Origin of the sequence: Acinetobacter sp. NEB149 (assembly GCF_012516415.1) — a bacterium.
Lineage (GTDB): Bacteria > Pseudomonadota > Gammaproteobacteria > Pseudomonadales > Moraxellaceae > Acinetobacter > Acinetobacter lwoffii_V.
In genome coordinates this window covers 346,028-576,713 of sequence record NZ_CP051208.1, presented here as the reverse complement: position 1 = coordinate 576,713, position 230,686 = coordinate 346,028, and the positions used below count along the sequence as shown (strand labels likewise).

General features: G+C 44.4%; 201 protein-coding genes, 8 tRNA genes, 6 pseudogenes and 1 other annotated feature (2 of these 216 cut by a window edge). Of the genes and pseudogenes, 98 read left to right on the top strand and 117 right to left on the bottom strand.

Annotated features, from left to right (window positions below):
* Positions 1 to 349 carry the start of a carboxy terminal-processing peptidase gene (locus HGD77_RS02680; RefSeq protein ID WP_114542262.1) on the bottom strand. The gene continues 1,838 nt to the left of window position 1, outside the view, so 349 of the gene's 2,187 nt are visible here — the first part of the coding sequence; it begins with the start codon at positions 347 to 349; the stop codon falls past the left edge of the window.
* Positions 350 to 549: 200 nt separating this feature from the next.
* On the opposite strand from HGD77_RS02680, the gene nagZ reads away from it, so the two are divergent.
* Together nagZ and HGD77_RS02670 are read left to right on the top strand one after the other, a co-directional pair.
* Positions 550 to 1,572, top strand: coding sequence for a beta-N-acetylhexosaminidase (nagZ, locus tag HGD77_RS02675; protein WP_138743103.1), 1,023 nt, complete (start codon positions 550 to 552; stop codon positions 1,570 to 1,572).
* A gap of 123 nt (positions 1,573 to 1,695) precedes the next feature.
* Positions 1,696 to 2,559 (top strand): class I SAM-dependent methyltransferase, encoded by an 864-nt coding sequence (locus HGD77_RS02670; protein ID WP_138743104.1) that lies wholly within the window; start codon positions 1,696 to 1,698, stop codon positions 2,557 to 2,559.
* 27 nt (positions 2,560 to 2,586) lie between these two features.
* On the opposite strand, the gene HGD77_RS02665 is transcribed toward HGD77_RS02670, so the two are convergent.
* The gene (locus HGD77_RS02665; protein WP_138743105.1) at positions 2,587 to 3,924 is read right to left on the bottom strand and encodes an alpha/beta fold hydrolase; all 1,338 of its coding nucleotides are present in this window, start codon (positions 3,922 to 3,924) and stop codon (positions 2,587 to 2,589) included.
* A 322-nt stretch (positions 3,925 to 4,246) separates the two neighbouring features.
* Between HGD77_RS02665 and HGD77_RS02660 the strand changes: the two genes are divergently transcribed.
* The 3 genes from HGD77_RS02660 (at position 4,247) to pta (ending at position 9,376) form a co-directional block, all read left to right on the top strand.
* Positions 4,247 to 5,512, top strand: coding sequence for a glutamate-5-semialdehyde dehydrogenase (locus HGD77_RS02660; RefSeq protein WP_138743129.1), 1,266 nt, complete (start codon positions 4,247 to 4,249; stop codon positions 5,510 to 5,512).
* A 450-nt stretch (positions 5,513 to 5,962) separates the two neighbouring features.
* A complete protein-coding gene (locus HGD77_RS02655) occupies positions 5,963 to 7,183 on the top strand; it encodes an acetate/propionate family kinase (RefSeq protein WP_168730658.1) in 1,221 nt (406 codons plus the stop codon).
* Positions 7,184 to 7,237: 54 nt separating this feature from the next.
* Positions 7,238 to 9,376 carry a phosphate acetyltransferase gene (gene pta / locus HGD77_RS02650; RefSeq protein WP_086044121.1) on the top strand — a complete coding sequence of 713 codons (2,139 nt, stop codon included), beginning with the start codon at positions 7,238 to 7,240 and terminating at the stop codon, positions 9,374 to 9,376.
* Between the two features lie 231 nt (positions 9,377 to 9,607).
* On the opposite strand, the gene HGD77_RS02645 is transcribed toward pta, so the two are convergent.
* Entirely contained in the window at positions 9,608 to 9,847 is a 240-nt protein-coding gene (locus HGD77_RS02645) for a DUF2171 domain-containing protein (RefSeq protein ID WP_004729548.1), read from the bottom strand.
* A 760-nt stretch (positions 9,848 to 10,607) separates the two neighbouring features.
* On the opposite strand from HGD77_RS02645, the gene HGD77_RS02640 reads away from it, so the two are divergent.
* Positions 10,608 to 12,134, top strand: coding sequence for a fumarate hydratase (locus HGD77_RS02640; RefSeq protein WP_064094815.1), 1,527 nt, complete (start codon positions 10,608 to 10,610; stop codon positions 12,132 to 12,134).
* A 69-nt stretch (positions 12,135 to 12,203) separates the two neighbouring features.
* On the opposite strand, the gene HGD77_RS02635 is transcribed toward HGD77_RS02640, so the two are convergent.
* The 4 genes from HGD77_RS02635 to tig form a co-directional block, all read right to left on the bottom strand.
* Positions 12,204 to 12,920 carry a DUF2846 domain-containing protein gene (locus tag HGD77_RS02635; RefSeq protein WP_138743106.1) on the bottom strand — a complete coding sequence of 239 codons (717 nt, stop codon included), beginning with the start codon at positions 12,918 to 12,920 and terminating at the stop codon, positions 12,204 to 12,206.
* Positions 12,921 to 13,090: 170 nt separating this feature from the next.
* Positions 13,091 to 14,401: an ATP-dependent protease ATP-binding subunit ClpX gene (gene clpX / locus HGD77_RS02630; protein ID WP_138743107.1), complete on the bottom strand. Its 1,311-nt coding sequence runs from the start codon at positions 14,399 to 14,401 to the stop codon at positions 13,091 to 13,093.
* A 29-nt stretch (positions 14,402 to 14,430) separates the two neighbouring features.
* Complete coding sequence (gene clpP / locus HGD77_RS02625) at positions 14,431 to 15,036, bottom strand: ATP-dependent Clp endopeptidase proteolytic subunit ClpP (RefSeq protein WP_064094818.1); 606 nt, start codon at positions 15,034 to 15,036, stop codon at positions 14,431 to 14,433.
* Between the two features lie 182 nt (positions 15,037 to 15,218).
* Complete coding sequence (gene tig, locus HGD77_RS02620) at positions 15,219 to 16,550, bottom strand: trigger factor (RefSeq protein ID WP_138743108.1); 1,332 nt, start codon at positions 16,548 to 16,550, stop codon at positions 15,219 to 15,221.
* Between the two features lie 264 nt (positions 16,551 to 16,814).
* Between tig and HGD77_RS02615 the strand changes: the two genes are divergently transcribed.
* The 8 genes from HGD77_RS02615 to rdgB all read left to right on the top strand — a co-directional run bounded on the left by HGD77_RS02615 (position 16,815) and on the right by rdgB (position 27,612).
* Positions 16,815 to 19,001, top strand: coding sequence for a TonB-dependent receptor domain-containing protein (locus HGD77_RS02615; protein WP_138743109.1), 2,187 nt, complete (start codon positions 16,815 to 16,817; stop codon positions 18,999 to 19,001).
* 308 nt (positions 19,002 to 19,309) lie between these two features.
* Complete coding sequence (locus HGD77_RS02610) at positions 19,310 to 21,541, top strand: TonB-dependent receptor (RefSeq protein ID WP_138743110.1); 2,232 nt, start codon at positions 19,310 to 19,312, stop codon at positions 21,539 to 21,541.
* Between the two features lie 73 nt (positions 21,542 to 21,614).
* The gene (locus HGD77_RS02605) at positions 21,615 to 22,298 is read left to right on the top strand and encodes a Fe2+-dependent dioxygenase (RefSeq protein ID WP_044111892.1); all 684 of its coding nucleotides are present in this window, start codon (positions 21,615 to 21,617) and stop codon (positions 22,296 to 22,298) included.
* A gap of 432 nt (positions 22,299 to 22,730) precedes the next feature.
* Positions 22,731 to 24,428, top strand: a complete 1,698-nt coding sequence (gene leuA, locus HGD77_RS02600; RefSeq protein WP_138743111.1) for a 2-isopropylmalate synthase — start codon at positions 22,731 to 22,733, stop codon at positions 24,426 to 24,428.
* A 112-nt stretch (positions 24,429 to 24,540) separates the two neighbouring features.
* Positions 24,541 to 25,701 carry a homoserine O-succinyltransferase MetX gene (gene metX, locus HGD77_RS02595; RefSeq protein WP_138743112.1) on the top strand — a complete coding sequence of 387 codons (1,161 nt, stop codon included), beginning with the start codon at positions 24,541 to 24,543 and terminating at the stop codon, positions 25,699 to 25,701.
* The gene (metW, locus tag HGD77_RS02590; protein WP_004278415.1) at positions 25,701 to 26,294 is read left to right on the top strand and encodes a methionine biosynthesis protein MetW; all 594 of its coding nucleotides are present in this window, start codon (positions 25,701 to 25,703) and stop codon (positions 26,292 to 26,294) included. The genes metX and metW overlap by 1 nt, the downstream gene beginning before the upstream one ends.
* Positions 26,291 to 26,881 carry a tetratricopeptide repeat protein gene (locus HGD77_RS02585; protein WP_138743113.1) on the top strand — a complete coding sequence of 197 codons (591 nt, stop codon included), beginning with the start codon at positions 26,291 to 26,293 and terminating at the stop codon, positions 26,879 to 26,881. Before metW ends, HGD77_RS02585 begins: the two co-directional genes overlap by 4 nt.
* A gap of 104 nt (positions 26,882 to 26,985) precedes the next feature.
* Positions 26,986 to 27,612, top strand: coding sequence for an RdgB/HAM1 family non-canonical purine NTP pyrophosphatase (gene rdgB, locus HGD77_RS02580; RefSeq protein WP_138743114.1), 627 nt, complete (start codon positions 26,986 to 26,988; stop codon positions 27,610 to 27,612).
* A gap of 100 nt (positions 27,613 to 27,712) precedes the next feature.
* On the opposite strand, the gene HGD77_RS02575 is transcribed toward rdgB, so the two are convergent.
* On the bottom strand, positions 27,713 to 28,594 hold the full coding sequence (locus HGD77_RS02575; RefSeq protein WP_138743115.1) for a permease: 882 nt from the start codon (positions 28,592 to 28,594) through the stop codon (positions 27,713 to 27,715).
* Positions 28,595 to 28,780: 186 nt separating this feature from the next.
* Between HGD77_RS02575 and tatA the strand changes: the two genes are divergently transcribed.
* From tatA to HGD77_RS02555, 4 genes are all read left to right on the top strand, one after another.
* Positions 28,781 to 28,999, top strand: a complete 219-nt coding sequence (gene tatA, locus HGD77_RS02570; protein WP_005245949.1) for a Sec-independent protein translocase subunit TatA — start codon at positions 28,781 to 28,783, stop codon at positions 28,997 to 28,999.
* A 9-nt stretch (positions 29,000 to 29,008) separates the two neighbouring features.
* Positions 29,009 to 29,431, top strand: a complete 423-nt coding sequence (gene tatB, locus HGD77_RS02565; RefSeq protein WP_138743116.1) for a Sec-independent protein translocase protein TatB — start codon at positions 29,009 to 29,011, stop codon at positions 29,429 to 29,431.
* The gene (gene tatC / locus HGD77_RS02560; RefSeq protein ID WP_138743117.1) at positions 29,428 to 30,204 is read left to right on the top strand and encodes a twin-arginine translocase subunit TatC; all 777 of its coding nucleotides are present in this window, start codon (positions 29,428 to 29,430) and stop codon (positions 30,202 to 30,204) included. Before tatB ends, tatC begins: the two co-directional genes overlap by 4 nt.
* Positions 30,205 to 30,403: 199 nt before the next feature.
* Entirely contained in the window at positions 30,404 to 32,656 is a 2,253-nt protein-coding gene (locus HGD77_RS02555; protein WP_138743118.1) for a PhoX family protein, read from the top strand.
* Between the two features lie 54 nt (positions 32,657 to 32,710).
* On the opposite strand, the gene HGD77_RS02550 is transcribed toward HGD77_RS02555, so the two are convergent.
* Entirely contained in the window at positions 32,711 to 33,490 is a 780-nt protein-coding gene (locus HGD77_RS02550; RefSeq protein WP_168730657.1) for an NRDE family protein, read from the bottom strand.
* A gap of 93 nt (positions 33,491 to 33,583) precedes the next feature.
* On the opposite strand from HGD77_RS02550, the gene lgt reads away from it, so the two are divergent.
* The 3 genes from lgt (at position 33,584) to HGD77_RS02535 (ending at position 35,257) form a co-directional block, all read left to right on the top strand.
* On the top strand, positions 33,584 to 34,393 hold the full coding sequence (lgt, locus tag HGD77_RS02545) for a prolipoprotein diacylglyceryl transferase (RefSeq protein WP_138743120.1): 810 nt from the start codon (positions 33,584 to 33,586) through the stop codon (positions 34,391 to 34,393).
* A gap of 92 nt (positions 34,394 to 34,485) precedes the next feature.
* A complete protein-coding gene (locus HGD77_RS02540) occupies positions 34,486 to 34,878 on the top strand; it encodes a hypothetical protein (RefSeq protein ID WP_138743121.1) in 393 nt (130 codons plus the stop codon).
* The gene (locus HGD77_RS02535; protein WP_138743122.1) at positions 34,871 to 35,257 is read left to right on the top strand and encodes a hypothetical protein; all 387 of its coding nucleotides are present in this window, start codon (positions 34,871 to 34,873) and stop codon (positions 35,255 to 35,257) included. Before HGD77_RS02540 ends, HGD77_RS02535 begins: the two co-directional genes overlap by 8 nt.
* A gap of 18 nt (positions 35,258 to 35,275) precedes the next feature.
* On the opposite strand, the gene HGD77_RS02530 is transcribed toward HGD77_RS02535, so the two are convergent.
* Positions 35,276 to 35,791 carry a hypothetical protein gene (locus tag HGD77_RS02530; protein ID WP_005107935.1) on the bottom strand — a complete coding sequence of 172 codons (516 nt, stop codon included), beginning with the start codon at positions 35,789 to 35,791 and terminating at the stop codon, positions 35,276 to 35,278.
* 400 nt (positions 35,792 to 36,191) lie between these two features.
* On the opposite strand from HGD77_RS02530, the gene HGD77_RS02525 reads away from it, so the two are divergent.
* From HGD77_RS02525 to msrA, 6 genes are all read left to right on the top strand, one after another.
* Positions 36,192 to 36,683 carry a lipocalin family protein gene (locus HGD77_RS02525; protein WP_138743123.1) on the top strand — a complete coding sequence of 164 codons (492 nt, stop codon included), beginning with the start codon at positions 36,192 to 36,194 and terminating at the stop codon, positions 36,681 to 36,683.
* A 182-nt stretch (positions 36,684 to 36,865) separates the two neighbouring features.
* Complete coding sequence (gene thyA / locus HGD77_RS02520) at positions 36,866 to 37,708, top strand: thymidylate synthase (RefSeq protein ID WP_138743124.1); 843 nt, start codon at positions 36,866 to 36,868, stop codon at positions 37,706 to 37,708.
* Between the two features lie 199 nt (positions 37,709 to 37,907).
* Complete coding sequence (locus HGD77_RS02515; RefSeq protein ID WP_004278430.1) at positions 37,908 to 38,420, top strand: dihydrofolate reductase; 513 nt, start codon at positions 37,908 to 37,910, stop codon at positions 38,418 to 38,420.
* Positions 38,421 to 38,443: 23 nt separating this feature from the next.
* Positions 38,444 to 39,493, top strand: a complete 1,050-nt coding sequence (locus HGD77_RS02510) for a DUF4105 domain-containing protein (RefSeq protein ID WP_080547865.1) — start codon at positions 38,444 to 38,446, stop codon at positions 39,491 to 39,493.
* 101 nt (positions 39,494 to 39,594) lie between these two features.
* Positions 39,595 to 40,056, top strand: coding sequence for an META domain-containing protein (locus HGD77_RS02505; protein ID WP_005267490.1), 462 nt, complete (start codon positions 39,595 to 39,597; stop codon positions 40,054 to 40,056).
* A gap of 110 nt (positions 40,057 to 40,166) precedes the next feature.
* Positions 40,167 to 40,691 (top strand): peptide-methionine (S)-S-oxide reductase MsrA, encoded by a 525-nt coding sequence (gene msrA, locus HGD77_RS02500; protein ID WP_005267491.1) that lies wholly within the window; start codon positions 40,167 to 40,169, stop codon positions 40,689 to 40,691.
* Between the two features lie 63 nt (positions 40,692 to 40,754).
* Here the strand turns inward: msrA and HGD77_RS02495 are convergent, their stop codons facing one another.
* The 5 genes from HGD77_RS02495 to HGD77_RS02475 form a co-directional block, all read right to left on the bottom strand.
* Positions 40,755 to 41,159, bottom strand: a complete 405-nt coding sequence (locus HGD77_RS02495; RefSeq protein ID WP_004278434.1) for an ExbD/TolR family protein — start codon at positions 41,157 to 41,159, stop codon at positions 40,755 to 40,757.
* On the bottom strand, positions 41,159 to 41,782 hold the full coding sequence (locus HGD77_RS02490; protein WP_005250649.1) for a MotA/TolQ/ExbB proton channel family protein: 624 nt from the start codon (positions 41,780 to 41,782) through the stop codon (positions 41,159 to 41,161). Before HGD77_RS02490 ends, HGD77_RS02495 begins: the two co-directional genes overlap by 1 nt.
* A gap of 25 nt (positions 41,783 to 41,807) precedes the next feature.
* The gene (locus HGD77_RS02485; protein ID WP_005267494.1) at positions 41,808 to 42,575 is read right to left on the bottom strand and encodes a hypothetical protein; all 768 of its coding nucleotides are present in this window, start codon (positions 42,573 to 42,575) and stop codon (positions 41,808 to 41,810) included.
* Positions 42,576 to 42,767: 192 nt separating this feature from the next.
* A complete protein-coding gene (gene purU, locus HGD77_RS02480; RefSeq protein ID WP_004278437.1) occupies positions 42,768 to 43,634 on the bottom strand; it encodes a formyltetrahydrofolate deformylase in 867 nt (288 codons plus the stop codon).
* Positions 43,635 to 43,681: 47 nt separating this feature from the next.
* Positions 43,682 to 44,413: a TetR/AcrR family transcriptional regulator gene (locus HGD77_RS02475; RefSeq protein ID WP_034437998.1), complete on the bottom strand. Its 732-nt coding sequence runs from the start codon at positions 44,411 to 44,413 to the stop codon at positions 43,682 to 43,684.
* Between the two features lie 115 nt (positions 44,414 to 44,528).
* Here HGD77_RS02475 and HGD77_RS02470 point away from each other — a divergent pair, with 115 nt between their 5' ends.
* From HGD77_RS02470 to HGD77_RS02455, 4 genes are all read left to right on the top strand, one after another.
* Positions 44,529 to 45,977 (top strand): coniferyl aldehyde dehydrogenase, encoded by a 1,449-nt coding sequence (locus tag HGD77_RS02470; RefSeq protein WP_005261753.1) that lies wholly within the window; start codon positions 44,529 to 44,531, stop codon positions 45,975 to 45,977.
* 165 nt (positions 45,978 to 46,142) lie between these two features.
* Complete coding sequence (gene rpmB / locus HGD77_RS02465) at positions 46,143 to 46,379, top strand: 50S ribosomal protein L28 (protein WP_000048256.1); 237 nt, start codon at positions 46,143 to 46,145, stop codon at positions 46,377 to 46,379.
* A 12-nt stretch (positions 46,380 to 46,391) separates the two neighbouring features.
* Entirely contained in the window at positions 46,392 to 46,547 is a 156-nt protein-coding gene (gene rpmG / locus HGD77_RS02460) for a 50S ribosomal protein L33 (RefSeq protein ID WP_001205031.1), read from the top strand.
* Positions 46,548 to 46,682: 135 nt separating this feature from the next.
* Entirely contained in the window at positions 46,683 to 48,398 is a 1,716-nt protein-coding gene (locus HGD77_RS02455) for a cation:proton antiporter (protein ID WP_004278459.1), read from the top strand.
* Positions 48,399 to 48,658: 260 nt separating this feature from the next.
* Here the strand turns inward: HGD77_RS02455 and HGD77_RS02450 are convergent, their stop codons facing one another.
* The 5 genes from HGD77_RS02450 to HGD77_RS02430 all read right to left on the bottom strand — a co-directional run bounded on the left by HGD77_RS02450 (position 48,659) and on the right by HGD77_RS02430 (position 53,364).
* Positions 48,659 to 48,937: a hypothetical protein gene (locus HGD77_RS02450; protein WP_004278462.1), complete on the bottom strand. Its 279-nt coding sequence runs from the start codon at positions 48,935 to 48,937 to the stop codon at positions 48,659 to 48,661.
* Between the two features lie 114 nt (positions 48,938 to 49,051).
* Positions 49,052 to 49,555 (bottom strand): DUF6586 family protein, encoded by a 504-nt coding sequence (locus tag HGD77_RS02445; RefSeq protein ID WP_138743125.1) that lies wholly within the window; start codon positions 49,553 to 49,555, stop codon positions 49,052 to 49,054.
* A gap of 193 nt (positions 49,556 to 49,748) precedes the next feature.
* The gene (locus HGD77_RS02440) at positions 49,749 to 50,000 is read right to left on the bottom strand and encodes an RNA recognition motif domain-containing protein (RefSeq protein ID WP_004729489.1); all 252 of its coding nucleotides are present in this window, start codon (positions 49,998 to 50,000) and stop codon (positions 49,749 to 49,751) included.
* 83 nt (positions 50,001 to 50,083) lie between these two features.
* Positions 50,084 to 52,072 (bottom strand): ATP-dependent helicase, encoded by a 1,989-nt coding sequence (locus HGD77_RS02435; protein ID WP_138743126.1) that lies wholly within the window; start codon positions 52,070 to 52,072, stop codon positions 50,084 to 50,086.
* A 152-nt stretch (positions 52,073 to 52,224) separates the two neighbouring features.
* On the bottom strand, positions 52,225 to 53,364 hold the full coding sequence (locus HGD77_RS02430) for a glycerate kinase (protein WP_138743127.1): 1,140 nt from the start codon (positions 53,362 to 53,364) through the stop codon (positions 52,225 to 52,227).
* Between the two features lie 161 nt (positions 53,365 to 53,525).
* On the opposite strand from HGD77_RS02430, the gene HGD77_RS02425 reads away from it, so the two are divergent.
* Positions 53,526 to 54,745, top strand: a protein-coding gene (locus tag HGD77_RS02425) for an IS3 family transposase (RefSeq protein WP_155861555.1) whose coding sequence is annotated in 2 segments (ribosomal slippage) — positions 53,526 to 53,802 and positions 53,802 to 54,745 — 1,221 coding nt in all. Because the reading frame shifts where the segments join, the coding sequence is not laid out codon by codon here.
* Positions 53,801 to 53,917: a sequence feature (AL1L pseudoknot), on the top strand. (Overlaps the previous gene by 117 nt.)
* Here the strand turns inward: HGD77_RS02425 and HGD77_RS02420 are convergent.
* From HGD77_RS02420 to HGD77_RS02395, 6 genes and pseudogenes are all read right to left on the bottom strand, one after another.
* Positions 54,742 to 55,497: a hypothetical protein gene (locus tag HGD77_RS02420; protein ID WP_138742839.1), complete on the bottom strand. Its 756-nt coding sequence runs from the start codon at positions 55,495 to 55,497 to the stop codon at positions 54,742 to 54,744. The two genes, HGD77_RS02425 and HGD77_RS02420, sit on opposite strands and share 4 nt — an antisense overlap.
* 5 nt (positions 55,498 to 55,502) lie before the next feature.
* Positions 55,503 to 56,306: an NYN domain-containing protein gene (locus HGD77_RS02415; RefSeq protein WP_034439084.1), complete on the bottom strand. Its 804-nt coding sequence runs from the start codon at positions 56,304 to 56,306 to the stop codon at positions 55,503 to 55,505.
* 93 nt (positions 56,307 to 56,399) lie between these two features.
* The gene (gene topA, locus HGD77_RS02410; protein ID WP_004278474.1) at positions 56,400 to 59,042 is read right to left on the bottom strand and encodes a type I DNA topoisomerase; all 2,643 of its coding nucleotides are present in this window, start codon (positions 59,040 to 59,042) and stop codon (positions 56,400 to 56,402) included.
* A gap of 30 nt (positions 59,043 to 59,072) precedes the next feature.
* Positions 59,073 to 59,521: pseudogene (locus tag HGD77_RS02405) on the bottom strand (ammonium transporter).
* 70 nt (positions 59,522 to 59,591) lie between these two features.
* Entirely contained in the window at positions 59,592 to 60,596 is a 1,005-nt protein-coding gene (locus HGD77_RS02400) for a hypothetical protein (protein ID WP_005261740.1), read from the bottom strand.
* A gap of 367 nt (positions 60,597 to 60,963) precedes the next feature.
* Complete coding sequence (locus tag HGD77_RS02395) at positions 60,964 to 61,209, bottom strand: SlyX family protein (RefSeq protein ID WP_004278477.1); 246 nt, start codon at positions 61,207 to 61,209, stop codon at positions 60,964 to 60,966.
* A gap of 33 nt (positions 61,210 to 61,242) precedes the next feature.
* On the opposite strand from HGD77_RS02395, the gene HGD77_RS02390 reads away from it, so the two are divergent.
* Positions 61,243 to 63,147, top strand: coding sequence for an ATP-binding cassette domain-containing protein (locus HGD77_RS02390; protein WP_138742838.1), 1,905 nt, complete (start codon positions 61,243 to 61,245; stop codon positions 63,145 to 63,147).
* Between the two features lie 107 nt (positions 63,148 to 63,254).
* Positions 63,255 to 64,190 carry a hypothetical protein gene (locus HGD77_RS02385; protein ID WP_004729480.1) on the top strand — a complete coding sequence of 312 codons (936 nt, stop codon included), beginning with the start codon at positions 63,255 to 63,257 and terminating at the stop codon, positions 64,188 to 64,190.
* 322 nt (positions 64,191 to 64,512) lie between these two features.
* Here the strand turns inward: HGD77_RS02385 and HGD77_RS02380 are convergent, their stop codons facing one another.
* Positions 64,513 to 65,643, bottom strand: a complete 1,131-nt coding sequence (locus tag HGD77_RS02380) for an endonuclease/exonuclease/phosphatase family protein (protein ID WP_138742837.1) — start codon at positions 65,641 to 65,643, stop codon at positions 64,513 to 64,515.
* A 188-nt stretch (positions 65,644 to 65,831) separates the two neighbouring features.
* Here HGD77_RS02380 and asd point away from each other — a divergent pair, with 188 nt between their 5' ends.
* On the top strand, positions 65,832 to 66,950 hold the full coding sequence (gene asd, locus HGD77_RS02375) for an aspartate-semialdehyde dehydrogenase (protein WP_004647391.1): 1,119 nt from the start codon (positions 65,832 to 65,834) through the stop codon (positions 66,948 to 66,950).
* Between the two features lie 91 nt (positions 66,951 to 67,041).
* Here asd and HGD77_RS02370 read toward each other — a convergent pair.
* Positions 67,042 to 67,864, bottom strand: a protein-coding gene (locus HGD77_RS02370) for an IS5 family transposase (RefSeq protein ID WP_101627170.1) whose coding sequence is annotated in 2 segments (ribosomal slippage) — positions 67,042 to 67,482 and positions 67,484 to 67,864 — 822 coding nt in all. Because the reading frame shifts where the segments join, the coding sequence is not laid out codon by codon here.
* 92 nt (positions 67,865 to 67,956) lie between these two features.
* Between HGD77_RS02370 and HGD77_RS02365 the strand changes: the two genes are divergently transcribed.
* The 4 genes from HGD77_RS02365 (at position 67,957) to truA (ending at position 72,755) form a co-directional block, all read left to right on the top strand.
* On the top strand, positions 67,957 to 69,543 hold the full coding sequence (locus HGD77_RS02365; protein WP_168730656.1) for a hypothetical protein: 1,587 nt from the start codon (positions 67,957 to 67,959) through the stop codon (positions 69,541 to 69,543).
* 66 nt (positions 69,544 to 69,609) lie between these two features.
* Positions 69,610 to 70,926 carry a fimbrial protein FimV gene (locus tag HGD77_RS02360; protein ID WP_138742836.1) on the top strand — a complete coding sequence of 439 codons (1,317 nt, stop codon included), beginning with the start codon at positions 69,610 to 69,612 and terminating at the stop codon, positions 70,924 to 70,926.
* Between the two features lie 47 nt (positions 70,927 to 70,973).
* Positions 70,974 to 71,942, top strand: a complete 969-nt coding sequence (locus HGD77_RS02355; protein WP_138742835.1) for an asparaginase domain-containing protein — start codon at positions 70,974 to 70,976, stop codon at positions 71,940 to 71,942.
* Between the two features lie 15 nt (positions 71,943 to 71,957).
* Positions 71,958 to 72,755 carry a tRNA pseudouridine(38-40) synthase TruA gene (gene truA, locus HGD77_RS02350; protein ID WP_138742834.1) on the top strand — a complete coding sequence of 266 codons (798 nt, stop codon included), beginning with the start codon at positions 71,958 to 71,960 and terminating at the stop codon, positions 72,753 to 72,755.
* Positions 72,756 to 72,847: 92 nt separating this feature from the next.
* Here the strand turns inward: truA and HGD77_RS02345 are convergent, their stop codons facing one another.
* Entirely contained in the window at positions 72,848 to 73,855 is a 1,008-nt protein-coding gene (locus HGD77_RS02345) for an AraC family transcriptional regulator (protein WP_005107962.1), read from the bottom strand.
* 231 nt (positions 73,856 to 74,086) lie between these two features.
* Here HGD77_RS02345 and infA point away from each other — a divergent pair, with 231 nt between their 5' ends.
* The 3 genes from infA to HGD77_RS02330 all read left to right on the top strand — a co-directional run bounded on the left by infA (position 74,087) and on the right by HGD77_RS02330 (position 75,366).
* Entirely contained in the window at positions 74,087 to 74,308 is a 222-nt protein-coding gene (infA, locus tag HGD77_RS02340) for a translation initiation factor IF-1 (protein WP_001284370.1), read from the top strand.
* Between the two features lie 134 nt (positions 74,309 to 74,442).
* The gene (locus tag HGD77_RS02335; RefSeq protein ID WP_004278491.1) at positions 74,443 to 74,823 is read left to right on the top strand and encodes a hypothetical protein; all 381 of its coding nucleotides are present in this window, start codon (positions 74,443 to 74,445) and stop codon (positions 74,821 to 74,823) included.
* Between the two features lie 144 nt (positions 74,824 to 74,967).
* Positions 74,968 to 75,366, top strand: a complete 399-nt coding sequence (locus HGD77_RS02330; protein WP_138742833.1) for a hypothetical protein — start codon at positions 74,968 to 74,970, stop codon at positions 75,364 to 75,366.
* Positions 75,367 to 75,406: 40 nt separating this feature from the next.
* On the opposite strand, the gene leuB is transcribed toward HGD77_RS02330, so the two are convergent.
* From leuB to leuC, 4 genes are all read right to left on the bottom strand, one after another.
* Positions 75,407 to 76,486 carry a 3-isopropylmalate dehydrogenase gene (gene leuB / locus HGD77_RS02325; RefSeq protein ID WP_064094871.1) on the bottom strand — a complete coding sequence of 360 codons (1,080 nt, stop codon included), beginning with the start codon at positions 76,484 to 76,486 and terminating at the stop codon, positions 75,407 to 75,409.
* Between the two features lie 42 nt (positions 76,487 to 76,528).
* Positions 76,529 to 77,092: a hypothetical protein gene (locus HGD77_RS02320; protein WP_138742832.1), complete on the bottom strand. Its 564-nt coding sequence runs from the start codon at positions 77,090 to 77,092 to the stop codon at positions 76,529 to 76,531.
* An 87-nt stretch (positions 77,093 to 77,179) separates the two neighbouring features.
* Positions 77,180 to 77,830 (bottom strand): 3-isopropylmalate dehydratase small subunit, encoded by a 651-nt coding sequence (gene leuD, locus HGD77_RS02315; protein ID WP_138742831.1) that lies wholly within the window; start codon positions 77,828 to 77,830, stop codon positions 77,180 to 77,182.
* Positions 77,831 to 77,851: 21 nt separating this feature from the next.
* Positions 77,852 to 79,285, bottom strand: coding sequence for a 3-isopropylmalate dehydratase large subunit (gene leuC / locus HGD77_RS02310; protein ID WP_005107970.1), 1,434 nt, complete (start codon positions 79,283 to 79,285; stop codon positions 77,852 to 77,854).
* 259 nt (positions 79,286 to 79,544) lie between these two features.
* Here leuC and HGD77_RS02305 point away from each other — a divergent pair, with 259 nt between their 5' ends.
* From HGD77_RS02305 to ovoA, 3 genes are all read left to right on the top strand, one after another.
* On the top strand, positions 79,545 to 79,781 hold the full coding sequence (locus HGD77_RS02305; protein ID WP_004278497.1) for a DUF2061 domain-containing protein: 237 nt from the start codon (positions 79,545 to 79,547) through the stop codon (positions 79,779 to 79,781).
* A 192-nt stretch (positions 79,782 to 79,973) separates the two neighbouring features.
* Positions 79,974 to 80,849: a LysR family transcriptional regulator gene (locus HGD77_RS02300; protein WP_004278498.1), complete on the top strand. Its 876-nt coding sequence runs from the start codon at positions 79,974 to 79,976 to the stop codon at positions 80,847 to 80,849.
* Positions 80,850 to 80,999: 150 nt separating this feature from the next.
* Complete coding sequence (gene ovoA / locus HGD77_RS02295) at positions 81,000 to 83,174, top strand: 5-histidylcysteine sulfoxide synthase (RefSeq protein WP_138742830.1); 2,175 nt, start codon at positions 81,000 to 81,002, stop codon at positions 83,172 to 83,174.
* Between the two features lie 49 nt (positions 83,175 to 83,223).
* On the opposite strand, the gene HGD77_RS02290 is transcribed toward ovoA, so the two are convergent.
* Together HGD77_RS02290 and HGD77_RS02285 are read right to left on the bottom strand one after the other, a co-directional pair.
* Positions 83,224 to 83,472: a DUF2789 family protein gene (locus tag HGD77_RS02290; protein WP_004278500.1), complete on the bottom strand. Its 249-nt coding sequence runs from the start codon at positions 83,470 to 83,472 to the stop codon at positions 83,224 to 83,226.
* A gap of 161 nt (positions 83,473 to 83,633) precedes the next feature.
* Positions 83,634 to 84,284: an HAD family hydrolase gene (locus HGD77_RS02285; protein WP_138742829.1), complete on the bottom strand. Its 651-nt coding sequence runs from the start codon at positions 84,282 to 84,284 to the stop codon at positions 83,634 to 83,636.
* Between the two features lie 182 nt (positions 84,285 to 84,466).
* Here HGD77_RS02285 and HGD77_RS02280 point away from each other — a divergent pair, with 182 nt between their 5' ends.
* The 3 genes from HGD77_RS02280 (at position 84,467) to HGD77_RS02270 (ending at position 87,879) form a co-directional block, all read left to right on the top strand.
* Positions 84,467 to 84,949, top strand: coding sequence for an RNA pyrophosphohydrolase (locus HGD77_RS02280; protein ID WP_004278502.1), 483 nt, complete (start codon positions 84,467 to 84,469; stop codon positions 84,947 to 84,949).
* Between the two features lie 89 nt (positions 84,950 to 85,038).
* The gene (gene ptsP / locus HGD77_RS02275; protein WP_129716838.1) at positions 85,039 to 87,336 is read left to right on the top strand and encodes a phosphoenolpyruvate--protein phosphotransferase; all 2,298 of its coding nucleotides are present in this window, start codon (positions 85,039 to 85,041) and stop codon (positions 87,334 to 87,336) included.
* A 42-nt stretch (positions 87,337 to 87,378) separates the two neighbouring features.
* Positions 87,379 to 87,879: a hypothetical protein gene (locus HGD77_RS02270; RefSeq protein ID WP_129716870.1), complete on the top strand. Its 501-nt coding sequence runs from the start codon at positions 87,379 to 87,381 to the stop codon at positions 87,877 to 87,879.
* Here the strand turns inward: HGD77_RS02270 and HGD77_RS02265 are convergent.
* Positions 87,876 to 88,055, bottom strand: a complete 180-nt coding sequence (locus HGD77_RS02265; RefSeq protein ID WP_004729442.1) for a hypothetical protein — start codon at positions 88,053 to 88,055, stop codon at positions 87,876 to 87,878. The genes HGD77_RS02270 and HGD77_RS02265 overlap by 4 nt on opposite strands.
* A gap of 610 nt (positions 88,056 to 88,665) precedes the next feature.
* On the opposite strand from HGD77_RS02265, the gene HGD77_RS02260 reads away from it, so the two are divergent.
* On the top strand, positions 88,666 to 90,186 hold the full coding sequence (locus HGD77_RS02260) for a catalase (RefSeq protein ID WP_005245901.1): 1,521 nt from the start codon (positions 88,666 to 88,668) through the stop codon (positions 90,184 to 90,186).
* A 95-nt stretch (positions 90,187 to 90,281) separates the two neighbouring features.
* On the top strand, positions 90,282 to 90,752 hold the full coding sequence (locus HGD77_RS02255; RefSeq protein ID WP_138742828.1) for a thiol-disulfide oxidoreductase DCC family protein: 471 nt from the start codon (positions 90,282 to 90,284) through the stop codon (positions 90,750 to 90,752).
* A 5-nt stretch (positions 90,753 to 90,757) separates the two neighbouring features.
* Here the strand turns inward: HGD77_RS02255 and HGD77_RS02250 are convergent, their stop codons facing one another.
* From HGD77_RS02250 to HGD77_RS02200, 11 genes and pseudogenes are all read right to left on the bottom strand, one after another.
* Positions 90,758 to 91,813: an MBL fold metallo-hydrolase gene (locus HGD77_RS02250; RefSeq protein WP_138742827.1), complete on the bottom strand. Its 1,056-nt coding sequence runs from the start codon at positions 91,811 to 91,813 to the stop codon at positions 90,758 to 90,760.
* A gap of 406 nt (positions 91,814 to 92,219) precedes the next feature.
* Positions 92,220 to 93,155, bottom strand: coding sequence for a cation diffusion facilitator family transporter (locus tag HGD77_RS02245; protein ID WP_005261714.1), 936 nt, complete (start codon positions 93,153 to 93,155; stop codon positions 92,220 to 92,222).
* Positions 93,156 to 93,336: 181 nt separating this feature from the next.
* Positions 93,337 to 94,242, bottom strand: coding sequence for a DMT family transporter (locus HGD77_RS02240; RefSeq protein ID WP_138742826.1), 906 nt, complete (start codon positions 94,240 to 94,242; stop codon positions 93,337 to 93,339).
* A 168-nt stretch (positions 94,243 to 94,410) separates the two neighbouring features.
* Positions 94,411 to 95,637, bottom strand: coding sequence for a 3-phenylpropionate/cinnamic acid dioxygenase ferredoxin--NAD(+) reductase subunit (gene hcaD / locus HGD77_RS02235; protein WP_138742825.1), 1,227 nt, complete (start codon positions 95,635 to 95,637; stop codon positions 94,411 to 94,413).
* A gap of 4 nt (positions 95,638 to 95,641) precedes the next feature.
* A complete protein-coding gene (locus tag HGD77_RS02230) occupies positions 95,642 to 96,607 on the bottom strand; it encodes a 3-carboxyethylcatechol 2,3-dioxygenase (RefSeq protein WP_138742824.1) in 966 nt (321 codons plus the stop codon).
* A gap of 66 nt (positions 96,608 to 96,673) precedes the next feature.
* On the bottom strand, positions 96,674 to 97,489 hold the full coding sequence (gene hcaB, locus HGD77_RS02225) for a 3-phenylpropionate-dihydrodiol/cinnamic acid-dihydrodiol dehydrogenase (protein WP_005261711.1): 816 nt from the start codon (positions 97,487 to 97,489) through the stop codon (positions 96,674 to 96,676).
* A gap of 2 nt (positions 97,490 to 97,491) precedes the next feature.
* Positions 97,492 to 97,818 (bottom strand): 3-phenylpropionate/cinnamic acid dioxygenase ferredoxin subunit, encoded by a 327-nt coding sequence (gene hcaC, locus HGD77_RS02220; RefSeq protein ID WP_004278517.1) that lies wholly within the window; start codon positions 97,816 to 97,818, stop codon positions 97,492 to 97,494.
* Positions 97,818 to 98,336 carry a 3-phenylpropionate/cinnamic acid dioxygenase subunit beta gene (gene hcaF / locus HGD77_RS02215; RefSeq protein ID WP_004647365.1) on the bottom strand — a complete coding sequence of 173 codons (519 nt, stop codon included), beginning with the start codon at positions 98,334 to 98,336 and terminating at the stop codon, positions 97,818 to 97,820. The genes hcaC and hcaF overlap by 1 nt, the downstream gene beginning before the upstream one ends.
* Positions 98,333 to 99,700: a 3-phenylpropionate/cinnamic acid dioxygenase subunit alpha gene (hcaE, locus tag HGD77_RS02210; RefSeq protein WP_004278520.1), complete on the bottom strand. Its 1,368-nt coding sequence runs from the start codon at positions 99,698 to 99,700 to the stop codon at positions 98,333 to 98,335. The genes hcaF and hcaE overlap by 4 nt, the downstream gene beginning before the upstream one ends.
* Before the next feature lie 149 nt (positions 99,701 to 99,849).
* Positions 99,850 to 100,242 (bottom strand): annotated as a pseudogene (locus HGD77_RS02205) (transposase family protein); the annotation flags it as partial.
* Between the two features lie 37 nt (positions 100,243 to 100,279).
* Positions 100,280 to 100,603 carry an IS5 family transposase gene (locus HGD77_RS02200; protein WP_032031561.1) on the bottom strand — a complete coding sequence of 108 codons (324 nt, stop codon included), beginning with the start codon at positions 100,601 to 100,603 and terminating at the stop codon, positions 100,280 to 100,282.
* Positions 100,604 to 100,933: 330 nt separating this feature from the next.
* On the opposite strand from HGD77_RS02200, the gene hcaR reads away from it, so the two are divergent.
* On the top strand, positions 100,934 to 101,842 hold the full coding sequence (gene hcaR, locus HGD77_RS02195; protein ID WP_138742823.1) for a DNA-binding transcriptional regulator HcaR: 909 nt from the start codon (positions 100,934 to 100,936) through the stop codon (positions 101,840 to 101,842).
* A gap of 382 nt (positions 101,843 to 102,224) precedes the next feature.
* Here the strand turns inward: hcaR and HGD77_RS02190 are convergent, their stop codons facing one another.
* Both HGD77_RS02190 and HGD77_RS02185 read right to left on the bottom strand, forming a co-directional pair.
* On the bottom strand, positions 102,225 to 103,085 hold the full coding sequence (locus tag HGD77_RS02190) for an alpha/beta fold hydrolase (protein ID WP_004278523.1): 861 nt from the start codon (positions 103,083 to 103,085) through the stop codon (positions 102,225 to 102,227).
* 286 nt (positions 103,086 to 103,371) lie between these two features.
* Complete coding sequence (locus tag HGD77_RS02185; RefSeq protein WP_138742822.1) at positions 103,372 to 104,640, bottom strand: OprD family outer membrane porin; 1,269 nt, start codon at positions 104,638 to 104,640, stop codon at positions 103,372 to 103,374.
* A 364-nt stretch (positions 104,641 to 105,004) separates the two neighbouring features.
* On the opposite strand from HGD77_RS02185, the gene HGD77_RS02180 reads away from it, so the two are divergent.
* Positions 105,005 to 105,460: a helix-turn-helix domain-containing protein gene (locus tag HGD77_RS02180; RefSeq protein ID WP_004730277.1), complete on the top strand. Its 456-nt coding sequence runs from the start codon at positions 105,005 to 105,007 to the stop codon at positions 105,458 to 105,460.
* Positions 105,450 to 106,016 carry an IS630 family transposase gene (locus HGD77_RS02175; protein WP_108675453.1) on the top strand — a complete coding sequence of 189 codons (567 nt, stop codon included), beginning with the start codon at positions 105,450 to 105,452 and terminating at the stop codon, positions 106,014 to 106,016. Before HGD77_RS02180 ends, HGD77_RS02175 begins: the two co-directional genes overlap by 11 nt.
* A 133-nt stretch (positions 106,017 to 106,149) precedes the next feature.
* Here HGD77_RS02175 and dmpG read toward each other — a convergent pair whose 3' ends face one another.
* From dmpG to HGD77_RS02160, 3 genes are read right to left on the bottom strand one after another with little or no spacing between them, the layout of a single operon-like run.
* Positions 106,150 to 107,169: a 4-hydroxy-2-oxovalerate aldolase gene (gene dmpG, locus HGD77_RS02170; RefSeq protein ID WP_005107995.1), complete on the bottom strand. Its 1,020-nt coding sequence runs from the start codon at positions 107,167 to 107,169 to the stop codon at positions 106,150 to 106,152.
* 12 nt (positions 107,170 to 107,181) lie between these two features.
* A complete protein-coding gene (locus HGD77_RS02165; protein ID WP_138742544.1) occupies positions 107,182 to 108,078 on the bottom strand; it encodes an acetaldehyde dehydrogenase (acetylating) in 897 nt (298 codons plus the stop codon).
* A gap of 24 nt (positions 108,079 to 108,102) precedes the next feature.
* Positions 108,103 to 108,900, bottom strand: a complete 798-nt coding sequence (locus HGD77_RS02160) for a 2-keto-4-pentenoate hydratase (RefSeq protein WP_138742543.1) — start codon at positions 108,898 to 108,900, stop codon at positions 108,103 to 108,105.
* Between the two features lie 559 nt (positions 108,901 to 109,459).
* Between HGD77_RS02160 and HGD77_RS02155 the strand changes: the two genes are divergently transcribed.
* Complete coding sequence (locus HGD77_RS02155) at positions 109,460 to 110,428, top strand: IS30 family transposase (RefSeq protein ID WP_228761473.1); 969 nt, start codon at positions 109,460 to 109,462, stop codon at positions 110,426 to 110,428.
* Here the strand turns inward: HGD77_RS02155 and HGD77_RS02150 are convergent.
* Both HGD77_RS02150 and HGD77_RS02145 read right to left on the bottom strand, forming a co-directional pair.
* A complete protein-coding gene (locus HGD77_RS02150) occupies positions 110,419 to 111,066 on the bottom strand; it encodes an HAD-IA family hydrolase (RefSeq protein WP_004729402.1) in 648 nt (215 codons plus the stop codon). The two genes, HGD77_RS02155 and HGD77_RS02150, sit on opposite strands and share 10 nt — an antisense overlap.
* Before the next feature lie 427 nt (positions 111,067 to 111,493).
* Positions 111,494 to 112,450 carry an RluA family pseudouridine synthase gene (locus HGD77_RS02145; protein WP_004278531.1) on the bottom strand — a complete coding sequence of 319 codons (957 nt, stop codon included), beginning with the start codon at positions 112,448 to 112,450 and terminating at the stop codon, positions 111,494 to 111,496.
* Positions 112,451 to 113,216: 766 nt separating this feature from the next.
* On the opposite strand from HGD77_RS02145, the gene HGD77_RS02140 reads away from it, so the two are divergent.
* The 5 genes from HGD77_RS02140 to HGD77_RS02120 all read left to right on the top strand — a co-directional run bounded on the left by HGD77_RS02140 (position 113,217) and on the right by HGD77_RS02120 (position 119,238).
* The gene (locus tag HGD77_RS02140; protein WP_004729400.1) at positions 113,217 to 116,705 is read left to right on the top strand and encodes an Rne/Rng family ribonuclease; all 3,489 of its coding nucleotides are present in this window, start codon (positions 113,217 to 113,219) and stop codon (positions 116,703 to 116,705) included.
* Between the two features lie 173 nt (positions 116,706 to 116,878).
* Complete coding sequence (locus tag HGD77_RS02135) at positions 116,879 to 118,720, top strand: long-chain-acyl-CoA synthetase (RefSeq protein WP_004729398.1); 1,842 nt, start codon at positions 116,879 to 116,881, stop codon at positions 118,718 to 118,720.
* 195 nt (positions 118,721 to 118,915) lie between these two features.
* Positions 118,916 to 118,991, top strand: a tRNA-Lys gene (locus tag HGD77_RS02130).
* A gap of 20 nt (positions 118,992 to 119,011) precedes the next feature.
* A tRNA-Lys gene (locus tag HGD77_RS02125) sits at positions 119,012 to 119,087 on the top strand.
* A gap of 75 nt (positions 119,088 to 119,162) precedes the next feature.
* Positions 119,163 to 119,238, top strand: a tRNA-Lys gene (locus HGD77_RS02120).
* 182 nt (positions 119,239 to 119,420) lie between these two features.
* Here the strand turns inward: HGD77_RS02120 and HGD77_RS02115 are convergent.
* Complete coding sequence (locus HGD77_RS02115) at positions 119,421 to 120,110, bottom strand: hypothetical protein (RefSeq protein WP_004729397.1); 690 nt, start codon at positions 120,108 to 120,110, stop codon at positions 119,421 to 119,423.
* Positions 120,111 to 120,353: 243 nt separating this feature from the next.
* On the opposite strand from HGD77_RS02115, the gene HGD77_RS02110 reads away from it, so the two are divergent.
* From HGD77_RS02110 to HGD77_RS02095, 4 genes are all read left to right on the top strand, one after another.
* Positions 120,354 to 120,629 carry a PspC domain-containing protein gene (locus HGD77_RS02110; protein ID WP_004278536.1) on the top strand — a complete coding sequence of 92 codons (276 nt, stop codon included), beginning with the start codon at positions 120,354 to 120,356 and terminating at the stop codon, positions 120,627 to 120,629.
* Positions 120,630 to 120,860: 231 nt separating this feature from the next.
* Positions 120,861 to 121,646, top strand: a complete 786-nt coding sequence (locus HGD77_RS02105) for a sulfite exporter TauE/SafE family protein (protein WP_004729394.1) — start codon at positions 120,861 to 120,863, stop codon at positions 121,644 to 121,646.
* A gap of 98 nt (positions 121,647 to 121,744) precedes the next feature.
* Positions 121,745 to 122,773, top strand: coding sequence for a transposase (locus HGD77_RS02100; protein WP_080591915.1), 1,029 nt, complete (start codon positions 121,745 to 121,747; stop codon positions 122,771 to 122,773).
* Between the two features lie 62 nt (positions 122,774 to 122,835).
* Entirely contained in the window at positions 122,836 to 124,248 is a 1,413-nt protein-coding gene (locus HGD77_RS02095) for an SLC13 family permease (RefSeq protein ID WP_004729393.1), read from the top strand.
* 631 nt (positions 124,249 to 124,879) lie between these two features.
* Here the strand turns inward: HGD77_RS02095 and HGD77_RS02085 are convergent.
* Positions 124,880 to 125,989, bottom strand: coding sequence for an HPP family protein (locus HGD77_RS02085; RefSeq protein ID WP_004729390.1), 1,110 nt, complete (start codon positions 125,987 to 125,989; stop codon positions 124,880 to 124,882).
* A gap of 172 nt (positions 125,990 to 126,161) precedes the next feature.
* On the opposite strand from HGD77_RS02085, the gene HGD77_RS02080 reads away from it, so the two are divergent.
* Complete coding sequence (locus tag HGD77_RS02080; RefSeq protein ID WP_082190847.1) at positions 126,162 to 127,190, top strand: transposase; 1,029 nt, start codon at positions 126,162 to 126,164, stop codon at positions 127,188 to 127,190.
* Between the two features lie 149 nt (positions 127,191 to 127,339).
* On the opposite strand, the gene HGD77_RS02075 is transcribed toward HGD77_RS02080, so the two are convergent.
* Positions 127,340 to 128,146, bottom strand: coding sequence for a transglutaminase-like domain-containing protein (locus HGD77_RS02075; RefSeq protein ID WP_004729385.1), 807 nt, complete (start codon positions 128,144 to 128,146; stop codon positions 127,340 to 127,342).
* A gap of 312 nt (positions 128,147 to 128,458) precedes the next feature.
* On the opposite strand from HGD77_RS02075, the gene glyQ reads away from it, so the two are divergent.
* The 5 genes from glyQ to HGD77_RS02050 all read left to right on the top strand — a co-directional run bounded on the left by glyQ (position 128,459) and on the right by HGD77_RS02050 (position 134,087).
* A complete protein-coding gene (glyQ, locus tag HGD77_RS02070) occupies positions 128,459 to 129,442 on the top strand; it encodes a glycine--tRNA ligase subunit alpha (RefSeq protein ID WP_004278542.1) in 984 nt (327 codons plus the stop codon).
* Complete coding sequence (gene glyS / locus HGD77_RS02065; protein ID WP_004729382.1) at positions 129,442 to 131,511, top strand: glycine--tRNA ligase subunit beta; 2,070 nt, start codon at positions 129,442 to 129,444, stop codon at positions 131,509 to 131,511. Before glyQ ends, glyS begins: the two co-directional genes overlap by 1 nt.
* A 166-nt stretch (positions 131,512 to 131,677) precedes the next feature.
* Entirely contained in the window at positions 131,678 to 132,889 is a 1,212-nt protein-coding gene (locus HGD77_RS02060; RefSeq protein ID WP_129717134.1) for a hypothetical protein, read from the top strand.
* 105 nt (positions 132,890 to 132,994) lie between these two features.
* The gene (locus HGD77_RS02055) at positions 132,995 to 133,384 is read left to right on the top strand and encodes a hypothetical protein (protein WP_004278545.1); all 390 of its coding nucleotides are present in this window, start codon (positions 132,995 to 132,997) and stop codon (positions 133,382 to 133,384) included.
* 229 nt (positions 133,385 to 133,613) lie between these two features.
* Positions 133,614 to 134,087 (top strand): hypothetical protein, encoded by a 474-nt coding sequence (locus HGD77_RS02050; protein WP_004729377.1) that lies wholly within the window; start codon positions 133,614 to 133,616, stop codon positions 134,085 to 134,087.
* A 65-nt stretch (positions 134,088 to 134,152) separates the two neighbouring features.
* On the opposite strand, the gene HGD77_RS02045 is transcribed toward HGD77_RS02050, so the two are convergent.
* The 3 genes from HGD77_RS02045 to HGD77_RS02035 form a co-directional block, all read right to left on the bottom strand.
* Complete coding sequence (locus HGD77_RS02045; RefSeq protein ID WP_004729375.1) at positions 134,153 to 135,109, bottom strand: 2-hydroxyacid dehydrogenase; 957 nt, start codon at positions 135,107 to 135,109, stop codon at positions 134,153 to 134,155.
* Between the two features lie 89 nt (positions 135,110 to 135,198).
* Entirely contained in the window at positions 135,199 to 135,378 is a 180-nt protein-coding gene (locus tag HGD77_RS02040; RefSeq protein ID WP_004729374.1) for a hypothetical protein, read from the bottom strand.
* Between the two features lie 122 nt (positions 135,379 to 135,500).
* Complete coding sequence (locus HGD77_RS02035) at positions 135,501 to 136,772, bottom strand: hypothetical protein (protein ID WP_004729372.1); 1,272 nt, start codon at positions 136,770 to 136,772, stop codon at positions 135,501 to 135,503.
* Positions 136,773 to 136,885: 113 nt separating this feature from the next.
* Here HGD77_RS02035 and HGD77_RS02030 point away from each other — a divergent pair, with 113 nt between their 5' ends.
* Both HGD77_RS02030 and HGD77_RS02025 read left to right on the top strand, forming a co-directional pair.
* A complete protein-coding gene (locus tag HGD77_RS02030) occupies positions 136,886 to 137,662 on the top strand; it encodes a class I SAM-dependent methyltransferase (protein WP_004729370.1) in 777 nt (258 codons plus the stop codon).
* Between the two features lie 15 nt (positions 137,663 to 137,677).
* Positions 137,678 to 138,265 (top strand): hypothetical protein, encoded by a 588-nt coding sequence (locus HGD77_RS02025; RefSeq protein ID WP_004647351.1) that lies wholly within the window; start codon positions 137,678 to 137,680, stop codon positions 138,263 to 138,265.
* Positions 138,266 to 138,416: 151 nt separating this feature from the next.
* On the opposite strand, the gene HGD77_RS02020 is transcribed toward HGD77_RS02025, so the two are convergent.
* Together HGD77_RS02020 and HGD77_RS02015 are read right to left on the bottom strand one after the other, a co-directional pair.
* Positions 138,417 to 139,616, bottom strand: a complete 1,200-nt coding sequence (locus tag HGD77_RS02020) for a TIGR03862 family flavoprotein (protein WP_004729368.1) — start codon at positions 139,614 to 139,616, stop codon at positions 138,417 to 138,419.
* Between the two features lie 4 nt (positions 139,617 to 139,620).
* Complete coding sequence (locus HGD77_RS02015; protein WP_171064242.1) at positions 139,621 to 140,265, bottom strand: SAM-dependent methyltransferase; 645 nt, start codon at positions 140,263 to 140,265, stop codon at positions 139,621 to 139,623.
* Positions 140,266 to 140,349: 84 nt separating this feature from the next.
* Between HGD77_RS02015 and HGD77_RS02010 the strand changes: the two genes are divergently transcribed.
* Together HGD77_RS02010 and HGD77_RS02005 are read left to right on the top strand one after the other, a co-directional pair.
* Positions 140,350 to 140,523 (top strand): DNA gyrase inhibitor YacG, encoded by a 174-nt coding sequence (locus HGD77_RS02010; protein ID WP_004278554.1) that lies wholly within the window; start codon positions 140,350 to 140,352, stop codon positions 140,521 to 140,523.
* Between the two features lie 173 nt (positions 140,524 to 140,696).
* Positions 140,697 to 140,879, top strand: a complete 183-nt coding sequence (locus HGD77_RS02005; protein WP_004278555.1) for a hypothetical protein — start codon at positions 140,697 to 140,699, stop codon at positions 140,877 to 140,879.
* 40 nt (positions 140,880 to 140,919) lie between these two features.
* Here the strand turns inward: HGD77_RS02005 and HGD77_RS02000 are convergent, their stop codons facing one another.
* The 5 genes from HGD77_RS02000 to HGD77_RS01980 all read right to left on the bottom strand — a co-directional run bounded on the left by HGD77_RS02000 (position 140,920) and on the right by HGD77_RS01980 (position 145,342).
* Positions 140,920 to 141,564 carry an MBL fold metallo-hydrolase gene (locus tag HGD77_RS02000; protein ID WP_004729366.1) on the bottom strand — a complete coding sequence of 215 codons (645 nt, stop codon included), beginning with the start codon at positions 141,562 to 141,564 and terminating at the stop codon, positions 140,920 to 140,922.
* 22 nt (positions 141,565 to 141,586) lie between these two features.
* The gene (gene hemH, locus HGD77_RS01995; protein ID WP_004729365.1) at positions 141,587 to 142,600 is read right to left on the bottom strand and encodes a ferrochelatase; all 1,014 of its coding nucleotides are present in this window, start codon (positions 142,598 to 142,600) and stop codon (positions 141,587 to 141,589) included.
* Between the two features lie 65 nt (positions 142,601 to 142,665).
* Positions 142,666 to 143,694: a DUF4062 domain-containing protein gene (locus HGD77_RS01990; protein WP_004729364.1), complete on the bottom strand. Its 1,029-nt coding sequence runs from the start codon at positions 143,692 to 143,694 to the stop codon at positions 142,666 to 142,668.
* 115 nt (positions 143,695 to 143,809) lie between these two features.
* Complete coding sequence (murI, locus tag HGD77_RS01985; RefSeq protein WP_004729363.1) at positions 143,810 to 144,682, bottom strand: glutamate racemase; 873 nt, start codon at positions 144,680 to 144,682, stop codon at positions 143,810 to 143,812.
* Between the two features lie 48 nt (positions 144,683 to 144,730).
* Positions 144,731 to 145,342, bottom strand: a complete 612-nt coding sequence (locus tag HGD77_RS01980) for a DUF1285 domain-containing protein (RefSeq protein ID WP_004729362.1) — start codon at positions 145,340 to 145,342, stop codon at positions 144,731 to 144,733.
* Positions 145,343 to 145,528: 186 nt separating this feature from the next.
* Between HGD77_RS01980 and HGD77_RS01975 the strand changes: the two genes are divergently transcribed.
* The gene (locus tag HGD77_RS01975; RefSeq protein ID WP_004278561.1) at positions 145,529 to 147,241 is read left to right on the top strand and encodes an electron transfer flavoprotein-ubiquinone oxidoreductase; all 1,713 of its coding nucleotides are present in this window, start codon (positions 145,529 to 145,531) and stop codon (positions 147,239 to 147,241) included.
* A 211-nt stretch (positions 147,242 to 147,452) separates the two neighbouring features.
* Here HGD77_RS01975 and tusA read toward each other — a convergent pair whose 3' ends face one another.
* Positions 147,453 to 147,713: a sulfurtransferase TusA gene (gene tusA / locus HGD77_RS01970; RefSeq protein ID WP_004729361.1), complete on the bottom strand. Its 261-nt coding sequence runs from the start codon at positions 147,711 to 147,713 to the stop codon at positions 147,453 to 147,455.
* Between the two features lie 201 nt (positions 147,714 to 147,914).
* Here tusA and HGD77_RS01965 point away from each other — a divergent pair, with 201 nt between their 5' ends.
* Positions 147,915 to 148,754 carry an HlyC/CorC family transporter gene (locus HGD77_RS01965; RefSeq protein ID WP_004278564.1) on the top strand — a complete coding sequence of 280 codons (840 nt, stop codon included), beginning with the start codon at positions 147,915 to 147,917 and terminating at the stop codon, positions 148,752 to 148,754.
* Positions 148,751 to 150,310, top strand: coding sequence for an apolipoprotein N-acyltransferase (lnt, locus tag HGD77_RS01960; RefSeq protein ID WP_004729360.1), 1,560 nt, complete (start codon positions 148,751 to 148,753; stop codon positions 150,308 to 150,310). The genes HGD77_RS01965 and lnt overlap by 4 nt, the downstream gene beginning before the upstream one ends.
* Before the next feature lie 166 nt (positions 150,311 to 150,476).
* Here the strand turns inward: lnt and HGD77_RS01955 are convergent, their stop codons facing one another.
* The 3 genes from HGD77_RS01955 to gspF form a co-directional block, all read right to left on the bottom strand.
* A complete protein-coding gene (locus tag HGD77_RS01955) occupies positions 150,477 to 150,812 on the bottom strand; it encodes a hypothetical protein (RefSeq protein WP_004729359.1) in 336 nt (111 codons plus the stop codon).
* Between the two features lie 284 nt (positions 150,813 to 151,096).
* The gene (gene gspG, locus HGD77_RS01950; protein WP_004278567.1) at positions 151,097 to 151,531 is read right to left on the bottom strand and encodes a type II secretion system major pseudopilin GspG; all 435 of its coding nucleotides are present in this window, start codon (positions 151,529 to 151,531) and stop codon (positions 151,097 to 151,099) included.
* A 79-nt stretch (positions 151,532 to 151,610) separates the two neighbouring features.
* A complete protein-coding gene (gene gspF / locus HGD77_RS01945; protein WP_004729358.1) occupies positions 151,611 to 152,816 on the bottom strand; it encodes a type II secretion system inner membrane protein GspF in 1,206 nt (401 codons plus the stop codon).
* A gap of 150 nt (positions 152,817 to 152,966) precedes the next feature.
* Here gspF and HGD77_RS01940 point away from each other — a divergent pair, with 150 nt between their 5' ends.
* The 6 genes from HGD77_RS01940 to HGD77_RS01915 all read left to right on the top strand — a co-directional run bounded on the left by HGD77_RS01940 (position 152,967) and on the right by HGD77_RS01915 (position 159,994).
* A complete protein-coding gene (locus HGD77_RS01940) occupies positions 152,967 to 155,189 on the top strand; it encodes a primosomal protein N' (RefSeq protein WP_004729357.1) in 2,223 nt (740 codons plus the stop codon).
* A 75-nt stretch (positions 155,190 to 155,264) separates the two neighbouring features.
* Complete coding sequence (locus HGD77_RS01935; RefSeq protein WP_004729354.1) at positions 155,265 to 157,118, top strand: cation:proton antiporter; 1,854 nt, start codon at positions 155,265 to 155,267, stop codon at positions 157,116 to 157,118.
* Between the two features lie 50 nt (positions 157,119 to 157,168).
* Positions 157,169 to 158,044: an Hsp33 family molecular chaperone HslO gene (locus HGD77_RS01930; protein WP_004278571.1), complete on the top strand. Its 876-nt coding sequence runs from the start codon at positions 157,169 to 157,171 to the stop codon at positions 158,042 to 158,044.
* A gap of 321 nt (positions 158,045 to 158,365) precedes the next feature.
* Positions 158,366 to 158,827: a DUF2147 domain-containing protein gene (locus HGD77_RS01925; RefSeq protein WP_004647343.1), complete on the top strand. Its 462-nt coding sequence runs from the start codon at positions 158,366 to 158,368 to the stop codon at positions 158,825 to 158,827.
* Positions 158,828 to 159,311: 484 nt separating this feature from the next.
* Positions 159,312 to 159,641 carry a chaperone modulator CbpM gene (locus tag HGD77_RS01920; protein ID WP_004278573.1) on the top strand — a complete coding sequence of 110 codons (330 nt, stop codon included), beginning with the start codon at positions 159,312 to 159,314 and terminating at the stop codon, positions 159,639 to 159,641.
* An 89-nt stretch (positions 159,642 to 159,730) separates the two neighbouring features.
* On the top strand, positions 159,731 to 159,994 hold the full coding sequence (locus HGD77_RS01915) for a YdcH family protein (protein ID WP_004729352.1): 264 nt from the start codon (positions 159,731 to 159,733) through the stop codon (positions 159,992 to 159,994).
* Positions 159,995 to 160,132: 138 nt separating this feature from the next.
* On the opposite strand, the gene pnp is transcribed toward HGD77_RS01915, so the two are convergent.
* The 6 genes from pnp to HGD77_RS01885 all read right to left on the bottom strand — a co-directional run bounded on the left by pnp (position 160,133) and on the right by HGD77_RS01885 (position 174,191).
* A complete protein-coding gene (gene pnp, locus HGD77_RS01910) occupies positions 160,133 to 162,220 on the bottom strand; it encodes a polyribonucleotide nucleotidyltransferase (protein WP_016806862.1) in 2,088 nt (695 codons plus the stop codon).
* A gap of 260 nt (positions 162,221 to 162,480) precedes the next feature.
* Positions 162,481 to 162,750, bottom strand: coding sequence for a 30S ribosomal protein S15 (rpsO, locus tag HGD77_RS01905; protein ID WP_004278577.1), 270 nt, complete (start codon positions 162,748 to 162,750; stop codon positions 162,481 to 162,483).
* Positions 162,751 to 163,028: 278 nt separating this feature from the next.
* Positions 163,029 to 163,775 (bottom strand): IS5-like element ISAba31 family transposase, encoded by a 747-nt coding sequence (locus HGD77_RS01900; protein WP_155861695.1) that lies wholly within the window; start codon positions 163,773 to 163,775, stop codon positions 163,029 to 163,031.
* 729 nt (positions 163,776 to 164,504) lie between these two features.
* Positions 164,505 to 166,286, bottom strand: a complete 1,782-nt coding sequence (recD, locus tag HGD77_RS01895; RefSeq protein WP_004729350.1) for an exodeoxyribonuclease V subunit alpha — start codon at positions 166,284 to 166,286, stop codon at positions 164,505 to 164,507.
* A 71-nt stretch (positions 166,287 to 166,357) separates the two neighbouring features.
* Positions 166,358 to 170,482, bottom strand: coding sequence for a UvrD-helicase domain-containing protein (locus HGD77_RS01890; RefSeq protein WP_004729349.1), 4,125 nt, complete (start codon positions 170,480 to 170,482; stop codon positions 166,358 to 166,360).
* A gap of 4 nt (positions 170,483 to 170,486) precedes the next feature.
* Positions 170,487 to 174,191: an exodeoxyribonuclease V subunit gamma gene (locus tag HGD77_RS01885; protein ID WP_168730655.1), complete on the bottom strand. Its 3,705-nt coding sequence runs from the start codon at positions 174,189 to 174,191 to the stop codon at positions 170,487 to 170,489.
* A gap of 177 nt (positions 174,192 to 174,368) precedes the next feature.
* Between HGD77_RS01885 and HGD77_RS01880 the strand changes: the two genes are divergently transcribed.
* Positions 174,369 to 174,869 carry a hypothetical protein gene (locus HGD77_RS01880; RefSeq protein ID WP_004729343.1) on the top strand — a complete coding sequence of 167 codons (501 nt, stop codon included), beginning with the start codon at positions 174,369 to 174,371 and terminating at the stop codon, positions 174,867 to 174,869.
* A 54-nt stretch (positions 174,870 to 174,923) separates the two neighbouring features.
* Here HGD77_RS01880 and HGD77_RS01875 read toward each other — a convergent pair whose 3' ends face one another.
* Entirely contained in the window at positions 174,924 to 176,342 is a 1,419-nt protein-coding gene (locus HGD77_RS01875; protein WP_004729341.1) for a hypothetical protein, read from the bottom strand.
* A gap of 205 nt (positions 176,343 to 176,547) precedes the next feature.
* Here HGD77_RS01875 and HGD77_RS01870 point away from each other — a divergent pair, with 205 nt between their 5' ends.
* The 6 genes from HGD77_RS01870 to HGD77_RS01845 all read left to right on the top strand — a co-directional run bounded on the left by HGD77_RS01870 (position 176,548) and on the right by HGD77_RS01845 (position 182,290).
* Positions 176,548 to 177,252, top strand: a complete 705-nt coding sequence (locus HGD77_RS01870) for an FFLEELY motif protein (protein WP_004647334.1) — start codon at positions 176,548 to 176,550, stop codon at positions 177,250 to 177,252.
* Positions 177,253 to 177,398: 146 nt separating this feature from the next.
* Positions 177,399 to 178,343, top strand: a complete 945-nt coding sequence (gene ubiE / locus HGD77_RS01865) for a bifunctional demethylmenaquinone methyltransferase/2-methoxy-6-polyprenyl-1,4-benzoquinol methylase UbiE (protein WP_004647333.1) — start codon at positions 177,399 to 177,401, stop codon at positions 178,341 to 178,343.
* 12 nt (positions 178,344 to 178,355) lie between these two features.
* Positions 178,356 to 179,033, top strand: coding sequence for an SCP2 domain-containing protein (locus tag HGD77_RS01860; protein WP_129716827.1), 678 nt, complete (start codon positions 178,356 to 178,358; stop codon positions 179,031 to 179,033).
* 12 nt (positions 179,034 to 179,045) lie between these two features.
* Positions 179,046 to 180,665 carry an ABC1 kinase family protein gene (locus HGD77_RS01855; protein WP_004729335.1) on the top strand — a complete coding sequence of 540 codons (1,620 nt, stop codon included), beginning with the start codon at positions 179,046 to 179,048 and terminating at the stop codon, positions 180,663 to 180,665.
* Positions 180,666 to 180,832: 167 nt separating this feature from the next.
* A complete protein-coding gene (locus tag HGD77_RS01850; protein WP_004729333.1) occupies positions 180,833 to 181,912 on the top strand; it encodes a patatin-like phospholipase family protein in 1,080 nt (359 codons plus the stop codon).
* A gap of 60 nt (positions 181,913 to 181,972) precedes the next feature.
* The gene (locus HGD77_RS01845; protein WP_004729331.1) at positions 181,973 to 182,290 is read left to right on the top strand and encodes a hypothetical protein; all 318 of its coding nucleotides are present in this window, start codon (positions 181,973 to 181,975) and stop codon (positions 182,288 to 182,290) included.
* A 42-nt stretch (positions 182,291 to 182,332) separates the two neighbouring features.
* On the opposite strand, the pseudogene HGD77_RS01840 reads toward HGD77_RS01845, so the two are convergent.
* Both HGD77_RS01840 and HGD77_RS01835 read right to left on the bottom strand, forming a co-directional pair.
* Positions 182,333 to 183,636, bottom strand: a pseudogene (locus HGD77_RS01840) (IS4 family transposase).
* Between the two features lie 111 nt (positions 183,637 to 183,747).
* The gene (locus tag HGD77_RS01835; RefSeq protein WP_004729326.1) at positions 183,748 to 186,102 is read right to left on the bottom strand and encodes a Tex family protein; all 2,355 of its coding nucleotides are present in this window, start codon (positions 186,100 to 186,102) and stop codon (positions 183,748 to 183,750) included.
* A 335-nt stretch (positions 186,103 to 186,437) separates the two neighbouring features.
* Between HGD77_RS01835 and ompR the strand changes: the two genes are divergently transcribed.
* The 4 genes from ompR (at position 186,438) to HGD77_RS01815 (ending at position 191,572) form a co-directional block, all read left to right on the top strand.
* On the top strand, positions 186,438 to 187,202 hold the full coding sequence (gene ompR, locus HGD77_RS01830) for a two-component system response regulator OmpR (RefSeq protein WP_004278590.1): 765 nt from the start codon (positions 186,438 to 186,440) through the stop codon (positions 187,200 to 187,202).
* Between the two features lie 260 nt (positions 187,203 to 187,462).
* The gene (locus HGD77_RS01825; protein ID WP_004729323.1) at positions 187,463 to 188,923 is read left to right on the top strand and encodes an ATP-binding protein; all 1,461 of its coding nucleotides are present in this window, start codon (positions 187,463 to 187,465) and stop codon (positions 188,921 to 188,923) included.
* Positions 188,924 to 189,128: 205 nt separating this feature from the next.
* Positions 189,129 to 190,646, top strand: coding sequence for an acetyl-CoA hydrolase/transferase family protein (locus HGD77_RS01820; protein WP_004729322.1), 1,518 nt, complete (start codon positions 189,129 to 189,131; stop codon positions 190,644 to 190,646).
* A gap of 233 nt (positions 190,647 to 190,879) precedes the next feature.
* Positions 190,880 to 191,572 carry a DsbA family oxidoreductase gene (locus HGD77_RS01815; RefSeq protein ID WP_004647323.1) on the top strand — a complete coding sequence of 231 codons (693 nt, stop codon included), beginning with the start codon at positions 190,880 to 190,882 and terminating at the stop codon, positions 191,570 to 191,572.
* A gap of 67 nt (positions 191,573 to 191,639) precedes the next feature.
* On the opposite strand, the gene HGD77_RS01810 is transcribed toward HGD77_RS01815, so the two are convergent.
* Positions 191,640 to 191,840 (bottom strand): dodecin family protein, encoded by a 201-nt coding sequence (locus HGD77_RS01810; protein WP_004278594.1) that lies wholly within the window; start codon positions 191,838 to 191,840, stop codon positions 191,640 to 191,642.
* A gap of 410 nt (positions 191,841 to 192,250) precedes the next feature.
* Between HGD77_RS01810 and HGD77_RS01805 the strand changes: the two genes are divergently transcribed.
* From HGD77_RS01805 to HGD77_RS01790, 4 genes are all read left to right on the top strand, one after another.
* The gene (locus HGD77_RS01805) at positions 192,251 to 192,418 is read left to right on the top strand and encodes a hypothetical protein (protein WP_004647322.1); all 168 of its coding nucleotides are present in this window, start codon (positions 192,251 to 192,253) and stop codon (positions 192,416 to 192,418) included.
* Positions 192,419 to 192,670: 252 nt separating this feature from the next.
* Complete coding sequence (locus HGD77_RS01800; RefSeq protein ID WP_004647321.1) at positions 192,671 to 192,850, top strand: hypothetical protein; 180 nt, start codon at positions 192,671 to 192,673, stop codon at positions 192,848 to 192,850.
* A gap of 10 nt (positions 192,851 to 192,860) precedes the next feature.
* The gene (locus HGD77_RS01795; protein ID WP_004729320.1) at positions 192,861 to 194,258 is read left to right on the top strand and encodes a hypothetical protein; all 1,398 of its coding nucleotides are present in this window, start codon (positions 192,861 to 192,863) and stop codon (positions 194,256 to 194,258) included.
* A gap of 92 nt (positions 194,259 to 194,350) precedes the next feature.
* On the top strand, positions 194,351 to 195,460 hold the full coding sequence (locus tag HGD77_RS01790; protein ID WP_004729318.1) for a hypothetical protein: 1,110 nt from the start codon (positions 194,351 to 194,353) through the stop codon (positions 195,458 to 195,460).
* Positions 195,461 to 195,542: 82 nt separating this feature from the next.
* Here HGD77_RS01790 and HGD77_RS01785 read toward each other — a convergent pair whose 3' ends face one another.
* From HGD77_RS01785 to HGD77_RS01760, 6 genes are all read right to left on the bottom strand, one after another.
* Positions 195,543 to 195,806 (bottom strand): hypothetical protein, encoded by a 264-nt coding sequence (locus HGD77_RS01785; RefSeq protein WP_004729317.1) that lies wholly within the window; start codon positions 195,804 to 195,806, stop codon positions 195,543 to 195,545.
* A 194-nt stretch (positions 195,807 to 196,000) separates the two neighbouring features.
* Positions 196,001 to 197,920, bottom strand: coding sequence for a molecular chaperone HtpG (gene htpG / locus HGD77_RS01780; RefSeq protein ID WP_004729315.1), 1,920 nt, complete (start codon positions 197,918 to 197,920; stop codon positions 196,001 to 196,003).
* A 150-nt stretch (positions 197,921 to 198,070) separates the two neighbouring features.
* Positions 198,071 to 198,415 carry a lysozyme inhibitor LprI family protein gene (locus tag HGD77_RS01775; protein WP_004647317.1) on the bottom strand — a complete coding sequence of 115 codons (345 nt, stop codon included), beginning with the start codon at positions 198,413 to 198,415 and terminating at the stop codon, positions 198,071 to 198,073.
* 178 nt (positions 198,416 to 198,593) lie between these two features.
* Positions 198,594 to 199,184, bottom strand: coding sequence for an OmpW/AlkL family protein (locus tag HGD77_RS01770; protein WP_004647316.1), 591 nt, complete (start codon positions 199,182 to 199,184; stop codon positions 198,594 to 198,596).
* Positions 199,185 to 199,515: 331 nt separating this feature from the next.
* On the bottom strand, positions 199,516 to 200,880 hold the full coding sequence (locus tag HGD77_RS01765; RefSeq protein WP_004729313.1) for a Na+/H+ antiporter family protein: 1,365 nt from the start codon (positions 200,878 to 200,880) through the stop codon (positions 199,516 to 199,518).
* 100 nt (positions 200,881 to 200,980) lie between these two features.
* Positions 200,981 to 201,862, bottom strand: coding sequence for an alpha/beta fold hydrolase (locus tag HGD77_RS01760; RefSeq protein ID WP_004647314.1), 882 nt, complete (start codon positions 201,860 to 201,862; stop codon positions 200,981 to 200,983).
* Positions 201,863 to 201,979: 117 nt separating this feature from the next.
* Between HGD77_RS01760 and HGD77_RS01755 the strand changes: the two genes are divergently transcribed.
* Positions 201,980 to 202,474 carry a DUF4442 domain-containing protein gene (locus HGD77_RS01755; RefSeq protein WP_212749939.1) on the top strand — a complete coding sequence of 165 codons (495 nt, stop codon included), beginning with the start codon at positions 201,980 to 201,982 and terminating at the stop codon, positions 202,472 to 202,474.
* A gap of 57 nt (positions 202,475 to 202,531) precedes the next feature.
* On the opposite strand, the gene HGD77_RS01750 is transcribed toward HGD77_RS01755, so the two are convergent.
* The 30 genes and pseudogenes from HGD77_RS01750 to HGD77_RS01605 all read right to left on the bottom strand — a co-directional run.
* The gene (locus HGD77_RS01750; protein ID WP_004278608.1) at positions 202,532 to 202,897 is read right to left on the bottom strand and encodes a hypothetical protein; all 366 of its coding nucleotides are present in this window, start codon (positions 202,895 to 202,897) and stop codon (positions 202,532 to 202,534) included.
* Positions 202,898 to 203,098: 201 nt separating this feature from the next.
* Positions 203,099 to 207,289 carry a DNA-directed RNA polymerase subunit beta' gene (gene rpoC / locus HGD77_RS01745; RefSeq protein WP_004278609.1) on the bottom strand — a complete coding sequence of 1,397 codons (4,191 nt, stop codon included), beginning with the start codon at positions 207,287 to 207,289 and terminating at the stop codon, positions 203,099 to 203,101.
* A 153-nt stretch (positions 207,290 to 207,442) separates the two neighbouring features.
* On the bottom strand, positions 207,443 to 211,531 hold the full coding sequence (gene rpoB, locus HGD77_RS01740) for a DNA-directed RNA polymerase subunit beta (protein WP_005102827.1): 4,089 nt from the start codon (positions 211,529 to 211,531) through the stop codon (positions 207,443 to 207,445).
* 306 nt (positions 211,532 to 211,837) lie between these two features.
* Entirely contained in the window at positions 211,838 to 212,203 is a 366-nt protein-coding gene (gene rplL, locus HGD77_RS01735) for a 50S ribosomal protein L7/L12 (protein WP_004278611.1), read from the bottom strand.
* 48 nt (positions 212,204 to 212,251) lie between these two features.
* The gene (gene rplJ, locus HGD77_RS01730) at positions 212,252 to 212,758 is read right to left on the bottom strand and encodes a 50S ribosomal protein L10 (protein ID WP_004278612.1); all 507 of its coding nucleotides are present in this window, start codon (positions 212,756 to 212,758) and stop codon (positions 212,252 to 212,254) included.
* A gap of 324 nt (positions 212,759 to 213,082) precedes the next feature.
* On the bottom strand, positions 213,083 to 213,778 hold the full coding sequence (rplA, locus tag HGD77_RS01725; RefSeq protein WP_004278613.1) for a 50S ribosomal protein L1: 696 nt from the start codon (positions 213,776 to 213,778) through the stop codon (positions 213,083 to 213,085).
* Between the two features lie 3 nt (positions 213,779 to 213,781).
* Positions 213,782 to 214,210 (bottom strand): 50S ribosomal protein L11, encoded by a 429-nt coding sequence (gene rplK, locus HGD77_RS01720; RefSeq protein WP_004278614.1) that lies wholly within the window; start codon positions 214,208 to 214,210, stop codon positions 213,782 to 213,784.
* A gap of 119 nt (positions 214,211 to 214,329) precedes the next feature.
* Positions 214,330 to 214,863, bottom strand: a complete 534-nt coding sequence (gene nusG, locus HGD77_RS01715; RefSeq protein ID WP_004278615.1) for a transcription termination/antitermination protein NusG — start codon at positions 214,861 to 214,863, stop codon at positions 214,330 to 214,332.
* 7 nt (positions 214,864 to 214,870) lie between these two features.
* A complete protein-coding gene (gene secE / locus HGD77_RS01710; protein WP_004278617.1) occupies positions 214,871 to 215,311 on the bottom strand; it encodes a preprotein translocase subunit SecE in 441 nt (146 codons plus the stop codon).
* A 74-nt stretch (positions 215,312 to 215,385) separates the two neighbouring features.
* Positions 215,386 to 215,461, bottom strand: a tRNA-Trp gene (locus HGD77_RS01705).
* Between the two features lie 52 nt (positions 215,462 to 215,513).
* Complete coding sequence (gene tuf / locus HGD77_RS01700) at positions 215,514 to 216,704, bottom strand: elongation factor Tu (RefSeq protein ID WP_004646112.1); 1,191 nt, start codon at positions 216,702 to 216,704, stop codon at positions 215,514 to 215,516.
* 150 nt (positions 216,705 to 216,854) lie between these two features.
* Positions 216,855 to 216,929: transfer RNA gene (locus HGD77_RS01695), tRNA-Thr, on the bottom strand.
* Positions 216,930 to 216,946: 17 nt separating this feature from the next.
* A tRNA-Gly gene (locus tag HGD77_RS01690) sits at positions 216,947 to 217,022 on the bottom strand.
* A 38-nt stretch (positions 217,023 to 217,060) separates the two neighbouring features.
* A tRNA-Tyr gene (locus HGD77_RS01685) sits at positions 217,061 to 217,144 on the bottom strand.
* Positions 217,145 to 217,201: 57 nt separating this feature from the next.
* Positions 217,202 to 217,277 (bottom strand) — tRNA-Thr (locus tag HGD77_RS01680).
* 98 nt (positions 217,278 to 217,375) lie between these two features.
* Complete coding sequence (gene trpE / locus HGD77_RS01675) at positions 217,376 to 218,869, bottom strand: anthranilate synthase component I (RefSeq protein ID WP_168730654.1); 1,494 nt, start codon at positions 218,867 to 218,869, stop codon at positions 217,376 to 217,378.
* A gap of 108 nt (positions 218,870 to 218,977) precedes the next feature.
* A complete protein-coding gene (locus HGD77_RS01670; RefSeq protein ID WP_086044201.1) occupies positions 218,978 to 219,646 on the bottom strand; it encodes a phosphoglycolate phosphatase in 669 nt (222 codons plus the stop codon).
* 78 nt (positions 219,647 to 219,724) lie between these two features.
* Positions 219,725 to 220,384, bottom strand: a complete 660-nt coding sequence (locus tag HGD77_RS01665) for an FHA domain-containing protein (RefSeq protein ID WP_004729299.1) — start codon at positions 220,382 to 220,384, stop codon at positions 219,725 to 219,727.
* 62 nt (positions 220,385 to 220,446) lie between these two features.
* Complete coding sequence (gene gspD / locus HGD77_RS01660) at positions 220,447 to 222,708, bottom strand: type II secretion system secretin GspD (RefSeq protein WP_168730653.1); 2,262 nt, start codon at positions 222,706 to 222,708, stop codon at positions 220,447 to 220,449.
* A 38-nt stretch (positions 222,709 to 222,746) separates the two neighbouring features.
* On the bottom strand, positions 222,747 to 223,601 hold the full coding sequence (locus HGD77_RS01655) for a type II secretion system protein N (RefSeq protein ID WP_168730652.1): 855 nt from the start codon (positions 223,599 to 223,601) through the stop codon (positions 222,747 to 222,749).
* A complete protein-coding gene (gene gspN, locus HGD77_RS01650) occupies positions 223,601 to 224,344 on the bottom strand; it encodes a type II secretion system protein N (RefSeq protein WP_168730651.1) in 744 nt (247 codons plus the stop codon). Before gspN ends, HGD77_RS01655 begins: the two co-directional genes overlap by 1 nt.
* 182 nt (positions 224,345 to 224,526) lie before the next feature.
* Positions 224,527 to 224,852, bottom strand: a pseudogene (locus HGD77_RS01645) (H-NS family nucleoid-associated regulatory protein).
* A gap of 141 nt (positions 224,853 to 224,993) precedes the next feature.
* Positions 224,994 to 225,422: an acyl-CoA thioesterase gene (locus HGD77_RS01640; RefSeq protein WP_168730650.1), complete on the bottom strand. Its 429-nt coding sequence runs from the start codon at positions 225,420 to 225,422 to the stop codon at positions 224,994 to 224,996.
* An 8-nt stretch (positions 225,423 to 225,430) separates the two neighbouring features.
* Positions 225,431 to 226,624: a heme biosynthesis protein HemY gene (locus tag HGD77_RS01635; protein WP_168730649.1), complete on the bottom strand. Its 1,194-nt coding sequence runs from the start codon at positions 226,622 to 226,624 to the stop codon at positions 225,431 to 225,433.
* Between the two features lie 6 nt (positions 226,625 to 226,630).
* On the bottom strand, positions 226,631 to 227,470 hold the full coding sequence (locus HGD77_RS01630) for a hypothetical protein (RefSeq protein ID WP_168730648.1): 840 nt from the start codon (positions 227,468 to 227,470) through the stop codon (positions 226,631 to 226,633).
* 13 nt (positions 227,471 to 227,483) lie between these two features.
* Positions 227,484 to 228,245, bottom strand: a complete 762-nt coding sequence (locus HGD77_RS01625) for a uroporphyrinogen-III synthase (RefSeq protein WP_168730647.1) — start codon at positions 228,243 to 228,245, stop codon at positions 227,484 to 227,486.
* A complete protein-coding gene (hemC, locus tag HGD77_RS01620) occupies positions 228,245 to 229,168 on the bottom strand; it encodes a hydroxymethylbilane synthase (protein ID WP_168730646.1) in 924 nt (307 codons plus the stop codon). The genes HGD77_RS01625 and hemC overlap by 1 nt, the downstream gene beginning before the upstream one ends.
* Before the next feature lie 108 nt (positions 229,169 to 229,276).
* The gene (locus HGD77_RS01615) at positions 229,277 to 230,017 is read right to left on the bottom strand and encodes a LytR/AlgR family response regulator transcription factor (RefSeq protein ID WP_004278633.1); all 741 of its coding nucleotides are present in this window, start codon (positions 230,015 to 230,017) and stop codon (positions 229,277 to 229,279) included.
* Between the two features lie 69 nt (positions 230,018 to 230,086).
* Positions 230,087 to 230,287: pseudogene (locus HGD77_RS01610) on the bottom strand (alginate biosynthesis protein); the annotation flags it as partial.
* A gap of 112 nt (positions 230,288 to 230,399) precedes the next feature.
* Positions 230,400 to 230,686, bottom strand: a pseudogene (locus tag HGD77_RS01605) (sensor histidine kinase) (its annotated part continues 667 nt past the right edge of the window); the annotation flags it as partial.

Sequence of the window (230,686 nt, the reverse complement as noted above, 5' to 3'; positions counted from 1 at the left end):
GACCAGACAAATTGCCGGCTTTCAGATTGGCACCAAAATTGGCACCATAGCGTTTCTTATAGTTTTCAACTTCTGGAGCCAGAAACAGACTGTGCTCCGGATCAAGACTATCAATATAGAAATCAAAAATACGCTGCGAAGTTTGGGCATCCAGACGCATATTTAAATAGTGCTGACGGTCAACCAGGGTTGCCAGCTGACGTGACACCAGCGCCTGCTCTTGAGATGGCTGAATTGCTTTACTGACCACTTCATTACTATTGGCCGCAATCGCATCATTCACTACATGGGTAAAAAAGAATCCACCTGTCGCAATCGCAACTGCGCAAGCTATAGTTTGAAATTTCATAAATAATTCGTACTTCCTTGGCCTAGAGACCAATGTGACCGTGTTGCTTTTCGACCAGAATTTAACGTATTCAGCATCTTAAACAACTTAATATGTTTATGTCGTGTAGTTTTATCATATTCTGTGCTGACAAAGTGTAGCAAATCATTGCAGAATTCAGGTATTGTTTTCTCCGAAAAACTCTAAAACGGATTCCGCATATGATTGGCGCATTGATGCTCGACATCGCAGGCACAACCCTCACTCAAGAAGATATTGAACTATTAAGTGCGCCGCAAGTCGGTGGAGTGATTTTATTTGGTCGCAATATCGAATCTCCCGCCCAAGTCCGTGCTTTGACCGATCATATGCGTCAGGTGCGTCCTGATATTTTAATTGCAGTGGATCAGGAAGGCGGTCGTGTACAGCGTTTAAGACAAGGCTTTACCCTGCTGCCTGCCATGGGGAAATTTGGCGAACTTTATACGAGCGATCCACAGCGTGCCCTTGAACTGGCTGAAAAATGCGGCTGGCTGATGGCGACTGAAGTACTGGCTGTCGGAATTGATTTCAGCTTTGCACCGGTACTGGACCTGAATGACATCAGTGATGTGATCGGTGATCGTAGCTTTGCCCAAAATATTCAGGACATTATTCCACTCGCCAGCGCATTTCTAAAAGGTATGAAACGTGCCGGTATGGCTTCAACTGGTAAACATTTCCCCGGTCATGGCTCTGTTAAAGCAGACTCGCATGTTGCTGCAGCAATTGATACGCGCTCCTATGCAGAGATTCAGCAAAAAGATATGCAAACATTTATCCAGTTACAACCACAACTGGATGCGCTAATGCCGGCTCATGTCATCTATAGCCAGGTTGATCCTAATCCGGCAGGCTTCTCGGAATTCTGGATTCAGAAGGTTTTACGTCAGGAGCTGGGCTTTGACGGCGTCTTGTTCTCGGATGATTTAAGCATGCAGGCCGCATGTGTCGCAGGCGGTGCCGATGCCCGAATTCAGGCCGCACTCAAAGCTGGTTGTGATATGGGTCTGGTCTGTAATGATCGTGCGGCACAATGTATCGCACTGGAAGGAATTGAAGATCTGCCCCTCCCGAACCAGCAACGCCTGGAACGCATGCGCGGCAACATCCCGAACATCCAGATTGGTGATGAACTGGATCTGGGTGAAGAATGGCGCGAGATCCGTGATGAAATACTGGCATTTAAACAGCAATCCAGCTAAAACTTTTTAAATCCAATCAATATGAAAAAGGGACACGACAAGGTGTTCCTTTTTAATTATAGTAATGAAAAGGTTACACTATTATTCAATCAACTTAAAAATAACAATAAGGTCAGAACAAATATGACAGACTCACTTTCGCAACATCGCCATATTTCTTTTACGGCGCACTATACCGGCTATATCTGGTATCAAATGGGAATCTCACATCCAGCCTTTGCTACATCCAAAGGCAAGTTTCTGGCCAAACTGCTTCATCCACTTGAATCCTGGGCAGAACGCCATGTCGGCGGTAGCATGCGGACTACACTTAAGCAGCGCCATCAGATGATTGATGAGCATTTGTGTCAACTAATTGAGCAACACCCACAACTTCAGGTTCTTGAAATTGCCTGCGGACTATCTCCACGCAGCTGGAATTTCAGACAGAAATTTCCAGAGATTAATTATCGTGAACTGGATCTGCCCGATATGGCCAAAATCAAAACGCAGGCTTTACAGCAAATTGATCAGCATGCACCTGAAGTCCTGACTGCCGATATTTTTAGTGAAGAGCTGGACTGTATTTTTCAGATGTTTGACCGCAGCCAGCCCTTAGTGGTCATTAGTGAAGGACTGATTAATTATTTCGATCAACAGATGTTACGCATTCTGATGCAGGGTATTACAGAAAATGCGCAGTATTTCCCGGCAGTTCATTATCTTAGCGATATTTACCCCGAACCAGTGAAAAATAAACTGGCAAACTTTATCTGGAGTAGTAGCCGTCTGCTTAAATTCATGTCTCGCAGTGCGTTTACCTTTCATTTTAAATCCCCCCAAGAACTGCAGCACTTTTTTCAAGATGCAGGATTTGACCAGGTTGAGGTACAACAACCCCAACGTTATTTTGCCGAGCCTCGTCAGCAAAACCCAGCACCAGAAAAAGATGAACATTTAGGTGATCTAGTCTGGATGATTTATGCCGTGAAAAAAAACAGCGTTTAAGTACGCTGTTTTTATGGTGATGTTTTTTTAAATTGCCGCATCAAATACTTCGGCATGTTGTAAAATTTTCTGCTGTTTTACAAAAGCCAATAAACGTTCTGCCACTTCAAAACTGCCATGTTTGAATAAGGCATGCAGCTGAGTATTATCCTGCTCAAAGATCAGGCACTCAATCTGAAATTCCCCAACATCATCTTCCAGATGCAAGGCCAAGTCACGAGGATAAGCTGTTGCGCATACTGCCTGTTTTGCATCTAACTCCAGCAATACCCCAAAGAAATTCATGTCCACGATCTCTGCTTTTAAAATGAGATCAGAATGACGATGACTGAGGAAACGCTGTGAATCTTGCACCTGAATCCTCTCTTCACCGCGACGTTCAAGCTGCTGTATCTGTTCGCGAGTAAACGGAATAATGCCGTCCAGTTGATCAACTGCTTCATCGCGTAAAAAGGTTGCAAATAAATGCATGGTTTCTTTACGACGTTGCAGCTGCGGTACATGATCGGCGCCTGCAATTTGCACGTACTGCATATCCGGGCATTGCAGAGCAAAATTCGCATTTTCATGTGGCAAGGTAAAACTGTCATATTGCCCACATGCCACCAGCACTTTGCACTGCGGAATCGGCACATTGGTCAGACGCAATAAACGGTTGCAGTTAATATCATAGCGGTCCTGCTCGGTCACCGTAAATTCTGCCATCTGTTTAAAGAACAAACGCTTTGCAGTCGGTGACATACGGGTTTCTGTCAAACGTGCATGATTCACCAGATACAAAATCACGGCCTGACCAAATTCATCCATACGCTGTTCTTTCATCAGGTGTAGGGATTCTTCCAGCAGCATTCGCCAGCTTTTACGGGTTTTCTGCATCACGCCCATCAGAATCATCCGATCGACCAGTTCAGGACGCTGATCTGCCAGACAGGAAGCTACCACTGACCCTAAGGACATGCCTAAAATTGCCACTTGCGGCAGCTGCATCTGTTCCAGCCAGCGCCCTAGCATCGCAGCAAGGTCTTCAAGCTCCAGTGTTCCGGCAGACAGACCTGTGTCGACATTACTAATCTGCTGGTTGGCCCCCATGGACGGCAGGTCAATCAGAATGATGGGACCTGCATCAAAAAGCTGTTCTACACAATATTTGTAGGAGTTAAAATTCTGGAAAGCTCCCCCAATAATCACCATTGGTCTTAAATGTAAGGTATCTGGACGGGCGATCGCCATATATTCGATTTTCCAGCCATCCATCCAGGTGGTGCGTGGTGGCTGCTTAAAACTGTGCTTATCATAAAAATCAAAAAAACCATCGTGTCTATGTTGTTCCAATACATGGGCGTCCATGTGGATAATGGAATTCATATTCCTTTTCCTCCGTCCTTGCCTTATTTTTATTGTGCAAGTCATGCTTAACAGATCTTATAATTCAGGCACATTCCGGTGTGCCTGAACACGCATCCTGCTCTTTAATAATTATAAATGACATCAATGCCACGTGTTTCATTCTATACAGAGCTGCTTTTCACAAGCAACCGCTTCAGTGACCACTTATCTGCTTTTAAACAGAAAACAATTTCAAAATGTTTAGAAGTCTGCGAAAACGGATGATTTTTAATAGATGGGCTTCATTGTGCAGCAGCAGGCTGTTAATATCGAAATGAAATTTCTAAGTGATCAAACCGCTATGCAAGAGTCTATTGAACAATACATGCAAACGGTAGGACAGCAGGCACGCCAAGCGTCTCGCATTTTGGCTCGCGCGTCCACCCAAATTAAAAATAATGCGTTATCCGCTATTTATACGGCTTTAGAAAATAGCCAAACTGCTATTTTGGCTGCTAACCAGAAAGATATGACCAAGGCGCATAACAACAATCTGGACCCTGCACTGCTTGATCGCTTAGAACTCAACCCCACACGCTTTAAAGGTATGTTACAGGGCCTAAAAGATGTCATTGGCCTGAAAGATCCGATTGGTGAAATTAGTGATATGGCTTATCGACCATCCGGGATTCAACTGGGCAAGATGCGTGTGCCTTTAGGTGTAGTCGGCATGATCTACGAATCACGTCCTAACGTCACGTTGGAAGCTGCATCACTCGCACTAAAATCAGGCAATGCCATTATTTTACGAGGCGGCTCAGAAGCTCTGGAATCGAATCAGGCAATTGCAGTCGCGATTCAGCATGGCCTGAAAGTCGCAGGCTTGCCTGAGGCTGCGGTACAGGTGGTGAATACGACTGACCGCACTGCAGTGGGCCAGTTGATTACCATGACCGAATATGTGGATGTGATTGTGCCTCGTGGCGGCAAGAGCCTGATCGAACGGATTACCGAGGAAGCACGCGTACCGGTCATTAAACATTTAGATGGCAACTGTCATGTCTATGTGGAAGCTCAAGCGGACTTGTTGAAAGCCTTGCCGATTGCGCTCAATGCCAAAACCCATCGCTATGGCGTATGCAATGCCATGGAAACCCTGCTGGTCGATGAAAAAGTCGCTGAAGAATTCTTGCCACGCATCGCAGAGCTTTACCAAGAGAAAAAAGTCGAACTTCGTGGTTGCCGGGAAACCCAGCGTATTCTTGGAGATGCAGTCATTACGGCCACTGAAGAAGACTGGTATAGCGAGTATCTGGGCCCGATTCTGGCGATCAAAGTCGTTTCTGGTATAGAAGAAGCCATTGAGCACATCAACAAATATGGCTCGCATCATACCGATTCCATTATTACTGAAAACTACAGTCTGGCTCGCGAATTTCTGGCGGGTGTAGATTCAAGTTCGGTCATGATCAATGCCTCTACTCGTTTTGCAGATGGTTTTGAATATGGCTTAGGCGCAGAAATCGGGATTTCAACCGATAAAATCCATGCTCGTGGCCCAGTCGGTCTTGAAGGCCTGACGTCGCAGAAATGGATTGTCTTTGGTGATGGTCAGATTCGCCAATAAGTATTCAGATCGCTCATTTAAAACAGCCTCATAAATGAGGCTGTTTTTTATGGACAGAAAAATTGACACTGAAATAGATGGATTAGAACCTTCCGGTTATTTTATTGATGAATCTCTTTATAGAATTGTATGTAAAAACAATATGTGCCTTTTCAGGCGCTAAACTAAAGAATTAATCTGTTCTAAAATTAAATTTAAGCAGAGTTTAGTATTCTTATTGATGATATTTTCAGCATCATTTTATTTATAAATGAAAACTATGAACTGATAAATTTTAGTTATTATTGTTAAATCGGTCGATAATGCTTAAGTCTAATCTGCTAAAGTCTATCTAGGACAGAAAAAAAACAAATGTTAAAACATATTCATTGATCTGGATTGCTGCTTCATTGCCCGCAATTGGGTCAAGCAAATGGACGAGAATTTTAATTAAAAATTGGGTAATCAATCGTGTCTAAATCAGTATTAGTTATTAATTGTGGCTCTTCTTCAATCAAGTTTGCATTACTTCTTGAGGAGCAGAATTTCCGTATTCATGGTTTAGCTGAGAACTTAGGCACAGAGAATGCTCGCATTAAAGGTGTAACGGTTGGCAATGAGCCAGTCGATATCCATATTCCATTTGCTGACCACAAAAAAGCACTCGAAGTGGGTCTTGAACGTCTGGCCAACTACCGTCCGGACGCGATCGGTCACCGTGTCGTACATGGTGGCAGCCTGACCAAGGCTGAACTGATCAATGACGAGATTATTGAAAAAATTCGTGAAGCAACGCCGCTTGCACCATTACATAATCCGGCACACCTGATTGGCATTAAAGCCACTAAACGTTTATTCCCGGAATTACCACAGGTTGCGGTATTTGATACTGCCTTCCACCAAACCATGCCAGCGCATGCTTATCGTTATGCCCTGCCGAAATTTTTATATACCGCCCATGGTGTGCGTCGCTATGGTTTCCACGGGACTAGTCATGCCTATGTGTCAGAGCGTGGTTCTGAACTGGCAGGCAGTTTCAAACAAGGTGGCTGGTTAACCGCGCATTTAGGTAATGGTAGCTCGACCTGTGCCGTTTGGAATGGGAAAAGTGTAGATACCTCAATGGGTTTAACTCCACTTGAAGGTATTGTTATGGGCACACGCAGTGGCGATGTTGACCCAAGTCTGCACAGCTTCCTGGCAAAAAACCTGGGTTGGGATATTTATAAAATTGACAAGATGCTGAATAGCCAAAGTGGTCTTTTGGGCTTGTCTGATCTGTCCAATGACATGCGTACCCTGATTGAAGCCTCAGAGCAAGGCAATGAAGATGCCGCACTGGCGATTGAAGTTTTCTGCTACCGTTTAGCTAAATCTCTGGCAGCGTTGAGCTGTGGTCTGCCACGTCTTGATGGTCTGTTCTTCACTGGCGGCATTGGCGAAAACTCGGCGTATATCCGCGAAAAAACCATGACTTATCTGCCTCATTTTGGTTTCAATCTGGATAAAAACGCCAACAATGAATTGAAACGCGGTACCGAAGGCCGAATCGATTCAGGCACAGGCCCACAAATCTGGGTAGTGCCAACAGATGAAGAAGGCCGTATCGCACAAGAAGTTCAAAGTGTTGTTGAACTTGAAGTGGAGCGCAATACTGCAAAAAAGTCTAAAGCTGAGGTAACGCCTGCATAAGCAGGCTTGGCCACTTTTTAACTGATTTTTATTATTCTGCGACTGACATAACTTATGAATACAATTTTACTGATTCCTACAGGTGAGGGTGTTGGTTTAACCTCTGCCTGTTTAGGCATGATTTACGCACTGGACTGTAAAGGAATTAATGCGGGGTTCCTCAAGCCATTTTCACAAATTGCAGATACGACGGTTGACCGCACTACCACCCTATATCGTCATCTATTCCATCGTCGTTCGGTTGAACCGATTACTTATGAAAGATTGACTCAACTGATTGCATTAGGTGAGACAGATGAACTGCTTGAAGAGGCGGTTGCATTGCATCGCCAGATTGCGGTTGATCATGATGTAATTATTGTCGAGGGCCTTGTTCCCAATGGACAAGACCATTTTGCCAGTGAAATCAATGCTGCGCTTGCGCAGGCGCTGGATGCCCAGGTGGTTTTGGTCAGTACCGCCGATCTTGCTGATCCACGCAAGACAGCAGAAAAAGTCGATGCCCATCTACGTCAGTTTGGCGGCGCAGCCTCACCCCGCACTACAGGGGTTCTGTTCATGCGAACCAAGGGGCTTCCAGACGGCACGGCTAAAATTCCTGTCACACTTGACCCAAGCCTACGTCTGGACCAGCAAATTGCCGAATTTTCATTAGAGCTGCAACGCTATAACCGCTTTATGGGAACAGATGAATTGCCAATTATCGGTCTGGTTCCATTCAGCAATATCCTGAGTGTGCCACGTAGTTTGGATATTGCAGCAATTGTTGAGGGGACATGGCTGCATCAGGGCGAAGCAAAACAGCGCCGTATTTTACATACCAGCCTGATTGCCTCAAATATTGAATCTGAACTGCACAAGTTTATTGCGGGTGAGCTGATCATCAGTGCCTCACAGCGTACCGACACCCTGCTTGCAGCCAGTCTCGCCAGTAGCAATGGTACACCATTGGCAGGATTGGTTTTAACTGAACAGGCGCCACCCTCAGACAATGTTTTAGAGTTTTGCCAAAGTGCAATTAAGCAAGGTTTGCCAATTCTGCATACTTCACTTGATACACTTGAAACAGCACAACGCTTAAATCGTTTTGGCAATGAAATTCCAATTGATGATATTGAACGCGCTGAGCAGGTTACCCGTTTTGTTTCAAGTCATATTGACAATAACTGGCTGGATCAACATACTCAGAACAACCTACATCCTCGCCTCTCTCCATCAGCTTTCCGTTATGAGCTGGTACAGAAAGCGATTGCAGCGAAAAAACGTATTGTACTCCCAGAGGGTGATGAACCACGTACTGTACAGGCTGCCGTGATTTGCCAGACACGTGGCATTGCCCAATGTATCCTTTTGGCAAAACCAGAGTCTGTTGCCGAGGTTGCCAAGGCACGTGGGATTCAGCTCCCTGCTGATCTACAGATTATTGACCCAGACACTATCCGTGATCAATATATCGAGCCAATGGTTGAGTTACGCAGAGGCAAGCTGGATGCGTTGCAAGCCAAAGCACAATTGCAAGATACTGTTGTACTTGGCACCATGATGTTGGCCTTGGATCAAGTCGATGGTCTGGTTTCGGGAGCGATTCATACCACAGCCAATACGGTGCGACCTGCATTTCAACTCATTAAGACCGCACCGAATTACTCACTGGTATCTTCCGTATTCTTTATGCTGTTGCCAGATGAAGTCTATGTGTATGGTGACTGTGCGATCAATCCGGACCCTGATGCAGAACAGCTGGCCGAAATTGCAATCCAGTCCGCCGATTCTGCCAAAGCCTTTGGTATAGATCCACGCATTGCCATGATTTCCTATTCGACAGGAACTTCGGGTACTGGCGCTGATGTGGAAAAAGTCGCGGAAGCTACACGCATTGCCAAAGAACGTCGTCCTGACCTGTTGATTGATGGGCCATTACAATATGATGCAGCATCGGTGGAAAGCGTGGGGCGCCAAAAGGCACCTGATTCACAAGTGGCTGGACGTGCCAATGTATTTATTTTCCCGGATCTGAATACCGGTAACACGACCTATAAAGCGGTACAACGTGCTGCCAATGTAGTCAGTGTTGGACCAATGCTGCAAGGCTTGAATAAGCCGGTCAATGACCTGTCGCGTGGTGCCTTGGTCGATGACATCGTGTTTACCATTGCCTTAACTGCGATTCAGGCTGAGCAGCAAGAAGCTTAATACTTCTTGAATTTAAGTTTTCCAAACCATCTGATTGAAAAATCAGGTGGTTTTTTTATAAAAAAACACTCATAGCTTCAATAAATTCAGCACGCGATCATTATCTCGTTTTAATAAACAATAAAAATGCCAGTCTTTCGAACTGGCATTTTCAACGGTTACTCATAAAGTCTGTGACATAAAAAATTAAGCTGAAGCAGCCCTGCTTTTCAGTCCACTAACTTTAATTTCTTATAAGGTAGTCCACTCTTTACGTACCTCTTCCGCAGTTTTATTGAGCACGACGCTATCGTCTTTGATTTCACTTACCCAACTCAAGGGAATCAGATGATGCTCATTATTTTCATCATCACTTCTTGTTAATTTAATTGAATCCTGACCTTCTAAATGGTCCACCTTCCCGACTTGAGTACCACATGAAGCAATGACTGAAGCATGTTCTTTAATATCACTTGCATTAAAATTGTTCATTCTACTTGCCTGTTTCTAGAAGTTGAGAGAAACAGTCTAAGCAATAAAAAATGCCGCATGTGTAAGGGTTTTCAGGCTTTGAGTTTTTCTGGGTTAAAAATGTAAATGGTCAGCATGGCTTGAGTAAGCTATAAGAAAGATACTTTTTAAATTTGAGTTTTCAAATGTTTTTATAGTTTGATGAACTGGATCTGAAGATTTGAAGATTTGAAGATTTGAAGATTTGAAGATTTGAAGATTTGAAGATTTGAAGATTTGAAGATTTGAAGATTTGAAGATTTGAAGATTTGAAGATTTGAAGATAGGTTAATTCTTTGAGGGGTTCAAATAAAAAAGAAGATAAAGCTTAGGCTTGATCTTCTTTCTGACCATACATCCAAGTTGCAGCGATATATACACAAAAACCAGCTGCCATCAAAATACCTGTAACCATTGTTAGGATCTCCCGTTTCAATAGCTGCATTATGTAAAAGTTTTATGACAGTTATATGACAATCTAGTTTTTTATTAAATTTTAAATAAACAATAAAATTCAATTACTTGAGAAAAAATTATCAAAATTATGCATATTTTTTATCTGAAATATGACACTGAATATGACAACTGGCTATCATATTTGACCCATTGAATAGCTAAAGTGCTTGCTCAGATTGCTTAAACTATAAACTTTCGGCCAATGCTCGCCCAAAATGCCCACAACCCGATTCTTTTGTCTTATAATTTAGCCCGCTAGCTATCAGCCCGCTCAAGAGATATTTGTATGACAACTATTATCAAGCAAGATGACTTGATCACATCGGTTAAAGATGCGCTTCAGTTCATTTCTTACTATCACCCACAAGACTTTATCCAAGCGATGAGCCGTGCGTATGATCGTGAAGAGAACAAAGCTGCTAAAGATGCGATCGCACAAATCTTAATTAACTCACGCATGTGTGCAGAAGGCCACCGCCCAATCTGTCAAGATACCGGTATCGTCAACGTATTTGTTGAAGTGGGCATGGACGTTAAATTCGATTTAACCATGAGCCTGGATGATGCAATCAATGAAGGCGTACGTCAGGGTTATTTAGAAAACTCGAACGTGCTTCGCGCATCAGTTCTGGCTGATCCTGCATTTGGTCGTAAGAACACCAAAGACAACACTCCTGCCGTGATTTACCACAAGCTTGTGCCTGGTAATAAAGTAGATATCACTGTGGCAGCCAAAGGTGGCGGTTCAGAAAACAAATCTAAACTAGCAATGTTAAACCCATCTGATTCAATCGTGGATTGGGTACTGAAAACTGTTCCAACCATGGGTGCAGGCTGGTGTCCACCAGGTATGCTGGGAATCGGGATCGGTGGTACTGCTGAAAAAGCCATGATGCTTGCCAAAGAAGCATTGATGGAAGAGATCAACATGGACGAATTGCTTCGTCGTGGTCCACAAAGCAAAATGGAAGAGCTTCGTATCGAAATCTTCGAAAAAGTAAATGCTTTGGGTATTGGTGCACAAGGTCTTGGCGGTTTAACCACTGTACTTGATATTAAAATCAAAGATTATCCTTGTCATGCTGCAGGTAAACCAGTCGGTATGATCCCGAACTGTGCTGCGACTCGTCATGCACACTTCACACTTGATGGTTCAGGTGTTGCACATATTCAGGCACCAAAACTTGAAGACTACCCATCTGTGACTTGGGATTCTTCAACGTCTAAACGCGTTGATCTGGACAACATCACGCAAGAAGAAATGAACTCCTGGAAACCAGGCGATACGCTGCTTCTTAACGGTACAATTTACACTGGCCGTGACGCTGCGCACAAACGCATGGTGGACATGCTGAACAATGGTGAAGAACTTCCTGTTGATCTTAAAGGCAAGTTCATCTACTACGTAGGTCCAGTCGATCCAGTTGGTGATGAAGTCGTTGGTCCTGCAGGTCCTACCACTGCAACGCGTATGGACAAATTCACACGTCAAGTTCTTGAAGCGACCGGCATGTTTGGCATGATCGGTAAAGCGGATCGTGGTCCTGCTGCCGTTGAAGCAATCAAAGACAATAAAGCGACTTATTTAATGGCTGTAGGTGGCGCTGCGTACCTCGTGTCTAAAGCGATCCGTGAAGCTGAAGTGGTTGCCTTTGCTGACCTGGGTATGGAAGCGATCTACAAGTTTGTGGTGAAAGATATGCCGGTCTCTGTCGCGGTTGATGTGAATGGTACTTCTATTCATGCCACTGCACCGAAAATCTGGCAAGCTAAAATTGGCAAGATTCCAGTAGTTGATGCTGCTGCGGGCTAATTAAAGCTGTATAAAAAAGCACCCATTTAGGGTGCTTTTTTATTATCTTTCCTCAAAGAACTATCCAAATTACCAAGTCCGCGGATCCCAAAGTTTAAAAGGCGTGGTCAATTGTACGTCTAGGCTTGGATCATAAGCAGTCGGTTTAATCTTCTGGGCTTTTTTGCGGATTTTTCCTGTTTGCTGATCCTGTGCAAAAAAGTTAAAACTGTCTGACTTTAACTGGGTAAAAGCAATTTCATTTAAACCCACATTATTCGGCATTAGCATCAGCGGTCCCGGTACACTACGACGGGTGCTGAGATTTTCCTCATCATATTTAATAAAATAGGACTGTCCTGCTTCTACCGTAAAGTCCAGATATTTAGGTGTCTGAAAGTGCAGAGCACCCAAAGGACGGCTAGTACTTAAACGATAAGTGCCTGCAGGTAGCTCGATCCAGTAATGGTGATTATGCAGTAAACTTGGAATGCGATGCTGATTGATAAACAGACTCGCAGCTACAATTTCCTGACGGTTCCATTTTGAATCTGGACGATATAAATAAACAATAGCTGCTTCTTCATGCTGTGGCTTAACCGTTTGGAAATGATGACCCTGTTTCTGGTTCACCCAACCACCAATCGTGAACATGCCTACCTTGTGCTTCTCGACGAAGCCTGGTTTTTTTTCAAGATCAATATTTTTTAAAGTACTGAGCGGCTGTGTAGGTTCAACTACGGCTTTTTTACCGTGACAACCCATCAGCGCCAAACTGCCGATGAATACGATGGCGACTCCACGCATGCTTATCCCTCACTGCGTCTTTATTCTTGTATGCAAGTGCTTTGCGATATATTTTTTATAACTTTCGGCGTCCACGCCTAGATGTTGAGATTAGCATCTGCTTTTATTTTTGGAAATAAAAAACGTGTGAAAACACGGGGTTTTCACACGTTTCTGACGAATAGCAACTCTCAGGCAGATTTGCTATTCACCACTTTTAAATCAACTTTTGCTGCTGTTTCTGGTTCGTCATGTGGTTGACGCTCAGCACGAAACTCTGGTGCAGCTTTACCATTAATTACTGCTTCATTCACCACCACAGTACCTACATCGCTACGGCTCGGCAGGTCATACATGGTTTCAAGCAATGAATTTTCCAGGATCGAACGCAGACCACGCGCACCGGTATTACGTTCCAGGGCTTTTTTCGCCACAGCACGTAAAGCCGAGTCTTCAAAGACCAGGTCTACATTTTCCATTTTGAACAGATGCTTATACTGACGGGTCAAAGCATTTTTCGGCTCAGTCAGAATTTGCATTAGCGCTTCTTCATCCAGTTCATCCAGCGTCGCAATCACTGGTAGACGACCAATAAATTCTGGAATCAGACCGAATTTCACCAGATCAGTCGCTTCGACCTGACGGAACAGCTCAGACAGCTTTTTGCTTTCATCTTTGTTACGGACTTCCGCAGTAAAGCCAATACCACCTTTTTCCTGACGCTGCTGGACAATTTTCTCAAGACCTGAGAATGCACCACCACAAATGAACAGGATATTTGAGGTATCGATCTGAATAAATTCTTGCTGCGGATGCTTACGCCCACCTTGAGGAGGAATGGAAGCAACTGTACCTTCGATCATTTTCAGCAAGGCTTGCTGTACACCTTCACCCGATACGTCACGTGTGATTGATGGATTTTCCGACTTACGGGTAATCTTGTCGATCTCATCGATATAGATAATACCCTTCTGCGCTTTTTCGACATCATAATCAGCTTTTTGCAAAAGCTTTTGTACAATGTTTTCTACATCTTCACCCACATACCCCGCTTCGGTCAGTGTGGTTGCATCTGCCATGGCAAATGGAACATCGAGAAGGCGGGCAAGTGTTTGGGCCAGCAAGGTTTTACCCGAACCAGTCGGTCCGACCAGCAGGATATTACTTTTAGCAATTTCAACAGAGTCATCTGCTTTCTTACCATTGGTCTGCACTTTCAGACGTTTGTAATGGTTATATACTGCAACAGATAAAGTTTTCTTCGCTACGTCCTGACCAATCACATATTGATCCAGCGCCGCACGGATTTCATGCGGTTTCGGCAAAGGACGGTTCGCCCAGTCATTGGTTTCTACCTGCTGACTGGTTTGAACCAAATCTAAGCATACGTCCACACATTCATTACAAATGTATGCGTCCTCGCCTGCAATCAGCTTTCCGACTTCAGACTGCGTTTTACCGCAAAATGAACAATGCTTTTGTCCTTGAGGATGTTCGGACATATTTACTCCAATATCTCAATCTTTAAAACTTATGGACGTTTAGTAAGTACTTCATCCACAAGACCGTACTCTTTCGCTTGCTGAGCAGTCATAAAGTTGTCACGGTCTGTATCACGTGCCACTTTTTCATATTCCTGACCACTATGTTCAGCCATTAAACGGTTTAAACGTTCTTTAATGAACAGAATTTCACGTGCGTGAATTTCAATGTCTGATGCCTGGCCTTTAAAACCGCCTAAAGGCTGGTGAATCATGACACGGGCATTTTCCAGGCAATAACGCTTGCCTTTGGTCCCTGCATTCAGCAGGAATGCCCCCATTGAGGCTGCCTGACCCATACAATAGGTCACGACATCCGGTTTAATAAACTGCATGGTATCGTAGATTGCCATGCCAGCTGTCACCGAGCCACCCGGTGAATTGATATATAAATGAATATCTTTATCTGGGTTTTCAGCTTCCAAAAACAACATTTGCGCAACGATCAGGTTGGCCATATTGTCTTCAACTTCACCTGTTAAAAAAATTACCCGCTCACGTAAAAGGCGTGAATAAATATCAAAAGAACGCTCACCACGAGAGGATTGTTCTACCACCATTGGCACTAAAGCGTTTTCAATCGTTGGAACATACATAGGTTTATTTATTCCTAAATTTTTGTGACTTAATCCATAATTACAATATGAGGGATAATCAATGAAATTGCAAAATAATCGCCAATAAATCTCTCATATTTTTTGCATTAGTTTTGTGAAAAACAGATATATCAATAATATGAAAAAAGGCGCACGAAGCGCCTTTTTATGGAAAGCTAAAATTAGCCTTGTTGACGAGCCTGTTGCTCTTTCAATAAGTCTTCATAGCTTACAGTTACATCAGTCACTTTCGCAGAGTCCAGAATGTAGTCAACCACTTGATCTTCAAGCACTACAGCTTCGATTTGAGCACGTTGCTGCTTGTCGTTTTTGAAGTATTCGATCACTTCGTTTGGATCTTCATAAGAAGAAGCCATGTCTTCGATATAAGATTCAACACGGGCCTGGTCTACTTCGATTTTGGCATCCGCAAGTACTTTGCTTACTAGCACGCCAAGTTTCACAGATTTTTCAGCCTGTTCTTTGAACAGATCATCCGGAAGCATGCTTGAATCAAATGCTTTCGCGCCTTGAGCCCCAAACTGTTGAGTGAACTGCTGGATCATTTGTTGACGTTGACGGTCAATTTCCTGAGCAAGCATAGCAGCTGGAAGTTCAACTTCGTTTGCAGCAACCAGTGCATCAAAAGTTGCGCCTTTAACCTGGTTGCGCAGGCCGTTTTTCACTTCACGTTCCATGTTTTTACGAACGTCAACTTTCAGCTTCTCAACGCCTTCTTCTTCAGATACACCGAAGATTTTCAGGAATTCAGCATCAATTTCTGGAAGTTTTTGTTTTTCAACAAGCTTCACATTGATTTTGAATTGAGCCTGTTTACCAGCCAGGTTTTCAGCTTGATAGTCTTCAGGGAAAGTAACATCAATCACTTTCTCTTCGCCTTTCTTCATACCGATGATGCCATCTTCGAAGCCAGGAATCATGCGACCAGAACCTAGAACAAGTTTGAAGTCTTCTGCAGAACCGCCTTCAAATTTTTCGCCGTCGATTGAACCTTCGAAGTCAAAAGTCACTTGCATGTCTTTTTTCGCCATGCCTTTGGTTTCAGCCCAAGAAGCGCGTTGTTTTTGAAGATTTTCAATCATCTTCTCAACATCTTTGTCATTCACTTCTGAAGCTTTACGTTCAACTTCCAGGCCTTCAAATTTCACGTCAACTTCTGGATAAACTTCAACGGTCGCTTCATAAACTAAAGCGTCGTCTTTCATTTCAGTTTTTTCAATGTTCGGCATGCCTACAGCATTGATTTTTTCTTGCTGGATCGCTTCGAAAACTGTATCACGAATGATGTCGTTGACAACTTCTTGGTAGATACCAGCGCCGTATTCACGACGAACGACGTTTACAGGCACTTTACCTGGACGGAAGCCGTTGATCTTCGCAGTTTTAGCAGTGCGTTTTAAACGAGCTTCAAATTGCTCATTAATACGGCTCGTCGGTACAGAAACATTTAAACGACGGGCAACGCCCGAAACCGCTTCAGAAGTTACTTGCATGGCTTCCTCTATATATTTGGTAATAACAGGTTTATAAAAATGTGCCACATTATATGACAACATTTAAGGATATACAAAAAATACGCGCGAGTTCCAGTTTTTAAGTCTTTTTTATTCGAATTGCTACCCTTTCAGATATTCAGTCAACCCCACTTAAATGCAGAAAATGTATATTTTTATTGCAAATGATAAGTACTATCATTAATATCCAGTTTCTTATTTGAGCAACAATACTAATTTATTCTTCGGTTCGGGAATTTGGTCATGCATAGTTTTAGTCTTCGTCCGCTTACATTGGCAATTTTTGGGGTCACAGCAACATCTGCTTTTGCAGAGACACATAGCCTCTCAAACATCCCAACTACCACCTTGTCTACCATTGTAGTTTCTGCATCGGGTTTTGAACAACAATTAAAAGATGCACCCGCCTCAATTAGCGTGATCACTCAAGAAGATATTCAACGTAAGAATGCCACCAATATTGCTGACCTGTTGGTTGATGTCCCTGGAGTGGATGTGCGTAATGGCGTAGGCAAAACTGCAGGACTAAATGTTAGCATCCGTGGTATGAACGCTGATGACACCCTTATTTTGATTGATGGCCGTCGTCAAACCACCTCAACAGATGTTACCCCGAATGGTTTTGGTGAAGCAGCAACAGGCTTTATGCCGCCCCTTTCAGCCATTGAGCGTATCGAAGTGATTCGCGGACCTATGTCGACCCTATATGGTTCAGATGCGATGGGTGGTGTCATTAATATCATTACCAAAAAAGTTTCAGACGAGTGGAATGGGAACGTTACTGTCAGTGGCAACGTTATGGAGCATGGTGCTGAAGCAGACTCCTGGAAAACCAGCTTTTTAGTGAATGGTCCATTGGTCAATGATGTGCTTGGTCTGCAGCTTCGCGGCAGTTATTATGACCGAGGTCAGTCTGACCGGGTCGAAGGTTCAACAGGTCGAGATCCACGCCCAACCACCGCACATAATTATGATGTAGGCGGTAAACTTACATACAAAGTAGATGATCAAAATGCCTTGTGGCTTGACTCATTCTACAGCCATCAAAACTATAAGAATGAAGACAATCGTTTAGGTACTTTAGATCTTCCTACAAAGGCAAGTGGCTATAAAGATAAGCTCATATTCAATCGTACCCAGTTTGCAATCGGGCATGATGGCGACTATAACTTTGGTCAATGGAATACTTATATCAGCCACTCAGAAACTGAAACTAAAGGTCGTACCTTACCAACAGAAATTTTTGACGAAGATAATCAAGTCAACAATCCTCTTATTGGCAGCGATCGTAAGCTTAAAAATACTGATCTTATTGCTGATACACATATTATTTCTACAATTGGTGCTCATAAAGTTACAAGTGGTGTGGAATATAAGAAACAAACAATTCAAGACAATATTGCTCAACATAAAACAGGTAAAAATGAGTTTGACAAAGATTCTTGGTCTATTTATGCCGAAGATGAATGGCGTCTTTTGGATAGTTTAAGTCTAACCTATGGTGGTCGTTTTGAAGATCATTCAGGTTTTGGCGGTCATTTTAGTCCACGTGCATATCTTGTCTGGAATACCAATGACATGCTAACCATCAAAGGTGGTGTCAGCACAGGTTATAAGGCACCCTCTGCTAAAGCTTTAGAAAATAGCTTGATTAATGTCAGTGGTCAGGGAGAAAATTACGTATTTGGTAATCCTGATTTAAAACCTGAAACATCGACCAACTATGAATTAGGCTTTAATTTACAACCGACAGATAATATCAATTTCACGACAACCGGTTTTTACAACCAGATTAAAGATGCCATTGTTTCTATTGATGCCGAGAACAATCCTCTCTGTGATGTGAGTACCTGTACGACAAATATTAATGCTAATAAAGCCAAAGTTTATGGTGCAGAAGCAACTCTGCAATACAGCATTTTGCCTGAATGGGATATGAAAGCTGCCTATACCTATACCAGAAGTGAAATTACGGATGGAGAAAATGAAGGCACTTATTATAATAACCAACCGCGTAATGCCTTTAACCTGACTTCAACATGGCATCTTGTTCCAGCTGTAGATTTATGGTTACAGTATGAATATAAATCTGATCGTCAACGCTTCCTCACAACCCCTACAGCTCCTGCAACAGGTTTAGGTTCAAGCAATTACGAAGAATACAAATTATTTGGTGACAAGTTAGCGGGCTATAGCGTATTCAACCTCGGTGCAAGTTATATCGTCAGTGATCAATTACGTCTGAATATGGCTGTGAACAACCTGCTGGACAAAGATTTTACCGAAGGTGCAAAATCTTACGAGTATTTAGACAACCGTGGTCGTCCACAAACTGCCACCAGTTATAAATATTTAGATATCGGTTCTAGTACAACAGGTACTTATATTCCAGGCCGTAACTACTGGTTATCTGTTTCATACGACTTCTAATATAAAAGTCATGATTCAAAACCCTGCTTCGGCAGGGTTTTTTATCGCTCAATGAGTACTCCATGAAACCTCCCTAATTTGTGCCCTTTTATAAACATCATTATTCTCAATAAAAAGTTAATAATAAGTTTTTTTTATCAATACTTATTAAAATCAAAAACTTAAATATATATTGTTATATTATTACATTTAAAATCTCATTTAATATTTTCTTAAAGATCATGAATTCCTATGACAAAAGGATAAAAATAAAAACAAGAATCATTATTATTCTCATACTTTTTTAATATTCATTTTTTAGGTTTAACATGACCTTCATTAAAACACGTAAAAAAATCGTTTCCTCTGCAATTGTTTCATCTTTATCAATGGTGGCTGCATCTGCGATGGCAGAAGAACAGGTGATCCAGTTAGAGACGATTCATCAAGAAGTCAAAGCTGAACCGGCACCTAGCTTCAAAGTAAACCAATCTGCGAACAGCAAATTTGTAGCGCCTTTACTCGATACCCCTAAGTCAGTTTCAGTCATTTCAAAACAGTTAATTGAAGATACACAAGTCACTACCTTAAGTGATGCCTTGCGTACAGTTCCGGGGATTACCTTGGGCGCAGGTGAAGGGGGCAATCCAAACGGTGATCGTCCCTTTATTCGGGGTTATAATTCTGAAAGTTCCATGTATGTAGACGGCGTACGCAACGCCACTTCACAGAACCGTGAAATGTTTGCTGTCGAACAGGTTGAAGTCACTAAAGGTTCTGCATCTGCCATGGGCGGTGCAGGAACGACTGGTGGTAGTATCAACATGATTTCTAAAGTTGCTAAAGCGGGTGACTTTCTAGAAGGTTCTGTCGCGGGTGGTACTGACAACTATCAACGTATAACCTTGGATGGCAATAAAGATTTTGGAAATGGTATAGCAGCACGTGTGGCCGTGATGGGTCACCATAATGAAAAAGCTGGCCAGAAAAATGGTGCCGAATATAAACGTGCCGGTATTGCACCGAGTATTGTATTTGGTCTGGACACCCCTACCCGCGCGACTTTAAGTTATTACTATTTAAAATCGGATGACACGCCGGATTCAGGTGTTCCTTATAAGTATGATGCGGCAAAAAAAGCCACCGTCGGTAAACCTGTCGATGTAAAACAGGGCATTTATTATGGTTTATTAAGTCGTGATTTCCAGAAACAGGAAAATCAGATCGGCACCATCAAACTGGAACACGATTTAACGGATAACCTGACCCTGAGTAATACAGCGGTATATAGCTCTGCCAAAAATGACTACTTATGGACCCAGCCAGATGACTCCAAAGGTAACGTGCTAAATGATAAAGTCTGGCGTCGTATAAACTCACGTATTACTGATACCAACATCTTTACCGATCAGCTTGCTTTGACAGGTAAGTTTAATACAGGTGCATTCAAGCATAGCTTTAATATAGGTGCAGAGTACTCAGATCAAAAATCTGACAAAGGTAACTACTTAACAAGTTATCCAGGCTATCCAGGTACCACCACAGGTGGTTTCAACAGCGACTGTGCTATCAGCGATGCATGGTGTACATCATTAACTAATCCAGACTCACGTGATCAATGGTTGGGCTCTTCCGCAGCCAACAAAAATCTCACGACAACCACGACCGAGACTACATCTGTCTATCTCTTAGATAATATCGAGTTTAGCCCGCAATGGTTATTAGATTTGGGTTTACGTTGGGATAAATTTGATACCAAGCAAACCACAAACGCAACTGGCGACTCTATTGAAAATAATACCGATTTCCTGACCTATCAGGCTGGATTAATCTTTAAACCTGTTGAAAGTGGTTCTATCTATGCAAGTTATGCGACTTCTGCCAATCCGGTCGGTGTAGATGGCGGGGATGGTTCAGAAGCAATTGGCCAAGCCTATATGGACTTAGATCCAGAAGAGAGCCGTACCTTTGAAATCGGTACAAAGTGGGATGTGTTAAATGAAAGACTGAGTTTAACCGCTGCCGTGTTCCGTACTGAAAAACAAAATACACGGATTCAACTGGATGCTGCTACATATACCAATGGCGGCGAAACCCAAGTAGACGGTCTTGAGCTGGGCGTAAATGGCCAAATTACGGATAAATGGGCTGTATCTGCTGGTTATACTTATCTCGACAGTGAAACTGTGAACCCAGGCCCATCCTGTAACCGTCAAGGGGTATGTACACCTGACAACCCTGCCAAAGGTAAGCAAATGCAGAATGTACCTAAAAATTCTGCAACCCTGTGGACTACCTATGCTGTAACACCTGCTTTAACTTTAGGTGCGGGTGCTGTTGCAATGGATAAAGTTTATGGTGATGCAGCCAATACCAAGTGGGTTCCAGGTTATGTCCGTTATGATGCCATGGCGCGTTATAACGTGAATGAAAATGTTGATTTGCAATTAAACGTCAACAACCTGTCTGATGAACGTTACTTCACTAAAGCTTATGCCTCTCACTATGCCACTGAAGCAGAAGGCCGCAGTGCAGTGCTGGCTGTCAACTTTAAATATTAATTCGATATAAGCGCATAGCCTCCTGAGGGGGAGGCTATGCTATTTTGAAAATGCAATTATTCGAGGGTTTCCAGTGCTGCATCATATTCCAAATGTACTGAGCAAAGAACAGGTGCAATATTTCCGTGAGGAGATGAAGAAGATTGAGTGGGTCAATGGAAAAGTCACCGCTGGTACACTCTCTGCCAGCGTGAAACAGAATCAGCAATTACCTGAAGATCATCCACTCACTCATCATCTCAGCAATATTATTCTGGAATCCCTGGGACAGCATGCTTTATTTTTATCAGCTGCAATTCCTCTGGATATTATTCCTCCCCTGTTTAACCGCTATGAAAATAATGAATCTTTCGGCTTTCATGTCGATAATTCGATTCGTCGTATTCGCGGGAGCAATGAACGCCTCAGAACGGATTTATCCTGTACGGTTTTCCTGAGTGAGCCGGAAGAATATGTCGGTGGTGAACTGGTGGTCGAAGACACTTACGGTTATCACGAAGTGAAACTGCCTGCCGGCGATATGATTCTGTATCCGTCGACCAGCCTGCATGAAGTCACTCCGATTACTTCTGGTTGCCGAATAGCCTCTTTTTTCTGGGTACAAAGTATGATTCGGGATGATGCAGAACGGCATATGCTGTTTAATCTGGATCAGAGTATTCAAAATCTGAGAATTGAGCTAGGTGATCAGCACGCCGAAGTCATGAAACTGACCAATCTGTATCATAATTTAATGCGTAAATGGGCCGAGCTTTGAAAGCCAGCATGAATTTAGTGATCTGTGAACATAAGCAGATTTATTTTTTTGTAAAAAAATACTGCATCATCGGGTATTTAAGTGTAAAAAATCATGCATTAAGTTTAAATTAAGAAAATATAAAATAAAATATTTAAAATTGGTGAAAATATTTTCCATGACTTAAACTTTATAAGAAAATCTTTATTGAGATACGACTAAAATCCATAAAAAAAGCAAAAACTTTTCGATTTAACTGGATTAAACTAAATTGTATAAGTGATACATGCAGGTTTTGTGGTTAAAACTAAATTTCACATATTTCGGAAGTTTTTTAGTTTTAATCCTGGTTCCAACCTGCATGAAAATGATTATAGACAAAATCTATTCCGCAACCTTTGCCAGTGCTTCAACCAAACACAGGCTGTATCAGGTTACACAAGGAGCTCTCTCATGATGTTGGCTGATCCAAGTAAAAAATACCGTCGCATGTATCAACGTGTGGACTTACCAGACCGTCAATGGCCGAACAACGAAATCAATAAAGCGCCAATCTGGATGAGTACCGACCTGCGTGACGGTAACCAAGCGATCTTTGAGCCAATGAACATGGAGCAGAAATTCAAGATGTTCCAGATGCTGGTAAAAATCGGTTTCAAGCACATTGAAATCGGCTTTCCATCAGCTTCGCAAATTGACTTCGATTTCACCCGTAAATTGATTGAAGAAGGTCATATTCCGGATGACGTTTATATCGAGGTATTGGTTCAGGCACGTGATCACTTGATTCAACGTACCTTTGAATCTTTACAAGGTGCGAAACGTGCCATTGTGCATATCTATAATTCCAACTCGCCGACATTCCGCAACAAAGTCTTGAATGTTGATGTAGAAGGTGCAAAACAGCTTGCCATTAATGCTGCACAAAAAGTGAAAGAATACGCTGCAAAACAGCCGGAAACTGAATTTATCTTCCAGTACAGCCCGGAATGTTTTACGGCAACCGAATTAGAAGTCGCGAAAGATGTCTGCGATGCAGTCACTGAAATCTGGGAAGCATCGCCAGAGAATAAAGTGATCTTAAACTTGCCTGCAACGGTAGAAGTTTCAGGTCCACACATCTATGCCGATCAAATCGAATGGATGCACCGTAACATTCAGCGTCGTGACGGCGTGATTATTTCAGTTCACTGTCACAATGACCGTGGTTGTGGCATTGCCGCTTCAGAATTGGCAATTATGGCCGGTGCTGACCGGGTTGAAGGCTGCGTATTTGGGAATGGTGAACGTACCGGTAACGTCGACGTGGCTGCGATTGCCTTGAACATGTACACCCAAGGTGTAGCACCGAATTTAGATTTCTCCAACATCAATGAAATCATTGCGACTGTGGAAGAATGTACCGGTTTACCTGTGCACCCGCGTCATCCATATGCCGGCGATTTGGTCTTTACTGCATTCTCGGGTTCGCATCAGGATGCGATCAAAAAAGGTTTTGAGTTCCAGAAAAACGAAGAAATCTGGGATATGCCGTACTTGCCAATCGACCCGAAAGATTTGGGCCGTGACTATGACGCCGTAATCCGTGTGAATTCACAATCAGGTAAAGGTGGTATTGCCTACTTGTTAGAATCGAACTACAACGTGATCTTGCCGCGTCGTTTACAGATTGAATTCTCTCAGATCGTACAAAAACGTACCGATGAACAAGGCACTGAAATCAGCGCGACCGAAATCTGGAAGTTGTTCAAGGAAACCTATGTGGATGCTAAGAACATTCACTATTCTGCGAAAAACTACAAATTGTCAGATGATAACGGCAATCAGGTGATTGAGCTTGACCTTGAAATTGACGGTCAGTCCCGTCGTATCCGCGGTGAAGGCAATGGTCCAATTTCTGCAATTCTGGATGCACTTCAGTTGCCAATTGATGTCGTAAACTATGAAGAGCGCAGCATCAGTTCAGGTGCCCATGCCAAAGCATTGGCCTTGATCGAACTTCAAGTGAAAGGTGCCGGTAAATCTGCCTTTGGTGCAGGGGTACATGACAACATTGTGACCTCTTCCATCGAAGCGATTATTGCATGTACCAACCGTCTGATTGATCAGGGTGTGTTAAGCACCGATCAGGTGATTGCTGCTGCCGTCTAAACACGGTATTAGAATTAGCAATAATCCATAGCATTAAAAAGACTTTAGAAGGATACCTGCAAATGGTATCCTTTTATTATTCATACTCAAGATTTTAAGGCGAATCCCTCCCGTGTCTTTTCCAGCTGACTCAGTGGGCCTTGTTGTCCCACAAAAGTTCCAATTTGAAGAGCCGTTAGAGCTTGAATGCGGTCGCATCCTTCCCCGTTTTGAACTGATGGTTGAAACTTACGGCGAACTCAATGCCGATAAGTCCAATGCTATTTTGATCTGCCATGCGCTTTCCGGGCATCACCATGCTGCAGGCTATCATCATGAAGATGATAAAAAACCCGGCTGGTGGGATTCATGTATTGGCCCCGGCAAAGCCATTGATACGTCAAAATTCTTTGTGGTTTCACTGAATAATATTGGTGGCTGTAATGGCTCTACCGGCCCGACCTCACCCAATCCTGAACATGACAACCGTCCTTATGGCCCTGATTTTCCATTAGTTACGGTCCGCGACTGGGTCAAAACCCAGGCCCTGCTCTCTGACCGTTTAGGGATTGATACCTGGGATGCCATCATTGGCGGTTCACTGGGTGGTATGCAGGCATTGCAATGGTCAGTGGATTATCCAAACCGTTTAAGAAAATGCGTGATCATTGCCAGCGCTCCAAAGCTTTCTGCACAGAATATTGCCTTTAACGAAGTGGCACGTCAGTCGATTTTGTCAGACCCGGATTTCCATAATGGTCGTTATCTGGAAAATGACAGCTATCCAAAACGTGGCCTGATTCTGGCGCGTATGGTCGGTCATATTACTTACCTGTCCGAAGAAGCCATGAAACAGAAGTTTGGCCGCGATTTGAAATCAGGCAAATTTATGTATGGCTTTGACGTTGAATTTCAGGTCGAAAGCTATTTGCGTTATCAGGGTGAACAGTTCAGCCGTAACTTCGATGCCAATACCTATCTGATCATGACCAAGGCACTGGATTATTTTGATCCGTCGCGTGAATATGAACAGTCGCTCAAAAAAGCCATGGCCAATACTCAGTGCAAATTCCTGGTGGTGTCATTCACCACTGACTGGCGTTTTACCCCTGCCCGCTCACAGGAAATCGTGGATGCCTTGATCAGCAATCACAAACCTGTCAGCTATCTGGATATTGATGCGGAACAAGGCCATGACTCCTTCCTGTTCCCTATTCCGCTCTATGTAAAATCTTTGCGTGCATTTCTCGGGGGTGAAGAACACCTGAAAGCAACACCGAAGGAGACCATATAATGCGTATCGATCAACAACTCGCTGAAAAGTGGATCAAGCCGGGTTCTAGCGTACTCGACCTTGGGTGTGGCGACGGTGAACTGCTGGCACAAATGAGCAAAAAGCACGATATTCGTGCATATGGATTAGAAATTGATCAGGAAAAGATTGCAATTGCAGTCAGTCGCGGGTTAAATATCATCCAGCAGGACTTAAACCTCGGCTTAAGCCGCTTTGCTGACCAGTCTTTTGACAATGTGGTCATGGCACAAGCTTTGCAGGCTGTAGATGCACCTGACGTATTATTGCGTGATATGGTGCGTGTGGGGAAACAGGCCATTATTACCTTTCCGAACTTTGCGCATTGGAAGACCCGTTCTTTCTTGGCAATCAAAGGGAGAATGCCGGTTTCTGAAGCCTTGCCGTATATGTGGTATAACACCCCGAATATCCACTTATGTACATTTCGTGATTTTGAAGCACTTTGTGCGGAAAATAATATCAAAATTATTAATCGACTCGCTGTGAACGGGAATCAAGAAGATAGTTTGCTAAGCAAGCATCTCCCTAATCTATTTGGTGAAGTCGCAATTTATCGAGTGAGCGCGCTATGAAAAAATTATTATTAAGTACGACGCTACTGGCGGGACTTTTTGGCATGCAAGCCCATGCAGATTATGTTGCACCGAGTCCTTCTATTGCCAGTCAAGCGGCTCAGTATTCCATCATGGATATCAATAGTCTGACCAAAGCGGCGAAAGCCGGTCAGGCTGGTGCACAGTTTTATCTGGCCACCAAATACCAGTATGGTAAAGATATACAAAAAGATGAACGACAGGCCTTTGCCTGGTATAAAGCTGCTGCGGATCAAGGTCTGGCAGTTGCACAGCTGAATGTAGGCCGTATGCTGGCAGATGGTATTGGCACCAAGAAAGATGAAACACTGGCTCGCCAGTACTTTGAAAAAGCAGCCAGCCGCGGTGATAATCGTGCCAGCTTTAACCTAGCGATGATGGAAGAGAAAAAGAAAAACTATATGGGTGCTTACCAATGGTATGAACTGTCTACCCGTGATGGCATGCTCGATAATAAGGTGATTACGCTATCGGAAGGCAGAAAAACTGCCTTGGCGGCGAATTTGACCCAAGAGCAGATCCGTCAGGCGCGTGATCGTGCCGACAGATGGATTCAGGCACAATAAGCTGAATGGTATAAATAGCACCTTCGGGTGCTTTTTTATTGCCGCAAATTCTTCATCAATTGCTAAAATAGCGCCCATTCTTTATCTAATAATGAGTTTTTGACATGGCTGCAACTGACTGGTTATCCCAAGGCACACTGATATTGGCAAGTAATAACAAAGGTAAAATTGCCGAGTTTGAAAAACTGTTTGCCGAGCTACAACTGCCGGTTGAAGTCGTGGCCCAGGGCAAGTTGAATATCGAAGATGCGATCGAAGATGGTCTAAGCTTTGTCGAAAATGCGATTATTAAGGCTCGCCATGCTTCTAAAATTTCCGGAAAACCTGCTATTGCAGATGATTCAGGCATTTGTGTGCCAGTTCTTGGCGGCGCTCCCGGCATTTACTCGGCTCGTTATTCCGGTGAGCATGGCAACGATGCCGCCAATAATGAAAAACTGCTGGCCGATCTCAAACCCTTACGCCAAGATGGTGAAGTGATTGAGGGCATGTTTGTTTGCGTACTGGTACTGGTTCAACATGCCGAAGATCCCTTACCGCAAGTCTTTCAGGGTATCTGGCACGGGGAAATTCTGGAAGCTGCGCGTGGTGAAAATGGTTTTGGCTATGACCCGTTGTTCTGGTTACCGGAACTCGGAATTTCCAGTGCAGAAATGAGCAAGGAAGAAAAGAATAAAATCAGTCATCGCGGTCAGGCGATGCAGCTGTTTAAGAAGAGTTTGGCGAAGTAAGTTTTTGATCTCCTCCCTTTAGTAAAAGGGAGGTTGGGAGGGATTATTCACCTCCCCCCTTGCGAAACAGCGTTTCTCATCTCCTAAAAGGAGAGGGAATCTATAGTGTAGGCATCAACGCATGCACGATTACCCCATATAAGGCAATCAAGATCGCGCTGGCCAAAGTTCCCGAAGCAATATATTTGGCGGAATGGCCCGTTCCCTGATAATGGGTTTCCAGTGCCACAATATTGGCTGCAGGCGGCAATAAAAAGAACATCAGCAGTACCGCATAGGTCAGCGTCTGCTGTGGAATCGGCAAATAAAAATAAGCTGCGCCACACAGTAAAACAGCAAATAGCCCACGACAAAAAATAAGTTGCAGACTGCGCATTAAATCGAAGCGGCTGATCCGCACATTGCTCAGCCACATTCCCAGCACACACATGCCGCTAAAAGTGACCAGTACTTTATTGGCCTGATACAGTATCTCTATCCAAGGCACTTGCTGCCAATGACTCAAATCCCAAAATGATAATAAAGCTGCTACAGACAGTGCCACCACAGGTGGTGAGAGCAGCACATTCTTTAAAATATAGCCGCTATCTTGTCTGGCTTCACTGACTGCCATCACCGCACAGACATTGCCAAACAAGGAACCACCAATATACAGCGCCACTACAGTACTGGTCGCTTGCGGTCCAAAAACCGCCAGTGCAAAAGGAATCCCCAGCCATGCCCCATTTAAATAACTCAGGCATAAAGCACGTAATTTATTTTTCAGGGTGAAATAAAATAAGGCAAAGAATACACAAGAACAGAAAAAGCTGAAGGCAATTAACCACAAACTGCCCTCTTGGTAAAACACCATATTGTAAATAATCAGTACCGGAATCAGGACCCGTGCCAATAAAGCTGCCAAGAGAGGGCGAACCGGTTTTAAATATTGCACACCCCAATAACCGATCAGAAAAGACAGGAGGGGAAGAATCAAGGCCATGACAATGCTGCTGAGATTTCCATATCAGGCTGTATGCTAGCACAGCATACTTTTCATTGAATTATGAATTTTTTTATATGAGTGATTCATTCCCCTGCTGCCGTGTCGGCAAACTGTCATCAAAGCGTCACCGCGCTGTCATACAAGCCTGCTGAGATAGGTACATAAAATATAGAGGATAAAATAATGGCAGGATTATCAATTTGGCATGTGCTGATTTTTGCAATTGTGGTGATTTTATTGTTCGGCACATCCAAACTTAAAAATTTGGGTAAAGACGTCGGCGGCGCGATTAAAGACTTTAAAAAATCAGTCAAAGATGAAGAGGCAGAACAAGCTCAGCTTGCAGAGCCGCGCACCATTGATGCCCAGGTCAAAACTCCTGAACATTCGGTTAAAAGTTAAGAGTTCGCTATGCTCAATATCGGAATGACCGAGCTGCTGATTTTCGGGATTATTGCGCTTTTGGTTCTTGGGCCAGATAAGCTTCCGGAAGCAGTACGTTTTGTCGGAACATGGTACGGCAAGATCAAGCGTATGGTGAGCAATGTTCAGAATGATCTTGATCGTGAATTGCGCCTGTCCGAGCTACGTGAACAGATGCAGGCTGAAATGCAACGGATTCAGGAACTGGAAGCCAAGATGCAGGCACAAGTGGCTGATTTGCAGCAGCCGATTGCAGCTGATCAATTAAAAATAAAATCTCAGTCTGCTCAGCCCTTGCTCAGCTATCAGCCGGTGCAACAGCCCGTATCCTCCGTGTATTTACCTAAGCCTACAGCAATTCAAACCATGATTTCAGAACAACGCTATACAGAAATGAAGGTGGCCGTATGACATCTTTACCGCCCACACCAGCCTCGAATGATGCTGCAGCGCTGAACCTTGAACACATGCCGATTACCCAGCATTTGATCATCTTAAGAAAGCATCTGTTTAAAGTGGTTGCGGTCCTGATTGGCCTGTTTTTCTGCTTATTACCCTTTGCTAATCAGACTTATCAATGGTTGTCCGAACCGTTGCGTGCACAGCTACCAGCCAGTTCAACCATGATTGCCACGGATGTCACTGCAACCTTCATGGCACCTTTTAAGCTGAACTTCTTTGTCGCGCTGATGATCGCGATGCCGTTTATCCTGTATCAGCTTTGGACCTTTATTAAGCCTGCGCTATATGCCAAAGAAAAGAGCCTGGCCTTGCCACTTTTGATCGGCAGTATCGTGCTGTTTTATACCGGCATCAGCTTTGCCTACTTTGTGGCATTGCCCTCAATTCTGCATTTTTTTATCAGTGTTTCGCCGGAAACTGTGGCACCGATGACCGACATTAACAGTTATCTCAGCTTCTGTTTAAAGCTGTTTCTGGTCTTTGGTTTTACCTTTGAAATTCCTATTATTACCCTGGTTCTGATCTTGATTGGCGCAGTTTCGACACAGACTCTGGTAGAGAAACGGCGCTTTATTATTGTGGGCTGCTTCTTTGTAGCGATGTTTGTCACCCCTCCGGATGCCCTGTCGATGATCATGCTGGCTGTCCCGATGTGGCTACTGTTTGAACTGGGTTTGCTGGCAGGGAAACTGATTGAAAAACGTCGGTTAAAGACTGAATAACAATAACCAGCCAAAACAACAAAAATATCGACTTACTCAGGCAGCTCTGGCTGTCTTTTTGTTTTTTTAATTTTAAATAACGTACTGAATTTATTTAACTTTAATGAAACATTTTCTTAAGATTACTGTCACATCCCAAGCTTAAGGTATTGAAAACTTCTACACCACCAAGTACTTATTTTTTAATTGGGACTTTAAAATGAAAAACGAAGACATGATACCTTGCCAGGATCTGGTTGAAGATAGTAACAACTCAAATAACACGCACTTCCAAACGATTCTGGATCAATATACTAGTCGTCGTAGCTTTATTGCGAAAACTACAAGTGGGGCAATGGCATTAGCATTTGCGGCAACAGTAAGTGGTTGTTCAGATGATGATAATGATTCTGGTACTCCTGACAGTAATCCAACGACACCGCCAGATACCACTAGCCCAGATCAACATGCCTGGAGTGACCTAAAAGCACGTCCGAATAAATTAGCCTTTGAGCCGGTTCACAAGAATACCCAAAACTTCTTCAGTGTTCCTGAAGGTTATGAGCTTAAAGTATTGTATGCAGTAGGTGATCCAATCAACCCTGCTTATCCAGAAAAGACCGATGCAACCTTAGCTTCTGGTGCTTCTTACCAGTTCCGTTCAGGCGATAACCATGATGGTATGAGCTTCTTCGGTATGCATCCAACCAACAAAAATTATGCTGCGAAAGAATCAACACAAGGTTTACTTGTTTTAAACCACGAATATCTACAACAATCTCAGCTCCATACACCAGAAGGTACAATTACCATCGATGGCGTACGTCCAGAAGATCAGGTACTCCGTGAAGTGAATGCGCATGGTGTTTCTGTTATTGAGATCAGCAAAGATGCAAATACACAAGACGTTAAAATCAACTTAAATTCTAATTTTAACCGTCGTATCACTGCAGCAACCGAGATGGAAATTAATGGACCAGCGCGTGGTTCTGACCTCGTCAAAACTATTTTCTCACCAGATGGAACATTGACTCGCGGTACCTTTGCCAACTGTGGTAATGGTTATACGCCATGGGGAACTTACTTAACGGCTGAAGAAAACTGGAGTGGTTATTTCGCTCGTCAAGCCAACGACACCCGCGCTATTGCAAAAGAAGAAATTTCATTATCTCGTTATGGTCGTGGTGGTACTGATGCCCGTTCGTCTCAATACCGCTGGAATACTCCTGTTGCTGAATTAACCGGTGATAAAGGACTTTATGATCGTTGGGATATTTCAGTTAAAGGCGCAAATGCTTTAGCAGATTATCGTAATGTCATGAATACCTGTGGCTTCATTGTAGAAATTGATCCATTTAGCGCGACTACACGTCCAGTTAAACGTACTGCACTGGGTCGTTTTGCACACGAAGACTGCCGCTGTAGCAACCCTATTCCGGGTCAGCCATTAGCGTTCTATATGGGTGATGACGCAACCGGCGAATATATCTATAAATTTGTTTCTGAAGCCGTCTGGGATCCGAAAGACGTCAATGGTGGTTATACTGCTGGTGATAAATACATGGATAAAGGGACATTATATGTCGCTAAATTCAATGATGACGGTACAGGTGAATGGCTAGAACTGACTCATGGCAAAAATGGTTTAACTACTGCCAATGAAATCTATCCATTTGCAGGCCAGGATGACATCGTCATCAATGCCCGTCTTGCTGCTGACCATGTTGGTGCGACCAAAATGGACCGTCCAGAATGGGTTGCCGTGAATCCCGAAAATGGTGAAGTGTATGTAACCTTAACCAACAACAGCAACCGTGGTCGTGCATATGAAACTGATGCTGCCAACCCACGTAGCTACATCGACTTTAAAGGTTCAAGCGCCAGCAATTCAGGCAATATGAATGGTCATATCATTCGTTTCAGTGAAGCTGAAAATACAGTGACAGCGACAAGTTTTGCTTGGGATATTTTCCTGTTCGGTGCAGAAGCACGTGCTGCTTCTAACATCAACCTGTCAGGTCTGGATGATTTAAATGACTTCTCCAGCCCGGATGGCATGTGGTTCGATCCGCGCGGTATTCTGTGGATTCAGACGGATGATGGTCAGTACACCGATGAAACCAACTGCATGATGTTGGCAGCACTTCCGGGTACTGTGGGTGATGGTGCTAAAGCGCTTGCAGCCAGCACCAAAGCAGAAGGACAGGAAACCTTTGTTGGTGCCAAACTCAGCAATGATCGTGTTCGTCGCTTTTTGACTGGTCCATCGGGTTGTGAAATTACCGGCGTGACTATTACCCCGGACTATAAAGCGATCTTTGTCAACGTTCAGCATCCAGGGGGTGCATGGCCAGCCAACCAAAGCGAGCGTTATAGCCGTTTAGGCAAAGTACCTCGCTCTGCGACTGTGGTCATTACCCGTAAAGATGGCGGTGCCATTGCGGGTGAAGCTTTGGAACAAGCGACCGTATAAAAAGCTGTTATTCAAAAATGCCGACTTCTAGTCGGCATTTTTTATATCCGGTGATTATTTCAGGCTAATTATTTTCTCAATAGTTTGACCTGCGGTCGCACCTTGTTGTGACTTCTCGATCCAGTGCCATCGTCCCTGCTGCATTCTCAAAAAATTGGAGCATCGGGTGCCATAGGCCGGACTCTGAATAAAAGTCGAAGACAGCAGCTGTTCCATTTCCACGGAGATGCCGGTATCTGGCAGAAGTTCAGGAAGCACCTTACGTTCATCTTCCAGAATATCCCAGACTGCATGACACAAATCTGCTTCTGCGATCTCCTGGTGTTGCAGCATCGGTAAAAATTCCTGGGTAAAGCGTTTACGTAAATGTCGGGTCTTGTACCAGTCTTCACTCATCAGGCCATTCGAAACCACATAGACGCCATGCGCCAGTACTTGTGTTGCTTCACCGCGATTGCTCATATACACCGCCTGATCTTGATCGCCGATAAACAGGTTAAAGCCGGCATAGTCACACTGGCGTTGTTCCAGATCTTGAGCAAAACGAATCGGCGTTAAGTCAGAATCTAAAAAGTTCTGGATGATATGTCCACGTGAAGTCGGATAATGCCCTTTGTCCTGCCCATCACGAAAATTGGTAATCACCGCCCAGCGACCGGAAGCCGTAATACCCATCCAGGTACCGCCCGACTGTAGATCCTGCCCGGCAATTATCGGACTATTCTCCCATTCATGCAGCTCCTGCGTAGGACGCTGATAGAACTCATCCCGATTTGAAATCAGACATAATGGGCTCTGATCCAGAACCTGCCAAGCCAATGCCACGATACACATAATTTACGCTCTCGATCTTTACACATTGAATGTACAACATTTTTCTTTGCTTTAAGCTAAAATCTGTGCAAAACAGAATCACAAGGAACAGGAATGCTCACCTATCCCAATATTGATCCCGTCGCGATTTCGCTCGGGCCCTTACAAGTCCACTGGTATGGACTGATGTACTTACTGGCATTTTTATTTGCCTGGGGATTGGCGACGTTTCGCGCCAAACAACGTGGCTGGACACCGGATATGGTGTCTGATCTGATTTTCTTCGGTGCTCTCGGTGTGATCATCGGTGGCCGTGTCGGTTATGTCTTCTTCTACGGTTTTTCCCAGTTCCTCGCCGATCCTTTATGGCTGTTCCAGATCTGGACCGGTGGCATGAGTTTCCACGGCGGTTTCCTCGGGGTCATTCTGGCCATGTTATGGTGGTGCAAGAAATATAAGATGACCTGGTTCCAGACCTTAGATTTTATCGCACCTTGCGTACCAACAGGGTTGATGTTTGGCCGGATTGGTAATTTTATTGGCGGCGAACTGTATGGTCGTCAGGTGGCCGACCCAAACTTTGCCTGGGGCATGATCTTCCCGACCGATCCGCTGCAACTGGTGCGTCATCCATCACAACTGTATCAGGCGCTTTGTGAAGGCCTGATCCTGTTTATTGTCCTATGGTGGTTCAGTTCCAAGCCGCGTCCACGTATGGCAGTTTCGGCGTTGTTCTTGATCGGTTATGGTCTGGCACGTTTTGTGGTTGAATTCTTCCGTGAGCCGGACAATGGCCAGCTATTTATTGGCTGGATGAGCAAAGGACAATTCCTGAGCCTGCCAATGATCCTGATTGGCTTGTGGATGATGTGGTATGCCTACCAGAAGAAAATATATGACTGGGGTCCAAACAAAAATAGCTAAGAAAATAGCTTAATTGAGCGAGGCAAAGGCCTCGCTTTTTTATACTCAAAATATGCTAAAGTGCCAATTATCTCTTCTATTCTTTCATCATTATGCTTGAGTTCTGGTTTAATCCGCAGGTATCTGTTCTCAAAAAACTGTTGATCTTTATTGTGATTGCAGCGACAGCTGCAGGCTTGTACTGGATGCAACCACTGCCCTTAGATTCGATTTTGATGTTTGTCGGGACCGGCATCATTTTTCTGATCTGCCGTTACTGCAAAATCCACTTTGCCAGCAAAAACCCGACCGGTTTGCTGTATAGATTACTGACCTGGATTCCAATTGCCTTATTGATTGCTTTAGTTTTTATGAATATGCAACAGGGCGAAATCCTGATTCCGGGTGCACAAGGCATTGCATTTATGGCACTGGCGATTTGCCTGTTTTCTCCACTATCCCTGCTCAATCAGAACAAATCAGATGAGGGTTCACCCCGTGCTTGAGTTCTGGTATTCGGAACGCTGTACCCGTCAAATCAAACTCATCGTCATCATCGCGACCTGTATTTTGATTTATACAGCATCGACTGTGGCCCAGTTAGATCCGGTATTTGTGGGGGTGAGTTTAGCGATTGGAATTGTCGTGCATTTACTGCACCATTTCCGCCTGAAAATCTCAAAATCCAATCCCTATGCAAATGGCTTTAGCGCCTTGAGCCGGGTCATTCCCATCATTGCCTTAATTACCCTGTTTGGCTATTTACCAGAACAGCACCAGCAATGGGGCAAATTTGCCTTGGGTCTGCAATGTCTTGGCTTTGCCGCGATTGGATTATTTATCGTTTCAATCTATGAAAGCCGTGCGAAGCGTTTTGAGGACTGATCACTTCGCAGTGTTTTCTTAGAAGTAAGTTTCCAGACGATAGTAACTATAAGTCACGTTTTTATTGCGATAAACCGCATGATCTCGCTGTTTAAAATCCGATACCCAGGCACTACCTGAATAAGCCGCGATATGTCCATATTTATGTCCCTGAGTACGGTCAATAATATAGATATCGCCTTTTTTCGGCCGATCAAAAGAAGCATTAATTTTCTTATAGCCCAGCTGCATCAGGGTACTTCCCCAATCTGCCGCTGCGACCGGATGGTTCACAATTTTCGCACCAGAGGATTGCAGACCGACACGAATACTGCGCGCACATTTCTGTGTACTGGTATTTCGGGTAATGCCTTGCAGATAACTGGTAAATTTCTCGATATTGATACGGTGGCCATTGCTTACGCCTGAAGCGTTACGGACAGTGGCTTTTTGGGATGACTTTTTAGGTCTTTGCTCCGATTGGGAACGCACCATGATATTCGCTTGGACAGGAGCATATACTTCGCTCATGTTTACTTGATGATCATAGATCATGCCTTACCAACCGCTCCTCGCCTGTAATTTAGGCTTTCATATTGTTAACAAGCCGAGAATACTAGTCGTTTAAATGTTATCTTTCACATTAAAAATGTAAATAAATTTGTCTATTTTTCCGGCATTCAAATTAAGCCGTTCTTTCTCATACAGTTACAAAACCCATCATCTTTGCAAAAAAAATGTAAAGCAAAGCTAACTTCGACGCCTTGCAAAGCCTTTTCAGCCTGAAATAGAGAAAATGAGCCGTTATTTTATTCTACTCAAACCCTATGGATTTAATCTGTAACTCGGCCATTTTCAGACAACATTTCACTACATGATTACATCATTTTGAGCTTTGCACCCTGTATTACACTGATGCGGCATTTTTAAATATTGAACTAAACGGAGAAGAAAAATGAGTCAGACTTTAAGTGCCGTTTCAAATTTTAATTTAGAACAATATTTAGGCACCTGGTATGAAATTGCACGCTTGCCGATGAAACATCAACCTGAAGACAGCACCGATATTTCTGCGGTATATAGCTTGAATGAAAATGGCAAGGTTCGGATTCAAAACCGTTGTCTGGATGGCGATGGTAAACTGGATGAAGCTATTGCTGAAGCGACCATTGTCGATGCAGAGCATGCCAAGCTTGAAGTCAGCTTTTTACCTGAAGGCCTGCGATGGATTCCGTTTACCAAGGGCGATTACTGGGTATTAAAAATCGACCCCGATTATCAAACTGCGCTTGTAGGCGAGCCGAATAAAGAATATTTATGGTTATTGCATCGCGGTACCAGTCTGGACGAAGCGACTCAACGCGAATATTTAAGTTATGCAGAATCCTTGGGTTATGATCTGTCTGATCTGATTCATACAGTCCATACTGGCCATAAAACCGCTTAAACTGCAATCAGAAGACCTCCATCAGGAGGTCTTTTTTATTCTCAATTTGGGCGATGAAAGCTCATCAAAAAATGCTATGATGTGCGCAATTTAAATTGTCCCTTTCGACAGAAAAGTGATTATAAAATAATCCATTCTGCTGTTAAAACGGCGATTTTCAACAGATTCAAATAGAGAGAACTATGCGCCAATATCTTGACCTTTTACAACATATCCTCGACAACGGCGGCGATAAAGGCGACCGTACCGGTACAGGTACACGTTCGGTATTTGGTCATCAGATGCGCTTTGATCTTTCCCAAGGTTTCCCTTTACTCACCACCAAAAAAGTTCATTTCCGTTCTATCGTGATTGAATTGTTATGGTTTCTGAAAGGTGATACCAATGTTCAGTATTTAAAAGACAATAAAGTCTCGATTTGGGATGAATGGGCGACCGCAGAACAGACTGCGCGTTTTGGCCGTCCTGAAGGCGAATTAGGCCCAGTGTATGGTCACCAATGGCGTAATTTTGGTGCCAGCAAAAATGCAGACAATAGCTATAACCAAGATGGTTTTGACCAGATCAAATGGTTGATCAATGAAATTAAAACCAATCCAAATTCACGCCGTCTGATTGTCTCTGGCTGGAACCCGAATGAAGCGAATCAGGTCGCATTACCACCTTGCCATACCCTGTTCCAGTTCTTTGTACACAATGGCAAATTGTCTTGTCAGTTGTACCAGCGCAGTGCTGATGTATTTTTGGGTGTGCCATTTAATATTGCCAGCTATGCTTTGTTGACGCATATGATCGCGCAAGTCTGTGATCTGGATGTTGGTGACTTTGTCTGGACTGGTGGCGATACCCACTTGTACAGCAACCATTTTGAACAAGCACAGTTGCAGCTTAGCCGTGAGCCACTCGACCTCTGTCAATTAAAACTAAATCCCGAGATTAAAGACCTGTTCGATTTCAAATTTGAAGATATCGAAATTGTCGGTTATGAATCTCATCCAGGAATTAAAGCCCCTGTCGCTGTTTAATGTTCTTTATTATAAAGTTCCCTCTCTTCCTAGGAGAGGGCTAGGAAGAGGTTTTTTACCACACGTAAATCGCCAACTCCTTTCAAAATTATTCCTAGCCCTAAAGCATGAAGGCAATCAATATAGATTTTTAACCTTTCTTTCGTACCAGTAAAAAATTACACGAAGGACTTTGGGCTTGATAAGAAGGATTCAATACATGTCATTTCAAGATTTAGAAGTTGTACACGTCGTTGCCATGGATCAGCAGCGTTGTATCGGCAAGGGCAATGACCTACCTTGGCATATCTCTGCCGACCTGAAACACTTCAAGGAAATCACCCAAGGCGGTGTGGTGGTGATGGGTCGCAAGACACTAGAATCGATGGGACGTACCTTGCCTAAACGCGTGAACTGGGTCATTACCCGTGATCCAGACTGGGCATTTGCAGGCACCAAAGTCGCTTATAGCATTGAAGATGCGCTGAGTCAGGCCGTTGCAGATGTAAAGGCTTCAGAAAAACCTGAAACCATTTTCATCATTGGTGGTGGTGAAATCTTTAAACAGACTATGGATATTGCAGACCGTCTGGAACTGACCCATGTCGAACTGGATGTACAGGGCGATGCCTATTATCCAGCGATTCCAGCAGAATTTAAAAAAGTCGCTGCCGAGCAACATATCGACGACAAAACCGGCATTGCTTTTGAGTTCGCAACCTACAGAAAATAAAGCCTATTTCTCATGAAAAAGTGATGATGCAGGGACGCGAATACATCTCCAGACATTGGAGTCTGTGGCTACTGGGCAGCCTGTTTACTTTATTCGTCCTTCTGTCGAGCCTGTGGTTCAGCCTGATGCTCTGGGTTCATCAACCCCTCGGAAAAATCGGCAGCTTGATGCTGATTGGACTCTGGCTGACCTTTGCGCTGGTCGTTCTCGGGATTTATTTCACCCGGCATCTGATCTCCCGCCAAGTGGATAGCGTTCTTTATCTTCTGGCCTTTTTATTCTGTCTGCTAGGATATTTCAGTCTGGAAGCGCGTCAGGATCGAGAGTGGAATCCTGAGGTTTCCCAGCTTCTGCATTATGAGCAGCAAGGCGATCAGGTTACCTTACACAATATCCGCAACTTTGACTGGCAGGCCGATGGTCGCTATATCGAACGCTGGGAAAGCCGCAGTTTTGATCTGAATCAGATTACTGGCGTGAACATCATTACTTCCTACTGGATGGGGCCTAAAATTGCCCATACCCTGGTCAGCTTCGATTTTGCCAATCAAAAGCCACTCACCTTCTCGATTGAAATCCGCAAGGAAAAGAATGAAGAGTTTTCAGCGATTGGTGGCTTTTTCCGAAAATATGAACTGAGTCTGGTCGCATCGGATGAAAAGGATATTGTCTATACCCGTAGCAATGTCCGTGGTGAACAGGTCTATTTTTTCCCAGTCAAAATGCCGCAAGCTCAGGCTAAAGCGCTATTCAAGGAATATCTGCGTCAGGCCGATGAGCTGGCCCAAAAGCCAAAATGGTACAATACCCTGACCAGTAATTGCACCACACTAGTCTTTGATATGGTTCAGGCGATATCGCAACAACAGCTACCCTCAGATTACCGGTTGCTGGCCTCCGGCTATTTACCGAATTATCTCTATGATCTTAAAGTACTGGAACAGTCTTGGGATATGCACACTTGGTATCAACGGGCACATGTCAATCCACGGGTAGAACGCACCGCTAATCTCTCCAGTCAGGACTATTCACGCCTGATCCGGCAGGGCCTACCAAAACCCGACATGCGATAACTGTGTAGCAAATCCACTTCAATAAAGATACAAAATCAACTGGAACCTTGATCATTTTTTGTTTATATACAAATAGCTAGTCAATGATCAGAGTATCTCTCATGCTAAAAAAATTAACTGCAATCGCGATTTTAGGCTCGGTTCTAACGGTCATGGGCTGCGAAACTGTGCCCAATACAGCCACGACACAAACCGCGAATCATTTACAACTTTTGCAAAATCGTACTTGGATTGCGACCCAGATTGGTAATACTGAAATCAAGACTGCGCCAACCGCACGCAATGTTCCGAGTCTGCAATTTGATGCCAGTACCCAGCGCGTTTCAGGTTCAGATAGCTGTAACCGGATTATGGGCAGCTACACAGCAGCAAAAGACACGCTGACCCTGAGCCAGATGGCCACTACCCGTATGGCCTGTATGAACAACGATCAGCTTGATCAGAAATTTAATGAAGCTTTAGCCAAAGTGACGCATTATCAGGTATTTGCTAAAACCTTAAAATTACTGGATCGCCATGGGAATCTCTTGATCCAGCTAGAAAGTGCTGCTCAGCCGCGTTAATACATCCCTACAAAAAGCCTGTATGGACAGGCTTTTTTATCTTTCATACTGATGAGCTGGAATTTAACCATCAGCCCAATTGAGTTATTTAATTGAATGAGGAATCAACCATGCAACAGGCACTTTTCGGTGGGGGATGCTTTTGGTGTACTGAAGCCGTATTTTTACAGATCCAAGGGGTTCAGCAGGTCGTCAGCGGTTATGCAGGTGGTCATACGACTGAGCCAAACTATGATGATGTCTGCGGAGGCAATACCGGCCATGCCGAAGTCATTCTGATCGATTTCGATGAAAACCAGGTTAACTATACCCAGTTGCTTGATGTATTTTTTGCGACCCATGATCCAACCACATTAAACCGTCAGGGCAATGATGTCGGCACCCAGTACCGTTCTGTGATTTATTATCTGAATGATGAACAGCAGCAACAGGCGCAGCAGGCAATCGATGCTCTGAAAGCCGATGGCATCAATGTGGTGACTGAACTAAGCCCTGCTCCAACTTTCTATCCGGCGGAAGACTATCATCAAAACTTCTTTGCCAAGAACCCGACCCAGGGCTATTGCAATTTTGCCATTCCGCCAAAATTGAATAAATTACGCAGCAAATTTACGACCCTATTAAAAACCCATTAAGATTCACGAAAAATGGGCATAAAAAAAGCGACTGCAATCAGTCGCTTTTTTACTCTCAGAATCTTAGTTATCGGTTGCAAAGGCAATATCGCTGAGTCCGGCTCCACTCGCACGCGACATGACTTGCGCCACCGAGTCATAACGTGATTCTTTATCCGCTTTCAACACAATGGTCGGCTGACGTTCAGCTTGGCCCGCTTCATTAAAACGGGTTTCGAGCTGTTCCAGCGTCAATACATCACCATTCCAGGCAATGTCACCTTCGGCATTGATGCTAATCGTGACATTTTCAGGCGGCAGATCGATAATCTCCGCAGTCGTTTGTGGCAAGGTTAATGGAATTGATGGGTTCGCAACGGTCGCTGTCACCAGAAAGATGATCATCAATACCAACATAATGTCGATGAGGGGAATGAGGTTCATCTCATTCATGCCTACATCGTTGTCTTCACCCAGTTGAAAAGCCATTAAGCTTGACCTCCCACGAAACTCTGTTGTGTTACTTTTTCATCAGACTTTTTTGCAGCAGATTCCTGTTGCAGCATGGTATCAATCAACAGACCGTGTGCCTGATCCTGTAACTCGTGTGCCAAGCCACGATTAGCACGGACACAGATGTTATAAGCCAGTACCGCAGGAATCGCGACTGCCAGACCTAAGCCAGTCATAATCAATGCTTCACCGACTGGAGTTGCCACTTGTGCCAGACCAGCCTGACCACTTTTACCAACAGCAACCAGCGCATGGAAGATGCCCCATACCGTACCGAACAAACCGACAAATGGTGAAATTGAGGCAATCGTACCAAGAACTGATACACCTTTTTCGGCATTGGCTTTTTCTGCTGAAATCTGGCGTAACAGCGCCTGTTCTGCCACTGCTTTACGCTGTTCAAAGCCCAAAGGAGCCAGTTTGGTTTTCAGTTGTTCCAATGCCTTAGATAACTGAGCATAGGCAATCTGTTTCAGTTGGCGAGTGCCCATCAAACGCAGCACAAAAATGGTCCATGTCGCAATCGACATTGCCAATAACACGAAATACAGCGTTTTACTGACTGCATCAGCGTGTTGCCAATAAACTGAAAAGTTCATATTCGAACTCCTAATGGGTGAGCCGTTATTTAACCTGAAAATCGAAAGGCTGTTCCACACGGGTTGGATAAGCCACACCATTTTCAACATATTTGGTGAGTTGTGCACGACGTACCGCCGCTTCTACTTTGCGCGTTACCGCCGGGCTACAACTTGAATTTCGTGCAGTCGCAGAAACTACTTTACCCTGCTCATTCGCTGAAACATCTACTACCAGTGAACAGGCTGATTTTAATTCACCTGCAGAGAGTGAGACTTTTGGTGAACGCTGCCAGGACACGCCCCCACCAATCGATACACTTTTCGGGGATGGCGGCGCAGCAGGTGCTGGCGGTGCCACAGGCGCAGGTGGCGCGACTGGAGCAGGTGCCGGTTTAACTTTAGTTTCAGTGACCACTGTCGGTACAACCGGACTTGGGGTTGGTTTTGCTTCAACTGGCGGTGCTTTAACCACTTTTGGCTCTTCAGCCTTTTTCACCTGCTCGATTTTTTCTACTTTTTTCGGTGGTGGTGGCAGCGGTTTATCGACAATTTTGACTTCTTTTGGCTTAGGCGGCTCTTTTTGTGGCTCGGCCTTCGGCTTTGGCGGTAAAGGTTTTGGCGCTTCCTGGAGTTTTACAAAGCGCACTTTTAAGGGTTGCTTATCAATGGGTGCCAGCTCAGGTGCTTTCATCTGGCTGATCGCATATAACACACCCACATGCCCAACCAGTACAGCCGCCACGATAGAGATGACTTTCTTTTTCATCTGATTTGGCGGTGTAGGCATTTGGGGCGCAGCAACTTGACTCATTAAATCTATTACCTTGAGGAGATGATGTGGAACAAACTATCAAGCTCATCGGTTAGCACAATTAAAGTATGCCAATAATAAATGAGAAGTGTTTTCATTTGCAACCGCTAATCCTACCTTTGACTGACTTTTTTTGCATCAAAACAAAAAAGGCACACTAAAAGTATGCCTTTTTAAAACTCAATGCAAGTCTTATTGGAACACGACAGTCTTGTTGCCATCGACAATAATACGGTCTTCCAAATGCCATTTTACCGCACGGGCCAATACATTACGTTCCACGTCCTGACCGAGTTCACGTAACTGCTCAACAGTAAAGTCATGGTTCACGCGCTCCACATCCTGCTCAATAATCGGACCTTGATCCAGATCAGCAGTCACATAGTGCGCAGTTGCACCGATCAGCTTCACGCCTTTTTCATAGGCCTGTTTGTACGGATTGGCACCTACAAAAGCCGGCAGGAAAGAATGGTGAATGTTGATCACTTTCATTTCCCACTTGCTGACAAATTCTTCATCCAGAATCTGCATATAACGCGCCAGCACCAACAGGTCATTGCCCTGCATCAACTGGTCGATTTCTGCATAAGCTTCAGGTTTGTTGTCTTTGGTCACCGGCACAACTTCGAATGGAATGCCAAAATTTTCAACTGCTTCGCGTAAAGTCTCGTGATTCGATACTACTTTGGTAATTTCACAAGGCAGACCACCACGCGCATGACGCCATAACAGCTCAAGCAAGGCATGATCGACTTTAGACACCAGAATACCGACTTTTTTCACGTCACTGACCAGAGCCAGACGCCATTGCATGCCATAGCGTTCTGCCACATTGGCTGCAAAAGTCTGGGTAATACTTTCTTTACGACTTTGAAGATTATCTAATTCAAATTCAACGCGCATGAAGTAACGTCCGCCCTGCGCTGCTGTCGCATATTGGTCAAGCGCAGTAATGTTGGCACCTTGATGATACAAGAAGCTCGAAACAGCCTGCACGATGCCCGGCTTGTCTTCACAAGTAATCAATAAACGTGCGGTGTTAGCAGTCGTCATATTCATGTTGGTTTAAGTCACTAATCAGTTAAATTAAAAATAAGCCGAGTATTCTAGCGCGTTTCTTGGATATTCTGAATAGTTTGTTCAGATTCAGAATCTTTAGATGACGACAGGCTGGCAAAAAGTTCCGAAGAGCCCAAACTACTCAATAAACCTTCATAGGTTTGACGACTTTCACCACGTAAATACGCCCCTTCTAGGAATACCATTTGACGGAGTGCCTGCCAGACCCATTTTTCTTCCAGCGTATTGGAATCGGTCAGATGACCCGACATATACAGGAAGTTGGTCCAGTTGGTCAGTACAATCCACAGGTTAATGATCAGGGCTTCAATTTCTGAATCGGTCATGTCCATCAGGCCTGCATTAACAAAGCCTTTATAAATTTTCTGGCCCTGCTGCATCACCTGTCCGGCAAAGCGTGGATACATCTTGCGAAAATCTTCGTTATTTTCTACCAGATGATAGACATCACGATGCAGGAAACGGTAAGCCCATAACTGGCTGCTCAGCACCTGAAAATAATGCACCTTATCATTGGCATCCAGTGCACGGTCATCCGGCAGCGCCAGCATTTCCAGGGTCTGATGCTGGTACTGTTCCATCAATTCTTTAATAATTTCATTTTTATTGCGGAAATGATAATACAGGTTACCCGGGCTCATGCCGAGTTCAGCCGCAATGTGATTGGTGGTTACCGATCGTTCGCCACGCTCGTTAAACAGCTGCAAACTGAGCTGCAAGATACGCTCTTTAGTTTTTAAGGTTTTGGTTTGGGACATCCTAAAATAACCATTCAGTTCATGCATTAGCAGGCTAACACACAAAGTCACTTGACTAATTAGAGTATTTGCTCTAAAAATTAATTAATCGATTTTTGAATAATGGTAGTGCGGCATGAACAGTCACACAAAAACAACATCAATGACACCACATTTTTTTGATAGCCAATATTTGAATGAAGTCTTGGCGCAACAAAAACACGCTTACTTACACTACCCTCTGCCGACTGCAAAGGAACGTATCGATCGTTTAGCTCGACTTAAGCGTATCTTAGTTAAGTATCAAGATCAATTTGCTGATGCAATTAATCAGGACTATGGTAACCGTTCAATCGGGGAAACCAAGATTGGTGAACTGCTCACCTGTCTGGAACATATCAAATATTACAGCAAAAACCTGACCCGATGGATGAAACCTTCCAAGCGTCATGTCGGCATTATTCATCAGCCGGCTAAAGCCTGGGTACAATATCAGCCTTTAGGCGTGGTTGGGATTATCGCACCATGGAACTATCCGCTGTTGTTGTCGATTGGCCCCCTGATTTGCGCACTGGCGGCCGGCAACCATGCCATGATCAAAATTTCCAGTGCATCCGCTGCCTTTGGTGAAGTTTTAGAAAAAGCTTTGGCTGAAGCCTTCCCTAAAGAATTGGTCGCTGTGGTGAATGGTGGCGGTGTGATTTCAGATGCTTTCTGTCGTTTGCCTTTCGATAAACTGATTTTCACCGGCTCAACTGCAGTCGGTAAAACCGTCATGGCAGCCGCTGCCGAAAATCTGGTGCCGGTGATTCTGGAACTGGGCGGTAAATCGCCAGTACTGGTGCATCCATCAATTGATCTACGTGATGTTGCGCAGCGGATTGCGGTGGGCAAACTGTGGAATGCCGGTCAGACCTGTGTAGCGCCAGATTATATGTTCCTGCCTCGTGGCAAGACGGCTGAGTTTATTGACCATTTTAAAGCCTGTGTCGAAAGCATGTATCCGGATATCACCCATAATCAGGATTACACCTCGATTATCAATGACAAACAATATAACCGTCTGCAAGGTTATCTGGATGATGCTCGCGAACAGGGTGCGCAAGTTATTGAAATTAATCCACGCAGTGAAAACTCGGCTGATCTGCGCAAGATTGCACCGACCATCGTGACCAATGTCACCCCGATGATGCAGATCATGCAGCATGAAATCTTTGGCCCACTGTTACCGATCATGGAATATGATCAAATTGACGATGTCATCGACTTTATTAATAGCCGTCCACGCCCACTTGCTTTATACTACTTCGACTTTGATCAGGCGCGTGCCGATTATGTCGCACAGCGTACCCATTCAGGGCATTTCGGGCAAAATACGGTACTGACCCATGTTGCGCAGGACGATCTACCATTTGGGGGTGTCGGTGCATCAGGTATGGGGAAATACCATGGCCCAGAAGGCTTCTTCAGTTTGTCGCATGAACGCTCAGTAATGTCGAATCCAAAGCTTTATAGCTTGAAATACATTCTGCCACCGTTCAATAAACCGATTCACAAGCTGATTTCGAAGACACTTCTCCGCTAAATGATCAAGGCATGAGCTATCGATATAGTTCGTGCCGCGTTTTGACGAAAATCGCTTGTCTTTTAAGCGCATTTTTGATATAAAACGCCCCTTGAATGATTTCAATCCGTTTATTTTTGACTGGCCATACAGATTTGCTGTTGGCTAAATCAATGGAGTTACACCATGTCTAAGGTTTGCCAAGTTACCGGCAAGCGTCCAGTCGTTGGTAACAACGTCTCACACGCCAACAACAAAACTAAGCGCCGGTTCGAGCCGAACCTGCACCACCACCGTTTCTGGTTAGAAAGCGAAAAACGTTTTGTACGTCTTCGTTTAACCACTAAAGGTATGCGTATTATCGACAAATTGGGCATTGAAAAGGTTGTTGCTGACCTACGTGCTCAAGGTCAAAAGATCTAAGGAGTCTGAACCATGCGTGATAAAATTCGCTTAGTTTCTTCAGCTGGTACAGGTTATTTCTATACCACGACTAAGAACAAACGTACTATGCCGGAAAAAATGGAAATCAAAAAATTTGATCCAAAAATCCGTCAACATGTAATCTTCAAAGAAGCTAAAATCAAATAATTTTAGTTTCTTTAAAAAAACGACCTTTGCGGGTCGTTTTTTTTTGCACTTTTTTTATCCAGCTTGATAAACTTTCTGCATGTTTTGGCACTTTTTGTGCTTATTTCCCAACAAACCTAGCTAAAGGAGTATTTAGTGCCACATGACGTAGAGCTCATTATATTACTGGCTGTTGGTTTTGGCTTAGCTTTGGTCTTTGGCTATCTCGCTGCACGGCTACGTCTCCCCCCTTTGATCGGCTATCTCATTGCCGGCATTCTGATTAGTCCCCACACGCCCGGTGTGGTCGGTGATATTCATCTGGCCAACCAGTTGGCAGAATTAGGCGTCATGTTCCTGATGTTTGGCGTCGGAATGCATTTTTCCCTAAATGATCTGATGCAGGTCCGCCGGATTGCCCTGCCTGGTGCGATTTTACAGATTGCAGTTGCCACCTTGCTCGGAGTCGGAGTTTCGATGCTGTGGGGCTGGAGCTTTGGTTCAGCGCTGGTCTTCGGCCTAAGCCTGTCCTGTGCCAGTACCGTGGTTCTACTCAAAGCCCTTGGTGATCGTGGCCTGCTCGATTCGATCAATGGCCGGATTGCTGTTGGCTGGTTGCTGGTCGAAGATCTGGTCATGGTCTTGGCGCTGGTACTGTTACCTGCCACTGCGGTACTTTTAGGTGGGCAGGCGCTGGAAGGCGCAAGCGATGAGAATATCTGGCTTACCTTAGGGATTACCTTACTTAAAGTCGCAGGCTTTATTGCCTTCATGCTGATTATTGGTAAACGCTTGATTCCGATGATCATACAGGTCGTGGCACGTCTTGGTTCACGTGAGCTGTTTACTTTAACAGTGGTGGCTGCCGCCGTTTCAATCGCCTTTGGTGCCTATAAAGTCTTTGGCGTGTCGATGGCACTGGGTGCTTTCTTTGCCGGAATGGTGGTGAAAGAGTCCGATTTTAGTCATCGCGCCGAAGAGGAAACTTTGCCACTGCGTGAAATTTTCTCGATTTTATTCTTTGTTTCCGTCGGCATGCTGTTTGATCCGCGCATTTTGCTGGAACAACCTTTACATGTGCTGGCCGTAGTCGCAATTATCATGATTGGTAAGACTATTGCCGCGATGGCACTCGTGCTGTTCTTCCGTTATCCGATCAATACCGCTTTGACCGTCGGTGCTTCTCTGGCACAGATTGGTGAGTTCTCCTTTATTTTGGCTGCACTCGGTGTTTCGCTCAATCTGCTTTCGCTGGAAGGTCAAAACCTGATTCTGGCAGGTGCCTTAATTTCGATTACGCTTAACTCCTTTATCTTTTCCGCGATTGAGCCGGTACAGAAATGGATTCGGGAACGCTCGACTCTGGCCCGCTTACTGGAACGCAGTGGTGACCCTTTGGCAATGTTACCGGATGAAGTCTCACAGGATTACCTGCGCGATCAGGTGGTCATTATTGGCCATGGTGAGGTGGGACGTCGCATTACCCGCTCATTGATGGAAGAAAATATCAAGGTGGTCATTGCCGAAGAAAACCGTGACATCGTCGAAAATCTGCGTGAAAAAGGTATTGCTGCGGTGTCTGGTGTTGCCACTGAAGCCGGAGTACTGATTCAGGCACATATTCAACATGCGCGCTTACTGGTCATCTCCCCTATGGATATCATCGATATTCATAAAATTGTGGACATTGCCAAGACCTTGAATCCACAAATTCAGGTACTGGTCTGTGCAGAAAGCAAGGAAGAAGCTGAAGCCATTCGTCGGGATAATGTCGGTGCAGTTTATTATGCCAAAGAAGAAATGGCGAAAAATATGAGCAATCATATTTTGAACCAGATTGAGATCGCGCATCAGCATACGCCTTCTCATTAAAGTTTTTCTTTGAATAAACACTGAATAAAAAAAAGTTGCCGGATCTGGCAACTTTTTTTTATGGACATCAATATATCTCTGAGCCAAAGATTTTATTAATACACTGGTTTCAGACTGCTCACGACTTAAATTTTAAAATACTGATTTCTTCATCTTCATTTTAAATGAACGTTTTGTGATACTTAAAATCTGCCTAATTTAATAACCTATAACACTCAAAAAGCACACCGATAGTGTGCTTTCTAAATAAATTTCAACGATTAACTCATATACTTTGGTTCTTCATCCACAACTTCAGCCTGCCATTCATTGACCTGCTGTTCCAGCAAACCATAGAGTGCTGCCTGAATCATCTGTTGCGCAATCACGGGCGTCTGCTCTCCAAGTAGAGCTTTCACCTCATCATTAAATTGAATCATGACCAAAGGCTGTTTATGTGAGCCTGCATTGCGTAGAGCCAACGCGCCACCTTCAAGTTGAACGAGTTCTAAAATCGCGTCTTGATTACCAAATAAATCTTTCAACTGTTCTATAGACATATATCCTCCATGTTCAACATGGTGGCAAAGAGCCGAGTGCACTTTGCATCATTAGAGTAATTGATATAGGGTTAAAAATTGTAATTTCAAGTACAGCAAGCACAGCCTATCCGATTAAAATTCAATCATCTCATTACGAAACCCATCAATTAATTGTGTCAGGTCACGATGCCATTCTCTCAATATAGCAGTATCAGGTAACCATGCTTGTGGAGACTGTGTGACTTTAATGATGAGATTTGAAGAGGTTTCGTCTTCAGGTTCTGGTGTACTTGGTTCCGGCGCATATTGGCATAAACGGTAGGCGCGCTTCAGTTCAGCAATGAAACCGCTTTTGGACAAATGTTGCAGTACAGCCACTTCTGGCGAAATCTGGCCTTTGGCCGCCATCAGTTCTTCAATTGATTTCAGGGTTGGATTAGGATCATTCAGGCGATAATAACGCACCAGTTCCTGTAAAAATGCTAACAAGGCACCATGCAAATGAAACACAGTTGCTTCACGTTGTGCCTGAGCCTGTTGTACATGTTCGGTTTGCTCGGCCTGCTGACAGGAAAGACGGGCAAAATACAGTTTTTGATTGGTACGGTCCGCATGATAGCGAGCAACACGGGTCATCGAGATTTCCTAAGGTTTAAAACAAATTTTGGCTTTTATAAAGTAAAAGGTTCGCCTGCATTTCGCAATCAAAAGATGTTTAGGCTGAATCCATCCAGCACTGAAATTCAGAGCATTGAGCTCACTAATTAAGTACAGCGATACTAAATTTCAGCCATAAAAAAGGAGCCTATCAAGTGCTCCTTTTTTGAATTTAAGCCTGAGGCTTATCTTCTGCGGCTTTCACACGGATCCCATGTCCGTGCAGACGCAAAGTGTTCAGGCCTTTAATGGCTTTGACTGCTTCACGGCCATGTGGCATTTCTACAAAAGCAAAACCTTTTGATTTGCCTGTTGCTGCATCAAGCACCAAAGTACAGGTCTCCACTGTGCCATATTCCTGGAACAGTTTCAGCAATTCGGCTTCTGTGACCGTACGTTCTAAATTACGAACTAAAATTTTCATCTTACAACCTTAAGAAGATAGGCAAAAAATATCAAAAAGCACGCGCCTACTCTACTTTTTGTATGAAACCACTTTGCTATAGTTTAATCGAGATCAATCCCAAAATCTAAATTAATCGACTTGCGTTCAATCAAGGCACTTTTGACGGTTTGCTGCCGGGTTTTGTAATGGGTTTCTGTAGTGCATAACTGCCGGGTAAGATCATTCAGGAAATAGCTTTCGACTTTACGCCCCTGCTCATCGACCGTTTCCCGCGCCCAATGATTCAGGTTCTGTTTGGTCAGAATCAATTCATTTTTTGCCCGGGTCAATGCTACATACAGCACACGACGCTCTTCTTCGACATCATCAAAATCACCTTGGGCACGTGCATGCGGATAATTCCCCGGCGTGACATTGGCTACATAACAGACATTTTGCTCGGTGCCTTTGGCCGAGTGAATGGTGATTAAGGTCACCACATCATGATCCGACTGGCGTTCAATTTCCGAAATTGACACCGGATCCAGTACATATTCCTCTAAAAATTCACTCAGCTGCGAATGTTTGGAGGCCAGCTGTTTGACCAGTTCAAAATCACTCTGGCGACGTGGCCAATCCTTTTTATAGTTTTCTGCCAGTTGAGATTCAATCGCCTGAATCGCCAGACCGACACAAGCTTGCACTTCGCCTTTGAGCACACTCATCTGCTGCATGATCAGAATAGTCTCTAGCGGTATCTTGCCAAACTGTTCTAATTTCTTTGCAATCTGATCCATTTCCGGTTCAGCCAATAACTGCTGCGATAGCTTGCTAGCACCAACATCACCCACACCATTCCACAGGGTTAAGAAACGCATCCAGGCAATATCATCTAGTGGATTGGCCACCACCCGCAGCATGCTGAGCAAATCTTTGACATGCGCAGTTTCCAGCAGCTTCATGCCACCAATAAAGCGATACGGTACATTGGCTGCAATACAGGCCGCTTCAATGTGCCGCGCGGCAAAGCTGGAACGAACCAGCACCATATGCTCGCCCCATTTGCTGCCTTGCAGATAATGGCGTTCTTTAATATCAATCGCAATCCATTTGGCTTCATCAAACTCATTCGGGAAGATATGCATACGCGGCTTTACACCTTCTCCGCGATAAGCTTCTAGACGTTTGTCATATTTGATTTCAGACTGATCCAGCAGCCAGTTAGACAGATCGAGAATTTCCTGGGTCGAGCGGTAGTTCTTTTCTAATTTGAAAATCTGCGCATCTGGCACACGTTCTTTGAAATGGTGAATATTTTCAAAGTCTGCACCACGAAAGCCATAAATCGACTGGGCATCATCACCGACACAAAACAGGCTGATCCGGTCTTTAAGTGGTTCGAGCAAAGCCCATTGTAATGGATTGGTATCCTGCATTTCATCGACCAGCATATGTCGACAGATTGAAGCGACATAGTCGACCAGACCTTCGGACTGTGCCAGCGCCGTAGCCACTACCGCCAGAATGTCATCATAATCCAGAAAGCTGCGTGCCTGCTTACGTGCTTCGTACTCTTTCATAATCTCGGCAATCTGGTCCTTTAAGGCCAGATATTCCGGCATCTGTTTTTCTAATGCCAGACTGAGTTTTTGCCGGGTATTCCTTGCAAAAGAATATAGATCACATAGTTCCTGAGGCTTAGGCAGATGGTTGGGATTTTTCTTGTCATCACGACCGCGAATCAGGCGGAACATCATCAGCTGATCATCACGATCAATAATCGAAAACTGTTCCAGACCAAAAGCTTTCGGAATACGGCGCAGCAGATACATACAGAAGGTATGAAAGGTCGAGGCCCGCAGTCCCTTGGCTTCTTCACCAAGTGCCAGTTCGACACGCGCCACAATTTCACTGGCAGCCCGGCGGGTAAAGGTCAGAATCTGAATCTGGTTGGCAGGCACGCCCTGTTCAATCAAGTAAGCTGCGCGTGCCACGATGGTCTTGGTTTTGCCACAACCTGCCCCGGCCAGCACCAAACTGTGTTTTGCTTCTGTGGTCGCTGCTTGCTTTTGTTGGGGGTTTAATTCATCAATCAGGGTGGCTAAACTCATTTTCACTCATCATTTTGTGGATGTATGTAGTTTAACAGATCGCTTCCAGAATTATGGCTTTTCAGTTGTCCTGAAACTGTCTCCAATTTTATTTCCTGATTTGATATTAGCTAACGACAGGGCGTGCTGGATTGCAGGAGAGAGAAATACTTTCACTCTGTCAAAAGATTTTTAACTATCTCAGCGACAGCTTTCTCCAAGTTCATTTCTGCATTTTTTAAGGCTTCTTCTAAAGGACAATCTGGTGGATTAATACCAATAATCTGGCTAAATCCTGACTCAAACAGATCCTCAATTCCTTCACCGATTAGACCCGCAAAAGCGATTACCGGTTTATTAAATTGCTTGGCGAGCTGTGCTACCCCAAAAGGGGTTTTGCCCAAAGATGTTTGACTATCAATTTTACCTTCACCGGTCAGGACATAATCTGCTTGCGCTATTTTCTCATTCAGTTGAACCTGTTCAATCATCAGTTCCACCCCGGACCGAATAGAGGCAGCAGTGAATGCCATTAAACCAAAACCCAGTCCACCGGCAGCACCAGCCCCTGCAACATGACGATAATCACGGCCAAACTGCCCAGCGACTACATCGGCAAAATACCCAAAGTTTTGATCCAGTTGCTTGACCATTTCAGGCATTGCCCCTTTCTGTGGTCCAAAGATTATCGATGCACCATTTGGTCCACACAGTGGATTGTTGACATCCGATGCAATGATTATTTCAGTATCTGCTAAACGTGGATCCAGTTCGGATAGATCCATTGATTTGACCAGTTCTAAGTTTCCACCACAGACCTGAATTAACTCTCCCGCATGATTTAGAAACTGCACACCCAGTGCTTGCGCCATCCCTGCACCACCATCATTGGTAATACTGCCGCCCGACCCCATGATGATTTTTTTCACACTCAAGTCCAATGCCTGTTTGATCATTTCTCCTGTGCCATAAGTTGAAGTGAGCATCGGATTACGCTGTGAAGGCTTCAATAAATGAATGCCATTGGCCTTGGCCATTTCAATCACAGCAGTTTGACCTGCATCAATCAAACCCCAATAGGTCTGAATACGTTGCTCAGGCAGTGGTCCGGTCACTTCACATGCAATACTTTGCCCCTTTAAACTTGAAATCAATGCATCGACCGTGCCTTCACCACCATCGGCCATTGGCACATGAATGATGTGGGCATCCGGAATGACGTTCTGGATACCGCGTTGCATGGCCTGACAAACCTGCGCAGCAGACATGCTTTCTTTAAACGAGTCAGGAGCAAGCACAAAGGTGAGCGACATGGTGTGATCTTTTATCCACAAATGAAGTCTAAATTGTGGATAAATCCAGCACTATCCACAAGTCTTTATTTCCAGCCCAGTTCAATTGCAGTTATCTCATTAATCAAGGTTTGAACCGTACCGGGTTTGTCGGAGAGTCAATATTCTGAGAGACTATCCCGATGACAAAATTAAAATATACCCCTGAAATCAGAGAAAGAGCGGTTCAATTATTGATTGAATCCGAGAAAGATTATCCATCGAATTGGGCTGCAATCACAGCAATTGCTCCTAAAATTGGCTGTACTCCTGAAACACTACGTGTTTGGTATCAAAAATACTTAGATCAACAAAATCCAGTTAAAGCACAGCAGCTTTCAGACCAAGAACGTATCAAACAACTGGAACGCGAAAATAAAGAACTGCAACGTGCTAACGAAATTCTACGTAAAGCAGCGGCTTTTTTCGCCCAGGCGGAGCTCGACCGCCCACACAAATAATGGTGGATTTTATCCATAATAATAAAGAGCTGTACGGAGTCGAGGCGATTTGTAGAATTTTACCGATCGCACCTTCAACCTATTACCGGACTCTAGATCTCACAGTAAATCCAGAACATCGAGCGAAACGAGATTTACATGACTTGCAGCATGCTGAGGAGATTAAGCGAATTTGGAAAGAAAGTTCAGGTCGATACGGTGTGCGTAAGGTCTGGCAACAACTGAAACGTGAAGGCTATGTGATTGCACGTTGTACAGTTGCTCGATTGATGCAAAAGCTAGGTATACAAGGTGTTTGGCGTGGTAAGAATAAACAAACCACCCGTAACCGAGATGACCAAAAACGGGCAGATGATTTAGTGAAACGTAATTTTAATGCTGATCATCCAAACCAACTATGGGTGGGTGACTTTACGTATATTCAAACTCATTCAGGCTGGGTATATACCGCATTTGTTATTGACGTGTTCTCACGAGCAATTGTTGGATGGAAAGTATCTACACGGATGAATACAGATATGGTGCTCGATGCATTGGAGCAAGCATTGCACGATCGAGGTATGCCTAAGAATGTGATTCATCATTCAGATAGAGGTGTTCAATATCTTTCTATTCGCTATACCAATCGTTTAGAAGCAGCAAATTTACGAGCATCAGTCGGTACGACAGGTGATTCATACGATAATGCTTTGGCTGAAACGGTGAATGGCTTATACAAAACAGAAGTGATTGAATATTTAAAAGCAGATTGGCAAGGTTTAGCGGATGTACAACTTGCGACATTAAATTGGGTAGATTGGTTCAACAAAAAGCGTGTACACAGTGCACTGGGTTATGTATCGCCTTTTGAGTTTGAAGCAATGTACTATGATAAGATTAATCCGTTAGGTCAGGTGGCCTAACTTAAATAAAAAAGTCTCCGACAAACCCGGTACGGTTCAGTTTGATTTAAAGATTCTGGCATTTTACTGGTAGTTTGAGACAGTGGAATATGTCCTGCCATCAGCTCCACCTTGGCTTGCGGAAATAAGGGTTGCTGATCTGGAAATGCATAACCCAGCGGATAAATCGGTTGGCCTGTCGCTAAATCATATTTATCCGAGGCGCCAAAGGCATGCAGTAATTCATGCACCAAGACAATTTTATTCTGTTCAGTCTGTTGCTTGGATGCAAATAGATTCACCGAACCAATCCGGCCTTTTTGCAAGGCAGTTGAATGCTTTAATTGCTTGGTTTGTACAGGATCATAGTAATTTAAAAATAAAGTCACATTGGCTGAAGGATCTGAACTCTGTTGCTGTTTCCAGGCATAAAACCGGAATTTTAAACTCCATAAAACTGTATTGATGAGTGAAGCCTGCTCAGGGCCTTTGGGCGGTAGAACTTTAAGCTCACGGCCTAAATTAAAATAAAAATAAGTCGGCTGTCCGCGATACTGCTGAGCTGCTTGTTCCAGATATTTCCGTGCTCTATTCAGGTCCTGACTCGACAGTTGCTGGATGTATTGCTGTGTGGTCGGTAATCCATCAGCATTAATCGGATGCAGCAACACAATAATCGGCTTTGACCAGTTCTGGTTTTGATCACGATAGGCATTGACCGCGACAATCAATAAGATGATTAATAAAATCAGAATCCGAATCTTTTTCCACATATCGATTACACACTCTGCTTTTTCATTTTTCTTAAATACATCTGACTCATTTCTATTTTTGTTTCAAATAAATTTAAAGTTTTTATTAATCCTGACAATTTGGCTCTACCATAGTTACGAGAGTCAAAATCAGGCTTTACTGCACTGATATACTGCCCGACCATCCCTAAATTCGCCCATCCATTATCATCGGCATTATCTTTTACAGCTTTATAAATTAAGTTAAGCGTAGCTCGATCCATCCCTTCAGGTAACTGAATTTCCTTTTGCGCAGATATAGTTTTTTGTCCATTAGTCTTGATAATCTCCGAAACTTTTTTATCTATTGATCCTGTTTCTTCACCATCCTCATTATTTTTAATTTCACTATCTACAAGTAAATTTTCGATATAAATGAACTTGTCACAGGCTTTCTTAAATGCTTCAGGCGTAGCTTTTTTGCCAAAGCCATACACAGTTAGACCATTTTCACGAATACGTGAAGCTAAGGGCGTGAAATCACTATCACTGGATACAATACAAAATCCATCTAATGCACCTGCATAAAGTAAATCCATAGCATCAATGATCAGGATCATATCCGTCGCATCTTTACCCTTGGTATAAGCGAATTGTTGTACCGGAGTGATGGCATGAGGAAGGAGTACATCTCGCCATTTCTTTAAAGTTTCGCTGCTCCAGTCCCCATACACACGTTTGACACTGGCAATTCCATATTTCGCAACTTCCTCCAATACCGATGAAATCGCGTTGATAGAAGAATTATCCGCATCGATTAATACAGCGAACTTTTTTGTCTGAATATCCACATCCACCCCAAGATATTATTTTTAATTTTTTATATACATGATTCTGACATAAAAAATGCCGACTTTCGTCAGCATTTTTTTGAATCTTAGAGTTTAGGCTTCAACCCATTTTCCGTCCTGATAAACCAGAGACCATTTGGTTTGCTTGCCTTCTGCAGTTTCCGAACCAATATATTGTGACTGGTTCTTACGGCTAAATTTTACCAGAGTTGGATTCCCTTCCGGGTCCACATCAGGTGCCTGCAAGATAAACTGATACTTTGGATCAAGCTGGTCGGCAACAGAACGAATCTCGGCCACTTTCGGTGCACGGGTTTCACGCACTTTCGGGAACTTGCTTGCCGCCAGGAATAAACCGGCTGCACCGTCACGCAGTACAAAGAAATCGTCATGCTTGGCAGAACGTAAATGCTCCATCTTGATCGGATCCACACGTGGAGGCGCAGGCTGACCGCTCTTTAAGACTTTACGGGTATTGTCACAGCTGGTACAGGCAAAATACGGACCAAAACGACCCGTCTTCAGCTGCATTTCACCATCACACTTGTCGCATGGGATACTCGGGCCATCATAGCCTTTAATTTTGAACTCACCTTCTTCAAGTTCAAAACCACTACAGTCCGGGTTATTCCCACAGATATGCAGTTTACGGCCGCCATCAATCACATAGCTGTCCATGGCAGTTTCACAGATCGGACAACGCTTCTTCGACATCAGGTCAGCAGTTTCCGCAGCCTCATCATCAGATAATGCAGCCAGAGACTCCACTGGTGTCAGGTTCAAGGTTCCCTTACAACGCTCTTTCGGCGGCAAGTTATAGCCTGAACAACCCAGGAATACGCCTGTGGTTCCGGTACGAATCTGCATCGGACGGTCACATTCTTTACAGTGTACCGCATCCACTTCTACAGGCTGATTACGGCGCATTCCGTTTTCACCCTGCGCAGTAGTCAAACGCTGCTTGAAATCGCCATAGAAGCTGTCTAACAGCTCTTTCCAGTTACGCTCACCATCTGCCACCTTATCCAGCTGACCTTCAAGATCTGCGGTAAAGGCATAGTTCATCAGATTACTAAAATTTTCATCCAGACGATCGGTGACGATTTCGCCCATCTTCTCGGCATAGAGACGACGGTTATCCAGTTTCACATAACCACGATCCTGAATGGTCGAGATAATCGCAGCATAGGTTGATGGACGGCCAATGCCTTTTTTCTCGAGTTCTTTGACCAATGAGGCTTCGGTAAAACGTGCCGGTGGTTTGGTGAAATGTTGAGATGGGTCAAGTTTCTCAAGTTTGAGGACTTCACCCACTTTGACCGCAGGCAATAAAATATCGTCATCGGCTTTATTGGCACCACGCACGCGGGTAAAGCCATCAAAGACCAAGGTACGGCCTTTAGCTTTCAGTTCCACGCCATTGGCATCCACTAAAATGGTAGAAGACAAATATTCTGCCGGAGTCATCTGACAGGCAACAAACTGGCGCCAGATCAAGTCATAGAGGCGCTGTGCATCACGCTCAACACCTACCAGACTGTCGCCTTTTAAGCCAACCATAGATGGACGAATGGCTTCATGCGCTTCTTGCGCACCGGCTTTATTGCCATAACGGTTCGGCTTGGCAGGCAAATACTTCTCGCCAAACTCGGATTCGATATGACCACGCACCATATTCACCGCATCATCACTCAAGAAGGTCGAGTCGGTACGCATATAGGTAATGAAACCGGCTTCATACAGGCGCTGCGCCAGCATCATGGTTTTCTTCACAGAAAAACCGAGACGGGTACTGGCTGCCTGTTGTAGCGTTGACGTGATATACGGCGCACTTGGATTAACCTTGGTTGGCTTATCTTCACGTGCAGAAACCGTATAATCAGCATCTTTGATCAGGTTTAATAAGGCATCAGTTTCGGCTTTATTGCGTAGCTTGAGCGTCTTGCCATTTTGCTTGACCGCTTCGAGACGAATATCATCTTTTTTCGATTTGGTATCGGCAAACACCTGCCAGTATTCTTCAGGAATGAAGGCACGAATTTCACGTTCACGCTCGACCACTAGCTTCACCGCAACCGACTGTACACGACCGGCTGACAGACCACGCGCAATCTTTTCCCAAAGCAATGGCGAAATCATAAAGCCCACGACACGATCCAGGAAACGGCGTGCCTGCTGCGCATTGACTTTATTGGTATCCAGACGTGACGGATGCTTAAAGGCATCCTGAATCGCATTTTTGGTAATTTCGTTGAAAACCACACGCTGATAACGCGAATCATCACCGCCGATGACTTCTTTTAAATGCCAGGCAATCGCCTCTCCTTCCCTGTCCATATCCGTTGCCAGATAGACTTCATCGACTTGCGATGCCAGTTTTTTCAGTTCGGCAACCACATGTTCTTTGCCAGGAAGGACTTCGTATTTGGCTTTCCAGTCATGTTCCGGATCGACACCCATGCGGTTAATCAACGCATTCTGTGATTTTTCAGCTTTTTCTGCATCCGTCAGTTTGGTACGTGTCGCTGGTTTTTTCTCTGTCGATTTTGCAGAACCGCCAGTCGGTAAGTCACGCACATGACCCACCGATGATTTTACGATGTAGTTCGGACCAAGGTACTTATTGATTGTTTTCGCTTTTGCAGGCGACTCCACAATCACTAGGGCACGCTTGCTTCCAGCGTCGGGAGACTTCGCTGTGCTGCTTTTTGATGTGGACCGAGGAGCGTTCGCCATAATTAACTGTTAATCCTGTTTATTTCTAAATTAAAGTTCAGCCAAAGCGTGTAACAGTGCTTTGATGTCGTCGAGTTGGGTCGCTCTTAAATCAGCTTCTTCATCCCAGTACATGCCGACACAGTTGGCCTGCATATCAATAGCATAAATGCCTTTTAATGCAATGGGAAAATCTTTAAATTTCTCATCACCCTGCACGATTTCGAGTTTATTATCGACAACACGGGCGCGCATCAGGGGCAAACGCGCATCTGGCATCAGTACACTGTAGTACGCGACCATACTGGCACGACTTTCAGTCGCCTTCGGGATTTTGGTCCAGTCCGGTGCCACCACCAGACGTGGATGCAAACCCATTTTACGGGCTTTATCACGCATCAGCCCCAAGGCTTTTTCTCGGGACTTACACGTAACCCGAAAATCGACCCTATGACGAAAATGATGATGACCACCGTCACCCAGATTCCAGTGTTTTCCATAGTTCAACCTTTATGTTCTATTATTAGAGTTGCATAAGCACAATATAAAACGCAAGTTTGCACGATAAAATTAATTCAGGAACATTTCATGACTATATAAAATTTCGTGACCATTCCAGTAAATATAACCTTTCTCGATCAACTCCTTCAGCAGCAAGCGGATGTCCGATTTTGGAAATAACTGTTCCAGTAAATCACGCAGCTCATAAATGTCTTTGGGTTTATCGCCCTGCAATTCACGCAGTTTACGCGCCACTTCCAGTTGTACCGGATCGATCCGGCCAAAGTTCTTGAACAGGTCTTGCTGTGCCGACTGGATTGGTGACTTGAGTATTTCAGATTCAACTGGAGCTTCTTCTGCCTTCAGTTGGGAAATGACCTGATCCAGTTTTGGATTTTCAACCGGGCTTTGTTCATCCAGATTGAGTTGCAGCCATTGTTTCAAAACTTTTTTGCGGAAGCTGATTTGCTCATCATAGCGTTTGACGATTTTCAGGTTAATCAACATGCCGACCACATGCTGAGCTTTTACCGGCATCACTTGCAGAATATTCGCCACTGAGTTTTTTAGGGTTTCCACCGTATTCGGTTTGCCGCTCATTTTCCCTAACGCATCACAGTATTTTTTCACCAGTTGCAAGGCAGGTTTGTTCTTTATGGTATCCAGACTCGGAAGATGATTTTTAGGTTGATCGGTTGGAATGTTTGTCTCATCAGGCTGAATCTGAATTAGGTGACACGGAATATCAGAAGCTTGCAGCATCTGCTGCAACATCTCGCAGCTGTCCATCGCCGAGATCAATTCAACCTCGGTTTCCGGCTCCAGTAGCGCCATAAGCTGACCGACAATGACCGCATATTCATATTCTTTTTGTGGCGATTCAGGCGTGTCCAGTACCACCACCTGACCACTGCTAATCCAGCCGGCAAGCTCGGTTAAATCCTCTAAGGAGAATTCAAATTTTCCGGCACAGCTAAACAGATATAAAGTCGAATAATGCGCCACAATCTCACGCATTAACTTGGCTGTAGGGAAATTATTTTCGAGGTCGAGTAGAACAACTTTTGGGTGCATGGGACGCAATTCCGGAATGTACCTGAGAGCCGGTATTAGAGTAGGAAGTGAGTGAAAGGTCAAATAATTTTATGGCTGAATGGGTGCAGCCCTGTTTCGGCAGAGGGCCAAACTGCATTTTATGAAATGCCGGCAAGAAATCTGTTTGCAAGCGCGAATGTTTGTTTTCAACAGGAAAATTCTTTTGCACTTGATCATCACGCTGCACTTGATTACTTTTATATGCGTGTTTAAGGCAATTTAAAAGCCCATTCAAAACAAAAATACTTCTCTTTTTATCATCTTATAGATTGACTCATTTTTATTTTTCAATAAAAAACCCTTAGATCAGCTAAGGGTTATTGTTGATTAAATCATTGGTTGCAAATTAATAATGCGGTGGTCGGTCTGCAACCGGATCAAATTCTGCTATGCCTTCAGACAGATCTGAAGACTCAACACGTTGATATAACAGCGTCATTTGCTTTTTCAGATCAGCAATTTCCAGGGTCTGTTTGGCCACCTGATCATTCAACTGTTCAACTAAATCGTCTAAAAATGCAATTCGCACTTGCAAATCTTCAATGGGTGCGGAAAATGACGCCTGATCATTTAGATTTTGTTGTTTAGTCATTTAAAGTCCTCATTGGGGATTTCAGGAAACATTATGGCCTATATTACCCTTAGGGATGTCCAACTTGCGTTTGGTGGACCCGCCCTGCTCGACGGCGCGAATTTTAACTTGGAACGCGGCGAACGAGTGTGTTTGATTGGCCGTAATGGTGAGGGTAAGTCTACCTTACTTAAGCTGATTGAAGGAAGTTTACTGCCTGACAACGGCGAAGTTTCATTACAAAACGGCATTACTATTTCCATGCTGGCGCAAGATGTACCGATGGATTCAGGTAAAGTGGCTGATATCGTGGCAGATGGTGCCGGTGAAGCATCGGAAGTTTTGCGTGCTTATCATGCTGCCAGTGAAGCCTGTGTACTCGGTGACATGGACGCCTGTGATCGTATGGGCAACCTGCAACACAAAATGGACCAGCTCGATGGCTGGGCGCTGGAAACCAAGGTCAATTCGATTTTAAGCAAAATGGGGCTGGACCCAGATGCAGATCTTGCCGATTTGTCGGGTGGTCGTAAGCGTCGTGTCCTATTGGCACGTGCCTTGCTGACTCAGCCAGATGTCCTGTTACTCGACGAACCGACTAACCATTTAGACGTTGAAAGTATCGAATGGCTGGAAAAATTCCTGCTCGATCAAAATAATTTGACCCTATTGTTCATTTCGCATGACCGTGCCTTTGTCGATAGCATTGCTACCCGTATTGTTGAACTGGATCGTGGTCAACTGCGTAGTTATGAAGGTAACTATTCACGTTATCTAGACCTGAAAGCCCAGCAAATGGAAGCTGAAGAAAAGCAAAATGCGCTGTTCGATAAAAAGCTGGCTGAGGAAGAAGTCTGGATCCGTCAAGGGATTAAAGCCCGTCGTACCCGTAACGAAGGTCGTGTCCGTGCCCTAAAAGCATTACGTGAAGAATCTAGAGCACGTCGTTCGCAACAAGGTAAAGTGACGATGGCGACTCAGGATGCCAACCGTTCCGGCAAACTGGTGTTTGAAATTGAGAACCTGAGTGTGAAATTCGGTGACAATGCACCGATCATCAACAACTTCTCTGCACTTGTCCTCCGTGGCGACCGTATCGGTCTGGTCGGTGATAACGGTGTCGGTAAAACTACCCTCATTAAAGCCATTCTGGGCGAGCTAGAACATGGCGGTACGGTGAAGACCGGTACGCAGTTAGAAGTGGCCTATTTCGACCAGCTCCGTAATGCGCTGGATCTGGAAAAATCTGTTAAAGATAACGTCTCAGAAGGTTCTGACCACGTGGATGTGAATGGTAACCGTCGTCATATCTATAGTTATTTACAAGATTTCCTGTTTTCGCCAGAACGTGCCCGTACACCAGTCAAAGCTTTGTCAGGTGGTGAGCGCAACCGTATCCTGCTAGCGAAACTGTTGCTGAAACCATCGAACCTGATTGTGATGGATGAGCCAACCAACGACCTGGATATGGTGACTTTAGAGTTACTGGAAGAGATGCTGGGTGGCTACAAAGGCACCCTGCTGTTGATCTCGCATGACCGTGCCTTTATGGACAACGTGGTAACATCCACTTGGGTCTTTGATGGTAAGGGCAATATTGACGAATATGTCGGCGGTTATCAGGATTATCTTGAACAGCGCCCGGATCAAACCGTGGTTGACCAAAAAAGTGCCGTGAAAAAAGCCATGGCCAAAGCAGAAGCCGAGACTGCGCCGGTCGCTGCCAAAAAAGTTAAACTCAGTTATAAAGACCAACGTGCACTTGAGCAACTTCCAGCTGAGATGGAAGCGCTAGAAAAAGAGCAGGCCGAGATCAATGCACAACTGGCTGATGGCTCTTTATTTGTGACTGATTCTGATAAAGCACTGAAACTGTCTAACCGTTTATCCGAAATTGATGAGCTGTTACTGGAAAAATTAGAGCGCTGGGAAGAGCTGGATAATCTAAGTAACGGCTAAATATTCCCCGAGCTTTTACTAAAGCATCTGTATTCGTACAGATGCTTTTTTATTTCAATAATCTTCTCTGTTAGACTGCATTTAATCTTTTGGCCCTAAATTGTTTTATGAGTACTCAGCCTGCATATCAACCCGGTGAATTTCAATGGTCATTCCTGTTACCTCAATATTGGGGCAAATGGCTAGGCATTATTTTCCTGATGATTCTGGCGATCTTACCTTGGGCCATTCAGCATCGTCTGGCGTCCCTGCTAGGCCACCTTTCTTTTAAATACTTGAAATCACGCCGTGAAACCACGCTGCGTAATCTGGAAGTCTGCTTTCCCGAATGGTCTGAAAAGCAGGTACAGGACAATGCCCGTCAGGTATTTATCGATCAAATGCTGGGGGTGTTTGAGACGCTGAATGCCTGGTACAGTCCGAAATGGTTTCAGGGCCGCGTCAGTATTGAAGGCTTGGAACATATTCAGAAGGCACAAGCCGCAGGCCAAGGCATGCTGTTATTAGGCACGCATTCAACTTTGCTCGATGCGGGTGGTTATCTTTGCGCACAATATTTTGAACCGGATGTGGTCTATCGTCCGCAGAATAATCCACTTTTGGACATGCTGATTTACCGTTGTCGCGCCACAATTTATGCCAATCAGATTGACCATGATGATATGCGCGGTCTGGTACGTAACCTGAAAAATGGCCATGCGATCTGGTACAGTCCGGATCAGGATTATGGTTTAAAACAAGGCGTGATGGCACCTTTTTTTGGCGTGCCTGCGGCGACTGTAACCGCACATCGCCGTTTACTGAAAATGACCAAAGCGGCTGCAATTCCTTTATATTTCTACCGTCATGGCGATATTAACAATCCGCACTACCATGTGCTCATTGAACCGGCACTGGAAAACTTCCCTAGTGAGAATGAAGTTGAAGATGCCACTCGCGTGAACCGGGTGATTGAGCAGCAGTTGCGCATCGCACCGACCCAATATATGTGGTTCCACCGCCGTTTTAAGACTCGCCCTGAAGGTTATAAATCAATTTACTAAATCGATTTGATCACGGAATTTGAAGGGCTATAGCTTAAAATCATGTTTAAGTAATTGAAATAATTTAACCCGAGCTCTACATCCTGTAAAACTCGGGTTAATGAGGTTGTGCTTTCACATATTATAATTCGTTCTGCTTTTTGTGATTTCCCTTTCAGCATCATATCCATGATGTTTTCATTCAGCTTCGTCTTCCTTATGAGAATATCCTTTCTCGACTCCCTGTGCTGATAAACCTAGAATACCCAGATTTCCAACCCCTGCCCATTCGCAAGAAGCGGAAACTGTTGTAAGCAATATCGTACACTTTTCTTCTAAAAAGCTAAGAGATTTTGCCTCCTTCTTTATATGCCATAGCAACTTCATCAGTGACTATTTTTTCCTCTTTCTCTGCTTTCTGAATGCCTTCTTCAATAGCTTTTTGTGCTTCTTGCTCATCTTCATCAGTTTGTTCTAATTCTTCCTGAATATGCTCGAATACCCGACCGGTTTGTAAAACCAGAAAGACCGGAAAATGGTCAGAGCCTACATGCGGTAAACGTTCCATATGTACCAAGGCAAAATCGGTACTGTGAAAGACGTGATCCAGCGACCAGCGAAAAAAAGGATAATCTGCGTGAAAAGTATTTACATAATGACGCCCTACCCGCGGATCTAGCAACCCACTAATGCGTTGAAACAGGCGTGTGGTACGTGACCAGGCCACGTCATTCAGATCGCCCATGACGATACAGCTTTCATCCAGATCTTTAATCTGATCACCGACAATCAGCAGTTCAGCATCACGCAAGGTAGAATCCTTGGCCTCGGTCGGACTGGGTGGTTTGGGATGCAGACAGTAGAGCTGTACCGCTTGTCCCGAACGTAAGATCACCGTGGTATGAATGGAGGGAATTTCATCACTCAGAATAAATTTAACCTCAGTTTCACTCAGTTCAAGCTTGCTATATAGATGCATGCCATACAGATTATCCAAAGGCACAGGCACGCGATAAGGATAATCAGCTTCAATCACTGAGAGTGCATTTTGCCAGTTTTGATCGGTTTCCAGGGTTAAAACCAGATCTGGCTGATGAATCTGGATCTGCTCGATCAGTAAATGATATTTGGTATTGGTAGTAAGTACATTGGAAACGACGAGGGAAATCTGACGTTGCGGATCCAGCTGATCCTGCTTGACCTGCTTGACCTGTTTTTTCCAGATAAAAGTATAGGGCAATACCATTTTCAGCTGATAGGCCAAAGCCGCCATCAGCCCTATAAAAAGTAGCTGATTCAACCAGTTCCAGGGATGATCAACCAGAAGAAAAAGAATAAAGGCGATAAAGCCCAATACCAGAATTTGTAAGCGTGGAAAATCCGCACCCCGAATCCACCATTCATCACGTGGTATCAGTGACCAAAAACTTAACCAAATGACAATGATTGCCAGAATTTGGATAACCCATATCATAAACTGCGCTCTTAATTAAGTTATTATTTTTTCTAAAAGAAAAATGACGTTATCAATTTTGTATGTATCATAAAGCAGATATTTCTCTCAAGAATATTGATGTTTTGATTGTGTAGCTCTTGCAGTTGGGTCCCTTTTTGGTACACTCGAATCCCTTTTGATTTTTTAACGCACCGAGGCAAAGTGACATGAAAGTAGGTCTGGTCGGTTGGCGCGGGATGGTCGGTTCCGTCCTTATGCAACGTATGGTTGAAGAGAATGATTTTGCTCATTTTGAGCCATTCTATTTCTCTACCAGTAATGCAGGCGGTGAAGCGCCGGCATTTGGCGGTAAGACCGCCCCAGCACTTATGGATGCATCAGACATTAACAGTCTGAAGCAAATGGATGTCATTATTACCTGTCAAGGTGGCGACTATACCTCTGAAGTTTTCCCGAAATTGAAAGCTGAAGGCTGGAATGGTTACTGGATTGATGCAGCATCAACCTTACGTATGGATGATGAAGCCATCATCGTACTTGATCCGGTCAACATGCATGTGATCAAAGATGGTTTGGTTAAAGGCACCAAGACTTTTGTCGGTGGTAACTGTACAGTTTCCTTGATGCTGATGGGCTTGGGCGGTCTATTCCAGAACAATCTGGTGGAATGGGCAACGTCAATGACCTATCAGGCCGCTTCAGGTGCAGGCGCGCAAAACATGCGTGAACTGATCAATGGTATGGGTTATTTATATAACAATACCAAAGAGTTGCTTGATGATCCGCGTTCTCCAATTCTGGATATCGACTCTAGAATTGCTGAATTACAACGTGGTGAAGGCTTCCCGTCTGCAAACTTTGGTGTGCCTTTGGCTGGTTCACTCATTCCTTATATCGATAAGCAACTGGAAAGCGGCCAGTCGAAAGAAGAATGGAAAGGTCAGGTCGAGACCAACAAGATTCTGGGCAATCAGCAGATCGTGCCAATTGATGGTCACTGCGTGCGTATTGGTGCCATGCGTTGTCACTCTCAGGCATTAACCCTGAAATTGAAAAAAGATGTACCTTTGGATGAAATCGAAGACATCATTGCACGTGCCAATGACTGGTCTAAAGTGGTTCCAAATACTCGTGAAGCATCCATGACTGATCTGACACCTGTTGCTGTAACAGGTACTTTAAGCGTTCCAGTCGGCCGTCTGCGCAAGCTGAATATGGGTAAAGAATATCTGGGTGCGTTCACTGTAGGTGACCAGTTGCTTTGGGGTGCGGCCGAGCCGTTACGCCGTATGCTGCGTATTCTGATTGATTATAAAAATGCCTAATATCCTTTGGATATAAAGCCAAAAGCCGATCTTTATTGATCGGCTTTTTTATGTAACTATTGCGTAAGTATTAGATCTCTTGCGAAAGTCATTATTGCAAGTTTATCCGGTTTACGAGTGCAGCAATTAAGTTAATGCGTAAGCCGAATCTTTTCCGTCTATTTCGATAGCGTTCACTTAATATTCTAAATGTTTTCAATTGACTATTAATGTGTTCGATCACAACTCGTATTTTTTCAATCATTTTATTGTACTTTTTCTCAACATCAAATAAGGGTAAATTCTTCTTTTTCTTTATTGGCATCAATAATTTAAAGCCATCTTGCTCTAATCCGTAGTACCCTAGATCAGTCATAACATATTCACAATGTTTGAATTTCTTAACCGTTTTTCTTGCCAATTTAATATCATGCTGACTGCCATTCGATATATCTAGCCCTATGATTTGTTTGCTGTTCGGATGATAGATCACTTGTACTTTTAGCGTATATTTCTTCTTTTTACCACTGTAGAATTTACTCTGATTTTTTTTTCGGACGTTCTATTGAACATTCTGTCGCATCAATAATTACCCAGTTAAAGTGTTCGTCTGCCGTGGTAATGCTTCGTTTTGGCAGAGTAAAACGTCTTGATTTCATCAATGCATCTTCAACCTTTTTAATGGTTCGATTCACATTACTTTCAGCGATATGGTAATTTGCCGCTAATTCCAGTTGAGTGCTGTAGTTCCGTAAGTAATTGAGAGTTAATAACAACTGATCCTCTATATCTAAAGTATGAGGACGACCTGATTTCTTTTTGAGTGATTCTGCTTTTTCTAAAACCTCTACCATTTCAGTAAAAACATGTCGAGGTACGCCAACCAAGCGTTTGAATTCAGAATCTGAAAAACGATTTAATTTCTGATATCTCATGAAATTTATATTGAGGTGGTTTTTACTTTCGCAAGAGGTCTATTTTACAAAAAACAAACATCCCGTTAATCTATAATTTTCGCTATGCGATAATGACTGAGCTCACGATTAAGATGACTGTATATAACAAATTAAAGCTTGCCATTTTAGCCATTGTCGCTTCACAAAACATTTATGCGATTAATGTAGATCCGGTTCAGATTCAGTCTGCCCCTGGGGAATTACTCTATGCAGAAATGACTTTTCGGCAGTCTAATATCAATTTGCCGATTGAAGTCAGTCTGGCTTCACCTGAAGATTTAATGTCAATTGGTGCATCGCATCAGCCGCCTGGTCATCTAAACTTTTTTACTCGGCGTAGCAATAATGGCACCGGGGTCATTACTATTACTTCTTCTCGACCAATGACAGAGCGCGAGCTGAATATTATTGTCAAAATCAAGGAAGGCAATGCCGCACGGCTGCAACATATTCGTACGCCCTTACAAGCTAAAACCGATTTATTAAAAGCCAGTCTCAAACAGAATGAACGCCCGCTTGCACCAGTTATCGTCGTCAGTGAAAAAGATATTGCACTCAACTTACCCGTAAGTAGTCATTACAGTACAACAGCTTCCACAGCCTTAAATAAGCCACCGGCTCTAGAAAAGCCGTTGGCATTGCAACGTACAGCACCACCAACATTATCGAACACTTCTATTCCTAAAACTGCATTTGTGCCAGCTGTAATGACATCAAGTCCAGCGATTCAGGCTCAAGCGATTGCGCCTGTACTGAAAAGCGAGGCTGTAACTGCACCCGATACTCAAGCCCCAGTTAAAACTGCAGCGGCGCTTTCAGACTCAGTAAAGACCTCACAAGCAACTCTTGCATCGCCGGCTCCTGTAGCAGCTTCAACTGCAAACAAACCGGCTAGTACGATGCCAGAAAATCAAAGCGCATCAGTACCAAATAAAGCAGATGTGCAGAAAGCTGTAGAGTCCCGTTCTGATCATCAAACAGCTTCCAGTGATCCATTGGTGAAGAAATTTGCTGAGGAGCAAGCCAGAAAATCAACTGGATCAGCCAATCCGGTGAAAACTCCAGCTCCAGTTACAACAAAAGCCTCACCAGTCAAAGCAACTCCGAATCAGACTCCACCTACTTATGTGGTTCAATCCAATGAGTCACTGTGGGGGATTGCTTCAAGAATTGCCGAACAGCAGCAGCGTCCTGTCAATGAAGTCATGCAACAAATTAAAAAAGACAATGAGCATGCTTTTATTGGAGGAAATGCCAATCGTCTACGTAAAGGTGCTGCATTGAACTTAAATACGACTCATCCTACACCTGCGCCTATTAAAGTCACTGCGGTAAAGCAAACTGAGCTACCGTCTAAGCCTACTGGCAAGACTAAATACCGCCTGAATCAGGCAGAAATGAGCCTAGTGGCTGAGAACCAGCGCGATTCCGGGCAAGTTTCTGCAAACCAGAACACAGAACGCAATCAAACATCAAAGGAATTGTCATTAAAAGTTATGACAGCCCGAGAAAAAACCGTTAAATTACAGAGAAACGTAACTGAATTAGAATTGGCACTCAATCAGAAGGATCACAGAATTCAGTTATTAAATGCGCGTCTGGCCCAGCTACAACAACAGCTCAAAGCCCAACAAGCAGATAAGAAGCCAATTAATTAAAAAGTTACACATGACGATTTATTGGGATAGGCGAACTTAAACTACTCTATCCCCAAGGGGTAAAACATGCTGATTTATGTGATTCCATTAGTGATATTGATCATCGTATTAATTGTCTTTAAAAAACGACAAGATGCTCAAGAATCAGATAAAGCAAAAACTAAAACGGTAAAAGCAAAAAAACCTGGTTCTGCGTCAAAAGCTGCCCCACAAAGAACCAAGGTGGTGGAGCCAGTCGGGGTCACAAAAAAATCAGCAACGCCATTATCAGCAGACACACGTAAGAAAATTGAGGGCCTGATTCAGGACCGTAATTTTTTTGCGGCCGAAGCACAGATTAATCAGGCACTGAATCGGGATAATTCCCAGCATGAACTCTATCTGTTGTTATTGGATATTCACATCTTACAAAAAGATGAGTTTGCGATTTCACAGCTGCTTAACCATATCCGTTCTTTGCATTTAGATGAGATTCTGGTACAAGCTGAAGCAAAACAGCGTGAATTTGAAAAATCTTCATCTGCTGTACAAGATACTATTGATTTTCCAAGTGCCCAGCCTAAAACTTCTTCTGCGCAGGAAGCTGCTTCAACTTCAGATGCCTTTGCCGATCTGGTTGCACCGGCCCCTTCAAATGAACTGGCATTTGAACAATTGCAGCAGGACTTTCAATCAAGCAAGCCGGCCCCTGTTGCAGAACCTGTAGCAGATATTCAGCCACTTGAATTTAATTTTGAACCAAAGACTACCCCAGTAGAAACACCAAAAGCTGAAGAGGCTCCTGTACCTGCTGCTCCTTCTGTAGATTTTGAATTTCAAACTACATCTACAGATATTCAAACTAGAGCAGTAACAGAAACGGCACCTGTCTTAGACTTTAAACTGGATTTGGAACAGCCTGCTCCAGTAGAAACAACACCAACTGTGACTGAAGAAATCAAGCCTCTCGATTTTTCATTCTCACTTGATACACCTGTACCAGCAGCTGAAAAAACTGCGGTGCCAGCGACTGAGTTTGATCTGTCCAGTTTGACAGCTGCAGCACCTATGGCAGAACTAACGCCACAAACCAATCTAGCAGACATAGATTTTAAATTAGATTATTTGGAAACCACGCCAGAAGCGCCTGCTGCAACAGTGATGAGTTTCGACCTCCCTGCTACGCCAGCTCAGGTAGCCGTAGACCAGCATGATCCACTCGTACAATCTTTCCCGGAATTACTGGATGTTAATGAAGCGAGTCTCAATCTTGATCTTGCGCAGCAATATATTCAACTCGGTGCTTATGCCGCTGCCCGCGAAATCATTGCCGAGCGAGAAGCTGAATATACTCCTGAACAACAGCAACGCGCAGAGCAATTACTGAATCAAATCGCATCTTGATGCATTTCGATTTACACTAAAGCAGTCAATAATTGGCTGCTTTTTTTATGATAAAAAATATTGCATTAATTTATATGGGTGGCACATTCGGCTGCGTGGGAGACCCTCTTGCACCGATGCCTGCTGATTTATTTATTCCAAAACTCGAACAGATACTTGCAGAGCAGTATTTTGTAGAATGCCACCATGCACCCGCCATTAAGGACAGTAGTGCCTGCACAGCAACCGACTGGTTGCAACTGGTACAGTTTATTCAGCAATTGCAATCGCGGCAAATCCAGCATTTTGTGATTATTCACGGTACAGATACGCTGAGTTATGCCAGTGCAGTACTGGCACATTTTATTGGAAACTCGGCGCATGTGGTGCTGACCGGTAGCCAATATCCGTTGCTGAATGCTCAAGGCAATGAACAGCGTGAATTTAGTGATGCCCTGGATAACCTGAAATTTGCACTAGATTCCATCAGCGAATGTAGCGCTGGAGTCTATCTGGCATTCCATCATCAGCTGCTACATGCGCAAACTGCACTGAAACAGCATACTACTGAGTTAAATGCCTTTTCCGGTCTTGAGGCCAATATCGCAATCCAGACCCATCAACCGTGTTATCAGGTCAAGGTAAAAGATATTGCGAAAGCGGCTGAATTCAACTGCATGAGCATCATGATGCAGCCGATTGATCTGGCTCAGCAGCTGAATAACTTGAACAACCTCTTGGCTCGACCACCGCATTTTCTATTTTTGCAAGGTTTTGGCACTGGCAACCTGGCGGTCAATGACACCATGATTGCGCTCATTGATCAACTCTATGAGCAGGGCTGTATTTGCGTCTTAACCACCCAAGTGCCTTTTGGTGCGACGGATCAGCGCTATGCCATTGCCGAATGGGTGAATCACTGCAAAATTTTGCTGAATGAAAGTTATGGACATGCGGATCTGTATGCAAAAGCCCTGAAAATGTATTTACAATACGACACTGTAGAGCAATGGCATCGTCATTGGTACGATCAATAAGGTTTTGAGGTCATTATGCAGCGTTTTGCGGTGGGAATTGAGTTTTGTGGGATGCATTATCGGGGATGGCAGACTCAACAGCCGGGAGTTGCAAGCGTACAGGAAACCATTGAAAAGGTCCTGAGCAAAGTTGCCGATCAACCGATTAGCCTGCATGGTGCCGGCCGCACGGATGCCGGGGTACATGCGACCAATATGGTGGCGCATTTTGATACGGATGCCGTGCGTTCTGAACGTGGCTGGCTAATGGGCTGCAATAGCCAACTCCCTAAAGACATCTCGATTCAGTGGATCAAAGAAATGGATCACAGCTTCCATGCCCGTTTTAAGGCACAGGCGCGCCGCTACCGATATGTGGTCTATAACCACCCTGTGCGCCCGGCATTGCTGCATAAACAGGTCACCCATGTCTATGCACCGCTTGATGTTGAACAGATGATATACGCCACGAAAAAGTTTGAAGGCACGCATAACTTTGAAAGCTTCCGCGCCGCAGCCTGTCAGTCCAATCAACCCGTCCGTCATGTCAGCCATTGCCGTCTGATCCGGCATGGTCAATATCTGGTATTGGATATTCAAGCCGATGGCTTCCTGCACCATATGGTGCGCAACATCATGGGTTGTTTACTAGAAATTGGTCAAGGCATGTATGCTGCCGATCATATTGATAGTATCTTCGCTGCCGAAGACCGTAAAGCTGCTGGCGTGACCGCACCTGCAGATGGTTTATATTTTATTCATGCCGACTATCCGGCACAGTTTGACTTACCTGAATTACCTTTAGGGCCACATTGGCTGAATATGCCGGAATAGTTTTTAAATTTTTTAGAATATTTACCTCCCCCAACCCCTCCTAAAAGGAGGGGAATTCCTCCCTTTTTTTAAAGGGAGGTTAGGAGGGATTTTTAACGCTGCTTCCGTTTCCGATATTCCACCGGCGTCTCATTGGTCCAGCGTTTAAAGGCACGATAGAAGGTACTTGGCTCAGAAAAACCGGTCAGATAGACAATCCGCTCGACGCTCTCATTAGTACTCGCCAGCAAACGCTTGGCCAGACGACAGCGATAATCCGAGAGAATCTGCTGAAAGCTGGTATGTGCCTCACTCAGTTGTGTTCTCAAACGGCGTGGTGTGATGTTCAGCTGGGCTGCCACAGTTTCTAGCGTGGTTTCGCCACTCTCCAAAGTAGAGCCGATTGCACGACGTACTTCACCGACCAGATCATATCTTGCCAGTTCCTGTAGCTTTTCAATGGCCAGTTGCTCATGCAGCTGCAACAGCTCAGGTTCAGCCTGCCACAGCGGATATTCTAGGATAGTCGGATCGAAATACAAACGAGTTTCTTTCTGACCTAGACTGACCGGACACTCATAAACCCGGAAGTATTCATCATCAGGTGCCCCTTTATAAAAATTAAAATCGATATAAATCGGCTCAAAACGCCCTTCGGTAATAAATTTAAAGAAACGCAGTACACCTGACATAGCACATTCAGTAAAATGACGATTGACCAGACTCTCAGCAAAAGGCTGTTCACCATTGGTTAAATAGCAGCGATCATCTTCAATCACTAATTTGGCAGCAAAGGCATCGCTGATCAGTCGCTGATAAGCCAAAGCACGTTTCAGTCCCTCACCAAAATTTTCAGATGAAACAAACAGGTGTTCAATGACCTGACCACGATAAAGTGGCAGGTGCTCACCCAGATGCAATCCAATGTCCGGGTCCTTGCTGACTTCCTCTGCCGCCACCCAAAAGGCATATTGGGCACTCAGCGGGGTACGGTCATTGGCTTCCACCTGATTTAAAGCCACTCCTGCTTTGGTCAAAAGTTCTTCTGTTGGCAACCCCGCACGACGAATCGCCTGATAGCCTAAACGCAATACGACTGATGCATCCGTTAGCTGACTCACTCAAAAGCCTTCCTTGTATGTACTTCATTTATACTTAAAAAGATTAATTTTAGATTAACTGTGATTGACCAAACTGACAACAGAAACAGGTGTCTTTTTAGTTAAAAAAATTATCGTGACAGTTCGCCTATTTTACTGGCAGATGATCAGTCTAACGCCCGTTTCGTCTTGTATTTTGCAAAAAAATTGACTATAATTTGCGCCTTTCCAATTTATTCATTCAGGTAGGCTATGGCCAATAAAGAGGAACTCATCGAGTTCGAAGGCGTTGTCACCGAGACGCTTCCTAATACTATGTTCCGTGTACGTTTAGAGAACGGTCACGAAGTGATTGCCCACATCTCTGGTAAAATGCGTAAACACTATATCCGTATTTTAACTGGCGACAGTGTGAAGGTTGAAATGACACCTTATGATTTGACTAAAGGTCGTATCACATATCGTGCACGCTAAGTTTTAGCGCAAGCAAAAGCCACTTTTAGTGGCTTTTTTATTACTTGAATTATTTATCAATCAATAAAATAATTTGACACAGCCTTATAAATTCACGACTATTCATTGAATTAAAAATAACATGTATAAAAACAATGAATATGAAATGCTTATCCCTACTTTCCAGCTTGTTTCTCGTTGCATGCGCTACCGGCGGCAATCAGCATCTGCATCAGTCTCTACAACCTTATGTAGGTCAAACTGCCGCACAGGTTCGTAGCCAGCTTGATCTTCGTGCCATTGGATTCAAGACCTCCCAGCAACCGATTCAAACCACAGAATTTCTCAGCTACACTATTTTTCGGGATATGAATATTCCAATGGGAACGCCGAATATTAGTCAGAGCATTCCGATCGGCGCACCAATGCCGATGCCCTCAAATGGTGGTTATAACATTGAGATGAAATGCCAAATCTGGTTTGACTTGAAAGATGAAATTGTTCAGGCGATTCGCTTTACCGGTAGAGCTTGCTGAGCTGTACTCATCGAGTTCAAAGCCTGTATCGGATTAAATCAGGGATCAACCTCACCACGCTAAACTTCTACCGTGTATCAAATCACAACAGTATTTTTGCATGTAATGCGCTTACACTCATTTTATTTGGTGTGAGGACAGCTCATGAAGTTCACACTGATTTTAGTATGCTGTACAGCATTCAGTTTGCTTAATGCATGCAGCACCACCTCATCAACAACTACGCAGCGTGATGCCTATTTACAACAGTTCATTGGGCAAAGCAGCCAACTGATCGATCAAACTCTGGATCTAAAACGTTTAGGTTACCAGCAGATCAGTGAGCCTGAACGCAGCGCAAAACAATTAAGCTATGTGGTACAACGCCCCATTACCATTCCTTTGCCTGTAGCGCAGTTTCCTGCCACAGGAACAGGCACTGTACCGATTCCTGTCTCAGTAAGTCCTGCCGGCGGCTACGACGTCAAATTGCAATGTAAAATCACCTTCTTACTCAAAGATAATATTGCGACCGCGGTACGCACCACAGGCCGAACCTGTTAAGGGGTTTAAGCTTTGAAATTTCTATTATAAAAAAACAGGCTTAGTTCAATGCAGCAACGACTGCTTGACCCATTTCAACCGTACCGACTTTTTGCATGCCTTCAGACATGATATCTGCCGTACGCAAGCCTTGATCCAAGACCTGACCTACTGCATCTTCAATCGCTTTAGCAGCCGCTTCTTCACGGAAGGTATAACGCAACATCATCGCCACCGAAAGAATCGTCGCTAATGGATTTGCCAGGTTTTGACCGGCGATATCTGGTGCAGAACCATGACAAGGCTCATACATGCCCTTGCCATTTTCATCCAGAGATGCCGATGGCAACATGCCGATTGAACCGGTCAACATCGCAGCTTCATCAGACAGGATATCACCGAACAGATTCGAGGTGACAATCACGTCAAACTGCTTTGGCGCACGCACCAGTTGCATTGCGGCATTGTCGACATACATATGCGATAAATTAATTTCAGGGTATTCGGCATCTTTCAGCGCAGTCACTGTCTGTTTCCACAGTTCAGTTACTTCAAGCACGTTGGCTTTATCCACTGAACATACTTTACCACCGCGCAAGTTGGCCATTTCAAAAGCGACTTTGGCGATACGCTTGATTTCAGATTCTGAATAAACGTCAGTGTTATAGCCTTGTTTCTCGCCATTTTCCAGTTCACGGATACCGCGTGGCTGACCGAAGTAAATACCACCGGTCAATTCACGCACAATCAGAATATCCAGACCTGCTACGATTTCAGGCTTTAAACTTGAAGCATCAGCCAATTGCGGATAAAGAATCGCTGGGCGCAAGTTGGCAAACAGGTTCAGTTCACTACGTAATTTCAATAAACCACGTTCCGGACGAATTGAACGCTCAATCGTATCCCATTTTGGACCGCCCACGGCACCAAGTAAAATCGCATCGGCTTTTTTGGCCTGTTCAGAGGTCACGTCTGGATACGGTGAACCATGTGCATCAATGGCTGCACCACCGAGTAAGCCCTGTTCCCATGTCAAATCAAGATTAAATTTTTCATTTACGCGTGTGAGTACTTGCTCTGCGGCTTTTACAATTTCAGGGCCGATGCCGTCACCAGCTAAAATCAAAATTTGTTTAGACATGAGATTTTCCGTTTAAAACGTCAGATTCAGACCTGACAGAGGTTAGATTTTCTTTTCTACAAACTCTGCAATCCCGGTGACTGCATTATAGGGTTTGCAAAAACGACGAATGGTTTTTTGCTCTTGTACCAGATCTACACAGAGCGGATCCGGTGCCGAAGCATTTAATAAACTGCTGCTACGCGCACTACGGTCACGGAACATTTTTAAGCTATAGCGGTTATTGGCCTGAAAACGATGGAATACATGTAAAGTTTCCGCTTTATCCTTACTGATCGGATAAAAACGCACGACCAGTTCATGCTGTCCTGCCGGCACAGATAAATAAATCGAATTGGCCTGATTTAAATTTTTGGCCTGCAAGCGCACCAGTTTCTGCTTCAGCGCCTCATCACTGATGCGGCCATTGTCAGCGTTGACAATAATGGTCTGATTGAAGCGTTCGAACTGACAATCTGGCGTCCCTGTACAGTAGATCAGGGCATTGCTTTTGCTCTCAGTATTTTCTTTGGCATGTTTGAGTTTCATCGTGTCGATGCTTTGACATGCAGTCAACAGCACCGATACTGAACTTAAAGCAAGCCACTGTTTCCAATAATTCGCCATAATGTCTGTCTTACCCAATCAAAAAACTCAATAATCTTCCGATATTAGCAAGGGCATCGCAGTCATGCCATGACAATTTTTACTGATTTATCCATGAATTTCGGCAAATACCCAAGGACGCGATTGTTTGGTTTTTTCTTCATAGGCACGAATATCATCCGCCACCTGCAAAGTTAAGCCAATATCATCCAGACCATTTAACAGGCAATGCTTGCGAAATGGATCGACTTCGAACTTAAAGCTTTCACCTGTAGGGGTGCGAACTTCTTGTGCCTGCAAGTCAATGGTCAGTTGATAGCCTTCATCTGCCGCACATTCCTTAAATAACTGCTCAACAATATCTTCAGCCAAAATCACGGGCAACATACCGTTTTTAAAACAGTTATTAAAGAAAATATCGGCAAAGCTTGGCGCAATAACAGTACGGAAACCGTATTCACTCAAAGCCCACGGCGCATGTTCACGGCTAGAACCACATCCAAAGTTGGCACGTGAAATTAAAATAGACGCACCCTGATAACGTGGCTGGTTCAAGACAAAGTCCGGATTGATCGGACGAACTGAATTGTCCTGACCTGGATAACCTTCATCCAAGTAACGTAATTCATCAAACAAATTGTCACCGAAACCGGTACGTTTGATCGATTTCAAAAACTGTTTTGGAATAATTAAATCTGTATCGACATTGGCACGGTCTAAAGGTGCAACGATACCTTGTTCAACGGTATAAGCTTTCATGTCTGTGCTCCTACGTACCAATTAAAATGAACGAACATCAACAAAGTGACCTGCAATCGCAGCAGCGGCTGCCATGGCTGGACTCACCAGATGAGTACGACCGCCATTGCCCTGACGACCTTCAAAGTTACGGTTCGAAGTCGAGGCACAATGCTCGCCCGGTTGCAACTTGTCTGCATTCATTGCCAGGCACATTGAACAGCCAGGTTCACGCCATTCGAAGCCTGCCTCTACAAATACCTTGTCCAAGCCTTCCGCTTCTGCCTGAGCTTTCACCAGACCCGAACCCGGAACCACCATCGCCTGTTTGATTGAAGATGCGACTTTGCGACCTTTGATCACTTCGGCTGCAGCACGGATATCTTCAATACGCGAATTGGTGCACGAACCGATAAAGACACGATCCAGCTGAATCTCAGCCAAGGCCTGACCGGCATTTAAGCCCATATATTGATAAGCACGGTTCCAGTCATTGCGTTGTACATCGTCTTTGGCTTGTTCTAAAGTCGGTACTGCTTGAGACACTGGAATCACCATCTCAGGAGAAGTTCCCCAAGACACTTGTGGCTCAATTTCTTCACCTTGCAACACGACAACCGTATCAAAATATGCACCTTCATCCGAATGCAAAGTATTCCAGTAAGCCACTGCCTGATCCCACTGTTCCGCAGTCGGCGCATAAGGACGGCCTTTAACATACTCGATAGTTTTGTCATCGACAGCCACCATGCCGACACGTGCACCGGCTTCGATCGCCATATTACACACGGTCATACGACCTTCAATCGACATGTCACGGAAGACCTGACCACCGAACTCAATCGCGTGGCCGGTACCACCTGCGGTACCAATCTTGCCGATAATGGCCAAAACCACATCTTTCGGTGTTACGCCCTGACCTAATTTGCCATCAACACGCACCAGCATGTTTTTCATCTTCTTTTGAACCAGGCATTGGGTCGCCAATACATGTTCAACTTCGGATGTCCCGATACCATGCGCCAAGCAGCCAAAAGCACCATGGGTTGCTGTATGCGAATCACCACATACCACGGTCATGCCCGGTAAGGTCAAGCCCTGCTCCGGCCCAACTACATGCGCGATGCCCTGACGGATATCGTTAATATCAAATTCAACAATATTAAAGGTCTTGCAGTTGTCATCCAAAGTTTGCACCTGGATGCGCGAGGTTTCATCTTCAATTCCGGCAACGCCCTGCTCACGCTCTTTTTTCGAAGTCGGTACGTTATGATCCGGTGTGGCAATATTAGCACTTAAACGCCATGGCTTGCGCCCGGCCAATTGCAAACCTTCAAAGGCCTGTGGAGAAGTCACTTCATGTAATAAGTGACGGTCGATGTACAGTAAGGCAGAACCATCATCACGTTGCGTTACTAAATGGTCGTCCCACAATTTATCATATAATGTTTTTGCTGTTTGGGTTGCGCCTGCCATGTCGATGTACTCCACTAGACTGGGTAAATTCTTTCTCTGATTTTGATTATATCGCTGCAATCACATAAATCTAATTTATCATTTTTATCAGTTAAAAAACTTTTTGGAATCTTTTAAAAGCTGAATCAAATCATGCTTGAGCTCTATTTTTATAAATCTAATTTTCCGATTAATTTATAAAAAATATTCGCTTTTACAAATTAAATGAGAATTATTATTATTTCTTCATCGACAGAGATTATTTTTAAGGAACTTCGACATGGCACATATTCAACGCTTTGTAGACAACAACCAGCGCATGTTCAAAAAGACCTTCAGCTACTACATTATGCATATTACAGTAGCGATGATTGTGGGTTACTTGGTGACTGGCAGTTTGACCATGGCCATTGCCTTAAGTTTATTAGAGCCAACGGTACAAGCAGTGGCTTTCTTCTTCCACGAAAAAATCTGGGAGGGTAATAACCAACAGCAGAATGAGGACATTACCGTCTAAACTCTTCGGTCGAGGTTCCAGATGAAAGGCTGTTTTGAGAAAGGCAGTCTTTTTTAGTTTTTAAAATGCCAAGGCTTTGAAAATGTATAGTAATTCAGCACTGCAACATAGATAAGGTAATTTTACTTTGATTTATTCTTAAAATATAACAATAATAGATTTACACATAAAAATTCTTTATAGGTGATTAAGATGAATCTCGCAGCCTTTGAAGCCTTCGTGAAAGTCATGGAAACCGGTTCGATTTCTCTGGCCGCAGATCAGCTCTTCATTACCCAGCCTGCTGTCACCAAACGTATTCACAGTCTGGAAGAATACTTTGGGGTCAAGCTGTTTGAATCTGCCGGACGTGGCGTACAGGCCACCCACGCGGCACACTCCCTGTTGCCTAAAGTGAAAAACTGGCTGAATGAACTCGGGGATATTCATTATACCTTGAGCCATGAACAAGGTCAGGTACAGGGCAAACTGAAAATTGGTACCAGCCATCATATCGGCCTGCATCATCTGCCGAGTCATTTGCGCCGTTATGTCCAGGAATATCCGGACGTGACTCTGGATGTGCATTTTGTAGATTCCGAACAGGCGCATGAACAGGTAATTGCCGGCGATCTGGAACTGGCATTTTTAACCTTGCCGCCCCGTGGTGATGCGCGTCTAAATTACGTGACCATCTGGAATGATCCTCTGGTCTTTGTGGTGGCACCGTTTCATCCGCTGGCACAGCAAAAAAATCTGTGTCTGGAAGATTTGCTCGACTACCCGAGCCTGTTGCCATCATCACAGACCTATACCTCGCAGATCACCTTGGCCGAGTTTGAAAAACAGGGTATTAAACCGAAAGTCAGCATGAGCAATAATCCGCTGGAATCGATCCGGATGCTGGTATCGATTGGCTTAGGTTGGTCAGTACTGCCAAAAACCCTGGTCAATCACGACCTGCACCAGCTGGACATCAACTTGGAAATGAACCGTCGTTTGGGCATGGTCTGGCATCCCGGTCGTACTCAGTCCAAAGCAGCTCAGGCTCTGGTTCAGCTCATGCAGGGTGCCTCGCTGTCTATTTAAGCCGTTCCTGAACATGCTGCATCCAAAACGGTGCAGCATTTTGTTACCTAAATACACCCCATCTGGCGATATCTTTCGAGTATTTTTAAGACAATTCCATTCTTTTGCAGTGCAGAGGAATGCTTAAAACTATTCGATGGAGCCTGACGGATGCAGCTCGATTCTCCCTTAAAATCCCACTCTCAAGATAAAACCAATACAAGCAGCCTATGGCTTTCGGCCAAACCGATGCTGCTGCCCACGCCGGCACTTGATTTTGCCGATGAACAGACTGCCCGGCACTGCCTGCGCGAATATTTCCTGAACACCTTTGACACCTATGAACAACTGTTTGAATGCCTCAAACATGAAGATGCTTTTTTCATCAAGCCGATTACTTTACGTCATCCGCTGATTTTTTATTTTGCCCATACCGCCACTTTTTTTGTCAATAAACTGCTGCTCAGCAAGCTGATTAGCGAACGCGTAAATCCGCATTTTGAAAGTATCTTCGCAATCGGTGTAGACGAGATGAGCTGGGACGATCTGGATAAAATACATTATGACTGGCCTGCCGTGCAGGAAGTCCGCGATTATCGTCATCAGGTACGTGCCCTGATCTTGAACATCCTTGAACATGCTCCGTTGACTCTGCCCTTGAACTGGCAGAATCCGTGGTGGACCATCATCATGGGCATCGAGCATGAACGGATTCATCTGGAAACTTCTTCTGTGCTGATCCGCCAGCATGCTTTGGAACATGTACGCCAGCATCCGCAATGGCGTGCCAATATTATTACCGGCATGGCCCCGGATAATATTTTGCTGGATGTGCCGGAAGGCAAAGTGCATTTACAGAAAGATTTTAACCATCCATTTTATGGCTGGGACAACGAATACGGCCTGCATCAAGCCGAGGTTGCGGCTTTTGCAGCTTCCAAATATCTGGTATCGAATCAGGAATTTCTGGCCTTTGTCGAAGCACAAGGTTATCAGACCGAACAATACTGGAGTGAAGAAGGTCTAGGCTGGCTGCAATTTTCACAAGCTGCTCATCCCTGTTTCTGGCGCAAAACTGAATTAGGCTGGTCATTGCGACTGATGCTGGAAGAAGTGCCGATGCCTTGGGACTGGCCGGTAGAAGTGAATTATCATGAAGCCAAGGCCTTTTGTCAGTGGAAATCGCAACAGCTTGGAAAAACCATTCGCTTGCCGACTGAAGATGAATGGTATCGCCTGTATGCCGTTTCAGACCTGGATCCAGATTTACAAAGTCCTGAACAGGCCAATATCGAGTTGAAATACGGCACCAGCTCCTGTCCGGTGGATCATTTCAAGCAGGGTGATTTTTACGATATTCAAGGCAATGTCTGGCAGTGGACTGAAACCCCGATCTATCCATTTCAGGGTTTTCAGGTGCATCCATTTTATGATGATTTCAGTACACCGACCTTTGACGGTCGCCATAACCTGATGAAAGGTGGCTCCTGGATTTCGGCGGGCAATGAAGCTTTATATAGTTCCCGCTACGCCTTCAGACGGCATTTCTTTCAGCACACTGGTTTTCGCTACGTCGCTTCTGATCAAGCATTGCAACATTTCCCTTCGCATTATGAAAGCGACCAGCTGGTCTCCCAATATCTGGAATTCCAGTACGGCCCCGAATATTTTGGTGTTGCCAATTTTGCCAAAACACTGGTCCATCTGGCACAACCCTATTTTCAGCAAGCGCCATGTCATCGTGCCTTAGATATTGGCTGTGCTACCGGCCGCGCCAGCTTTGAACTGGCACACTATTTTGATCAGGTGACCGGTCTGGACTTCTCAGCACGTTTTATCCAGCAGGCAGTCTATTTGGCTCAAGGCAATAGGGTACGTTATCAGCTGCCGCTAGAAGGTGAATTAAACGAAGAAAAAAGCTGTTCACTTAAAGATGTTATTTTGGATCAGGTTGCGTCGAAAACAGAATTTTTTCAGGCTGATGCCTGCAACCTGAAAGCACATTTTAGTGGCTATGATTTTATTCTGGCAGCGAATCTGATTGACCGGCTGCATCATCCGAAAGACTTTTTGATGCAGATTCATGAGCGTATCAATATGGGTGGTATTTTAATGCTGAGCTCACCCTATACCTGGCTGGAAGAACATACGGCGCGTAGCGAATGGCTAGGCGGTTTTCAGGAGGATGGGGAAAACATCACGACCTTGGCTGGTATAAGCAATATCTTAACCCAGCACTTTGAATTGGTGGCCGAACCCCAAGATGTGCCTTTTGTGATTCGGGAAACGGCCAGAAAGTATCAACACACGCTGTCACAAGTCACGATCTGGAAACGGATTCGCTAAAGGTAAGGTCATAGTCTAAAAAAGCCAATCATACGATTGGCTTTATATCTTATCCTTCACTGGTTGAATTTTCATGCAAGGATTCATTGAGTTGATCTACCACAATCGCCCATTCGCCATCAGATGCTATTTTCTCGCTTAAAAATTGACGTTGTGCCTCTGACCAATACGGCGCATCCAGTAAAGTCAGATCTTTATGTAATTGATGCTCGTGAATAAATGTTTCAATACCTTCTGCACTGGCATCCAAGCCAAGCTGCTGGAACAGATGTGTCATACGTGGTCGAACGTGAGTCATATCTCATACCTCAGAATCTACTATTGTTATCATGTCCTGTTTTTTGAGCATAGCATATCTGATTCAGCCTGACTGTGAAAAAACATTAATATTCCATTGAGGCAAATAAAAAGCACAACCGAAGTTGTGCTGAATAAATCACATGAATGGGACTAGAATACTTAGATCGACCAGTCCTGTATTTCCCAGCCTTGTTCTTGGGCTAGAGTTTCCAAACGATCATCCGGATTGACTGCAATCGCATGATCCGCATATTCCAGCAAGAAACGGTCATTAATCGAATCTGAATAAGCCCAAGACTCGGTGACATCACGGCCTTCCAGCCATTGTTCCAGACGCACCAGCTTGCCTCGTTGATAGCATGCAGTATTGATGACTTTACCAGTATATTTCCCATCAATGACTTCAGCATTGGTGGCAATAATTTCAGTAATTCCGAATTCACGAAAAATGGGGGCAGTAATAAAGTCTGAAGTCGCGGTAATGCCCACTAAGGCATGCCCTGCTTCACGGTGGCGCTCAATGGCTTTAAAACCTTCGGGACGCATTTGTGGACGAATGACTTTTTGCATGAACAGTTGATGTAATTCAGTCAAATAATCATTGTCATGTTTGGTCAGAAACTGGAACACAAATTCATTATAGGCATAAGGATCCAGCTGGCCTTTTTTATAATCATCATAGAACTTGTCATTCATGGCGCGATGCTGAACTGGATCGACCAGGCCCTCACTGACCAAAAACTCTCCCCAAGAATGATCCGAATCCGTGTTTAACAAGGTGTGATCGAGATCAAATAGCGCCAATTTCATGAAAATACTCGTTAAAACTGAAATTTAAGAAAAAAATTGTAAATCTATCTCCGCTAGTCGATAGAAATTCGTTAAGATCATAGCAATTTTAACATTTTTAAACTTTGCTTTTTTCGAGTTGGATAACGAAATAATGCTCCCCGATGGCAAAGGCATAAATTAAACAATTTTTAGGTAGCCAAATGATCGACTCTGAAGGTTTCCGACCGAATGTCGGGATCATTTTGGCAAACGATGCTGGACAGGTTTTATGGGCAAAACGCATTGGTCATAATGCATGGCAATTTCCACAAGGCGGGATCCAATATGGAGAAACCCCTGAGCAGGCACTCTATCGTGAGCTGAGAGAAGAAGTCGGCTTATTGCCCGAACACGTCCAGATAGTCGCGCAAACCAAAGGCTGGTTGCGCTATCGTTTGCCACATCGATACATTCGTACGGACTCTGATCCGGTTTGTATCGGTCAAAAACAAAAGTGGTTTTTACTCAAACTCACGGCCCCCGTTCAGCATATTCAATTGAATCTGTCTGATCCGCCCGAATTTGATCAATGGCAATGGGTCAGTTACTGGTACCCACTCGGTCAAGTCGTGAATTTCAAACGTGATGTTTACCGCAAAGCCCTGGTGGAGTTGTGTCAGCAACTACCCCAGCAAAAACCTTAAAAAATCGCATAAATAATGCAGATTTTTTACGCGGCTATTGTTATAAATAAACTTAATCACTGAAATTCTGAATAGACGGAGCAGACCTTATGTCGAATATGCAACTGGACACCTTGAGACGTATTGTTCAGGAGATCAATGCGTCCACCAGTTTGCATGAATCACTCGACATTATGGTCAAGCATGTGGCCGAGGCCATGCAGGTTGATGTCTGCTCGATCTATCTCCTCGATGAACGCAATCAGCGTTATCTGCTCATGGCGTCTAAAGGCCTGAATGCAGAATCTGTCGGCCATGTGTCTTTGCAGACCGGTGAGGGTCTGGTGGGCCTGGTTGGACAACGTGAAGAAATTGTCAATCTGGACAATGCCCCTAAACATGAGCGCTTCCTGTTTTTACCTGAAACCGGTGAGGAAATTTATAACTCCTTCCTCGGTGTGCCGGTGATGTACCGCCGTAAGGTCATGGGTGTACTGGTGGTTCAGAATAAAGAATCACAGGACTTTTCTGAAGCTGCTGAATCCTTTCTGGTCACACTCTGCGCGCAGCTTTCTGGCGTCATCGCCCATGCCCATGCCGTTGGCAATATCGATGTATTCCGTAAGCCGAGCAACCTGCCCGCCTATAAAACCTTTCAGGGAGTTTCTGGCTCCGGTGGCATTGCCTTAGGTCGTGCAGTGATTCTGTATCCACCAGCAGATCTTGCCGCAGTCCCTGACCGTGAAGCAGATGACATCAGCGAAGAACTGCAGCTCTTAGATAACGCGCTAAATTCAGTCCGTGAAGAAATCCAGTCACTGGATGACAAAATGCAGGATGCGTTGATGGCCGAGGAACGCGCACTGTTTAGCGTGTTCTTGCGTATGCTGGATGAAAATGCCCTGCCTGCAGAAATCAAGGCTTTTATTCGTGAAGGTCACTGGGCACAAGGCGCCGTGCGAATTGTTATTGACAATCATGTGGCACAATTTTCCCAAATGGAAGATGATTATTTACGTGAGCGGGTAGCGGACTTAAAAGATCTGGGCCGCCGTATTCTGGCGCGCTTACAGGAAGCCGATGCCAGTCACCGTGAATTGACCGATGAAAGTATTCTGATTGGTGAGGAAATTTCGACGGCTGCACTGGTTGAACTACCTGTAGATAAAATTGCCGCGATTGTCACTACCGAAGGCGCCATGAACTCACATATGGTGATTGTGGCGCGTGCTCTTGGTATTCCGACCGTGGTCGGCGTGACCGAACTGCCGATCAACACCCTCGATGATGTAGAGATGATTGTCGATGCACATCAGGGCCGGGTCTTTATTAATCCCCCACGTCGCCTGCGCAGTCGCTATAAAGAAATTCAAAAAGAAGAAGAACAGCTTGCTAAAGATCTGCGCCAGTACGAAACCAAAGATGCGATTACCCCGGATGGCGTGGCGGTCAAACTCTACGTCAACACCGGCCTGATGATTGATGTGGTGCGTGGCGTGCAGCGCGGTGCCAAAGGTGTCGGTTTATACCGTTCTGAAATTCCGTTTATGTTGCGTGACCGCTTCCCGGGCGAGGAAGAACAACGTGCGATTTATCGTCAGCAGCTCAGTCACTTTGCCAATAAACCGGTGGTGATGCGAACGTTGGACATTGGTGCAGACAAAGACCTGCCGTATTTCTCGATTGAAGAAGAAAACTCGGCACTCGGCTGGCGTGGCATTCGTTTTACTCTGGATCATCCGGAAATTTTTTCTTCACAGATTCGTGCCATGCTCAAGGCCAGTATCGGGCTGAATAATCTGCATATTCTGCTGCCAATGGTGACCAGTGTCAGCGAGGTCGAGGAAGCGCTCTACTTGCTGGAACGTGATCATGCGGCGATTCAGGAAGAAGAACAGGTCAAGATAAACAAGCCGAAACTCGGCATCATGGTGGAAGTGCCGAGTGTGCTTCATCAGATTGATGAATTTTCCGAACTGGTGGATTTCTTCTCGGTCGGCTCCAACGATCTGACCCAATATCTGTTGGCTGTGGATCGCAATAATCCACGGGTGGCCAATGTCTATTCACATTTACACCCTGCAGTACTACGTGCTCTGACCCGTCTGGTCCAGGACTGTCATCGCAATGAAAAACCGGTCAGTATCTGCGGTGAAATGGCAGGCGATCCACTGTCTGCAGTTTTGCTCATGGCCATGGGCTTTAATACCCTGTCAATGAGTTCCAGTAATATTTTGCGGGTACGTAAAACCATTTGTCATGTTCCGATGAGTGATGCACAGGAATTGCTGCAACATGTGTTAAAAATGGACAATCCACTCATAGTAAAAAGCTGGTTAGAATATTATTTCAGAACCCATAATTTAGGGGATATGGTGAAATCAGCATCACGTATGGTGAGTGCCTAATACGGGACTTTTTCCAGTCCCTCGACAGTGGTAGAGGTGGTTATGGAATTTCTGGTCATCCTGTTCATGATTGTTGCGGTGTTCTATGTAGTCATTCTTGCACCGGCTTTGGCCGCCCGCAAAGAAGCTCATGATTCCGGTTCATCTTATATACGCCCTGCCAGCAATCGAGCAACGAGCTATGCCGATCGGCCTAAAATGACTCCATTATTGGGCATTGAAATTTCGGCATCGCAACGGCGGCGTTTAGGCAGAGATGACCCCTCCGTCATTGCCGCCAGACTCTATCATCAGCAAAAAGATCAATTTGCCAGTTTTCAGCAGGCCAGACCACAGTCTCACTCCCCTCACCACAAAGCGCCAGTGCAAAGCAGACTCAATAAATTCTTTAATGACTTAATTGCGGATGAATCGACAACGCCATCCCGGCATCCAAATCAATATTCGCAAACTCGTAACAACCGGCCTGTCGCCCCGCTCTCTCCAGTTAAAACCAATCCTAAACAGCCACCGCGTCGTCCCCAGCCACCTTACAGACCTTAAGCAGCCATTAAAAAAGGGCGATCTTCCATGGAATATCGCCCTTGTCTGTGCTTGTTGTAGCCACGTTTTGCATTTTTCTTTCGGTCTACAAAGACCTGGCTTTTGTTGACTTCATGCATGTGTTTTGCCACAAAATTGTGGATCACCACCTGCTCGGCTGTTTTTTTCTTGGCCATTTTACTCTCTATGTGATTTTGAGGAAGGAGTGAGATAATTATAGGGCCGACTGACTAATTTTCAAGCATATTTGCCAATGCTTTTTTAAAAATAAAGACCATCTGGATAGGATTTTCTGTATGCAAAAATGCGAGCTATAGCCAGAAAACACCCTTATTCCATTCATTATTTTTATGGGTTTCTTCAGACCAACAAAACTTGATTAAAAAAACGTTTAAAATAAATCAGTTATAAAATTTATTTTAAACAATACTATTCACTTATTATTTTTATCCTTTGATAAAAACATATTATCGACTTAGATATTGTTATTTTCGTTTAATCCCATTCATTATTCGAGTTATTCAAAATATATAGAATTTGATATTGTCACAGAGTGGAAAACCCGTTACTTTTTAAGAGTAACCATTTAATTTTAAACTTTATTAAATTTAAAAATATTTTTTGAGTGAGCTAACTCAATTATACCCTGAATTCCGTTTTGTGCTGTAACACCCTTTATTTAAAGATATTGTAAATATAGCGAAACCTGATCTGATTAGCATATATCTCAATATTTTATGAATACTAGGTAAACGACATAAGATATTCAAAACTTGGAGAGGAAAGATGAGCCAAGATTTTAAAAAATGCCCTGTCACCCACCTGACCACTGAAGCTGGTGCCCCTGTGGTCGACAACCAGAACAGTATGACGGCAGGTGCGCGTGGACCTTTACTTGCCCAGGATTTATGGCTGAATGAAAAACTGGCCAACTTTGTCCGCGAAGTGATTCCAGAGCGTCGTATGCATGCCAAAGGTTCAGGTGCTTTTGGTACCTTTACCGTGACCAATGATATTACCCAATATAGCCGCGCTAAAATTTTCTCTGAAGTCGGCAAAAAAACCGAAATGTTTGCCCGTTTCTCAACAGTGGCGGGTGAACGTGGTGCGGCCGATGCGGAACGCGATATTCGCGGTTTTGCCTTAAAATTCTATACTGAAGAAGGCAACTGGGATCTGGTCGGCAATAACACCCCGGTGTTTTTCCTGCGGGATGCGCGCAAGTTCCCTGACCTGAATAAAGCAGTCAAACGCGACCCGAAAACCAACAAGCGCAGCGCCACCAATAACTGGGATTTCTGGACACTGTTGCCTGAAGCTTTGCATCAAGTGACCATTGTCATGTCCGACCGCGGGATTCCGACCGGTTACCGTCATATGCATGGTTTTGGCAGTCACACCTTCAGTTTTATCAATGCCAAAAATGAACGCTTCTGGGTAAAATTCCATATGCGTACCCAGCAAGGCATCCAGAACCTGACCGATGCTGAAGCTGCAGACTTGATCGCCAAAGACCGTGAAAGCAGCCAGACCGACCTGTTTGATGCCATCGAACGTGGTGACTATCCAAAATGGAAAATGTACGTTCAGATCATGCCGGAACTGGAAGCCGAAACAGTGCCTTATCATCCATTTGACCTGACCAAAGTCTGGCCAAAGGGCGATTATCCACTGATTGAAGTCGGTGAATTCGAACTGAACCGCAATCCGGAAAACTATTTCCAGGATGTAGAACAGGCAGCCTTTGCACCAAGTAATCTTGTACCGGGCATCAGCTACTCACCGGACCGTATGTTACAGGCACGTTTAGTGAACTATGCCGACGCAGCGCGTTACCGTGTTGGCGTGAATCATTCACAGGTTCCAGTCAATGCTGCACGTTGTCCTGTACATTCGAACCGCCGTGATGGTCAAGGCCGCATGGATGGCAACTATGGTTCATTGCCACATTACGAGCCGAACAGTTTTAGCCAGTGGCAGGAACAACCGGAATTCAGAGAGCCTCCACTGAAAATCACCGGTGATGCCGATTTCTGGGATTTCCGTGAAGATGACAATGATTACTTCAGCCAGCCACGCGCCCTGTTCAACCTGATGAATGACCAGCAGAAACAGGCTCTGTTTAATAACACGGCCGGAGCGATGGGTGATGCGCTAGATTTCATTAAATACCGTCACATCCGCAACTGTTACGCTTGCGATCCAGCTTATGGGCAAGGCGTTGCTAAGGCCTTAGGTATGACTGTAGCAGATGCCCAAGCAGCACGTGAAAGCGATCCAGCCAAAGGTTTGCCTAGCTTTCTCTAAGCCAGTTTAGACATGTATAGAAACCACCTTCGGGTGGTTTTTTATTGCAGCATCAAGCACTATAGAAACAAGCTGGCACAAAAAGAAATACAACAATGCATCCAAATATTGAAGACATCATTCAACAACACGACATTGTTTTATTTGATGCTGTTTGCGTAATCTGCAATGGCTGGACACGGTTTCTGATTAAATACGATAAAAAGATTCAGTTTAAACTGGTTTCCGCCCAATCGCCTTTAGGTACAGCTCTGCTCGAACATTATCAGATGCCCACTGAACATTACACCACGATGCTCGTCATTCAAGATGGCACACTCTATACCGAATCGACTGCCTTGCTGAAAGTACTGCAGCATCTCGGTTTTCCTTTTAATTTAATGAGCGCAGGTTATTTGGTTCCGCGTTTTATCCGCGACTTTCTGTATCGTGTGGTTGCTTTAAATCGTTACAGGTTATTTGGCAAAACCGAGTATTGCCTGATTCCATCCAGCGAAAATAAACGCCATTTTCTGGAAGAAGCTGTCCGTATTAACCATTCAACTCATCCAACAGGAACAGAGTAAAACATTTAGACAATAATCCGTTTGCCTTCACGTATGCAATAAAACGGATTAATCAACTTGGAAGAATGCTTGATGATCTCATGCAACTCATGTTCCGGTGCATCCCGGTCTTCATCCGTGAGCTGAAAAGTACGGTAATGAATCGCCAGTGAACATTTAGCCTGTAAGTCATGATGGGCATGAAAGGCATCTTCCGGATTCATATGGATCGCGCGCATCAGTTCACGCGGTTCATACGCTCCAATTGGAAGTAAAGCAATTCGCGGTGCACCCAGACGCTTACGAATTTCTTTAAAATGTGAGGCGTAGCCACTATCTCCGGCAAAGAAACAATGTTCCTTGCCATATAATAAAGAAAAGCCTCCCCAGAGTGCGCAGTTCTGATCGCGCATGCCGCGCCCTGAGGCATGTTGAGCCGGCGTATAGACAATCCGGATCTCTTCAAAAAAGGCATTTTCCCACCAGTCCATTTCACGCACGGTATAATGTTCTGGCAAATACCAGGCATTACCCAGACCGGTATAAATCGGCATCTCAAAAGTGTTGTGCAGCCATTCCAGACTGGCCAGATCCATATGATCATAATGGTTATGGCTGAGTAGTACAGCATCAATCTGGGGTAACTCATCCAGAGCAATGCCAGCCGGAATGACCCGCTGCGGACCCGTGGAAGCCGAAGGACTGGCATATTCCGACCAGACCGGGTCGGTCAGGAAATTATAGGGGCCGATCTGTATTAATGTGGTGGCGTGACCAATAAACCAGACTTGCCAGTCATCCAGAGCTGCATCTGGACGCTGCTGTGGCAATGCGCGCGGACGAGAAAAAAACTCGGCACGTTCCTCGTCAAGATTAACATTCCAGGTCTTGGATTTTCGGGTAATGAGCCATTTATATAAATCAAAGCGACCGCGCGATAGAGATGCATGCTCAAGATTACGAAACTGTTTTCCGTCGAAATGATCTGAATGCAGATACTCAAACACTGGCTTAGACCAGAGATGTTTCCAACTGGATTCCGTGATTAACTGGAATTTTTTAGTTTTGAGAAGATCTTGCATAAACATCCACTATTTATTATTCGTTATATGCAAGATAGCAACCTCTTGAAATGGTCAAGCGGTGCATCTTTTAATGAGCATACAAACTAAAAACAGGCACACTGCAACATAGTATGAAATCCGTCACAGAAAATCATGTATGTTTTTGTTATTTTTAGCAAAAAAATGGCATTTCATCGGCCTTATGGCTGGCTGAAGTCTTGGATTATCTAGAAAAATATCGCTCGCGCCCTTCTGTCTAAAAATACAAAATGATACTCAATATTTATAAGCCCATGCTGACAAAAGCATGTCTGCCCATTGATGATTTTATGATGAAATTCGCCATACCTCAGTATCATCACATCAATTGTGCGAGAAAGGCAAGTTGAGATCAAAATACCAACCTCAAGCGTTTTTTAGATCTTTATACACGACCTTGAGTTCGTTCCAGCCATACGGCCTTGGTTTGGGGTTTCACAAATAAAGCAATAATTTCCGGGTGCAGCTGTTTAATCTGCGCTTCGATCCGGTTGACACAGGCTTCAATTTCATCAGAAGTTAAATCATCTTTAAATTCCAGACTCAATGATGCAATGACTTGCTGAGCACCCATCTGCTCAGTCAACACCCCATTGGCACTAAAAACTGCCGCATCCTGTTGAGCAATGTTCAATACATCTTCACGCAGTTTTGGATCTGCCGTTTCACCCAGTAACAAACCTTTGGTTTCACGTGCCAGAAACCAGGCAGAAACCGCCAGAACAATACCAATTAAAATCGATGCGGCACCGTCCAATTCAGGAATATTCAGTTGATGCGCCAGAAAGATACCGACCAGAGCAATCACCAAGCCGACCAGGGCGGCAGTATCTTCAAATAACACGGTAAAGGTCGTTGGATCTTTACTGTGTCGAAAGGCTTCAAAATATCCCAGATTTCCCTTTTGTTTACGAAAGGTTTTTAAAGCCACTGACCATGAAAATCCTTCAAAAAGAATCGCCAGACCCAGCACAATATAATTGATCAATGGATCCTGCATGACTTCAGGCTGAAGAATATGCTGTATCCCTTGATAGATGGACACAATCGCACCCAGGGCAAAAACCATCAGTGCCACAATAAAGGCCCAAAAATACAGTTCACGCCCATAACCAAAAGGATGTTTGGCATTTGCCGGTTTTTCTGATTTTTTCATGCCATATAACAGTAAAATTTCATTCAAGGTATCTACTACGGAATGAATTGCCTCACTGAACATGGCAGAACTATTGGTTATATAGGACGCAACAAATTTCACCAGCGCAATCGCCAGATTACCAAACAGGGCTGCATAAACTACGATTTTATTGGATTCAGACATCCTGACACTGTCCTAAATAAGCTTGTGCAAGCTTTAATGATTTATGTATCAAAATCTTAATCATTTATTTTTGAAAGTTGTTTTACAAATTGTTGCTTAGTCATGATCTCTCACGTTGTTGAATCACTTTACTCTCCACTCAAATAATAAAAGGGCTTTCGCCCTTTTGATTTTTACAGTTTTAATGCTTGGAAAAATACTGCTCGTGCCACTCTTTCCAGAAATACATGATGATCCCGAACATCACCACCGCAATACCGGCAAAAGCATGACTGCTGATAATTTCATGATTTAAGGTTGCTCCCAATACCAGAGCGATTACCGGCGTCATCACATTACTCAATGAGACAGTCGAAGCATTTAGACGGCGAATCAGCCAGAAATAACACAGCATTGCCACAATCGAGGACATGATCATGGTAAATACAAAACCAATCATTGCCTGTGTGCTAGGCAACTGAGTCGGCATATGTTGCCAGATAAAGGGTACCAAAATGACTGAACCAGCCACGGAGACCAGCAATGAACCTGTAGCTTGCGACATCGGACTCAAGGGGGCACTGATCTGTTTAACCCAGAAGATCGAGCTGATATAAGACACCATACTGATCAGCATCAGCACTACACCCCAAGGATTGATCTTGCTGTCTGCCGAGTCGGCAAAAACAAAACAAAAACCGGCGACGGCCACTGCCATGCCGAGCCATTGCAGCCAGATCAGTTTATGGGTTTTTAAAATCACATGACCGATTAAACCGGCGATCAGCGGTGAAAAACCAAAAATCAGTGCCATCAACCCTGAGGTCAAATAATTGGCCGCTAGATAAATAAACAGCTGCGCGCCGATTAAATTCAAACTGCCTGCCAGATAACTTTTCATTGAAGTACGGTCAAAAGGCAGCGGGTCGCGCATAATCTTTAGCAGGAATAGCGCAATAATCGAGGCACCAAAATAGCGAATGATCAGCACCCACATCGGGTGAATCTCGGCCACGCTCCAGACAATCGCCAGTGGCGTTGCTGCCCAGATCAGTACCAATAAAGCGTAAATACTTGCCGTGACTGGCAATGAAGATGAAGAACTCATAAGTCTCCTAGACGAGGCCAAGAAGTTCTGGATCAGCAACTTCAAAAATAGCGTATAGCGAATTCATGCTGAGATGAAGTTTTAATTTTTGATAAATTCATCAAGTTTCGTGCATAAAAAACAGACCTATGCAAAACATAGGTCTGTCCCAAGATATCTCAATACGACTTAAGCAATTTTGCGTAAGTCTTGCGCGATATCCAAGTGTTTTTCAACATCAAACGCCGTATTTTTGCTGATCATTTTTTTCAAATGACGCATTTCTTTGGCTGCATTCACGGTAATCCCGCCAACGATCTGACCATCAGTCACACCGTACATCACGAATGAATTGTCTGCACCTTTGGCTGCATCCATTTCACCACGGATATGCCATTCAGCTGCGGCCATATCGCCGACAAACTGGAAGTTGATATTCAGCTGATCCGTCCAGAACCAGGCCGGATTGGCTTTCGGATGTTCCACCCCCATCACGTGACGCGCAAAGATACCTGCCTGAAGGTTGGCATTTTCCCAGGTTTCCACGCGGCGGTGATTGCCACAGTCACGCAACTGAGTCGCAACATCGCCTGCTGCATAAATGTCAGCATTCGAGGTTTGGCAATGTTCATTCACCTTGATCGCAACATCAACATCCAGACCTGCATCTACTGCAAGCTGTGCATTTGGTACGATCCCGATTCCATAAACTAAAGCATCAGCACGAAGCTCTTCACCGCCTTCCAGCGTTACCACCACTTCTTCACCATCTAAACGGCAATCTGTAATCTTGGTTTCAAGACGCACATCGACCTGGTTTTGACGATGCTGCTCTAGCAGGAATTCGCTCAGGATTTGTGGTGAACAACGACCCATAACCATCGGACCCATTTCGATCACAGTCACCTGACAGTCTTTGTAACGTGCAGATGATGCAAGCTCAAGACCAATCACACCACCACCGATCAGGATGATAGGGCGACCGGCTTGAAGCACAGGCACCAGCGCTTGTGAATCTTGCAGGTTACGCAAGGTATAGACGTGTTTGCCCAAAGCATCGAAATTAGGCAAACGACGCGCTGCACCACCTGTTGCAAGCAAAAGTTTGTCGTAAGCAATAACATCACCGTTCAGGAGTTCAACCGTTTTCGCTTCGGCATTGATTTTCATCACGCCATTACCGCGAATTGTTTCCACCCCTAAATCTGCCAGTTTCTGTTCTGACAGGATTTCGATCTTTGTCTCTTCAGGTTTTAGAATCACATCTTTAGACAACGGTGGACGCTCATAAGGAAGATGGCTTTCATCACCAATTAAAGTGATTTTGCCTTCATACTTGTTGCCACGAAGTTCTAAAATTGCGCTCGCACCTGCCTGGCCAGCACCCACGATCACGATGTTGTTTACGTTGCTCATTTTCTTAACCTTTTAACTCTGCAGATACGATACCGAAGCCGGCAATCCATTCGCTGATGTCTTCATAGCAATGCGTGGTCATTTCATACTCACCCATTTCGCTTAAGGCAGCGAAGGCAGCCATCCAAGAACGGACTTCCTGACCACCACGGCCACCATCACGGCGGATTTCAGCTTCAGTCATAGCTTCAAGTGCAGCGAAGTCGGCATTCTTGAATTTTTCAAGCAATGCGATATCCCATTCAGCATTCAGAGGAACTGCAACAGAGGTATCGCCCGCTGCCAGTTTCTGGCCCACTGCGATGATTTTGGACTGACGCGCGTTACGTGCTTCAGGTGTCGGGTTACGACCTGCAATCAGGAACTCTTCCACTTCTGGAGGTACAGAACCCATTTGCGGAGTTGGTGGATCGTGTGACAGACCACCTGTACCTAGGACAAGTACACGCTCATTTTCAAGGTTCAGAGATTTGATGAACTGACCTACAGCACGGCCCAAAGCGATGGTACGCTTCGTGGTTGGCATTGGTGCTGCAGCGCCATTAATGAAAATTGGAATCGTTGGATAACGATCAAGTTTGCCCTCGCACAGGAAGTGCAATGGTTGAGTCACGCCATGGTCGGCTTGCATACGGTAAGAATACGCAACGTCCACACCCTCATCGAGTACACGACGCACTAAGCCCAGTGCTTTGTCTTCTGGTACATCAATATGTGCATTGTCTTTACCATAGTCCCAGTCACCTGCAGCAGTCGCGCGAATGCCCACGCAGAAGCTTGGCATCAGGTCATAGAAGAAACCATTGAAATGGTCAGGACCAAAGGTAATGATCAGGGTTGGGTCGTAAGCTTTTACTTCAGCAGACAGTTTTTCAAACGCTTCACGAACAGCCTGTTCTTTACGTTTTTCCTGCGGTGAAGCAAATTCCATTAAAGGACTGTGCGATGCACAAATAAGTTTAACGGCCATGAGAGACTCTTTAAAAGGAAGGCAGCCAAAAACAGGCTGCCGAAAAGTCCATTTCAGACTAGATTTTTATTCGTCAAAGAAACCGGCACGTGGCTGACGTAAGCCGCGAATACCCAGACCGCATTCTGCATTGATCAGAACACCAGTCAAAGGACGGTTATTTTGACGAGATGCCAAGAGCACATATGAACCAGTCATATCTTCCGGCTCAGGTAAGAAATTCAGTGGCATGCCACGGGCGATTTTCTCAGGATCACGTGCATCGAGCAGGCCAAGATTTTCCTGACCTAAAGATGCAGCACCTTTGATATTCACATTCATACCTGATGGCGCAACGGCATTGACTCGGACTTTAGGTGCAAGTTCGTAAGCCAGTTCTTTCATAATGCCTACACCCGCATGCTTAGATGCAGTATATACAGGGCCTCCGCCAGCGGAGTACAGTGCCGAATTAGACAAAGTAAATATGATAGAACCTTCAGAAGCGATCAATGCATCCAGTGCAGCCTTCGCACCGAGGATCAGAGATTTGGTATTGATGCCCATAATCTCGTCAAAGGCTTTTTCTAGTTGCTCACCAGAGGTATTGACGATATCGGCATAGTGATCCCAAATACCGGCATTACCAACGAAACAATCGAGTTTACCGAAACGTTCCACAGTGGCTTGAACTGCACGAACGTTATCTGCATAGCTGGCTACATCACCTTCGATCGCAAGAACTTTTCCACCGAAGTGTTCATTTAATGCATCCACTTTAGCTTTTGAACGTTGAAGAACCGCAACTTGTGCACCTTCCTCAATAAAACGCTCGACCAAAGCCCAGCCTAAGCCTGAACCACCACCAGTAATAAGTGCAACTTCGCCCTGTAGCCAACCCATGCTTACTCTCCTGCCATCTCTACAAACAATTGACCATCTTCAACAATCACCGGGAAAGTTTTGATTGGATCAGTTGCAGGTAGACACAATGCTTCACCTGTTTTCAAACAGAAACGTGCTGAATGCAATGGACATTCCACAGTACCGTCATCTTCAAGGTAACCTTCAGACATAGAAGCATTACCATGACTGCATTTATCGTTCATAGCGAAGAATTCACCGCCATTGTTAAATACAGCCAGCGCTTCGATACCGTTTACGCCACAATCTACTTTTAACGCTTCGCCTTCGTCTAATTCGTCAACTTGGCAAACAAAAATCTTATTCATTAGAAGAATACACTCAGGTTATGTGAGCTATATGTCGCTTGATCAAGCGTGATCTTACGGTTGAAGATCTGGAAGCCGAGGCCGCCTTCAACTTTACGGATCTTGTCATGACGTTTACCGCAGTAAATGACAATGTCTTTCTCTTTTTGCGTACGATATAGCAAATAGGTTACGTACACGTCGTATTCGCCTTCAACTTCAGTTGGCTCTACGATCACGTTGCTCACCATGTGGGTGGTACGTGATGGAGGCTCTTCAGCCCAAGCCATACCGGTTTCCAGACGTGCTACACGACGTTCTAAAAGGTCTTTCGAATCGTTAAACACCCAAGTGGTAGGTGGTTCAACTGAACGACGACGGTCACGGGTTTGTGCGTTTGGCGTGGTACGTAGCGTGTAAGAAATATCTTCAGCTAACGTATCCAACCATTCGCGGAATTTCCAATCGTCTAGCAATTTTGCTTCGCGATACAGGAACTGACTAATTTGGTGATGAAGTTCTAAGCTGATTTGACTCATTTCATAAGCTCCTTCTCATATTCGTCAGCTGCTTTTTCTACGTCTTCCCATTTTTCATGGATCAATAAATCTGCCCAGCGGCGGTACATACCACGTGCTGCAGTTTCAGAGAAAATGTAGTTGGTGATACCCGGGATACCATCTTCACGTACTTTTTCGTTGCCTTTACCCATTTCCATAATGAGTTTGTTTTGACGCGCTTTATAACCACGTAAAACTTTTTGGATCTCAATCCAGTTTTCAGAGTCATCTTGCTCCAGGAAACCGGCTGGACCAAAGGCACGCGTTGCAGAACGCTCAAATGCTTCTTTCACTTCTTGAGATGCTTCAGCATCAGCAATACAGAATGCCCACACTTCAGTTTTGTTTGGACCACGTGGGTGCCATACGCGAAGTGTTGCAGTACCGTTCAACCAAGACAAAGTTGGGAACATGGTGTTGTGCCCTGCAAGACGCAGTGCACGAGTCTCGCCTAGGCGCTCTTTAACTTCGTCGTAAGTTTCACGGAAGTAGTTGGCAACTTCACCGTCAACCCATACGTTTGCATCTGGTTTTTCAGTAAAGAAGAAGCCTGAACCGTGACCACGTGAACCGTATTGGATCGCGTCTTTAGCCGTTTCCCAAACTGGACGAGCAGTTTGCGCAGCACCTAATTTCTTAGATGATTCGTCGTCTGGTTTCGCACCCAATACTTGGATCGCAGAAGCGTGAGAGAACAAGGCGTGGTATTGGTCAGATGCAAACTGTTCCGCTGCAAACTTCCAGTTACACTCGATTTCCCACTTATGTACACCACCAATGATTTCCGTACCACCTGGACGACGGTCAACAACGCCATCTAAATACCAAGCGATATCGCCCATGTATTCTTCTAGATCAGGTGTGGTTTCATCCCAACAAGCGAATACCAAGCCTTTGTAAGACTTCACACGATTCACTTCAACCAGACCCCATTGCTCTTTACATGCACCATGCGGGTAAGCACGATCTTCAAGCGGGATATCTTTTAAAGAACCGTCAATACCGTATGACCAACCGTGGTACGGGCAAGTAAATGCACGCGTATTACCACAGTCAGCGAAGCTCACACGCATAGAACGGTGACGGCACTGGTTTAAAAATGCTTTGATTGAGCCGTCTTTTTGACGTGCCACAATGATTGGATCTTCACCCATGTAGGTATTGAAGAAATCACCAGCCTTAGGAATTTGGCTTTCATGGCAAAGGAATAACCAAGTACGACCGAAAACACGTTCGAGTTCTAATTCGTAAATGTCAGGATCTGTATAAATAGATGGCGTAATACGTCCATTTTGTGCATCGACTAAAGCATCGATTTCGCGCACATCAATTTTTCCACTCATGAAAAGCTCTCCTGTGACCTATCTTTGGCACAAAGTAATAGACTCAACTTTTCAACGATGATGGATTTGACAGCGTTTTTCGGGAAATATTTTTTTTGTTTCAATTAAGAGCTTAAAACAATAGACTTCCTTCATAAATCATTTTTCAATCAATTTAATTGTTTATCTTTCACCCAATCTAAATTGTATATGCCAGCAAGTAAATTAAACCGCAGGTTTAATCTTTTACGACGATTTCTATATACACAAGATAAAATCTTAAAACATTTCATCCTTCCAAATACATGCTCTACTTGAATTCGTCTACGACCAATCTCTGTATTTAACTTTTTTAATTCAGAATCTAATTTTTCAGTTTTCTTTGCTTTAGATGGCATGAGGCATCCAAAACCCAATTTTTTTATCCCTAAATACCCCTTATCAACGATAAAAAAGGGCTTAAATTTTAATTTCCTCATACTTTTTTTAAATATTTTAAAATCATGCATGCTTCCATGACTTCCACATACACTCAGTATTTCACCTGTTGTATAGTGCATAGATAGCTGAAATTTAAAGGTATGTCGCTTTTTTTTACCGCTATACCATTTCTTCTGTTTTTTTTGGACGTTGAACTAATATTTCAGTTGCATCAATCACAACAACTTCCCAATCCACTTCATCTCGATTAGGAAGTTGTTTTGGCAAGTTAAATTTTCCAGAACGGATTAAGGTATCTTCAATAACACGTGTGATACGAATTGCACTCGTTTCAGATACACCGTAACTCATACCAAGATGGAAAAATGTTCGATATTCTCTCCAATATTCTATACATAAGAGCAAACGATCTTCCAACGGTAATTTATGCGGTCGTCCTTTACCAATATGACGAGGTAAATGCTTATTTAGCTCGGCCAACATGAGGTTAAATGTAGCCCAACTAACACCGGTAAGCCTACGAAACTTAACGTTTGATAATTTTTGAATATCTTTGAATTTCATCCAAGGATTATCTCTTGAATTAAATAATTTTGCTGATTAATTTAAGATCAAATAAATTGTACGTTTTTTGATTTATGACGGAAGTCTAATTATTAAGCACGTGAATTTTTATATTAGAACATCTATTAATTCCGCCAGAGCATTTAGTTTATGAATGGGAAAATAATCTTCACGACATAGTTGTTTATAGATTATACTTTGAGGAAATTATAGTAAGACATTTTTTGGATTACTCTTTGGGTTGATGACATGGAATTACGACACCTTCGCTACTTTATCACCGTTGCTGAAGAGCTCAATTTTAGTAAGGCAGCACTTAAACTTTATACGGCTCAACCCTCACTTAGCCAGCAAATCAAAGACCTGGAAGAAGATGTCGGGGTAAAGCTACTCAACCGGACCAAACGTAAAGTAGAGCTGACCGAAGAAGGCGCCGTATTCCTGGAACAGGCCCGTCTCACCCTGGCACAGGCGGACAAAGCCGTTGCCATGGCACGTCAGGTGTCACAGGCCAAACAGCAAATGCTCCGCATCGGTTTTGTACCGGTGGCCGAGATGAAAATCTTCCCGTATATCTTGCCAAATCTACGTGTACAGAACCCGGATTTAAAAATTGAACTGCTCAGCCTGAACAACAATGAGCAGATGCGTTTGTTAAAAAAAGGCGATCTGGATCTGACATTTACCCGTCATAATTTCAATAGTGATGAAATTGAAAGCCAGTTCGTGATTCGTGAACCGCTGATTTTTCTCCTGCCTAAAGATCACCCCTTAGCAAAATACGAAAGAATTCCTGTTAAAGCATTGAATGGTATTGATTTTATTATTCCATCAGCAGAGCAGTCCTTGACCCTGAACCAGGCTATTCTGGACTTTGCCAAAGCCAACGGCATTGAAATCAATATCGTGCAAAAGGCCGATAATATTTTATTTAATATCAACTCGATCGGAATGGGCCTAGGCTGTACCATTTTGCCTGGCTATATTGCACCACTGACCATGGACAATACCGTGATTCGTCCGCTAGACGTAGAGTTGCCCTATTTAGACCTGTATGTCAGCTACCATAAAAACAACAAATCCTATGCCGTCAGCAAATTTCTTGAACTTTTGACCCGTGTGTTCTATCTGGATATTAACCGTAGTGAACAAAATTAATCCCATTTCTTCCTCTCATTAAGCCTATGCCATTCAACTTTTGACAGGCATGTGCTTTTTTTTGTTTTATTATTTTATGCTTAAGAATTCAATTTTAATTTAATTTTTTGATAAAGGATCTATTTCTAGCATTTAAATTTGTCACTTGACCTCGACCAAAATTGTGTATTTTTAGCTCTAAATGTGCTGCATTTACCACTTAAGTCTAATAAAGTTTCATTCGGATTTTTCTCAGTTTAAATAGCTCAAACCTATAAAAATTATTAGATTTTTAGATTTATCCAAATAAATGAGAATCAAACTCACTTAAGCACCCTGCCTTAAATATTTCCGATATAAAAAAGGATGACCGAAGCCATCCTTTTTTAAAACTACATTCAGCTTATTTTACGCCGTGTACAGCCAGGTAGTTTTTGATCACAGTGTTGAATTCGTCTGCTTTTTCAACTTGAGACCAGTGACCGCATTGGCTGAAGATATGTGCATCAGCATTTGGTACGATGTTCAGGATGTCCCAAGTACGAGAAACCGGAATCACCACGTCTTGCGTACCATGAATCAGCAATACAGGCACAGTAATGTCTTTCATTTTTTCGAAATCTAATGGGAACTCGAAACGGTCACGGTCACGTGCGCCAACCACATCCATTAAACGATTTGATGCATAGTCATTTGCAGCAGAAGCAAAACGTACTTTTACCAGTTCATCTGTAATCAGGTCTTTGTTCACGACAAACATAGAAAGGGTTTTCTTGATCCCTTCTTCTGTAAGAACTGGGTTTGCATGAGCTTTGAGTGCAGCAGTCTGTTTTGCACCGCCCGTACCCATAGACACGATACCCAAAATGCGATCTGGATAATCCAGTGCCATCTGGAATGCTAACCAGCCACCCAGAGAGTTGCCGACCAACCAGGTTTTTTCGATACCCAAAGCGTCTAGCGTACGGATCGCATGATCTACCCAGGCACGGATACCATATTCAGTACCCGGTGCAACTACAGTCTGGCCATAACCAATGGTATCAATCGCGATACAACGCGCCTGCTCACCAATTTGTGGCAGGTTTAACCACCAGTTTGCCGCAGCCGATACACCCGTACCTGAACCGTGTAAAAATAGAATAGGCGTACCTTCACCAATTTCGTGGTAATGGGTCAACTCGCCTTCAGCGGTTTCAATCCATTTATCTTCTAAGCCAAAGAATGGATCTGTTTGATAGTCAGGGATTTGAACAGTGCTCATATTGCTTCCTCTTACAGTCTTTCGCTTGCGTGTCCCTCTATTTTCAAGAATTCGACGTCAAGTTGACTCATTAAAATGACTTGTGTACACCCTTATATTAACCGCTCAGCCGCAGCAAACTGATACAAAATTACGATTGCACCCTACAAAATAGATATAATTTAAGTATTTGTTTTATATATCAATTTAAAATAAAACCCTACTCAATCTAAGCCTTTAATGCAACAATGGAACGCTTAAACCAAAAAGCAGCCAGAAGACTGACTGCTTTTAAAATATACGGGTATTAGAATTTATGGGTATAAGTGGTGGCGACACGGTATTCTTGCAGGTCTGGTTTTGCTGGATTGGCAAAATTCACATCAATATACATCGCCTGTACACCCAAACCTTTTAATTTACCTTCTGGCACAGTGTAGTTCACGATAGCATTCACTTCATCCGTATTGAAGTTCTGGCCTTGATACGCCCTAGTACCTTTCTGATTATGACCTTTGAAATATACGGCTGTTGCATTTAAGCCTTTTGCACCCATTTCAGAGAAGTCATAGCCATAAGAAACACTCCATGATTTTTCTTCTGGCGCGGTAAAAGTCGCTACCCCCCAGTTCGCCAGATAAGGCTGTGGCACCCAGCCACCCAATGTCGGGAATGCGCTATCACCAAACATTTGCTGGTAACCTACACCTACGCTATGTGCACCATGATTCACTTTTGCAGCTACAGATAATGCCTGGTTATCGATCTCACCATACAGCTTGTCACCTGACTCCGAGTTATCGAAGTAACGAATATGGCTATCTAATTTGGTTTTTTCACCGAGCGTAGTTTTGTAATTGACACCCAGATAATGCTGTTGGTAAATGTCTTGAACATCGGCATACCAGTAGCTCGCACCTACTTCTTTAGTAAGCTGGTGGTCTATGCCTGCAATCCACATGCCATCAGCTTCAGCACCCGTATCATAGAAACTTGGTGGAGCAAATTTAGTTAAGTCGCGGAACTGGTTGTCATAACGGTTATTAATGCCATCAATATACGCAAGAGTTAACTTGGTATCTTTAAGGTCTTTAGACTCTAACCAGGCACCACTATACGTCGTCAATAACTGACGCGATGGATCGAATACCAAGACTGGAGATACCGGCAATAACTCGCCGACTTTCAGTTCAGTTTGTGACACTTTGGCTTTTAAGGTCGCACCAACTTTACCAAAATTATCTTTTTGCCCTTTGCCTGGTCCTTCATGCGGTAAAACCCAGTCAGGATTATTATCACGACCATTCAAACGGAACGCATGCTGAATAAGAAGATCTGCACCGACCTGCACACCACCACCGATATCGTGATAACCGGACTTGGCATCCAGAGTCACGCCTTGTGACCAAGAACCCCAGTTACGTGATGAGTAGTTATCTTGATACTGACGGTCTAGATAAAAGTTTTTAAATTTGAGTTGAACATTGCTGTCGTCAATAAAGTCTGCATTCGTTGCAGTTGTCCCTAAAGTTGCTGTCGCAGCAAGCATTGCAATCCGTAAATTGTGACGACGCATGATGAGTTCCCGATTCAGCTGATAAAATCCATGCCGCCATCATGCGCAAGTCGGTTTAAATAAAAAATCCGACCACAGTATTAAACTTTTGCTCTTTTAGCTCTGCATATTCCAAGCCCAGATTTAAGCGCTCAATCTCTTAGATTTTAAACCGATTAATGAAAATAAAAATTTGACCAGATATTTAATTCAAATTTCTGTTTCCTTTATTAATAAGCGCATTTTTTTTAAAAACTTTAAGATAATATTTTTTATTTATCGTTTTTATGTTTAAGGAAAAAATTAAACTAAAATAATCTTCACATAAGTTGACAAAAATAACTAATGATGCGAAAAGGTTTTTTTAGTTAACAGATGTTCACACATGCCTAGAATTGTTTCTGTACCACTTAGTTTAGAACAGCGAGAACGACTCATTTTTCTGGTCAAGCATGCAAAACATTGGCGTGAAAGGCAACGTGCCCAAACTATTCTCTGGCTTTCCGAAGGTAAAAGTGTTGCGGAAGTTGCCACTCTACAAGAACGTATCCCAGAAACCATAAGGCTACAACGCCGACGTTGGGAATTGTATGAGCTTGAATCGATTAAAGAAGGTCATCGCTCAGGTCGACCCAATACATTGATCTCAGACTATCAGGCGAAAATCCTAGATTGGGTCAATACAAGTCCACTCAATGCAGAACAAATCCGAGTCAAACTACATGAAGAATACGAAGTGTCCGTGTCTGTTGAAACCATTCGTAAGTTTTTACGTGATTCAGGTATGGTCTTCAAGCGTACCCGTCATAGCTTGAAAAAAAAGAGATCCGATTGCATTTGAACAAGCAACACAGCAGATTGAAGAATTACGAGAGCAAGCGGCACGTGGTGAAATTATATTAGGTTATGTTGATGAAACAGGATTTTCATCTACACCTGATAACCGCTATGCGTGGACAAAGATAGGTGATGTTCATGCGGTTGATGCAATAAGATTAAAACGAGTTAATGTCATGGGGTGTTTGCTTTCAACGGGGAAACTGGTGACAAGCTGTTTACAAGAGTCAGTGACAAGTACTTGGTTTTATGCCTATTTAACTGGAATAGCTCAACAAGTAAAACAGACATATAACCTTCCATTGGTTCTTATTGTTGATAATGCCTCGATTCATAGAAGTAAAAAGATGGCTGATTACAGAGAGCTACTTAAAACTAACTTTTCGACGAATCTGTATTTTATTCCAGCTTATAGCCCTGAGTTAAATCGAATCGAGATGGTATGGAAGCAGATGAAATATTATTGGCGAGATTTTCAAGTCATGACAGCTGACAAAATAGAGCAATGGGTGGAGAAAGTATCAAACCAATTCGGAAAAGAATACATGTTTACTTTTTAATGGATACTTAGCACTATAACTAAAATATCTGAGATCAGAGTTTTAATATATTATTAAATCTACTTCATAATAAAAAAGCATCCAAATCGGATGCTTTTTTATTAGCCTTATTTTAATACCACGGCATTAAAAATTAAGCTTGTAACTCACGAGCTTTAGACATGGTTAATGCCAGGTCTTCAATCATGTCTTCCTGACCACCTACCGTACCACGGCGACCAAGTTCCATCAGGATTTCACGTGCAGATACGCCATATTTCGCTTCAGCGCGTTTAGCAAACAACAGGAATGAAGAGTAAACACCCGCATAACCTAAAGTAGCCGCATCACGGTCTGCACGAATTGGGTTGTGCATCATTGGAATCACTAGATCTTCAGCAACATCTTGTACTTTGAACAAGTCAACGCCAGTGTCCATACCCATACGGTTTGCCACAGCGATAAACAGTTCAAGTGGCGTATTACCTGCGCCAGCACCCAAACCTGCAGATGCCAAGTCAACACGTACTGCACCTGCTTGAACAGCAGCAACAGTATTCGATACACCCATACCTAAGTTGTGGTGACCGTGGAAACCAAGCTCAATGCTTGGGTCCAAGTGTTGACGTAAGTGACCTACGCGATCAATAACGTCTTGAGGAAGCATATAACCTGCTGAATCTGTCACATAGATACAGTTTGCACCGTAAGACACCATCTTGTTTGCTTCTTCAAGCAATTTTTCAGGTGTTGCCATGTGCGCAAGCATCAAGAAGCCCACAGTGTCCATGTCTAGTTTACGTGCAGCGGTGATGTGCTGTTCAGAACAATCCGCTTCAGTACAATGCGTCGCCACACGAATGGTAGACACACCAATTTCATGTGCCATTTTCAAATGGTCAACCGTACCGATACCAGGTAGAAGCAATGCAGAAATTTTTGCATTTTTCATACGTGGCACGACAGCAGACAGGTATTCTTCATCCGTTGCAGCAGCAAAACCGTAGTTCACTGATGAACCGCCCAGGCCGTCACCGTGCGTTACTTCAATTAAAGGTACGCCAGCATCATCAAGTGCTGTTGAAATTGCAATCATTTGCTCAACAGTCGTTTGATGGCGCTGCGGGTGCATACCATCACGCAAAGTCATATCATGAACAATAATCTTAGACATTTTGGTATTCCTTTAAGCTTCAGCGATGTTGAACACGTGTTCTGCGAACATTTCTGCAGTACGTGCAGCTGCTGCAGTCATAATATCCAGGTTGCCTGCGTATTTCGGCAGGAAGTCACCCAGACCTTCAACTTCCAAGTAAACTGATACACGGTTGCCATCAAATACAGGACCATTTACAAGCTTGTAACCTGGTACGTATTTTTGAACTTCCTTGATCATGGCATGTACAGATTCAGTGATCGCTGCCTGATCCGGCTCACCTTCTACTAGACAGTGAACAGTATCACGCATCATTAGAGGTGGCTCAGCCGGGTTAATGATGATGATCGCTTTACCTTGTTTCGCGCCGCCGACTTTCTCAATGGCACCTGCAGTAGTACGTGTGAATTCATCAATGTTTTTACGCGTTCCCGGACCAACCGACTTAGTCGATACAGTTGCAATGATTTCGCCGTATTCAACAGGTTGAACGCGAGAAACCGCAGCCACCATCGGAATCGTTGCCTGACCGCCACATGTCACCATGTTCACGTTTGGTACTTCGCCCGCTTGTAGTAATGCTTCAAGGTTGACTGGTGGTACACAAAATGGACCAATCGCAGCAGGCGTTAAGTCGATCATCAACACGCCAAGTTCATTCAGCTTGCGGCTGTTTTCAGCATGGACATAGGCAGAAGTTGCGTCGAATGCAATTTTGATGTCATCAGCAATCACATGAGGAAGAAGACCATCAACGCCTTCAGCTGTGGTTTTTAAACCCATTTTCGCAGCACGCGCCAAACCTTCAGAAGTCGGGTCAATCCCCACCATCCAAACAGGCTCTAACCATTCGCTGCGTTGTAATTTATAAAGCAAATCAGTACCAATATTCCCTGGACCGATCATTGCACATTTAATCTTTTTCATGAATGTACTCTCTTGGAATCTTGATTATTCAGCAGCGAATGCAGCGGTTACTGAACCGAAGCCTTCAATTTCAACTTTGAATTCATCACCTGGTTGCGCCACAACCATTGGACCTAAAGCACCCGTCAAGATGATGTCACCTGCCAACAATGGACGACCACGGCGTACCATTTCATCAGCCAGCCAAACAGCAGCATTCAATGGGTTGGCCAGACATGCTTTACCCACGCCTTGAGAAACGACTTCCTCACCGCGCGTCATCACCATCTTGCAGTTCACCAGATCAAGATTTTCTAATTTAACCGGCTGAGAACCTAAGACAAATGCAGCAGAAGATGCGTTATCCGCCACAGTATCAATCAGGCTGATTTTCCAGTTTTCGATACGGCTATCGACCACTTCAATTGCAGGCAATGCATAATCAGTTGCGCTGATAATGTCTGCATAGGTGTGTTTTTCTTTGGTTAAATCCTGGTTAATCACCAATGCGATTTCCGCTTCAACTTTCGGCTGAATCAGAAGGCCGGCTGGAATTGCTTCACCATCGCCATAGGCCATGTCGGCAAATAACATACCGAAATCCGGCTGATCTACACCTAGTTGCGCTTGAACGACTTTAGACGTCAAACCAATTTTACGACCCACCAGACGGCGACCTTCAGACAAAGTACGCTCGGTATTCACTTCCTGAACGGCATAGGCGATATCTACGTCAGCACTTTCACCGCCAAGTTCCGGGCGAATCGGTGCGATCGCAGTTTGTGATAATTCAGCGCTACGAAGTGCTTGTGCAACTGATTCAATAACAGCAGAATTCGACATCAATGTTTCCTTAAACTGCAAAAATTAGGCTTATGCCGGGATCTAAGAGGGACAGAAAGTATGCAAAGGATCAGGCTGATCATCCGCATGGAATGTCTTTCTCAGAGCGAGCATAGGAATAAACAGTTTTAGGATGGGAAAAATCCGGCGTTTGTGCCAATAGTTATTTTATTTTTTGCTATAGCTATTATCTATAAGAATAATTTATAAAAAACGAAATAAAACAAAATCTTATTATTTAAAATACATCGTTATTTAGCAAAATAACTGCCATAATATGATCGAATAAAATCAGTACAATTACGACTTTAGACTAAAAGATAAGAACCAGCGCTTAAATCTGCAGCATTCCCCAGCCAATTCAAACCGGGGAAACACATTTCTTGCACTGCAACCAAGATACTGGATTAAACTGCTTGTTTCCATTGGACTTTAGCCAACAATGCACGGCAGAGTAAAACTTGAAGTGCGACATAAACCACCTAATTAATTTAAAGGGTTTATGGAGTATATAAAATTGTCATACCATCATCTTAACTTTGAAGATCGTACTGCATTAATGCTTGAGTCAAGAAAAGAAGGCTTTTCACCCAGAAAATTTGCTGAACTTATTAAAAGACATCCTAGTACGATCTATCGTGAACTTAAAAGAAATAGCATCAATGACGTTTATCAAGCTCGATATGCTTCTGATAACACCTTCGCTAGACGTAGACGTGGTCACAGAAAACTCAAAATCGACTCAATCCTCTGGAGATTTATTGTTGAAGCGATCCGTTGTTTATGGTCTCCTCAGCAAATATCGAAGCGTTTAAAGACATTTCCTGATTTGGATCAAACAATGAATGTAAGCCATACAACGATTTACTCAACTATACGAGCATTACCAAAGGGTGAGTTGAAAAAAGACTTATTATCCTGTCTGCGTCATGAAAATAAAAAGCGAAAAGCTAACGGTGAACCTAAAAAAGATTCTATATTACAGGATATTAAAACTATTCATGAGCGCCCAGCTGAAGTTCAAGAAAGAAAAATACCGGGTCATTGGGAGGCCGATTTAATTAAAGGTAAAGACAATAAAAGTTCGATAGCAACACTTATTGAACGAAATACACGGCTCTGTATCTTGGCAACATTACCTGATGCAAAGGCAGAATCAGTGCGCAAGGCTTTAACTGAAGCTCTGAAATATTTACCTGCAGAACTGCGTAAAACGTTGACCTATGACCGTGGACGTGAGATGTCAGAACATAAAATACTCGAAGAAGATTTAGGCATAGATGTATATTTCTGTGACCCACATTCACCATGGCAAAAAGGCACATGCGAAAATATGAATGGTTTAATTAGGCAATATTTACCTAAAGGGATTGATTTAAATCAGGCAGATCAGCATTATTTAAATCAAGTTGCCATGTCACTGAATACTCGTCCTAGAAAAGCGTTAGATTGGCTTACACCATTAGAGAAGTTTGCTCAGCTTGTTGATTATCATAAGGCTTTTGAAACTGTCGCACCTCATGTTTGAATTCGCCCACTATGCAAAGCAGCCACATCATCCACGATACAGACTGGATTAAATTGAGCCAAAAGTTCAGGCGCATGTACGCCATAACTTACCCCAACACTTGGCATGGCAATATTTTGCGCCATTTCCAGATCATAAGACGTATCACCGACCATAATCGCATGTTCAGCCTGCACACCGGTTTCTGCCAGAATTTCTTCTAACATTAATGGATGAGGTTTGGAACGGGTTTCGCTGGCTGCGCGCGTGGTCACAAATAGCTCCTCACTGTTCGTCTGTTTCAATACACGATCCAGACCTTTACGACTTTTCCCTGTAGCGACAGCCAGTTTCACGCCTTGCTGCTGTAAATCCGCGAGCATGTGCGCTACGCCTTCAAACCAGGAATCTCCTGATGAGTTGGCAACATAGTGATCTGAATAGGCCTGTAAAATATCGCTATGTAATTCTGGCACGGTTGGGAAAAGTTGCTGTGCAACTTCAGGTAAACCTAGTCCAATAATACTTTTCGCATCTGCATCCGTTAAAGGCTGCTGAAATAGCTGTGCGGCAAACTGCAAACTCGCTACGATTTGACCAACTGAGTCAAATAAAGTGCCATCCCAATCGAAAATGACCAATTTTAAAGGTGAGTTCATAAAAGGTTTCCTAGATTTTATTCGGTGTTTGACAAAACTTTGAGAGACTAGTGTTCTTCACCTCACCCCAACCCTCTCCTAAAAGGAGAGAGAGATCCAATACTGAATAACTGACAGTCAAATTTATATGATGACACTTGATAGAATCAAAACTATTCAAAAAGATCTGAGACAGATTCCCACTTCTAATTAGGAGAGAGAAAACATTTTTTCTTCGTACATAATGCTTCTAAACATTAAAATACTAGCTTCACGTAATCTGAGCAAATGACAGAAGATTTTACGTGATGTCCCCCCTCTCCTTTTTAAAGGAAAGGGCTAATGCCTAAAATCTTCCCTAGCCCCTCTTTAAGAAAGAGGGGAATTCCCTCCTTTTTCAAAGGAGGGTGAGGGTGGATTGAATTTATTAAAACAAAAAAATAATTCCTTACTGAGCAGCCGGTTTATCCGCCTTCTGCGCTCTTAACTGCGCCACCAGACTCTGCATATCTTCTGGCAATGGTGCTTCAATTGCTGGATAGCCCGGAATGTCCAGACGCATTGCATGTAAACACAAACGGCGTGGTTTTGGCCCACGATATTCTGTTTCATGACCATACTTTTCATCGCCTACTAACGGATGACCAATACTCAAACCATGAACACGAATCTGATGGGTACGACCAGAAAGCGGAGATGCATACACCAGTGTGGCATGCATAAAACGTTCCTGCACATTCCACTGGGTTTTAGACTCTTTACCTTCTTTCGGGGACACGCAGACACGACGTTCACCATTGGCCAGCTCGTAACGATGTAAAGGTGCATCAATCAGCTGTTTATCCAGACTGACCTGCCCTTTTACTACAGCGGCATAGGTTTTTTTGATTTTATGTTCACGCAACATATCTTGTAATGTTTTCAAAACGCTACGCTTTTTGGAAATCATCACCAGACCGGAAGTATCACGGTCAATCCGGTGAATCAGTTCCAGATACTTTTTACCGGTTGCGGCACGCAAGCCCTCAATCAGGCCATAGGCCACACCGCTACCACCATGCACAGCAATCCCGGAAGGTTTATTCACGACCATCAAACCTTCATCTTCATAAATCACACGGGCCAATAAGCCTTGTGCCACTTTGTCAGAAACAGGTGCAGCAGATTCATCTTTTTGTTCATAGCGAATCGGCGCAACGCGAATCTGGTCACCGATTGCGAGTTTGGTTTCTGCTTTAATGCGTTTTTTATTAACGCGAACCTGGCCTTCACGAATCAGACGATAGATACGGCTTTTTGGCACACCTTTCAGACGACTAAACAGGAAATTATCGATGCGTTGTCCATCTTGATGTTCATCCACTTCAAACCAAGTGACGTTTTGCCATTGTTGCGTAGAATTCATACAGTTACTATGACCCAAAAAATACTAAAATTGATTAAAAACTGATCACTTAGATTATGCTTTACACAAGAAACATAAGCTTAGCCCATAGGCAGATGATGCAAGGTTTGATATAGTCAGCTCACGGAAACCATCGTTTGTGAGTAAAAGTTGAATCATTTCAGATTTTTCTGAACTTGATTGTTCAATTAAAGACTCACATGATACGGGAAGGTCCCCAAAGAATTATGCCACGCCGAAGGCTTATTATATCGGCAAACAAAGCAAACTGTTGCGTTTAATTGTACCTCAGGTACATAAATCAGTTTGTCTTAAAAAATATGTCGCCAACTTTGTTGGTTTTTAAACGTAAACTGATACACATCAGATTAGTCGCAACCTGAAGACGACTTCAGGCTACAGCGTTGATGCATTGGATCTGCACAGTTTGTAAAGATACGACGACAATTCCGTATCAAGACACTTTCTATAAAGAAGGGATGATCTTCGAGCAATGTGACAGTGAAAGTTACACACATCCAATGCACCGCTCGTCCGCCAGTGAAGCGTTCAGGTGACTTTAATCCGTTTAAAGATTGAAGCCGTATTGCCATCATCAATACGTGAATCAAAAACCGAAGCCCATCTATATTAAATAGAGCTCGGTCATAAAAGACTCAAACCACAATGAAATTCATTGCAGATTTGAGCCATTGATCCGTGATGTGTGATGTTCGCTACGTGTATAGCGATTTTTTGCTGTGTATCACTATAAGGTGTTACACCCATGAAACGTATGTTGATTAATGCAACACATGCCGAAGAAATTCGCGTTGCACTTGTCACTGGTCAGCGTCTTTACGATTTTGATTTAGAAAATCGTACCCGTGAACAAAAAAAATCCAATATCTACAAAGGTCACGTGACTCGCGTTGAACCTTCTTTAGAAGCTGTATTCGTTGAATACGGTGCAGGTCGCCAAGGCTTCCTGTCAATGCGTGAAATCGCAAATTCATATTACAAAGCCGACCCTCGCCAAACTTCAAATATCCGTGAACTGATCACTGAAGGCACCGAACTTCTGGTTCAGGTGGAAAAAGAAGAGCGTGGCAATAAAGGCGCTGCCCTGTCTACTTTTATCTCACTTGCTGGCCGTTATTTGGTCTTGATGCCAAACAACCCTAAAGGTGGTGGTATCAGCCGTCAGATTTCTGGTTCAGTGCGTGAAGAACTGAAAGAAATGCTGGCAACACTGAACGTGCCACGTGGTATGAGTGTGATTGTGCGTACTGCCGGGATCGGTCGTTCACAAGAAGAACTGCAACTCGACTTGCAACACTTGCTCGACCTTTGGGCACAAATCCAGAAAACAGCAAGTTCTGGCCCTTCTCCAATGTTGGTGCATCAGGAAGCGGGCGTGGTAACACGTGCCATTCGTGATTACTTACGTGATGACGTTGCAGAAATCCTGATTGACTCTGAACAAGCTTATAACGAAGCCTATAACTTCGTAAAAGCAGTGATGCCACTTCAATTAGACAAATTAAAAACTTATACCTTAAATGAGCCTCTATTCGCTCACTTCGGTATCGAAAGCCAGATCCAAACGGCTTATGAACGTGAGGTGAAACTTCCTTCTGGTGGTTCGATCGTGATTGACCAGACTGAAGCTTTGGTGTCAATTGACATTAACTCAGCAAAATCAACCCGCGGTAGCGACGTTGAAGACACTGCGTTGAACACCAATATTGAAGCAGCAGAAGAAATCGCGCGTCAACTGCGTTTACGCGATATCGGCGGTCTGGTGGTGATCGACTTTATCGACATGACCAAAGATCGTAACCAGCGCATGGTTGAAGCGAAACTTCGTGAAGCCACTCAAAGTGACCGTGCCCGTATCCAATTCGGTCAATTATCACGTTTTGGTTTAATGGAAATGAGCCGTCAACGTCTGCGTCCTTCTCTGGAAGAAGCGACTGGCTACGTTTGCCCACGCTGCCATGGTACCGGTATGGTACGTGATCTTCGTTCTTTATCCCTTTCGATTATGCGTAAAGTGGAAGAGATTGCCCTGCGTGAACGTCATGGTGAAGTTCAAGTCGAAGTTCCAGTCGAAATCGCAGCTTTCTTATTGAATGAAAAGCGTCATACCCTGGTATATTTGGAACAGACGTCAAATGTGCGTGTTACTGTGTTGCCGCATCCGCATCTGGAAACACCGCATTATGAAATTACCTATAATGCCGAAGGCTTTGCACCAACCAGCTATGAACGTACTGAAGCAACTCGTTCAAGTGAAAAAGAGCTGGGTTATGAGTCGTCTGAATGGCATTTAGAAGAAGAACAACATACGCATGCTGCTGCGCCAGCGCCTGCCCCACAGCAAAATAACGGCAGAAACAATAAACGCCGTAATAATCAGCAAAATCCAAATGTACAGCAAGCACCTGTTGTTCAACCGGCTCCTGTCCAAGCGCAAGTTGCTGCACCTGCAACCAGCCCATGTGCATGGTTAGAAAACCTGTTTGTACAAAAGCAAGCTACGACTGTTGATCAATCGCGTACCGCCAACAATGCAGCAGCAGCGATTGAACAAATGATCAATGGCGGTGCGGTGAGCCGTGGTCAGTTCGGTCAATTGTCTGCACCGGTGGCACAACCTGCTCCACAGCAAGTGTCTCAACCTGCTGCTCCGGCAAGCAGCAATGCTTACCTGGCACCATCGACTGTAGCGCAAAAACAGGAACGTGATGCTGAAAAACCGGCAGAGCGTGATGAAAGAGCGCCGCGTCATAACAACAAAAAACCACGCAATCCGAAGCACAAAGAACCGCGTGAGCAGGTTCAGTCTGAAGCTTCCGCTCCTCAGCAACATCAGGTGCATGAAGAAGTGGTTCAGGTATCTCGTCAAGAACAACGTCATGAAGCACGTGAAAACAAGCGTAATTCTCGCCGTCAGCATCACAACGAACCATCTCAGCAAAATGATGTTCAAAACAATGAGCAACAGCCACAACAGGCAATGCCACGTCGTGACCGCCGTAACCAGCCACGTCAGGAACGTCCAAATCGTCACCGCGATCCAAGCGTGCTGAATGAGCAGGCTCAACAAGCAGCACCTGCAGTCGTTGAAGCTCCAACAGTCAACGACAAGCAGCTTCGTGTTGAATTGGTCGATGCACCCCGTCAAGACGTGATGCCAACAGCCATGGTCGTGAATATTGACCAGGCGAAAAGCGAAATCGTGGCATTGAATGACAATGCTACAGTTGCAACGCCAGCGGTTGAAGTGACTGCACCTGCAGATGCGCCAGTTGAAGAAGCCGCTGCTGAAAATGTAGTGGAAGCTGCACTGACAACCCCTGTTGAAGAAGTTGTACCAGCTGAAGAATCAAGCGCTGAAAAACCACGTGCCAGTAACGATCCGCGTCAGCGTCGTCGTCAGCAGCGTGAAGGACAGCCTCAACAGGCTACAGTTCAGAAGTTGACTCCTTCACAAGTACCAACTTTGGGTCAGTTCACTATTGGTAGCCTGATTCGCCATGTTTATGGTGAAGACTGCTCCGTACTGATTGAACAGTTTGGTTTATTGCCAACCTTCAACCGTGCTCTAGAGAAGTTCACAAAAGAGTACAACGCGAGTCTGGTGGCTGCAGCAACGCCTGCCGCAGAGAAAAAACCGGTCACCCGTGATGTTCAAGTGACCGTGGCCAAGGTTGAAGCAGAGCCTGCTCCAGTGCTGGACCTGACTCCACCAAAACCGGTGTCGGACAAACGTGTCGCAAACGATCCACGTGAGCGTCGCCGTCTGGCTAAACAGGCTGCAGAACAGGCCCTGCAACAAGCCAAGCAACAGGCTAAAGTAGAAGCAGCTCCGGCTCCGGCAGTTGAAACTGCGCCAGAAGCACCTGCAGCAGCAGAAGCGCAAGCAGAGTCAGCTGAAGCAGCAGCAACTGAAACTCCAGTAGCCACTGAAATCGCTATTGAAGAAACCGTAAATGCTCAGCCAGCTGAACAAGCGACTGAAACTACGGCACCAGTAGATACAGCTCCTGCAGAAGAGGCTCCAGTGACTGAAGCTCAACCTGAAGATGCTGCGCCAGTTGAAGCAAATGCTGAATCAGAAGCTCCTGTTACAGAAGCCCAGGATCAGGCCGAAGTAACAACAGAAGACACTGAAGCCAGCGAAGCTGAAAAAGCAGAGAAACAAGCTGCCCGTCCACGTCGTCCACGTGGTCGTCCACCGAAAAAAGCCAATACTGCAACTGAATCATAATTTGCTCAATTGCAGTCATCTAAAAAAACCTAGTCATTTCGGTGACTAGGTTTTTTTTGCTAGATTTAGTCAGAATAGGTTGATTGCACTAGTGTTTTAACGCTAAAAGATGGATAGCTCGTCTACTGTATATAAATTGAACGTATCGGATACGAAAAATAAATAGGATTCTCATGACCCAAATGAAACCACACGATCTGATTGGGATTGCAGATGTCGCTGCCAAAATCCCGGCTTTCTTGACCAAAGTGCCCAATTTGCTCACTGGTCTAAGACAGGCATATTTACGTACTCCGAACACACCGGCCGGCCTGGGTCTGGCTTTTGAAAAAGCCACCAAGCGTAACCCGGAAGGCATTGCCTTGCGTTTTGAAGAGCAAAGCTATAGCTATGCTGCTCTCAATGCCTGGGCCAACCAGATTGCCCATTTCTATCTATCCTTGGGTGCCAAGAAAGGTGATGTCGTTGCCGTCATGGTCGAGAACCGTCCTGAACTGATTGCCAGTGTAATTGGTCTGGCCAAACTGGGTGTGACCACCGCTCTGGTCAATACCTCTCAAGTCGGCAAGGTGCTGACGCACAGTATCAATCTGGTCAAACCGATTGCCCTGATTGTCGGCGAAGAGTGCCGTCATGCAGTTAACGAGATTCGTAATGACCTGAATATTAGCAGTGACCGCCTGCACTGGTTTGCAGATCAAAACACTCAAGCCGATCCGGGTCAGGCGCCTGAAGGCTTTATCAACCTGGCTGAAAAAACCGATCTTGCTCCCAAATTCAATCCATCAACTACTCATTCGGTACAGGGCAAAGACGGGCTGTTCTATATTTACACCTCGGGCACCACGGGTCTACCTAAAGCGGTGATCTTTACCAATGGTCGCTGGACGCTGGCTTATGGCACCTATGGGCATGTGCTGAATCTCAATAAAGATGATGTGATGTACTGTACCCTCCCGCTTTATCATGCCACAGGCATGGTGGTGTGCTGGTGCGGTGTCATTGCAGGGAGCAGCACCCTGGCTATTCGCCGTAAATTTTCGACCTCTTCTTTCTGGAAGGATGTGCAAAAATTTGATGCCTCTGCGATTGGTTATGTCGGTGAGCTGTGCCGCTATTTGATGGATGCTCCCCCATCTGAACTGGAAAAAGGCCACCGCGTGACCAAGATGATTGGTAACGGGATGCGCCCGAATATCTGGGATAAATTTAAATCCCGTTTTGGCATTCAGGAAGTACTGGAACTGTATGCCTCCAGTGAAGGCAATGTCGGCTTTAGCAATATTTTCAATTTTGACAATACTGTTGGTTTCTCACCCACACCGTATGCGATTATTGCCTTTGATAAAGATAAAAATGAGCCGGTGCGGGATACTAAAGGCCGTTGCAAACGAGTGAAAAAAGGCGAAACCGGTTTACTGATTGGTAAAATCACCCGCCGTTCACCTTTTGATGGTTATACCGACCCGGAAAAAAACAAGTCAGTCATTATGCACGACGTATTTACCCAAGGTGATGCTTACTTCAATACCGGAGATCTGGTGCGCAATATCGGCTTCCGTCATGCCCAGTTTGTTGATCGTTTAGGCGATACTTTCCGCTGGAAAGGTGAAAATGTTTCCACCACTGAAGTGGAAAACATGCTGACTGAGTACGACAAAATCGTTGAAGCGGTGGTGTATGGCGTAGAAATCCCCAATACCAATGGCCGTGCCGGCATGGCCGCGATTACCCTGCAACCCGATGTAAAATTGAAGGACACCGATTTAGCCACCATGGTCGCTTACTTTAAAAAATGCCTGCCAGCTTATGCAGTACCGGTATTTTTGAGTATACAACAGCAAGTTGAAACTACAGGCACCTTTAAATACCAGAAAAACAAGTTGAAAGAGCAAGCATTTGATCCGAGTAAAACTGATGAGCGCCTGCTGGTATTATTGCCGGGTGCAACGGCATATTCCGAACTTACGCCCGAGATTTTTGCCAATATCCAGGCCTATCAATATCGCTTCTAAGTACTGAAGTTGCCTATTTTTTGTTTAGATAAAGCATAATTGTTGTATTTATAATCAAACATGGGCAACTTTGTTATTTTTTGCTTGCGCTGAAATGAGATCTTGCTACAATACGCTCCATCAAACAAAGTGGTGCTTTAAGCATTTTAGCTTGACTTGCACTGCACATTCAAACCTAGTTTGAATGATGGTTCAGGGTCGTTAGCTCAGCTGGTAGAGCAGCGGACTTTTAATCCGTTGGTCCCGCGTTCGAATCGCGGACGACCCACCACTTATTTGATCTTCCTTGATGGGTCGTTAGCTCAGCTGGTAGAGCAGCGGACTTTTAATCCGTTGGTCCCGCGTTCGAATCGCGGACGACCCACCATCTTCCGAAAGGATCACGTAAAAGTACACCACACTCTTGCGTCATAAAAATGGTCATCATCATTTTTATTCCTCAGGGTCGTTAGCTCAGCTGGTAGAGCAGCGGACTTTTAATCCGTTGGTCCCGCGTTCGAATCGCGGACGACCCACCATTCTTTCCTTAGAATGTTTCTCTGATTTACTTTATGATATTTTAATTAAATTGCGATGTTTTGGTCGTGTATTTCTGCGCCTAGATTTTATGCTCACGCGTTCCCACCACTCGCCTTTATTGTCTAATCTAAATCGTATTTGAATTAAGCTTTCGACCAGATCAGCCGATTTTTATCGGGCATTATTTTTGAATATGAAAGGATGTGTCTTTGACCAGTTCATAGGCTTTTGAAGGTGCCGGATAACCGCGATCAAATAATTCCCGGTTGGTTCTTTCCTTTTCACTATAGATTTTTTCCAGATTCATGACTAAGTGATTTGAATCTTTAATCTTATAGTAAAAGCTCGCCCCTTCTTTGCGATTCACCACCACATCGGTACGTTCCGGATTGATAAACCAGCGGTCTTTACGGTAGGTGATATTGTGAGCCGTGCTGTTTTTGGTATTATCAATAAATACTTTGCCATACTGTAAAATGCTGCGATGCACGGTACCGTCCGGCATCAGAGTCAAAATAAATTCTGCCTTGCCTTCAGTGCAAGGGGCAAAGCGGCCATCACAATCAATTTCAGTATGATAGCGACCTATAAACGCCTTGGCATCCTCTGGTACAGTTGCAGGGTTTAAATCAGCTTCTGCCGGAAGAGTCGCCTGCCCTGCGACCTGAGTTAAGGATTTGGCACTGACGGTCACTACATCGGCCTTCGTATTGGCAGCGGAAATTTTAACACCCTCTTCTGAGGCCGCCTGACTTTCCTGTTCAGGTTTGACTTGTTGCTGATCACAAGCCTGCAAAATCACTATACTCCCCAACACCAGGCTACATTTAAAAAAACTGCTTAATGTACAACGTGATACATCCAATTTCATTTTTAATAAACCTAAATAGGAAACATGGCGAGCAAAAAGCACACAGCAAAGCTGCTGAACTTTACACAAGAGTTCAATAGAATTTTCACTATGTTAGTAGCTCTTAGATCTGGTTTTAATCTTTATTAACATTACTTAACGATTTTATTTGTAATCAGCACTTTAAAAAGTTTAAGTAAACTCCATTTCTTTAAGTATGGATCCATTTTAGGATTCAAACTTATTTTTAATCAGGAGATTTTAATGGCCAATGTTGGTTTATATCGCTCTAACCGCTCAAACATGATTGCAGGTGTGATGGGTGGTATTGCTGAACGTTTTGGTTGGAACGCGAATTTATTACGTCTGATTTTTGTGGTGATTTCAATCATGAGTGCCGCATTCCCGGGTATTTTGGTTTATCTGGTGCTGTGGTTAATCATGCCGAAAAAACAGTACAGAATTGATCATGACAGCGTTCATCAACCTCAGGGCTATCAAAATCCTGTGCGTACAGTGAATCAAGATAAACGCTATTAAGCTGTACAGTCATTTTTAACAAGCGTTCTTAACCAGTTTCATCGCAGAGCTTCCTCTTTCACCCCGGTTAAATGGGATGAAATTTTGATGCCACGGTAATTTCCCCAAGTTATCGTGGCTTTTTTTTGCCTATATTTTTTGTTATTTCTTTGCTGTATTACAGCTTTTCACTTTCTTTCTCAGTTGAATTCACGATAAGTTCAAGATTCCAATTTTTGAAATGGATTTCACATGACTCAGGCAGAATGGATGATGCTGTGGCTCTGTGCCGTCGCAGCCCTGCTGCATGGTTTAAGCGGCTTTGGCTTTCCTATGATGAGTACGGCTGTTCTGTCCAGCGCATATCCGCTTAGCATCGCGGTTACCCTTGTCATTCTGCCCTGTCTGCTGCTGAATCTGATCATGCTGAATGCTGACCCTGCGCATAGCCTGTTGAATAGTATTGGCTATTATATAAAACGTTATTGGCCATTAATGCTTAGTAGCCTGGTCGGCAGTGTACTCGGGGTCAAGCTATTACTTTGGCTAAATGAGGCTTATTTAAAACTGTTATTGGGTCTGGTGATTGTATTTTATGTCTTGGACCAGTTACGGGCACGCCCCTTACAAGTTAGTCCGCATATTTCCAGCATGCTCTGTTTTGGTTTACTGGCCGGCATTATTGGAGGTGCAACCAATGCCATGGCACCTTTTCTAATGATGTATTTGATGAGCTGCCAGCTCTCTAAAACAGATATTGTCATTATCAGTAATCTCAATTTCATTGCCGGTAAACTGATCCAGCTGGTTTTACTGTTTCCAATTCTGATCACACTGGAAACCCATCAACAGCATATTCTGATCGGGATCAGCTTATTCGCCCTTGCTGGTGTCTGGATTGGAGGCAAAATACGCCATCGTTTATCTCAGCAACACTTCAAATGGATTGTCTTGGCTTTACTTTTCGGCTTGGGCCTGTATGCCTTCTGGCAAAGTACTGGATTATTGCAACAATCTGGTTATAGTATCTTTAAATAGGATATTTTTTTAAGCAAAACAAAATTACAAATTTAAAGCTAATAGGACTTACGCATTGACGGATTCAAAAAAGTATTAAAATAGTTTATAAAGTATCTGTGATCAGACGAACTAAACATGCTTCTACAGCAACTTGTACATTACCCATTTATATGGGCTTTCTCATGACAGAACCGAACTCTATTAGCTGCACACAACTTGCCGAGACTTATAATATCTCGCATGATAGTGTAAATCGCTTTCTAGAGCGTGAAGACTACACACCTCACGACCTATATCAAGAAGCAATTCAACATATTGATAATAATAAACTTATAGTCAGTATTGATGATACTGTTTTAGATAAACCATATAGTCAACATATGGACTTGGTTAGCTATTTTTGGTCAGGCAAACACCACCGATCCGTCAAGGGGATTAATCTCATTACCTTGTATGCGACAGATCAGAATGGTCAAAATATTCCAATTAATTTCCGAATTTATGACAAATCTGAGGGTAAAACCAAGAATGATTACTTTATGGATATGTTAAGTGAAGTACTTAGTTGGGGTGCAAAGATTCAATTTATTACAGGTGATAGTTGGTATTCATCGACTGCAAATCTAAAAACCATAAGAAAACATGGTATTCGATTTATGTTTGGTATCGACTGTAACCGTAAGGTTTCCCCTGAAAAAGGACAATGGTTTCAACTGCGTTTATTGCCGAATTTCCATCAGGGTCAAGTGGTCTGGCTCAAAGATTTTGGCTTTGTACAATTATTTAAGACTCAGTTAAAAGAACAGCAGAGGTTTTATATTGTGTATCAAGATGAAGATGATTTATTGTCCTTTGAGGGTTTTCATGAATTACATTCAAGTCATTGGAAAATAGAACAATATCACCGAGTGATTAAACAGGTTTGTCATATTGAAAAGTTTCAAGTAAGACGGTCTAAACTGATTTTGAATCATATTTTTTCAGCCTTAATGGCCTACGTTGAGATACAAAAGAACCAGTTTGAGGGGATCTTTGAAAATGTATATCGTTGGCAGAAGAAATTATTTAGACCAATGATCAAAAACTTCATTGATGACTTTATTCTCGATAAAAATCATCTGCTACCACAGAGAGTCTATAAATAACAGTGCGTAAGTCCTAGCTAATATAAAAAATGATGTAAATAAAAATCTTGCAAGGAGAGCATATGACTCAGACCAACCTAGCTACCCCGACCAATGCCATGCCCAAAGGGCTGCTTAAAGGCTGGATTCTTATTTTTGTCGCAGCCATTGTAGCCTATGGCTTATATCTTTACCTGCCCTATGACCAGAATGCCAATAAAGGACTGGCACTTTTAGCCTTTATCGGTATTTTATGGCTGACTGAAGCCATTCATATCACGATTACAGCTTTACTCGTCCCTGTGATGGCAGTATTACTGGCCATGCCAATGGCCTCTGGTGAAGAACTGGTTCCGATTACCACGCAAGCCGCTTTGGCCACTTTTGCCGATCCTGTCATTTTCCTGTTTTTTGGTGGTTTTGCGCTAGCAACGGCGTTGCATATCCAGAAACTGGACCGGAAAATTGCCATGTGGATCATCTCCATGTCCAGAGGGCATCTGGGTATTTCTGTACTAGCGATTTTTGTGGTGACAGCGCTTCTGTCCATGTGGATTTCCAATACGGCGACTGCTGCCATGATGCTGCCTTTGGCTCTGGGTTTGCTTTCACATCTGGATGTCAGCAAGGATCGTAAAACTTTTGTCTTTATCCTGCTCGGCATTGCCTATTCGGCCAGTATTGGCGGACTGGGCACCATGGTCGGTTCCCCTCCGAATGCCATTGCCGCCAAGGCCCTCGGCTATGATTTTGCCGACTGGATGAAAATCGGCTTGCCGATGATGTTCATTATTCTTCCTGCCATGCTGGTCAGTTTATATCTGGTACTACGTCCGAAACTGAATCATAAAATACAATTTGCGACCGAAGATATTCCCTGGACCAGAACCCGTATAGCCACCATGATCCTCTTTCTTTGTACTGCAATTGCCTGGATTTTCAGTAAAAAATTCACTGAAATTTTTGGTATTTCCCAGCCGGATACCTGGATTGCAATTTCGGCTGCCTGTATGGTGGTGATTCTGGGTACCGCAAGCTGGAAACAGATTGCAGAAAATACTGATTGGGGGGTGTTATATCTATTTGGTGGTGGTCTGACCTTGAGTGCCATTCTAAAAGATTCAGGCAGTTCGCTGGTACTGGGTCAAACTCTGGCCAATGCCTTTGGTGATACCTCCCCGCTGATGATTATTTTTGTAGTCGCTACTTTTATTATCTTCCTGACTGAATTTACCAGTAATACCGCTTCGGCTGCCCTACTGGTACCAGTATTTGCCGCAATTGCGGATCAGATGGGCATGCCCAAAGAAATTCTGGTGATTGTCATTGGTATTGGTGCCTCATGTGCCTTTATGCTGCCGGTTGCTACCCCGCCAAATGCGATTGTTTTTGGAACCGGTCATATCCAGCAAAGCGAAATGATGAAAGTCGGTTTTGTACTGAATATCATGTGTATCTTTATTATTTCACTGTTTATTTACTGGTTCTTTATTTAATCATTAAAGTTTTAAGCATCACACCATCCACAAAGCACACTCCGGTGTGCTTTGTCGTATTAATCGCCTATATGTTGAATCTTTCTCTCATCGAAAAATGATATGCATTTAACAATGATAAAGTCCCTATATTAAAAACATCAAAAAGTGGCAAATAGATATTGGACAGGATATTTCACTTAATCTCTCAACCGATCCAGAATTCTCCCTGGAAAATGACGCTTAACCTCGCACTTTCACCTTTGATCATTGCTGTAATTTTATTCCCTTATGCGCTATTTCATGAAGCCAGCTATGGGGTTTTCTCCATTTTCATGAGCCTGTTTTCAGCGCTTTTGATTAGCTTTTTTATCTGCCTGACTTACTGGGTGATGGTCTTTCCTTTTCTATGAGTGACTCACCTGCTGCTACGCCATTATCAGCTGTTTAATATCCTCACGATTTTAATGAGCAGCATTGGAAATGCTGATTCTAGCTTATCTCTCCTATCATCCGCTCAAAGCTTTGAGTACTCATTTTTTGTTTCTGCTGTGTTTTTCCCTGCCGATGGCACTATTTTACAGTTTTCTCAGCCGGCAAGCTGACCAGAGTTGATCAGGCATGCTCTGTTAAATTCCGTTTTAATCCGGTTTTAAGCTTTCATTTTAAAATGATTCAGCTCCTGATTCAGTGCGGCAATCATGTCTGCCCGACTGATAATTCCCACCAATTGCTGCTCGCTCACCACCGGAATATAGTTGAACGAACGCTCAACAAAATACGGCACCAGATCCTGAATGGGTTGTAAAGGCTGCACTGTGATCACCTTACGGGTCATGATATGTTTGACCTGATACTCCCAGCTGCTGCGCACATCGGCAGCGCGCTTGAACCATTCCACCACCTGATACATTGCCAGTGTACCGACCAGTTGTTCATCGGCATTAACGACGGGCAGGCTCATCAGGTTCATTTGCTTGAACTTGTCCAATGCGTGCTGGATATCATCATTTTCATGCAGGGTTGCTACATCCTTCGTCATAATATCTTGGCAGCTAAATTCATGTACCGCACGCGCATTGGCGCGGTTTTGTGCCTCCAGAATGATTTTTTGCAGGTCATATTCACTGATATCCAGCAACTCGGTGCGCTGATCCAGCACTTCCTGAATATCCTGTGGTTGAATCGTGACTTTCTGGGTCGGCGTCGGATCCTTGGAACGAGTATTTAGTTGAGCTTGCTGCGGATAATCCTTGCCAATCATCCGGTTAAAGACAATGGCAATTACCATCAGTAAAATTGAATTGAGTAGTACCGGATAAAATACAAAGGCATAACCGAGTTCATGCACCGGCTGGCCGCCCAGCACTGCGGTAATGGCCACGGCGCCACTCGGTGGATGCAGGGAATCCGTAGTCATCATCAGGACGATCGCCAAGGCCACGGCGACGCTAAAAGCCTCAGTCGGACTGGCAATTAACAAGGCACAGCTCACGCCAATCACGGCAGCAATGGTATTCCCGACCAGAATATTCCAGGGCTGTGCCAGAGGACTGGCAGGCACTGCAAATAGCAATACCGAAGAGGCGCCCATCGGGGCAATATACCAGGCTTCAAAATCCCCCAAAATCCATAAGCTCAACAAGGACGAAACTACCAAACCCAATAGTGCTCCAGCTCCGCAGAGCAAACGGTCTTTGAGTGGAAGGACTTTGAAATTCGGTTTTAAGGTATTGAGCCAGTCGAGATGGGAGTGAAACACAGTGCGCCTGATCTTATTGTTTATAGATTTTGGGCATTATAGAACCAAGCCCGATGAAAGGCATCTGTGTTTTACATCTTTTCACCATTCGCGAATACATGCTTTTTAAAACAATATAGGACTTACGCATTGACGGATTCAAAAAAGTATTAAAATACTTTATAAAGTATCTGTGATCAGACGAATTAAACATGCTTCTACAGCAACTTGTACATTACCCATTTATATGGGCTTTCTCATGACAGAACCGAACTCTATTAGCTGCACACAACTTGCCGAGACTTATAATATCTCGCATGATAGTGTAAATCGCTTTCTAGAGCGTGAAGACTACACACCTCACGACCTATATCAAGAATCAATTCAACATATTGATAATAATAGACTTATAGTCAGTATTGATGATACTGTTTTAGATAAACCATATAGTCAACATATGGACTTGGTTAGCTATTTTTGGTCAGGCAAACACCACCGATCCGTCAAGGGTATTAATCTCATTACCTTGTATGCGACAGATCAAAATGGTCAAAATATTCCAATTAATTTCCGAATTTATGACAAATCTGAAAGTAAAACCAAGAATGATTACTTTATGGATATGTTAAGTGAAGTACTCAGTTGGGGTGCAAAGATTCAATTTATTACAGGTGATAGTTGGTATTCATCGACTGGAAATCTAAAAACCATAAGAAAATATGGTATTCGATTTATGTTTGGTATCGACTGTAACCGTAAGGTTTCCCCAGAAAAAGGACAATGGTTTCAACTGCGTTTATTGCCAGATTTCCATCAGGGTCAAGTGGTCTGGCTCAAAGATTTTGGCTTTGTACAATTATTTAAGACTCAGTTAAAAGAACAGCAGAGGTTTTATATTGTGCATCAAGATGAAGATGATTTATTGTCCTTTGAGGGTTTTCATGAATTGCATTCAAGTCATTGGAAAATAGAGCAATATCACCGGGTGATTAAACAGGTTTGTCATATTGAAAAGTTTCAAGTAAGACGATCTAAACTGATTTTGAATCATATTTTTTCAGCCTTGATGGCCTACGTTGAGATACAAAAGAACCAGTTTGAGCGGATCTTTGAAAATGTATATCGTTGGCAGAAGAAATTATTTAGACCAGTTATCAAAAACTTCATTGATGACTTTATTCTCGATAAAAATCATCTGCTACCACAGAGAATCTATAAATAATAGTGCGTAAGTCCTACAATATTTCACTCAGGTTAAAACATTCATCCTGCTTTTTATAGAATGATCACGTCATCACCGATAGTCATTTGCATAGAAAAATCCTTTTTACCATGCTGCTTAAATCGTTGTTCAAAAATTTTTAAAACAACCTAATGGCTCATTTCAGGTTGAATCAGCGGCTGGATTTTTAACAGTTCGACCTGACCATAATAAGTTGAAAATGCCACATCTCCGGCATCGACTCCAGTGCCAATCCGAATAAGATTTTCGACCGGCGCCAGACGGGTCGGATCAAACTGTACCCATCCACCATCTAAATAGGCTTCAAAAATGGCATGAAAGTCAGGTAAAAACTTTTCAATTTCTACATAACCGACCACCATGCGTGCCGGAATTCCCAAGGCACGGCACAGCGCAATGCCTAAATGGGCAAAATCACGGCATACGCCTGCGCGATGCACCAGCACATCTGTGGCAGTGGTGAACTGGTCAGAACTCCCCGACACATAAAAAATATTATTATAAATCCACTGTTCGATCGCTTTGACCCGAGTATAGCCCGGTATCATCCAGCCAAATGAGCGTTTTGCCATTTCCAGTAATAAATCCGAATTGCAATAACGGCTGGCCAACAAATAAGGCAATACTTCATCGGGCAGCTCAGGAATGGTTACTTCTTTCATACCTTGCTGAAGTTCCAAAGAGAGGCTCGGTTGACGAACCACTGTCGCCGTATAATTCAGCTCAAAAACCTCACAGGGTTCGACCTGTAGCCGAACATGACGATTTTGATGCTGCGCATCCTGAAATTCATGCCATGTCACAGGCAGGTTAAAGCTGAGTTGTTCTCCGAGAATCTTCTGATCGGAATGATGTGCCGCCTGAAGCATAAAAATAAATTCTGTCGGTTGCACGACCTTGTATTTTAAATGGCATTGAATTTGGTAAGTGGTCATGAAGTTCCTTATTTTTAAGCATTATTATATTGCGTGAATATTAAACTAATTTTAGAGTCGCAATCGTATGAGATCCGTTGAACTTTATGATTCTCCGCTTAACAGCATGCCATACATCTGATTTATTCCTGATTTTCAGATCAGCCTGTATCGGCCAGTACAGCTAAAATCGCAGTAAGCTTCTAAATGCCGCGTATCCTTTAAGCCTGTTTTATTTTTTTCAAAAAAGTATCCGTACATTAACCCTTTGCCACTCCCCTGCAAAGTCCTTATAATTGAGCACAATTTTTCTCTAATTTTAAGTGGATGACCATGAGTCGCGCCATATCGCATATTGATACCTTCCAAGGCTTAATTCTTGCCTTACAAACTTACTGGGCGGAGCAAGGCTGCGTCATTTTGCAACCTTATGATATGGAAATGGGTGCAGGGACATTCCACACTGCGACTTTCCTTCGTGCGCTGGGTCCTGAAACCTGGAATGCCGCTTATGTTCAACCGTCACGTCGTCCGAAAGATGGTCGTTATGGTGAAAACCCGAACCGTTTGCAACATTATTATCAATTCCAGGTGGTGCTTAAGCCAAACCCGGACAATATCCAGCAGCTTTATCTCGATTCATTAAAAGCGATCGGTATTGATCCTTTAGTTCACGATATTCGTTTCGTAGAAGACAACTGGGAATCTCCAACACTGGGTGCTTGGGGCTTAGGTTGGGAAGTTTGGTTAAACGGTATGGAAGTGACTCAGTTCACCTACTTCCAGCAAGTCGGTGGTGTTGAATGCTACCCAGTGACTGGTGAAATCACTTACGGTCTTGAACGTCTTGCCATGTACTTGCAGGGTGTAGATTCAGTTTATGATCTGGTTTGGACCAAAGGTCAGTTCGGTACGGTAACGTATGGCGATGTGTTCCATCAAAATGAAGTGGAACAATCGACCTATAACTTTGAATATGCCAACGTTGAAAAAATGTTTGAATTGTTCGATTTCTACGAAGCTGAAGCAACACGTTTGATCGAAGCGAAACTTCCACTTCCTGCATATGAGCAAGTCGTGAAAGCATCACACAGCTTCAACTTATTGGATGCGCGTGGCGCGATTTCTGTGACTGAACGTCAGCGTTACATTTTACGTGTACGTACATTGGCACGTTCTATTGCGACCAGCTATGTAGCAGCACGTGCGGAACTTGGTTTCCCAATGGCTGAACCTGCATTACGTGATGAAGTGTTGGCACAATTAAAAGCGCAAGTTGAAGCAGAAGCGAAAGAAGCAAACAAGGAGAGCAAATAATGTCTAAACATACCGTTTTGTTCGAATTGGGTTGTGAAGAACTTCCACCAAAAAGCCTGAAAAAATTACGTGATGCCTTACATGCAGAAACAGTAAAAGGCTTAAAAGATGCTGGTCTTGTTTTTGATTCAATCGAAGCCTATGCAGCACCTCGTCGTCTTGCACTTAAAATTGTCAATGTTGATGCTGCACAAGCAGACACACAAAAACGTTTTGACGGCCCTGCCAAACAGGCAGCCTTTGATGCTGAAGGCAACCCGACGAAAGCACTTGAAGGCTTTATGCGTGGTCAAGGCATCACGGTTGATCAAGTATCAACTTTCCAAGCAGGTAAAGTTGAAAAAGTATGCTATTTAAAAGATGTCAAAGGTCAAAGCCTTGACGTTTTATTGCCACAAATTTTACAAAATGCATTGGATAATCTTCCAATCGCAAAACGTATGCGTTCTGCGGCAAGCCGTACTGAATTCGTACGTCCTGTGAAATGGGTTGTGTTGTTGAAAGACAACGATGTGGTTGATGCAACAATTCAAGACCACAAAGCAGGTAACGTGACTTATGGCCACCGTTTCCATGCACCTGAAGCAATCACTTTAGCGCATGCAGACGAATACTTAGCGAAGTTAAAAGCGGCTTACGTTGTAGCGTCTTTTGAAGAGCGTCAAGCCATCATCGATCAACAAGTCAAAGCACTTGCTGATGAAGTGAATGCCATTGCAATTGTCCCTGCGGATCTTCGTGACGAAGTGACTGCACTCGTTGAATGGCCTGTTGCGCTTCGTGCAAGCTTCGAAGAACGCTTCCTTGCTGTTCCTCAAGAAGCATTGATCACCACGATGCAGGACAACCAGAAGTACTTCTGCTTAGTGAACGCTGACAATAAACTTCAACCTTACTTCATTACTGTGTCAAACATCGAGTCGAAAGACCCGACACAAATTATTGAAGGTAACGAGAAAGTGGTTCGTCCACGTTTGTCAGATGCTGAATTCTTCTTCTTACAAGATCAAAAGCAACCGCTTGCATCTCGTAAAGAGAAACTTGCAAACATGGTATTCCAAGCTGAATTGGGTACGCTTTGGAACAAGTCTGAACGTATTGCGAAATTGGCTGTAGCACTTGCGCCTATTACAGGTGCAAAAGCGGAAGATGCTGAAAAAGCGGCGCTTCTTGCAAAATGTGACTTAACTTCTGAGCTTGTGGGTGAATTCCCTGAACTTCAAGGTATTGCAGGTACTTACTACGCACGTCTTGAAGGTGAAAATGCGGAAGTGGCTGAGTCTTTAGGTGAGCAATACTTACCTAAATTCGCAGGTGACGTTTTACCGAAAACCAAAACTGGTACAACCATTGCTCTTGCGGATCGTTTAGATACGCTCACAGGTATTTTCGGTATTGGTCAAGCGCCTACAGGTTCTAAAGACCCATTTGCACTACGTCGTTCTGCAATTGGTATTTTGCGTCTTGTGACTGAAAACGAGCTTGATGTTTCAATTGAAGATTTGATCAAACTTGCACTTGCTGCTTATGGCGATGTATTGAAAGATCACGACAAGACTTTGGCAGATGCTGTTGCATTCCTTGAAGGTCGTTACCGTGCGAAATACGAAGACCAAGGCGTTGTGGTTGATGTGATTCAAGCTGTTCAAGCGCTTTCACCAAAATCTCCGCTTGATTTTGACAAGCGTGTAAATGCAGTCAACCACTTCCGTGCCTTGCCTGAAGCGGCTGCGCTTGCTGCTGCCAACAAGCGTGTTGCGAATATTCTTGCAAAAGAAGCAACACCTGAAGGTGCTGTGGTTGAAGCGAATCTGGTTGAAGATGCTGAGAAAGCATTGTTCGCTGAACTTGCGAAAATCACGCCTGTGGTTGAGCCGTTATTTGCTGCTAAAGATTACACTGCTGCATTGTCTGTACTTGCTGCACTTCGTGCGCCAGTGGATGCGTTCTTTGACGGCGTAATGGTCATGGCTGATGATGCCGAGCTGAAAGCAAACCGTTTACGTATGCTTGCTCAGCTGCGTGACTTATTTACCAAAGTTGCAGATATTTCTGTATTGCAGCACTAAGTCTTAAATTATTTTAATTTAAGCAAAACCCCGCTATAAGTTAGTGGGGTTTTTTAATTGATTTTTTAAGTGGATAACTCATAATTTTTAATCAACCCATAAAAAATACAAGATTTTTCTTGTCACTCTTGGCAGTTGTGACACATCTAAAAGCAGGAAATTAAGAATGTTAAATACATGCATTGAAGCAGTGGATTTACTATTAGATGCAATATATTCAACAGGTGAAAGACACCAACTACTATCTGAGTTCGGGATTCACGAACCTAATAGCCCTATTTGGTCTAATACAATTGGCACATCAATCTATATTAGAAATGAAAAAACGTATTTAAAAGCTGTTTTTTACATTAAACAAAATGGTGTCCCTTATCTATCAGAACTCCCAATATCAAAATTAAAAAGCCAAGTAACTCAATTCCTAATAGAAAATTTCTGGTACATCCGAGATGGTGAGTTTTCTCGTAATCCTAATTTATCTTACAAACTGCAAATCCCTTGTGATGCAAAATTGCAATTAGCTAAGGCACTATTGACTTCACCACTTTTTAAGGCAACTCAGAAAATTTTTCTATACCCATTTAATTCAATTCATACCGAAAGTAACTTACGGCTACAGAATTTTTTCATTGTAAATAGCTCTAACCTAAGTCTTGAAGATTTAAACATTTCTAGTAGCTACTCCCAACAATTTAATTTTAATTACTATCCTAGTCTTATTGACAATCAAATCAACCAAAAGAGAATATCAACATGGATTGGTATTTATGCTCCAACCGAGGAAATTTCTCAACGAATTTTATATGCCCTTCTCGGTGTAATTTCTTTATTTGAAGACTCAGAAAAAAGGTATTGCTTTAATGGCGAACCTAAAGATTCTGGATGCTCCTACTTTCCAGACGATTATCAATATACTTGTAAAGAGACAGTAGATTTACTACCAAGCTTATATTTCAAATTAAAAATTGGTAATGAACTGTCAATTCATTTAAACAATATCTCTAATTTTATGAGCTCTATAAATAATGAAAGCGAAAGATATATTTTAGCGTTAACCAATTTTTATAAAAGTTGGTTTGAGCAAGAAGCTGGCCAATATAGAACTCTTTTTACTTGTATTGAATCCTTGATTGAAGACACTAGAACTAAGAGTTCCCAAAAATTTAAAAATTTATGTCTCCAATATTCAAATAAATTTGATTCCAATCAACTTAGTCATTTGCTAAACATTAGAGGCTCTATTGTTCATGGAAAAGCCCCTCACCTATCTGATAGTTCATATTATGATTCTTACTTAGAAACCTATTTATCAGAACCTCTAACTGACCTTTTAAATATTGTCGAAATAGTTTTAAAAAGTCATATTTTTAGACAATAAAGAATCGAATATCGAGAACACTTTAGTCCTTCACTTTAATCCTATAGCCAATTTTCACCCAATTCCCTATACTCAAACTAACAACACTCAACAAGAAAGAATCATATGAAATTTAAAACACTCATTCTGACTGGTCTTGCGAGTATCGCAGTTACAGCTTGTACATCTGCACCCAAAATCCCACAGCTTCAGGTTGGCGTCTTACAGGAAGTCCAAAACCTCGAAGTGGTTCCAGCTACGACCAACAACAAGGCCAAACTGACCAAATTCCTCGACAAATGCGTGATTGAATTTACCGGCGATATCGGCAATAACCGTGTCATTGAACAATGGTCATTTAAAGGTATGACTCTAATCGATGCCGGCTCAGCGACTTTCCAGCGCGACGGTACTAGCACTGCACAAAAATTTGACCTGCACGATGCAGGCGTACAAAAGAACTTTGTCAGCTTACGCGAACATTTCGCCAAAGATGCCCTGACACAATGTGATTAAAAAGATCGCCTTGTTTCTAGTCTAAGAACAGGGCTTTTATTTTGCTAAAAATCAATTCGACACTTGGGCTAATTTCTACTGCCCTTTCTTTAAAAATTACAATATTTCGGCACAGATCCACCTGAAAGCTCTGCACTCTTCACAGGATATTCATTGTTTTTGGCCCATTATCCGTTACACTGAAAAACAAACTCAGACCGCACTTAGACGAATTCGAGGTCGATCCATAATGAATATCAAAACCCCAATTATTTTAACGACAGCTTTAATGCTTTCTGTTCCAGCATTCGCACAAACCACGACTCAGTCTGCTAAACCGGTTAAGCCTTATGGTGAAAATCCGAACCTGCTGCATGTCTTTGCTTATAAAGCACAGGAAGGCGTGATTAATACTGCTGAGAAAGTCGGTGAAGCAACGGAAAAAGGCATTGCCAAAATCAAGCCGGGGGTAGACCGGGCCTGGAGCAATACCAAATCTGCAACCTCTGATACACTGCAAAAAGTAGATCAGGGTGCAACTCAGGCAGCCCAACAAACCGGTCAGAAAATCCAGCAGACCAAAGAAGTCTGGCGTGGAAATTCACAACAGGCACCTATCGTGCAGCAGCCTTTAAGCCAGTCGAGTGCGACGCAAAACCCAAATACACCACAGACTCAACCCCAGTCAGGATCAGCTACCAGTTATGCGGTAACCGATTTATAAAAAAAGCCCGTGATGGGCTTTTTTAATTTTTAGAAAATAAAACTATTACCTTGTATCGACGCGATCTATGAATTGACCTGTCGAATCGGCTGACCCTGTTTAAATGCTGCTACATTTTCGACCATTTGATCCACAATCCGTTGTCTTGCATCGACACTGCCCCAGGCATTATGCGGTGTCACAATCAGGTTGGGAATCGTAGAGTCGAGCAGCACATTGCCCTGTTTCGGTGGTTCTACCGTTAGAACATCTGTCGCTGCACCGGCAATCTTGCCTGCACGCAGAGCCTCAGCCAATGCCGCTTCATCGACAATTCCGCCACGCGCACAGTTAATTAAAAATGCGCTGCTTTTCATTGCATCCAGCTCAGTATGACTGATTAAATGGTGGGTATCTTCAGTGAGTGGACAATGCAAAGTTAAAAAATCGACTTGAGGAAGTAGCTCGGCAAATGGCGCACGAGATGCATCCGCCGGACGATTTGGCAGCGCGGCAATAAGCACTTTCATGCCAAAGGCTTCGGCCAGTTTCGCCACCGCATGGCCCAGTTCGCCATAACCCACAATGCCCAATGTTTTTCCGGCCAGCTCGACAATTGGTGCATCCAGCAAACAGAACTGACTGGCTTTTTGCCATTCGCCTTGTTCTAATGCACGTTGATAAGACAGGAATGAAGTCGCCAGATTGAGCATCAACATGATGGTATGCTGCGCGACTGCCGAAGTGCCATAAGCCTGACAGTTACACACGACGATCCCTTGCGCTTTGGCCGCCTCAAGGTCGACATTATTGGTGCCGGTTGCAGAGATTAAAATGAGTTTGAGTTGAGGGCATTGCTGAATCGTAGCTGCATCGATCATCACCTTATTCGTAATGATGACATCGAAACCAGCTACACGGGATGCAATCTCGGCAGCCGAGGTCGCCGGATACAAAACTAGTGAATCAAATACTGCATGCAGTGCCTGAAAGTCCAAATCCTGCTGGTCTAAAGAAGCATAGTCTAAATAAACGGCTTTCATGGCTGTTCCCTCAATCCTGTTTGACAATTTATGTCTGTCATTTAAAACAAGTCATTGAGGCTTTTCAACCTGTTTCCAGCCTGATGCAATTAATCCAGCGGTTTATCCATATGATTACGTAGTGACTTGCGAATTCGATACACCACATACACAGACAGAATAATCATAAAGATGATGGACGCACTGACCATGATCACTGCAGGATGCACAGTTTCTGCATGCGCCAGATTAGGTAGAACCAAACCGAAGATAAAACATACTTGCATCATAGAGATCCCCTTCTTCGTTTCAACCATCGGGAGCGGTATGGGTGGATATTATTTGTACCGCTTATCTCTATATTATGCCAAGCCTATCACATGTCAAGTAATTGTTTTTATTGAAAATAAAGCTAATTTATTTCATTTTGCGTCATAAACTGCGTATTTTTGTTACTTTCATCGATAAAAGCCGTCGCGCCATACTCATTGGTACTCAAATTCAGCTGCTTATAGCTAAACATATAAAAATCGCTATAACGCTTCATTAAAATCGGATGCATACCCAGACTGAGCTCATCCTGTTCTTTGATCAGCTTCATGATATGTCGGTCATTCATCACCACCAGATAACGTTCATCATTCAGGTTAATGCTCAATAAACCATTGCCTTTGGCATAAATTGGAATCAGGAATTTATGATTCAGGGCAATTGCGCCTTCTGCATAGCTTTCGATTTTATGACTGATGACATTAAATACCAGACCATGTCCATATTGGTCCAACAGTAACTGACGATTTTCCTGTGGCAAATTCACATGAATGCCAAGCTTGAGCAGGTCATGCTGATCGACCTGTTTATTGCGCAAAAGTTCCCGTAAAATTACCTGTTTCTGGCTGGCATCAAAAAACTGGTTATCCAGTTGCAGATCGTTATTTTTCAGAATGTGTCCTAAGGCCATCCGGTGTCGTGGCAAGACATTTTCAATCACCTTGCGATAATAGAACTTGCTGTTTTTCTTGACCCGACGCATTTTCTGATAGAAATAGCTTGGCTCATATTCATGCACCAAGAAGTCATAGAGCAACTCGGAACTGGCCAAAACTGCGATCGCATCATGTCCGGTAAAAGGCAAATGCAGCACATGATGATGTGGGATTAGTGCCTCTAATTTCAGATAATGGGCACGATCTTCGGCACAGTAAGGATCATAGACAATAATATATTCGCAGGCGTTGTCGATATCTTCGGCCGCAACCCGCATATTGGCATTCAGCTCTGGCTGATAGAACATGTTATAGCGGGCATCATGCACATCTTCAGGATCAATTGAATATTGTGGCACCATCGCCACCACCCGTTGCACACCCAAGGCACGGGAATATTTAATCGCGGCATAGCCGCCCATCGAGCCGCCATAAGCAATACGCTGCTGAAAAGGCGCAATCAGTTCAGCGATGGCTTGCAACATGTTCCACATGGAACCTTGCGGAAACCAGGATTTATGCTTGGGCATAATACCAAGCACATTAAACTCGAATTTCGCCAGTGACTTTTCTGCATTGATGTTGAGGCCCTTGGCACGGGTAATCAAATCGCCAAATGAAAAAATCAGTTCTGAAGAAGATCCCGGCATAAAAATCGCGCGTATATGTTCATCTTCAAAAACAATCTGCTTGTCCATAACTTTCCCATGCTGGTAAATCGAACCCTTCCACAACAATTCAGTCAATGAACGCTGTCAAAAAAGTGAATATGCTATTTTATATCGATCAAAAAGATTAAAAAGCGCAAAATATGACACAATCATTACATCCTGCAGCAAAACGGGGTTTTAGTGCGTCGGCTGAGCTCTATCAGCAAGTGCGTCCCGATTATCCGGCAGAAATCAGCCAGTGGCTGAGTGAAATGCTGGCTTTGCCTGCAGATGCGCATCTTTTGGATTTGGGCAGCGGCACCGGCAAGTTTATCCCCTATTTACGCCCGCTCAGTAAGCACATTATCGCGATTGATCCTGTCCCGGAAATGCTGGCTCAATTACAACAGGCGCATCCGGACATTCATGCTCTTGAAGGCGTTAGCCATCAACTTCCCCTGCCTGATCATAGCCTGAATGCGGTATTTTGTGCACAGTCATTTCACTGGTTTGCCGATTCTGCTACCTTACAAGAATTAGATCGGGTACTCAAACCGCAGGGTTATCTGGTGTTAATTTGGAATCAGCGCGATACTCGGGTGGACTGGGTTCAGGCCTTGGCCGATTGTATTGCCCCATTGGAAGGCGATACACCGCGCTATCATAGCGGTGCCTGGCGCGAGGTCTTTGCACAGCAAACGCTATTTCAGCCCTATGCAGAAACCACAATGACCCAGCAACAGCATGGCAGTGTGGAGCAGGTAGTATCCAAGCGGCTGCTCTCGACCAGTTTTATTGCAGCTATGCCTGAACAGCAGCAGGCACACTTAAAACAACAATTTGAACAGATCATCCAGCAATATACAGCCAAAAGCGCAGAGGAAATGATCGATTTTCCTTATGTCACCCATATCTATGTGTTCAAGAAAAGTAATTAAAAACAGGAGGCGATCATGCATAAAATACCAGGAATGACACGAACGCTGTTGTTCGCTGCGGCCATGCTGCTGATGGCATGTGACCAGAAAACGACCGAAACTCCGACTGAAGCGACAACAGATAATACGGCTTCAGATCAAGTCATGCAGGAACTGAAAACCGAGCCACTGAAAGACTTCCCTAAAACTGCTGATGATCCGCATGATATTGCTGCATTGACGGATTATGAACAGCGCTTTCAGGAAATGAGCAGCGACCTGGAAAAAGAATTAAACAGCATGCGCGATGATGAAAATATGACAGAAGAATTTGTCCAGCAACGTCAGCGTGATCATGTCCAGTCAGCATTGAATATGTTGAAGGCTTTAGAACTGAAAACCGAACAGGGCCGTTATATTCAGGGCTTAATGTATCAATACTGGGAACATCAGGACAAATTACTCAATACTCCCAAGACTCAAGCTACACCCGTGAATGAAGCCAGTGAGAATGTCAAAGGTCTAGGGAAATATCTACACGCCCAAGAACAACTGGAACGCTGGCGTTCGCAATATCCGGATCTCGCGAAGAAAGAACCAGCTTCCCGGCAAGTCAAGGAATAGTCTAGGAGGCTAAATTGGCACACAGCTTAGATAAAATACAAAAATAATCTAAGCTGAGCTGGCAGCGTTAAAACAACGTGGATCAACCAGGCCAGAGCTATTGAGTCTGTATTTCAGTATAAATGCCAGTTCGTGCTGACCATAAAATGAGTTAGTGTGCTGTCAGAAACTGATGCACACCTTCTCCCGCTGCACGCCCTGTGGCAAAACACGCGGTCAGCAAATAACCACCGGTCGGTACATCCCAGTCCAGCATTTCTCCACACAGAAATACATATGGATTAGATTTCAATTGTAGCTGTTCTGACAACACTTTACGCTTGACACCACCTGCACAGCTAATTGCCTCTTCAATCGGGCGGAAACCTGTGAGTGGAATGGTCAAATGTTTAATTTTTTTGGCTAATTCAGCAGGATCTTGCCATACCGCTTTGGCCACCAGTTCCCGTACCAGAGCCGCCTTGGCACCGTCCAATCCGGCTTTACGCCAGACATTAGTTAAAGACTGCTTCTTACTTGGCTGTATTTTTTGCACAAGCTGTTCGATGCTTTGATTTGGGAAGAGGTCCAGATGCAGCTGCATAGGCTGCCCCTGTTTTAGTTGCTCGCGTAAGCCACGCCCCTGCTTATAGATCAGACCACTTTCCAGACCATAATGACTGATCACGATATCGCCGATGGTCTTTTCACCTTGCCCAACCCATGCTGCAACACGTTTCAGCGGCTGACCAAAGACTGGCTGCATAAATCGAGACCAAGGATATTCCACTCCGGCATTACTGGCCTGAAATGGCTCAATTTCATCCGGTTTCAGCCAGGCTTGCCATGCCCCATCACTCCCCAACGCTGACCAGGACACTGCACCACAAGCCAGAATAATGGCATCAAAATGTTCAGTGCAATCTTCATTATTTTTCAGATCATGCAACTCAAGCTGTTGTTGCTCTAACTGGCTAACTTTATGCCGGTAATGAAACTGAACGCCATCACGGGCCAAACGCTTGAGCCAGGCACGCAGCAAGGGTGCGGCTTTCATTTCAGTCGGAAATACCCGGCCAGACGAACCGATATAAGGTTCAATACCGAGCTGTTTCATCCAGTCTTGAATCCAGAGCGCATTCCAGCGTTTGATCCAGGGAGACAACCACTCCACCTGATCATAACGTTGTACAAACTGTGGCACAGGCTCGGCATGGGAGATATTCAGGCCGGTTTTACCTGCCATCAGGAATTTACGCGCGGCAGACGGTTTTTGCTCATAGATATGCAACTCATAATCAAACTGACTGAGCACTTCTGCTGCCATTAAGCCTGCGGGGCCTGCGCCCACAATAGCAATGCGTTTGCTCATCTGCTTATTCCGCTACGGTGGCATTCTGCCCTTGTAAAGGCTGGAAATCATCAAAGCGCGTTACATATCTTTCAGGTTTGCTGATGATCAGTTGCTGGCATAGTTCACCGCGCTCCAGATATTTAATTTCAAAATGGGTACGCGCCGAATCTGCAGCAATCACTTCTTTGACAAAAGGCAGCTTCCAGAGCTCTCGCACCTGTATTTCTGCTTCTTCGATATAGGCAGGAATATTACTGGCCAAAGTAATCGTTCCCCCGGTTTTCAGGCGGGAAAGCAGAAACTCAAAAAATGGCATATTGACCCAGCGCTGCGCCGGATTATGCGGTTCAGGATTCGGATATAAAATAAAGAATTGTTCTACCTGCTGCGGATACAGTGCATGCACGATCCACGGTAAAGCATCGGCATGAACGGTCTGTAAATTGGTCTGACCTTCAACAGCATGCTGTTTTTGCATCGCCAGAAATTTTTCCCGGGTACGTTCAATCGCAATCAGTTGAGTGTCGGGATTGTTCTTGCTGAATAACAAGGCATGTTTACCTTTACCCGCTCCCACTTCGATGCAGACCGGTTCAGGACTGATGCTTTGAAACTCACGGGGCGCATGCATACGCTGTGCTTGAAATTGACGAATCGGCATAATCAGATCAAACTAATAAAAACCGCATAAGTCTAACAAGTGCGGCTATATTTGCCTAATCGAACCTTTATTTTTCTTTGGAGTCGTCCCATGCCTACCACTTTAAACTGTCCGCGCTGTGGCAAGCTGACCACATGGGAAGATAATGAATTCCGTCCTTTTTGCTCAGAACGTTGCAAGATGATTGATCTGGGTGCCTGGGCCAATGAAGAATATAGTTTGCCTACTCAGGATGCACCACAAGCCGACAACAGCGAAGAATAAAATGTCTTCCCTGTCGAAAATTCTGTCTGAAAGCAGAATCTTGTCGAAATTAAGTAAATAAATCATATGAATTTTATAAAATTACTTAGATAAAGCAACACGAATTAACATCTTTCATAAAGCCTTAGTTATTGTTCTACTCTAAATTTTCACATTATTTTTAGAGCAATAATATGGGTTATATTATTTTAAGAGTCATATTAATTGGGGTTGGTCTACTCGCACTTCTTTCGTTGGGAGTCGGCATTTTCCAACAAGATAGTTTATTTATTGTATTGGGTGTGCTTTTTGCTTTTGCCGCTTGGCTCATACACATGCAAACGCGACAACTTCGCAATAATCCCTTTTCAGAATAAAAATAAAAGACCAAACTATATTGGTCTTTTATTTACGCTTTTAACCCGCTTTACCTGCAACAAAAGGATTATGCTGCTTTTCAAAACCAATGGTGCTGATCGGACCATGTCCTGAAATAAATCGGGTTTCATCCGGCAGACTAAAACATTCTCGCTGAATTGAATCTAAGAGCTGTTGATGGTTGCCACGCGGGAAATCAGTCCGGCCAATCGAGCCTTTAAACAATACATCTCCTGTCCATAACAAGTCATAATTTTTGTTATAGAACATCACGTGACCCGGCGTATGTCCCGGGGCAAAACGCACCTCAAATTCTTCATTGCCAAGGGTGAGCACTTCACCGCCTTGCAGCCACTGGGTCACTTCGACTTTTTCCGGAATCGGAAAACCATAACGTGCCGAAACTTCCTGAATCATGTCAAGCCAGAATGCATCTTCCTTATGCGGTCCGATTACCGGTACATTCCAGACCTTTTTTAACGCGCCCACAGCACCCGCATGATCCAGATGACCATGGGTCAACCACAAGGCTTTAACCTTTAAACCCAATGCTTCCACTTCAGCTTTCAGTTTTTCAGGTTCACCTCCTGCATCAATCAAAATGGCTTCTTTAGTGTCCATATCCCAAACGATGGAACAGTTTTGCTGAAAGGCAGTAACCGGAACAATTTTGACTTGTAACATGGGGTGAAAAACCTCGGGCAAGTTAATGGGCAAGTGTCTGTGTCAATGCATCCAGATTAGCCTGAAGCAGGCTATTGAGCAATCGCAAATGATCTTCACGACTATTTAAAGCAGGAATATAGCGATAGCTTTCACCGCCGAGTGCTTTAAATGTCTCGGCATTTTCGATTGCCAGCTCTTCAAGCGTTTCCAGACAGTCCGCGGAAAATGCCGGACTCATCACCTGAATTGATTTCACCCCTTGCTTGGCCCAATCTTCGAGCAAAACATCGGTATAGGGCTTGATCCACTCCTGTTTGCCAAACCGCGACTGAAAGCTGATCGCATATTGATCTTCGCTTAAACCTAGTGCTTCCGCCACCAATTTACCCGTGATGCGGCAACGGTCGGCATAAGGATCGCCTTTATCAGCATAGGGCTGTGGAATACCGTGGAAAGACATCAATAATTTCTCTGGTTGACCATGAATTGCCTGGTAATCACGTACACTTTGAGCCAACGACTGGATAAATAAAGGATGTTGATAATAATCCCTGATCACTGTCAAACCGGGTAAATTACGCTGTTTAACCACCCATTTCGCCACCGCATCGTATAGAGGTGCGGTCGACGTGGCTGAATATTGGGGAAACAGGGGAAATAGAATTACGTGTTCCTGTGGCTGCGCGGAGACTTGTGCCAAGACATCCTGAATGTTGGGATTGCCATAGGTCATGGCGGGTACCACATTCAGCTCAAACTGCGGATACAGCTGGGTGAGATGCGTCTTGACTGCTGCGACCTGCTCAAACAGAATTTCACGCATCGGCGAATCCTGTCCCCATACCTGCGCATAGGCCTGTGATACTCGCTTTGGACGGAAGGGCAAAATGAATAAGCGCAGAATGATTTGCCAAATCGGTTTAGGAATCTCAATTACACGCTGGTCGGATAAAAACTGCTTGAGAAAACGGCGTACCGCAGGAATCGTAGGCTCATCTGGTGTGCCCAAGTTTGCCAATATAATCGTCACTTTCGCTTTAGCAGGAGAATACATTCAGTTCGTCCGTCAGGATATCAACCCCTGTACTTTAACAGCTTTTTATTTATTCTCTCTATGGATTAATACGCTGACTTATATTGAAAAGTGCGATCTAAATCCAGCAAGCTGCTGTCCAGCAACTTTTGCGCTTTTGGGGTAATCTGCCACAGCATGCGCTGGCGGTCATCACGACCGGATGGCACAATCCAGTCATTCTGGCGCATTTGAATTTTTAAACTATGCAAGGCACGAATATTCATCTGGGCACGCGCGACAGCATGCGCTCGTGGCATCTGCACCCGCGCATCCGACAGGCCGGTTTCATTCAGATATTCATTCATGCGCTTTGAGAAAAACTCTTCGGGTGTGGGATTGACAAAGGTTGAGCCCAGCAATGCCAACAATTGTGCCCAGGTGAGTTTTTTCTGGACTTTGATTTCCTTGAAGTTACCATCCTGATAGGCATGCATCCGGTATTCAAAAGAAAAAATTTCATGCATCGCCACTTTGGGCAGGCTTAAGAATGGATCGAGCTGAGCTGTTCCGCCATCACGTTCCAGTTGCGCGACTTTCGCTTTAAGCTGGTCAATCTCGTCATGCAGGGCTTGGGTATTTTGCGGGCGTACCCAGCCGGTCACCGGATAGCGCTCCAGCATTTGTGGCATGTTAAAACGCACTGCCATTTCCAGATCGCGCAGGCTACGGTAAGTAAAGACCTGATCGACTTCCTGCTGTAACAGTTGACGGAATTCCTTGAATTTTTCCTGTAATTCCGGTTTGGCATCATGCAATGCACTTTCACGTGATGCCGGATCATCATGCATAAACACAATAATCGGTTTTTGCTTGGTCACTGCATAAATATATTCGAGATGCATATAGCCAACACCCGATACCGACTGCTCTCCATACTGGCTTCCCAGCAGAATCACGACATAATCACAGTCATCAATCTGGCGGCGTGCAAATGCAGTATTCAGCGGTGTACGCTGTTCCAGTCCCCACGAGAAAAAACCCATTCCTACCAGTGTTTGAGACAGAATGATACGCTCCGGTTGCATTTCTGCCCCAGAGGTTGAGATGAACACTTGGTACCGTTTATCTAGCATGGGCTATCCTCTTCTCCTGTACATTTGCGTAAAAATGCATTATCACATGCTTCTTTACCCAATATGGCCACCCCAAAATCAAAATATCTTTCTTCTTAAATTATAAAAATGAGTTTTAAACTGCACTCATATTACTGACCTGCCATTTTAAATCGGCCGGAATCAGGTGCTGCAAAATCGGTCGGAGCTGTTCAGCATTCTGCCCACTCACCACCAATTCAATTTTCACGCTTTCTTTAGACTCATGCTCAAATAATAACCCATTTTTAATTAAAATTCGGGCCGTTTGTCTTGCAACCGCGAATCCTGAGTCAATTAATGTCAGCTTTTGACCAAAAATATACTGAATTGACGATTTTAGGAAGGGGTAATGTGTACATCCTAATACTAAATAATCAGCGCCCTGATCTACAACTGGTTGTAAAATCTCTTTTAATGTCTGCAAACAGGCTGCACTCATCTGCTCTCCAGCCTCAACAAAAGGCACCAGATCCAGACTGGTCACAGGCAGGACTTTGACTTGAGCCGGTTCGGCAAAACGGGAAATGACATCTTTAATCAGCTGGCCGCGGAAGGTTGCAGGCGTGGCCAATACCGCCACAGTTTTCGACTGGGTATTCAGGACGGCCGGTTTAAGTGCGGGTACTAAACCGATAATCGGAAAGTTTTCACCATAATAGTCACGCAAATAATCCAGACTAAAAGCGGAAGCGGTATTACAAGCCACCACCGCAACTTTACAACCTTGACGATAAAGCCATTCAATCGCCTGAGCCGTCAAGGCACGAATTTCCTGATCATCTCTCGGGCCATAAGGCACATGCGCAGTATCCGCATAATAGACAAAGCGTTCATTAGGCAAATGGCGGGCAATTTCCAGGGCGACTGACAAGCCGCCTACGCCTGAGTCAAAAATGCCAATAGGCGCATCTGCCGTGGCATTGGGCATCGGGTCTAATAACTGGGAAATTGGTTGAATAGCGCTCATAACGTTGCAGGTAGCTTGTTTGAAATTTCTAGCGATCAAGCTTAAACCTCAGGTGCTCAAATGCAAGTCTAAATCACCACTTTTCAAACTTAAAACGGTTTCGCCTGCCGGATTTTCATCAAGCTCTCCCATCTCGACCAGATGTAAAAATGCCGCACGCTGAATCAGGGCATTAATCCCAAAACGCACATGCACATAAGGCCGCAACTCACCTTTGTATTCACGCATAAAGATTGGATGTTCAGCATCAACAACAATCAGGTCTTGCGTGGTCGTGCCCAGTTGCAGATAAATCCTTCCATTAATTTCAACCTGATCGACCTGATTGACAAATAAAGGTTCATCTTCAACTTCAACTTCAATCATTTCTACCGGTGTTTTTAGATAGAATTTATCGTTTTCTTTCCAGAGTACCGTTGCAAACAGGTCAATCATAGGCTGACGCTTGATCAATTGACCTTCGTGCCACCATTCGCCGTTGGCTAAAACCTTCAGATCCATGACGCCACAATGCTTTGGCTGCCATTGCTCCAAAGGGGGAATTGACCTTTTGTGACTGCCCTGTGCATCTTTTAAGTATTGTGCGATATCCATTAAATTTTTATCATCGGGATAAGTTACTTTTTTCGTCGGATTTGTGCTGGGTACTGGCTTATCCATAAAAGAAGACCTTAATGACGGAAAAATAATATGTTTCAGCCAATTGGCTAAAACCGGCTTTAAAACTATACTAGCCCAGATTATCAAAGACACCAGCATTTTTGTGTCTAGGAACCAAGAACACTTATGGCAGCACCCAACCATCCGGTTATGGTTGCCACCGAATAGTAATATGAGGAGTCCTACATGGAACACATCGAACGTGAATCGATGGAGTTTGACGTCGTCATCGTAGGCGCAGGCCCGGCGGGTCTTTCTGCTGCGATCAAAATCCGTCAACTTGCAATTGAAAACAACTTAAACGATTTGTCCGTTTGTGTCGTAGAAAAAGGCTCCGAAGTCGGTGCACATATTCTGTCTGGTGCGGTACTTGAACCGCGTGCCATGAACGAGCTGTTCCCGGACTGGAAAGAACAGGGTGCCCCGCTAAATGTCCCAGTGACTGAAGATAAAACCTTCTTCCTGCTGTCAGATGAAAAATCACAGGAAGCACCACACTGGATGGTACCTAAAACCATGCATAACGATGGCAACTATGTCATCTCGCTCGGCAACGTGGTGCGCTGGTTAGGCCAGAAAGCCGAAGAACTGGAAGTGTCGATCTTCCCAGGCTTTGCAGCCTCGGAAATTCTGTATCATGCCGATGGCACAGTCAAAGGCATCCAGACCGGTGACATGGGCATTGGTAAAGATGGCGAACCGACACATAATTTCACTCCAGGTTATGAACTGCATGCCAAATACACGATTTTTGCTGAAGGCTGCCGTGGTCATCTCGGTAAGCGTTTAATCCAGAAATTTAACCTGGACAAGGATGCGGATCCGCAGCACTACGGTATCGGGATTAAAGAACTTTGGGAAATCGATCCTGCCAAGCACAAACCGGGTCTGGTGATGCATGGTGCCGGCTGGCCATTGAATGAAACCGGTTCTTCAGGCGGCTGGTGGCTCTACCACGCCGAGAACAATCAGGTGACCCTGGGCATGATCGTGGATCTTTCTTACACTAACCCGCATATGTATCCGTTCATGGAAATGCAGCGCTGGAAAACCCATCCTTTAATCAAGCAGTATCTGGAAGGCGGCAAGCGTATTTCTTATGGTGCGCGTGCTGTGACCAAAGGTGGCTTTAACTCGCTGCCAAAATTCACCTTTCCGGGCGGCTCGTTGATTGGGGATGATGCCGGCTTCCTGAACTTTGCCAAGATTAAAGGCTCACATACGGCAATGAAATCCGGCATGCTTTGCGGTGAAGCGGTATTTGAAGCCATTGCTGCGGGTGTAGAAAAAGGCGGTGATCTGGCGGTGGCACGTGTTGTAGAGGGCGAAGATTTCTTTGTTAAAGAATTGACCGCGTATACCGACAAGTTCAACAACAGCTGGCTGAAAGAAGAGTTATACAACTCGCGTAACTTCGGTCCTGCAATGCACAAGTTCGGTCAATGGATCGGTGGTGCATTCAACTTTATCGATCAGAACGTGTTTAAAGTTCCGTTCACCCTGCATGATCTGGTTCAGGATCATGCTGCGTTGAAAACCCAGGCGGCTGAAAGCTTCAAGCCAAACTATCCGAAACCGGATGGCAAGCTGACCTTTGACCGTCTGTCTTCGGTGTTTGTATCGAATACCGTGCATGAAGAGAACCAGCCAGCACATTTGAAACTGACCGATGCTTCAATTCCGGTAGAAGTAAATCTACCGAAATGGGACGAGCCTGCGCAGCGTTACTGCCCGGCGGGTGTTTATGAGATCATGGAAAATAATGACGGTTCCAAGCGTTTCCAGATCAATGCAGCCAACTGTGTACACTGCAAGACCTGTGATATCAAGGATCCGTCCCAGAACATCACCTGGGTGACACCGGAAGGTGGTGGTGGTCCGAATTACCCTAACATGTAATTTGGATAGTTCTTGCGCAGCAGTGCTGTTCATATCCGAACATTTAATCTGATTATCAGATAAAAAATAAACCCGCTTTTAAGCGGGTTTATTTGTGGATAAATATTTAAAATTTCAGTTCTTGCCCATTCATCTATTTAATTTCACAGATTTGTGGAGTTTTATTTCCTAAATAGGGACAGATCATTGAGCTCATCTGTCGTTTATCTCTTTAGCCGCCTTTCTTCACTAAATAATGAAATTCTTTATTGCCATTTTCATCCAGACGTTCTTCCTGCAATAGCAACTCATGCCCCAAATGCATACAGAATTTTGGAATATCCCACGACGTTGAATTATCCGTGGCAAACACCTCAACCACATCACCTGCCTTGGATTTACGGATCGCCTGATGCAACATCATCACTGGCTCAGGACAACGCAAACCTCGGGTATTCAATTGCAGACTTGGAATAATTTCAGTTGGGGACATCGATAGACTCAGGATGGAAAGACCGCCATATTTTAGCATAAAGCTGCGATTACATTGCTGCTTTGCATACGTGGCCAGTTTTAAAATCAGCGCTGACTCACGCGATCAAGACTGCGCATCATATTTACAATAGACAAGCGTATTTTCTGCGGTATGATAAAACCACGTTTTTTTAGATATTAAGAGTCTTCAGGAAAAATCATGCACGAGGAATCAGGCCCGTCGTGGGGTATGCGCGGCTTACGCAAATGGCTGGGAACTGCACCCGAAACTCGCGACGAACTGCTAAAATTAGTACAAGATTCACGTCGATTTTTAGAACCCGATACTGTTGCCATGCTTGAGGGCGTTCTTGACCTCCCGGCAACCAAAATTCGTGAAGTCATGACGCCTCGCACGTCCATGATCAGCTTACAGGAAGATGATCAACTGCTGGATATCCTGCATGTGCTCGTCGAGTCTGCGCATTCACGTTTTCCGGTATTTTCTTCCGATCAGACCGACAATGTGGTGGGCATTCTATTGGCCAAGGATTTATTGCCTTTTCTGACTGAGCCGACGGCCAAAGTCGATATTCGCGCGCTTATGCGTCAACCTTTGTTTGTTCCGGAAAGTGCCCGCTCCGATCAGGTACTGCGCATGCTGAAAAATACCCAGACGCATATTGCGGTGGTGATTGATGAATACGGTACGACTTCGGGTCTGGTGACGCTGGAAGATATTCTGGAAGAAATTGTCGGTGAAATTGAAGATGAACATGACAATGCTGACGAAGAAGCATACTACATTGTTCCGGATAACGACCCGACTACCGCCAATACCTGGGTAGTCCAAGCCCTGACTCCGATTGAGTATTTCAATAATATGCTGGATGCGACTTTCCCTGATGATGAAGTGGAAACCATGGGCGGCTTGTTATTACAGGAAATTGGTCTGGTGAGTGACCTTGAAGGTCAAACCATTGAACTGGAAAACTGGCAATTTACCATTCTTGAGGCGGATTCACGCTCTATTCATCTAATTCGAGCCGTGCGCCAATGAGAGCGTATTTCGATAAGCTGTTGAGTTCGTCTCAACAGCAAAAACCGTTGCCGCTGATCTATCCTGTTTTAATTGCCTTATTTGCAGGTGCCATCTTCAGCTTGGCGCTGGCCCCTTATCATTACTGGTGGCTAGCCATTCTGTCTCCGGCCCTGCTCTATGCCTGCTTGCGTGGACGTAGCGCAAAACAGGCCTTTGGTATTGGCTGGGCTTACGGGATCGGCTTGTGGTTTGTCGGCGCATTCTGGCTGTATACCTCGATTCATGTCTATGGCGATACCAGCGCATTTCTCAGTATCGTGATGATCCTGATCATGGCGCTGGTGATGGGTCTGTTTAGTGCCGTTCAAACGTTTGTCTATCGCCGCTTTTTTCCAGAAACTCCTTTAACCTTTGCCCCGCTGTGGGTGCTGTTTGAATGGTCCAAGACCTGGGTCTTTACCGGATTCCCATGGCTGTTTGCTGGCTATGCCTTTACCGAACGCTACCTGGATGCTTATGCGCCCTTATTCGGGGTGTTTGGGGTGTCTTTCGTAGTGATTATTCTGGCCTGTGCACTGGTTGAAATTCTGAATAGACGTCTGTTCTGGGCCATTCCTTCGGCAGTTTTATTACTCGGTGCCTGGGGCGCAGCACAGCTAACGTTTGTTGAGCAAAAAAATCAAAAGCCTTTAACGGTTTCCCTGATTCAAGGCAATATTCCACAAGACTTGAAATGGCTGACTGAATATCAGGTGAAGACCTTATTGATTTATGCCAATCTGAGTAAAACCGAATGGGGCCGCGATCTGATCGTCTGGCCGGAATCTTCGATTCCCATGTTCCAGACTGATATTGAAGCCTTTCTGGAAGCCATGAAAGTACAGGCTGAAAAATCGGGTACGGCCTGGGTGACCGGCATTCCGTATTGGGATTTAGCAGAATCACAGGCTGCGGGCTATCCAAAATATTACAATAGCATTATGGCCAGCGGCGATGATTCTGATGGGCTATACAAGAAGCAACGACTGGTTCCTTTTGGTGAATATATTCCCTTATCAGGCTGGTTGAGCTGGGTATTGCCAGGTCTACAAAATGATCCTTCCATGAGCGGTTTTACCCGAGGCGCAGATCATCAAAAACCATTAAATGTGAAAAATCATCCATTGGGTTCTGCAATTTGCTATGAAGTGGCTTACCCGAATTTGACCCGTCGCAATGCCAGTCAAAGCGATTTTCTGGTGACTGTGTCTAATGATGCCTGGTTTACCGGCACGGCAGGACCGTTACAGCATCTGCAAATGGTGCAAATGCGTGCTAAAGAAAATGGCCGCTGGTTTATTCGGGCGACCAATACTGGTGTGACTGCGTTTATTGATCACAATGGTCATATTGTGAAAAAAGCTCCGATGGATCAGGAAGCAGTATTACGTGGCGAACTTCCAGCCATGCAGGGTGAAACGCTGTATATGAAACTCAGCGATTGGCCAGTGATGATCTTCTCGGTTCTGCTTTTGCTTATGGGATGGCGCTTTCGCCCACGTAAAGTGGATGTCAGCTTTAAGTCACGAAGATAATTTCTTCAAGTCCCCCTTTTACAAAGGTGAGCCATATATGGCGCAAGAGGAGGATTCCTGAACATAGCATTTTATCAATCTCTCCTAAGCTCCCTTTACGAAAGGGACGGACACTCAAGACAATAAAAAACCGAGGTCAATGCCTCGGTTTTTTATATTTCAAATTTTAGAACTGAACTGCTAGATAAGAAATCATACTGGCGAGGGATAACATTGGCAGATAGCGGTAAGTTTGCACCATCATATTTTCGAATACAGACATCTGCCGTTGTTTTAATTGCAATACCGAGGCTTTCAATGCCGACCAGAAGCACAATGCAAATAATGAACTCATCAAACTGATGGCAAAAAAACCTACCATAATCTGGCTGCTACCTTCGGTGCTTTGCCATAAATGAACGATACCCTGACTGATCGGCAGCATGCTTAAAACCAGAAGAACAGATTTCAGCATCGACCAATGAAATTGATTGATTTCATCCCCTAAGATTAATGCTTTCATGTACTTCTCCGTTGGCGAGTCAAGTGCCATTCAGATCATTATGAGCTTTTTTAAATAAATAGAAAGTGTATGTTTATTCATATTTTACGAGAATTGTAATAGATAAATATGGGAATAATTCTTATTATAACTCGCATATCGTTTTTATTATTTCATTATTATAAATATCATTAACTTACATTATATTTAATAATTAATAGTTATTATCACTTCACTTCGTATTGAAATAGCTTATTAAGTGAAGTGATATATACCATCTATCGAGAATTTATAATGATTCTCAATTAAGGCTGATAATAAATATCGGCATCTGTTCCTTCACCACCCGATTGACCATCTGCACCAAATGAATACAGATCGAAGCTGCGACCATCGGTGCCGGGAATCACATATTGCAGTTCATTATCCCAGCTGTCTTTTGGAAAACCGCCTTTGACATAACCGCCTGGCACCCAGTTTTTTGCAGTCGCTGGCTGATTCACCAGTGCATCCAGACCGCCTTCCTGCATACTTGGATACTTGCCATTGTCCAGCTTGTATTGATCCAGTGAACCTGCAATGCTCTGCAACTTGATCACGGTGGTATCGACTTTGGCCTTTTCACCACGTCCCATCACGTTCGGAACAATCAGCGCAGCAAGCACACCGAGAATAACAATCACCACCATGACTTCGATTAAGGTAAAGCCCGTCTGTTTATTTAATTGATTCCTTTTCATTCAATCTCTCTCATTTATTTGCATCATTCAGAATTTCCACTTGAATCTTGATCACAGCAAAATTCTAACTGGCTTCTGTTTAAATCATATTATTCATATTCACAATTGGCAGCATCACTGCAATCACAATCACCAAAACAATACTGGCCATCAATACCAGCATTAAAGGTTCCAGCAAGGCCAGTAAAGTTGAAATCAGGGTGGTCACTTCGCGATCCTGCATCTGTGAAGCACGTTCCAACATGCGGTCCAGTTCACCAGACGCTTCACCACTTTTGATCATTTGTACCATCATCGGCGGGAAATAACCACTGCGTTCCAGTTGGGTCGCCAGGTTGCCACCTTCTGTCACCTTTTCTGCCGCCAGATTGACAGAATCCCGGATCACCCAGTTATTACTGACTGCAGCACCAATGCGCAATGCATCAACCAGAGGCACGCCAGACTGGGTCAAAATGGATAAGGTACTGGCAAAACGTGCGGCATTAATCCCGCGTGACAATTTGCCGAATAAAGGTAATTTTAAGGTCAGACGGTCAAAGGCATAATGCCCGGCGGTGGTTCTTAAAAACCGGACCAACAGGAAAATCCCCAAAGCACCACCAATCAATAAAAATGGCCAAGCAATGCGGATAAAATCACTGGCTTTCATCAAGGCCACGGTAATCCACGGTAAGGCGTCTTTACTCTGATCAAAAGTCTTGACGATATCCGGCACCACATAGGTCATCAGCCCCATCACGATCGCAAAGGACATCAGCATCAGGATAATCGGATAGACCATTGCACCCTGAATTTTTTTCTGCATGGCAAACCGGTTTTCGGTATAGTCAGCCAACTGATCCAGAATCAGGTCCAGATGTCCGGAACGCTCACCGGCCGCAATCGTAGCAATATACAGTTCAGGAAAACGTCCGGATTGCTGCAAACCCTGCGCCAGACTATGCCCTTCTAGTACCTTGGAGCGAACCGACATCAGCAGGTTTTGTACATGCACTTTTTCGCTTTGCTTGCCGACGGCGCGGATGGCTTCTTCCAGCGGAATCGCGGCAGCGACCAGCACAGATAGCTGCCGGGTCATGAGGGCCAGATCGTAGGCGGTGATGCTTTTTTCAAACCATTTTCGACGATGCTGCTGGTCTTTTTTTTCGACAGGATCAACAGAGACCGGAATAAGTGCTTTATCCCGTAATTGTTGCCGGATCTGACGTGCAGAATCCCCCTCCAGCACGCCTTTTTGCTGCTTTCCTGAAGCATCAAGCGCAATAAACTGATATGCAGGCATTGTAATGCTCTAATTTTCCAAAATTTTGCTTAACGCTGTTGCGTCAGACCACCGAAATCATTCATATTCTTTGATATAAATTATCTGCTCACTCTAACATAATCGAACTTTAAGCACGACGAAATTTCTTCAGGATCTCCACCCCAAGATATGCAAAATTCTCACACCGATTCCAGTCTACTTTATCGCGTACGCGTTGCTGTACCTGTACATGTATTTGATTGTTTTGATTACACAATGAGTGCAGAACAATTTGAACAGGCGCAGATTGGCGCACGTGTACTGGTATCGTTTGGTCGGCAGAATCTGGTCGGGGTGATTATCGAAAAACTGCCTGCAGACACTCCTCTCGACCCACGCTTTAAGCTTAAGGCAGTAACCGAACTGCTCGATGAACGCGCCATTATAGATGCCAAAGTTTTAAGTTTGTTGACATGGTCAGCGCAGTATTACCAGTTTCCGATCGGTGAAGTCGTCCACAGTGCCCTGCCGACTCTGTTGCGTCAGGGTAAGCCTTATAACCTGCTGGCCCGTACCTGGAAATTACTGGACCCTGATGCCGAGGCCAAAGTACGCCGTTCGGACAAGCAGCAGGAAGCTTACCGGATTTTAAAACTGCATCCGGTCGGGACCACTGAAAATGTGCTGAACATGGCCGGGATTGAAACCGCGACCTTAAAAGCGCTGGAGAAAAAAGAGATTTGCGCCTGTGTGCTGGAGCCACAAGATTTCAATCCGCAGCCGATGCAGCTGGCACAAATGCCGCTTACTGCCAATCCTGAACAAAAACATGCAGTCGAACAGGTATTAAAATATCGCAATCAATATCAAGCTTTTTTACTGGATGGTCTGACCGGCAGCGGTAAAACTGAAGTGTATTTGCAGATCATGGAACAGGTACTGAAACAGGGCAAACAGGTGCTGGTGCTGGTGCCGGAAATCGGCCTGACGCCGCAAACCATCAGCCGTTTTCAGTCCCGTTTTCATTGCCATATTGCGTTGCTGCATTCCGGGCTGAATGATTCCAAACGGCTACAAGCCTGGCAGTCGGCAGAAACCGGCAAAGCCTCAATCGTACTCGGTACACGTTCTGCCATTTATACCCCGATGCCGAATCTGGGCCTGATCATTCTGGATGAAGAACATGACCTGTCCTTTAAACAGCAGGAAGGCTTCCGCTATCATGCCCGCGATGTCGCCCTGTACCGCGGCCATTTACAGCAATGTCCGGTAATCTTAGGGTCAGCCACACCAAGCATTGACAGTTATGCGCTGGTGCAACATGGCAAGATGCAGGCACTGGAGCTGAACCAGCGTGCCGGCACGGCCTTGATGCCCAAAATCCATATTCTGGATTTAAAAGTTGCGCAAAAAAAGCATGGGATTAGCCTGCAATTGATTCAGGACATCAAAAAGCGCCTGGAGAAAAAAGAACAGGTACTGATTTTTTTAAACCGCCGTGGCTATGCCCCCGTCCTGCTTTGTGGCAGCTGTGGCTGGCAGGCGCAATGTCCGCACTGTGATGCCAACTTCACTGTACACCGTCAGCCTTATCAGCATCTGCATTGCCATCACTGCGGTACTATTCACCGCATGCCGGAACACTGCCCGCAATGTCAGCATCAGGAACTGGTTACACTGGGTATGGGCACCGGCAAAGTCGAAGAACATTTAAATGAGCTATTTCCGGATTTTGAGGTGATTCGGGTCGATCGCGATTCCACCAGTCGGGTCGGCAGCTGGCAAAAAATCTATGACAAGATTCAGAAAAGCGAACCGGCGATTCTACTCGGCACCCAGATGCTGGCCAAAGGCCATCATTTTCCTTATGTGACGCTGGTGGCGATTCTGGATATCGATTCCGGTCTGCTGAGTGTGGATTTCCGTGCTACTGAACGGACTGCACAACTGATCGTGCAGGTTGCAGGCCGTGCCGGACGTGGTGAACACAAAGGTGATGTCTATCTGCAAACGCTCAGACCAGATCATGCCCTACTGAATACGCTGGTCAATGAAAATTATCGCGTATTTGCCCAGCAAACCTTAAAAGAACGGCAGATGGCCAAAATGCCGCCCTATCGTTATGCCATCCTGATTCGCTGTGAATCCAAGGATCAGTCACAAAATACCGAATTCTTACAGAAACATGCAGCACTCCTCAGGCAATATCCTGATCTGGCGCTGGACATCTGGGGACCGATTCCTGCGCCAATGGAACGCAAGGCGGGGCGCTATCAGTCGCATATGGTGCTATTGTCAGCGGATCGTCCACGTTTGCATTACTATGTGCGTAGCTGGTGGCAAAACATGCTGCAGGACAAACCTTCTAGCATGAAGCTCACGCTGGACATCGACCCTCAGGAACTGAGCTAAAAGATATTGCGCCTGAGGATCGGTCCGGAATACAAGACTCCCAGTCTGGATCAAGAATAAATTTAGGGCAGGAAAATGTCGATACTGTTACAAATAACACTGGTTCTGGTCATTGCACTGTTGATGGTGCCACTGAGTAAAAGGCTCAGGTTGCCAAGTGTGTTGGGCTATCTGTTAACAGGGATCATTTTAAGTCCAAGCCTTTTGCATCTGATTCAGGCACCCGAAGTTTTAAACAGCTTCATACAAGTCAGCCTGATGGCATTGTTGTTCTGGATCGGCCTGCAACTCAGACCACAACGCATCCTCCAGATCCATCCCACCCTATGGATGATGGCAACTTTACAGGTACTAATCAGCGCCCTGATTTTTACGCTCATGGCTTGGATTTTCCTTCAACAAAGCCTGCTCGCCAGCATTGTAATCGGACTCACCGGCAGTTTGTCCGCCATGACACTGGTCATTCAACAGTTGAACAACCAGGAACAGTTCGCCACCAGTTATGGCCAGCAGGCCTATTCGATTCTACTGGTTCATGCTCTGTTGGCCATTCTGGTGATTGCAGCCATTCCCTTATTTGCCGGGATTCGCTCGACCGAACATGGCGTGGCCTACTTTGCTGCCCTCATCGCGACGTTAAGCGGTCTGTTCCTGTGTAATCGTTACTTGATGCAGCCGTTGTATCGCTGGATTGCTAAAAGTGGCAGTCACGAACTGCATGCGATTGTCGCGATTGCGGTGACCTTGGCATTGTTGGTGTTAATGAATACCCTCGGCCTGAATCTATTTCTCGGTGCCTTATTTGCCGGCATTTTACTGGCAGATTCAGATTTCCGGCCTGCGGTAGAAAGCGCGATTCGGCCTTTTCAGGGTCTGTTGATGGGCCTAGCCTTTATCAGTCTGGGCATGTCACTGCACTTAGCTGATCTGCTCAATTTCCCTTGGATGATTCTCGGTGGCACCCTCATTTTAATCTTGGGCAAGTTTGCAATCAACCTGGCATTGGCGCGTTATCATCAAAATAGCTGGCGCAATAGCACCTTGTTAGCAGCCAGTCTGGCACAAGGTGGCGAATTTGCCTTACTGGCACTGGTGATTGCGGTTTCCGACCAGATTATTGCGGCTGATCTGCTCTCTCCCTTGCTGTGGATGGTGAGTTTTTCCTTGCTGCTGACCCCCGCATTTTATTGGTTATTGCACAGTCAGATCTTACCGCGTCTGGATCGCCACAATCATCTGGCAGCGACTTTTGAAACTGATATTAATCCTCAAGCCCATACACCAATCCTGCTGATTGGCTTTGGTCGCTTCGGACAAATCATCGCCCGCATTCTACTGCAACAGCAACACGCCTTTAGTGTCATGGACAGCACTGTGCCAGCCACTGAGCTTCTGGCGCAGTACGACATCCCTTTCTATCAGGCGGATGCAACAGAACCCGAAGCCTTGATACAGACCGGTATTGCCACAGCACAACAGGTGATTGTGGCGATTGACGATATTGAAGACTCAATGCTGATCGTGCGGCATCTGCGGCTGAATTATCCTGAAATCAGTTTATGGGTACGTGCCCGTGACCGGCATCATGTGCATTTATTACAGGATTTGGGCGTGAAACACATCTGGCGTGAAACTTATCTTTCAGCTTTAGAACTCAGTCAGGCCTTACTAAACCAGCTCAATCCTGACCCGGAAGAAAGCCTGCAACAGATTCAAAACTTCCGTGAACAGGATGAAAAGTTGCTCAATAGTCAATATCATCTGGATCCGGATGAACATCCAAATTATGAAAATCAGCGCAGCAGTTTGGCTGAACTGGAGCATCTGTTTACCCAGGATCAACGCCATAAAGTGCAAAAACAGGCTACACAGCAGCAACAGGATACAAACGGCGCAGGAATTGATACGTTAAGAGATGAACTGTCCTAACTTGTGTTTTACAATAATGACACCATTAAAGCAGGGTTATGGAGAATTTTATGTCTGATTTACGCCAACGCTTTTTTATTGAAGATAGCCCTGTTCGTGGTGAAGTGGTGCATCTTGAAGAAGCTTTACAAACCATTTTAGCGCAACGTGACTATGCGCCTGCAGTTAAAATCCTGCTAGGTGAAATGCTTAGTGCCACTGCACTGCTGGCCAGCACATTGAAGATTAAAGGGCGTATCAGCCTGCAAATTCAGGCATCGGGCACATTTAAATGGGCTATGGCTGAATGTAACCATTTGGGTGAAGTTCGCGCTCTGGCTGACTATGAAGAAGATCCGCACTTTCTGGTCGGTGAAGACAGTAGTACAGTGTTGAAATCACTCACCTCTCCGGTTCTATTCATCAATATCGAACCAGAATTTGGTGAGCGTTATCAGGGGATTGTACCTCTTGATAAAGAAAATCTGGCGGGCTGTCTGATGCAGTATTATGACCTGTCTGCACAGATTCCGACGCGTATTGTACTGGCAAGTGACCATCAGCGTGCAGGTGGTTTACTGATTCAGTTATTACCACGTAATAGTGAAGAAGAACAACGCCGGGTAGATGAAGACCTATGGCCACGTTTGACCATGCTCACAGAGACCCTAAAAACTGAAGAGTTAGTCGGTTTACAAGCCACTGATATTCTGTACCGTTTATATAACGAAGAAGAAGTTCGTCTGCCAGATACGGAAGTGTTGAAGTTTGGTTGTACCTGCTCTAAAGAGCGTTGTGCAGTCGCTTTACAGCAAATCGGCATAGAGTCGATCCGTGAAACGCTAGAATTCCAGAATCCGATCGAGATGGACTGTCAGTTCTGTAATAGCCAGTATACCTTTACCGCTGAAGAAGCCTTGGGTCTATTTGGTAAACACCTGAGCTAAGTAGTTCTAATCCTTAAGTTTAAAAGCATTCCCCGGAATGCTTTTTTTGTATTTTAACACCTGGTCGACTGAGCTCAACAAAGCGTATTCCCCTACAGTAGAAAACCCGTCTACTCCCTGAATCAAACTCTCCTGTGAATCCAATCTAAGAATCCCTGTTGAATTATAAGATTATTCACATTAACAAAACCTAAATATTCATCATTTTCAAAAAATTATGAGAAAGACTTCACAGTTCATCCTATTGATTTAATTATGCTTTTAAAATAAATTAGAGCAATAATTCTAAAATGAATACATCATCAATTTAACAGGTATGTTATGAGAAAATTATTGAATACTCTAGTAATGGGGATGAGTTTAGCCGCAGTTTCTAGCTTGGCCTTTGCCTATGAAGATCCGTTATTGGGTAAATGGAAAACCATCGATGATCAGTCTGGTTATTCTCGTGCGGATGTAGAAATTCGCAAGAAAGCAGATGGCAGTTATGAAGGGGTGATTGTCGAAACACGCAGCCTGCCTGGCGCAGAAAAAATGGGGATCTGTCATAAATGTCCAGGTCAGCTCAAGAACAAGCCCTTTCTAGGCCTGCCGTTTATCTGGGATTTTAAGGCAGATCCGAAAAAGCCACGTGAATACCATGATGGCAAAGTACTTGATCCGATCAGTGGCAAAGTTTATAAGGGTAAAGCACGCTTAAGTGCTAATGGCAAACGTCTGACCTTACGTGGTTATGTGGGGGTATCAGTGATTGGCCGCAGTGTCACCTGGGTAAAATATTAATTTCAGAAAGATTTTCAAAGCCCCTGTATTTGGGGCTTTTTTCTTTGTCATGATTTGAAACAATAAGGTACAAATAAAAACTGTTTTGGGACAGCTAAAGTCATAATAATGGATCGAAGACGGTTATTTTTTATCCATTTATGATGATCAACCTTCAGCCTCGTTCAATTTTGCCCTTTGGTCTGCTTTGCAGCCCTGATATGGCACCCTCTATTCAACACAGGAAAGTGATTGAATACGCTTTGTCGATAACACATAAAATTATAAAAACCACTTCAGCTTTAACCTTCTTTACCTCGCATGCTGCTGATAAAGATCCGGTCAGACCGACTGATTCATCGACTACCAGCACATCCCGACTCTTCACTCATGATCATTTGAGTCATCACTCTGAGTCTGCATGTCCAAGGATTGGAAAGCGTTCTATTTTAGTACCTTCCCTTTCTCCGGATTTTGCACACTTGGCTGTTTAAGGAGTAGACCCATGACTACGATTCAGTATCAAGAAAGTTTTTCCCACGGTTATACCCCCTCAGAAATTATGGACGATCGTTCATTTGACTTGATCCACTTTGCAGAAGCGTGTGGACAAAGCCCGGAATGGGTCATGCAGTTAATTGAACATGGAATTTTACCAAATCGTTCCACAACCCCGACCAGCACTTTCCTCGGTGAAGATATCTCGCGTGCACAACGCGCCTATCGTCTGCAACGCGATTTTGATGCCTCATTTAGCGCCGTTGCCATGATGCTGGACCTCATTGATGAAGTGCAGGAGTTACGCCGCGAGGTCAAACATTTGCACTTCAAGTAAATCCTTTTCATGTTCTATTGATCTGCATTTTTCAGTGCAGATCAGAACATATTTATATTTAATTTTATGATTAGAGTATAAGAATCCCTATGAAAACCAAAGATTGCAATAAGAAAATCAAATACATGTTTCCCGAATACCGCGACTTGATTGTGCAACTTCGCGAGGAAAATCCCTATTTTGCCAAGTTATTCGAGGAACATAATGAGCTGGACAAAGAAATCAGCCAGCTTGAACTTGATCCAGTCAATCATATCAACAATGATATTGAGGCGATCAAGCGTAAAAAACTGAAATTAAAAGATGAAATTTACCGTCTGTTAAAAAGCTCTGAAGCAGATCCCTTAACCTGAGATCAACTGAACACCACATTCAGACCAATACTGAAGCATAAAAAAAGCCCTGAGCCAGCCAAAATAAACACTTTGATCAAGCTCAGGGCTTTTTTATTGTTATTCACATGAATTTTCCCATGTGAATATTTTTAAGAATTAAACTTGTTCGATGTCTTTCATCGTTAATTTAATACGGCCACGGTTATCAACATCCGCAACCTGTACTTTTACTTCCTGACCTTCTTTCAATACATCTGCCACGTTCGCAATGCGTTCGTTTGAGATTTGAGAGATGTGAAGTAAGCCATCAGTACCTGGCAGGATATTTACGAACGCACCGAATTCAACAATACGAATCACTTTACCTGTATAAATTGTACCTGGCTCGATTTCAGCCGTAAGTGCCTGAATCTTGGCAACTGCAGCTTGCGCAGCCGCTTTAGTTTCGCCAAATACGCGAACTGTACCGTTATCTTCGATATCAATCGCCGCTTTAGTTTCTTCAGTAATTGCACGAATGGTCGCGCCGCCTTTACCGATCACATCACGGATTTTATCCGGGTTGATGTTGATCACCTGGAAGGTCGGTGCGTGCATCGAAATTTCAGGACGCGCACGTGAAATCACCTGGTTCATCTCATTCAAGATGTGCATACGACCCGCATAAGCCTGGTTCAATGCAGATTCCATGATCTCTTCAGTGATGCCTTCGATCTTGATGTCCATTTGTAGCGCAGTAATACCGTTTGCAGAACCCGCTACTTTAAAGTCCATGTCGCCCAAGTGATCTTCATCACCCAAGATGTCAGAAAGAACTGCGAAACGCTCGCCTTCTTTCACAAGACCCATCGCGATACCCGCAACTGGTGCTTTCAGTGGAACACCAGCATCCATCAATGATAATGAAGCACCACATACAGACGCCATTGAAGACGAACCGTTAGATTCAGTGATGTCAGATACGATACGGATCACGTACGGGAAGCGGTCAGCCGCAGGAAGTACAGCCTGAACACCACGACGTGCCAGACGACCATGACCGATTTCACGACGTTTAGGACCAGATTCACGACCCGTTTCACCTACAGAGTATGCAGGGAAGTTGTAATGCAACATGAAGTTGTCAGTTTTGGTACCTGCAAGGGTATCCACCATCAACGCATCACGTGTATTACCCAAAGTCGTTGTGACCAAGGCCTGAGTTTCACCACGTGTGAACAATGCAGAACCGTGAGCACGATCCAATACGCCTACTTGTACGTCGATTGCACGAACAGTTTTGGTATCACGACCATCGATACGTGGCTTACCAGACAGGATGTTGTCACGTACAGTACGGTATTTAAGGTCTTCGAACAGCTCATTTACTTCTTCTGCAATCCCCGTTTCGTCATTTTCAGGAACGAACTGTGCCACTGCTTCTGCATAAAGCGCGTCAAGTGCCGCATAACGGTCTTGCTTAACTGCAATCGTGTAAGCTTCAGAGATTTTCGCTTCGAATGCTTCTTTCAATTTACCAAGAAGTTCTTCGTTTTTAACTGGAGCAACCCAAGTTGACTCAACCGCGCCTGCAGCTGCAGCAAATTCTTTGATCGCCTGGATCGCAATTTGCATTTCGTCATGACCGAACAATACAGCGCCCAGCATTTGGTCTTCTGAAAGCTCTTTCGCTTCAGATTCAACCATCAGTACTGCAGATTCCGTACCTGCAACGACAAGATCAAGATCAGACTCTTTAAGTTGTTCAAGGTTTGGGTTCAGGATGTATTCACCGTTGATTAAACCAACGCGCGCGCCACCAATCGGACCACGGAAAGGTGTACCAGCGATAGACAATGCGGCTGAAGTACCTAACATTGCAGCAATGTCAGCATCCATGGTTTTGTCAGAAGAAATCACAGTGGCTGTTACTTGAATTTCGTTGAAGTAACCTTCTGGGAACAACGGACGAATTGGACGATCGATTAAACGAGAGATTAAAGTTTCAGCTTCAGACTGACGGCCTTCACGCTTGCCATAACCACCCGGGATACGACCAGCAGCATATTGCTTTTCTTGGTAGTTAACAGTCAATGGGAAGAAATCTTGACCTGCTTTTGCTTTAGGCTGTGCCACAACAGCAACAAGTACTTGTACGCCGCCCATTGTAATTACAACAGTGTTTGCCTGACGGGCAACACGACCTGTTTCCAGGATAACGTTGTGCTGACCGAATTGGAATTCTTTACGAATAATATTAAACATTGACATGTTTTATTTTTTCCTAGTTCTTGTGAACAATTATTCTAGTGGAGACCCCTAAGGTTTGGCATTCATGACCATATGGACGAGTAAATGACAAAGCTTAGAAGCCGACCTCACCAGATTAAATACTATTTTTAAACACAAAGAAGGAGCGAAATATTCGCCCCTTCCACTGGCTCAGCGCAAAGCTAAGCCGACTTTAGTTTTCAGTAATACAGCACAAAGCATGCAATACACCCGAAAATAAAGTTTAAATCGAATTAACGACGTAAACCTAAAGCACCGATCAATGCTACATAACGACCGTGGTCTTTACCGTTAAGGTAGTCAAGTAGTTTACGACGTTGGTTAACCATACGGATTAGACCGCGACGGCTATGGTGGTCGTGTTTGTGCTCTTTGAAGTGACCTTGTAAGTCATTGATTTGAGCAGTTAAAAGAGCTACTTGAACTTCTGGTGAACCAGTGTCGTTTTCAGCGCGAGCGAATTTAGCCATGATCTCTGCGCGATCTGCGTTAGTTAAAGCCATTCGATTTCTCCGAGATGCTTGTATATTTTGATAAAAATCAAAGTGATGAGAATTCAAAACCTTGACTGCCGTGCATCACTACAGCAAGTTGCATATTTTAAGGGAAAACGCATCAAATTGCAAAAATAGATCCAGATTTTTGCATGGTTTTGGTTGCTCATTGATACAGCTCAGATCCGATGACTCTTGTTCCTTAAAGATTCAGGTTTTGCATTATTTTAATGAAATAAATCCAGAATAAATTAGGGTCTGTTGACATTTACTGTTCATAATTAACCCTATAAAGGTAGCCATAAAAATATACAGGCTAAAGCAACAGAACTTTGATAATTTCTTTTGAGCTTGTCATATCGAGTAGCTATTCCTCTAAATTGCTTTAATCTACAAAACATATTTTCAACTAAATGCCTGATTTTATATAAATACCAGTCCATATGGTCATTGTTCGATTGGCTATTTGTTTTCTTTGGTATATTCGCTTTAGTCCCTGTTTTCCTGATCTGTTCACGCAGTGGTTCTGAATCATAGCCTTTATCTGCACATACCACTTTTGTCTCTTTTAAATCTAATGTTGATATTAAATCAGGTGCAACTTTAACATCATGTGTGGTTCCATCGGTAATCACGAAATCAATAGGATTGCCATGTGCATCAACAATCAAATGTATTTTTGAGGAGTTTCCTCCTACACTTTTAGAAATAGATTGATTCGCTATACCGGCAGAATGTTGATGAGCACGTACATGAGAGCCATCAATAAAAATCCACTCCATATCGGGGCATGAGGCTAGTAATTTGAATAATCTAAGTAACTTACCGCTGCTTGACCAACGATTAAAACGTTTAAAAATAGAGTTTGAATGACCAAAACAACAAGGAATATCTCGCCACGGACAGCCTGTTCTAATTCTATAGAGAATAGCTTCAATAAAATTGCGTAAATTTGAGTTGTGGTGAATGGATAAATTACGCAGAATAACTTTCAACTTTTGCCAGTGTTGATCTGTCAGCATGGTACGAGGCATAGCGAATAGTAAAATTGGGTTTGGCGATTTGATTTTACTACTTCGCTATTTTTTTAAGCTAAAAGTGTCAACACACCCTAAATATAGAAACTCCTTTGAAAAGCCCGCAAACCCTTTAGCTCGCTTGAATCTTCAGCTACTCCCCATAGAAAATGGATAAAAAAAAGCCCGAGTAAACTCGGGCTTTTTGGCGCTGTAGTTCTTTCTCTTATCATTATTATTTATTGTATTATTATGGCGTTTTACGCTTATTATTATTTTCAAACATCCTGTTGAAAAATCATCTTCCTTGTGTGGTAGATTTTGCCATATTCCCACCAGACAACTAGAGGTATTTGCCTCATTTTGATGTAAGCCATTTCGTACATCACAGGGTGAAAATTTGCATAATGTTACATAGCTCTCGTTTTATTTAACGCTATTTACTTAAGTTTACTGGCTAGGGCTGAAAATTTTTACTAAGAAATTAGGATAAAAATCCAGCAAGCTTCCTATAAAAAAATCAGGATATAAAAAAGCCTTGTAGTCTCTCCCAAAACTACAAGGCTTAGCGGCTGTAAGTTTCCTCTTTCACTTACTTCACTGTAAGTTCGCTGTCTACCGACATTATTATTATCATTATGCGATTATGCTCAACTTTCCGTGTTGAGTTATTTTGTAGAACCAATCTTCTCAAAAACCGAGCAAAAGCTCTATGCGTCAATTTCCTGAATCCTTGTAAGCTTTTACCTACAAGATTTGATTATTTTTGCCAATTAAATTACTAGATTGTTCAATGATTTTTTGGCTCAAACCACTTTTCCGGGTAGTTTTAACACAAAGTGCTTGTGTAAAAGCATCATAATCTACCAATAAACTGACCACTTTTTTGGCTCGAGTAATTGCAGTATAAATCAACTCTTTGCTCAATAAATTTTTTGCATATTGATCCAGCACCACTGCCGTATGGGAAAATTCTGAACCTTGAGATTTATGAATGGTCAGCGCAAAAGCGGTTTCAATACTTTTAGGTAAACGGGTGGCTAATACCCATTTTTCCAGACTCGGGAAATACACTTCAAACTGACGTTGACCAGATTGCTCACGTAAAAAACAGATACCAATATCACCATTGGACAGGCCCAACTGATAGTCGTTATAGCTCATCATGACGGGTCGTCCGACATACCAGTCGCCCTGTTTCAACTGACCTTGGGCTGCTAAAAAACGTTGTTCAATCTGTAGATTGATCTTGAGCAGCCCCAGATCACCAGAACGGATTGCCGTTAAAATACGGTAATCATCAAAAGTTTTGACCACCTGTTGCACATAGTGTTCAAAATCAGCTGAGTTTCGTTCTGTTTTTATGGCTTGTACATAAGCCTGATAACCATACATCAGCTGGTCATAATACTGATTCAAACTATGCGCGGTCTGTTCGGTGCCCGAGAGCAGATATTGTAGCTGCAATTGGTCGATTTCGACCTGATCCAAATCGATCGCCTGTAACTCACTGGCTGCCACAATCTGCTGCTCAAATTTCTGCAAGACGTGAGAAGGCTCATGATTCTGCTGGATAAACTCCGCTATTGCGCCAATCTTGGCCCCTGGCGCAAAACGTCGCGTGGTGATTAAATTGACTCGGTTATCCTCCAGAGTCACTACTTGCTGTAAATCTGCCAGTACCGTTCCGACATCCACAGAAGCCAGCTGGTCTGCATCACCGAGTAAAATCAGCCGTGCATGAGACGGTACGGCGGCCAGCAACATCTGTGACAGATTCAAATCCAGCATCGAGGCTTCATCGACCACAATCACATCATAGGGCAAAGGTTGTTTGGCATGAAAGCGTGGCTGTCCGCGAGTACCCAAACCCAATAAGCGATGTAGGGTGACCGGTTGTAACTGTTTTAAGGGTTCTAGCTCAAACTGTTGTAGAGCTTCACTGTGCAAGGCTTTTTGCAGTGCTTCTTTCATGCGCTGTGCGGCCTTTCCGGTAGGTGCTGCCATGGCAATCCGGATATTTGGCAAGGCTTCATGCAGGACCGCAATCATATGCGCCAAGGTATAGGTTTTACCGGTACCCGGACCGCCGGTAATAATATTCAGCGCCTGCCGCGCAACCATTTCCAGTGCCAATTTTTGCTGTGGATCTGACAATAAATTGCGATTACGTTCGGATAAATCAATAGCGGTAACCGGTTGGGCTTTAATCCGAGCAATATGTGAGGCTACCGCCTGCTCCAGCTGCCAGTAACGGTACAAATATAAATGCTGATCTGCACAAATAAATGGTGCAATTCCTGCACTCTGCTGACGGCGGTCTAGAACCAGATTATGTAATAAGGCAACCTGCTGAGGATCAACTTCGATACAGCTATCCCCCGCCTGCATCGCTTCAAGCAATTGCTGGATTAATAATTTTGCTGCCGGATCAAATGCAGCTGTACTGAATGGAGGCCGACACAGATAGTCAATCCAAGCCATTAAATTGGAGTCTTGCTGCGACACGTGATTCTGCTCATTTTCCACACAGTTATCCTCAAAGTTATCCACAGGATAGTTTTCTGTTTAATTTCTATATATTTTATAAAACTGCAAAATCATGCTGATTTTTTCTGCTCAAAATAGCCCAGGATTTGATCCAGTTTTTCTATGAATTCAGTGTCCGGTTGCCAATGATAGGCTCCTTGCTGCGTCTGACCATTCATCCCGCGCAAATACAGATAGGTTGCGCCGCCCAGATGCTGCTGAATCGAATAGCCCTGCATATTGGCACTCAGATAACGATGCAGCGCCACCAGATACAGAGCGGCCTGCAACCAGTAACTGGACTGGCTCATATTCTCCTGAATCGCCTCAGCGCTATATTGCTGCTGATCAGGGCCGAGAAAATTACTTTTATAATCGGCAATATGGTAACGCTGGCCATCAAAATACACCAGATCGATGGAACCGGTCAGATATCGCGCCGACTTGGCTTCATTAAAATCGCTCATGACCATGTCATGTTCGAGAAAAAGCTGATGGATTTGCCAAATCTGCAAAGGGGCATCGGTCAAGGACAGATAAAAAGGAAATTCTGACAGATACTGTTTAGCCTCCAGCTGCGCCAAAGCAAAATCTACCTGAATCGGAGTGGCCAGAATGTCATGTACCCAGTCATGCATCAGGTTCAGCAAAATATCTTCTGTAATCTCGTCCAACAAGCCATCAAAAGCAGTCTGGAAAATACTGTCCACATTCAGCGATTCAGTGCTTGCAGAGCGTGTGAGCTGGGCCACTTCCTGTTCAAAAAACTGGATAAAGGCGTCATCCTCCAGCCCATCGAAATACACCTGAAACTGACCTAAAAATTCTAGCAGACCCGAACGATCGAGCTGTTGTGCCGAGTGAAACAGCTGCTGCCATTGCTGGCGATAAGCTTTGCTTTGGTCATGCAGGCGAATTCCGGTCAATAACTTATAGTTCAGGCTGGACAATACGCGCTGCATACTATGACGCAATTCCTCGGCTTTGAAATCTGCCTGAGCTGTGGCCTGAAACAGGGTTCGCAGATTCACCACAGCGGCCTGATAATGCAGGGAAAAGGCCTGTTCCAGTACACTACGTATATGAAAAGCCTGTTCAAATTTTTCTTTCAGTTCCTGCCAGATTTGCGGTGCGGTATTTTTAAAACGGCGCCGGATTTCCAGATTCCAGTAACTGCTGTCCTGAAAATCGATATGTTCAAAAATGCTGTGCAAGAAAGTTCCGGCCACTGTACCTTTAGGAAAATTCAGCCTAATCCAGTCTAAGGGCACGGCTGCTGGCTGTTCTTCCAGACCGGTAAAATGAATTTCATCGGCAGCACTGTCGGGCTGTTCATAAGCCGTGACCAGATCGTCCTGCAAGATATGTCCATGTAGCTGATGCTGTGACAAAGCCGTAAAACTGGTTTTGGTTCGCGGATAAAACTGCCGCTCTGGCAAAGGTTGCGCCCGCATGTCGACCTGATGATGGTTCGACTGCTCGACCAGGCGCGGTGGCTCCTGAGACAGAGGCGGCTCGACCAGACTTAAAGCATGTTGAAACAGTTGATCTCCCTGATCACGCCAGAAGGCCAGCCCCGAATCGGACTGTGCGTTTTGATCCTGCAGCATGGCATATACTCGGTGACTGGCACGGGTCAGCGCCACATACCAGAGCCGGTGGTTTTCGGCAGCATTACGCGCTGCATTTTGCAGAATCGCCTGCTCATGCAAATTCTTGTGATTGACTGCAATCACCCGGGATTGTTCCAGGATGTTGTCCTGTTCAGGCGCAGACAGGGAAAAATTCAGATTGCCTTTATTCACATCAAAAGCAGCATCTGCTCCCAATAAAAACACCACTTTAAATTCCAGCCCTTTGGAGGCATGAATGGTCATCAGCTGCACCCCATGATCCCCAGACAGCTTGCGTTCTTTTTCGCTGTCCTTGCCTGAAGGTGACTGAAGCTGGCGCAAATACCAGTGATAGAGTTTTTGCGCCCCCTGATAATATTCACTCTGCTGGCTCAGCATCTCGGTCAGATGGCGCAGATTGACCACCACCCGCTCATTGTCCAGACTTTGACTGGCCACCAGATTGGTCCAGACCTGAAACAGGTTCAGTGCATAATTCCAGGCGGTCAAAAAGCCTTTCTCAAACCACATTTCCCGAATTATATCCAGATCCGCAATATAGCGACTGAGGCCTTCACTCTGGCCTTGCAAATCAATCAGTTTTTTCAGATTGAAGCCCAGCAGACGAGTTAGTAAAGCCCGCTTGACCTTGGCCTCATTGAAAGGATCCATGATCGCCGTCAATACGGCCGCGACATCCTGAGCGATGGGACTGGCAAACACGCTCTGTTTGGATTCTTTATAGCAGGGAATACCCATACGTTGCAGACGCTGCTTCACCTGTTCCAGAGCAAAATGTCCAAACCCCAGTACGGCGATATCATCTGCGCTCAGGCTTTGCTGATGCTCTTGCTGCTGAAAGTACAGTTGCTGCTGGGCAGACTGATTCAGCAATGCACGGATTTTCCAGGCCACCTGGTCTGCCTCCAGGTCCGATTCACCTAGCTGAATCCATCGTAAAGGCTGCGGGTTGATCCTGCCCATATCGACCAGATCTGGATGCGGGCGACTACCGGCCTGAATCAAGGTGTACTGCACCTGTTCACCAAAATCCATTTGCCGCTGGAACAGCGCATCAACCACTTCTACGAGTGGTTTGACTGACCGATGGTTCTGCATCAGGGTATATTCGCGGCCCTGTTTATGCAGCACATCGGCATGTGCCTTGTTATAGGTGAGCATATCGCCGCCACGGAAACCGTAAATTGCCTGTTTCGGATCACCGACCATAATCATGCAGCCGGACTGCACCCGGTTGGCATCACGCCAGATCTTGGCCAGCAAATCATCCTGATCCTGATTGGTGTCCTGAAATTCATCGACCAGAATCAGCGGATAACGTGCCTGTACAAACTGGGAAAAACGCTGTCCCTGCTGGCCTTGCAATGCTTCCGCCAATGTACGAATTTGCTGGGAAAAAGTGGTTTCACCCTGCTGCTGCAAGGTTTGTGGCAAACGGGTCTGCACACTTTGAATAATATGAAATTCCAGATAGGTCGTAAGCTGTTGCAGCTGCTCATCCAGATACTGTTTGACCTCACACAGCGCATCAATTGCCACGATCAGACTATGTTGCAAAATCAGCTGCTGCTCTGCATCCGGACAGCTTTTGTTAAAGACCTGAGTGGTCGGCTGGAAATCGGTTTTCTTGCGGCGCAAATGGCACAGATTCAGTAAAATCGGCTGCAATTCAGCATCAAAGAAACTCATGCCACCCTGATTTTTCAGGGCTGCGCTCCAGGTCATAAAGTTTTCACAAATTTCGGTTAACTTGGTCAAAAAACTCTTGTGAAAATACTTCGGACTTTCCTGACAATAACGCCGCATGACGGCAAGATCATGCTCCTGAATACTCACTAATTGACTGATGCAGGCTTCCAATTTGTTCAGGTCACATTCAGCCGGTTCGATCTTGCGGAAATGCTGCTTGCTGAAATTCAGGGCATCACGCACCAGCCCGGTATAATGCTCCACCGGCTTCAGCAGATTCTGGACATACAGATGATTGACCATATATTGCGGCTGTTGCTGAATCCAGTCACGCAGCACATCATGAATCAGCTGCTGGATATACAGATCCTGATCTTCGGTCAGTTCTGCACGTTCAATCTTGCCACTTTCAAAGGCAAATTCACGTAACAGTTTCTGGCTAAAGCTGTCCAGGGTGCCGACAAACAGTTCATCCAGCTGGTTCAGCACCAGACGTAAACGGCGACGGGCATAATCCAGCCGTGAACCATAATCTTTCAGCACCTGCTGAAATAAAGGATCGGTTTCATTCTGGATTTTTGCTGTGATTTCAACTGAATTGAGCTGCTGATGACGCTGGATATAAGCCAGCGTTTCCTCGACGCGAAGCCGTACCCGGTTTTTCAGTTCAGCCGTGGCCTTACGGGTAAATGTCGTCGCAATCACCTGATGCGGATAATACTGGTCCAGAAAAATCCGCACCATCAGACTGGACAAGGTGTAGGTCTTGCCGGTTCCTGCCGAGGCTTCAATCCAGTGCAGACCACGGAATTTCATGTCTTGAATCGGATTGGTGAAAATGGCTGTTTGCATCTGCTGCTTTAATAAAGTCATACGGCTATTTCACCCACTCCAGATGTTGATGAATCGGCGCATACAGGCCATGAGCAAAATCATGGCAGCAATTTTGCAAGGCTATATCTGGATCCTGATCCTGCAAAATAAATTGCCAGTCCTGATGCAGCAGACTGGATTCATCCGACGCCAAAGGTTTGGCACTCTCATAGCTGTTGTTCCAGGCCTTTAGCAATTCCGGCATTTCCACAATGGTCATCTTGCCCTGTTCATTCTCGGCCCACTGCCACTCTTTTTTCATCAGTAATTCCGCCGGCAAGACCAGCGGCTGCTGTTGACCAATTTCCCAGGCCTTTAACCAGAGCTGCAAATACTCATGTGCCTTGCTCGAACTCAAGCCAGAAAACTTCAGGGTTTTATTACTGAAAATGACAATGCGCTCCAGTTCTGGTGAGCGTGCATCGTCATTCAAGTAAGCCAGCCATAGCAGATACTCCAGCCAGATCTGGGCACGGCGTTTTTCCGAGGCCGAAGAGGATTGCATACTCAGCCAGTAGCTGCTGTGTGGAACCTGAGGCACGTTTATATGAATGATCAGTTCAGGACTGAACTGCAGGGATTGTTGGGTGACTGGCGTCAGTTCTTTGCCCAACTGTAGCAAACGTTCTTGCAATAACTGCTGTTCCTGCTGGCTGCCCAGCCAGGTGGCTTGCTGGGTTTTGCCCACCGGCAAACGGTCTAGCATCAGGTTTGGCTCAATCTCCTGCTCTTGTTGTAACAGGAAATCCCGCACCTGATACTGTTCCAGCTTGTTCAATAATAAGGGTTCCCGGGAGCTCGGCAAATCGGCATAGCGAATCGTGGAAACCCCGACACTTTTCAGGAATAGACGTGCCGGGAAAATCATATCGCGGATCCATTCATCACCTTTGAGTACCCGGATTTCTTTTTGTTCTAGTGCCGGATAATGTGCATTAATCCAGCTGCTGCGTTTGCCTTCGGCGCTGCGGATATATTCTGCCACTGCAAACCACTGATCCTGATAACGTGGTGTCTGCATATCTGCGAATCCGGCCGGATCAAAAGGCTGCAAGGGATGTACATGATAAAGCTGCTGGATATGTTGAGCGACCGATAGACCATGAATATCCACCATCGGATCGACTTCGACATCCGGCTGTTCAGACTGGCAGATCAGCGCGATATGCTGAACCAGTTCCTGCAAGGCAGTGGATGGATCGCGAGCCTCACCATCCTCCAGATCAAAGCCATTATAGAACAGCCATAGATTTTCCTGTGCCAGCAGCAAGGCATCCAGAAAAGCGCCCTGCTCGTCATCCAGACGGGAACGGTCACCAAGTTGCGGCTTCAGGCTGCGCATCAGGTCAAACGGAACCTGTTGATTGCGGCTCGGAAATTTACCGCTATCCAGATTCAGCATCACCACCAGTTTATAAGGCAATGGCCGGATCTGCCCAATCTGGCTAAAAGTAATCTGTCCAGTCGGTTCGGCCTGATCCAGCTGCATCTCCAGGGTATTCTGAATTTCTTCCAGCACATAAGGCAGAGGCAGACTGAGTGCCACCAGCTCCTGACTGGCATGTGGATCATCCTGATCATGATAATCGGCCAAGGTCAGCATCCGCATTTGCTTGTCGATAATCTCGGCAACAGTTTTGAGTGATTCTACCCCGGCATCACGAAATTCATTCAGATCAGCACGCAGATATTCCAGCCAGGTTTTTACCGGCGTGCGTTGTCCAGTTTCATGCAAAGTCAGCCATTCACGGCGCTCTACCAGATCCTGATAAATTCGGATCAGGGTGGATATCAAGGGAAAATCACTGGTCAGAACCTTAGCATAACTCAAGGTGTCCTGAAACAGGGTATGTTCAGGAATCGCCAGACCCAACGCCAGACGGTCCAGCGCGAATTTAAAGCTAAAACGGTAATCCTCATCGCCTGCGCTCAGGCTTTGCTGTAAATGCTGCTGGTCCAGTCCACGCTTGAAGCCGGCATCTGTCAGCAACAGTAACATCCGTTCTACCTGACTATAGTCCAGAGCATAATACTGCTGGGTGGCATTCAGGCTGAGCCAGTCGGCAAAGTCCTCAATACTGAAACGGCGCCGTACCCATTGAATCCGGCCCAGTACCGCGCGCCAGGCATTGCTGACATCCAGACGCGACACCCCGGCAATCTGGATCGGTAAATACAGGTTATCTTTCTGCAGACGTTTGCTGCCGATCTCACGCTCACGTGGTGGTGGCGCAAAGACACTACGAATTGCCGGTTCCAGTTCTTTCAAACTTGGCGTCAACACCAGAATATCACTCGGCTGACGCGGCGCGTCATTCGTATCTTGAGCCAGCCAGTTAATCAGCTGTTCTTTGAGGACTTCCAGCTGACGTAATGAAGAATGACAGACATGAATCTGTACCGAATCATCGTCAGGGCTTAAAGCATATTGATGCTGTTCAGGTTCCAATAAATACAGGATGTCCGACTGGATTTTGGCTAGCAGTTTGTCCTGATATTCATCGACAAAGACATCAGCCCAGAGACCTTCTTCCCCCGAAGACAGTTTTGAGAGTAAAGAGAAATGATCCCGTGCCTGCTTGCCAAATCGGGTCAGGAGCGGATGCCGCGATTCCCGGTCTTCGGCATTAAAGTTTAGCTGCTTGATCCTGAAATCTTTTATTTCCGCATCATTCGGTTGACGTTGACGGGTTTTTTCAAAACGCTGAATAAAGCGCTCTTCCCGCTGCAAATCAAATCTGGCTTTCCAGTCGGGATCGACACTGTCCGCCCAGTATTCCTGTGAGGGGTTGAAGTGGAAAATATAGATATCAATGTACTGGCCCAGACGGCGTAAAAAATCCAGCTGGCTCGGTGGCAGTTCTAGCAGGCTAAATACCACAATCTGCGCCGGCAATCGTTTTAGAGCCTGGGCTCGGGTTTCTGCATTTTCCAGCCGATCCCAATACAGGCGTTCAATCTCCAGGATTTTGGCATAATCATCCTGAAATACATGCTGCCACAACCAGCGTTGCCAGGCTTCCAGTTCACGCGCCTGAATCTTGACAAAATCCGCCACCTGCATCTCATGACCATTTTCATCTTTGGGGCTATAGATCATTTGCTCGATATCGAGCGCAATATCCTGCCCCCAGGACTCTAACCAGTTACTCGGACAACCACAGTTGTTTGGAGGACAGTTACGCGCGCAATAACCGCGATAATCCATATAATGGCTAAACAAACGCGACACCTGCTCCGCCACCCAGTATAGCATGCTCTGTTTTTTCAGCTGTTTTTCTGTGCCCTGTTCCAGCCGGTCGGCACTGTCATAAATCCGCTTCACAATGGAATACAGTGGATGATCGACATCTAAAGGAATCTGTTCAGGCAGAATGCATTTTCGCAGCGCCTGAAACACGCGCCATTTGATGATAATGCGCGGAATATTGGCTTCACGGACCTGCTCCACTTCTTTAGGCGCATTCAATACCCATTGATAAGAAGTCCATTGAAAGGCGCGAATCCGGTGATGAAACTGGGTATTGGCGCTAATGCCTTTTTTCTCGGCAATTTTCTGGGTCAGCCAAGTTTCTACTGCCGGAGATGGCACAATAAAGTGCCGGGTTTGTAACACCTCAAATGGATTTCGGGCAGTCTGGTTGACAATACGCAGCATACTATCCAAAAGCACATCAATACGTTGACTCTGAATAACATGGATGGCCATTGTTTCCCCTGAACTGCTGAATATGGTTTTTACTACAAAACGATAAAGATTATTTACTATACATCCCGAGCGCTCTATGACACTTTAAAACCACACTTCAGTCGAAAAATTTCTTTGAAAAAAGCATCTTAAAGATGCTTGAATAGAAAAAAACAACATAGAGCTTAGGTAGTGCCCATGAAATTAGATAAAATTCCTGAACGTCTCGATCCGAGCCTAGATTTAGAACAAATCCGCGCCGAGTGCCTGGAACTCACCAAAAAACGCGCCTATTATTCTGCCGGTGCTGCGGTTATTCCAGTGCCGTTTATGGACGTGGTCATTGATATCGGTATCTTGTCGCAATTGATTCCCGAGATCAATGCCCGCTTCGGCCTGGCGCCTGACCAGATCAGTGTCTACGATCCGAAAACCCGTCAGATTCACTGGCAGGAGCTGCGTAAACGCGGCGTAGAATTTTCTGGTCTGGTGGTCGCACGTACGGCAGTTAAAAAATCTTTGAACAATGTTGCAGCGAAAGTGATCACAAAGCAAGTCACAAAATTCATTCCGCTGGGCGGCCAACTGGTGGCGGCAAGTCTGGGCTATTTTGTCATGAAAAAGATTGCTGAAGCACATGTAGAGGAATGCTACCGTGCAGCTAAAAATATCCAGCAAAAACAGGTGGCGCAAGGTTAAAATCCGGGTGAGCTGAATTTTTGCAGCCCTCTAGACACTCTTACTTCAGGCAGATTATTCTGCCTGAAGCTGTTTTAAAATAGCCTTTAATACTTCGACCCGTGCGGTATGTTTATCATCAGACGCGATAATGTGCCAAGGCGCTTCCTCAGTCGAAGTATGTTCAAACATATCGGCTGCCGCTTTCAGATAATCGTCCCAGCGCTCCCGGTTACGCCAGTCTTCTTCAGTAATTTTAAAACGCTTATGCGGTGTATCTTCACGCGCCTTGAACCGTGCTGCCTGTTCCTCTTTAGAAATGGCCAGCCAGATTTTCACAATCACCGTTTGATGCTTGACCAGGCTCTGTTCAAAACGGTTAATTTCCGCATAAGCTCGCTGCCATTCTACCGGACTAGAAAACCCTTCTACCCGTTCTACCAATACCCGACCATACCAGGAACGGTCAAAAATGCAGATATCATCATCGGTTTGCAGCTTGGTCCAGAAGCGCCATAAATAAGGACGGCTCAGCTCATATTTTTCTGGTGCGGCAATGGTATGAATTTCATATTCACGTGGATCCAGTTTTTTGACAATCCGCTTGATCGCGCCGCCCTTGCCAGCAGCATCCATGCCCTCAAACAGAATTACCACATTACGCGAATCGGAACGCATGGCTTTGGCGACCTTCGCGGTTAATTTTTTTAGTTCCGGTTTGTAATCTTCTGGCTGGGCTTGAGTCTTGGAAGGATGTTTTAACTGCTCGGGAATCTTGGCCTGTTTCCATCTTCCCTTGGCTCTGGCGGGATGATCCGGACAATGTTTCAAGGCACTCAGGATATACTGGGCAAATTGCTGGTCGCGCTGCTGCTCATCTTCGCCATCAATAATGAACCAGTCCTCGGTAAAGCGCTGACGCAGGCGCTGCAAGGTGTCATATTCTTTGCGATTGCGCCAGTCCAGACCATGCAGTTGATGCCAGTGAGTTTCACTCGGATCCATGGCATCCAGACGTTTTTGCAAGACTTTCCAGGACAGGTCAAACCAGACCTTGATCACATCGACATGGTTATTTTTCAGGTCCTGTTCAAAGGCCTGCATCTCTTGCAGATATTCATCAAACTGTGCATCACTCAGCGGGCTTTCAGCTTGCATGGCACTGCCAAGCAGATCACTGTACCAGTTACCAAACAGCACCATGATCTGGCCTTCGGCAGGAATAAAACGTGCATAAGGTTGCCACAAGGTCTGCTTCGGGCCGGCTAGCTGAGGCTTATCGGCTTTCACACGCAAATAGCGCGGATCGACCCATTCACGTAACTGTTTAACCGCTTCACCCTTGCCGGCCAGTTCAATGCCATTCACCAGAATCACCAGACTTTTGGCATTTTTCTGGCCCCGGGTCTTTTTTAAATTATATTGGGCATCAATCAGCTCGACAGACAGCTGATCTTCATCCATTAACTGAAATTGTGGTTGTTCCATACGCATCTTCAACCCTGATCTTTTAGTCTGTTTGCAGTATAGCGAGGAGTTTCAGCGCAAAAATAGCTCTGGCAACGTTTTTCACACGATTAAATTGGCCATTTAAACAACAGATTGACATACAAATGCCCGATCTCTGTTCAATTTGTCATAGCAGGATTGTCCGGCAGCCTCTAAGATTCTTGCATCCTCCAATCATAATTGAAGCCTCATGTCCAAACTTGCCGTACTCGATGATCTGTTAGCGCATTATTATCAACTGGCTTATCACACCCGGCCTGACATTTTAAGCCGTTTACAGGATGTGCAGGCCTGGCAGAAAGTCCGCATGCAGCGCACCCATCGCGCCCATTTTGCTGAAAAACAAAACCTGTTGATGTCCGAATATTTCCTGAACCGTCTCTACGGCGGTGCTGACTTTGATGCGCTGGCAGAACAGATTGCCCGGCTGATGAAATATGCGCATAAAGCAGAAAAAGTTATTCCGGAAAATGCCATTAAAACCGGCACCTCAGGCGTAGAGCTGGCTATTCTGGCGGTACAACTGGATGAACAGGTCGCGATTCAGTTATTACAGGATTATCATCCACATGAACCGCTAACTGACGAGATGATGCGCCTGACCTATTTGAAGCTGGATCAGGGTGAAGCACGCCTGAAACAGTTGGCTCTGCTGGATCAGCTCGGTATGAGTCTGGATAAATACATGCGTTCATTTGTGGTCTATACCGCCTTTAAAATGTGTAAGGGCGCGGCGAATAAATATAACTTTCAGGTAATGTATGAATTTATGCAGGATGGTTTTCTGGCCATGAAGCCACTCAAATCGGCAGAAAAATTTGTACGCACGTTCACTGCCACCGAACGCCAGATTATCGAGAAAGTACATTCTGGCGATCCGCTACCATTTCAGTAAATACCCGATGAGTATTTCTGCCAAGCGTGAATTTTTCTGTATATTATTCATAACAATTGCATCATGATTGCTGAATAAGCCTTTAGAATCTGTCATGATGCAGACAATGCAAGATTAACCCGATTGATATGTTAGGAGTGACTCCAATGTCGAATGAAAATACAACGCCTACCCCTACCCCCGAGTCGGCACAACAGACAGACAAAGTGAGCCCATTCTTAACTGAACCCCTTCCACAAGGCACCCCGCAAGGTCAGCAACAATCTTTAGAACAACGTCTGACTGACACGCCTGTGACGGGTACTGTGCCCAAATATAATCTGCCACGCGGTGCCAATACGGGTAACGTCGGCTCAACCACGCACTTCGGCTATCAAACTGTAAACAGCGAAGAAAAAGCCCAGAAAGTCGCAGAAGTGTTCCACTCTGTAGCGAGCAAATACGACATCATGAATGACTTGATGTCTTTTGGTATTCATCGCCTGTGGAAGCGTTTTGCAATCAATATGTCAGGTGTACGCCGTGGCCAGCATGTGCTGGATATCGCGGGTGGTACTGGCGACTTGGCTAAAGTCTTTAGCCGTGAAGTTGGTCCGACAGGTCATGTGGTACTGTCTGATATTAACGAATCGATGCTGAATGTCGGTCGTGACCGTCTGATTGATGCGGGCTGTACCAATGTCGATTTCGTTCTGGCCAATGCCGAAACCTTAGAACCATTTGCAGACAACAGCTTCGATCTTTTAACGATTTCTTTTGGTCTGCGTAACGTGACCGATAAAGATGCTGCACTTGCTGCAATGTACCGCGTCCTTAAGCCAGGTGGCCGTTTACTGGTTCTAGAATTTTCTAAACCAGTGTTTGAGCCATTCTCTAAGCTGTATGACCTTTATTCGTTCACGGCATTGCCAATCATGGGCAAAATCATTGCCAATGATGCAGAAAGCTATAAATACCTGGCTGAATCGATTCGTATGCATCCGGACCAGCGCACCCTGAAAGGCATGATGGAAAATGCCGGCTTCCAGAATTGTGACTATCACAACCTGACTGGCGGGATTGTTGCAGTTCACCGCGGTTTCAAACTTTAAGGTTCCTTGCCTATGTGGTCAATTCTGGCACTCGGTGCTATTGAACGCGTGATTCATCATGTGATTGATCTGGATGCCATTACCCGCATCCAGCTGAATGCCCTGTCCGGTAAAATGCTGCGGGTGGTAATCGCCTCGCCGCAGCTTTCGGTTGATGTGTTTTTTGATGAAGGTAAAGTTCGTCTGGAACCAACGGCAACCGGTCATACCGAAACACCTTCAGTCTTTGAACAACGTCCATTTGACGCAAGTTCCTTGACAGTCACCGAAGCGAACGCAACCTTGCAGGTCAGCAATGTGGTGGAATTACTCAAGCTGCTGCTTTCCGATGAAGTCGGTAATATCCCCCTACAAGGCGACTACAAGTTATTGCAGGAAATCCAGCGCATCATGCAACAGGCGGAACTGGATCTGGCGGCGCACTTAAGCCCTTGGGTTAGCCCGACACTGGCACATGAAATTGGTAAATTGCAACTGCTGCCCAAGCAGCTAAAACGCACCCTGCAAAGTCAATTATTTTTTGCCGAAGATGCCTTAAAAGAAGACAGCGGTCTGTTTGCCCCCCGCTGGCAAATGGATAACCTGAATCAGGACACCCGTATCCTGAATCAAAATTTAGATCGGGTTGAAGCAAAAATCCATCAGCTTCAGGCTCAAATTGATGCCTCCAACAATTCTACTCAAGACTAGGTACACAGCTTTATGATTCCGCATGTTTCACGTTTACTCGAACTTTGGCGCATCGCCGCGCACTATCGACTCGACACGTTGTTTCCTGCGGAAGAATTACCAGAAAAATCCCGGCATGTGCTGTCCCTCATCCGGATGCATCCGGCTGCCTGGTCCAGTCGTGAACGTAAAAATCCGCTCAAGCTGAAACTGGCTTTAGAAGAAATGGGGCCGTTGGCGATCAAGCTCGGTCAACTGCTCTCGACCCGCCGTGACCTGATTCCACCTGAAGTTTTACAGCAACTGGTGTTACTGCAAGACCGGGTCAAGCCATTTGATAATGACGTGGCCAAGATGCGCATTCAGGAATCCCTGAAAGCTGATGTAAATACCCTATTCGCGCGTTTCGACACCCAGCCACTGGCAGCAGCTTCGATTGCACAGGTACATACGGCTGCCCTGCATGATGGCCGTGAAGTCGTGGTCAAAGTCACCCGCCCTAATATTCGCCAGCAGATTTTGCAGGATTTTGAAATTCTGGAATGGCTCGGTCAATTTCTGGAAAAACGTCTGGAAGCAGCACGTGCCCTACATTTATCAGAAATCATTCAGGACTATCGCCAGATCATTCTGAATGAGCTGGATCTGACGCTGGAAGCAGACAATACCCGCCGTATGCGCCATCACTTTACCGGCTCGAGCATGATGTATGTGCCGGAAATTTATATGGACAGCAAAGACGTGCTGGTAGCCGAGCGCATTACCGGGGTGCCGATTTCAGATATCGCGACCTTTGACCGGCTGGGCATGGATCGTGCCGATCTGGCGCGTAAAGGCCTGACCATCTTCTTTACTCAGGTCTTCCGCGATAACTTCTTCCATGCTGACATGCATCCGGGAAATGTCTTTGTAGAAACCATCAATCCAGCCAATCCGCGTTTTATTGCGCTGGACTGCGCGATTATGGGCGAGCTGTCCAAACACGACCAGATGACCGTAGCACGCATGCTACTGGCGGTCATGAACAGTGACTTTATGCAGCTGATTCAGGTGGTGCATCAGGCTGGCTGGATTCCACCGGGGACTGATCAGGATGCTTTGGCGCGTGAAATGCGCCGCAGTGTGGGGCCGATGGTGTCCAAACCGATGCATGAATTGGACTTTGCCGGCATTCTGATTGAAGTGATGGATATCGCGCGTCGTTTCCATCTCGAAATTCCACCTCAATTGATGTTGCTGCTAAAAACTTTGGTGCATGTCGAAGGTCTGGGAACCGACTTGTATCCTGAACTGGATATCTGGAGTCTGGCTAAACCAATTCTGACGGACTGGATCAAGGCCCAGATGAATCCGCAAAAGAACCTGAAAGAACTGGGACAGAAAATCCCGGATCTGCTTTTAGGGGCGCAGGATTTACCGACCCTGATGATCGACAGCTTAAATGGTTTAAAAAACCAGTCGGCATGGCATGCCAAACAGCTCAATGAATTACAAAGCATGCGCCTGCAAATGGAACATCAGCAAAAACGCAGCTGGATGTTTGGCAGCGTCATGGCCATTCTGCTGGCGATTGCAATTATTTCACCATGGTTTGTGTCGGTGATTCTGATTGTGCTCGCAAGCGTGCTTGCCGTCTGGCGGATTGCTAAATAAATCTCCGTGATTTTAGAACATGATAAAAAAAGCCTGAAATGATGCAGGCTTTTTTTATGTCTTAAAGATGAGGATGACTCCAAAGTCACCTTAGGACATATCTTGCCATTGGGTCTTCAGACCTATCGCTTAAAATAAGCACACATTTGGCTAGTATAGGTTCAACCATGGTACAGATTTTACAAAGACGTGCGCCTGCGCTGACGATTCGTGCTGGCCATCTGGCACGTGAGCTGATTCTGGAACAAGGTTTGCAACCCGAACAGGTCGATATCGTGCCCGGTGCGGCAGGCGGCCCCAAAGGCATCGGGATCCAAGGACTGGATCAGGCGATTTTTGGTGAGTTTTTTCCACGTGCACCTCAGCGTAGAACTTTGGTGGGTTCTTCGATTGGCAGCTGGCGTTTTGCCAGTATGGCTGCACATGGAGTTCAACAGGGAACCGAACGTTTGGGTGAGCTGTATACCAACCTCTATTTTCATAAAAAAATGACCCGTCAGGATGTCAGCGAAGTTTGCCGTGGCATGCTGCTGGATCTGGTACAAGGCAAAGAAAACAATCTAGTCAATCATCCAGATTATCATCTCGCAGTCATTTCAATTAAAGCCCAACACATTTTCCAGAGTGACAAGGTATTGCCGTTGCTGGCTTCTGTGGCTGGAATTCTTGGAACGACCGCAGTCGCGCGCCGGCACAGCCGTTATTTCATGCAACGTGTGATCAGCCAGCCCAATATCGGTGAACAGTTTAAAATCGCTGAAGATGGATTTACCACACATTATCATGCACTGACCGAACAGAGTGTGTTGTCTTGGCTGATGGCTTCAGCCTCTATTCCCGGGGTAATGGCAGCGGTGAACAATATTCCGGATGCACCGCAGGGTTATTATCGCGATGGTGGCCTGATTGATTATCACATTGACCTGCCCTTTCAGAGCAAAGGCATTGTGCTGTATCCACATTTTACCGATAGCATTACCCCCGGCTGGTTCGACAAATTATTTAAACGTACCTCAAATCCAGAAAATCAGGCACGAACTTTGCTGCTTTCTCCATCGCAGCAATATCTGCAAAGTTTGCCTTTGGGTCGTTTGCCTGATCGTAAAGACTTTAACTTAAAAGATTTGGATCAAACCCAACGGATTCAGCTGTGGAAGCAATGTATTGCGGAAAGTCAGCGTCTGGGCGATGAATTTCTGGAACTGGTCGAGAAGCAGAATTTTGCTGAGGTGATGCAAGCCTTGTAATTGGCAGCAGCTGCCCGATTATTTGTATAATTGCTTTAATTTTGTGAACTGTTGAAATTTATGCAGAAGTTTTTAGTTGTCCTGCAATACCTGTGTCTGGCCTTTGCCATTTATCTGATTTATAGCGTCAGCATGTCGCTGTATCGCCAGGATTTTGTCCTGATGGAACTGGTCGCTGATATCGGTACGATTCTGATCTGTATCGACCTGGCGGTGTTTTTATTTACCAGTAAAGGCAAGCCCGGCATTAGCATGGAAGAATATGCAAAAAGACTGGAACAGCCACCATCTAAACTGGTCTATGTGACACGAAAATTGGGGCATCTCGGTATTTTGCTGATTATCACCAGCTGGATTGTGCCGATGATTAACTCATAATGATCCAATAAAAAAACCTCCCAATTGGGTAATGCCAGTCAGTTAAGAAATTGACTGGCATTTTCTTGGATATTTTTGTGCTTTAATTTTCACTACTCGCGGACATTGCCTTTGCCTTTTTTCAGGTAATACAAATATTTTAGATTGTTCAAATAATTGCGCTAAATGTTTGGGTAGGTTTCCTGCTGATTCTAAAGGTGTGTGCCTTAAGATATTGATAATACTCATAGATGCAATATGGAAACTGATCCTTAAAGGACTCACCTTTGCATGTTCAGCGATAAACCTCATCTGTCTTCTTAAGATATTATATGCAATAAATACCCCCACAATTCTTGATAGACCAAATCAGGTTGTTTGCTTCTTAAAATCCTTGCATCCTGTAAATCACTTTTAATTTCCCGATAACACATTTCTATTTCCCAACGCTGGATATAAAGCATTGCAAGGTCTTTGAATGGATAAACTTTAGAATCTGTTAATGATGTAATGTAACGTCTTATTTTTCCTGCATATTCAACTTCAATTAAACGTGCTTCCCAATAGTCACCCAATGACGGATTTATCTTTTTTGCTCTTGCTGAAACAGGCATTTTGATCTGAAAGTCATGGGCCGCATTATGATGAATCACTTCATAACGCAGGTTGTCCTTTGCTCGCATCAACCAATGACTCTCTTCTGCCTGAGATTGCCAGCTCACTAAAAAATCAGCAGAGAAGTAAGCACGATCAAATAGGGTAATACTGCGAACTGGTGCTTTTAATTGACTGGCTAAGGTTAATTCACCTTGATCCATACTGCCCATTTGGGCATCAATCATTTCATGGGTATTGGTATTCACCAGGCAAGTCGCTCTAACTTGTGGGTAAGGTGCAGCTGCTGTTTTGCCTTTGGATGAACCGAAGTGCTTAAAGTTTTCTTCTGTATGAGGCATAGACCAAACCACACCATCTACAGCACAAACGCATAGACCGTGAAAGTTGCTATATTGTTGTTGTGAGTCTTTAAACCATGCCTGACTTAATGTCGAAAATAAAGCACTCATGGGTTCTAAGCCTAAGCGCTGTCTTGCTTGTACGGATGCACTCGGTACACAGTATTCTGCCGTACCGAAAACAAGTTGCAATTGTTGAACCACATACCAAATCGGCTGATTTCGAAATAGAGCAAGTCCGATTACCAGCCAAACAACATGTTCAGCAGGCAGTTTTCTTTTTCGAATTGATGCTTTACCTGTTTGGTCTAAGCAATCTTCAATCCAGTTTAAATCAATCAATTCACTGAATTGTGAAAGTGAAGGTAGGGTTTGTTTTAATGTTAAATCTAGATTCTGAGATAAATTCATAAAAAAAGAGCGTATTTACATACGCTCTTTTTACAGCATTTTAGCTTTTTTTGCTTAACTGACTGGCATTACCCAATTGGGAGGTTTTTTTAAATTAAAGATATCTGAAAATTATTTAGAACCTTTAATCCCTGCTTGCAATAGCAATGCACCCAAACCACCAATTTTTTGCTCTTGTGGTTTAGCCGCTTGAGGTTTCTTACCCTGAGGGCGATCACCTTGCGGACGTCCTTGCTGTGGACGTTTACCCTGAGGCTTACGTTCACCACGTGGCTCATTGTTCTCGCGACGTGGCTGACGTGGTGCTTTCGCCGGCGCTTCAGAACCTTCAGGACGCATCGACAGATTCACGCGGTTACGTTCAGCATCCACATTCAAAACACGGACTTGTACGATTTGACCCGGTTTCACCACTTTATGCGGATCAGCGACGAATTCATTGGCAAGTTCAGAAATATGTACCAAACCATCTTGATGCACGCCCACATCGACAAATGCACCGAAGTTAGTCACGTTAGTGACTACACCTTCCAGTTGCATGCCTTCAGACAATTGCGCAACTTCAGTAATGTCATCACGGAATTTAGCAGTGCGGAATTCTGGACGCGGGTCACGGCCCGGTTTTTCCAGTTCAGCCAATACGTCTTGAATCGTCGGCAGACCAAATTTCTCGTCTGCAAATTCTTCTGCATTCACTTGGCGAATGATTTCAGTATTGCCAATGATGTCTTTTACAGTCGTTGCTTTTGCTTCAACAATTTTGCTCACCAAAGCATATGACTCAGGGTGAACTGCAGAAGCATCTAGTGGCTCTGTACCATCTTGAATACGCAAGAAGCCCGCAGCCTGCTCAAAAGTACGCTCACCTAAACGTGGTACTTTTTTCAAAGACTGACGATTGTCAAAACGACCATTTTCCTTACGGAATTCCACAATTTGCTGTGCGATCGATTTGTTCAGACCTGCGATATAACCCAGAATTGCTGCTGATGCAGTATTTACATCCACACCCACTGAGTTCACACAGTCTTCGACTACTGCTTCTAAGGTTTTCGCCAGACCGGTCTGGTTCACGTCATGTTGATACTGACCCACACCAATCGATTTCGGATCGATTTTCACCAGTTCTGCTAGTGGATCTTGTAAACGGCGTGCAATCGATACCGCACCACGAATAGATACATCTAGTTCAGGCAGTTCCTGTGAAGCTAGTTCAGATGCTGAATACACCGATGCACCTGCTTCAGATACAGAAACACGCGTCATTTTCAGATCACTGTTCGCAGCCATCATTTCAGCAACTAAAGCTTCAGTTTCACGGCTTGCAGTACCATTACCAATCGCGATCAGGTCAACATTGAACTCGCGGCATAAACGCGCCAGCTCGGCCAGTGAACCTTCTTTATCGTCTTTTGGTGCAAATGGATAAATCGTGCTGTGTGCAAGAACATCACCAGACTCGTTCACCACCGCCAGTTTCACACCAGTACGGATACCTGGGTCCACGCCCAAAGTGGTACGTGCGCCTGCAGGTGCAGACAGCAGTAAATGACGCAGGTTTTCAGCAAAGACGTTCATCGCTTCTGTTTCAGCAGCCAGACGTTTTTCAGTCAGCAATGAATGTTCAATCGTTGGACGAACTTTACCGAGCCAGAACAATTTTGCAGTTTGCTTCAAGAAATCCTGACGCGCTTGTGGCTGAACAGTTTCAAGATTGTATTCAGTTTCAATACGCGCCAATGGAGCATCATCTTCGCCATCCACTTTCAGGCCTAAAACGTTTTCCTGACGGCCACGCAGCATCGCCAATAAACGATGTGAAGGCACTTTGTTCAAGTTTTCAGAGAAATCGAAATAATCACGGAATTTTTTACCGACTTCTTTTTTCTCATCACTTGCAACTAAACTTTTCAGCACGGCAGTTTTTGCAAATGTCGCTTTAAGTTCAGTGGTCAGTGCGATATTTTGTGCCCAGTCATCAATCAGGATGTGCTGGATCGCATCAAGCTGGCTTTCAGTATCTGGATAATCTTCATGGCTAAAGCCCGCCAAAGCTTCAGCTGGATCAACGGCTTCATTAAAGATTTTTTCGGCAATCGGGCCTAAACCGGCTTCTTTGGCCTTGAATGATTTACTGGTACGTTTTGGGCGGTACGGCGCGTAAATTTCTTCTAATGCATTTTTGGTTTCGGCCGCATTCACACGCGCCAATAAATCATCAGATAATTTATCTTGTTCTTTGAGTGATTCAATCACCTTTTCACGGCGCTCATACAAATCACGCAAGTATGATAAACGCGTATCGAGTTGACGTAGTTGCGTATCGTCTAAGCCTTGCGTTACTTCTTTACGGTAACGTGCAATAAAAGGAACACTGGCACCTTCATCAATAAGCTTGATGGCAGCCTCAACTTGATTTGGACGTACGGCAAGTTCTTTTGCCAACTGCTGAACTAAGTCAGTCATCGTGTTTGATCCCACAAGGATAAGTACTAAATGGCATGATTATAAAGACCGGGTCTATAAAATCCACCATTGTTTTTATTAATTTATCTTATCTTTGTATTATGAAGTGCCATAGTTTTCTGCTTTTCCCGATAAAGTTTGTATGAACTTTGCTTTTTATCCAGCGTAAAATCGTATTTTTTGCTCATTTAGATGTATATATTTGGTATCTATGTCTTGATTTTAACTGCAATATTTGGTGCTTTAGAGCATAGTCAATTAATATTAATGAATTGTATACTCAAAGCCTATTTGATTTTTGTTTATGACGACAATAAAGAATAAAGGAGCATCTCATGAGTTTAGTTGTACCTGCTGAAAAAGCCGATGCCGTACATACCGAAACGGACCGGGTCGAACGGATCCTGGTGGTTGATGATGATGTTCGTCTGCGTACCCTATTACAGCGTTTTCTCGAAGATAAAGGCTTTGTGGTTAAAACTGCACATGATGCCACGCAGATGGATCGACTTTTACAGCGGGAACTGTTTTCTCTGATCGTGCTCGACTTTATGCTTCCGGTCGAAGATGGCTTGAGTATCTGTCGTCGTTTACGCCAATCCAATATCGATACGCCTATCATTATGCTCACCGCTCGTGGTAGCGACTCGGATCGTATTGCCGGTTTAGAAGCAGGTGCCGATGATTACTTGCCTAAACCGTTTAACCCGAATGAGCTGCTGGCACGTATTCGTGCGGTATTGCGCCGTCAGGTACGTGAAGTGCCGGGTGCACCAAGCCAACAGATGGAAGTGGTTTCTTTTGGCCCATGGTCGCTAGATCTCTCTACCCGCACTCTGACCCGTGAAGGCCAAGTGGTAACGCTCACTACTGGTGAGTTTGCGGTACTGAAAGCACTGGTTCAACATCCACGCGAACCATTAACCCGCGACAAGCTGATGAATCTGGCGCGTGGCCGTGAATGGGGTGCCATGGAACGTTCAATTGATGTTCAGGTGTCACGTTTACGCCGTCTGGTTGAAGAAAATCCTGCGCGTGCACGTTATATCCAGACCGTATGGGGTGTGGGTTATGTCTTTGTTCCAGATGGTGCTGAATAAAGGAAAAATTATAGGATAAAGATTACCCCAGTCTATTGTCCCTAAAAGCCATTCGCTGCTGTTTAAGCCTCCCTTCTTTAAAGGCTCGTATACAAATGCGCGAGTTCAGCGAATGGCAAATTTTTTACTTGCGTAACAGTGTTACTCATTTTTTCAAAAAAAGTAACACAACAAGCTCCTTCCATCGAAGGTTCAAGCAGTAAGATTCCATTACAAATATTATTACTGCTCAATTTGGAAAATGCCTACAGGGAGCTGGTGTGAAACTCGACCCCATCGATCCACAAAAATTTACCGATTTTGTCAGCTACTCGGAAAAAAAGCGTACCCGCGGGGAACGTTTTCTCGACAAGATCAAACCGCGTTCTGCTGCCATGCGTACCACGGTACTGGTGGTTTTCGTGGTCTGTTTCAGCCTGTTCATGTCCTTATGGTTCTTTTGGCGTACCCTGTTTTTACCTGAAATCCAGCAACATGCGCGTTATCTGGCCATGGAACTGGAAATTCTCAACAATCCCGATCTGCGCCTGTATCACAAACAGCAGGAAGTCGACATTGACGATTGGTTAAGAAATCGGGTCGGCATTGAATACGTGACCAATCCAGCAGAATATCCCACTGTCCGTGAAAAGCTGATTGCAGAATTTTTTACCCGGCAGATCGAAACCAAACTGGCCAAAGAGTTACGTATCGAACAAGCCACAGTCTATTTCCAGTTTAAGCCAAGTCCTCGTATCTGGATCCAGACCCCTGAAATGAATGGTCACTGGGTACAGGAACCTTTAAAGACCTATGCCAATTATAGTAATGAACTGATTTTAGGCTGGTTGCTTGGCACGCCGATTATTGTCGGCATCATTATTTTGACCTTGGTGCGTCAGCTCAACCGTCCTTTACGCCGTTTGCAGAATGCCGCCAACAGTTATAGCCGAATCGGTTCAGCACCCTATCTGGATACCAATCATGGTCCACTGGAAATCCGTCAGGTCAATCATGCCTTTAACCAGATGATTTATACGCTGGATCAGACCGAGCGGGAACGCCGCATCATGCTGGCCGGCATTTCACATGACTTGCGCACGCCCTTAACCCGGATCCGCCTCAGTGCCGAAATGATGCCAGATGAAGACTTTCTCAAAGAAGGCCTGATTTATGATGTCGAAGATATGGACGCGATTCTGGATCAGTTCATCTCCTATATGCGTGATGGTTCTGATGAAGAGCCGCAGGATACCAATGTCAATGTGCTGCTCCAAGAACTGGTCAAGCAGTTTAAACCGCTGGATATCCGCTTTACGCCACAAGACATCCCAACCATTCAGGCGCGCAGCATGTCGCTAAAAAGGCTGATTGGTAATCTGATCAATAATTCGAAACGTTATGGTTCAGAACCAATTGAGCTTTCTGCGCATGTTGAAGAAGATCAACTGTTGATTTGTGTCGCAGACCATGGCGAAGGCATCCCGGAAGATCAGATTGAAGCCTTGATGCAGCCTTTTGTTCGGGGTAATTCGGCACGAACTGTACAAGGCAGTGGCTTGGGGTTGGCCATTGTGAAACGGATTGTCGACATTCACCATGGTCAATTGCGTATTCATAATCGTCCTGAAGGTGGGCTGGAAGCTATCATTTCACTACCCGTGAATCAGGTGAACCCAGAGACACTTTCCCCAGCCACCACACTCGATAAAATTCGCCAAACTTTGACTGATCACTTTTAAGAAGTGATCAGTAATTCAACAAATGACTTTTTAGTTTTTCTATACAATTCATTTTATAGTTCATGAATTCAATCATTTAAAAATCATCATTTTTTATTATACCTACATTTAGCTAAAAAATTAGACCTTAGCCTAACACCTATGCACAATACATTTTTTGAGCGGTACAATCCGTCTCATAGTTTAAGAATTAATGAGAGTTAAAATGTCTTTAGATCGTATCCGTTTAGCCTCCCTACACAACAAAGTCATCAGCCCAGAACAAGCGGCTGAATTCATCAAAGATGGCATGACTGTGGGCATGAGTGGCTTTACTCGCGCTGGTGAAGCGAAGGCGGTTCCTTTAGCTTTGGTTCAGCAGGCAAAAGTAAATCCATTAAAGATCACGTTAATTACTGGTGCATCACTAGGGAACGATCTAGACAAACAACTGACTGAAGCTGGCGTATTGGCACGCCGTTTACCGTTCCAGGTCGACAACACTTTACGTAAAGCGATCAATAACGGCGAAGTGATGTTCATTGACCAGCACTTGTCTGAAACTGTTGAGCAAATGCGTAACCTGCAGTTGAAAAAACCAGACGTTGCGATCATTGAAGCTGTAGCGATTACTGAAGATGGTGGCATCATTCCAACAACATCTGTTGGTAACTCTGCAAGCTTTGCGATTTTTGCTGAAAAAGTGATTGTAGAAATCAATACCAACTTAAGCCCGGCATTTGAAGGCTTGCACGATATCTACATCCCGACCTATCGTCCAACGCGTCAACCGATTCCATTGACTCAAGTTGATGAGCGTATCGGCACGCATGCGATCAATATCGATCCATCTAAAATTGTTGGTATCGTATTTAACAGCGAATTGCACGACTCTCCATCTACTGTAACCGCACCAGATGATGAGACTCAAAGCATTGCCAACCATTTGATCGCTTTCTTTGAAAAAGAAGTAGCTGAAGACCGTCTACCGAAAAGCCTCGGACCTCTTCAAGCAGGGATCGGTTCAATTGCAAATGCGGTATTGACGGGTTTGAAAGATTCAAACTTCGAAGACTTGATCATGTACTCAGAAGTTCTGCAAGACTGTACGTTTGAATTGATCGATGCCGGTAAAATGAAGTTTGCTTCAGGTTCTTCAATTACCCTTTCTGCTAAGTACGGCGAGAAAGTATTTAACAACCTAGAACAATACAAAGACAAACTGGTATTACGTCCACAGGAAATTTCAAACCATCCTGAACTGGTACGTCGTTTAGGTATTATCGGCATCAACACTGCACTTGAGTTTGATATTTACGGTAACGTGAACTCAACTCACGTCTGCGGTACCAAAATGATGAACGGTATTGGTGGTTCAGGTGACTTCGCACGTAATGCCCACTTGGCGATCTTCGTAACCAAATCAATCGCGAAAGGTGGCGACATCTCTTCTGTAGTGCCGTTTGCTTCACATATCGACCATGCAGAACATGATGTTGATATCCTAGTGACTGAACAAGGTCTTGCGGATCTTCGTGGTTTGGCTCCGCGTGAGCGTGCACGTGCAGTGATTGATAACTGTGCGCATCCAATGTATCGCGATGCGTTGAATGATTACTTTGACCGTGCATGTACAAAAGGCGGCCATACCCCTCATCTTCTTCGTGAAGCGCTTTCTTGGCACTCAAACTTCGAAGAAAATGGTCACATGCTTGCTGTTGAAGCTGCGGTAAAAACTGCATAATTAACTGCATTCAAAAAAACGCCCTACGGGGCGTTTTTTTATGGCATTTTTATGTTTTTTTTGAATAGTCAGAACCTGATTATATTAAGGAAGCCACCTGGCTCTCACCTACTCTCTCTTCTTTTATTTATCCTGCCGATCTGCTGTAGAAATATACTTCTGACAATCCAAGACTTTAAATTCTGATTCTTCACCCTCATACTTGAACACAAGAGCAAAATTAGAGACATGACATGCGCGTAGATATCTGGTCAGATGTGGTTTGCCCCTTCTGTTATATTGGTAAAAAACGTTTAGAAGCTGCTGCACAAGAAGCAGGTATTGAGCTAGAAGTACATTGGCACAGTTTCCAGCTTGATCCTGAAGCACCGGTACGTCAGGAAGTCTCCAACTCTGAGCGTCTGGCGCAAAAATATGGCCGCACCGTGGCAGAAGTCGAAGAGATGCAGCGCAATATTGCTGAAATGGCCAAAGCCGAAGGTATTGAATTTAACTGGGAAGGTGCCAATTCAGGCAATACCTTTAATGCGCATCGCCTGATTCACCTGGCGCAAAGCAAAGGTTTGGGCAATGAAGCACAGGAAGCGTTCTTCTATAGCTATATGACCCAAGGTCTGGCGATTGGAGAACGTGAAACACTGGAAGATGTCGCAGCGCGTATTGGCCTGAATCCGGTCGAAGTCGATGACCTGTTGGATTCGGAGGAATATGCTGATTTCGTCAAATTCGATCAGGAAGTGGCACACGAACAACTCAAAGTGACTGGTGTGCCTTTCTTTGTTTTTGATCAACGTGTGGCATTGGCAGGCGCGCAGCCTAAAGAAGTTTTCCTGCAAGTATTTGAAAAAGCGCTCGATACATCAACCAACAGTCAGGCAGCACAGTGCTCACCAGAAACGTGTGACACGCCAGACCAAGCTAAATAAAACAACGTTCAATAAAAAAACCCCATTTTAAATGGGGTTTTTTTATTTGTTATTGAATGGCATTCGCTTAATCAACCAGAAAACTAATTTTTAAATTGACACGATATTCCGTGATTTTATTTTCTTTAATGACAACCTTCTGTTCATTGATCCAAGCACCTTGTACATTTTTGACCGTTTCTGTGACTTTTTGAATGCCCGTTTGAATCGCATCTTCAAAGCTTTTATTGCTGCTTGAATTGACTTCTACCACTTTTGCAATTGCCATAATAAAACTCTCAGCATGAAAATGAATGGAATTCCATCTTAGTCCATTCTCAGAAGATTGCAGCAGCCCGTAAACAAGCGATAGCAAAAACTTACATGGATTGAACAAAGCTCGAAATTCAATCTTAAATTGGCAGATCAAAAACACATCGCCGCTTGTTTTGGCACTTGATCAAGTCCAGATTCTCATCGCTAAAATAAAGTATAAAGCCCTGTAAAACCACACAAATCAAACTAGAGCAAATATACTAATTTATTGTTTTATAGAGTAATTTATCTAAAATTTACTGCCTGAATTTGCCGAATCTATCATTTTCTATTAAGTCTTATTTGCTATTATTTCACCCGAATTAAGTTTAAATATTCTCCTCTGTTCAAGTCATTGAACACTCTGATATTAAAGGTCATCCTATGAATGCTCTTAAATTTGCTTTCGCTGCAACCGTTATGGCTTTTTCTGTTCAAGCGTCTGCACAAATGGCGCAAGTGGTTCATCTGCCAGACTTTCCAGCGACTAAAGCACCTGCTGAAACAGTAAATACAGATGCTGCGACTGTAGCAACTGAAAAAACGGCTTAATGCAAAACTGTTTTGCATTAAAACAGGCTGATTGATTCAGCCTGCTTTTTTTATCATATTGAACACATTCTGTGTAAAAGATGCACAACTCTCAAAAATATCGACTATTTCCTACTCTCATTTTTTCTATTGATTTTTATCACTTTTAATTAAAAAATTTGTTTATAAAACACTCAAAATAGATCACTATTTTATGTGATCTCTGCTTATAATTGCAGCAATATAAATAGATTAATGATAAGAAAATTTTTTATGCATGAACTTCAAGCATTGGTACAGGGCAAAATTCCGCCTCAGTCAGTTTCTATTGATTATTTAATTGAAATGGCAGAAAGCTATACAGACTCGAATTCTGCTGAATACAGACTGGTCGAGCTGGCGGTTAACATTGTACTGGCACAAACCCTGGATAAAGCACTGAAACATCTCTAAAGATCAAAAAATGAATGCTTTAGAAAAAGCACACTTAATTAAAGAACTACATGGACTGGCGCAGCAACTGGAGCATAAAGTCCTGCCTTTCTATGAAATTGCCCGTTCTAAAAAAAGGATACGCGATATTTTTAATCTGTGTGATGAGCCTATTTTCAAGACCCAGATTTCAGCATTTAAGGCCCGCACTCAACCTGAACTTGTTGCTTACCAATTTTCTGCTAATACGTCTTATCATCTAAGCTTTCGTGGCTATTTCACCGAAATCTTAGCACTGGAACAAGCACTGTCTGCCCATCCGGATTCAGGCTGGGCAGTTTTACATCATCCTGAACGTGGCTGGCAAATTTGGCTGATTCCGGCTCCCCAATCTCCTGCCCTGCACAGCCAATGGGCTGAATTGCAACACTGCTATATCTGGCTGTTGCAACAACAGCAACGATTTTCTTGCCTGAAACAGGATCCACCCTTGATCGTTCCAGCCTTATCCTTACACGAAGCTGAAACCAGCTGCAATTCTATGGAAACAACCAAATATCATCAGGGACGGCCGCGCGCAAGAATTCATGCACTAGAATTAAATCGCTTAGATGAGTCAACCAATCAAATACTAACTGAACCCAAGGAACTAAATCCTCAACTAAAAGCTGAAACGACAATTCAGCAAGAACAGATCACAGTCTCCGAATTGATTCAATTCCCTGTACAGATCCAACTGGGCAAACTAAACGCTCATGTACACCCTTTAGGTTTAGAAGAAACTAATATCCAGCGACTCTGTGCTTTAGAATTGGGGCACAATATCGAGCATCCTGCCTATCTGGATATCGCACTGTATTATGCAGCAGAAGATAACTGGCAGGCACGTCAGGTTTATTTGGTTGAACAACTGAATCTGCAAGGCCAGTTTGTTAAATATCTGATGCTCTTGGGGGTACCGAGTCAGTTACAGGCTCACTATTGTATTCAACATTGGCTGACCCATCATCAACGCCGGGCTGCTGCGATTAAATCACTGGCGTGGTCTGTTATTAGCACCAGTTTCATGCAACTCGAGCGCTTTTCAACGGCTTACTTGCAGCACGCTGAAACAGTCTGGACACAGCCAGATTACTATCCATTTATATCCACCCAGTTTATTCAGAAACAGAAATTTATTTCGTTTCAAGAAGCTGCTGCGGATTTTTCTACTCCAGTGCTCTTGCTACAGGAACATCAAAAAATCCGAGTGATTCATGGTGAAAAACGCATCTCTCTCGCCGAGGATGAGCTGGCCTATCCATACATCTTTCTGCAACGCGACAAACAGCTAAATTGGCAGAATATTCACAATATTATTTTAACAATGCCGCAACCGATTCAAGTATTGGAGCTTTATCGGGAAATTCAGGCTCAAATGATTGAATAATTGCTGTTATTTTGTAGCTTTAACTTGCTTTTTAAGGCCGTTTTTTAGAAAACTACAGCTGAATATAAGAATACAAGAGCAACAAATATCTCATGCAAATAAACAGGATTACTCAAATTTTACTGCTCTCTCTGGGCTTAGGAATGAGTGGTAGCATGTCTTGGGCAAATTCAGTCACAGCTGCTTCTGCCAGTTCAACAAATACAGAGCCAAGCCGATCAGGCTTGCTGGATCAGATTCCACGTTTGATCGATGCAACACCGACGGTTCTGCCAGAGCAATCAAGTGTCGCCATCGTTCCATCCACACTAGAGACAGAAAATTATTCATGGGCGGATCAAAAACAGAAAGGCATCCGCGAATGGGCTGATCGTACTGCACATAAAATTGATAACTGGTTTGGTGAAACCGATCCGGATCAGCCAGCTGCAGCTACATTACGGATCATTTTAGATAATCGCTGGGATGAATATGAAGGCTATGAGATTAAGCCCCGAATCCGCGGTAAGATCAAACTTCCGACCTTGGAACAAAAGCTGAGTGTGGTGTTTGGTGATGATAGTCTGGACAATGAATTAGACAGCAATGTTGCGATTACCAATGAAAATCCTGCCACTTCCGGAGATAAACGTCTGGATACTAAACGTGCCCGTGAAGATAACAGCTCTTTTGCCTTACGTTGGTCTGAATGGTCAGATCGTATTCCTTTTGAAACCGATCTGGATCTGGGCTTACGTTCTGGAGATGATATTTACCTACGCGTCAAAGCCAGTAAAGATTGGACACTAGAAAATGACTACTCTTTTCATGCCGAACAGATTTATCGCTATGGTATTCAAAGCGAAAACTATTTACGGACCAACCTGGAACTGATTCATGCCCGTCCCAATCAGGCCTTTTTCTCTAATCAGCTCAGTCTGACTTATGCCGATGATCAAGACGATGATCTCACTTGGGACAACTACACCTTTAGGCAACATCAGTTTTTTCAAGACAACCGTTTTAGTTACGGCATTTATACCGGTGGTTATCTGAATGACAAGGATCTGCGTCTTAATCGCTGGGGCCCTTATGTGTCCTGGAGACAACCTTTTTTACGTGAATGGTTTTTTGTCCAGACTGACCTGAACTATTTGAATGATCATCGCGAGGATCGTAATCACTATGTTGGGGCTTTGGTACGTTTAGAAGCGTTGTTTTAAACTGACTGATACGAGAAAATAATAAAAGCCCATCATTCATGGGCTTTTTTCAATATTACTGAGGCAATCAGCGTGGCAAGTATTAGCTGGTTTTATTCAAGATAATACGATCACTGCGTAGCACACGTTTTTGCTGCAATGAGGATTGTTCCATCACCGGCATATTGAAGCGAATATGATCGCTACGTTGTACACGTTTCGGTTTTGTTACGTTTACTTTTGCTGTTTTATAAAAGCTAATGCGATCTGTGCGTACCACTTTTCCTGCAGCAGGTGCCGCTAGACTAAACTGGCTCATCGACATCAGGATTACAGCGCCCATACTGATCATCAGCTTAGATTTCATAACATTCTCTCTCTTTGCTTAATGATCGCAATTATAAATTAAAAATTAATTAATAATCCAAAATATAGATTTATGATTCGAAGGTATTTTTTTATTCTCTCTATCGTTTTTCCAGATCATTTCTAGAAATGAAAAATGAAGCAGGCATAAAAAATCCCTCCGAAGAGGGATTTTCTCATTCAACACATCAGCAGTTAAGCAAGCAGCAAGCTATTAATCCGCTTGACATATTCAGCAGGATTTTCTGGTAATCCACCTTCTGCAATCACTGCCTGGTCAAAGATCACATTGGCCAGATCATCAAACTGCGCCGAGCCATCCAGTTTTTTCACCAACGGATGTTCCGGGTTGATTTCCAAAATCGGCTTGATATCCGGCACAGGTTGGCCTGCATCTTTCAGCATACGAATCAGCTGCGGAGACAACTCACCTTCTCCAGTCACCAGACAAGCCGGAGAATCGACCAGACGCGTCGTCACCCGCACTTCTTTGGTCTTGTCTTTTAATGAATCCGTCAACTTATCCACCACCGGTTTAAACTGGGCTGCGGCGTCTTCAAGGGCTTTCTTCTCTTCGGCATCCTGAAGGTCACCTAAGTCAACTGCACCTTTCGACACGTTTTGCAAAGGCGTACCATCGAACTCATTCACAAAGTTCATCGCCCATTCATCCACGCGTTCAGTCATCAACAGAACTTCAATGCCTTTTTTCTTGAACAGTTCCAGTTGCGGTGAATTTTTCGCAGCATTCAGGCTATCTGCAGTCACATAATAAATGGCTTTCTGGCCGTCTTTCATGCGTGCTTTATAGTCTGCCAATGACGTGCTAACTTCATCATTGGTCGAAGTCGCATAACGCAGCAGTTTCAAGATACGTTCACGGTTACTGAAATCTTCACCCAAACCTTCTTTCAATACTGAAGCAAATTCCTGATAGAAAGTCTTAAAGTTTGCCTGATCTTTTTCATCTTCAGATTTAGCCAGATTATCCAAAATGGTCAGGATACGGCGGGTATTGCCTTCACGGATGGTTTTTACATCACGGCTTTCTTGCAGTAATTCACGACTCACGTTCAATGGCAGATCGGCACTGTCCACCACACCCTGTACAAAGCGCAGATAGTTTGGAATCAGGTTATCTGCATCATCCATAATGAACACGCGTTTCACATACAGTTTGATACCAGCTTTGGATTCACGGGTGAAAATATCATGTGGCGCTTTGCTTGGAATATATAATAACTGGGTATATTCAGTGCTGCCCTCAACCCGATTATGCGCCCAAGCCAATGGCGCTGCGAAATCATGGCTTAAGTTCTTGTAGAACTCGACATACTGCTCTTCAGTGATTTCAGACTTGTTACGAGTCCATAATGCACTGGCTGAGTTAATGGCTTCCCACTCATCGGTTTTGACATATTGGCCACCTTTAGACGTTTCACCTTCAGCCGCTTCTTCTTCCTGCCAGACTTCTTTTTGCATCTGGATTGGCAGGCTGATGTGGTCTGAATATTTATTGATAATCTGCTTCACTTTATAGCTTTGCAGATAATCCAGCGCATCGTCACGCAAGTGCAGAATAATATCGGTACCACGACTTTCTTTAGTGATCTGTTCAACTTCGAACTCACCGGTTCCGCCACTGATCCAGCGTACGCCTTCAGAGACATCTGTACCGGCACGACGGGATTCTACCATGATCTTGTCAGCGACAATAAAGCCGGAATAAAAACCGACACCAAACTGGCCAATCAACTGGGCATCGGCTTTTTGATCGCCGGTCAGTTTGGACATAAAGTCTTTGGTGCCTGATTTGGCAATAGTCCCTAAATTATCAATGGCTTCCTGTTCGCTTAAGCCAATCCCGTTGTCTGAAATGGTAATGGTTTTATTGTCTGCATCCAGACTGACACGAACGCGCAGATCAGGATCATTTTCATAAAATTCGGGATGGTTAATCCCTTCAAAACGTAATTTGTCACATGCATCTGAGGCATTCGAGATCAATTCGCGTAGGAAAATTTCAGGGTTTGAATAAAGCGAATGGGTCACGAGATGTAGTAACTGAGCCACTTCAGCCTGGAAACTATGTTTTTGTGCGCTAGACTCGCTCATTAATCACTCCTTTTATTTTAAATACAGGTCAATACTGTTGCCTATATGAATGGAGTGAGTTACTAAATTTTCAATAGCCAGTTGTATATTTTTTCTCAAGATACTTTATAAAGGATCGTTTGATCTAAAATGGCTTGCATTTGTAAACGCTTAATAAGGCCCGAGCTTATAAATACGTTGAAATTGCAGGTCTATTTGCTGCTGGCGCATATTATAGACCTGGCTCAGACAGGACACCGATTCCTGACAGCGGTCACGAAACTGTAGCCATTTTACCTGATCGCGCTGGATCACCGAGCGGGTTCCCATAGGCACCATACGACGCAAAATATGATAGCTGGTACTCATCTTGACATCGGCATCATTCAGCAGACGATGTTCACAAATCGCTTTCTCTGTCACGGTTTCAGCTTTCTGACAATCAAAACTTGCCGCATAGGCAGACCCTGCCAGCAGGCTGAAGAAGATCACAATACCTTGGCTTAAAAACTTCATGCTGATCTTCCTTATTATTCAATTATTAAGTCGTATTCAATTAATATTTACTTTATTCGTTTTAATAATATAGTTGAACATTGCCGATCTGCTCAATTTCAATAAGTTATAAATCGTTGTTATTTTGAAAAAAAAGCCTCATTCAAGATGAGGCTTTTTTGTTGAGCAAGGCTAGAATTTAGAACTTGTAGCTATAACCGATCGTATAAACCCAAGGATCAATATTCAAGTCGAATTTAGTATTATCAGCATCATCTAAAGTCACTTCAGGACTCAAATCTGCATAGCGCACGTCAGCAAATACTCCCCAGTTTTTGGCATCGGCTGGCTGATAATTAAAGCCGACTTGACCTGCCAAACCAAACTCTTCTTTCACGTCTTTAGCCAGACCTTCTTCATCCCAAGCAATAAAAGCTGTGCCACCTACGCCAATATATGGTGTAAAGCGTGTTGCATTTTTAAAGTTATATTTAGCGGTAATTGTGGGTGGCAGATGTTTGATCTTAGCCACCTTACCTACACCTTGAAGAGAAATGTCATGGTTAAACGGGGTAGCCAATAATAATTCTGCCGAGATATTGTCATTAAAGAAGTATTCAACCGATGGCGTAAAACCATATTCCTGATCGGCTTCTACGACTAAACCTGGTGCAATTTCAGTGTCACTTGATGGTGCTAAAGAACTGGCACCGACTTTCACCTGCCATTGACCTGCCATCGCAGATGCAGAAAGACCCATTAATGCAATTATAGCAGCTTGCTTTAACATTTTAAAATACCCCACAGAAAGAATAATTATTAAGAAAATAAATCTTAATTAATAATAAACACGAGGGAAAATAATATGCAATAAGTATTATAAAACTAATTTTTAATTATTATTTAAACTACTGATTTAAAGAGTTATTTATTTTAAATTGACTGAATTAGTTGGTTTTAAATACCGAGTATATTAATCAGATAAATATGAATTTATTCAGACTAAAATAATCAGGTTTATATTAATTTTTATTTAAACATATATTTTAAATACATCTTATTATTTATTTTAAATTCAGATAAATCTGCTCCAATAGATATCAGAGCAGATTGAAATTGACTTACAAAACCATGGCTGCAATCCAGCCAAAAATCATCAACGGAATATTGAAGTGAATGAAGGTTGGAACCACACTGTCCTTCATATGGTCATGCTGACCATCCATATTTAAACCCGAAGTTGGGCCTAGAGTTGAATCTGACGCTGGAGAGCCGGCATCGCCTAAAGCCGCCGCAGTCCCGATAATGGCAATGGTCGCAGCCGGACTAAAACCAAACTGGATACACAGCGGAACATAAATAATCGCTAGAATGGGAATGGTTGAGAAAGACGAACCAATGCCTAGGGTAATTAGCAAACCAATCAACAGCATCAGAAATGCGGCCAGTGCCTGACTATCACCAATCCAGTTCACTGATGCTTCAACCAAGGTTGGTACCTGATTAGTCGCTTCAATCACCGCGGCAAAGCCTTGTGCTGCAATCATGATAAAGCCAACCAGCGCCATCATGCGCATACCAGTAATGATCACATCATCGGCTTCTTTCCATTTGAAAATGCCAGCACAACTCAGGATCGCGACACCGACCAGACCGGCCAGAATCATCGAATCTGAATAAAGCTGTACCGCCAATGTGGCAATAACTGCAAGACCTGCCATCCAGATGGTAAATTTGGCAATCTGCGGTTTAACCTGCTCAGCCACACCCAATTCAGCAGAAATACTTTGCTGTTCCTGGATATGAATATCTTGATATTGACGTGGTTTGCGATAGCTAATAAAGATCGCCACCAATAAGCCTACAAACATCCCGAATACTGGAATTGCCATCGCAGATGGAATCTGGTCATAGCTAATTTCAAATCCGTATGGCTTACCAAAGGTATTGATGTTATGACCTAGAATATCATTCAGGAAGATCGCACCAAAACCGACTGGAATGAGCATATAGGTGGCGACCAGACCAAAGGTCAGCAAACAGGCAATCAAACGACGGTCGAGCTTTAAATGGTTAAATACAGCCAATAGTGGCGGAATCAGTACCGGAATAAAGGCAATATGCACGGGAATAACGTTCTGCGAGAACACGGCAGCAATAGCAACTGTGAAAAAGATCAGATATTTCACCCGGTTTTGCGCTTTAAAATCGGCCTCACCTTTTAAGGTACTGATCATTTTATAAGCCAGCAAATCCGGTAAACCCGAACGTGCCAGAGCCAAAGCAAATGCACCTAAAATACCGTAAGCCAAGGCAATTTTAGCACCACCACCCAAGCCATTGTTAAACGCGTCCAAGGTTCCCTGCAGGCCTAGACCTGCCAATAAACCACCTGTAACAGCACCAATAACCAGGGCAAAAACCACAGGTACACGTGCCAACGAGAGTCCGAACATGACTCCAATAGCAGCAAGAATTGCGAACATAATGAATCGGAATAGAGAGAAAGCGGCTATTTTATCAGAAAATACGGATAAAAATTCCGCCACTTTTTTCTGGTCGGGTCATGTTTCACGGAGTGGCCTGTCAATGAATGTCAGCAGATTTACGCTGAATAAACTCATCAATCAATTGAGCCACTTGCTCCGGTTGACTCAGGATCGCCCAGTGATTGGCAGCCAGTTCTACTTTGGAGAAATCATCCACCCATTTGGACATCTCATCGACCAGATCTGGCCCGACAAACTGGTCATATTTCAGCACAATTGCCTGTACCGGACAGATGGCAAAACGCTGCCGTGGTTGAGCTAAGCGTGGCAAAAAATTGGCCCGATACAGGTTCACACCATATTTGCCATCTTTGACAATATGCGGGTTGAGTGGCAGATCATCGTGTCTTTCTAGTTGCTGCACGATCTTGCCCCAACGCTGCGGATTAAAAAAATTCCAGGCCAACGGCGCCACTAAAGGCAACTGAAACATCGCGATATACCAAGATTTGCTCATTTGCTTTAAAAATTTTGCTTTGTTTTGCTGGAACTGTTCACGCATCCAGAAAGCGGCATGATCCAGACATGGCCCAGATAAGGTGCTATAAGACAGAATTCGCCCTTTAAAGCGTGGATCGGTGACAGATTCCCAGGACTGAATTGAGCCCCAGTCATGCGCAGCCAGATGAAAAGCTCGATTCGGCAATACCTTATTCACCACCTCTTCCAGATCCTGACTTAAACGGGCCAAGCGGTAATCGGAGATTTTTTTGGGAATACTGGACTCCCCTGCGCCACGGACATCATAAGTCACCACAAAATAATCCTGACTCAAATGAGCAATGACTGGCTCCCAAACTGCTTGATGATCAGGATAGCCATGAACCAGTACCAAGGCTGTTTGTTCGGGTTGTCCATAAGTTTTGACACAGAGACACTGCTGATCCGTGGTATCGACCCATTGCACTTGTGTTTCCATCTTTTGATCCTGTTTTTATTATTGACCACTTAGTTTATAAATCGGCATGATTGATCAATGCCAGCGCATTTTTGTTGCTCTAGTATGCATAATCACAGCCGTAAAAAGAATGTCAGTATGAGCCTATTCCAGAAAATTCAAAAACTGCCTCTGGTTTCAAAATTTATTCTGAACCGTTATGCCCCTTATCGTGGTGCAGGCATCGAAATTGATAAGATTGATTTTAATAATTATCATGTTCGGGTCAAAATGCCGCTGACCCGTAAGAACCAAAATATTGTCGGTGTGCATTTTGGTGGCAGCCTGTATTCGATGGTTGATCCCTTTTATATGTTATTGCTAATGCATCATTTGGGGCCGAAGTATCTGGTCTGGGATAAAGGCGCCAGCATTCAGTTTTTGGCACCGGGTCGCGGCACAGTGGTGGCGGATATTCGGATTTCTGCTGAAGAAATTACCACGATTATCAATCTGGCGGCCGATAATGCGCCAGTGTATCGACATTATCAGCTGAATATTTATGATGAAGCCGGGGTCAGAATTGCTGAGGTAGAGAAAACGGTCTATATCCGGCGGAAACAGAGCAAAGGGAAAATTAACGCTCCTAAATAAGATAAAAGCGCCACATTGGCGCTTTTAAATCTAGATGAATCTGAAGTAACTTTCGACTTAACGACGACGGTTATCCTGTTCAATCGCAGCACCGGCACCACCACCGATTGCACCACCAATTGCAGCACCCGCATTACCACCGAAGATGCTTTTACCGACTGCTGAACCAACAGCACCACCTACACCACTATAGGTCGCATTACGGTTTGAACCGCCTTGGGATTTACTACCCACTGCCGCACCGGCACCACCACCCACAGCTGCACCAACGCCACCGCCGACTTTATTACCGACACCACCACCCACTGCACCACCAAGGGCTGCAGCACCGATCCGTTGCTCATTGGCAGACATACTTTCACAACCCGCCAACATAAAGATGGAAAGAGTGGCAACTGCCATAACACCCATTAATTTTTTCATGACCTTGGCCTTCCTGTCTTGCTTTATTTAAGCTTATCTTCATTTTATGAAACTAAAATCTGTAGCGTGTTACTTCTCTCGGTATTCCTGCTGAGTTTTGTAAATATCAATGGATTATTCTTCTGTTCAAGATGTCTTATTTATAAATTTCAGACAAAAAAAGACGCCCGAAGGCGTCTCTTTTCTCAGCTTTAACTCGAATTAGAATTCTTCGTTAAATGCCTGGCTAAGCGCTTGGTCTACATCAGAGAAATCATTGTGCAGTTCAAATTCTGCAGCTTCTGCTTCTTGACGACGACGCTCCAAGTGGTAAGCCAAACCTGTACCCGCTGGGATCAGGCGACCTACAACCACGTTCTCTTTCAAGCCGCGTAAGTCATCTTCTTTACCTGTTACAGCCGCTTCAGTTAACACACGCGTGGTTTCCTGGAACGATGCAGCAGAGATGAACGAGTCAGTAGAAAGCGATGCTTTCGTAATACCCATCAATTGACGTTCAAACTTCGCAGGGAACTTGTTTTGTGCAAGAACTGCTTGGTTTTCTTGAACAACGCGGATGTAATCCACTTGTTCGCCTTTGATGAAGCTAGTATCGCCGCCATCAGTGATATCAACTTTACGCAGCATTTGACGTACGATGACTTCAATATGCTTGTCGTTGATTTTTACACCTTGCAGACGGTATACATCCTGAACTTCATTCACGATGTAGTTTGTAAGCGCAACTTCGCCTTTCAAACGCAAGATATCGTGCGGGTTCTGTGGACCATCAGAAATAGTTTCACCACGGTTCACATGTTCGCCTTCGAACACGTTAATCGTACGCCATTTCGGAATCAACTCTTCATAAATCTCAGAGCCATCATCCGGCGTAATCACCAGACGGTTCTTACCTTTGGTCTCTTTACCAAAGCTTACAACACCCGACACTTCTGCAAGGATTGCGTGCTCTTTCGGCTTACGTGCTTCGAACAAGTCAGCTACACGCGGCAGACCACCGGTAATATCACGGGTACGTGAAGTTTCTTGTGGTACACGACCGATGACATCACCGACACCAATCGTTTCGCCATCACGAACAGAAAGAATCGTGTTCTGTGGCAGGAAGTAGAACTGTTCGCCACCATCAACGGTATCTAACACAACAGCAGGACGCAAATCTTTACCTGACGCAGGACGTGAAGTCACTGGCAAGATTTCGATGGTTGACATACCTGTTGCATCATCAGTTTTAGAAGTAACCGTCACGCCATCAGCAATCTGGCTGAAACGTACTTTACCAGCAACTTCTGTTACCAATGGATGTGTATGCGGATCCCAAGTCGCCACAATACCGCCTGCTTCTACAGCTTCGCCATCTTTCAGCAAGATAGACGCACCGTAAGGAAGTTTATAGCGCTCGCGCTCACGACCTAAATCATCCGCAATACCGATTTCGCCTGAACGTGAAGTCGATACCAAGTGACCTTTGGCATGTTGTACTGTTTTCACGTTGTGGAAACGTACTGTACCTTGGTTACGAACCTGTACGCTGTTTGCAGCAGAAGTTCGGCTTGCAGCACCACCGACGTGGAAAGTACGCATCGTTAACTGTGTACCTGGCTCACCAATCGATTGAGCTGCCATTACACCAACAGACTCACCCGGGTTCACCTGGTGACCACGTGCTAGGTCACGACCGTAACATTTCGCACATACACCGAAGGTAGACGCACAGTTCACGACTGAACGTACTTTAATTTCGTCGACACCTTGACTTTCGATAAACGTCGCCAGTTTCTCGTCAATTAAAGTATTACGTGGAAGCAGAACTTCGTCTGTACCTACACGTTTCACATCTTCAGCAACCACACGACCCAATACTCGTGCACCCAGGTTCTCGATTACATCGCCACCTTGAATGAACGGAGTCATTACCAGACCGTCATACGTACCACAATCTGGCTCGGTAATGACCAAGTCCTGCGCAACGTCTACTAGACGACGCGTCAAGTAACCAGAGTTCGCAGTTTTCAGTGCTGTATCGGCCAAACCTTTACGCGCACCGTGTGTCGAGATGAAGTACTGAAGTACGGTCAAACCTTCACGGAAGTTCGCTTTAATCGGCGTTTCAATGATCGAGCCATCCGGCTTCGCCATCAAACCACGCATACCCGCCAACTGACGAATCTGAGCTGCCGAACCACGGGCACCCGAGTCAGACATCATGTAGATCGAGTTGAATGATTTTTGCTTCTCGTCTTCACCCTGTTTGTTCTTCACAGTGGTAAAAGACAAGTTGTCCATCATCGCTTTAGCAACCTGGTCATTGGTACGCGCCCAAATATCGACCACTTTGTTATAACGTTCGCCGGCAGTTACGAAACCTTGTTCGAACTGTTGTTCGATTTCACGAACTTCAGCTTCCGCTTTACCAATAATTGCTTGTTTTTGCGGTGGAATAACCATGTCTTCCATACCGACAGATACACCTGAACGCGTCGCTTGACGGAAGCCCAAGTACATCAACTGGTCAGCGAAGATAACAGTATCTTTCAGACCCAATTTACGGTAGCAAGAGTTAATTAATTTCGAGATGTTTTTCTTGGTCATCTCAACGTTAATTTGCTGGAAATCCATACCTTCAGGTACAACTTCCCAAAGTAGGCAGCGACCAGGCGTCGTATCTACAATAATAGTTTGCTGTTCACGGTTACCATCTTCGTCGATCACAGTCTGGTGTACACGTGCTTTAACGCGAGCGTGTAGATCAACCTGACCTGTTGCCAATGCACGGTTTACTTCGTGAGTATCCGCGAACACCATGCCTTCACCTTTGGCATTGATTGCATCACGCGTGATGTAATACAAGCCCAAGACAACGTCCTGAGACGGTACGATGATTGGCTCACCGTTCGCTGGAGACAAGATGTTGTTCGTTGACATCATTAACGCACGAGCTTCAAGCTGAGCTTCAAGTGTTAATGGTACGTGTACCGCCATTTGGTCACCATCGAAGTCGGCGTTAAACGCAGCACATACGAGTGGGTGTAGACGGATCGCTTTACCTTCAATCAGGATCGGCTCAAATGCTTGAAGACCCAGACGGTGAAGGGTTGGCGCACGGTTCAACATCACTGGATGTTGACGAATCACATGAGCAAGAACATCCCAAACCTCTGGAGTCTCGCGCTCAACCATTTTCTTCGCAGCTTTAATGGTGGTTGCTTGCCCAGATGCCTGTAGTTTCGCGAAAATGAATGGCTTGAACAGTTCAAGGGCCATTTTCTTCGGAAGACCACATTGGTGCAAACGTAGGTTTGGACCAACAGTAATTACCGAACGGCCAGAGTAGTCAACACGCTTACCAAGTAAGTTTTGACGGAAACGACCTTGCTTACCTTTGATCATGTCTGCCAAAGATTTAAGCGGGCGCTTGTTCGAACCGGTAATTGCACGACCACGACGACCGTTATCCAACAATGCATCTACAGACTCTTGTAACATACGTTTTTCGTTACGTACGATGATGTCTGGCGCTGCAAGGTCAAGAAGACGCTTCAAACGGTTGTTACGGTTGATCACACGACGATAAAGATCGTTCAGGTCAGAAGTCGCGAAACGACCACCTTCAAGTGGTACAAGCGGACGAAGGTCTGGTGGAAGAACTGGAAGTACAGTTAACACCATCCATTCTGGCTTGTTGTTCGAATCGTTGAATGCTTCCATCAACTTCAAACGCTTAGACGCTTTTTTCAGCTTGGTTTCTGAAGTTGTAACAGGAATTTCTTCACGAAGACGCGCAATTTCAGCTTCAAGATCGATGTCTTTCAACAAGTCTTGAACCGCTTCAGCACCCATTTTCGCTGTGAATTCATCACCGTGTTCTTCTAAGGCATTGAAGTATTCTTCATCGTTTAGAAGTTGGTATTTCTCAAAAGGCGTCATACCCGGATCAGTAACGACATAAGATTCGAAATACAATACGCGTTCGATATCACGTAGCGTCATGTCTAATAATAGACCGATACGGCTAGGCAATGATTTCAAGAACCAGATGTGTGCAACTGGAGATGCCAGCTCGATATGACCCATACGTTCACGACGAACTTTCGCAGTTGTTACTTCAACGCCACATTTTTCACAAATGACGCCTTTGTATTTCATACGCTTGTATTTACCACACAAGCATTCGTAATCTTTCACTGGACCAAAGATTTTGGCACAGAACAAACCATCACGTTCAGGCTTGAACGTACGATAGTTAATGGTTTCTGGCTTTTTAACTTCACCGTGAGACCATGACTTAATCATTTCTGGTGACGCAAGACCAATACGGATGCGGTCAAACTCTACAGGAGCATGACCGTCTGAATCCGTCTTTTTGCGCATGATATCGAGCAAGTCTTTCAATTTTTTTCTCCGTGTGTTGTGGAGATTTTCACTCAACAACTGGGTCACAAATATTGTTTTTTAACTGAATTTTAATCCCCCTCAGTCCCCCCTTTGTTAAGGGGGAAGCCCCTCTTTATCAAAGAGGGGTTTAGGGAGATTCAATGGAACTAATTAGTCACCATTTTTCAGTTCAATGTTGATACCTAAAGAACGGATCTCTTTGGTCAATACGTTGAACGATTCAGGCATGCCCGGGTCCATATAATGGTTGCCATCCACAATGTTCTTGTAGATACGGGTACGGCCTTCAACGTCATCCGATTTCACAGTCAGCATTTCTTGTAGCGTATATGCTGCACCGTAAGCTTCTAGTGCCCAGACTTCCATCTCACCGAAACGCTGGCCACCGAATTGTGCTTTACCACCAAGCGGCTGTTGCGTTACTAGAGAGTAAGAACCAGTTGAACGCGCATGCATCTTGTCATCAACCAAGTGGTTCAGTTTCAGCATGTACATGTAACCAACAGTTACCGGACGATCGAAACGCTCACCAGTACGACCATCATATAATACGGTCTGACCAGTACTAGACAGGCCTGCAAGTTGTAACAACTCTTTGATCTGACCTTCTTCAGCACCATCGAATACAGGAGTAGCCAAAGGCACACCAGCACGCAAGTTGCCAGAAAGTTTCAAGATTTCCTCATCAGTCAAGCTATCAAGATCTTCTTGCTCGCCACCAACTTTGTTGTAAATCTTGTCCAGGAAATCACGAAGCTCAAGTACAGTACGTTGCTCTTTCATCATCTTGTCGATTTGATCGCCAAGACCTTTCGCCGCCATACCCAAGTGAGTTTCAAGAATCTGACCCACGTTCATACGCGATGGTACGCCAAGCGGGTTCAATACGATATCAACAGGTACGCCGTTGGCATCATGTGGCATGTCTTCTACCGGCAAGATGTTTGATACAACACCTTTGTTACCGTGACGACCCGCCATCTTATCACCCGGCTGGATGCGACGTTTTACAGCAAGATAAACTTTAACAACTTTCAATACGCCAGTGGTCAGTTCATCGCCAGTCGAAAGTTTGCGTTTTTTCTCGGCAAATTTCTCGTCAATTTCGAAGCTCTTCTCTTTCAAGAACACTTGAATTTGAGTTAAACGTTCAGCAATTGCTTCATCAACTGGTTGAATTTCAAGAAGATCAACAAGCTCTAAACCAGACAACACGTCTTCAGACAGTTTGTCGCCACGTTTAGTTGTACCGCCACCATTCGACTCTTGGCCATTCAGTAGACGGATTACACGTTCACGTGCAGCTTCTTCAAAGATTTTGAATTCTTCTTTCAAGTCTTTACGGTATGCATCTAACTGCGCTTTTTCAATTGCTTGAGCACGTTCGTCTTTTTCAAGACCGTCACGTGTAAACACTTGAACGTCAATCACAGTACCTTTCGTACCCGATGGAACGCGTAAAGATGAATCTTTTACGTCAGCCGCTTTTTCACCGAAGATTGCACGTAGCAATTTTTCTTCTGGAGTAAGCTGTGTTTCACCTTTAGGGGTTACTTTACCAACAAGGATATCGCCAGCAGTTACTTCTGCACCGATGTAAACGATACCTGACTCGTCCAGTTTAGACAGAGCAGCTTCACCCACGTTCGGGATATCGGCAGTGATTTCTTCCGCACCCAGTTTGGTATCACGTGCGACACATGACAATTCCTGGATATGAATCGAGGTTAAACGGTCTTCTTGAAGTACACGCTCAGAAAGTAAGATCGAGTCTTCGTAGTTGTAACCGTTCCAGGTCATGAACGCAACGCGCATGTTTTGACCCAATGCCAGCTCACCGCCATCAGTCGATGGACCATCAGCCAGTACATCACCACGACCTACTTTATCACCTAGGTTCACAAGAACTTTCTGGTTGATACAAGTGTTCTGGTTCGAACGGGTGTACTTGATCAGGTTGTAGATATCTACACCTGCTTCACCTGCGATCATTTCGTCTTCATTCACACGAATAACCACACGAGACGCATCAACAAACTCGATACGACCACCACGCTGAGCGATCACACATACACCTGAGTCATGTGCTACGTTCGCTTCCATACCGGTACCAACAAGCGGCTTGTCAGCGATCAACGTCGGAACTGCCTGACGTTGCATGTTCGAACCCATTAACGCACGGTTGGCGTCATCGTGTTCTAGGAATGGAATCAGTGACGCTGCTACAGATACAACCTGCTGAGCAGATACATCCATATGGGTTACTTTTTCAGGAGGAATACGTACGAAGTCACCTTGATGACGAACAGATACAAACTCTTCTGTTAAGTTACCGTCTTTATCCATTGCAGAATCGGCCTGTGCAATCACAGTGCCTACTTCTTCAATTGCAGAGAGGTATTCAACTTCATCTGTTACACGACCATCAACAACCTTACGGTACGGGGTTTCCAGGAAACCGAAGTTGTTACATTTCGCATAAACAGAAAGCGAGTTGATCAAACCAATGTTTGGACCTTCCGGTGTTTCAATTGGACATACACGACCGTAGTGAGTTTGATGTACGTCACGTACTTCAAAGCCTGCACGCTCACGTGTTAAACCGCCGGGACCAAGCGCAGAAACACGACGTTTGTGGGTAATCTCAGATAACGGGTTGTTTTGGTCCATAAACTGAGATAACTGGCTTGAACCAAAGAATTCTTTGATTGCAGCAGCTACTGGCTTCGCATTGATCAAATCTTGCGGAGACAGGTTGTCAGTTTCAGCTTGGCTTAAACGTTCTTTAACAGCACGTTCTACACGAACCAGACCTACACGGAATTGGTTTTCTGTCATTTCACCAACAGAACGAACACGACGGTTACCCAAGTGATCGATATCGTCGACTTCACCTTTACCGTTACGGATTTCAACTAATGTTTTTAATACATCAGTGATATCTTCGTTCGAGAGAATGCCTTCAACTTCACGTGACTTCTGATCTGTACCGACTTCGTAAGGACGACCCAAACGACGGTTGAACTTCATACGACCCACTGGAGACAAGTCATAACGTTCAGAAGAGAAGAACAAGTTATTGAATAAGTTTTCAGCAGCTTCTTTTGTTGGTGGCTCGCCTGGGCGCATCACTTTGTAGATTTCTACCAATGCTTCTTCACGATTGCTCGTTGTATCTGCACGTAGAGAATCTGCAACGAATGAACCGCGGTCGATATCATTGGTGAACAGAATATTGAACTGCTTCACGCCGCCTTCTGCAATTTTCACCATGATTTCATGGCTTAATACAGTATTGGCTGCAATCACATCACCATCTTTTAGTGGGATGTCTTCAGCAGTGATACGCTCATACAGGTACTCATCAGGCACTGCAAGTTTTTCAAGACCTGAAGCTTCCATTTGACGTACATGACGCGCATTGATACGTTTACCTTGCTCAACAATTGCCTTGCCATCCTTGTCCAGGATGTCAAATTGTGCCATTTCGCCACGCAGACGTTCAGGCACCAGGTCAATCTGGTAGCTACCCATGTCAAGATACACAGGTACTTTCTCGTAGAACATGTCGAGAATGTTTTCGTTGCTATAACCCAAGGCACGAAGCACCACAGTCGCAAGCAATTTACGACGACGGTCAATACGTACATAGACGAGGTCTTTGGCATCGAATTCAAAGTCTAACCATGAACCACGGTAAGGAATGATACGTGCTGAATAAAGGACTTTACCACTTGAGTGAGTCTTGCCTTTATCGTGGTCAAAGAATACGCCTGGTGAACGGTGTAATTGTGACACGATCACACGCTCGGTACCGTTAATCACAAAGGTACCGTTATCCGTCATTAATGGCATTTCGCCCATATAGACTTCTTGTTCACGTACGTCTTTAATTGACTTCGTTTCACGATCTTTCAGGATCAAACGAATTTTTACACGCATTGGTGCTGCATAAGTTGAGCCACGAAGAATACATTCGCGTACATCAAACTCAGGCTTACCAAGACTATACTCAACAAATTCTAAAGCAGCATTGCCAGAATAACTTTCAATAGGAAAAACTGAACGAAATGCGGCTTGGAGACCGATATCTTCGCGGTTTTTTGGTGATTTGCCATCTTGTAAGAATGTTCTGTACGAGTCGACTTGAATCGCGAGCAAGTACGGAGCATCCATGACGCTAGGCAATTTACCAAAATTCTTACGGATCCGTTTCTTTTCGGTATATGAGTATGCCATCTGGAGTCCTCGGAAAGTGTAAACCAAGCCCGCCTGCAGAACGGGCTCAGAAGGAATTACGCTGGCCGATATGGCCACCACTCTTTACAAATGCTGCAATTTTTAGTGGTATTAAAACGCTTATCAATATTTTTTAATGAAAAATATTGGTAAACGTTTGTTCATTATGTTTATTTTCAATTTGTATGATTTTTATATCATGCAAACAAAAATCGAGCCGATTATTGTAACGCAAAAAGGCTGATGACCCAAGAGCCATCAGCCAATTTTTGGAGCCGATTATAAAAAACCGGCTCCCTTAAGAAATTACTTAAGAGTAACTGTAGCACCAGCTTCTTCAAGTTTCTTCTTAAGCTCTTCGCCTTCTTCTTTAGAAACGCCTTCTTTAAGAACTGCAGGAGCGCCTTCAACCATGTCTTTAGCTTCTTTCAAGCCAAGGCCAGTCGCTTCACGAACTGCTTTAATTACAGCAACTTTGTTCGCGCCGAAAGAAGTCAATTCAACATTGAATTCAGTTTGTTCTTCAGCAGCAGCAGCAGCTGGACCAGCAGCAACAGCTACAGCAGCAGCAGATACATTGAATTTCTCTTCGAAAGCAGAGATAAGTTCAACAAGTTCAAGAACAGTTTTTTCAGCAACTGCGTTTAGGATTTCTTCGTTTGTTAAAGCCATGAGATTAACTCCAAATGGGTATTGAATGATGTGTGTTTAAGTTTGAGCTTAAGCAGCTTCTGACTCGTTTTTCTCTTGAAGCGCTGTAAGTAAGCGGCCCAATTTCGAAATAGGAGCTTGAAGAACGTTTGCAAGCATAGTAAGCGCTTTCTCTTGGTTCGGAAGATTCGCGATTACGCTAACTTCTGCACCTTGATAAAGTTTGCCATCAAATGCAGCAGCTTTAAGTTCAAATGCTTTATTAGTTTTAGCGAATTCTTCGAACAAACGTGCAGCAGCACCCATGTCGTCTTCAGAATTCGAGAAAGCTAAGATTGTTGGGCCAACAAGGTTGTCGTTCAAGATATTGAATTGAGTATCTTGAAGAGCACGTTTAGCCAAAGTGTTACGAACGATACGTGTAGTAACACCAAGTTTACGCGCTTCAACACGTAGAGTAGTTAACTGCTCTACAGTCAAACCTTGGTAGTCAGCAACAACAGCAGCAAATGCAGTAGAAGCAACTTCAGCTACTTCAGCTACGATCTGTTTTTTGCCTTCGATAAGAAGAGCCATTGTAAAACCTCCTAACGGTGATTTATGTACTTACGCGAAGTACACTCCCAATTCGCAAGACCATCACTGGACTCACACGCGGAGGATGAACAAATCACACCACCGCGTCTACGCAGGCTGGGCTATTAAGAGAGAAGCATAAAACTCCCCTCGCCCGCGGTCTTTGACGCTGATAAATTTTCATTTACCAATTCAAAGTTTGCCTAAATTATCCCCTCTCCTTTTAGGAGAGGGCTAGGGAGAGGTTTAACCCTCTTCCCGACCTTCTCCCAGAGGGAGAAGGAGACATCTTCAGGGCTTTAAAATTCTGTAATAAGTCGAGACTTATTTAGAAACGTTTGCTACATCAACGATCAAACCAGGGCCCATAGTTGAGCTCAAAGTGATCTTTTGAATGTATACGCCTTTAGACGTAGCAGGTTTCAAACGCTTCAAGTCAGCAACAAGTGCTTCAACGTTTTGACGAACAGCAGCAGCTTCAAAACCTACTTGACCGATCGCAGCATGGATAATACCAGCTTTATCTACGCGGTAACGTGCTTGACCAGCTTTTGCATTTTTAACTGCAGTAGCAACGTCAGGAGTTACAGTACCCACTTTAGGGTTTGGCATTAAGCCACGTGGACCAAGGATCGTACCAAGTTTACCTACAACGCGCATTGCATCTGGAGCAGCAATTACTACGTCAAAGTCAAGGTTACCCGCTTGGATGCTTTCAGCAAGATCGTCGAAACCAACAACGTCTGCGCCTTCAGCTTTAGCAGCTTCAGCAGCAGCGCCTTGAGCGAATACAGCTACACGTACAGTTTTACCAGTACCTGCAGGAAGTGTAGTCGCGCCACGAACAACTTGGTCAGATTTACGAGGATCAACACCTAGGTTTACCGCGATATCTAGAGATTCTTTGAATTTAGGAGCTGGAAGGCTCTCTAAAACTGCAACAGCTTCTTCTAGCGTGTAAACTTTGTGCGCTTCTACAGCAGCTACAATCGCTTTTTGACGTTTAGTTAATTTAGCCATGTCTTAAAGCTCCACTTCCAAGCCCATAGAACGCGCAGAACCAGCAATGGTACGTACACGTGCGTCTAAATCAGCACCAGTCAAATCTGGTTCTTTAGTAGTCGCGATTTCTTCGATTTGAGCACGAGTCAACTTACCAACTTTAGTTTTGTTAGGTACAGCTGAACCCTTCTGGATACCAGCAGCTTTCTTAAGAAGAACAGCAGCAGGTGGAGTTTTCATGATGAATGTGAACGACTTGTCGTTGTACACAGTGATCACGACTGGAATTGGCAGACCAGCTTCAACTTTTTGTGTAGCAGCATTGAATTCTTTACAGAATGCCATGATGTTTACACCACGTTGACCTAGTGCAGGACCAATCGGTGGAGATGGATTCGCTTTACCAGCTGGAACTTGCAGCTTGATATAGCCGTCAATCTTCTTAGCCATTTCAAATTACCTCTGGGTGCAAACGCCGGTGAAGGCTCCCCAATGATTTCAAGTAACGATACCGTTACAACAACAATGCCTGACTTATAAATAAGTCAGGCGTTTTCAACCCATACAAATTAGACTGATTTTTCGACTTGACGAAATTCCAATTCAACTTGAGTTGGTCGGTTAAATACATTAATGGTCAGCGTTAAACGTGACTTTTCGTACTGAACTTCTTCCACCACACCTTTAAAGTCGGTGAATGGACCGTCAACCACGAGTAATTCTTCGCCTGGTTCAAACATCGTCTTAGGACGAGGTGCTTCGCCAGTATTGCGTACACGCGCAAGAATCGCATCTGCTTCTTTTTGCGTAATCGGTGCCGGTTTTTCAGCCGTACCACCAATAAAACCTAAAACTTTTGGACATTCTTTAACAATGTGCCAAGTATCATCGTTCATTTCCATTTCGACTAGGACATAGCCAGGAAAGAACTTACGCTCTGATTTACGCTTCTTGCCATCCTTCATTTCTACCACTTCTTCGGTAGGAACAAGGACTTCACCAAAGCTATCGGCAACAGCGCTACGCTGGATTCGATCATTAAGCGAACGCATCACTTGTTTTTCATAACCTGAATAGGCATGAATAATGTACCAACGTTTCATAGCTCTCTTACCCGATAATAAACTTCATTAACCAGCCTAAAATATAGTCAAAACACCACAATAAGATGGATGCAATTACGACTACAACAAGAACTTGCCAAGATGTGGACATCGTCTCTTGCTTGGTAGGCCAGGTCACTCGACGCAACTCAATTCGTGCATCTTTCAGCAGACGAATAAAGCCTTTGCCTTGATGGGTGGCGTATAATAAACCGAATGCTGCAACGATACAAGCCAAAATCACCCCAACGCGCACCCAAATATCATTCGCAGGTGCCCAGTACGCTGGTAAATATTGGTTTACCATCATTGCACCAACCAATAAAATCAAGGCGATAACCCATAGAACCATGTCTAATGGAGAACCAGAACTTACATCTACTGCAGGATTATTTCTTTGAGGAATTGCCGCTTCGCCTAATGCGTCGCGTGATTTTTCATTCGACATTTTTGTACTCGTCGTAGGTTTCGCGACTTATTATATGACCAATTTTGCCGACATCAAGCGTCTTTTTAGAAACTTGGCAGGTCAGGAGGGACTCGAACCCCCAACATTCGGTTTTGGAGACCGACGCTCTACCAATTGAACTACTGACCTGCAAAACAACAAGTTGGAGCCTAAACTCCAACCTGCTTGTCTTATTCTATGATTATGCAGTTACTTTAGCAACTACACCAGCACCAACTGTACGACCACCTTCACGGATCGCAAAACGTAGACCTGGGTCCATTGCGATCGGGTGGATTAGCTCTACTGACATCTCAACGTTGTCACCAGGCATTACCATTTCCACGCCTTCTTTAAGCGCGATCGCACCAGTTACGTCGGTAGTACGGAAGTAGAACTGTGGACGGTAACCGTTAAGGAATGGAGTGTGACGACCACCCTCTTCTTTAGAAAGTACGTATACTTCTGCATCGAATTTAGTGTGTGGCTTGATCGCACCTGGTTTAGTCAATACTTGACCACGTTGTACGTCTTCACGCTTAGTACCACGAAGAAGAACACCACAGTTCTCGCCCGCACGACCTTCGTCAAGAAGTTTACGGAACATTTCTACGCCAGTTACTGTAGTAGTTTGAGTATCACGGATACCAACGATTTCTACAGACTCACCTACTTTAACGATACCAGTCTCTACACGGCCAGTTACTACTGTACCACGACCAGAGATTGAGAATACGTCTTCAATTGGCATAAGGAATGGAAGGTCAATTGCACGTTCTGGCTCTGGGATATAAGAGTCAAGTGCTTCAACAAGCGCAACTACAGCTGGCTCGCCGTATTGGCTGTCATCACCGTTAAGCGCAAGAAGAGCAGAACCACGGATTACTGGAGTGTCATCACCCGGGAAGTCGTAAGTAGAAAGAAGTTCACGAACTTCCATTTCAACTAGCTCAAGAAGCTCTTCGTCGTCTACAAGGTCGCATTTGTTCAAGAATACAACGATGTAAGGCACACCTACCTGACGAGAAAGCAGGATGTGTTCACGAGTCTGTGGCATAGGACCATCAGTCGCAGCACATACAAGGATCGCGCCATCCATCTGAGCAGCACCAGTAATCATGTTTTTAACATAATCGGCGTGGCCCGGGCAGTCTACGTGAGCGTAGTGACGAGTTGGAGAATCGTATTCTACGTGTGAAGTATTAATTGTAATACCACGTGCTTTTTCTTCTGGTGCAGAGTCGATTGCAGCGTAGTCTTTCGCTTCGCCACCGAATTTCTTCGCACATACAGTTGCAATTGCAGCTGTTAAAGTTGTTTTACCATGGTCAACGTGACCAATTGTGCCCACGTTAACGTGTGGCTTATTACGTTCAAACTTAGCCTTAGCCATGTTAATCTTCCTCGTTTACGTCGAACACAATTCTGAGTAAAACCCAGCTCCGACATATCGTTTAAAAAAACCGAACACCAAATACTTGAAAAGCAGACTAAATAGCCTGCTTTTGGAATTTCTTTGCAACAAAGTTGCTAAACTGTAATCTGGAGCTCTTATCGAGATTTGAACTCGAGACCTCTCCCTTACCAAGGGAGTGCTCTACCACTGAGCTATAAGAGCAAATATTAGTACTTCAATGGAGCGGGAGACGAGGGTCGAACTCGCGACATGTAGCTTGGAAGGCTACCGCTCTACCAACTGAGCTACTCCCGCACGATGTTGGTACAAACCACTTATTGAAGTCTTAAAATTGGTGGTGAGGGAAGGATTCGAACCTTCGAAACTTTCGTAGCGGAGTTACAGTCCGCCCCCTTTGACCGCTCGGGAACCTCACCATTTTTTTACACTTACATCAGTGCTGTTCTTTACTTCACACTACCAAACTTCTAAGATGGTGCCGGCACACGGATTCGAACTGTGGACCTACTGATTACAAGTCAGTTGCTCTACCAACTGAGCTATGCCGGCGTTTCTTAGTGTTTCGTACGTTTCGTATCGGAACGGTGTGCAGTTTAGCAAAACTCAGAATCCTTGCAAGTGTTTTTTTCAAAAAAAACGTCAAAAACTCATAAAATCAAACCATTTGATGATAATTCAACCGCTTTGATCACTGCGCGAGCTTTTATTTGGGTTTCATTCCACTCAGATTCAGGATTTGAGTCGGCAACTAACCCTGCTCCAGCCTGAACATAGACCTTATTTTCGCGAATGACACAGGTACGAATCGCAATCGACATGTCCATTTCGCCATGCCAGCCTAAATAACCAACAGCGCCACCGAAAATTCCACGTTTTACCGGCTCAACTTCATCAATAATTTCCATGGCACGGATTTTTGGCGCGCCTGAAAGTGTGCCTGCGGGGAAAGTTGCCTTAAAAACGTCCAGAGCATCGACATCATCACGTACTTCACCCTGCACATTGGAGACAATATGCATCACATGTGAATAACGTTCGATCACCATTTGATCAGTTACCTGCACTTTGCCAATTTTTGCAATGCGTCCCACATCATTACGTCCCAGATCAATCAGCATGACATGTTCAGCAATTTCTTTTTCGTCAGAGAGTAAGTCCTGCTCAAGTGCCAGATCTTCTTCTTTGGTTTTGCCACGTGGACGGGTTCCCGCTAATGGACGAACTGTGGCAATACCATTTTCCAGACGGGACAGAATTTCAGGAGAGGAACCGACAATATGGAATGGCGTGTTATTTTCCAAGGTCTGCCCTTGCACCAGGAACAAATACGGCGATGGATTGAGATGACGCAGCGCACGATACACCTGTAGCGGGTCACCGTCGAAGTCAGACACCATCCGGTGCCCGGGTACGACCTGCATTACATCGCCAGCACGAATATACTCTTTGACCTTTTCCACCGAAGCAATGAAGTTGTCATGTCCGGTGAGGGACTCGAAATGTGGCGGACTATGTTTTTCAGCTTTAAGACTGATGGGCGTGGCAAGAATATTTTCTAATTCATTTAATTGTTCATGTGCTTTTTCATAAGAACCCGGAGCAGTGGCATCAGCATGTACGATCAGGAACAAGGTATCTTTTAAATTATCAAACACGATGACGGTTTTAGACAGCATCAGCCAGATATCGGGTAAACCAACCGGATCTGCTTCAGGCACATTTTTTAACTTCGGCTCGATATAACGCACAGCGTCGTAACCAAAGTAACCAACTAATCCACCAGTAAAACTCGGCAAGTCCGGCAATTCTACCTGGGTAGGCACCTTAAATTGCGCCTGAAAATCACGGATATATTGAAATGGATCAGCACAGTGCTGTTTTTCAATTGAAGCATCTGCATGCTGTACCGTCAGTTCGCCTGCATTGCAGGAAAATACAGTAGATTCACCTAGTCCAATAATCGAATAGCGTGCCCAGTTCTCTCCGCCTTCTACGGATTCAAATAAATAAGCCTGCTGATGCTGTTTAAGGCGTGCAAAAATAGAAAGTGGTGTATCGGTATCTGCCAGACGCTGACGATAAACAGGAATGAGATTATAGCCTTGTGCAGCAAGTTGCTGGAATTGTGCTTGAGTGGTCATGCGGTTTTTCTCTTTAAATTAGGGTTACTCAGTATGTAAATAGAATTGAACTGAGCGACGCCATCGAAAAACCTTACAACTATTCATTTTCTTTCCTTAGTACGCGTATTAGGCAAGTAATTCTCTAAGATCATCCACAATCTGCTGCGGCTGACAATCTGCAATATTTTCACCATGATTATAGCCATAGCTGACCACAACACAATCAATCCCGGCGCGGCGTGCGGCTTCAACATCATTGGAAGAATCGCCAATGAGCAAGACCTGTTCTTTGCTCACCTTATAATGTTCGACACAGTGCAACAACTGGCGTGGGTGCGGCTTACGTTCAGTAAAACGGTCGCCACCAATGGTATCGGCAAAATAATGAGCCATATCCAAGGTATCTAAAATGCTGCGGGCAGGAAGTTCAGGCTTATTGGTCACACAAATCAGGGTTTTACCTTGGGCTTTAGCCCAGTCCAGAAATTTCAGGATTCCCGGAAAAGGAACGGTATCGACGCAGGGATCGACATTATAGATATCCAGAAAAGTCGTTAAGAGTTCCTGATGCTGTGCCGGTGTGACTTCACCCACCAGATGCTGGAGTACACTTTCACAGAATATCGACGTGCCCTTACCTACCCAGGTCCGTACCTGCTCTTCAGTCACCAGAGGCAATTGCAGCACATTCAGGCTCATATTCATGGCGCGATACAGATCATGTGCTGAATCCACCAAGGTACCATCCAGATCAAACAAGATCAGTTCACGCTTTTCTAATTGTGCAATAGACATCCCGACCCTCTTTTATAATGTGCGCAGCCACAAAAAAGGCATGCGCTATGCATGCCTTGATTGTAACCAATCATCAGCTTATTTGAACAACAACCAAGCCATAATTGCCAAAATAATCAGCACAATCACTGAAATCAAACCTACAGATACATTTTTCTGGGTTTCTTTTTCCTGTTCTACACGTGATACAGGCTGCTCAACCGGAATTGGGGTAGGCTCTGGTTTTACCGCATTAATGTCCACGCCTTCCGGAATAGGTGCCGGTTTTGGAATACCGACATTGGTTGGCATGCCATCACGGGTTAATTGTACCGTAGCATCACGATGTTTCAGTTCCGGCATTCCCTGATCATTCATTTGCTGTGCAGGTGTAGGCTCAGCGACTTCGACCTGTTCCACGACTTTTTCTGCCGTTGCTTCAATTTCTGCTGGAACCTCTACTGCAGCCGCAGGCGCCATTACTGAAAATTTCAAGCTGGCAAACTGAACAATGTCATCCTGCTTTAATAAGGTTTCTTGCGCAATCTGCACATCATTGACGAAAGTGCCATTCGATGAACCCAAATCCTGCACCCAGAGCGCATCATCCTTTAGTAAAAATGCCGCATGTTTACGGGAGATTTCCGCAGCCTGTAACACGATATCTGCCGCCTGATGACGCCCCACCAGCATGTCACGGTCAATGCTAATTTCCTGTCCTGTTAAGTCGCCTGTAATCGCGTGTATTTTCCAAGTCATGAAAGTTACTTCTCTGTTCTCTTTGACATTATCATAACATGCTGTCTGCAAATGCGAATGACTTAGCTTTTGGGTCTAAGTGTGGTTGTTGTAACGGTATTTTTACTTTTTTCTACCTGTTGGACGGGTTCTACCACTTGTCGCTGAATCACTGGTTCTATCGCTACCGGCGTAACAACTACATTGGCTGGCTGCGCCTGAACGGGTGCGGTCGGCACAGTTTGATAAGTCGAGTTTTGCAATGGTGTTCTGGATACCGGAATTCGCTGTTGATACACATCTTCAACACTTTCTGGCAGCTTGGCAAAGTTCCCGTCCGAATCGAGTGCGAGTTGCAGACTATATAGCTGACTATAGCGTTGTTGGGTCAGTTTACGCACTGCATTTTTATCGCCTACAATGGTTGGATGGATAAAAATCAGCAGGTTACGCTTCTGATTGGATTTACCTTCAGAACGGAATAAACGTCCCAAGCCTGGAATCGCACCCAGACCCGGCACTGCTTGGCGTCCATAACTGGTGTTATCCGAAATCAGACCACCAAGCACAATGGTTTGTCCATGTTCGGCCAGAATTGAGGTTTTGATCGCTCGCTTGCTGGTAACCAGATCCTGCGCCTGCCCTTTACTGGCTTTGACATCAGAAACTTCCTGTTCCACTTCCAGGCGTACGGTACCATCTTCGCCAATATGTGGAACCACCTTTAAAGTGACCCCGACATCCTTGCGTTCAATGGTGGTATAAGGGTTGGCCACTCCTGCCGCACCCGTAGATACCGAACCAGTAACAAAGGGTACGTTTTCACCCACTACAATATAGGCTTCTTCATTGTCCATGGTCACAATCGACGGCGTAGACAACAGGTTAGATTTAGTGGTTTCTTTGAGTGCCTGAATCATCGCGCCATACAGACGGCGAGAACCATCACTGCCTTCACGATAATCACCGAGTACCAGTGAACTGCCCGCGCCCACGGCACTTGCAGCACCTGCCCCACCACCGGTGAGATAACCGGCCGCAATATTTTTCAGACTAGTCCCAAAATTATCGAAGTTCACCAGCCCAATACCACTGCTGATATCACCCAAGGCCCATTGCACACCGAGTTGATCCGCATCAGTTCCTTCAACTTCAATAATCGCGGCCTCAATCAAAACCTGTTGACGGCGAATATCCAGCTGGTCAATTGCCGATTCAATTTCCCGCATCAGTTGTGGATCCGCTTTCACCACTAAAGAGTTTTGTGTGGTATCGGCAATAATACTGACGCCATTGCCATTAAAGCTGGTAATTCCGCCCTGCTCATTATTCATGCCGGTATTCAGCTGAATGCCTGAAGAGGTGTTGCTACTTGAACCGGTAGTCGTATTGTTGTTATTTAAATTGCTGCCAGAACTGAGTGAAGACGAGTTCGAGGATGTACTACTCGAATTTGAATTATTGTTCACCGCCTGCCCGCTCACCAAACCCTGCAAGATTTCCGCAAGATTTTTGGCACTGGCATATTTCAAACGAAAAACTTTTAATCCACCCAAACGATCCGCGGCCGGTACATCCAAGGTTTCGATCACTTGACGCACCCGTTTGCGCGTCGTGGGATCACCTTTGATGATGATCCGGTTGGTACGGGTATCTGCAATCACCCGCACCCGCGAACCCCGGACATCTTTAGCTCCACCAGTTGCAGTCATGGACTCAATCAGTCCAATCATTTCCTCAGCCTGACTGGATTGCAAGCTGACCGCTTCAATGTCATTCTGACCGGTGCCATCCAGATTGCGAATGATGGTTTCCAGCTGGTAAATATTGCTAGCGCGATCCGATACAATTAAGGCATTCGTCCCGGGCACCGCCGCCAGATGGGCAAACTGCGGCATCAAAGGACGCAATGCAGGAATCAGGTCATTCGGATTGGTATTTTCCAGCCACAACACCCGGGTCACAATCTGGTCACCACTGGCACGGCTTCTGGCATCATAGGGAATGCCCGAGCTTTTGACATTGCTGTCCGGAACCAGCTTGATGGTATTCCCCGAAGGAATTGCCACCACACCGTTGACATTCAACACGCCTAAAAACAGGTCATAGACTTCATTTTTATTCAGGGCTTTATTGGAAATGACCGTCACATTGCCACGTACCCGCGGATCGACTGCAAAGTTTTTGCCAGTAATGTCGGCCACTTCATTAATGAATGCAGTTAAGTCAGCATCTCGAAGGTTGATTTTCCAGGTTTGTGCATAACTCGCCGTACTGACCATAGCCATTAACGGTGCGGCCACACAGAATGCCCATGCTGATCGATTATTATTAAATAAAGCCATAAACTTTCGTGTTTCCTAACCCTATGTGTGATGACACATCACTTCAAATCTTGTTGTATGGTCATCACCTGATCACCACGTTTTATTTCGAGTTTGACCTGACCTTCACGTCGGGCCTGTTCCAGTAATTGTGCTTCGGTCTGTCCTTGGCTCAGCGTCTGACCATTTAAAGACAAGATCCGGTCGCCCGGTCTTAAACCCAGGCGATTACGCAGTGCAGCCGGCGTCCGTGAAGTCACTTCATAACTACCATCTGCTGCACTAACCCCCATATTCTGTAAATACTGGTCCTTGTTTTCCTGCATCTGCTGAATGGCCCGACCAATTTCATTCTGCGGCGAAGGCTGCTCAGGCATACCACTGTTAGAAGGCATAGCAGGCATTGAACTTGAAGATACGGATGTTTCCGGCACAATCGGCTGATTCAAGCCATTTTCCAGACCTTTGAATAAGACTTCCTGAGTAGCACCTGTGGATCGACGTAAAATAACCCGATCCCAATACACTTCAGCCAACTCAAAACCGCTATTGGCCAGCATTTCCCCGACACGGTAACGATCGACCTGATCATTAATTTTCAGTACCGCAGAAGAGTTATAACTTGGACTGGCAACCACCACCCCTTGTAAAATGATATTGGCCGTTTCAACCACACCCGCAGACTGCCCAACTTCCTGAAACAGTGAAAATGCACTGATATTCGGAATTTGTGCCTGTTGCGAGCCCAGTTCAACCCGATCCAGCTGCATGGCTTGTGGTGGAGCAATCAGCAACCAGAACAAAGCCGCCAGCTTCCAGCATAGATACAGGATGAGCAGTAACAAAACCACAGGTGCAGCACGATTGATCTGTTTCAGTTCAATATTTTTTAAATCATTCAGAGAAACTGCCATCAGTTCAAGCCTCCCATTAAGGGTTGGCGGGTACTAATCACATAGGTATCTAATCCGGCTTTACCTTCATAAGAAGGCGCATTCATTAAAAAGCGCTGGGTGAGCTGAATATCCAACATCAGACTCGGATCAAGCTTGATATTCAGCATGCGTTGATCGCGACTATCCCGAACATCAACTAACAGCTGTCCGCTTTCATCTGCGAGTTTTCCAGTCATTGCGGGTACATTCATGCGTTCCTGACGCTGAGCAAAGGTATAAATCAGCTCACCACCCGCCCATTGCATTTGCCCATCCACCTGACTGAAACCCTGTTGTTTTTTATATTTAAAATCCAGATCTTTAAACTGAATCGCAGTACTCGGCCATTGCCAGTCTGCAAGTTTTTTTAGAGTTTCAGGCGCGACCTGCCCTTCAAGATTTTTGACAATCAAAGACTTATTCAGACCATAAGCCATGATCCCGGAAAGCTGGGTATTGCCGCTATGCAAATCCACATGTGCCCCAACCCGCAGCAACAGCAAATCCAGAGGCCGTACTTTCCAGTTCAGACTGCCCCGAAGATTGCCTTTTTTCCAGTCCGCACTTCCCTGCCAGATATTTCCGTTTACATTATGCAAAGTCTGGTTATTTTTATAAAATTTTGAAATTAACCAGGCCGCTGGCACTTGTAATACGACAAAAATAAAAAATGCAACAAGAGTAAGGATCAACCATCTTAAAGTTTTCGGTTTACTGCTCATCCCCACCACGACCAATCGCTCAAGTCCAAATCCCCATTTATAATTTTTCCCTTATACTCACACATTATGCACACTTTTCTGCCAACGCCAATTCATAGATATAAAAAAACCAAGCAGGTATGCTTGGTTTAATCATCTTAGACTGTCTGTATGACAGCCTAATGACCAGATCAAATGGAGGCCTAGATCAGAAAATCGTCCAGCTTTGCGCCTTTTTCCAATTCTGCCACTAACCAGCGCGGTTGTTTACCACGGCCAGTCCAGGTATCGTCCGGATTGCTTTTGCTACGGTAACGCGGCTCAACCGACTTACGTGATGATTTTTTACGTTTAGACGCACCAAATTCAAGTAACTGTTCAACTGTCATACCCACTTTCTCGGCAACTGCCAAGATTTGCTGATAAGCGTCTTCAATCTCTTGATCTTTTTTGAAGCAATCAGTGATTCTGCTTCTGCTTGTAAACGTTTTAACTCTTCTACTGATAAATGCGTAATATCTGGCATAATGCTCTCCGAAAAATAATATTATTCGTTTTGTTAAATAATAGCCCCATCATATTTATATTAAATAAAACATTCAATATAAAACCTTAGACCAATAACAATAAAGTTTAAAAAAAATTACAAAATAAAATGCTTCATTCATTTTTAAATTTCATGTTGAACACTTAATTCAAGCGCTTTAATCTTTTCACGAATATGCTCCGGAATTTCTGTTTTCTGCATGGTCTTTTTATCCACACAGACAATCACTGCTTCTGAAGTAGCCACAATACTTTGTTGTTTTTCACTCCATAATACATATTGCATTCTGACTGCACTATTACGGATTTCTTCAATACGTGCTGCCACTTTTAAATGATCAGGAAAAACCACAGGTTTTAAATAACGGCACTGATTTGAAGACACTACCGTAAATACCGGTTCATTACGTAAATCTAATATCCCTAGATAAGCCAGACGTGCACTTTCGACATAACGATAATACATGGCATTATTGACATGTCCAAAGGCATCCATATCGCCCCATGCGACTGTTTGTTCATAAATTACTGGATATTGTTTTAATTCTGACATCATTATTCTCAAGTTTTAATTTCTATAAAGTTTGCATTCGATTCAAATACTGCATTTAACTGCTGTAGCAAGTCCTCCCGATCTTGTAAGGCAGCTTTAATTCTTAAATAACTCATACGAATATCATCCGGATACAAGTCAAGTAGTTGCTGGGCTTGATCTGTATAGCCTGTGGCTTGCAACACATGCCATTTCGCAAAGCTTAAAATCGGCAATGCCGGATACTTAGCTTCCCAGTGCGAAATCTGTTGTGCAATCGCATCATAATCCGGATTTTGCCTTAATAACTGTTGCTGGAACCACAAATAAAAGACATCCTGATTAAACTGCTGTTCCATTAAATGGATCGCGAGCAATTCATGCTCGGCACTCATTTCTGGCATTCTAAATAACAATTTCAACCATAATAACTTGACTGAATAGTCACGATCAAATATCTGAGGTTTTAAATCTAAATAACGTTGCTGTAAATAAAATAAATCGTCCTGTGTGGCTTGCTCATAGGCCAATAATAATTGTTCCAGCCATGTTTTTTTTACTTCTTGGTCTAAATGCCCATATTGGGTCGAACGTAAATATAACCAAGGAAATTGCATGGCAAATACCCCCCATAATGCAACAAGACGCTGCTCATAGGCGGTTTTAACCTGTATTAACCAAGGTGATAATTCATGCTGATTTAAAAACTCTAAATGGGTAAGTGCTTGTTCACCTTGCTGTTGTGATAAATAAATTTCAATCCGCTGTAATTCTGCCAATTCAAATGCCATGGGATTGGACTGATTTAAAGCAGTTAATGCATGGGTATATTGCTGTTGCCCCCAAGATAAACGTGCATCAATAATATGTTTAAGTAAACCCGACTTGGTAAAAGACTGCTGAATAAAATCCCGCTGATCCTGCGCAGCGTTTAATAACCAGATCACGGCCAATTGTTCATAAGGGTGCAAGCGGGAAAAACTAAAGACTGTTTCAGTTTTACGCTTTTCACGACTGCGATACTGCTTGATAGCATACCAGATGCAATGCATCAGAAAACTTACACTGACCAAGGATGCGGCCAAAAACCAGAGGGTGGTTTGTAACTGCCACTCGCGCCAATACAGATAGACATAGCCAGCCCCATGTCCATAACTCAGGATACTCAGTCCCGCAATGCCAAGTAAGCAGACAAATAAATAGGCCAGCAGAATCTGTTTCATAAGCAATTAGCCCACTAGGGTGCGTGTGTTTAATAATGGAATCGGAGTAATCGGGGTAGCCTTGATTTGATTCAATTGCTGAATCCATTTTTGGCTCTGCGCATCCGGCAATTGTCCCAAAACTTCAATCACGGCATTCAGTGCTTGCTGAAAAGCGACAGATTGGTCTTTTTGCAAGGTATTTTGTGCGATGAGCAAGCGCAATTGGGCCTCTTTCAGTACCAGATGCCGTTGCATCAAGACTGTGCTTGGCTGATCTGCGGATTCAACCTGAATCCAGCGCTGCCAGAAAGAGCGTTGAGTTTCTGGACGCTGACGATGTGGTGTCTGAATTTCTTTTTCAATTTCAGCATCCATCTGCACCAGGATCTCTTTTACTTTATTTTGCTGCACTAATCGACTGTTCACGAATTTTTTCAGCATGTCCTGATCTTTTGCAATCACTTGCTGTAAACTGCTGACCAAGGCAGGCGCTAAAATATAATCATCCAGCTCATTAGATAACTGATTTAATTTCTCAATCGCAGTGGCGTATTGTTGTTGTTGCAGTGCAAATTCGATCAGATCCAGATGTTGCTGCACCAAGACAATATCATTTTGCGTTGCATCAGTTGTCATTTCACGTACTGGCGCTTTAGATGAAGTGGTTTCAGCATTTTCCTGCTGAGCAGAAATCTGGCGTTTTAAAGCCACGAACTGATCATTGAGATTGGCATTTTGCTGCTGTAACTGATTGATGCTTTGATTGAATTCAGTCTGTGCTGTATTCAGAACATGTAGGTCGTAGCTGAGCTTGATGAGCCACGCCATACTCAAGATGAACAATACAATGAATAGTTTCTTCATGCGTTCCCTAATATCAGCCCCATTTTTGCAAGATCGTATTTGCGTCTAAATCATCGATTTGTACGAATTGAAAACTTGCCTGATGCTGCTGTTGATATTCCCCAAGAATAGTAGCCAAACGTGGCCCCAAAACCAAATAACAGGCTCGCTTCATAAACTCTGCATCATTCTGCATAAGTACCAGCCAGTTTAACCAGCTTGCCTCACTAGTGATCAGAACTGCAAAACGCTGCTGCGTCTTAAGCAGCGCCAAGTTCTCTGCCAAAATCGTTGCCGTCGTTTCAGGACATTGCCGCCGGTACAAAATAAAGTTTAAAACTTTAATATTGCTAGCACGTAAATGATCCATCATAAATTGACGACCGCCTTCTCCGCGCCAGAAAGCCACACCTGAACCAGAAGCCAGTTGCTTCAACACAGGCAATTGCAGCATGCCTTCCGAAGTTTCGACCTCAGGCACATGACTATGAATGCCATAGCTCGCCAATGCCTGTTCAGTGGCTTTTCCCACTGCCACCCAATACACCTGCGCCAACGTCGAGAGCTTAATACCCGCCTGTTGTAAATATTGCATGCCAATCTGGGCGGCCGTCGGACTGACCACCACAATAATCTGTGCCTGCTCCAGCTGCTGATACAAACTCGACAGCTCATCGGAATAAGGCATGGCATGCAGTTCGAGCAAGGGCAATTCCAGAACAGACACCTGTGCTGCCTGTAACTGTTGAGTCAAGCCTGCAGCACGATCACTGGGGCGAGTATTAATCAATAACATCAGTGTGAATAGAGTGCTTTGAGCAACTCGCCAGCACCTTGATCAAGCAAGTCTTTTGCCAGCTCTACACCCAATGGCTCCGCATCTGCTATTTTGCCAGTATGCTGTGCACGAAGTAAAATTGTTCCATCGACACTGCCTACACGACCTTCGATTGAAATCACACCCTCTTTGAGCGTGGCATAACCGGCAATTGGTACCTGACAACCGCCTTCCAGATAGGCATTGAAGGCACGTTCGGCACGTACGCACGCATCCGTGTCTGCATGCAGGAGTGGCTGAATCAAGTCCAGGACCGTCTGATCATGAGTACGGCATTCTAAGCCTAATGCACCTTGCCCCACGGCCGGCAGACTGACTTCAGGCGTCAGAGTATGACGAATACGTTCTGCCAGACCCAAACGTTTTAAACCGGCACTGGCCAGAATAATCGCATCATACTGACCTGCATCCAGTTTGGACAAACGTGTGCCGACATTACCGCGTAAGTCGATAATGTGCAGATCCGGACGCTGTTTTAAAATCTGGGTTTTACGGCGCAAGCTTGAGGTTCCCACTTTGGCGCCTTGTGGCAATTCCTCAAAACTAGTGTAGGTATTCGACACAAAGGCATCCAGTGGGTCTTCACGTTCACAGATTACCGCCAAACTCAGACCTTCGGGCAAGGCCATTGGGACATCTTTCATGGAATGCACAGCCAGATCTGCACGACCATCTAGTAAAGCGGCTTCTAATTCTTTTACAAACAGTCCTTTTCCACCAATTTTAGCCAGTGGTGTATCTAGAATTTTATCGCCCTGTGTAACAAAAGTGACTAACTCGACCTGCAAACCAGCGTGCAAATCTTGTAGGCGCGCACGGATATGTTCCGCTTGCCAAAGCGCAAGTGGACTTTGTCGAGTTGCAATTTTTAGGGTCTTCATAAATTTCAATAACAGTAAATGAGAACAATAGTCTAAACTTAACCTGCTCACTTGAAAATGCAAGTGAATTTATACAAGTTTCAACTGAATGCTCTCATTCATCCCCTGCTAAAGCTTTTGAATCCGATCTCGTAAAAACGGTAAATGTCGCCGACTGACCGCCAAACGGTCGTCCAGCTCACGACAACGTACCTGATACTGACCAGAACTCACCACTTCCAGACCATCCAGATAATGCACCGAGATCAAGGCATTACGATGAATCCGGATAAACTGGTTCCCAAACTCCTGCTCTAACTCCTTTAAGGTTTCATCAATCAATACACTGCCGTTTTTATGACGCACAGTGACATATTTCTGATCCGCCAGAAAATAATAGATATTTTCAACTGGCACCAATTCGACACCACGATAGGTCTTTGCCGCAATCTGCTGGCGGCTGATATTGATTTCGTCCATATTTTCTTTTTGTTTTAGTTGGCTCATTTGAGCTTGGGTAAGTTTAGTTAAGTGCTCTAAAACCTGTGCCAATTCCTGTTGCATCACCGGTTTAAGCAAGTAGCCTTCGGCATTTGATTTAAATGCATCCAGCGCATGTTGGTCATAGGCCGTACAAAAGACAATGGCCGGCATTGGATCCAGTTGACGCAAATGTTGCGCACAAGCCAGTCCGTTCATTTCAGGCATTTGAATATCTAATAGGATGACATCGGGTTCGTATTGGTGAGCCAGATCAATCGCTTGACGGCCATGGCTTGCTGTCGCCACCACATCATGCCCCAGTTGAGAGACCAAACGTGATAAACGCTCGACGGCCAAAGGCTCATCATCACAAATCAGGATGTCCATTTCTCCTCCTTACCCAGTTAACATCATCAGATGAATGATAAAGCTAACTGCGATTTCTTTGATTTATTTTTATTTATATTGATATCGCACTACCGTCGTAAACATCCCTTCGCCGGCAAAGGTTTGAAAAGTCACACTGGGTCCATAATAAGCTTGCAGACGCTGTCTGACATTTTCTATTGCAATACCATGTCCCTTTTTTAAAGTTTTATTATCCTGTGCATAAGGGTTCGTTATGATGATATTAATTTGATTTTGCAATATTTCAACCAATAGACCTCTTGCGAAAGTATCGTTTTACCTAATTTTTGAATTGGCTAAAACCTTATAATATGTAGCTTTTGGCTGTTTAAATTTTAAATTTTGACTAACGCAAGAAGTCTAATATGCTTATGGTACTCTTTGTAAGAATTTTTTCAACTCCATGGAAAATACTATTTTCTAGCAAGGGTTGTAAAGTTAATAATGGAATTTGAACTTGTGAGTATAAGTCTTTGTTTTCTAACTTCCATTCGACCTGCAAACGCTCACCTAGACGGATCTGCTCAATCTCCAGATAACGCTGGCACAGATCAATTTCCTCCTGCAGGCTGACCAGTTTTAATTCCTGAAAACTGGCACGAAATAACCGTGACAAATTCAGCAGCATGTGCTCGGCTTTATCCGGAT

Bases quoted from the DNA above. Each gene is read 5' to 3' on its own strand.
- HGD77_RS01915 (WP_004729352.1), top strand. From the start codon at position 159,731: ATGAAAACCAAAGATTGCAATAAGAAAATCAAATACATGTTTCCCGAA.
- HGD77_RS02060 (WP_129717134.1), top strand. From the start codon at position 131,678: ATGTTAAATACATGCATTGAAGCAGTGGATTTACTATTAGATGCAATA.
- HGD77_RS02005 (WP_004278555.1), top strand. From the start codon at position 140,697: ATGGGTTATATTATTTTAAGAGTCATATTAATTGGGGTTGGTCTACTC.
- HGD77_RS02285 (WP_138742829.1), bottom strand. From the start codon at position 84,284: ATGAAATTGGCGCTATTTGATCTCGATCACACCTTGTTAAACACGGAT.
- hcaB (WP_005261711.1), bottom strand. From the start codon at position 97,489: ATGGGTTGGCTACAGGGCGAAGTTGCACTTATTACTGGTGGTGGTTCA.
- HGD77_RS02525 (WP_138743123.1), top strand. From the start codon at position 36,192: ATGAGTCAGACTTTAAGTGCCGTTTCAAATTTTAATTTAGAACAATAT.
- HGD77_RS02010 (WP_004278554.1), top strand. From the start codon at position 140,350: ATGCCTACCACTTTAAACTGTCCGCGCTGTGGCAAGCTGACCACATGG.
- HGD77_RS02395 (WP_004278477.1), bottom strand. From the start codon at position 61,209: ATGACTAAACAACAAAATCTAAATGATCAGGCGTCATTTTCCGCACCC.
- HGD77_RS02550 (WP_168730657.1), bottom strand. From the start codon at position 33,490: ATGTGTATCGTGGCATTGGCTTGGCAGGTTCTGGATCAGAGCCCATTA.
- HGD77_RS02180 (WP_004730277.1), top strand. From the start codon at position 105,005: ATGCCTAGAATTGTTTCTGTACCACTTAGTTTAGAACAGCGAGAACGA.
- HGD77_RS02530 (WP_005107935.1), bottom strand. From the start codon at position 35,791: ATGATCTATGATCATCAAGTAAACATGAGCGAAGTATATGCTCCTGTC.
- HGD77_RS02450 (WP_004278462.1), bottom strand. From the start codon at position 48,937: ATGTCTATAGAACAGTTGAAAGATTTATTTGGTAATCAAGACGCGATT.
- rplL (WP_004278611.1), bottom strand. From the start codon at position 212,203: ATGGCTTTAACAAACGAAGAAATCCTAAACGCAGTTGCTGAAAAAACT.
- HGD77_RS01900 (WP_155861695.1), bottom strand. From the start codon at position 163,775: ATGCCTCGTACCATGCTGACAGATCAACACTGGCAAAAGTTGAAAGTT.
- HGD77_RS02420 (WP_138742839.1), bottom strand. From the start codon at position 55,497: ATGTGGAAAAAGATTCGGATTCTGATTTTATTAATCATCTTATTGATT.
- HGD77_RS01630 (WP_168730648.1), bottom strand. From the start codon at position 227,470: ATGAAGAAACTATTCATTGTATTGTTCATCTTGAGTATGGCGTGGCTC.
- HGD77_RS02030 (WP_004729370.1), top strand. From the start codon at position 136,886: ATGACACAATCATTACATCCTGCAGCAAAACGGGGTTTTAGTGCGTCG.
- HGD77_RS02485 (WP_005267494.1), bottom strand. From the start codon at position 42,575: ATGAGTCAAGTTGCTGCGCCCCAAATGCCTACACCGCCAAATCAGATG.
- HGD77_RS01920 (WP_004278573.1), top strand. From the start codon at position 159,312: ATGACTACGATTCAGTATCAAGAAAGTTTTTCCCACGGTTATACCCCC.
- HGD77_RS01990 (WP_004729364.1), bottom strand. From the start codon at position 143,694: ATGCTAGATAAACGGTACCAAGTGTTCATCTCAACCTCTGGGGCAGAA.
- HGD77_RS02320 (WP_138742832.1), bottom strand. From the start codon at position 77,092: ATGGCGAATTATTGGAAACAGTGGCTTGCTTTAAGTTCAGTATCGGTG.
- tatA (WP_005245949.1), top strand. From the start codon at position 28,781: ATGGCAGGATTATCAATTTGGCATGTGCTGATTTTTGCAATTGTGGTG.
- HGD77_RS02440 (WP_004729489.1), bottom strand. From the start codon at position 50,000: ATGAAAATTTTAGTTCGTAATTTAGAACGTACGGTCACAGAAGCCGAA.
- HGD77_RS02360 (WP_138742836.1), top strand. From the start codon at position 69,610: ATGCTGATTTATGTGATTCCATTAGTGATATTGATCATCGTATTAATT.
- HGD77_RS01785 (WP_004729317.1), bottom strand. From the start codon at position 195,806: ATGAAATCTAAGCTGATGATCAGTATGGGCGCTGTAATCCTGATGTCG.
- HGD77_RS02260 (WP_005245901.1), top strand. From the start codon at position 88,666: ATGAGCCAAGATTTTAAAAAATGCCCTGTCACCCACCTGACCACTGAA.
- HGD77_RS01810 (WP_004278594.1), bottom strand. From the start codon at position 191,840: ATGGCAATTGCAAAAGTGGTAGAAGTCAATTCAAGCAGCAATAAAAGC.
- HGD77_RS02240 (WP_138742826.1), bottom strand. From the start codon at position 94,242: ATGAGTTCTTCATCTTCATTGCCAGTCACGGCAAGTATTTACGCTTTA.
- HGD77_RS02160 (WP_138742543.1), bottom strand. From the start codon at position 108,900: ATGTCGAATTCTGCTGTTATTGAATCAGTTGCACAAGCACTTCGTAGC.
- HGD77_RS01800 (WP_004647321.1), top strand. From the start codon at position 192,671: ATGCATGAACTTCAAGCATTGGTACAGGGCAAAATTCCGCCTCAGTCA.
- HGD77_RS01765 (WP_004729313.1), bottom strand. From the start codon at position 200,880: ATGTTCGCAATTCTTGCTGCTATTGGAGTCATGTTCGGACTCTCGTTG.
- HGD77_RS01655 (WP_168730652.1), bottom strand. From the start codon at position 223,601: ATGGCAGTTTCTCTGAATGATTTAAAAAATATTGAACTGAAACAGATC.
- HGD77_RS01775 (WP_004647317.1), bottom strand. From the start codon at position 198,415: ATGAAGTTTTTAAGCCAAGGTATTGTGATCTTCTTCAGCCTGCTGGCA.
- gspN (WP_168730651.1), bottom strand. From the start codon at position 224,344: ATGAGCAGTAAACCGAAAACTTTAAGATGGTTGATCCTTACTCTTGTT.
- HGD77_RS02555 (WP_138743118.1), top strand. From the start codon at position 30,404: ATGAAAAACGAAGACATGATACCTTGCCAGGATCTGGTTGAAGATAGT.
- dmpG (WP_005107995.1), bottom strand. From the start codon at position 107,169: ATGTCTAAGATTATTGTTCATGATATGACTTTGCGTGATGGTATGCAC.
- rdgB (WP_138743114.1), top strand. From the start codon at position 26,986: ATGGCTGCAACTGACTGGTTATCCCAAGGCACACTGATATTGGCAAGT.
- hcaE (WP_004278520.1), bottom strand. From the start codon at position 99,700: ATGAGTGGAAAAATTGATGTGCGCGAAATCGATGCTTTAGTCGATGCA.
- HGD77_RS02390 (WP_138742838.1), top strand. From the start codon at position 61,243: ATGGCCTATATTACCCTTAGGGATGTCCAACTTGCGTTTGGTGGACCC.
- HGD77_RS01755 (WP_212749939.1), top strand. From the start codon at position 201,980: ATGAGCCTATTCCAGAAAATTCAAAAACTGCCTCTGGTTTCAAAATTT.
- HGD77_RS01640 (WP_168730650.1), bottom strand. From the start codon at position 225,422: ATGTCAGAATTAAAACAATATCCAGTAATTTATGAACAAACAGTCGCA.
- rpsO (WP_004278577.1), bottom strand. From the start codon at position 162,750: ATGGCTTTAACTAACGCAGATCGCGCAGAGATCATGGCTAAATTCGCT.
- HGD77_RS01975 (WP_004278561.1), top strand. From the start codon at position 145,529: ATGGAACACATCGAACGTGAATCGATGGAGTTTGACGTCGTCATCGTA.
- HGD77_RS02645 (WP_004729548.1), bottom strand. From the start codon at position 9,847: ATGAACAATTTTAATGCAAGTGATATTAAAGAACATGCTTCAGTCATT.
- HGD77_RS01670 (WP_086044201.1), bottom strand. From the start codon at position 219,646: ATGTCTATTGCACAATTAGAAAAGCGTGAACTGATCTTGTTTGATCTG.
- HGD77_RS01635 (WP_168730649.1), bottom strand. From the start codon at position 226,624: ATGAAACAGATTCTGCTGGCCTATTTATTTGTCTGCTTACTTGGCATT.
- HGD77_RS01875 (WP_004729341.1), bottom strand. From the start codon at position 176,342: ATGCGTATGGAACAACCACAATTTCAGTTAATGGATGAAGATCAGCTG.
- tig (WP_138743108.1), bottom strand. From the start codon at position 16,550: ATGCAAGTAACTTCTGAAGCGGTTTCGGGCGTTGCCCGTCGTTTAAAT.
- rpmG (WP_001205031.1), top strand. From the start codon at position 46,392: ATGCGTGATAAAATTCGCTTAGTTTCTTCAGCTGGTACAGGTTATTTC.
- HGD77_RS02255 (WP_138742828.1), top strand. From the start codon at position 90,282: ATGCATCCAAATATTGAAGACATCATTCAACAACACGACATTGTTTTA.
- murI (WP_004729363.1), bottom strand. From the start codon at position 144,682: ATGAGCGCTATTCAACCAATTTCCCAGTTATTAGACCCGATGCCCAAT.
- HGD77_RS02000 (WP_004729366.1), bottom strand. From the start codon at position 141,564: ATGTTACAAGTCAAAATTGTTCCGGTTACTGCCTTTCAGCAAAACTGT.
- HGD77_RS02670 (WP_138743104.1), top strand. From the start codon at position 1,696: ATGACAGACTCACTTTCGCAACATCGCCATATTTCTTTTACGGCGCAC.
- HGD77_RS01845 (WP_004729331.1), top strand. From the start codon at position 181,973: ATGCAGAAGTTTTTAGTTGTCCTGCAATACCTGTGTCTGGCCTTTGCC.
- HGD77_RS01770 (WP_004647316.1), bottom strand. From the start codon at position 199,184: ATGTTAAAGCAAGCTGCTATAATTGCATTAATGGGTCTTTCTGCATCT.
- HGD77_RS02665 (WP_138743105.1), bottom strand. From the start codon at position 3,924: ATGAATTCCATTATCCACATGGACGCCCATGTATTGGAACAACATAGA.
- thyA (WP_138743124.1), top strand. From the start codon at position 36,866: ATGCGCCAATATCTTGACCTTTTACAACATATCCTCGACAACGGCGGC.
- HGD77_RS02200 (WP_032031561.1), bottom strand. From the start codon at position 100,603: ATGTTGGCCGAGCTAAATAAGCATTTACCTCGTCATATTGGTAAAGGA.
- hcaR (WP_138742823.1), top strand. From the start codon at position 100,934: ATGGAATTACGACACCTTCGCTACTTTATCACCGTTGCTGAAGAGCTC.
- htpG (WP_004729315.1), bottom strand. From the start codon at position 197,920: ATGAGCGAGTCTAGCGCACAAAAACATAGTTTCCAGGCTGAAGTGGCT.
- HGD77_RS02640 (WP_064094815.1), top strand. From the start codon at position 10,608: ATGACAACTATTATCAAGCAAGATGACTTGATCACATCGGTTAAAGAT.
- HGD77_RS01965 (WP_004278564.1), top strand. From the start codon at position 147,915: ATGCACGAGGAATCAGGCCCGTCGTGGGGTATGCGCGGCTTACGCAAA.
- HGD77_RS02290 (WP_004278500.1), bottom strand. From the start codon at position 83,472: ATGACTCACGTTCGACCACGTATGACACATCTGTTCCAGCAGCTTGGC.
- ompR (WP_004278590.1), top strand. From the start codon at position 186,438: ATGAGTTTAGTTGTACCTGCTGAAAAAGCCGATGCCGTACATACCGAA.
- HGD77_RS02385 (WP_004729480.1), top strand. From the start codon at position 63,255: ATGAGTACTCAGCCTGCATATCAACCCGGTGAATTTCAATGGTCATTC.
- HGD77_RS01760 (WP_004647314.1), bottom strand. From the start codon at position 201,862: ATGGAAACACAAGTGCAATGGGTCGATACCACGGATCAGCAGTGTCTC.
- HGD77_RS02185 (WP_138742822.1), bottom strand. From the start codon at position 104,640: ATGCGTCGTCACAATTTACGGATTGCAATGCTTGCTGCGACAGCAACT.
- HGD77_RS02610 (WP_138743110.1), top strand. From the start codon at position 19,310: ATGACCTTCATTAAAACACGTAAAAAAATCGTTTCCTCTGCAATTGTT.
- msrA (WP_005267491.1), top strand. From the start codon at position 40,167: ATGCAACAGGCACTTTTCGGTGGGGGATGCTTTTGGTGTACTGAAGCC.
- HGD77_RS01880 (WP_004729343.1), top strand. From the start codon at position 174,369: ATGAAATTAGATAAAATTCCTGAACGTCTCGATCCGAGCCTAGATTTA.
- hcaC (WP_004278517.1), bottom strand. From the start codon at position 97,818: ATGAATAAGATTTTTGTTTGCCAAGTTGACGAATTAGACGAAGGCGAA.
- trpE (WP_168730654.1), bottom strand. From the start codon at position 218,869: ATGACCACTCAAGCACAATTCCAGCAACTTGCTGCACAAGGCTATAAT.
- HGD77_RS02280 (WP_004278502.1), top strand. From the start codon at position 84,467: ATGATCGACTCTGAAGGTTTCCGACCGAATGTCGGGATCATTTTGGCA.
- HGD77_RS02135 (WP_004729398.1), top strand. From the start codon at position 116,879: ATGACCCAAATGAAACCACACGATCTGATTGGGATTGCAGATGTCGCT.
- HGD77_RS02435 (WP_138743126.1), bottom strand. From the start codon at position 52,072: ATGAGTTTAGCCACCCTGATTGATGAATTAAACCCCCAACAAAAGCAA.
- HGD77_RS02150 (WP_004729402.1), bottom strand. From the start codon at position 111,066: ATGAACTCACCTTTAAAATTGGTCATTTTCGATTGGGATGGCACTTTA.
- HGD77_RS01930 (WP_004278571.1), top strand. From the start codon at position 157,169: ATGTCTGATTTACGCCAACGCTTTTTTATTGAAGATAGCCCTGTTCGT.
- HGD77_RS02055 (WP_004278545.1), top strand. From the start codon at position 132,995: ATGAAATTTAAAACACTCATTCTGACTGGTCTTGCGAGTATCGCAGTT.
- HGD77_RS02145 (WP_004278531.1), bottom strand. From the start codon at position 112,450: ATGAATTCTACGCAACAATGGCAAAACGTCACTTGGTTTGAAGTGGAT.
- asd (WP_004647391.1), top strand. From the start codon at position 65,832: ATGAAAGTAGGTCTGGTCGGTTGGCGCGGGATGGTCGGTTCCGTCCTT.
- HGD77_RS01615 (WP_004278633.1), bottom strand. From the start codon at position 230,017: ATGGACATCCTGATTTGTGATGATGAGCCTTTGGCCGTCGAGCGTTTA.
- HGD77_RS02045 (WP_004729375.1), bottom strand. From the start codon at position 135,109: ATGAAAGCCGTTTATTTAGACTATGCTTCTTTAGACCAGCAGGATTTG.
- HGD77_RS02305 (WP_004278497.1), top strand. From the start codon at position 79,545: ATGGCACATATTCAACGCTTTGTAGACAACAACCAGCGCATGTTCAAA.
- HGD77_RS02335 (WP_004278491.1), top strand. From the start codon at position 74,443: ATGAATATGAAATGCTTATCCCTACTTTCCAGCTTGTTTCTCGTTGCA.
- glyQ (WP_004278542.1), top strand. From the start codon at position 128,459: ATGAGTCGCGCCATATCGCATATTGATACCTTCCAAGGCTTAATTCTT.
- HGD77_RS02615 (WP_138743109.1), top strand. From the start codon at position 16,815: ATGCATAGTTTTAGTCTTCGTCCGCTTACATTGGCAATTTTTGGGGTC.
- HGD77_RS01890 (WP_004729349.1), bottom strand. From the start codon at position 170,482: ATGACTTTATTAAAGCAGCAGATGCAAACAGCCATTTTCACCAATCCG.
- nusG (WP_004278615.1), bottom strand. From the start codon at position 214,863: ATGAAACGTTGGTACATTATTCATGCCTATTCAGGTTATGAAAAACAA.
- HGD77_RS02515 (WP_004278430.1), top strand. From the start codon at position 37,908: ATGTCATTTCAAGATTTAGAAGTTGTACACGTCGTTGCCATGGATCAG.
- HGD77_RS01860 (WP_129716827.1), top strand. From the start codon at position 178,356: ATGTGGTCAATTCTGGCACTCGGTGCTATTGAACGCGTGATTCATCAT.
- rplK (WP_004278614.1), bottom strand. From the start codon at position 214,210: ATGGCTAAGAAGATTGACGGCTATATCAAGCTGCAAGTTCCAGCTGGT.
- gspD (WP_168730653.1), bottom strand. From the start codon at position 222,708: ATGGCTTTATTTAATAATAATCGATCAGCATGGGCATTCTGTGTGGCC.
- rpmB (WP_000048256.1), top strand. From the start codon at position 46,143: ATGTCTAAGGTTTGCCAAGTTACCGGCAAGCGTCCAGTCGTTGGTAAC.
- HGD77_RS01795 (WP_004729320.1), top strand. From the start codon at position 192,861: ATGAATGCTTTAGAAAAAGCACACTTAATTAAAGAACTACATGGACTG.
- HGD77_RS02475 (WP_034437998.1), bottom strand. From the start codon at position 44,413: ATGTCCCAAACCAAAACCTTAAAAACTAAAGAGCGTATCTTGCAGCTC.
- ubiE (WP_004647333.1), top strand. From the start codon at position 177,399: ATGTCGAATGAAAATACAACGCCTACCCCTACCCCCGAGTCGGCACAA.
- HGD77_RS01835 (WP_004729326.1), bottom strand. From the start codon at position 186,102: ATGACTGACTTAGTTCAGCAGTTGGCAAAAGAACTTGCCGTACGTCCA.
- nagZ (WP_138743103.1), top strand. From the start codon at position 550: ATGATTGGCGCATTGATGCTCGACATCGCAGGCACAACCCTCACTCAA.
- leuA (WP_138743111.1), top strand. From the start codon at position 22,731: ATGATGTTGGCTGATCCAAGTAAAAAATACCGTCGCATGTATCAACGT.
- HGD77_RS02040 (WP_004729374.1), bottom strand. From the start codon at position 135,378: ATGATGCAAGTATGTTTTATCTTCGGTTTGGTTCTACCTAATCTGGCG.
- HGD77_RS01980 (WP_004729362.1), bottom strand. From the start codon at position 145,342: ATGGATAAGCCAGTACCCAGCACAAATCCGACGAAAAAAGTAACTTAT.
- HGD77_RS02330 (WP_138742833.1), top strand. From the start codon at position 74,968: ATGAAGTTCACACTGATTTTAGTATGCTGTACAGCATTCAGTTTGCTT.
- rplJ (WP_004278612.1), bottom strand. From the start codon at position 212,758: ATGGCTCTTCTTATCGAAGGCAAAAAACAGATCGTAGCTGAAGTAGCT.
- HGD77_RS02110 (WP_004278536.1), top strand. From the start codon at position 120,354: ATGGCCAATGTTGGTTTATATCGCTCTAACCGCTCAAACATGATTGCA.
- pta (WP_086044121.1), top strand. From the start codon at position 7,238: ATGAATACAATTTTACTGATTCCTACAGGTGAGGGTGTTGGTTTAACC.
- HGD77_RS02585 (WP_138743113.1), top strand. From the start codon at position 26,291: ATGAAAAAATTATTATTAAGTACGACGCTACTGGCGGGACTTTTTGGC.
- tuf (WP_004646112.1), bottom strand. From the start codon at position 216,704: ATGGCTAAGGCTAAGTTTGAACGTAATAAGCCACACGTTAACGTGGGC.
- HGD77_RS02115 (WP_004729397.1), bottom strand. From the start codon at position 120,110: ATGAAATTGGATGTATCACGTTGTACATTAAGCAGTTTTTTTAAATGT.
- hemH (WP_004729365.1), bottom strand. From the start codon at position 142,600: ATGTATTCTCCTGCTAAAGCGAAAGTGACGATTATATTGGCAAACTTG.
- leuB (WP_064094871.1), bottom strand. From the start codon at position 76,486: ATGTCTAAACAAATTTTGATTTTAGCTGGTGACGGCATCGGCCCTGAA.
- metW (WP_004278415.1), top strand. From the start codon at position 25,701: ATGCGTATCGATCAACAACTCGCTGAAAAGTGGATCAAGCCGGGTTCT.
- HGD77_RS01665 (WP_004729299.1), bottom strand. From the start codon at position 220,384: ATGACTTGGAAAATACACGCGATTACAGGCGACTTAACAGGACAGGAA.
- HGD77_RS01790 (WP_004729318.1), top strand. From the start codon at position 194,351: ATGCAAATAAACAGGATTACTCAAATTTTACTGCTCTCTCTGGGCTTA.
- secE (WP_004278617.1), bottom strand. From the start codon at position 215,311: ATGTCGAATGAAAAATCACGCGACGCATTAGGCGAAGCGGCAATTCCT.
- tatB (WP_138743116.1), top strand. From the start codon at position 29,009: ATGCTCAATATCGGAATGACCGAGCTGCTGATTTTCGGGATTATTGCG.
- gspG (WP_004278567.1), bottom strand. From the start codon at position 151,531: ATGAAAAGGAATCAATTAAATAAACAGACGGGCTTTACCTTAATCGAA.
- HGD77_RS02505 (WP_005267490.1), top strand. From the start codon at position 39,595: ATGCTAAAAAAATTAACTGCAATCGCGATTTTAGGCTCGGTTCTAACG.
- truA (WP_138742834.1), top strand. From the start codon at position 71,958: ATGCAGCGTTTTGCGGTGGGAATTGAGTTTTGTGGGATGCATTATCGG.
- tusA (WP_004729361.1), bottom strand. From the start codon at position 147,713: ATGTCCCCAACTGAAATTATTCCAAGTCTGCAATTGAATACCCGAGGT.
- tatC (WP_138743117.1), top strand. From the start codon at position 29,428: ATGACATCTTTACCGCCCACACCAGCCTCGAATGATGCTGCAGCGCTG.
- HGD77_RS02635 (WP_138743106.1), bottom strand. From the start codon at position 12,920: ATGCGTGGAGTCGCCATCGTATTCATCGGCAGTTTGGCGCTGATGGGT.
- HGD77_RS02445 (WP_138743125.1), bottom strand. From the start codon at position 49,555: ATGACCCGTGTTGCTCGCTATCATGCGGACCGTACCAATCAAAAACTG.
- ovoA (WP_138742830.1), top strand. From the start codon at position 81,000: ATGCAGCTCGATTCTCCCTTAAAATCCCACTCTCAAGATAAAACCAAT.
- HGD77_RS02105 (WP_004729394.1), top strand. From the start codon at position 120,861: ATGACTCAGGCAGAATGGATGATGCTGTGGCTCTGTGCCGTCGCAGCC.
- gspF (WP_004729358.1), bottom strand. From the start codon at position 152,816: ATGCCTGCATATCAGTTTATTGCGCTTGATGCTTCAGGAAAGCAGCAA.
- HGD77_RS02430 (WP_138743127.1), bottom strand. From the start codon at position 53,364: ATGTCGCTCACCTTTGTGCTTGCTCCTGACTCGTTTAAAGAAAGCATG.
- HGD77_RS02245 (WP_005261714.1), bottom strand. From the start codon at position 93,155: ATGTCTGAATCCAATAAAATCGTAGTTTATGCAGCCCTGTTTGGTAAT.
- HGD77_RS02510 (WP_080547865.1), top strand. From the start codon at position 38,444: ATGATGCAGGGACGCGAATACATCTCCAGACATTGGAGTCTGTGGCTA.
- HGD77_RS02140 (WP_004729400.1), top strand. From the start codon at position 113,217: ATGAAACGTATGTTGATTAATGCAACACATGCCGAAGAAATTCGCGTT.
- rplA (WP_004278613.1), bottom strand. From the start codon at position 213,778: ATGGCTAAATTAACTAAACGTCAAAAAGCGATTGTAGCTGCTGTAGAA.
- HGD77_RS02020 (WP_004729368.1), bottom strand. From the start codon at position 139,616: ATGAGCAAACGCATTGCTATTGTGGGCGCAGGCCCCGCAGGCTTAATG.
- HGD77_RS02270 (WP_129716870.1), top strand. From the start codon at position 87,379: ATGGAATTTCTGGTCATCCTGTTCATGATTGTTGCGGTGTTCTATGTA.
- HGD77_RS01850 (WP_004729333.1), top strand. From the start codon at position 180,833: ATGGTACAGATTTTACAAAGACGTGCGCCTGCGCTGACGATTCGTGCT.
- HGD77_RS01955 (WP_004729359.1), bottom strand. From the start codon at position 150,812: ATGAAAGCATTAATCTTAGGGGATGAAATCAATCAATTTCATTGGTCG.
- leuD (WP_138742831.1), bottom strand. From the start codon at position 77,830: ATGAAAGCTTATACCGTTGAACAAGGTATCGTTGCACCTTTAGACCGT.
- HGD77_RS02165 (WP_138742544.1), bottom strand. From the start codon at position 108,078: ATGAAAAAGATTAAATGTGCAATGATCGGTCCAGGGAATATTGGTACT.
- HGD77_RS02265 (WP_004729442.1), bottom strand. From the start codon at position 88,055: ATGGCCAAGAAAAAAACAGCCGAGCAGGTGGTGATCCACAATTTTGTG.
- HGD77_RS02035 (WP_004729372.1), bottom strand. From the start codon at position 136,772: ATGGACAAGCAGATTGTTTTTGAAGATGAACATATACGCGCGATTTTT.
- ptsP (WP_129716838.1), top strand. From the start codon at position 85,039: ATGTCGAATATGCAACTGGACACCTTGAGACGTATTGTTCAGGAGATC.
- HGD77_RS02575 (WP_138743115.1), bottom strand. From the start codon at position 28,594: ATGGCCTTGATTCTTCCCCTCCTGTCTTTTCTGATCGGTTATTGGGGT.
- HGD77_RS01925 (WP_004647343.1), top strand. From the start codon at position 158,366: ATGAGAAAATTATTGAATACTCTAGTAATGGGGATGAGTTTAGCCGCA.
- HGD77_RS02075 (WP_004729385.1), bottom strand. From the start codon at position 128,146: ATGACCACTTACCAAATTCAATGCCATTTAAAATACAAGGTCGTGCAA.
- HGD77_RS02490 (WP_005250649.1), bottom strand. From the start codon at position 41,782: ATGAACTTTTCAGTTTATTGGCAACACGCTGATGCAGTCAGTAAAACG.
- HGD77_RS02250 (WP_138742827.1), bottom strand. From the start codon at position 91,813: ATGCAAGATCTTCTCAAAACTAAAAAATTCCAGTTAATCACGGAATCC.
- infA (WP_001284370.1), top strand. From the start codon at position 74,087: ATGGCCAATAAAGAGGAACTCATCGAGTTCGAAGGCGTTGTCACCGAG.
- HGD77_RS01805 (WP_004647322.1), top strand. From the start codon at position 192,251: ATGAATGCTCTTAAATTTGCTTTCGCTGCAACCGTTATGGCTTTTTCT.
- HGD77_RS01935 (WP_004729354.1), top strand. From the start codon at position 155,265: ATGTCGATACTGTTACAAATAACACTGGTTCTGGTCATTGCACTGTTG.
- HGD77_RS02660 (WP_138743129.1), top strand. From the start codon at position 4,247: ATGCAAGAGTCTATTGAACAATACATGCAAACGGTAGGACAGCAGGCA.
- hemC (WP_168730646.1), bottom strand. From the start codon at position 229,168: ATGAAGACCCTAAAAATTGCAACTCGACAAAGTCCACTTGCGCTTTGG.
- HGD77_RS01885 (WP_168730655.1), bottom strand. From the start codon at position 174,191: ATGGCCATCCATGTTATTCAGAGTCAACGTATTGATGTGCTTTTGGAT.
- HGD77_RS02190 (WP_004278523.1), bottom strand. From the start codon at position 103,085: ATGAGCACTGTTCAAATCCCTGACTATCAAACAGATCCATTCTTTGGC.
- rpoB (WP_005102827.1), bottom strand. From the start codon at position 211,531: ATGGCATACTCATATACCGAAAAGAAACGGATCCGTAAGAATTTTGGT.
- HGD77_RS02470 (WP_005261753.1), top strand. From the start codon at position 44,529: ATGAACAGTCACACAAAAACAACATCAATGACACCACATTTTTTTGAT.
- HGD77_RS01940 (WP_004729357.1), top strand. From the start codon at position 152,967: ATGCAAAATTCTCACACCGATTCCAGTCTACTTTATCGCGTACGCGTT.
- HGD77_RS02155 (WP_228761473.1), top strand. From the start codon at position 109,460: ATGCTTGAGTCAAGAAAAGAAGGCTTTTCACCCAGAAAATTTGCTGAA.
- HGD77_RS02095 (WP_004729393.1), top strand. From the start codon at position 122,836: ATGACTCAGACCAACCTAGCTACCCCGACCAATGCCATGCCCAAAGGG.
- HGD77_RS02050 (WP_004729377.1), top strand. From the start codon at position 133,614: ATGAATATCAAAACCCCAATTATTTTAACGACAGCTTTAATGCTTTCT.
- HGD77_RS02355 (WP_138742835.1), top strand. From the start codon at position 70,974: ATGATAAAAAATATTGCATTAATTTATATGGGTGGCACATTCGGCTGC.
- HGD77_RS02380 (WP_138742837.1), bottom strand. From the start codon at position 65,643: ATGATATGGGTTATCCAAATTCTGGCAATCATTGTCATTTGGTTAAGT.
- HGD77_RS02495 (WP_004278434.1), bottom strand. From the start codon at position 41,159: ATGGCTTTTCAACTGGGTGAAGACAACGATGTAGGCATGAATGAGATG.
- HGD77_RS01855 (WP_004729335.1), top strand. From the start codon at position 179,046: ATGATTCCGCATGTTTCACGTTTACTCGAACTTTGGCGCATCGCCGCG.
- purU (WP_004278437.1), bottom strand. From the start codon at position 43,634: ATGAATATGACGACTGCTAACACCGCACGTTTATTGATTACTTGTGAA.
- HGD77_RS01625 (WP_168730647.1), bottom strand. From the start codon at position 228,245: ATGTTATTGATTAATACTCGCCCCAGTGATCGTGCTGCAGGCTTGACT.
- HGD77_RS01815 (WP_004647323.1), top strand. From the start codon at position 190,880: ATGCGCGTAGATATCTGGTCAGATGTGGTTTGCCCCTTCTGTTATATT.
- HGD77_RS02400 (WP_005261740.1), bottom strand. From the start codon at position 60,596: ATGCACCCAAAAGTTGTTCTACTCGACCTCGAAAATAATTTCCCTACA.
- HGD77_RS02025 (WP_004647351.1), top strand. From the start codon at position 137,678: ATGCATAAAATACCAGGAATGACACGAACGCTGTTGTTCGCTGCGGCC.
- HGD77_RS02230 (WP_138742824.1), bottom strand. From the start codon at position 96,607: ATGGCCGTTAAACTTATTTGTGCATCGCACAGTCCTTTAATGGAATTT.
- HGD77_RS02365 (WP_168730656.1), top strand. From the start codon at position 67,957: ATGACTGAGCTCACGATTAAGATGACTGTATATAACAAATTAAAGCTT.
- HGD77_RS02540 (WP_138743121.1), top strand. From the start codon at position 34,486: ATGCTTGAGTTCTGGTTTAATCCGCAGGTATCTGTTCTCAAAAAACTG.
- glyS (WP_004729382.1), top strand. From the start codon at position 129,442: ATGTCTAAACATACCGTTTTGTTCGAATTGGGTTGTGAAGAACTTCCA.
- clpX (WP_138743107.1), bottom strand. From the start codon at position 14,401: ATGTCCGAACATCCTCAAGGACAAAAGCATTGTTCATTTTGCGGTAAA.
- topA (WP_004278474.1), bottom strand. From the start codon at position 59,042: ATGGCGAACGCTCCTCGGTCCACATCAAAAAGCAGCACAGCGAAGTCT.
- HGD77_RS01750 (WP_004278608.1), bottom strand. From the start codon at position 202,897: ATGAAAAAATTAATGGGTGTTATGGCAGTTGCCACTCTTTCCATCTTT.
- lnt (WP_004729360.1), top strand. From the start codon at position 148,751: ATGAGAGCGTATTTCGATAAGCTGTTGAGTTCGTCTCAACAGCAAAAA.
- pnp (WP_016806862.1), bottom strand. From the start codon at position 162,220: ATGTTTAATATTATTCGTAAAGAATTCCAATTCGGTCAGCACAACGTT.
- hcaD (WP_138742825.1), bottom strand. From the start codon at position 95,637: ATGAGCAACGTAAACAACATCGTGATCGTGGGTGCTGGCCAGGCAGGT.
- HGD77_RS02300 (WP_004278498.1), top strand. From the start codon at position 79,974: ATGAATCTCGCAGCCTTTGAAGCCTTCGTGAAAGTCATGGAAACCGGT.
- leuC (WP_005107970.1), bottom strand. From the start codon at position 79,285: ATGGCAGGCGCAACCCAAACAGCAAAAACATTATATGATAAATTGTGG.
- HGD77_RS01870 (WP_004647334.1), top strand. From the start codon at position 176,548: ATGTCCAAACTTGCCGTACTCGATGATCTGTTAGCGCATTATTATCAA.
- lgt (WP_138743120.1), top strand. From the start codon at position 33,584: ATGCTCACCTATCCCAATATTGATCCCGTCGCGATTTCGCTCGGGCCC.
- hcaF (WP_004647365.1), bottom strand. From the start codon at position 98,336: ATGAGTCAAATCAGCTTAGAACTTCATCACCAAATTAGTCAGTTCCTG.
- clpP (WP_064094818.1), bottom strand. From the start codon at position 15,036: ATGTATGTTCCAACGATTGAAAACGCTTTAGTGCCAATGGTGGTAGAA.
- HGD77_RS01820 (WP_004729322.1), top strand. From the start codon at position 189,129: ATGTCTTTAGATCGTATCCGTTTAGCCTCCCTACACAACAAAGTCATC.